Annotated in this window: 205 protein-coding genes, 6 tRNA genes, 1 pseudogene and 1 riboswitch (2 of these 213 only partly in view); of the genes and pseudogenes, 107 read left to right on the top strand and 105 right to left on the bottom strand. The window is 51.1% G+C overall.

The genetic code is table 11. The features are described 5' to 3' along the window. The 3 genes from aroA to M2371_RS08120 form a co-directional block, all read right to left on the bottom strand. Positions 1-472: the start of a 3-phosphoshikimate 1-carboxyvinyltransferase gene (aroA, locus tag M2371_RS08130; protein WP_259267705.1), read on the bottom strand. Its footprint begins 812 nt before the window's first position; only the first 472 of its 1,284 coding nucleotides appear in the window; the start codon lies at positions 470-472; its stop codon lies beyond the left edge, outside the window. Positions 473-552: 80 nt separating this feature from the next. Continuing rightward, on the bottom strand, positions 553-1,638 hold the full coding sequence (serC, locus tag M2371_RS08125) for a 3-phosphoserine/phosphohydroxythreonine transaminase (RefSeq protein ID WP_259267427.1): 1,086 nt from the start codon (positions 1,636-1,638) through the stop codon (positions 553-555). A gap of 160 nt (positions 1,639-1,798) precedes the next feature. After that, entirely contained in the window at positions 1,799-2,491 is a 693-nt protein-coding gene (locus tag M2371_RS08120) for a DUF421 domain-containing protein (RefSeq protein ID WP_259267426.1), read from the bottom strand. Positions 2,492-2,629: 138 nt separating this feature from the next. Between M2371_RS08120 and ycaO the strand changes: the two genes are divergently transcribed. The 4 genes from ycaO to pflA all read left to right on the top strand — a co-directional run bounded on the left by ycaO (position 2,630) and on the right by pflA (position 8,928). Further along, positions 2,630-4,387, top strand: a complete 1,758-nt coding sequence (ycaO, locus tag M2371_RS08115) for a 30S ribosomal protein S12 methylthiotransferase accessory factor YcaO (protein ID WP_259267425.1) — start codon at positions 2,630-2,632, stop codon at positions 4,385-4,387. Between the two features lie 406 nt (positions 4,388-4,793). Beyond that, positions 4,794-5,651: a formate transporter FocA gene (focA, locus tag M2371_RS08110; protein WP_034494317.1), complete on the top strand. Its 858-nt coding sequence runs from the start codon at positions 4,794-4,796 to the stop codon at positions 5,649-5,651. 54 nt (positions 5,652-5,705) lie between these two features. Beyond that, entirely contained in the window at positions 5,706-7,988 is a 2,283-nt protein-coding gene (gene pflB / locus M2371_RS08105) for a formate C-acetyltransferase (RefSeq protein WP_034494316.1), read from the top strand. Between the two features lie 199 nt (positions 7,989-8,187). Beyond that, positions 8,188-8,928: a pyruvate formate lyase 1-activating protein gene (gene pflA, locus M2371_RS08100; protein ID WP_034494315.1), complete on the top strand. Its 741-nt coding sequence runs from the start codon at positions 8,188-8,190 to the stop codon at positions 8,926-8,928. A 47-nt stretch (positions 8,929-8,975) separates the two neighbouring features. On the opposite strand, the gene M2371_RS08095 is transcribed toward pflA, so the two are convergent. From M2371_RS08095 to lrp, 9 genes are all read right to left on the bottom strand, one after another. Further along, positions 8,976-10,124, bottom strand: a complete 1,149-nt coding sequence (locus M2371_RS08095) for an MFS transporter (protein WP_034494314.1) — start codon at positions 10,122-10,124, stop codon at positions 8,976-8,978. A 290-nt stretch (positions 10,125-10,414) separates the two neighbouring features. After that, a complete protein-coding gene (locus M2371_RS08090; protein ID WP_172895019.1) occupies positions 10,415-11,275 on the bottom strand; it encodes a dimethyl sulfoxide reductase anchor subunit family protein in 861 nt (286 codons plus the stop codon). A gap of 1 nt (position 11,276) precedes the next feature. After that, complete coding sequence (locus M2371_RS08085) at positions 11,277-11,894, bottom strand: DMSO/selenate family reductase complex B subunit (protein ID WP_034494312.1); 618 nt, start codon at positions 11,892-11,894, stop codon at positions 11,277-11,279. Between the two features lie 10 nt (positions 11,895-11,904). After that, on the bottom strand, positions 11,905-14,349 hold the full coding sequence (dmsA, locus tag M2371_RS08080) for a dimethylsulfoxide reductase subunit A (protein WP_172895021.1): 2,445 nt from the start codon (positions 14,347-14,349) through the stop codon (positions 11,905-11,907). A gap of 365 nt (positions 14,350-14,714) precedes the next feature. Then, positions 14,715-16,007, bottom strand: coding sequence for a serine--tRNA ligase (gene serS, locus M2371_RS08075; protein ID WP_259267424.1), 1,293 nt, complete (start codon positions 16,005-16,007; stop codon positions 14,715-14,717). Between the two features lie 94 nt (positions 16,008-16,101). Continuing rightward, positions 16,102-17,445 (bottom strand): replication-associated recombination protein A, encoded by a 1,344-nt coding sequence (locus M2371_RS08070; RefSeq protein ID WP_259267423.1) that lies wholly within the window; start codon positions 17,443-17,445, stop codon positions 16,102-16,104. Between the two features lie 8 nt (positions 17,446-17,453). After that, a complete protein-coding gene (gene lolA, locus M2371_RS08065) occupies positions 17,454-18,065 on the bottom strand; it encodes an outer membrane lipoprotein chaperone LolA (RefSeq protein ID WP_034494305.1) in 612 nt (203 codons plus the stop codon). 162 nt (positions 18,066-18,227) lie between these two features. After that, complete coding sequence (locus M2371_RS08060) at positions 18,228-22,019, bottom strand: DNA translocase FtsK 4TM domain-containing protein (protein WP_259267422.1); 3,792 nt, start codon at positions 22,017-22,019, stop codon at positions 18,228-18,230. A 121-nt stretch (positions 22,020-22,140) separates the two neighbouring features. Further along, on the bottom strand, positions 22,141-22,635 hold the full coding sequence (gene lrp / locus M2371_RS08055; RefSeq protein ID WP_000228469.1) for a leucine-responsive transcriptional regulator Lrp: 495 nt from the start codon (positions 22,633-22,635) through the stop codon (positions 22,141-22,143). Positions 22,636-23,137: 502 nt separating this feature from the next. On the opposite strand from lrp, the gene trxB reads away from it, so the two are divergent. The 5 genes from trxB to infA all read left to right on the top strand — a co-directional run bounded on the left by trxB (position 23,138) and on the right by infA (position 28,983). Further along, positions 23,138-24,106 (top strand): thioredoxin-disulfide reductase, encoded by a 969-nt coding sequence (trxB, locus tag M2371_RS08050; protein WP_034494301.1) that lies wholly within the window; start codon positions 23,138-23,140, stop codon positions 24,104-24,106. A gap of 131 nt (positions 24,107-24,237) precedes the next feature. After that, the gene (locus M2371_RS08045) at positions 24,238-26,004 is read left to right on the top strand and encodes a heme ABC transporter permease/ATP-binding protein CydD (protein ID WP_259267421.1); all 1,767 of its coding nucleotides are present in this window, start codon (positions 24,238-24,240) and stop codon (positions 26,002-26,004) included. Next, complete coding sequence (locus tag M2371_RS08040) at positions 26,004-27,725, top strand: heme ABC transporter ATP-binding protein/permease CydC (protein WP_259267420.1); 1,722 nt, start codon at positions 26,004-26,006, stop codon at positions 27,723-27,725. Before M2371_RS08045 ends, M2371_RS08040 begins: the two co-directional genes overlap by 1 nt. Positions 27,726-27,780: 55 nt before the next feature. After that, on the top strand, positions 27,781-28,473 hold the full coding sequence (gene aat, locus M2371_RS08035) for a leucyl/phenylalanyl-tRNA--protein transferase (RefSeq protein ID WP_115629841.1): 693 nt from the start codon (positions 27,781-27,783) through the stop codon (positions 28,471-28,473). A 291-nt stretch (positions 28,474-28,764) separates the two neighbouring features. After that, positions 28,765-28,983, top strand: coding sequence for a translation initiation factor IF-1 (gene infA / locus M2371_RS08030; RefSeq protein ID WP_002211347.1), 219 nt, complete (start codon positions 28,765-28,767; stop codon positions 28,981-28,983). A 101-nt stretch (positions 28,984-29,084) separates the two neighbouring features. Here infA and clpA read toward each other — a convergent pair whose 3' ends face one another. Both clpA and clpS read right to left on the bottom strand, forming a co-directional pair. Then, positions 29,085-31,358, bottom strand: coding sequence for an ATP-dependent Clp protease ATP-binding subunit ClpA (clpA, locus tag M2371_RS08025; protein ID WP_172895033.1), 2,274 nt, complete (start codon positions 31,356-31,358; stop codon positions 29,085-29,087). 27 nt (positions 31,359-31,385) lie between these two features. After that, entirely contained in the window at positions 31,386-31,706 is a 321-nt protein-coding gene (clpS, locus tag M2371_RS08020; protein ID WP_034456405.1) for an ATP-dependent Clp protease adapter ClpS, read from the bottom strand. A 323-nt stretch (positions 31,707-32,029) separates the two neighbouring features. Here clpS and cspD point away from each other — a divergent pair, with 323 nt between their 5' ends. Then, complete coding sequence (gene cspD, locus M2371_RS08015; RefSeq protein WP_034456407.1) at positions 32,030-32,254, top strand: cold shock-like protein CspD; 225 nt, start codon at positions 32,030-32,032, stop codon at positions 32,252-32,254. An 89-nt stretch (positions 32,255-32,343) separates the two neighbouring features. Here cspD and macB read toward each other — a convergent pair whose 3' ends face one another. Both macB and macA read right to left on the bottom strand, forming a co-directional pair. Further along, positions 32,344-34,290 carry a macrolide ABC transporter ATP-binding protein/permease MacB gene (gene macB / locus M2371_RS08010; RefSeq protein ID WP_172895034.1) on the bottom strand — a complete coding sequence of 649 codons (1,947 nt, stop codon included), beginning with the start codon at positions 34,288-34,290 and terminating at the stop codon, positions 32,344-32,346. Further along, a complete protein-coding gene (gene macA / locus M2371_RS08005; RefSeq protein ID WP_259267419.1) occupies positions 34,287-35,402 on the bottom strand; it encodes a macrolide transporter subunit MacA in 1,116 nt (371 codons plus the stop codon). Before macA ends, macB begins: the two co-directional genes overlap by 4 nt. Positions 35,403-35,543: 141 nt before the next feature. Here macA and M2371_RS08000 point away from each other — a divergent pair, with 141 nt between their 5' ends. Further along, positions 35,544-36,491: a VirK/YbjX family protein gene (locus M2371_RS08000; RefSeq protein WP_259267418.1), complete on the top strand. Its 948-nt coding sequence runs from the start codon at positions 35,544-35,546 to the stop codon at positions 36,489-36,491. A gap of 13 nt (positions 36,492-36,504) precedes the next feature. Here M2371_RS08000 and M2371_RS07995 read toward each other — a convergent pair whose 3' ends face one another. Beyond that, positions 36,505-38,160: an ATP-dependent endonuclease gene (locus M2371_RS07995; RefSeq protein ID WP_172895040.1), complete on the bottom strand. Its 1,656-nt coding sequence runs from the start codon at positions 38,158-38,160 to the stop codon at positions 36,505-36,507. Positions 38,161-38,628: 468 nt separating this feature from the next. Between M2371_RS07995 and aqpZ the strand changes: the two genes are divergently transcribed. The 8 genes from aqpZ to M2371_RS07955 all read left to right on the top strand — a co-directional run bounded on the left by aqpZ (position 38,629) and on the right by M2371_RS07955 (position 48,602). After that, a complete protein-coding gene (gene aqpZ / locus M2371_RS07990; protein WP_034494288.1) occupies positions 38,629-39,324 on the top strand; it encodes an aquaporin Z in 696 nt (231 codons plus the stop codon). A gap of 170 nt (positions 39,325-39,494) precedes the next feature. Further along, positions 39,495-40,394 (top strand): lysine exporter LysO family protein, encoded by a 900-nt coding sequence (locus tag M2371_RS07985; protein WP_259267417.1) that lies wholly within the window; start codon positions 39,495-39,497, stop codon positions 40,392-40,394. 143 nt (positions 40,395-40,537) lie between these two features. Beyond that, the gene (gene hcp / locus M2371_RS07980; protein WP_259267416.1) at positions 40,538-42,190 is read left to right on the top strand and encodes a hydroxylamine reductase; all 1,653 of its coding nucleotides are present in this window, start codon (positions 40,538-40,540) and stop codon (positions 42,188-42,190) included. Between the two features lie 9 nt (positions 42,191-42,199). Next, positions 42,200-43,168 (top strand): NADH oxidoreductase, encoded by a 969-nt coding sequence (gene hcr, locus M2371_RS07975; protein WP_259267415.1) that lies wholly within the window; start codon positions 42,200-42,202, stop codon positions 43,166-43,168. Positions 43,169-43,271: 103 nt separating this feature from the next. After that, positions 43,272-44,993, top strand: coding sequence for a ubiquinone-dependent pyruvate dehydrogenase (poxB, locus tag M2371_RS07970; protein ID WP_259267414.1), 1,722 nt, complete (start codon positions 43,272-43,274; stop codon positions 44,991-44,993). Between the two features lie 38 nt (positions 44,994-45,031). Continuing rightward, entirely contained in the window at positions 45,032-46,033 is a 1,002-nt protein-coding gene (gene ltaE, locus M2371_RS07965) for a low-specificity L-threonine aldolase (protein ID WP_172895047.1), read from the top strand. 17 nt (positions 46,034-46,050) lie between these two features. Continuing rightward, complete coding sequence (locus M2371_RS07960; protein ID WP_259267413.1) at positions 46,051-47,499, top strand: SDR family oxidoreductase; 1,449 nt, start codon at positions 46,051-46,053, stop codon at positions 47,497-47,499. 92 nt (positions 47,500-47,591) lie between these two features. Next, on the top strand, positions 47,592-48,602 hold the full coding sequence (locus M2371_RS07955; protein WP_259267704.1) for an NAD(P)-dependent oxidoreductase: 1,011 nt from the start codon (positions 47,592-47,594) through the stop codon (positions 48,600-48,602). Here the strand turns inward: M2371_RS07955 and M2371_RS07950 are convergent, their stop codons facing one another. Next, a complete protein-coding gene (locus tag M2371_RS07950; protein ID WP_259267412.1) occupies positions 48,603-49,448 on the bottom strand; it encodes an N-acetylmuramoyl-L-alanine amidase in 846 nt (281 codons plus the stop codon). A 213-nt stretch (positions 49,449-49,661) separates the two neighbouring features. Here M2371_RS07950 and M2371_RS07945 point away from each other — a divergent pair, with 213 nt between their 5' ends. The 7 genes from M2371_RS07945 to M2371_RS07915 all read left to right on the top strand — a co-directional run bounded on the left by M2371_RS07945 (position 49,662) and on the right by M2371_RS07915 (position 54,674). After that, positions 49,662-50,189, top strand: a complete 528-nt coding sequence (locus M2371_RS07945; RefSeq protein WP_172895051.1) for a lipoprotein — start codon at positions 49,662-49,664, stop codon at positions 50,187-50,189. A 229-nt stretch (positions 50,190-50,418) separates the two neighbouring features. Next, entirely contained in the window at positions 50,419-51,147 is a 729-nt protein-coding gene (artP, locus tag M2371_RS07940) for an arginine ABC transporter ATP-binding protein ArtP (protein WP_115631865.1), read from the top strand. Positions 51,148-51,166: 19 nt separating this feature from the next. Next, positions 51,167-51,898, top strand: coding sequence for an arginine ABC transporter substrate-binding protein (gene artJ, locus M2371_RS07935; RefSeq protein ID WP_259267411.1), 732 nt, complete (start codon positions 51,167-51,169; stop codon positions 51,896-51,898). Positions 51,899-51,903: 5 nt separating this feature from the next. Next, positions 51,904-52,620: an arginine ABC transporter permease ArtQ gene (gene artQ / locus M2371_RS07930; protein WP_259267410.1), complete on the top strand. Its 717-nt coding sequence runs from the start codon at positions 51,904-51,906 to the stop codon at positions 52,618-52,620. Continuing rightward, positions 52,620-53,288 carry an arginine ABC transporter permease ArtM gene (gene artM / locus M2371_RS07925; protein WP_259267409.1) on the top strand — a complete coding sequence of 223 codons (669 nt, stop codon included), beginning with the start codon at positions 52,620-52,622 and terminating at the stop codon, positions 53,286-53,288. Before artQ ends, artM begins: the two co-directional genes overlap by 1 nt. Positions 53,289-53,449: 161 nt before the next feature. Next, entirely contained in the window at positions 53,450-54,181 is a 732-nt protein-coding gene (gene artJ / locus M2371_RS07920) for an arginine ABC transporter substrate-binding protein ArtJ (RefSeq protein WP_259267408.1), read from the top strand. A 148-nt stretch (positions 54,182-54,329) separates the two neighbouring features. Beyond that, positions 54,330-54,674, top strand: a complete 345-nt coding sequence (locus M2371_RS07915) for a hypothetical protein (protein WP_259267407.1) — start codon at positions 54,330-54,332, stop codon at positions 54,672-54,674. Positions 54,675-54,752: 78 nt separating this feature from the next. On the opposite strand, the gene M2371_RS07910 is transcribed toward M2371_RS07915, so the two are convergent. From M2371_RS07910 to M2371_RS07835, 16 genes are all read right to left on the bottom strand, one after another. Next, positions 54,753-55,574, bottom strand: a complete 822-nt coding sequence (locus tag M2371_RS07910; RefSeq protein ID WP_259267406.1) for a DUF4225 domain-containing protein — start codon at positions 55,572-55,574, stop codon at positions 54,753-54,755. Between the two features lies 1 nt (position 55,575). Then, positions 55,576-56,055 carry an Hcp family type VI secretion system effector gene (locus tag M2371_RS07905; protein WP_259267405.1) on the bottom strand — a complete coding sequence of 160 codons (480 nt, stop codon included), beginning with the start codon at positions 56,053-56,055 and terminating at the stop codon, positions 55,576-55,578. A 15-nt stretch (positions 56,056-56,070) separates the two neighbouring features. After that, entirely contained in the window at positions 56,071-56,298 is a 228-nt protein-coding gene (locus M2371_RS07900; RefSeq protein ID WP_259267404.1) for a hypothetical protein, read from the bottom strand. A gap of 297 nt (positions 56,299-56,595) precedes the next feature. Beyond that, positions 56,596-57,729 carry a 23S rRNA (uracil(747)-C(5))-methyltransferase RlmC gene (gene rlmC / locus M2371_RS07895; protein ID WP_259267403.1) on the bottom strand — a complete coding sequence of 378 codons (1,134 nt, stop codon included), beginning with the start codon at positions 57,727-57,729 and terminating at the stop codon, positions 56,596-56,598. A gap of 39 nt (positions 57,730-57,768) precedes the next feature. Continuing rightward, positions 57,769-58,203, bottom strand: coding sequence for a YbjO family protein (locus M2371_RS07890; protein ID WP_259267402.1), 435 nt, complete (start codon positions 58,201-58,203; stop codon positions 57,769-57,771). Between the two features lie 111 nt (positions 58,204-58,314). Continuing rightward, positions 58,315-59,160 carry a putrescine ABC transporter permease PotI gene (potI, locus tag M2371_RS07885; protein ID WP_172895060.1) on the bottom strand — a complete coding sequence of 282 codons (846 nt, stop codon included), beginning with the start codon at positions 59,158-59,160 and terminating at the stop codon, positions 58,315-58,317. Next, complete coding sequence (gene potH, locus M2371_RS07880; protein ID WP_259267401.1) at positions 59,157-60,110, bottom strand: putrescine ABC transporter permease PotH; 954 nt, start codon at positions 60,108-60,110, stop codon at positions 59,157-59,159. Before potH ends, potI begins: the two co-directional genes overlap by 4 nt. Before the next feature lie 9 nt (positions 60,111-60,119). Beyond that, positions 60,120-61,253, bottom strand: a complete 1,134-nt coding sequence (potG, locus tag M2371_RS07875) for a putrescine ABC transporter ATP-binding subunit PotG (RefSeq protein ID WP_115629877.1) — start codon at positions 61,251-61,253, stop codon at positions 60,120-60,122. Positions 61,254-61,407: 154 nt separating this feature from the next. Further along, positions 61,408-62,520 carry a spermidine/putrescine ABC transporter substrate-binding protein PotF gene (gene potF / locus M2371_RS07870; RefSeq protein WP_259267400.1) on the bottom strand — a complete coding sequence of 371 codons (1,113 nt, stop codon included), beginning with the start codon at positions 62,518-62,520 and terminating at the stop codon, positions 61,408-61,410. A gap of 384 nt (positions 62,521-62,904) precedes the next feature. After that, a complete protein-coding gene (locus M2371_RS07865; protein WP_034494256.1) occupies positions 62,905-63,390 on the bottom strand; it encodes a YbjN domain-containing protein in 486 nt (161 codons plus the stop codon). A gap of 105 nt (positions 63,391-63,495) precedes the next feature. Beyond that, positions 63,496-64,398: a 30S ribosomal protein S6--L-glutamate ligase gene (gene rimK / locus M2371_RS07860; protein WP_172895063.1), complete on the bottom strand. Its 903-nt coding sequence runs from the start codon at positions 64,396-64,398 to the stop codon at positions 63,496-63,498. A 64-nt stretch (positions 64,399-64,462) separates the two neighbouring features. Further along, positions 64,463-65,380: a LysR family transcriptional regulator gene (locus M2371_RS07855; protein ID WP_034494253.1), complete on the bottom strand. Its 918-nt coding sequence runs from the start codon at positions 65,378-65,380 to the stop codon at positions 64,463-64,465. A 68-nt stretch (positions 65,381-65,448) separates the two neighbouring features. Continuing rightward, the gene (locus tag M2371_RS07850; RefSeq protein WP_259267703.1) at positions 65,449-66,705 is read right to left on the bottom strand and encodes a nucleoside permease; all 1,257 of its coding nucleotides are present in this window, start codon (positions 66,703-66,705) and stop codon (positions 65,449-65,451) included. 43 nt (positions 66,706-66,748) lie between these two features. Beyond that, entirely contained in the window at positions 66,749-67,582 is an 834-nt protein-coding gene (xapA, locus tag M2371_RS07845; RefSeq protein ID WP_172895065.1) for a xanthosine phosphorylase, read from the bottom strand. A 150-nt stretch (positions 67,583-67,732) separates the two neighbouring features. Further along, on the bottom strand, positions 67,733-68,455 hold the full coding sequence (nfsA, locus tag M2371_RS07840) for an oxygen-insensitive NADPH nitroreductase (protein WP_172895067.1): 723 nt from the start codon (positions 68,453-68,455) through the stop codon (positions 67,733-67,735). Then, positions 68,439-68,738 carry a YbjC family protein gene (locus tag M2371_RS07835; protein WP_172895069.1) on the bottom strand — a complete coding sequence of 100 codons (300 nt, stop codon included), beginning with the start codon at positions 68,736-68,738 and terminating at the stop codon, positions 68,439-68,441. The genes nfsA and M2371_RS07835 overlap by 17 nt, the downstream gene beginning before the upstream one ends. A 182-nt stretch (positions 68,739-68,920) precedes the next feature. On the opposite strand from M2371_RS07835, the gene M2371_RS07830 reads away from it, so the two are divergent. Further along, positions 68,921-69,193: a GrxA family glutaredoxin gene (locus tag M2371_RS07830; protein ID WP_034456459.1), complete on the top strand. Its 273-nt coding sequence runs from the start codon at positions 68,921-68,923 to the stop codon at positions 69,191-69,193. Between the two features lie 49 nt (positions 69,194-69,242). Here M2371_RS07830 and M2371_RS07825 read toward each other — a convergent pair whose 3' ends face one another. After that, positions 69,243-69,608: an inner membrane protein YbjM gene (locus M2371_RS07825; protein ID WP_034494246.1), complete on the bottom strand. Its 366-nt coding sequence runs from the start codon at positions 69,606-69,608 to the stop codon at positions 69,243-69,245. A 299-nt stretch (positions 69,609-69,907) separates the two neighbouring features. Here M2371_RS07825 and M2371_RS07820 point away from each other — a divergent pair, with 299 nt between their 5' ends. Then, the gene (locus M2371_RS07820; protein ID WP_034494245.1) at positions 69,908-71,590 is read left to right on the top strand and encodes an aspartate:alanine antiporter; all 1,683 of its coding nucleotides are present in this window, start codon (positions 69,908-69,910) and stop codon (positions 71,588-71,590) included. A gap of 347 nt (positions 71,591-71,937) precedes the next feature. Further along, positions 71,938-72,243: pseudogene (locus tag M2371_RS07815) on the top strand (SDR family oxidoreductase); the annotation flags it as partial. A 19-nt stretch (positions 72,244-72,262) separates the two neighbouring features. Here M2371_RS07815 and M2371_RS07810 read toward each other — a convergent pair. Beyond that, positions 72,263-72,808 (bottom strand): TetR/AcrR family transcriptional regulator, encoded by a 546-nt coding sequence (locus M2371_RS07810; protein WP_259267702.1) that lies wholly within the window; start codon positions 72,806-72,808, stop codon positions 72,263-72,265. 106 nt (positions 72,809-72,914) lie between these two features. Here M2371_RS07810 and M2371_RS07805 point away from each other — a divergent pair, with 106 nt between their 5' ends. Continuing rightward, positions 72,915-74,138, top strand: coding sequence for an MFS transporter (locus M2371_RS07805; protein WP_259267399.1), 1,224 nt, complete (start codon positions 72,915-72,917; stop codon positions 74,136-74,138). After that, the gene (locus M2371_RS07800; protein ID WP_259267398.1) at positions 74,135-74,950 is read left to right on the top strand and encodes a Cof-type HAD-IIB family hydrolase; all 816 of its coding nucleotides are present in this window, start codon (positions 74,135-74,137) and stop codon (positions 74,948-74,950) included. The genes M2371_RS07805 and M2371_RS07800 overlap by 4 nt, the downstream gene beginning before the upstream one ends. Positions 74,951-74,981: 31 nt before the next feature. Here M2371_RS07800 and M2371_RS07795 read toward each other — a convergent pair whose 3' ends face one another. Both M2371_RS07795 and mntR read right to left on the bottom strand, forming a co-directional pair. Beyond that, positions 74,982-76,100: an SLC13 family permease gene (locus M2371_RS07795; protein ID WP_172895075.1), complete on the bottom strand. Its 1,119-nt coding sequence runs from the start codon at positions 76,098-76,100 to the stop codon at positions 74,982-74,984. 2 nt (positions 76,101-76,102) lie between these two features. Next, positions 76,103-76,570, bottom strand: coding sequence for a manganese-binding transcriptional regulator MntR (gene mntR, locus M2371_RS07790; RefSeq protein ID WP_259267397.1), 468 nt, complete (start codon positions 76,568-76,570; stop codon positions 76,103-76,105). A 190-nt stretch (positions 76,571-76,760) separates the two neighbouring features. Here mntR and mntS point away from each other — a divergent pair, with 190 nt between their 5' ends. Both mntS and M2371_RS07780 read left to right on the top strand, forming a co-directional pair. Next, positions 76,761-76,889, top strand: coding sequence for a manganase accumulation protein MntS (mntS, locus tag M2371_RS07785; RefSeq protein ID WP_034456469.1), 129 nt, complete (start codon positions 76,761-76,763; stop codon positions 76,887-76,889). Between the two features lie 317 nt (positions 76,890-77,206). Next, a complete protein-coding gene (locus M2371_RS07780; protein WP_034494238.1) occupies positions 77,207-78,793 on the top strand; it encodes a phosphoethanolamine transferase in 1,587 nt (528 codons plus the stop codon). Positions 78,794-78,861: 68 nt separating this feature from the next. Here the strand turns inward: M2371_RS07780 and ompX are convergent, their stop codons facing one another. Beyond that, positions 78,862-79,365: an outer membrane protein OmpX gene (ompX, locus tag M2371_RS07775; RefSeq protein ID WP_172895080.1), complete on the bottom strand. Its 504-nt coding sequence runs from the start codon at positions 79,363-79,365 to the stop codon at positions 78,862-78,864. Between the two features lie 369 nt (positions 79,366-79,734). Between ompX and rhtA the strand changes: the two genes are divergently transcribed. From rhtA to ybiO, 6 genes are all read left to right on the top strand, one after another. Next, entirely contained in the window at positions 79,735-80,622 is an 888-nt protein-coding gene (rhtA, locus tag M2371_RS07770) for a threonine/homoserine exporter RhtA (protein ID WP_259267396.1), read from the top strand. 305 nt (positions 80,623-80,927) lie between these two features. Further along, on the top strand, positions 80,928-81,431 hold the full coding sequence (gene dps, locus M2371_RS07765; protein WP_115629909.1) for a DNA starvation/stationary phase protection protein Dps: 504 nt from the start codon (positions 80,928-80,930) through the stop codon (positions 81,429-81,431). Positions 81,432-81,814: 383 nt separating this feature from the next. Further along, positions 81,815-82,561: a glutamine ABC transporter substrate-binding protein GlnH gene (gene glnH / locus M2371_RS07760; RefSeq protein WP_259267395.1), complete on the top strand. Its 747-nt coding sequence runs from the start codon at positions 81,815-81,817 to the stop codon at positions 82,559-82,561. A gap of 85 nt (positions 82,562-82,646) precedes the next feature. Continuing rightward, complete coding sequence (gene glnP, locus M2371_RS07755) at positions 82,647-83,306, top strand: glutamine ABC transporter permease GlnP (protein WP_034494231.1); 660 nt, start codon at positions 82,647-82,649, stop codon at positions 83,304-83,306. Then, entirely contained in the window at positions 83,303-84,025 is a 723-nt protein-coding gene (gene glnQ, locus M2371_RS07750) for a glutamine ABC transporter ATP-binding protein GlnQ (RefSeq protein WP_034494230.1), read from the top strand. Before glnP ends, glnQ begins: the two co-directional genes overlap by 4 nt. Before the next feature lie 227 nt (positions 84,026-84,252). Further along, positions 84,253-86,502, top strand: a complete 2,250-nt coding sequence (gene ybiO, locus M2371_RS07745; protein WP_259267394.1) for a mechanosensitive channel protein — start codon at positions 84,253-84,255, stop codon at positions 86,500-86,502. On the opposite strand, the gene rlmF is transcribed toward ybiO, so the two are convergent. Then, positions 86,503-87,444 (bottom strand): 23S rRNA (adenine(1618)-N(6))-methyltransferase RlmF, encoded by a 942-nt coding sequence (gene rlmF, locus M2371_RS07740; protein ID WP_259267393.1) that lies wholly within the window; start codon positions 87,442-87,444, stop codon positions 86,503-86,505. A gap of 92 nt (positions 87,445-87,536) precedes the next feature. On the opposite strand from rlmF, the gene M2371_RS07735 reads away from it, so the two are divergent. The 9 genes from M2371_RS07735 (at position 87,537) to M2371_RS07695 (ending at position 96,088) form a co-directional block, all read left to right on the top strand. Beyond that, positions 87,537-88,163: a flavin reductase family protein gene (locus M2371_RS07735; protein ID WP_259267392.1), complete on the top strand. Its 627-nt coding sequence runs from the start codon at positions 87,537-87,539 to the stop codon at positions 88,161-88,163. Positions 88,164-88,341: 178 nt separating this feature from the next. Next, positions 88,342-88,602, top strand: coding sequence for a DUF1471 family periplasmic protein McbA (mcbA, locus tag M2371_RS07730; protein ID WP_172895089.1), 261 nt, complete (start codon positions 88,342-88,344; stop codon positions 88,600-88,602). Between the two features lie 364 nt (positions 88,603-88,966). Further along, complete coding sequence (locus M2371_RS07725) at positions 88,967-89,953, top strand: TRAP transporter substrate-binding protein (RefSeq protein WP_259267391.1); 987 nt, start codon at positions 88,967-88,969, stop codon at positions 89,951-89,953. A gap of 72 nt (positions 89,954-90,025) precedes the next feature. Next, positions 90,026-90,523 (top strand): TRAP transporter small permease, encoded by a 498-nt coding sequence (locus M2371_RS07720; RefSeq protein ID WP_259267390.1) that lies wholly within the window; start codon positions 90,026-90,028, stop codon positions 90,521-90,523. Beyond that, on the top strand, positions 90,523-91,824 hold the full coding sequence (locus M2371_RS07715; protein WP_259267389.1) for a TRAP transporter large permease: 1,302 nt from the start codon (positions 90,523-90,525) through the stop codon (positions 91,822-91,824). Before M2371_RS07720 ends, M2371_RS07715 begins: the two co-directional genes overlap by 1 nt. Positions 91,825-92,052: 228 nt before the next feature. Continuing rightward, entirely contained in the window at positions 92,053-93,360 is a 1,308-nt protein-coding gene (gene celB, locus M2371_RS07710; RefSeq protein ID WP_259267388.1) for a PTS cellobiose transporter subunit IIC, read from the top strand. Positions 93,361-93,367: 7 nt separating this feature from the next. Beyond that, positions 93,368-94,336, top strand: coding sequence for a N(4)-(beta-N-acetylglucosaminyl)-L-asparaginase (locus tag M2371_RS07705; RefSeq protein WP_259267387.1), 969 nt, complete (start codon positions 93,368-93,370; stop codon positions 94,334-94,336). After that, complete coding sequence (locus M2371_RS07700) at positions 94,333-95,802, top strand: leucyl aminopeptidase (protein WP_259267386.1); 1,470 nt, start codon at positions 94,333-94,335, stop codon at positions 95,800-95,802. Before M2371_RS07705 ends, M2371_RS07700 begins: the two co-directional genes overlap by 4 nt. Continuing rightward, positions 95,777-96,088 (top strand): PTS sugar transporter subunit IIB, encoded by a 312-nt coding sequence (locus tag M2371_RS07695; protein WP_172895096.1) that lies wholly within the window; start codon positions 95,777-95,779, stop codon positions 96,086-96,088. Before M2371_RS07700 ends, M2371_RS07695 begins: the two co-directional genes overlap by 26 nt. 7 nt (positions 96,089-96,095) lie before the next feature. Here M2371_RS07695 and M2371_RS07690 read toward each other — a convergent pair whose 3' ends face one another. Next, positions 96,096-96,917 carry a helix-turn-helix domain-containing protein gene (locus M2371_RS07690; RefSeq protein WP_259267385.1) on the bottom strand — a complete coding sequence of 274 codons (822 nt, stop codon included), beginning with the start codon at positions 96,915-96,917 and terminating at the stop codon, positions 96,096-96,098. A 359-nt stretch (positions 96,918-97,276) separates the two neighbouring features. On the opposite strand from M2371_RS07690, the gene ybiJ reads away from it, so the two are divergent. Next, complete coding sequence (gene ybiJ / locus M2371_RS07685) at positions 97,277-97,537, top strand: DUF1471 family protein YbiJ (RefSeq protein ID WP_034494209.1); 261 nt, start codon at positions 97,277-97,279, stop codon at positions 97,535-97,537. A 127-nt stretch (positions 97,538-97,664) separates the two neighbouring features. On the opposite strand, the gene ybiB is transcribed toward ybiJ, so the two are convergent. Both ybiB and dinG read right to left on the bottom strand, forming a co-directional pair. Continuing rightward, a complete protein-coding gene (gene ybiB / locus M2371_RS07680) occupies positions 97,665-98,633 on the bottom strand; it encodes a DNA-binding protein YbiB (RefSeq protein ID WP_259267384.1) in 969 nt (322 codons plus the stop codon). Between the two features lie 14 nt (positions 98,634-98,647). Next, positions 98,648-100,807, bottom strand: a complete 2,160-nt coding sequence (dinG, locus tag M2371_RS07675) for an ATP-dependent DNA helicase DinG (RefSeq protein ID WP_259267701.1) — start codon at positions 100,805-100,807, stop codon at positions 98,648-98,650. 165 nt (positions 100,808-100,972) lie between these two features. Here dinG and M2371_RS07670 point away from each other — a divergent pair, with 165 nt between their 5' ends. From M2371_RS07670 to M2371_RS07660, 3 genes are all read left to right on the top strand, one after another. Next, positions 100,973-102,094 carry a cupin domain-containing protein gene (locus tag M2371_RS07670; RefSeq protein ID WP_172895102.1) on the top strand — a complete coding sequence of 374 codons (1,122 nt, stop codon included), beginning with the start codon at positions 100,973-100,975 and terminating at the stop codon, positions 102,092-102,094. Between the two features lie 92 nt (positions 102,095-102,186). Further along, positions 102,187-102,942: a MerR family transcriptional regulator gene (locus M2371_RS07665; RefSeq protein ID WP_259267383.1), complete on the top strand. Its 756-nt coding sequence runs from the start codon at positions 102,187-102,189 to the stop codon at positions 102,940-102,942. 69 nt (positions 102,943-103,011) lie between these two features. Next, positions 103,012-103,119 (top strand): membrane protein, encoded by a 108-nt coding sequence (locus M2371_RS07660; RefSeq protein WP_034494204.1) that lies wholly within the window; start codon positions 103,012-103,014, stop codon positions 103,117-103,119. On the opposite strand, the gene M2371_RS07655 is transcribed toward M2371_RS07660, so the two are convergent. The 5 genes from M2371_RS07655 to bglX all read right to left on the bottom strand — a co-directional run bounded on the left by M2371_RS07655 (position 103,100) and on the right by bglX (position 109,345). After that, positions 103,100-103,831 (bottom strand): ABC transporter permease, encoded by a 732-nt coding sequence (locus tag M2371_RS07655; RefSeq protein WP_259267382.1) that lies wholly within the window; start codon positions 103,829-103,831, stop codon positions 103,100-103,102. The two genes, M2371_RS07660 and M2371_RS07655, sit on opposite strands and share 20 nt — an antisense overlap. Further along, entirely contained in the window at positions 103,815-104,759 is a 945-nt protein-coding gene (locus tag M2371_RS07650) for an ABC transporter ATP-binding protein (protein WP_172895105.1), read from the bottom strand. The genes M2371_RS07655 and M2371_RS07650 overlap by 17 nt, the downstream gene beginning before the upstream one ends. Continuing rightward, the gene (locus M2371_RS07645) at positions 104,756-105,913 is read right to left on the bottom strand and encodes an ABC transporter permease (RefSeq protein ID WP_310473314.1); all 1,158 of its coding nucleotides are present in this window, start codon (positions 105,911-105,913) and stop codon (positions 104,756-104,758) included. Before M2371_RS07645 ends, M2371_RS07650 begins: the two co-directional genes overlap by 4 nt. Before the next feature lie 30 nt (positions 105,914-105,943). Continuing rightward, entirely contained in the window at positions 105,944-106,855 is a 912-nt protein-coding gene (locus M2371_RS07640) for an ABC transporter substrate-binding protein (RefSeq protein ID WP_404979382.1), read from the bottom strand. A 192-nt stretch (positions 106,856-107,047) separates the two neighbouring features. Further along, on the bottom strand, positions 107,048-109,345 hold the full coding sequence (bglX, locus tag M2371_RS07635; protein ID WP_259267698.1) for a beta-glucosidase BglX: 2,298 nt from the start codon (positions 109,343-109,345) through the stop codon (positions 107,048-107,050). Positions 109,346-109,538: 193 nt separating this feature from the next. On the opposite strand from bglX, the gene dld reads away from it, so the two are divergent. Then, complete coding sequence (gene dld, locus M2371_RS07630) at positions 109,539-111,284, top strand: D-lactate dehydrogenase (RefSeq protein WP_259267381.1); 1,746 nt, start codon at positions 109,539-109,541, stop codon at positions 111,282-111,284. A 119-nt stretch (positions 111,285-111,403) separates the two neighbouring features. Next, positions 111,404-111,961, top strand: a complete 558-nt coding sequence (locus M2371_RS07625; protein ID WP_259267380.1) for a GNAT family N-acetyltransferase — start codon at positions 111,404-111,406, stop codon at positions 111,959-111,961. 3 nt (positions 111,962-111,964) lie between these two features. Here the strand turns inward: M2371_RS07625 and pbpG are convergent, their stop codons facing one another. Both pbpG and M2371_RS07615 read right to left on the bottom strand, forming a co-directional pair. After that, entirely contained in the window at positions 111,965-112,915 is a 951-nt protein-coding gene (pbpG, locus tag M2371_RS07620) for a D-alanyl-D-alanine endopeptidase (RefSeq protein WP_259267379.1), read from the bottom strand. A gap of 266 nt (positions 112,916-113,181) precedes the next feature. Further along, positions 113,182-113,769 (bottom strand): Yip1 family protein, encoded by a 588-nt coding sequence (locus tag M2371_RS07615; protein ID WP_034494197.1) that lies wholly within the window; start codon positions 113,767-113,769, stop codon positions 113,182-113,184. 285 nt (positions 113,770-114,054) lie between these two features. Between M2371_RS07615 and M2371_RS07610 the strand changes: the two genes are divergently transcribed. Both M2371_RS07610 and M2371_RS07605 read left to right on the top strand, forming a co-directional pair. Further along, complete coding sequence (locus tag M2371_RS07610) at positions 114,055-115,281, top strand: hypothetical protein (protein WP_259267378.1); 1,227 nt, start codon at positions 114,055-114,057, stop codon at positions 115,279-115,281. Positions 115,282-115,352: 71 nt separating this feature from the next. Further along, the gene (locus M2371_RS07605) at positions 115,353-115,922 is read left to right on the top strand and encodes a DedA family protein (RefSeq protein ID WP_172895131.1); all 570 of its coding nucleotides are present in this window, start codon (positions 115,353-115,355) and stop codon (positions 115,920-115,922) included. On the opposite strand, the gene M2371_RS07600 is transcribed toward M2371_RS07605, so the two are convergent. Both M2371_RS07600 and mdtQ read right to left on the bottom strand, forming a co-directional pair. After that, the gene (locus M2371_RS07600; protein ID WP_259267377.1) at positions 115,919-116,692 is read right to left on the bottom strand and encodes an SDR family oxidoreductase; all 774 of its coding nucleotides are present in this window, start codon (positions 116,690-116,692) and stop codon (positions 115,919-115,921) included. The two genes, M2371_RS07605 and M2371_RS07600, sit on opposite strands and share 4 nt — an antisense overlap. 64 nt (positions 116,693-116,756) lie before the next feature. Beyond that, on the bottom strand, positions 116,757-118,205 hold the full coding sequence (gene mdtQ / locus M2371_RS07595; protein ID WP_259267376.1) for a multidrug resistance outer membrane protein MdtQ: 1,449 nt from the start codon (positions 118,203-118,205) through the stop codon (positions 116,757-116,759). Positions 118,206-118,461: 256 nt separating this feature from the next. Here mdtQ and M2371_RS07590 point away from each other — a divergent pair, with 256 nt between their 5' ends. Then, complete coding sequence (locus M2371_RS07590; protein WP_259267375.1) at positions 118,462-119,199, top strand: bifunctional 2-polyprenyl-6-hydroxyphenol methylase/3-demethylubiquinol 3-O-methyltransferase UbiG; 738 nt, start codon at positions 118,462-118,464, stop codon at positions 119,197-119,199. Positions 119,200-119,305: 106 nt separating this feature from the next. Further along, positions 119,306-119,389, top strand: coding sequence for a small membrane protein YohP (yohP, locus tag M2371_RS07585; protein ID WP_072011146.1), 84 nt, complete (start codon positions 119,306-119,308; stop codon positions 119,387-119,389). 37 nt (positions 119,390-119,426) lie between these two features. Here the strand turns inward: yohP and M2371_RS07580 are convergent, their stop codons facing one another. Further along, the gene (locus tag M2371_RS07580) at positions 119,427-120,386 is read right to left on the bottom strand and encodes an MBL fold metallo-hydrolase (RefSeq protein ID WP_259267374.1); all 960 of its coding nucleotides are present in this window, start codon (positions 120,384-120,386) and stop codon (positions 119,427-119,429) included. A gap of 77 nt (positions 120,387-120,463) precedes the next feature. On the opposite strand from M2371_RS07580, the gene M2371_RS07575 reads away from it, so the two are divergent. Then, the gene (locus M2371_RS07575) at positions 120,464-121,387 is read left to right on the top strand and encodes a LysR family transcriptional regulator (protein ID WP_172895148.1); all 924 of its coding nucleotides are present in this window, start codon (positions 120,464-120,466) and stop codon (positions 121,385-121,387) included. Between the two features lie 15 nt (positions 121,388-121,402). Here M2371_RS07575 and M2371_RS07570 read toward each other — a convergent pair whose 3' ends face one another. From M2371_RS07570 to rhlE, 5 genes are all read right to left on the bottom strand, one after another. Beyond that, positions 121,403-122,797, bottom strand: a complete 1,395-nt coding sequence (locus M2371_RS07570) for a glycoside hydrolase family 1 protein (protein WP_259267373.1) — start codon at positions 122,795-122,797, stop codon at positions 121,403-121,405. Continuing rightward, the gene (gene bglF, locus M2371_RS07565) at positions 122,781-124,667 is read right to left on the bottom strand and encodes a PTS beta-glucoside transporter subunit IIABC (RefSeq protein ID WP_259267697.1); all 1,887 of its coding nucleotides are present in this window, start codon (positions 124,665-124,667) and stop codon (positions 122,781-122,783) included. The genes M2371_RS07570 and bglF overlap by 17 nt, the downstream gene beginning before the upstream one ends. Before the next feature lie 151 nt (positions 124,668-124,818). After that, positions 124,819-125,661, bottom strand: a complete 843-nt coding sequence (gene bglG, locus M2371_RS07560; RefSeq protein ID WP_172895152.1) for a transcriptional antiterminator BglG — start codon at positions 125,659-125,661, stop codon at positions 124,819-124,821. Between the two features lie 152 nt (positions 125,662-125,813). After that, positions 125,814-126,752 (bottom strand): tRNA dihydrouridine(16) synthase DusC, encoded by a 939-nt coding sequence (gene dusC, locus M2371_RS07555; RefSeq protein ID WP_259267372.1) that lies wholly within the window; start codon positions 126,750-126,752, stop codon positions 125,814-125,816. A gap of 68 nt (positions 126,753-126,820) precedes the next feature. Further along, positions 126,821-128,185, bottom strand: a complete 1,365-nt coding sequence (rhlE, locus tag M2371_RS07550; RefSeq protein ID WP_115629980.1) for an ATP-dependent RNA helicase RhlE — start codon at positions 128,183-128,185, stop codon at positions 126,821-126,823. A 252-nt stretch (positions 128,186-128,437) separates the two neighbouring features. Between rhlE and cecR the strand changes: the two genes are divergently transcribed. Genes cecR through M2371_RS07525 form a run of 5 tightly spaced genes read left to right on the top strand, consistent with a single transcriptional unit; the run spans position 128,438 to position 134,107 of the window. Further along, the gene (cecR, locus tag M2371_RS07545) at positions 128,438-129,133 is read left to right on the top strand and encodes a transcriptional regulator CecR (RefSeq protein WP_172895156.1); all 696 of its coding nucleotides are present in this window, start codon (positions 128,438-128,440) and stop codon (positions 129,131-129,133) included. Further along, positions 129,123-130,124, top strand: a complete 1,002-nt coding sequence (gene hlyD, locus M2371_RS07540) for a secretion protein HlyD (protein WP_259267371.1) — start codon at positions 129,123-129,125, stop codon at positions 130,122-130,124. Before cecR ends, hlyD begins: the two co-directional genes overlap by 11 nt. Then, the gene (locus M2371_RS07535) at positions 130,117-131,865 is read left to right on the top strand and encodes an ATP-binding cassette domain-containing protein (protein WP_259267696.1); all 1,749 of its coding nucleotides are present in this window, start codon (positions 130,117-130,119) and stop codon (positions 131,863-131,865) included. Before hlyD ends, M2371_RS07535 begins: the two co-directional genes overlap by 8 nt. After that, positions 131,852-132,991 carry an ABC transporter permease gene (locus tag M2371_RS07530; protein ID WP_259267370.1) on the top strand — a complete coding sequence of 380 codons (1,140 nt, stop codon included), beginning with the start codon at positions 131,852-131,854 and terminating at the stop codon, positions 132,989-132,991. The genes M2371_RS07535 and M2371_RS07530 overlap by 14 nt, the downstream gene beginning before the upstream one ends. Positions 132,992-133,000: 9 nt before the next feature. Further along, positions 133,001-134,107: an ABC transporter permease gene (locus tag M2371_RS07525; protein WP_034494163.1), complete on the top strand. Its 1,107-nt coding sequence runs from the start codon at positions 133,001-133,003 to the stop codon at positions 134,105-134,107. On the opposite strand, the gene M2371_RS07520 is transcribed toward M2371_RS07525, so the two are convergent. After that, positions 134,069-134,479 (bottom strand): YbhQ family protein, encoded by a 411-nt coding sequence (locus M2371_RS07520; protein WP_259267369.1) that lies wholly within the window; start codon positions 134,477-134,479, stop codon positions 134,069-134,071. The two genes, M2371_RS07525 and M2371_RS07520, sit on opposite strands and share 39 nt — an antisense overlap. A gap of 132 nt (positions 134,480-134,611) precedes the next feature. Here M2371_RS07520 and M2371_RS07515 point away from each other — a divergent pair, with 132 nt between their 5' ends. From M2371_RS07515 to M2371_RS07505, 3 genes are read left to right on the top strand one after another with little or no spacing between them, the layout of a single operon-like run. Beyond that, positions 134,612-135,370, top strand: a complete 759-nt coding sequence (locus tag M2371_RS07515) for an endonuclease/exonuclease/phosphatase family protein (RefSeq protein ID WP_172895163.1) — start codon at positions 134,612-134,614, stop codon at positions 135,368-135,370. Beyond that, the gene (gene clsB / locus M2371_RS07510; RefSeq protein ID WP_259267368.1) at positions 135,367-136,653 is read left to right on the top strand and encodes a cardiolipin synthase ClsB; all 1,287 of its coding nucleotides are present in this window, start codon (positions 135,367-135,369) and stop codon (positions 136,651-136,653) included. Before M2371_RS07515 ends, clsB begins: the two co-directional genes overlap by 4 nt. Next, the gene (locus M2371_RS07505) at positions 136,653-137,702 is read left to right on the top strand and encodes a YbhN family protein (protein ID WP_259267367.1); all 1,050 of its coding nucleotides are present in this window, start codon (positions 136,653-136,655) and stop codon (positions 137,700-137,702) included. The genes clsB and M2371_RS07505 overlap by 1 nt, the downstream gene beginning before the upstream one ends. Here M2371_RS07505 and M2371_RS07500 read toward each other — a convergent pair. The 6 genes from M2371_RS07500 to moaA all read right to left on the bottom strand — a co-directional run bounded on the left by M2371_RS07500 (position 137,699) and on the right by moaA (position 141,225). Further along, a complete protein-coding gene (locus tag M2371_RS07500) occupies positions 137,699-138,409 on the bottom strand; it encodes a Bax inhibitor-1/YccA family protein (protein ID WP_034494157.1) in 711 nt (236 codons plus the stop codon). The two genes, M2371_RS07505 and M2371_RS07500, sit on opposite strands and share 4 nt — an antisense overlap. Before the next feature lie 87 nt (positions 138,410-138,496). Further along, positions 138,497-138,949 (bottom strand): molybdopterin synthase catalytic subunit MoaE, encoded by a 453-nt coding sequence (moaE, locus tag M2371_RS07495; RefSeq protein WP_034494155.1) that lies wholly within the window; start codon positions 138,947-138,949, stop codon positions 138,497-138,499. Position 138,950: 1 nt separating this feature from the next. Beyond that, entirely contained in the window at positions 138,951-139,196 is a 246-nt protein-coding gene (gene moaD, locus M2371_RS07490) for a molybdopterin synthase sulfur carrier subunit (RefSeq protein WP_259267366.1), read from the bottom strand. Next, positions 139,189-139,686 carry a cyclic pyranopterin monophosphate synthase MoaC gene (moaC, locus tag M2371_RS07485; protein WP_259267365.1) on the bottom strand — a complete coding sequence of 166 codons (498 nt, stop codon included), beginning with the start codon at positions 139,684-139,686 and terminating at the stop codon, positions 139,189-139,191. Before moaC ends, moaD begins: the two co-directional genes overlap by 8 nt. Positions 139,687-139,689: 3 nt before the next feature. After that, positions 139,690-140,202 carry a molybdenum cofactor biosynthesis protein B gene (gene moaB, locus M2371_RS07480; RefSeq protein WP_259267364.1) on the bottom strand — a complete coding sequence of 171 codons (513 nt, stop codon included), beginning with the start codon at positions 140,200-140,202 and terminating at the stop codon, positions 139,690-139,692. Positions 140,203-140,235: 33 nt separating this feature from the next. Beyond that, complete coding sequence (gene moaA, locus M2371_RS07475; protein WP_034494147.1) at positions 140,236-141,225, bottom strand: GTP 3',8-cyclase MoaA; 990 nt, start codon at positions 141,223-141,225, stop codon at positions 140,236-140,238. Further along, a riboswitch (molybdenum cofactor riboswitch) is annotated at positions 141,213-141,344 on the bottom strand. Its footprint overlaps the gene before it by 13 nt. A 201-nt stretch (positions 141,345-141,545) precedes the next feature. On the opposite strand from moaA, the gene yvcK reads away from it, so the two are divergent. Beyond that, a complete protein-coding gene (yvcK, locus tag M2371_RS07470) occupies positions 141,546-142,454 on the top strand; it encodes a uridine diphosphate-N-acetylglucosamine-binding protein YvcK (RefSeq protein WP_172895174.1) in 909 nt (302 codons plus the stop codon). Positions 142,455-142,484: 30 nt separating this feature from the next. Here the strand turns inward: yvcK and uvrB are convergent, their stop codons facing one another. Next, entirely contained in the window at positions 142,485-144,500 is a 2,016-nt protein-coding gene (uvrB, locus tag M2371_RS07465; protein WP_259267363.1) for an excinuclease ABC subunit UvrB, read from the bottom strand. 815 nt (positions 144,501-145,315) lie between these two features. On the opposite strand from uvrB, the gene M2371_RS07460 reads away from it, so the two are divergent. Next, positions 145,316-146,026 carry an ABC transporter ATP-binding protein gene (locus tag M2371_RS07460; RefSeq protein WP_034494140.1) on the top strand — a complete coding sequence of 237 codons (711 nt, stop codon included), beginning with the start codon at positions 145,316-145,318 and terminating at the stop codon, positions 146,024-146,026. A gap of 43 nt (positions 146,027-146,069) precedes the next feature. Here M2371_RS07460 and M2371_RS07455 read toward each other — a convergent pair whose 3' ends face one another. From M2371_RS07455 to bioB, 6 genes are all read right to left on the bottom strand, one after another. Further along, the gene (locus tag M2371_RS07455; RefSeq protein WP_259267362.1) at positions 146,070-146,588 is read right to left on the bottom strand and encodes an AlpA family transcriptional regulator; all 519 of its coding nucleotides are present in this window, start codon (positions 146,586-146,588) and stop codon (positions 146,070-146,072) included. A gap of 17 nt (positions 146,589-146,605) precedes the next feature. Then, positions 146,606-146,869 carry a hypothetical protein gene (locus tag M2371_RS07450; RefSeq protein WP_072011145.1) on the bottom strand — a complete coding sequence of 88 codons (264 nt, stop codon included), beginning with the start codon at positions 146,867-146,869 and terminating at the stop codon, positions 146,606-146,608. 171 nt (positions 146,870-147,040) lie between these two features. After that, complete coding sequence (gene bioD, locus M2371_RS07445) at positions 147,041-147,724, bottom strand: dethiobiotin synthase (RefSeq protein ID WP_259267361.1); 684 nt, start codon at positions 147,722-147,724, stop codon at positions 147,041-147,043. Then, complete coding sequence (gene bioC / locus M2371_RS07440; RefSeq protein ID WP_259267360.1) at positions 147,717-148,475, bottom strand: malonyl-ACP O-methyltransferase BioC; 759 nt, start codon at positions 148,473-148,475, stop codon at positions 147,717-147,719. The genes bioD and bioC overlap by 8 nt, the downstream gene beginning before the upstream one ends. Further along, positions 148,459-149,610: an 8-amino-7-oxononanoate synthase gene (bioF, locus tag M2371_RS07435; RefSeq protein WP_172895178.1), complete on the bottom strand. Its 1,152-nt coding sequence runs from the start codon at positions 149,608-149,610 to the stop codon at positions 148,459-148,461. The genes bioC and bioF overlap by 17 nt, the downstream gene beginning before the upstream one ends. Then, entirely contained in the window at positions 149,607-150,647 is a 1,041-nt protein-coding gene (gene bioB / locus M2371_RS07430; protein WP_259267359.1) for a biotin synthase BioB, read from the bottom strand. The genes bioF and bioB overlap by 4 nt, the downstream gene beginning before the upstream one ends. An 89-nt stretch (positions 150,648-150,736) precedes the next feature. Between bioB and bioA the strand changes: the two genes are divergently transcribed. The 4 genes from bioA to M2371_RS07410 all read left to right on the top strand — a co-directional run bounded on the left by bioA (position 150,737) and on the right by M2371_RS07410 (position 154,701). Further along, positions 150,737-152,026, top strand: a complete 1,290-nt coding sequence (gene bioA / locus M2371_RS07425; RefSeq protein WP_259267358.1) for an adenosylmethionine--8-amino-7-oxononanoate transaminase — start codon at positions 150,737-150,739, stop codon at positions 152,024-152,026. Between the two features lie 70 nt (positions 152,027-152,096). Next, positions 152,097-152,777, top strand: coding sequence for a type 1 glutamine amidotransferase domain-containing protein (locus M2371_RS07420; protein ID WP_172895181.1), 681 nt, complete (start codon positions 152,097-152,099; stop codon positions 152,775-152,777). Between the two features lie 15 nt (positions 152,778-152,792). Beyond that, positions 152,793-153,269: a kinase inhibitor gene (locus M2371_RS07415; protein WP_259267357.1), complete on the top strand. Its 477-nt coding sequence runs from the start codon at positions 152,793-152,795 to the stop codon at positions 153,267-153,269. Between the two features lie 127 nt (positions 153,270-153,396). Further along, a complete protein-coding gene (locus M2371_RS07410; RefSeq protein ID WP_259267356.1) occupies positions 153,397-154,701 on the top strand; it encodes a putative acyl-CoA thioester hydrolase in 1,305 nt (434 codons plus the stop codon). 56 nt (positions 154,702-154,757) lie between these two features. Here the strand turns inward: M2371_RS07410 and pgl are convergent, their stop codons facing one another. Further along, the gene (gene pgl, locus M2371_RS07405; RefSeq protein ID WP_172895184.1) at positions 154,758-155,756 is read right to left on the bottom strand and encodes a 6-phosphogluconolactonase; all 999 of its coding nucleotides are present in this window, start codon (positions 155,754-155,756) and stop codon (positions 154,758-154,760) included. A gap of 142 nt (positions 155,757-155,898) precedes the next feature. Here pgl and M2371_RS07400 point away from each other — a divergent pair, with 142 nt between their 5' ends. Next, on the top strand, positions 155,899-156,717 hold the full coding sequence (locus tag M2371_RS07400; RefSeq protein ID WP_115630034.1) for a pyridoxal phosphatase: 819 nt from the start codon (positions 155,899-155,901) through the stop codon (positions 156,715-156,717). A gap of 49 nt (positions 156,718-156,766) precedes the next feature. Here the strand turns inward: M2371_RS07400 and modC are convergent, their stop codons facing one another. From modC to M2371_RS07355, 9 genes are all read right to left on the bottom strand, one after another. Then, the gene (modC, locus tag M2371_RS07395) at positions 156,767-157,825 is read right to left on the bottom strand and encodes a molybdenum ABC transporter ATP-binding protein ModC (protein ID WP_115630036.1); all 1,059 of its coding nucleotides are present in this window, start codon (positions 157,823-157,825) and stop codon (positions 156,767-156,769) included. Beyond that, the gene (gene modB, locus M2371_RS07390; RefSeq protein ID WP_034494111.1) at positions 157,825-158,517 is read right to left on the bottom strand and encodes a molybdate ABC transporter permease subunit; all 693 of its coding nucleotides are present in this window, start codon (positions 158,515-158,517) and stop codon (positions 157,825-157,827) included. The genes modC and modB overlap by 1 nt, the downstream gene beginning before the upstream one ends. Beyond that, positions 158,517-159,290: a molybdate ABC transporter substrate-binding protein gene (gene modA / locus M2371_RS07385; protein WP_259267355.1), complete on the bottom strand. Its 774-nt coding sequence runs from the start codon at positions 159,288-159,290 to the stop codon at positions 158,517-158,519. Before modA ends, modB begins: the two co-directional genes overlap by 1 nt. A 122-nt stretch (positions 159,291-159,412) precedes the next feature. Continuing rightward, positions 159,413-160,840, bottom strand: coding sequence for a magnesium transporter (gene mgtE, locus M2371_RS07380; RefSeq protein WP_259267354.1), 1,428 nt, complete (start codon positions 160,838-160,840; stop codon positions 159,413-159,415). 165 nt (positions 160,841-161,005) lie between these two features. Continuing rightward, positions 161,006-162,652, bottom strand: a complete 1,647-nt coding sequence (locus tag M2371_RS07375; protein ID WP_259267353.1) for a multidrug ABC transporter permease/ATP-binding protein — start codon at positions 162,650-162,652, stop codon at positions 161,006-161,008. Positions 162,653-162,736: 84 nt separating this feature from the next. Next, a complete protein-coding gene (alkB, locus tag M2371_RS07370; protein ID WP_259267352.1) occupies positions 162,737-163,378 on the bottom strand; it encodes a DNA oxidative demethylase AlkB in 642 nt (213 codons plus the stop codon). Next, positions 163,378-164,448 (bottom strand): bifunctional DNA-binding transcriptional regulator/O6-methylguanine-DNA methyltransferase Ada, encoded by a 1,071-nt coding sequence (gene ada / locus M2371_RS07365; protein WP_259267351.1) that lies wholly within the window; start codon positions 164,446-164,448, stop codon positions 163,378-163,380. Before ada ends, alkB begins: the two co-directional genes overlap by 1 nt. Before the next feature lie 81 nt (positions 164,449-164,529). Then, positions 164,530-165,570 carry an FAD:protein FMN transferase ApbE gene (apbE, locus tag M2371_RS07360; protein ID WP_259267350.1) on the bottom strand — a complete coding sequence of 347 codons (1,041 nt, stop codon included), beginning with the start codon at positions 165,568-165,570 and terminating at the stop codon, positions 164,530-164,532. Positions 165,571-165,709: 139 nt separating this feature from the next. Then, complete coding sequence (locus M2371_RS07355) at positions 165,710-166,840, bottom strand: porin OmpC (protein ID WP_259267349.1); 1,131 nt, start codon at positions 166,838-166,840, stop codon at positions 165,710-165,712. Between the two features lie 865 nt (positions 166,841-167,705). On the opposite strand from M2371_RS07355, the gene rcsD reads away from it, so the two are divergent. Continuing rightward, positions 167,706-170,363, top strand: a complete 2,658-nt coding sequence (gene rcsD / locus M2371_RS07350; RefSeq protein WP_172895193.1) for a phosphotransferase RcsD — start codon at positions 167,706-167,708, stop codon at positions 170,361-170,363. Between the two features lie 16 nt (positions 170,364-170,379). Next, complete coding sequence (gene rcsB / locus M2371_RS07345; protein ID WP_034494092.1) at positions 170,380-171,030, top strand: response regulator transcription factor RcsB; 651 nt, start codon at positions 170,380-170,382, stop codon at positions 171,028-171,030. 151 nt (positions 171,031-171,181) lie between these two features. Here rcsB and rcsC read toward each other — a convergent pair whose 3' ends face one another. From rcsC to gyrA, 3 genes are all read right to left on the bottom strand, one after another. Then, on the bottom strand, positions 171,182-174,034 hold the full coding sequence (gene rcsC / locus M2371_RS07340; protein ID WP_172895194.1) for a two-component system sensor histidine kinase RcsC: 2,853 nt from the start codon (positions 174,032-174,034) through the stop codon (positions 171,182-171,184). Between the two features lie 112 nt (positions 174,035-174,146). Continuing rightward, complete coding sequence (locus M2371_RS07335; protein WP_034494089.1) at positions 174,147-174,533, bottom strand: ASCH domain-containing protein; 387 nt, start codon at positions 174,531-174,533, stop codon at positions 174,147-174,149. 121 nt (positions 174,534-174,654) lie between these two features. Further along, entirely contained in the window at positions 174,655-177,303 is a 2,649-nt protein-coding gene (gyrA, locus tag M2371_RS07330; RefSeq protein WP_172895195.1) for a DNA topoisomerase (ATP-hydrolyzing) subunit A, read from the bottom strand. A gap of 149 nt (positions 177,304-177,452) precedes the next feature. On the opposite strand from gyrA, the gene ubiG reads away from it, so the two are divergent. The 4 genes from ubiG to yfaE all read left to right on the top strand — a co-directional run bounded on the left by ubiG (position 177,453) and on the right by yfaE (position 182,260). Further along, entirely contained in the window at positions 177,453-178,172 is a 720-nt protein-coding gene (ubiG, locus tag M2371_RS07325) for a bifunctional 2-polyprenyl-6-hydroxyphenol methylase/3-demethylubiquinol 3-O-methyltransferase UbiG (protein WP_034494086.1), read from the top strand. A 354-nt stretch (positions 178,173-178,526) separates the two neighbouring features. Beyond that, positions 178,527-180,812 (top strand): class 1a ribonucleoside-diphosphate reductase subunit alpha, encoded by a 2,286-nt coding sequence (nrdA, locus tag M2371_RS07320; protein WP_172895197.1) that lies wholly within the window; start codon positions 178,527-178,529, stop codon positions 180,810-180,812. A gap of 59 nt (positions 180,813-180,871) precedes the next feature. Further along, complete coding sequence (gene nrdB / locus M2371_RS07315; RefSeq protein WP_034494083.1) at positions 180,872-182,002, top strand: class Ia ribonucleoside-diphosphate reductase subunit beta; 1,131 nt, start codon at positions 180,872-180,874, stop codon at positions 182,000-182,002. 3 nt (positions 182,003-182,005) lie between these two features. After that, positions 182,006-182,260 carry a class I ribonucleotide reductase maintenance protein YfaE gene (gene yfaE / locus M2371_RS07310; RefSeq protein WP_115630075.1) on the top strand — a complete coding sequence of 85 codons (255 nt, stop codon included), beginning with the start codon at positions 182,006-182,008 and terminating at the stop codon, positions 182,258-182,260. A gap of 71 nt (positions 182,261-182,331) precedes the next feature. Here yfaE and glpT read toward each other — a convergent pair whose 3' ends face one another. Beyond that, positions 182,332-183,690 (bottom strand): glycerol-3-phosphate transporter, encoded by a 1,359-nt coding sequence (gene glpT / locus M2371_RS07305; protein WP_172895199.1) that lies wholly within the window; start codon positions 183,688-183,690, stop codon positions 182,332-182,334. Between the two features lie 237 nt (positions 183,691-183,927). Between glpT and glpA the strand changes: the two genes are divergently transcribed. Genes glpA through glpC form a run of 3 tightly spaced genes read left to right on the top strand, consistent with a single transcriptional unit; the run spans position 183,928 to position 187,999 of the window. Further along, positions 183,928-185,547 (top strand): anaerobic glycerol-3-phosphate dehydrogenase subunit A, encoded by a 1,620-nt coding sequence (gene glpA, locus M2371_RS07300; RefSeq protein ID WP_259267348.1) that lies wholly within the window; start codon positions 183,928-183,930, stop codon positions 185,545-185,547. Continuing rightward, positions 185,544-186,803: a glycerol-3-phosphate dehydrogenase subunit GlpB gene (gene glpB, locus M2371_RS07295; protein ID WP_259267347.1), complete on the top strand. Its 1,260-nt coding sequence runs from the start codon at positions 185,544-185,546 to the stop codon at positions 186,801-186,803. Before glpA ends, glpB begins: the two co-directional genes overlap by 4 nt. Beyond that, positions 186,800-187,999, top strand: a complete 1,200-nt coding sequence (glpC, locus tag M2371_RS07290) for an anaerobic glycerol-3-phosphate dehydrogenase subunit GlpC (protein WP_259267346.1) — start codon at positions 186,800-186,802, stop codon at positions 187,997-187,999. The genes glpB and glpC overlap by 4 nt, the downstream gene beginning before the upstream one ends. 3 nt (positions 188,000-188,002) lie before the next feature. On the opposite strand, the gene M2371_RS07285 is transcribed toward glpC, so the two are convergent. The 4 genes from M2371_RS07285 to tctD form a co-directional block, all read right to left on the bottom strand. Next, entirely contained in the window at positions 188,003-189,199 is a 1,197-nt protein-coding gene (locus M2371_RS07285; RefSeq protein WP_259267345.1) for a nicotinamide mononucleotide deamidase-related protein YfaY, read from the bottom strand. Positions 189,200-189,297: 98 nt separating this feature from the next. Continuing rightward, complete coding sequence (locus tag M2371_RS07280; RefSeq protein WP_115630085.1) at positions 189,298-189,840, bottom strand: YfaZ family outer membrane protein; 543 nt, start codon at positions 189,838-189,840, stop codon at positions 189,298-189,300. Positions 189,841-190,005: 165 nt separating this feature from the next. Next, complete coding sequence (locus tag M2371_RS07275) at positions 190,006-191,412, bottom strand: sensor histidine kinase (protein WP_259267344.1); 1,407 nt, start codon at positions 191,410-191,412, stop codon at positions 190,006-190,008. Then, positions 191,399-192,073, bottom strand: a complete 675-nt coding sequence (tctD, locus tag M2371_RS07270; protein WP_172895205.1) for a transcriptional regulator TctD — start codon at positions 192,071-192,073, stop codon at positions 191,399-191,401. Before tctD ends, M2371_RS07275 begins: the two co-directional genes overlap by 14 nt. Positions 192,074-192,205: 132 nt before the next feature. Between tctD and M2371_RS07265 the strand changes: the two genes are divergently transcribed. The 3 genes from M2371_RS07265 to M2371_RS07255 all read left to right on the top strand — a co-directional run bounded on the left by M2371_RS07265 (position 192,206) and on the right by M2371_RS07255 (position 195,241). Next, entirely contained in the window at positions 192,206-193,186 is a 981-nt protein-coding gene (locus tag M2371_RS07265; protein WP_172895206.1) for a tripartite tricarboxylate transporter substrate binding protein, read from the top strand. 12 nt (positions 193,187-193,198) lie between these two features. Next, on the top strand, positions 193,199-193,630 hold the full coding sequence (locus M2371_RS07260; RefSeq protein WP_172895207.1) for a tripartite tricarboxylate transporter TctB family protein: 432 nt from the start codon (positions 193,199-193,201) through the stop codon (positions 193,628-193,630). 93 nt (positions 193,631-193,723) lie between these two features. Continuing rightward, complete coding sequence (locus M2371_RS07255) at positions 193,724-195,241, top strand: tripartite tricarboxylate transporter permease (protein WP_172895208.1); 1,518 nt, start codon at positions 193,724-193,726, stop codon at positions 195,239-195,241. Between the two features lie 45 nt (positions 195,242-195,286). Here the strand turns inward: M2371_RS07255 and menE are convergent, their stop codons facing one another. From menE to M2371_RS07215, 8 genes are all read right to left on the bottom strand, one after another. Further along, the gene (menE, locus tag M2371_RS07250) at positions 195,287-196,651 is read right to left on the bottom strand and encodes an o-succinylbenzoate--CoA ligase (protein ID WP_259267343.1); all 1,365 of its coding nucleotides are present in this window, start codon (positions 196,649-196,651) and stop codon (positions 195,287-195,289) included. Then, the gene (menC, locus tag M2371_RS07245; RefSeq protein ID WP_172895210.1) at positions 196,648-197,613 is read right to left on the bottom strand and encodes an o-succinylbenzoate synthase; all 966 of its coding nucleotides are present in this window, start codon (positions 197,611-197,613) and stop codon (positions 196,648-196,650) included. The genes menE and menC overlap by 4 nt, the downstream gene beginning before the upstream one ends. After that, positions 197,613-198,470 (bottom strand): 1,4-dihydroxy-2-naphthoyl-CoA synthase, encoded by an 858-nt coding sequence (gene menB / locus M2371_RS07240; RefSeq protein WP_115630101.1) that lies wholly within the window; start codon positions 198,468-198,470, stop codon positions 197,613-197,615. Before menB ends, menC begins: the two co-directional genes overlap by 1 nt. Beyond that, on the bottom strand, positions 198,467-199,249 hold the full coding sequence (gene menH / locus M2371_RS07235) for a 2-succinyl-6-hydroxy-2,4-cyclohexadiene-1-carboxylate synthase (RefSeq protein ID WP_259267342.1): 783 nt from the start codon (positions 199,247-199,249) through the stop codon (positions 198,467-198,469). The genes menB and menH overlap by 4 nt, the downstream gene beginning before the upstream one ends. After that, positions 199,246-200,916 (bottom strand): 2-succinyl-5-enolpyruvyl-6-hydroxy-3-cyclohexene-1-carboxylic-acid synthase, encoded by a 1,671-nt coding sequence (menD, locus tag M2371_RS07230; RefSeq protein ID WP_172895212.1) that lies wholly within the window; start codon positions 200,914-200,916, stop codon positions 199,246-199,248. The genes menH and menD overlap by 4 nt, the downstream gene beginning before the upstream one ends. Before the next feature lie 80 nt (positions 200,917-200,996). After that, positions 200,997-202,298: an isochorismate synthase MenF gene (gene menF / locus M2371_RS07225; RefSeq protein WP_034494059.1), complete on the bottom strand. Its 1,302-nt coding sequence runs from the start codon at positions 202,296-202,298 to the stop codon at positions 200,997-200,999. 165 nt (positions 202,299-202,463) lie between these two features. Then, complete coding sequence (elaB, locus tag M2371_RS07220; protein ID WP_172895213.1) at positions 202,464-202,763, bottom strand: stress response protein ElaB; 300 nt, start codon at positions 202,761-202,763, stop codon at positions 202,464-202,466. A 171-nt stretch (positions 202,764-202,934) separates the two neighbouring features. After that, positions 202,935-203,141, bottom strand: coding sequence for a YbfA family protein (locus tag M2371_RS07215; protein WP_034494057.1), 207 nt, complete (start codon positions 203,139-203,141; stop codon positions 202,935-202,937). A 307-nt stretch (positions 203,142-203,448) separates the two neighbouring features. On the opposite strand from M2371_RS07215, the gene kdpF reads away from it, so the two are divergent. From kdpF to kdpE, 6 genes are all read left to right on the top strand, one after another. Further along, positions 203,449-203,538: a K(+)-transporting ATPase subunit F gene (gene kdpF / locus M2371_RS07210; protein WP_081908377.1), complete on the top strand. Its 90-nt coding sequence runs from the start codon at positions 203,449-203,451 to the stop codon at positions 203,536-203,538. Then, positions 203,538-205,226, top strand: coding sequence for a potassium-transporting ATPase subunit KdpA (kdpA, locus tag M2371_RS07205; protein ID WP_259267341.1), 1,689 nt, complete (start codon positions 203,538-203,540; stop codon positions 205,224-205,226). Before kdpF ends, kdpA begins: the two co-directional genes overlap by 1 nt. A gap of 13 nt (positions 205,227-205,239) precedes the next feature. Continuing rightward, positions 205,240-207,288: a potassium-transporting ATPase subunit KdpB gene (gene kdpB / locus M2371_RS07200; RefSeq protein WP_259267340.1), complete on the top strand. Its 2,049-nt coding sequence runs from the start codon at positions 205,240-205,242 to the stop codon at positions 207,286-207,288. A gap of 12 nt (positions 207,289-207,300) precedes the next feature. Continuing rightward, positions 207,301-207,876 (top strand): potassium-transporting ATPase subunit KdpC, encoded by a 576-nt coding sequence (gene kdpC, locus M2371_RS07195; RefSeq protein ID WP_034494054.1) that lies wholly within the window; start codon positions 207,301-207,303, stop codon positions 207,874-207,876. 82 nt (positions 207,877-207,958) lie between these two features. Beyond that, positions 207,959-210,646: a two-component system sensor histidine kinase KdpD gene (gene kdpD / locus M2371_RS07190; protein ID WP_259267339.1), complete on the top strand. Its 2,688-nt coding sequence runs from the start codon at positions 207,959-207,961 to the stop codon at positions 210,644-210,646. Further along, positions 210,643-211,320: a two-component system response regulator KdpE gene (gene kdpE, locus M2371_RS07185; protein WP_172895217.1), complete on the top strand. Its 678-nt coding sequence runs from the start codon at positions 210,643-210,645 to the stop codon at positions 211,318-211,320. The genes kdpD and kdpE overlap by 4 nt, the downstream gene beginning before the upstream one ends. A gap of 50 nt (positions 211,321-211,370) precedes the next feature. On the opposite strand, the gene pgm is transcribed toward kdpE, so the two are convergent. Beyond that, positions 211,371-213,014, bottom strand: coding sequence for a phosphoglucomutase (alpha-D-glucose-1,6-bisphosphate-dependent) (pgm, locus tag M2371_RS07180; protein ID WP_259267338.1), 1,644 nt, complete (start codon positions 213,012-213,014; stop codon positions 211,371-211,373). Positions 213,015-213,039: 25 nt separating this feature from the next. Further along, a complete protein-coding gene (gene seqA, locus M2371_RS07175; RefSeq protein WP_034494048.1) occupies positions 213,040-213,588 on the bottom strand; it encodes a replication initiation negative regulator SeqA in 549 nt (182 codons plus the stop codon). A 184-nt stretch (positions 213,589-213,772) separates the two neighbouring features. Between seqA and ybfF the strand changes: the two genes are divergently transcribed. The 4 genes from ybfF (at position 213,773) to fur (ending at position 216,383) form a co-directional block, all read left to right on the top strand. Then, positions 213,773-214,549: an esterase gene (gene ybfF, locus M2371_RS07170; RefSeq protein ID WP_259267337.1), complete on the top strand. Its 777-nt coding sequence runs from the start codon at positions 213,773-213,775 to the stop codon at positions 214,547-214,549. Between the two features lie 135 nt (positions 214,550-214,684). Beyond that, positions 214,685-214,966 carry a LexA regulated protein gene (gene ybfE, locus M2371_RS07165; RefSeq protein ID WP_034494044.1) on the top strand — a complete coding sequence of 94 codons (282 nt, stop codon included), beginning with the start codon at positions 214,685-214,687 and terminating at the stop codon, positions 214,964-214,966. 151 nt (positions 214,967-215,117) lie between these two features. Then, positions 215,118-215,648 (top strand): flavodoxin FldA, encoded by a 531-nt coding sequence (gene fldA / locus M2371_RS07160; RefSeq protein WP_034494043.1) that lies wholly within the window; start codon positions 215,118-215,120, stop codon positions 215,646-215,648. Between the two features lie 282 nt (positions 215,649-215,930). Continuing rightward, the gene (fur, locus tag M2371_RS07155) at positions 215,931-216,383 is read left to right on the top strand and encodes a ferric iron uptake transcriptional regulator (protein WP_115630127.1); all 453 of its coding nucleotides are present in this window, start codon (positions 215,931-215,933) and stop codon (positions 216,381-216,383) included. A gap of 89 nt (positions 216,384-216,472) precedes the next feature. Here the strand turns inward: fur and chiQ are convergent, their stop codons facing one another. The 4 genes from chiQ to nagE form a co-directional block, all read right to left on the bottom strand. Then, positions 216,473-216,805, bottom strand: coding sequence for a ChiQ/YbfN family lipoprotein (chiQ, locus tag M2371_RS07150; RefSeq protein WP_034494040.1), 333 nt, complete (start codon positions 216,803-216,805; stop codon positions 216,473-216,475). A 47-nt stretch (positions 216,806-216,852) separates the two neighbouring features. Further along, the gene (chiP, locus tag M2371_RS07145; protein ID WP_172895220.1) at positions 216,853-218,250 is read right to left on the bottom strand and encodes a chitoporin ChiP; all 1,398 of its coding nucleotides are present in this window, start codon (positions 218,248-218,250) and stop codon (positions 216,853-216,855) included. A gap of 471 nt (positions 218,251-218,721) precedes the next feature. Beyond that, positions 218,722-220,389, bottom strand: a complete 1,668-nt coding sequence (gene glnS / locus M2371_RS07140) for a glutamine--tRNA ligase (protein WP_259267336.1) — start codon at positions 220,387-220,389, stop codon at positions 218,722-218,724. A gap of 178 nt (positions 220,390-220,567) precedes the next feature. Further along, positions 220,568-222,592 (bottom strand): N-acetylglucosamine-specific PTS transporter subunit IIBC, encoded by a 2,025-nt coding sequence (gene nagE / locus M2371_RS07135; protein ID WP_034494037.1) that lies wholly within the window; start codon positions 222,590-222,592, stop codon positions 220,568-220,570. A gap of 333 nt (positions 222,593-222,925) precedes the next feature. Between nagE and nagB the strand changes: the two genes are divergently transcribed. The 11 genes from nagB (at position 222,926) to M2371_RS07080 (ending at position 229,731) form a co-directional block, all read left to right on the top strand. Then, on the top strand, positions 222,926-223,726 hold the full coding sequence (gene nagB / locus M2371_RS07130) for a glucosamine-6-phosphate deaminase (RefSeq protein WP_034494036.1): 801 nt from the start codon (positions 222,926-222,928) through the stop codon (positions 223,724-223,726). Between the two features lie 25 nt (positions 223,727-223,751). Next, positions 223,752-224,900, top strand: coding sequence for an N-acetylglucosamine-6-phosphate deacetylase (nagA, locus tag M2371_RS07125; RefSeq protein ID WP_259267335.1), 1,149 nt, complete (start codon positions 223,752-223,754; stop codon positions 224,898-224,900). A gap of 7 nt (positions 224,901-224,907) precedes the next feature. After that, the gene (locus M2371_RS07120; RefSeq protein WP_172895222.1) at positions 224,908-226,128 is read left to right on the top strand and encodes an N-acetylglucosamine repressor; all 1,221 of its coding nucleotides are present in this window, start codon (positions 224,908-224,910) and stop codon (positions 226,126-226,128) included. Between the two features lie 75 nt (positions 226,129-226,203). Next, complete coding sequence (locus M2371_RS07115) at positions 226,204-226,956, top strand: HAD-IIA family hydrolase (protein ID WP_034494033.1); 753 nt, start codon at positions 226,204-226,206, stop codon at positions 226,954-226,956. 277 nt (positions 226,957-227,233) lie between these two features. Further along, positions 227,234-228,898: an asparagine synthase B gene (gene asnB / locus M2371_RS07110; RefSeq protein ID WP_115630141.1), complete on the top strand. Its 1,665-nt coding sequence runs from the start codon at positions 227,234-227,236 to the stop codon at positions 228,896-228,898. A 250-nt stretch (positions 228,899-229,148) separates the two neighbouring features. Continuing rightward, positions 229,149-229,225 (top strand) — tRNA-Met (locus tag M2371_RS07105). Between the two features lie 16 nt (positions 229,226-229,241). Continuing rightward, positions 229,242-229,326: transfer RNA gene (locus tag M2371_RS07100), tRNA-Leu, on the top strand. A gap of 19 nt (positions 229,327-229,345) precedes the next feature. Continuing rightward, positions 229,346-229,420, top strand: a tRNA-Gln gene (locus M2371_RS07095). A gap of 55 nt (positions 229,421-229,475) precedes the next feature. Then, positions 229,476-229,550, top strand: a tRNA-Gln gene (locus M2371_RS07090). 23 nt (positions 229,551-229,573) lie between these two features. After that, positions 229,574-229,650 (top strand) — tRNA-Met (locus M2371_RS07085). A 6-nt stretch (positions 229,651-229,656) separates the two neighbouring features. After that, a tRNA-Gln gene (locus M2371_RS07080) sits at positions 229,657-229,731 on the top strand. Positions 229,732-229,843: 112 nt separating this feature from the next. On the opposite strand, the gene ubiF is transcribed toward M2371_RS07080, so the two are convergent. Further along, positions 229,844-230,686, bottom strand: partial view of a 3-demethoxyubiquinol 3-hydroxylase gene (ubiF, locus tag M2371_RS07075; protein ID WP_259267334.1) — the 3' portion only. The gene runs 333 nt beyond the window's last position; only the last 843 of its 1,176 coding nucleotides appear in the window; the start codon falls outside the window, past its right edge — the gene reads right to left on this strand; the stop codon is at positions 229,844-229,846.

Raw genomic sequence — 230,686 nt, 5'->3', positions numbered from 1 at the left:
TAAAACCACCACGCAGACGCAACGGCGGATAGTTTTCTTGCTCCAGGTAATCAATCTGCGCGCCGCCCTGGCGTAAAGCATCAACCAAATGGCCGATTGGGCGTTCTTTCATGCGCGGTTCGCCCGTCAGCACGATGTTGTTACTGCCCAGACACAATGCCGCCGCCAGAGGGCGCATTGCCGTACCCGCGTTACCTAAAAACAGTTCAAGCTCACCCGATGCTTGTAATGGGCCACCCATTCCTGTGACTTCACAACGCGTACGATCGGCGGAAAGTGTATAACTCGCTCCCAAGGCTTTCAGCGCGTTAAGCATGTGACGCACATCGTCACTATCCAGCAAATTAGTCAGTTCGGTGGTGCCATTAGCCAGCGCTGCAAGTAGCAGTGCTCGGTTAGAAACACTTTTTGAACCTGGGAGGTTAATTGTGCCGTCGACCAATGCGATGGGTTGTAACGTCAGGGATTCCAGCATGGGGAAAATACTCTCAACTCAAAACAGAATAAAAACCCCGCGAAGCATGTCGCGGGGATAATCTCAACTAACAGCAATTAACCGTGGCGACGTTCAAAATCGACCATAAAGTTGGTTAATGCTTTAACGCCTTCAAGCGGCATGGCGTTATAGATGGAGGCACGCATCCCACCGACGACGCGGTGGCCTTTCAGCGCATGCAGACCCGCAGCAAAGGATTCTTCGAGGAACAGTTTGTCGAGTGCGCTGTCAGCCAACTGGAATGGCACGTTCATGCGTGAACGGTTCGCCGAAGCAACATCGTTACGATAGAAATCGCTTTTATCAATCACGCCGTACAACAGCTCAGCTTTCGCCTGATTGATTTTGTCCATCGCTTCAACGCCGCCCTGCTCTTTCAGCCATTTAAACACCAGACCTGAAAGATACCAGGCGAAGGTTGGCGGGGTGTTAAACATAGAATCATTGTCATTAAGCACGGTGTAATCAAGAATCGACGGGCACGCTTTATGCGCCTTGCCGAGCAAATCTTCACGCACGATGACCAACGTCAAACCCGCAGGGCCGATGTTCTTCTGCGCGCCAGCGTAAATTACGCCAAAGCGGCTTACGTCCATCGGATGCGATAAGATAGAAGATGAGTAGTCAGCAACAACAACGGTGTCGCCAAAATCTGGCGCTTCATGAATAGCAATGCCATCGATGGTTTCGTTTGGGCAGAAATGCAAATAAGCACTGTTTTCAGAAAGTTGCCATTCGCTCATCGGTTTGATGGCGCGCAGACCGTCAACAGTGACTTTGGCATCAATAACATTTGGGTTGCAGTATTTATGTGCTTCTTTTACTGCACTGCTCGCCCAGTAGCCGCCGTCAACGTAATCAGCGGTAGTTTTGTCACCCAGAATATTGAGCGGAACGCCCGCGAATTGGCCGCGACCACCACCGTGACAGAATAAAACTTTGTAGTTCGAGGGGATTTGCAGCAGATCGCGAAAATCTTTTTCAGCTTCTTCAGCAACCTGAATAAACTCTTTACTGCGGTGGCTTATCTCCATTACGGAGGTGCCTAAACCTTGCCAGTCACAGAGTTCATTTTGTGCACGACGAAGTACATCAGCCGGTAGCATCGCCGGGCCGGAACTAAAATTGTATACCTGAGTCATTTCCCCTCACCACGCTTAGAGTCATAAGTTTTACCACATATTCGGTTTTATCATTGAGATGCTGAGGCTGCAATGGTTAATACGGCATGGTGCGGTAATGTGCGCAAAATCACACAACAGAATCAACTAATCGCTGAATTAAACACCCGATAAACCCCCGTCAGGTGACTCGTGTTGCCGTGCTGGCTTTGACCCATTGATGATGTTTACAGCGTGGACAAAGAATTTTTCTTCCTGCGTTTAACGTCAACACTTCACTACATCGAATGCAGGCGTAATCCCCATCCTCCGGAACCCTCTCGAAACGCTCGCTACAATACTCAGGCAATATAGATAAACCCGGCCTGACCAAATCATCGGGGAAGTAATAGACGCTAATCTGCCCGTTGGTTTCTAATATTGCCAGCCGAACCTGCCCCAAATGCTCTACACCATGCAGGCGTAGTTCCATGAAGAACTCAAATTCGGTCATGTTTTGAGCTTTCATTTTTTCCCAGGCAAACTCACCTTCTTCTATTATTACCGCGGGTTTTCCTTCCATCAGATTTTCGAGTTTTTCACTGTGGCTCATCAACCACATCGCCAAACGATATAAGCAAGCGAGCGTCATAAATACGACGAAGACAGGCAGCATCGGCACATCGTCATAAAACGCCACATCACCTGCCGCTGAGCCAAGAGTCAGAATTATCAACACTTCAAACAACGACATCTGCCTTACGCCACGCCGCCCGGTTATCTTTAAAAACAGGAACACGAGCACAAAGGTGTAAAGGCTACGAAAAGCCACTTCCCACAGAAAATCTAAAGGGACTTTGTCTAGCGCCATCCGCTGGAGATCAAAACTCTTCATTTATACCGCCATAACAGTAGGTTACTGACAATAAGCATAGCCTGTTATGCTAAGGCCGCCTGCTTGCCGCTGACGATAGCGTCGGTTGGCTAAAACCCGTATCATTGCGCGCTTTGCGTACGACAAAAGTGAAACCTCATGACTCAAACCTTTATTCCTGGCAAAGATGCCGCTCTGGAAGATTCCATCGCTCGCTTCCAGACCAAGCTTGCCGATCTTGGCTTTAATATAGAAGAAGCCTCCTGGTTAAATCCGGTCCCTAACGTCTGGTCCGTTCATATTCGTGATAAAGACAGCGCACTGTGCTTCACCAACGGTAAGGGTGCGACTAAAAAAGCAGCATTAGCATCTGCGTTGGGCGAATATTTCGAACGCCTGTCGACCAATTACTTCTTCGCTGATTTCTGGTTGGGTAAAACCATTGCTAATGGCCCGTTTGTGCATTATCCAAACGAGAAGTGGTTCCCGATTCCTGAAGATGAGCAGTTGCCAGAAGGTATTCTCGACGAGCGTCTGCGGGCATTCTACGATCCTGAAAACGAAGTCACCGCAGGTATGCTGATTGACCTGCAATCAGGTAATGAAGAGCGTGGGATCTGCGCCCTGCCATTTACCCGTCAATCGGATCAAGAAACCGTCTATATTCCGATGAACATCATCGGGAACTTGTATGTTTCTAACGGGATGTCTGCAGGGAACACCGCAAACGAAGCCCGTGTTCAGGGACTTTCAGAAGTTTTTGAGCGTTACATTAAAAATCGCATTATCGCGGAAAGCATTAGCCTGCCGGAAATCCCGCAGGAAGTGTTGGCTCGCTATCCTGGCGTGGTTGAATCCATTGCCACGCTGGAAGCTGAAGGTTTCCCAATCTTCGCTTACGACGGTTCATTGGGCGGCAAATACCCGGTTATCTGCGTTGTGCTATTCAACCCAGCAAACGGGACCTGTTTTGCTTCGTTCGGTGCGCATCCTGATTTTGGTGTTGCGCTGGAGCGTACCGTGACTGAACTGCTTCAGGGCCGTGGTTTAAAAGACCTGGACGTGTTCACTCCGCCTACTTTTGATGACGAAGAAGTGGCCGAACACGCGAACCTGGAAACCCACTTCATTGACTCAAGCGGCCTGATTTCATGGGATATGTTCAAGCAGGATGCTGACTATCCGTTTGTTGACTGGAGTTTCTCCGGCACAACAGAAGAAGAATTCGCCACTTTGATGGCCATCTTTGACGCAGAAGATCAAGAAGTGTACATCGCCGATTACCAGCATCTGGATGTTTACGCTTGCCGTATCATCGTGCCTGGAATGTCCGATATCTATCCTGCGGAAGATTTGCTGCTTGCCAATAACAATATGGGTTATCACCTGCGCGACACCATTCTGGCGCTGCCAGGAAGTGAGTGGGAAAAACAGGATTATCTGGGTCTCATCTCGCAGTTAGATGAAGAAGGTCATGATGATTTCACCCGTGTGCGTGAACTGCTCGGCCTGGCGACCGGTAAAGACAACGGTTGGTACACGCTACGTATTGGCGAGCTGAAAGCCATGCTGGCGTTGGCGGGTGGTGATACCGAACAGGCGCTTATCTGGACCGAATGGACGATGGAGTTCAACGCCTCTATTTTCAGCCCTGAGCGTGCGAACTACTATCGCTGTCTGCAAACCCTGCTGTTACTGGCGATGGAAGAAGACCGCCAACCGCTGCAATATCTGAATGCCTTCGTACGTATGTACGGCGCAGAAACAGTCGAAGCGGCAAGTGCTGCTCTGAGCGGTGAAGCGCCATTCTATGGCTTGCAAGCTGTAGACAGCGATCTGAAAGCTTTCCCAGCCCATCAGGCATTGTTAGGCGCGTATGAAAAACTGCAACGCGCAAAAGCGGCTTTTTGGAAATAAAGTAATAAAACTTGAGTAAAGGTACGTAAACCATAAGGTTTACGCTATATTACGGGGCGATTTTTATTGCCCCGTGTTTTTATTGTCGCCGCAATAATTTCATATGTGACTCAATAGTTAAATATTGGTGAAATATTATTATTTTAAAACAATAAATATTGTTGCCAAATTATAGAAATACTCCATTCTAATTAACCTGACACAGGAGCGCCGAGGTTAAATATCAAATTACATTATAAACTTTAAACTTTATTTTTATAACCAAAATCAATCACTTATGCTGAAAAACAGGTAAACACCTGCTTTTTTCAGGCCTATAAGCTTGGCGAGATATGATCCATATCAAATTTTACTCTATAATGCTTTGTTAGTATCTCGTCGCCGAATTAAATAAGAGAGAGTTAGTGTGAAAGCTGACAACCCTTTTGATCTATTGCTCCCAGCCGCTATGGCGAAAGTCGCCGAAGATGCTGGCGTCTATAAAGCAACAAAACACCCGCTGACCACGTTTTATTTAGCGATAACTGCGGGCATGTTCATCTCGATTGCCTTTGTCTTTTACATCACTGCTACCACGGGTACTGCGACCATCCCATTTGGGATTGCAAAACTGATTGGTGGTACTTGCTTCTCCTTAGGGCTTATCCTTTGTGTCATCTGCGGTGCCGACCTTTTCACCTCTACGGTGTTAATCGTTGTTGCGAAAGCCAGCGGGCGAATCACCTGGGGTCAGCTAGCCAAGAACTGGATTAACGTCTACGTCGGAAACTTGGTTGGTGCGTTGCTATTCGTGGTGTTGATTTGGTTGTCAGGCATGTATATGACAGCAAATGGTGCGTGGGGTCTGAATGTGCTTCAAACCGCAGACCACAAAATGCATCACACCTTTATTGAAGCTGTATGCCTCGGTATTTTGGCTAACCTGATGGTCTGTCTGGCTGTCTGGATGAGCTACTCGGGCCGCAGTTTGATGGATAAGATGTTTGCTATGATCCTCCCGGTCGCCATGTTTGTTGCTTGTGGTTTTGAGCACAGTATCGCAAACATGTTCATGATCCCTTTGGGTATCGTAGTACGCAACTTTGCAAGCCCGGAATTCTGGACCGCAGTCGGGTCGTCTCCGGACAATTTCACACACTTGACCGTATTGAACTTCATCACTGATAACCTGATCCCAGTAACTATTGGGAACATCATTGGTGGCGGTGTACTGGTTGGGTTGACGTACTGGGTAATTTATCTGCGCGGTGGCGATAAGCACTAATGTGCTAACCATTGTTCAGGGAATAAGAAATCCACATTAGAAGGTAGGTGTTAAATGTCCGAGCTTAATGAAAAGTTAGCCACAGCCTGGGAAGGTTTTGCCAAAGGTGACTGGCAGAATGAAGTCAACGTGCGTGACTTTATTCAGAAAAACTACACCCCTTACGAGGGTGACGAGTCCTTCCTGGCAGGTGCTACTGAAGCAACTACCACACTGTGGGACAACGTCATGGAAGGTGTTAAACAGGAAAACCGCACTCATGCGCCTGTTGACTTCGATACTGACCTCGCTTCCACCATCACCTCTCATGATGCTGGTTACATCAACAAGTCCCTCGAAACTATCGTTGGCTTGCAGACTGATGCTCCACTGAAACGTGCAATTATTCCGTTTGGTGGCATCAAAATGGTTGAAGGTTCTTGCAAAGTATACGGTCGTGAACTTGACCCAATGCTGAAAAAGATCTTCACCGAATACCGCAAAACCCACAACCAGGGTGTGTTTGACGTTTATACCAAAGACATCCTGAACTGCCGTAAATCAGGCGTAATCACCGGTCTGCCGGATGCTTACGGTCGTGGTCGTATCATCGGTGACTACCGTCGCGTAGCGCTGTACGGTATCGACTTCCTGATGAAAGACAAATTTGCTCAGTTCAACTCTCTGCAATCCAAACTGGAAAACGGCGAAGATCTGGAAGCAACAATCCGTCTGCGTGAAGAAATCTCCGAGCAACACCGTGCTCTGGGTCAGATCAAAGAAATGGCTGCTAAATATGGCTGCGATATCTCTGGTCCTGCTAAAAATGCTCAAGAAGCTATTCAGTGGACTTACTTCGGCTACCTGGCTGCGGTTAAATCTCAGAACGGCGCTGCAATGTCCTTTGGTCGCGTATCCACTTTCCTGGATGCATTCATCGAACGTGACCTGAAAGCAGGCAAAATTACTGAGCTTGAAGCACAGGAAATGATTGACCACCTGGTCATGAAACTGCGTATGGTTCGCTTCCTGCGTACCCCTGAGTATGATGAGCTGTTCTCTGGTGACCCAATCTGGGCAACTGAATCTATCGCCGGTATGGGTGTAGATGGTCGTACTCTGGTTACCAAATCTAGCTTCCGTTTCCTGAACACCCTGTACACCATGGGGCCGTCTCCGGAGCCGAACATCACTATTCTGTGGTCTGAAAAACTGCCACTGAACTTCAAGAAGTTCGCAGCTAAAGTTTCCATCGATACCTCTTCTCTGCAATACGAGAACGATGATCTGATGCGCCCTGACTTTAACAACGATGACTACGCAATCGCATGCTGCGTAAGCCCAATGATCGTTGGTAAGCAAATGCAGTTCTTCGGTGCTCGTGCTAACCTCGCGAAAACCATGCTGTATGCAATCAACGGCGGCGTTGATGAAAAACTGAAACTGCAGATCGGTCCTAAAGAAGCACCAATCATGGCAGATGTCCTGGACTACGATAACGTTCTGGATCGTCTTGACCACTTCATGGATTGGCTGGCTAAACAGTACGTCACCGCGCTGAACATCATTCATTACATGCATGATAAGTATAGCTACGAAGCGTCTCTGATGGCTCTGCATGACCGTGACGTTGTTCGCACCATGGCTTGTGGTATCGCGGGTCTGTCTGTTGCAGCTGACTCACTGTCTGCAATCAAATACGCGAAAGTTAAACCTGTTCGTGACGAAGACGGCCTGGCTGTAGACTTCGAAATCGAAGGCGAATACCCAATGTTCGGTAACAACGATTCTCGCGTAGATGACATCGCTGTTGACCTGGTAGAACGTTTCATGAAGAAAATTCAGAAACTGACTACTTACCGTAACGCTATCCCGACTCAGTCTGTTCTGACCATCACCTCTAACGTGGTTTATGGTAAGAAAACCGGTAACACCCCAGACGGTCGTCGCGCTGGCGCTCCATTCGGTCCAGGTGCTAACCCAATGCACGGTCGTGACCAGAAAGGTGCTGTTGCCTCTCTGACTTCCGTTGCTAAACTGCCGTTTGCTTACGCTAAAGATGGTATTTCTTATACCTTCTCTATCGTTCCTAACGCACTGGGTAAAGACGACGAAGTTCGTAAAACTAACCTCGCGGGTCTGATGGATGGTTACTTCCACCACGAAGCGTCCATCGAAGGTGGTCAACACCTGAACGTGAACGTAATGAACCGTGAAATGCTGCTGGATGCGATGGAACACCCTGAGAAATATCCTCAGCTGACCATTCGTGTATCTGGTTACGCTGTACGTTTTAACTCCCTGACTAAAGAACAGCAGCAGGACGTTATTACCCGTACCTTCACTCAAACCATGTAATTCACGGTTTGTCTGAAAAGGCGTAGAATAAAGGCTCCACCTCGGTGGGGCCTTTTCTTATGTCAGAACCGATTTTGCAAGATAGCTGCTAAGTTTAGGGTATCTTGCAAAATTGATTCGACGCGGCATTCTGTTTAAAGACCGCGCTCAACCTGGTTCTTGCTGTAAAGCCTGGACCAATACTGGAGAGAACACCGCAATGTCAGTAATTGGCCGAATTCATTCCTTTGAATCCTGCGGTACCGTGGATGGTCCCGGTATTCGTTTTATTACCTTCTTCCAGGGCTGCCTGATGCGCTGCCTGTATTGCCACAACCGTGATACCTGGGATACGCACGGCGGCAAAGAGATTACTGTTGAAGAATTGATGAAAGAAGTGGTGACCTATCGCCACTTTATGAACGCGTCAGGTGGTGGTGTCACAGCATCAGGTGGTGAAGCCATTCTGCAAGCTGAGTTTGTGCGTGACTGGTTCCGCGCCTGCCGTAAAGAAGGTATTCATACCTGTCTTGATACTAACGGCTTTGTGCGTCGCTACGACCCGGTCATTGATGAATTGCTGGAAGTAACTGACCTGGTGATGCTGGATTTGAAGCAAATGAACGACGAGATTCACCAGAATCTGGTCGGTGTTTCAAACCATCGCACCCTGGAATTTGCCCGTTATCTTTCAGATAAAAACGTTAACGTCTGGATTCGCTACGTTGTCGTTCCAGGCTGGTCTGATGATGATGACTCTGCACATCGCCTCGGCGAATTCACCCGTGATATGGGCAACGTCGAGAAGATTGAGCTTTTGCCTTATCATGAACTGGGCAAACACAAATGGGTCGCCATGGGTGAAGAGTACAAACTTGATGGCGTACATCCACCGAAGAAAGAAACCATGGAACGCGTCAAAGGGATTCTGGAGCAGTACGGTCACAAAGTGATGTACTGATCTTGATACACCAACAAAAATGGCCCTCAACGAGGGCCATTTTTGTATCAGGCGTGGGCAATAGGAGTGGAATGTGGCCCCGCTTTGCGCAGCAGCATCAGTAAGTAAACAAACGCCACTCCGGCAATCATCACAAACAACAGGCTGTCCGAGTAGCTTTGCATCAGCATTGAGGTAAATGTTGGGCCAAGCAAACTGCCAACGGTATAACTTAATAACAGAGCCTGGTTCATTGCCACCAGTTGATGGTGCTCAACTTTTTCACAAGCCCAGGCCATTGCTACCGGATAAAGTGTAAACCCAGCCGCACCCAGTACAAATAATGTTGGACCCATTGCGGCATGAGTGAGCATTGCCATGCAACCCAAAATCACCACAAACACCTGAACTCGCAGCACCAACAAACGGCCAAAACGATCGGCCAGGCGCCCTACCGGCCACTGGCCCACAATGCCTGCACTGACCATGACTGCCATCCAGAAACCAATGCCAGCATCACTCACACCCTGATGGTTCAGGTATAGCGGCATTAATCCGTAAAGCGAACCGAGAACAATCCCGGAAATAATGCAGCCGTTCACTCCAAGGCGTGCATGGCGCAGGCGAAGCATCGGCCAGACGGATGTCGCCTCCTGGTTTTCACTGCGATCATTAACAATACGAGTGAATAACAACGGAAGAATGGCGGTCAGAATAAGCGCGGTTACCCATGGCAGAACGCTGGCTAAATCGGTCGGCATTTTGCTTATCAGCAATTGGCCCAGCACGGTGCCAACGTAATAAACCATCATATATGCCGCCAGCAGGCGTCCACGATTACGTGAAGTCCCGCTGCACATGAGAGCACTTTCAACTACCACCCAAATCATCGCACAGCCAATACCGGCGATGAAACGCCACATCATCCAACTCCAGAAACCGGTCATTAACCCCAGACCGACACAGCCTGTGGCAAAAATCAGCGATGCAAGATAATAGCTACGGTTGAATCCGTGGCGTTTAATCAGCCACCCGGTAATCAATGTACCCAGTAAGTTTCCGGTAAAATACGATGAACCCACCATCCCAACTTGCCAGGTAGGAAGATTTCCGTGAGCTAACCAGAGTGGAACCAGTGTATTTAAAACTGCTATCGCCAGGGTCAAAAGCATCAGACCACAGAGCAAAAGCATCACTGGTCGGGTATAGGTGGACATGTAAAAAACCGCGAGGAAGAGAATAATTTGTGCGCATCATGCCACTGGAAAAATGATTGTCAATCCAGCGTTGACGGGGCCTGGCACGATTTGAAAGCCGTCGATTTGAAAAACTTATCCAAGTGACGAGCGAAGTACAGCGCCAAAATGCTATCTCTCTGTTTTTGATAGCATCTGCAATTGTGAATCGAAGCGGATTAGATGAAAAATTTCATGGTGATTCAGATGACATTTTCTTATACGAGGGTAAAAAAAATGCGCCCGGAGGCGCATTTAATATCAGAAGTTTATTAACTGGCTATCGCCATGCCGACAGTCATATGCAAGCCATAGAAAACTCCGCGTCCGATAAGCTCTCCAGCAATCATCAGCACGAATGCAAACGTCAGGACTACCGGACTTGCCAGCCCACCTTTTAATTGTGGAGCAATCCAGCAAATCAATGCAGCAGAAAGCAGCAGCAATCGCCACGACATCAACGCACCGTATTGCGGCACGAGTGCTGATGCCTGCGCAATAGAACTGTGAATAGTTGCCAGCTCCGTGCTCTGTAACATCACAACGACTGCACTTGCCACAATCGCTAAGAGCGAAATAGCGGGAAGAAGTCGCATTCCCCAGCCCGTTACGCCCGCAACACGCAGCAGTAAATAACCAAGAAGTGGGCCACCTATAAACATCGTCAGGAAGAAAGTGAGCGGCGTATAAACGCTATACCACGTTGGCACGGTATCAATCAGGTAAACCTTGCACATCATCCAGACGAAAAACACGCCCAGAATCATGGTCAGCACCATCCAGATTTTGCCCAATGCCTGAGGCATTTTGCCCAGCACTGTAACCAACCACCAGAAACCACCCACCGCAAAGAACACCGATCCGCTGGCAATTTCATTACTTAATGCGGAATCACCAATACGATTTAGCGAGTTAAATGCTCGCAGCGGTGAACCAAGGTGCAGAACAGAGGCCATAAAGCCAATGCCCATCAGAACCCAAAGCACAATCATCGCCCAGTGCACGCGCTTTTGTAGTACGCGGTCTGAGATGCCAGTCAGCAACGCCAGCGCCATCACTATGAAACCACCTGCGACGCACTGCCCCAAAACCGTAAAGACCATTAACGGCCATTCATGCCATCCGTTACCCATCTCACACCTCCTTCGGATTTGCCAGATAGCCGGTTTTATCCCCACAAGGGCGGCTGTTGGCATTGGGTTTAATGACGATATTTGGTTTGGTGAAATGTGCTGACGGTAACGGAGCTATCGCTGCCTGTTCGCCATATTTCTCACGTAATTCTGCAATCGGAGCCATATCCAGCGCACGCAGCGGGCAAGATTCCACACAAATAGGTTTCTTCCCTTCAGCAATACGCGAGTAGCAACCATCGCATTTCGTCATGTGCCCTTTTTCTGCGTTGTACTGTGGCGCGCCATAAGGGCAAGCCATATGGCAGTAGCGGCAACCAATGCACACGTCTTCGTTGACGACGACAAATCCGTCTTCGCGCTTGTGCATCGCGCCACTCGGGCAAACCTTGGTGCAAGCCGGGTCTTCGCAATGATTGCACGCAATCGAAAGATAATAGGCAAAGACGTTTTGCTGCCATACACCGTTGTCTTCCTGCCAGTCGCCGCCCGCGTATTCATAAATGCGGCGGAAACTGACATCCGGGCCTAAGTTTTTGTAATCTTTGCAAGCCAGCTCGCAGGTCTTGCAACCGGTGCAACGGCTGGAATCTATATAAAATCCGTATTGGGTTGTCATCAGCTATTCCTTACGCCTTCTCGACCTGGACGAGGTTACTGTGGGATGGGTTGCCTTTCGCCAGTGGCGATGGTCGCTGGGTAGTCAGCACGTTAATGCAACCAGCATGGTCCACTTTATTGGCATCAGGGCTATACCACGCCCCTTCCCCCATCGCGACAACACCGGGGATGATGCGCGGTGTCACTTTCGCGTTGATATGAACTTCACCACGTCCGTTGAAAATACGGATCATGTCGCCGTTTTTAATCCCACGCTGTTGGGCGTCAATCGGGTTGATCCACATTTCCTGACGGCAGGCGGCCTTCAACACTTCCACGTTGCCGTAGGTTGAGTGAGTACGCGCTTTATAGTGGAAACCAGTCATCTGTAATGGCCATTTCTCTGCCAAAGGATCGCCGTAGTTTTCAAAGCCAGCGCTGTAAACTGGCAGAGGATCGATGACATCTCCTTCATTAAGCTGCCAGGTCGCGGCAATCTCAGCCAGTTGCTCAGAGTAGATTTCGATTTTCCCGGAAGGGGTCGTCAGAGGGTTGGCAGCCGGATCTTCACGGAAAGCTTTATAGGCAACGTGATGCCCTTCCGGGTCACGTTTCTTGAAGATGCCTTGCTTGCTGAATTCTTCGAAACTCGGGAGTTCTGGAATAGCTTCTTGCGATTGTTTGTACAAATGACGCATCCATTCTTCCTGGTTGCGACCTTCGGTAAATTGCTGCTCAACCCCCATACGTTTGGCGATTTCGCTGGTCATCTCATATATGGTTTTGCACTCAAAGCGTGGCTTGATGGCCTGACCTGCAAAAATCACGTAAGCCATGTTGCCGCAAGATGCATCAAGACAGAAATCCATCTGTTCAGAAGCAGTGCAATCTGGGAGCAAGATATCCGCATATTTCGCAGAAGAAGTCATGTGGTTGTCGATAACCACAATCATCTCGCATTTTTTGTCATCCTGAAGGATGTCATGGGTGCGGTTAATTTCAGAATGCTGGTTAATCAGACAGTTACTGGCATAGTTCCAGACCATTTTAATCGGCACATCGAGCTTATCTTTACCGCGCACACCATCGCGAGTCGCAGTCATTTCTGGGCCGCGTTCTATAGCATCCGTCCACAAGAACATCGAAATACTGGTTTGAACCGGATTTTCCAGGGTCGGCATACGCACAAATGGCAGGCTATAAGAACCTTCGCGTGCACCGCTGTTACCACCGTTGATTCCCACATTACCCGTCAGGATCGATAACATGGCGATTGCGCGCGATACCAGCTCGCCGTTTGAGTGGCGCTGAGGCCCCCATCCCTGGCTGATAAACGCGGGTTTAGCCGTTGCGATTTCACGAGCCAGTTGCACGATGCGCTCAGCAGGAATACCCGTGATTTTTGCTGCCCACTGCGGGGTTTTCGCTACACCATCAGCCCCTTCGCCGAGGATATAAGCCTTATAATGGCCATTCGCCGGAGCCGTTTTTGGTAGCGTTTTTTCGTCATAACCGACGCAGTATTTATCGAGGAAAGGCTGGTCAACGAGGTTTTCAGCGATCATCACCCAAGCGAGGGCGGAGATAAGAGCGGTATCTGTACCTGGACGAATTGGAATCCATTCATCTTCACGACCTGCACCGGTGTCGGTATAACGCGGGTCAATGATAATCATGCGAGCATTAGATTTTTCACGCGCTTGCTCGAGGTAATAAGTCACCCCGCCGCCACTCATACGCGTTTCGCCCGGGTTATTCCCAAACAACACAACAAGTTTGCTGTTTTCAATATCAGACGGGCTATTGCCATCCGCCCAGCCGCCATAGGTATAGTTCAGGCCAGCCGCAATCTGCGCGGTAGAGTAATCACCGTAATGATTCAGATAGCCACCGCAGCAGTTCATGAGGCGAGCAATAAGCGTGGAACCCGGTGGCCAGGAGCGAGTCATCGTGCCGCCCAACGTCCCTGTGCCGTAGTTCAGATAAATAGCTTCGTTGCCGTGTTCTTTGATAATGCCTTTCATGCTGTTGGCAATGGTATCGAAGGCTTCATCCCAACTGATTCGCTCAAACTTCCCTTCTCCACGAGCACCAACGCGTTTCATCGGGTATTTCAGGCGATCGGCATTATAGACGCGGCGACGCATTGAACGGCCTCGCAGGCAAGCGCGCACCTGGTGTAGACCTTCATAATCATCATTGCCGGTGTTGTCGGTCTCAACGTATTTGATTTCGCCATCGACCACATGCATGCGCAATGGGCAGCGACTGCCACAGTTTACTGTGCAAGCGCTCCACACCACATTTTCAGCGGCACTGACCGTATCAGCGGCAGTTTGTGCGAAAGCCAGACGGCTAAAGGGGAGTGTTAATGCACCGCTCGCAGCTGCAAGCCCACCGATAGCCGTGGTTTTCACCAGCTTACGGCGGCTAACTTGTGCGCTCAGAACCGCATTAGAAGTTTTCTCTTTCATAATGACCCACTTGTATCGTGCTCACGTTTGAACAAGCTGGCAAAGGTTACTCAGGGAAATAGGCCCGCGTTTCCGTTGCTCAGCCAAAAAGAGAAAGGAGTGTCTTTATTTATGTCAGTCCCAGGATTGGCTGTCCGGTTACATCATGTAACTTCAAACGGCGAAATGATAAGGGAACTGAATGAGTTGTATTCGTCATCATCACTCTCTTTCTGGAGGCAATGATACTCATATAGGGGTATTTGTTATTGCCTGGTATCAATAAAGGCAGATTATCTGTGGGAATGAGAATAATTACGGCATAAAAAAAGCGCCCTTAGGCGCTTTTCGAGAGTAAAACAGTACTAATGTATTAGTCGCAATGATTAGCCTATGTACTCAAGACCTTTCATGTACGGACGCAGCACTTCTGGAATTTCGATACGTCCATCAGCTTGTTGGTAGTTTTCCAGTACCGCAACCAAAGTACGACCTACAGCCAAACCAGAACCGTTCAGGGTGTGTACCAGACGGGTTTTCTTGTCTGCTTTGCTACGGCAACGAGCCTGTAGACGACGCGCCTGGAAATCCCACATGTTCGAACAAGAAGAGATTTCACGGTAAGTGTCCTGCGCCGGCAACCAGACTTCGAGATCGTAGGTTTTAGCCGAGCCGAACCCGATATCGCCACTGCACAGCAGTACTTTACGGTATGGCAGGCCCAACAATTGCAGCACTTTCTCTGCGTGTCCTGTCAGTTCTTCCAATGCATCCATAGAATCTTCAGGGCGCACAATCTGAACCATTTCGACTTTATCGAACTGGTGCTGACGAATCAGACCGCGGGTATCACGACCGTAAGAACCCGCTTCTGAACGGAAGCACGGCGTATGAGCGGTCATTTTCAGCGGCAACGAGTCTTCATCAATAATCTCGTCACGCACCAGGTTGGTCAACGGCACTTCAGCGGTTGGGATCAACGCATAGTTGCTGCTATCAGCTTCTTCATCCAATGGACGAGTATGGAACAAGTCGCCACCAAATTTTGGCAACTGACCCGTACCGTACAGCGTTTCATGGTTCACCAGATACGGGACATAGTTTTCAATGTAACCATGCTGTTCAGTGTGCAAATCGAGCATGAACTGGCTCAAAGCGCGGTGCAGGCGAGCAATTTGCCCTTGCATCACAACAAAACGAGAACCGGTCAGTTTAACCGCAGAAACGAAATCCAGGCCTTTAGCCATCTCACCCAGCGTCACATGGTCACGCACTTCAAAATCGAATTTACGTGGTTCACCCCAGCGGCTGACTTCAACGTTTTCGCTGTCGTCTTTACCCATCGGCACGCAATCGTCCGGGATGTTAGGCAGAGTCAGCGAGATATCACGGATCTCTGCCTGCAGGGCATCAAGTTCAGTTTTCGCCGCATCAAGTTCTTCACCGAGTTGGTTAACTTCCTGACGCAATGGCTCGATGTCCTCCCCGCGCGCTTTCGCCTGGCCGATGGATTTCGATCGCGAGTTACGCTCAGCCTGCAGATTTTCTGTTTTAACCTGCAATACTTTACGACGCTCTTCAAGGGAGCGCAGCGTTTCTACATCCAGCTTGAAGCCTCGGCGTGCCAGTTTTTCAGCGACTGCGTCTGGCTCTGTACGCAGTAGATTGGGATCGAGCATGCTTATCCTGTGCTTATCGAATTAAATGAAGGGGATAGCGGTCACAGCCTGCAACCGCAATGATAGTCTTGCTAACCTTACCGCAACGCCTGAATTATCGGTAGCGTTTTGTCGGGCTATTTTGATCCTGTTCAGTAAGCCAGGCGAGCTTTTCACCAATCTTACCCTCAAGACCTCTGTTTGTAGGCTGATAATAGCGTGTTTGTGCCATTTCCTGCGGGAAGTAAACTTCTCCGGAAGCATAAGCATTGGGTTCGTCATGAGCGTAGCGATACTCCTGACCATACCCCATTTCTTTCATCAGTTTTGTTGGCGCATTACGAAGATGAACAGGAACGTCGTAATCCGGGCGCTCACGAGCATCAGCCATTGCTGCCTTGAAAGCTTTGTAAACTGCATTACTTTTTGGCGCGCAAGCCAGATAAACAATCGCCTGAGCAATGGCGCGTTCACCTTCCGCAGGGCCAACCCGCGTGAAGCAATCCCAGGCAGCGATAGCCACCTGCATACCACGTGGATCGGCATTGCCTACATCTTCGGACGCAATCGCTAACAAACGCCGGGCAACATATAAAGGATCCCCGCCTGCAGTAATAATGCGTGCATACCAGTAAAGTGCAGCATCCGGCGAGGAACCGCGCACTGACTTATGCAGCGCGGAAATCAGATCGTAGAAACGGTCGCCCTTGTTATCAAATCGCGCACTACGTTCACCTGCAATTTCGGTCAACAGCGCAATCTGTAGCACACGATTTCCACTCGCATCAATTTCGGCCATATCAGCCATCATTTCCAGCGTGTTCAGTGCGCGGCGAGCATCACCGTTGACCAGTTGAGCGATTGCCAGACGAGTTTCGTCTGGCAGGACAATATTCTGCCCGCCGTAGCCGCGAGCCGTGTCGTTCATCGCCTGATCGAGGACTTTTTCAATATCTTCAGTCGTCAGCGATTTGAGCAAATAAACCCGGGCGCGTGAAAGTAAAGCGGAGTTCAACTCGAATGAGGGATTTTCAGTGGTCGCGCCAATAAAGGTTATCGTGCCATCTTCAATATGCGGCAAGAAAGCATCTTGCTGGCTTTTATTAAAACGATGGACTTCGTCAACAAACAGAATCGTACGTCGCCCTGCATTTCGACTCTGACGCGCACGCTCAATAGCCTCGCGGATTTCTTTTACACCGGAGGTAACAGCAGAGATTCGTTCTACATCTGCGTCCGCATAATGCGCAATGACTTCGGCAAGCGTGGTTTTACCTGTGCCTGGGGGGCCCCATAAAATCATCGAATGGAGATGCCCGGCTTCTATAGCTTTAGGAAGAGCTTTGCCCGGAGCGAGAAGATGCTGCTGGCCGATATACTGCGCGAGGTTCTCCGGCCGCATACGCGCGGCCAGAGGCTGGAAGGTATTTTCAGAAAAATCGAGCGACAAGTTGCTCACTCATACCTCTACTTACGTTGGTCGTCCACCGTCACGCCTTTAGGCGGGGTAAACGTAAACTTGCTCATATCCACCGAGCCATTTTGCTGCGATTTCAACGCGTAGCTGCTGCGCTGATCGTCTTGCTCAATAGCACTAAACTGATGGATGGTTCCATCACGTCCAACGTTAATGGTGAATTGCTTAAGATTACCGGCGCTGGTTTTAGGCGTCAGAATAAAATCATCACCGTTTTGTTTGATGTTGTACTGCTGCCAGTCGCTGCTTTGGTTGCGCGCAATCAGCATAAACGGAGTGTTACCAGTAGCATCTTTCAGCCAGGTGGCACTCACTTGCTCAACAAATGGGTTGTAGAACCACAATGTTTTCCCATCGGAAACCAGGACGCTTTCGTCAGGTTGAGTCATATGCCAGTTGAATAAGTTCGGGCGCTTAACCCACAGATCACCCTGACCTTCTTGCACTGCAGCGCCGCCACCGTCGGTGACTTTCTGTGTGAAGCTTGCGTGGAAGCTGCTGACTTTATCCAGACGCGTTTTCAGGTCGCCCGCGGCGTCAGCCCAGGCAGCAGTTGCGGTCAGAGCAGTCAATAAAGCACAAGTAATAGCGATTTTCTTCATTACGATCCCTTAAATTCATGCGCCACATAGCGACTGCACTGTGGCATTTCTGTTGCCCACTCTAGTGGAGAATTGCTTGGGAGCAACAGAAGAAAAAGCTGATTTTCCGGTAATTTACCCTTCTTTGCATAAAAGCCGCAACGGCGGCTCTGATGCAAAAAGTTAGTCAAATGGCGGTGGTGCAAGCACTTCGCGATTCCCGTTGTGACCTTGCGGACTCACGATCCCCTGCGCTTCCATCTGTTCAACAATACGGGCTGCACGGTTATAGCCAATGCGGAACTGACGCTGAACACCGGAAATAGACGCTTTACGTTTTTCAACCACGAAGGAAACTGCCTGATCAAACAGTGGATCAAGCTCTTCATCACCGTCAATCCCGCCACCTGCGCCGCCTTCACTTTCGTTATCGGAAGTAATGCCAGTGATGTATTGTGGACGACCACGCGCTTTCCAGTCCTGAACCACCGCATGGACTTCCTGGTCACGGACAAACGCGCCATGAACACGTACCGGTAGCGTCGAGTTCGGCCCGGAATAAAGCATGTCACCCATTCCCAGCAGCGACTCAGCGCCACCTTGGTCAAGAATGGTTCGCGAGTCGATTTTGCTTGAGACGGTAAACGCCACACGCGTCGGGATGTTCGCTTTGATCAACCCTGTAATAACGTCAACGGATGGGCGCTGAGTGGCCAGCACCAGGTGAATACCCGCAGCACGCGCTTTCTGTGCCAGGCGAGCAATCAACTCTTCCACTTTCTTACCGACCGTCATCATCAGATCAGCAAATTCATCCACCAGCACGACGATATATGGCAGCTTTTCAAGCATTGGATGGGAAACTTCCATGCTGTCGCCTGGTTTCCAGAATGGATCTGGAATTGGACGACCCATTCGTTCAGCTTCCAGCACACGTTCGTTGTAACCTGCCAGATTTCGAACGCCCAGAGCAGACATCAGTTTGTAGCGGCGTTCCATTTCGTTCACGCTCCAGCGCAATGCATTGGCCGCATCTTTCATATCCGTTACGACTTCCGTTAACAGATGTGGGATGCCTTCATACACTGACAACTCAAGCATTTTCGGGTCGATCATAATAAAGCGCACTTCTTCAGGCGTCGCTTTATACAACATGCTGAGGATCATGGCGTTCACGCCAACAGACTTACCGGACCCGGTTGTACCCGCAACCAGCAAGTGTGGCATTTTCGCCAGATCGGCAATCACCGGTTCGCCACCGATATCTTTACCCAGGACGACCGTTAACGGAGAAGCACTTTCGCGGAACTTAGCGCAGTCGAGAACTTCGCGCAGGTAAACGGTCTGGCGTTTTTTGTTTGGTAACTCAAGGCCCACATAGGGTTTGCCTGGAATAACTTCAACGACACGCACCGCCACTGTTGATAACGAGCGCGCGAGGTCGCGAGACAAGTTAGAAATGCGAGCGGCTTTGACACCTGGCGCTAAATCCAGCTCGAAACGGGTGATAACCGGGCCTGGAGAGTAATCCACCACATCGGCTTTAATCCGGTAATCGGCAAGACGAGCTTCCACCAGGCGAGCCATTTGCTCTAACGCGAAGGTGTCAATCGGCTCCACTTCTGCTGGCGGCGAGGTCAACAAGTCCAGCGATGGCAATGGCGTTGTTGGACGCTGCCGTGGACGATCGTCCCCATTTCGCATGAGGAATGGATGAATCAAACTTTCTTGTACCGGAGGTGCTGCAACAGGGGCAGGTGCTGGCGGTTGCACATGCGACTGCGGTGCAGCTTGCCAACTTTGCGGTTGCTGAACAGGAGCTGGCGCTTCAACCGGACTCGGCGTAAATAATGGCTCGCTCGGGCCATCATCAACTAACGTTTTCATTGGTGAGAAATCAAAATCATCCAGTGAGAACGGCACATTATTTGGCTGTTGCTGTGTTGGTTGCTGTTGTTCCGCGGAGTAACGCTGTTGCTGCTGCGCTGCAAACTGGCGAGCTAATTCTGCCTGTTCAGCCTCTGCTTCATCTTGCTGTGTCGCATCGTCTTCATACTCTTCACCATAACGCTGCTGTTGCTGGGCCGCGAACTGGCGAGCGAGTTCCTGCTGTTCCATTTCCTCGGCATCGTCAGCATAGTCGTCTTCGATATCCATCCCGCCCTGGCGACGCGCTTCTTCTTCAGCCATTCGCTGAGAAGGCAACTTGATGCCATAGGACGCAAGCTCACGACGAGTTGGTACGCGCACACGATTTGGACGTGGCAACTGCGGGCCAATCCCCTCTTTAACCTGAGGACGAGGCGCGTCGCTGGCAATGCTAAACACCGGGCTAAACGCTGCCGCAACACCTGCGACTTTTGCAGCATCTTTAACACCTTGCGGAATATCCGGGGCTGGCACGATCGGAATTTCCGGCATTATGCTGGACATCCCCTGAGGCATAGCCGGTGGTTCAACCCGCGAAGCGTCCGTAGAACTTGTTGATGCAAAAGCTGGAGAACTGTCATAGCCATAAGGGTCAGGCTTAGGTTCGTTTACCGGCTGATACCAGGCTGCCAGTTGCTCACGTTCACGCGCACGACGCTCTTCGACTTCTTCGAAATGGTACAGCGGCGGGCGAACGGCGGGTTTAAATTCTTCAATAGGCTCAGGCTGAACAACAGGCTCTGGAGCCTCTGGTTCATAGTAAGCCGGTTCAACAAAAGGTTGCTCCACAGCCGGTTCTGACCAGTGGCTGGTGACTTGCTGCGGATGCTGCTGCGGATTTTGTTGTGCAGAGTATTGCGGGTGATATTGATCCGTCGCGCGAGGCGCGTCGTAACTTTCAGGCGCAGGCGCAATAACGGGTTCAGGCGTCACCGTAGTAGGCGCAGGTTCCCAGGCAATAGCGGGATGGTGATCCACTTCTGGTGCCGGTGCTGCTACTGGAGAGACGGTCGCTGTTGGCATAACGGGAGCCGCATAGGCAGGGTTCGCCATTGCCGCAGCGGCAGTTGCCGCAACTGGGGCAACGATAGACTGCCCGTGTAATAAAGGATCGTATTCGTCGCTTTCAGGTAGTGTTGCTTTATTCCCTGAGAACAAAACGTCGTCCTCAGGCAGCGTCGCTTTATTTCCCGAGAATAAAACGTCATCTTCCGCATCATCCATACGCTTACCAGAAAACAGCGCAGTGTCTGTTTTACGCGCGTTAGGATTGGAGAATTTCTCAGATATACGCTGCTTACGTGCTAATGCTCCACGCAAAATACGCGCACGACGAGACTCACGCTTTTCCACTACTTCTGAAGCGTGTTCTTCGTTATGTTCTTCATCTTCGTAGTCGTAATCATCGTCTTGCCAGGTGTTATCCCGGCGCGTACGGTTACTGGCAAAAGTCAGCACGCTTAATGTCGCACTGCCAATTTTCTCTGCAATACTGACCCAGGACCAGCCGGTAAACAGAGTTAAACCTGCCGCCCAAACGCACAACAAGGCAATTGTGCCGCCGCTACTATTAAGCAAAGGCATCATCGCGGTGCTGAGCAAACTCCCTATCACGCCACCTGAGGCAAAGTACCAAATATCATCTGCGTTTATCGCCGCCAGGCCACAGGCCGTAAGTACCATTGCCAATACACCAATCAGGCGTAAGGAAACGGCAAAGTAATCAACAAACTCTTCGCTATCCCGGTTACGGAAAGTGAACCAACACGCGCCGATAATGATGACCGGGATGGTGTAGGCCATCACGCCAAAGATGAATAGCAGAGTATCGGCCAGCCACGCCCCTGGCATTCCACCCAGATTATGGATAGGTTCATGCCACGCGGTTTGTGACCAACTCGGATCGGAAGGATTAAAACTGAGCAACGCCACCATCAAATAGACGGCAAAAATGGCAACAAGAAGCAGTAACGCCTCTAACGCACGACGCCCGCTGCTGAGTTTCCTCAATGTAACTTCTTTTTCTTCGGTGTATTCCTGGCTCAAGTAAGACTCTCCAGGTCCTTAATAAATATGGAGAGCAACAGTGCCGGGCATTCCCGGCACTGTTGCTGTATGAATTACCAGGAGTGTAACCAAAATACGCAGATTTTGCACCTGGCCCGTGTTAACGGGTCTTAATAACCAGACGATTGCTCTGTTTGACCTCTTCCATCACTACATACGTACGGGTATCGTTCACACCCGGCAGTCGCAACAAGGTTTCGCCTAGTAATTTGCGGTACGCAGACATATCAGGTACACGGGTTTTCAACAGGTAGTCAAAATCGCCGGATACCAAATGACATTCTTGAATTTCTTCAAGTTTCTGAACTGCGGCGTTAAATTGCTCAAACACATCCGGGGCGCCACGATTCAGAGTAATCTCAACAAAAACCAGAAGTGATGCATCCAGATAATGCGGGTTCAACAGAGCGGTGTAGCCCTGAATGAAACCCTGTCGTTCCAGACGACGCACGCGCTCAAGGCACGGAGTCGGTGAAAGCCCTACTCGCTTCGAAAGCTCGACGTTGGAAATACGTCCGTCCTTCTGCAGTTCATTCAGAATGTTACGATCGATGCGGTCGAGATCTTTGCCAGGGCGCTTCTTACTATCTACCATTATTATTGTCTCTCTTTGTTCCTTCCTTCACCTGCCATAACCCGGTCAACGTCAATGTTCCGAGTGTACGTGAGAAGACCGGTGCCCAATGGCCGCTATCGACATCACTCATGGCGTCTGTCCACGCCATGAGTAGATTTCAATAACCCGGTAAAATTGCATCAGGTATGCGTGATTATTTTACTGCTCTCACACCAAATGTTTTTCTTCCTCGAATGTTTTCGCAAATGCTTAGCGGATTGTCAAAGCAAAACATCGAAAATTAGTGGAACGTGCCATATATCCCGGCGACTTGACGATTATTCATCACTTTAGTGGCGTGACTAATTACCCTGTTCTGATGGATTTCTATGCGCTTTCTATTCATTTGCCCAGGTTGATTGAACACGACTATTGCACATATCGTTAACACTATTACCCATCACCACCGTTGCACCCTTTTTTTAACCCGCCAAATTCCCTACAATCCCTCGATTGACTGCCAACGAACAATGAGGATCTCATGGGCACCGCTAAACACAGTAAATTGCTAATTCTTGGCTCCGGCCCTGCGGGCTATACCGCAGCAGTCTACGCGGCTCGCGCTAACCTCAAGCCCGTCTTGATTACCGGGATGGAAAAAGGTGGCCAGTTGACCACAACGACTGAAGTTGAGAACTGGCCTGGCGATCCTAATGACCTGACAGGCCCAGCGTTGATGGAGCGCATGCACGAACATGCGACCAAATTCGAAACAGAAATTCTGTTCGATCACATTTCTAAAGTGGATTTGCAAAACCGTCCGTTCCGTCTGACAGGCGACAGCGGCGAATACACCTGTGATGCGTTAATTATCGCCACGGGTGCTTCTGCTCGTTATTTGGGTCTGCCTTCCGAAGAGGCGTTCAAAGGCCGTGGCGTTTCTGCCTGCGCAACGTGTGACGGTTTCTTCTATCGCAATCAAAAAGTTGCGGTTATCGGCGGGGGTAACACTGCGGTTGAAGAAGCACTTTATCTGGCAAATATTGCCTCTGAGGTGCACCTGATTCACCGCCGCGATAGCTTCCGCGCCGAGAAAATCCTCATCAACCGTTTGATGGAAAAAGTGAAGAACGGCAATATCGTGCTGCACACTAATCGCACGCTCGATGAAGTGACCGGTGACCAGATGGGTGTGAGCGGTCTGCGCCTGCGCGATGCACACAATACTGACCAGACTGAAGAGTTAGAAGTTGCAGGTCTGTTCGTCGCAATCGGACACAGCCCGAACACCGGAATTTTCGCCGACCAGCTCGAGCTGGAAAACGGCTACATCAAAGTGCAGTCCGGTATTCACGGCAACGCAACACAAACCAGCATCCCTGGTGTGTTCGCGGCAGGCGACGTAATGGATCATATCTATCGCCAGGCGATTACCTCTGCAGGCACGGGTTGTATGGCTGCACTGGATGCCGAGCGCTACCTGGACGGTCTGGCCGAACAGAATAAGTAACTCTTAGCGCCTTCACCGGCAGTTTGAAGATACGTAAAGGCGACTGAATAGGTCGCCTTTCTTTTGTCTGCGTTGTAACATTGCCCGCAAATTTTGCCTGATAATTCATTATTTACCTGCACTGGCAACCCATGAACAAAACCCGTCAACAAGAACTTAGCCGCTGGCTAAAACAACAAAGCATTATTTCGCGCCGCTGGTTAGGGCTTTCCCGCGTTTTGGGTTTGATCAGTGGACTTTTAATTGTTGCTCAAGCCTGGCTGTTAGCACGGATGTTGCAGCACATGATCATGGAAAACATTCCTCGCGAAGCGCTGCTTCTGCTTTTTGTCATCCTGATACTGATTTTTGTATTGCGCGCATGGGTGGTTTGGCTGCGTGAAAAAGCGGGTTTCTACGCCGGGTTGCACATACGGCAAGAAATTCGGCGCAAAGTGCTCGACCGCGTTCATGAGGCTGGCCCCGCCTGGATTCAGGGTAAGCCTGTGGGCAGTTGGGCAACGCTGGTGCTGGAGCAAATTGAAGATATGCACGATTACTATGCACGCTATCTGCCGCAAATGTCGCTTGCGGTGATGGTTCCGGTGCTGATTTTGATCGTGATTTTCCCATCTAACTGGGTTGCCGCGCTGATTCTACTGTGTACAGCACCACTGATCCCGCTGTTTATGGCGATGGTAGGGATGGGAGCCGCAGATGCTAACCGTCGTAACTTCCAAGCGCTGGCGCGTCTGAGCGGCCATTTCCTTGACCGTCTGCGCGGCATGGAAACGTTGCGCTTGTTCAATCGTGGAAATGCCGAAACCGAGAATATTCGTGCGGCTTCTCAGGATTTCCGCCAGCGGACAATGGAAGTCTTGCGCCTCGCATTTCTGTCTTCAGGCGTATTGGAATTCTTTGCCTCGCTATCCATCGCAGTCGTCGCGGTTTACTTCGGCTTCTCTTATTTAGGCGAGTTGAATTTTGGCCATTACAGCACTGGCGTAACCCTATTTGCTGGTTTCCTGGCTTTGATTCTGGCTCCTGAATTTTTCCAACCGTTACGCGATTTAGGCACTTTTTATCATGCAAAAGCGCAGGCCGTCGGTGCAGCGGATAGCCTGATGACATTCCTTGATGCCCCGCTACAGCAGCGTAAACAAGGAACTGCCCGGTTCAATAATAACGAGCCTGTCAGCATCGAAGCGCGTGATTTGGTGATTCTTTCTACCGAAGAAAAAACACTCGCCGGCCCGCTGAACTTCACCCTTTCTGCCGGGCAGCGCGTGGTGCTGGTTGGGCAAAGTGGTGCAGGGAAAAGCTCTCTGCTTAATGTGATATCTGGATTCTTACCTTACCAGGGGCAGCTTTTGGTCAACGGGGTTGAGCTTTCAGAGCTGGACCCAAAATGGTGGCGCGAACAACTGAGTTGGGTCGGACAAAATCCCCAACTCCCCGCCCCCACTATTCGTGAGAACGTGCTTTTAGCGGTGCCTGATGCCAACGCCGAACAATTAGCCGCTGCGTTAGAAAAAGCCTCAGTCAATGAATTCCTGCCGCTGTTACCGCAAGGGATTGATACACCATTAGGTGAGTCAGCAGCACGCTTATCCGTCGGACAAGCACAACGAGTTGCCGTCGCGCGCGCCTTATTAATGCCATGCGGATTGTTATTGCTCGATGAACCTGCCGCAAGCTTGGATGCCCATAGCGAACAGCGTGTAATGGAAGCGTTGGGCAATGCCTCCCGACAGCAAACTACCCTGATGGTGACGCACCAGTTAGATTACATCAACGATTGGGACGAGGTTTGGGTGATGCGTGATGGACGTATCGTGCAACAAGGAAATTACGCAACGCTGGCCTCTCAGGAAGGCCCGTTTGCAACGTTACTGACTCATCGCCAGGAGGAGATTTAATGCGCGCGCTACTCCCCTATCTTGCGCTTTATTGCCGCCACAAATGGTTACTGACGCTGGGCGTTGTGCTGGCGATTATTACTCTCTTAGCCAGTATTGGGCTGCTGACACTATCAGGCTGGTTCCTCTCCGCCGCATCGGTAGTCGGCGTGGCTGGCATTTATAGCTTCAACTACATGTTGCCTGCCGCAGGCGTTCGTGGCGGTGCGATTACCCGTACTGCAGGCCGTTATTTTGAGCGACTGGTGAGCCACGATGCGACTTTCCGCGTCCTCCAGCACTTACGTGTTTCCACATTTAGCAAATTGCTACCACTCTCCCCTGCCGGGTTGGCTCGTTTTCGCCAGGGTGAGTTGCTTAACCGTCTGGTCGCCGATGTTGATACCTTAGACCACCTCTATCTGCGTGTAATTTCACCGCTGGTCGGTGCGTTTGTCGTGATTGTGGTCGTCACGTTCGGATTAAGCTGGCTGGATGTGCACCTGGCGCTCACGCTCGGCGGCATTTTATTGGCAACATTAGTTCTGCTGCCACCCGTGTTCTATTTTGCGGGCAGAAAAACCGGTGAAGCGATTACCGTTCAACGAGGGCAATATCGCCAGCAGCTTACAGCCTGGCTACAGGGCCACGCGGAACTGACCATTTTCGGTGCGACACAACGTTATCGCCAGCAGCTTGAAGCGAGCGAAGACAACTGGCAAGAAGCGCAACGCCGCCAGGCTGAACTTACAGCATTGTCGCAGGCAGTTATGCTGCTGGTTAGCGGAATCGCCGTCATTCTGATGCTATGGATGGCCGCCGCAGGTGTGGGTGGAAATACCACGCCGGGTGCGCTGATAGCATTGTTTGTGTTCTGTGCACTCGCCTCGTTTGAAGCGCTGGCTCCCGTCACCGGGTCATTTCAGCATTTGGGGCAAGTGATTGCTTCGGCCTTGCGCGTGACTGAAATTACCAGCCAGAAACCCGAGGTCATTTTCACCGAGAAAACTCATGCCGTACCTGAGCGTGTGGCACTGGAGATTCACAACCTCAGCTTCGCTTATCCCGAACAGTCACAAATGGCGCTGCGTGATATTTCGTTGCAGGTTGAAGCCGGTCAACACGTCGCTATTTTGGGTCGAACCGGGTGCGGAAAATCGACACTGCTACAGTTGCTGACCCGCGCCTGGGAACCACAGCAGGGCGAAATTCGTCTTAATGGTGAGGCGCTCAGCCAATTCGATGAAACGGCTTTACGTACTTCAACCAGCGTCGTGTCGCAGCGTGTGCATTTGTTCAGCGCCACACTGCGCGACAATCTTCTACTCGCCGCACCTGACGCTGGCGATGATGAGCTGAAGCAGGTTCTGACCCGCGTGGGTCTGGAGAAGTTGTTAGACGATTCAGGTCTTAACAGTTGGTTGGGTGAAGGTGGCCGCCAGCTTTCTGGTGGCGAACTGCGCCGCCTGGCCATTGCCCGTGCGTTATTACATGATGCTCCGCTGTTCTTGCTCGATGAACCTACCGAAGGTCTGGATGCAGAAACTGAGCGTCAAATACTTGATTTACTGGCAGAAGTGACCAAAGAGAAAACCGTCTTAATGGTCACTCATCGCCTGCGCGGATTGGCTGATTTCGACAATATAATTGTGATGGACAACGGGCAAATTATTGAGCAAGGTAATCACGCAGATTTGATGGCTAGCGCGGGTCGTTATTATCATTTTCATCAGCGTTTGTAGCCTGTGTAATTGGTCTATTATCAATAATTATTGCTAGCCGTGGAGCCGTGTCGTCATGCGCCTTATTCAGCTTTCTCGTGACTCAATCGCCTTCCCTTCCCCGGAAGGCGCGTTGCGTGAACCTAATGGGTTATTGGCACTTGGCGGTGATTTAAGTCCAGCTCGTTTGTTGATGGCTTATCAACGCGGCATCTTTCCGTGGTTCTCGCCTGGCGACCCGATTTTATGGTGGTCGCCCGATCCGCGTGCGGTGCTTTTCCCGGAACAGTTTCACCTGAGTCGCAGTATGAAGCGCTTCCATCGCGACTCGCCCTATCGTGTCACGCTCAACCATGCTTTTGAGCGTGTTATCAGCGACTGCGCAGATGACCGTGAAGAGGGCACATGGATTACACCCGAAATTATCGACGCCTACACACGGCTGCACGAATTAGGCCACGCTCATTCTATTGAGGTCTGGGAAGGGGATGAACTGGTTGGCGGAATGTACGGTGTGGCGCAAGGCGCATTGTTTTGTGGTGAGTCCATGTTCAGCCGCCGGGAAAATGCCTCCAAAACTGCGTTACTGGTATTCTGCCAACACTTTCTAAGCTATGGCGGTAAGTTAATTGATTGCCAGGTTCTTAACGCGCATACCGCGTCTTTAGGTGCAATTGAAATTCCGCGTCGGGAATATCTGGAACATCTGTCGATATTTCGTCCACAACATCTGGCATCGTATTGTTGGGTGCCACAAATCCTGTCGTAACGATAATGTTTACGGCACATTACTGTTAAGAGTGTTATAATTAGCCCCGCAGAGTGAGCTCTGCTCATTACCCCGCCGCCGTTTGGGATTAGCTTTAACAGGGACAACCCATCGTTTATCTCTTCGCAGCCCTCATCGCAGGCACAATCCGTGCAGCTTTTGAGTGGGTTTTGGGTAATGTGCAAATTGCACTTTCGCTGGTGATTTCACCAACAATTCTTTACATGATACGTGAACTTGGGCATTATCTTGCCGGTTCAAAACTATGGTAGTGATACCCTCGAGGATTAGATGGCCAAAGAAGACAATATTGAAATGCAGGGTACCGTTCTTGATACGTTACCTAACACCATGTTCCGCGTTGAGCTGGAAAACGGGCACGTGGTAACCGCTCATATCTCCGGTAAAATGCGTAAAAACTATATCCGCATCCTGACGGGTGACAAAGTCACTGTAGAGCTGACCCCGTACGACCTGAGCAAAGGCCGCATTGTCTTCCGTAGTCGCTGATAGTTTTATTTAGCGCTGCATAGATACATGCGGCGCAGACAGTTTAGTAATGAAAAGGCCAGGTTAATAACCTGGCCTTTTTTTATGGCAACACGAATTAATTAGTGTGCTGCTTCTGGTTTATGCTTCTGAGCGCTATGGAAGTCATAAGTCAGTTTCTGATTCTCTTTATCCAGCGCGACAGTCACCTGGCCGCCGTCCACCAATGAACCAAACAGCAGTTCGTTAGCGAGCGGTTTTTTCAGGTTGTCCTGAATGACACGCGTCATTGGGCGAGCCCCCATTGCACGGTCATAGCCTTTTTCCGCCAGCCAATCACGGGCTTCCTGGCTTACTTCCAGAGACACACCTTTCTGATCCAATTGCACCTGAAGCTCGACGATAAATTTGTCGACCACCTGGTGAATCACATCCGTAGACAGGTGGTTGAACCAAATGATGTTGTCCAGACGGTTACGGAACTCTGGAGTAAAGATCTTTTTGATCTCTTCCATCGCATCGGTACTGTTGTCCTGACGAATCAGGCCAATAGACTTACGCTCGGTTTCACGCACGCCGGCGTTAGTGGTCATCACCAGAATCACATTACGGAAATCCGCCTTGCGCCCGTTGTTATCGGTCAGCGTACCGTTATCCATAACCTGCAGTAACAGGTTGAAGACATCCGGGTGCGCTTTTTCGATTTCATCAAGCAGCAACACTGAGTGAGGATGTTTAATCACCGCATCCGTCAACAGCCCGCCCTGGTCGAAACCAACGTAGCCTGGAGGTGCACCAATCAAGCGGCTCACGGTGTGGCGTTCCATGTATTCGGACATATCAAAACGCAGCAGCTCAATGCCCAGCGATTTCGCCAATTGCACGGTCACTTCTGTTTTACCCACACCGGTTGGCCCGGCAAACAGGAAGGAACCCACAGGCTTATGATCGTGCCCTAACCCGGCACGGCTCATTTTAATGGCTTCGGTTAACGCCTCGATGGCTTTATCCTGGCCAAACACCAGCATTTTCAGGCGGTCATCCAGGCTGCGCAGCGTATCGCGGTCGCTTGCTGAAACACTTTTCTCCGGGATACGCGCAATACGCGCAACCACGGTTTCGATGTCAGAAACATTGACCGTTTTCTTACGCTTGCTCACCGGCATCAGGCGGCTACGAGCGCCCGCTTCGTCGATAACGTCAATCGCTTTATCTGGCAAATGGCGATCGTTGATGTATTTCACCGCCAACTCCACCGCTGCACGAATCGCTTTCGCGGTGTAACGCACGTCGTGATGCGCTTCGTACTTCGGTTTCAGGCCGTTAATAATCTGAACGGTTTCTTCAACGCTTGGCTCAGTAATATCAATCTTCTGGAAGCGACGCGCCAGAGCACGGTCTTTTTCGAAGATATTGCTGAATTCCTGGTACGTAGTTGAACCGATAACCCGAATCTTGCCGCTCGACAGCAGCGGCTTAATCAGGTTTGCAGCATCAACTTGCCCACCGGATGCGGCACCCGCACCAATAATGGTATGAATTTCATCAATAAACAGGATGCTGTTCTGATCCTGCTCAAGCTGTTTAAGCAGCGCTTTGAAACGTTTCTCAAAGTCACCACGGTATTTGGTGCCCGCCAGCAGCGAACCAATATCCAGCGAGTAAATTGTGCAATCGGCAATCACTTCCGGAACGTCGCCCTGCACAATACGCCAGGCAAGTCCTTCGGCAATGGCGGTTTTACCCACCCCGGATTCACCCACTAGCAGCGGGTTGTTTTTACGGCGACGACACAGAACCTGAATGGCGCGCTCAAGCTCTTTATCGCGGCCAATTAAGGGGTCTATCCCTCCCACGCGTGCAAGCTGGTTGAGATTGGTGGTGAAGTTTTCCATACGTTCCTCCCCGCCTGCTTGCTCTTCATTGACCGGATTTTCTGCCCCCGGAGCCTGATTTGGTTCGTCTTTACGTGTACCGTGAGAGATGAAGTTCACCACATCAAGGCGGCTGACTTCATGTTTGCGCAGCAAGTACGCTGCCTGGGATTCCTGTTCGCTGAAAATAGCCACCAGCACGTTTGCGCCAGTCACTTCACTGCGACCAGAAGACTGGACGTGGAACACCGCACGTTGCAGCACACGCTGGAAGCTGAGCGTCGGTTGAGTATCGCGCTCTTCTTCACTGGCTGGCAGAACCGGTGTGGTTTGTTCGATGAAGGCCTCGAGTTCCTGTCGCAGCGCCACCAGATCTACGCTACACGCTTCCAGCGCTTCACGAGCTGATGGGTTGCTGAGTAAAGCCAGCAACAGATGCTCGACAGTCATAAACTCATGTCGGTGCTCGCGCGCTCTGGCGAAAGCCATGTTTAAACTGAGTTCCAGTTCTTGATTGAGCATAGGCACCTCCCCCAAATTTTGCCTTCTTCAGGCTTTTTCTAGCGTACACAGCAGCGGATGCTCATGCTCCCTTGCATACTGGTTCACTAACGCGACTTTGGTTTCCGCTACTTCTGCAGTAAAAATGCCACAGATAGCTTTACCCTGATAGTGCACAGTGAGCATCAATTGCGTTGCACGTTCTACATCATAAGAAAAGAACTTTTGCAGCACGTCAATAACAAATTCCATCGGCGTGTAGTCATCGTTCATTAACATCACTTTATACATCGACGGTGGTTTGAGCGCCTCGCGCAGTTTGTCGCCCACCAGCTGGTCGAAATCCAACCAATCGTTCGTCTTACCCATTGCAAATCGTCATCATGTTTAATCGCCCTTTGTCATGAAGGCGAAGCCCATAGGTTGAGTGTAATACGCTTTCAGTTAACGTGATTCATTGTGTTTAAAAGGGACGGTAAATCGCAATCGAGAGCTTCGTCACATTAATCACAATAGCGTTAACTGCTTCAAATTTTTGATTCATTTTCATTCTTACCCCCCCGTGCAACGCTTGACGACATGGTTAAATTATCTACATTGTACAAGCGTGAGTTGGCGAGGTTTTGAACAGCCCGCCCTCACCCACCGGTTCATTCCATCTCACTTATAAGATTTACGAAGGATGTAGAAGCATGGAGACGGGTACAGTTAAATGGTTCAATAACGCTAAAGGGTTCGGTTTTATCTGCCCTGAGGGCGGCGGCGAAGATATCTTCGCTCACTACTCCACCATTCAGATGGATGGTTACAGAACGCTTAAAGCCGGACAAACTGTCAGGTTTGATGTGCACCAGGGGCCAAAAGGCAATCACGCTAGTTTGATTGTGCCTCTTGAACTCGAAGCAGCGGTCGCCTGACCTTTTGTTTCATTGTGTACATCCCTAAATCAAAATGCCAGCTTGTACGCTGGCATTTTTATAACCAAACGTAATACCAAAGATTAAAATCATTCACGCGCTAGCGCATCAATTGGATTTAATCGCGCAGCATTTCTTGCCGGTAGCCAACCAAATATAATCCCCGTAGCAGTCGAACACGCAAATGCAGTCAGTAACGCCATCGGTGAAAAACCGATTTCCCAGCCGGGTAAAACCAGTTGCAGCGTGAAGGCAATCAACAAGGATAACGAAATCCCCAACGCACCGCCCACCAGACACACCAGCACTGCTTCAATTAAAAACTGCTGCAATACATCACTGGCTCTGGCTCCTACGGCCATACGAATGCCAATCTCTTTGGTACGTTCTGTCACCGAAACCAGCATAATATTCATCACGCCTATCCCACCCACCAGTAACGAAATCACCGCCACTAATGTCAGGAACATCTGAAGAGTACGTGTGGTCTTTTCCGCCGTTTTCAACAGCCCGTCCATATTGTAGGTGAAGAAATCTTTCTTACCGTGACGTAACTGCAACAACCGATTGAGCTGCTGTTCGGCTTCGTGGCTGTTGTAACCCTCGTTGACTCGCACCGTAATCGAGTTAAGCCAGCTTTGCCCCATCACTCGCCCGGCCATGGTGTTATAAGGCAACCAGACACGCAGAATTTTGCTGCTGCCAAACATCGACTGCTTTTCTTGCGCCACGCCAATCACCGTTGCAGGCATGTTCCCCACCAGAATAATTTCACCGACCACCTTGGCTTTGTTCGGGAAGAGCTGGCGTTTGGTGTTGCTATCGAGCACCACCACTTGCGCACGCCCGGCCAATTGCTCCTCGTTGAAGGTATTGCCTTCACTAAAGCTCATGCCGTAAACGTTAAAATATTGGCTGCTGACACCATTCACGCTTGCCGCCGCATCAACGTTGCCGTAACGCACACGTAAATTGCTCGAGAGCGCCGGGGTGGCTGAACTGACCCACGGCTGCTGGCTGATAGCCGCCAGGTCGTCATATTTTAGCGCCTGTTGATACTGCGGATCGTCATCGCCGAAATCCTTACCCGGATAAATATCAATCGTATTGGTGCCAATCGAGCGAATGTCCTGTAATACCAACTGTTTCGCCGCGTCGCCAACAATCACAATCGACACCACGGATGCGATACCGATAATAATCCCCAACATGGTCAGCAAAGTGCGCATTTTATTCGCCGCCAGCGCCAGCCAGGCCATGGCGAATGCTTCACGAAAGCTGCTGATAGTTTGCTGAAACGCAGAATTTATCGGCTGAGTTTTCACCTCTTTCTGCGCGGCAGATTCTTGCGCCACCGAGGGAGGGTTGCTGATAATTTCACCGTCACGAATTTCAATCACACGCTGCGCCTGCGCAGCAATGGAAGGATCATGCGTCACAATAATGACGGTATGCCCCTGCTCACGCAGTTGCTTAAGCGTGGCCATCACTTCTTCACCAGAATGGCTATCCAACGCACCTGTCGGCTCATCCGCAAGAATCACCTGCCCGCCGTTCATCAGGGCACGAGCTATACTCACACGCTGCTGCTGGCCGCCTGAGAGTTGTGAAGGCAGGTAGTCCACGCGTTCTGCAAGCCCAAGACGCATTAATAATGCCCGCGCCCGCTGCTGGCGAAAGACCCGCGCCGTTCCGGCATATACCGCCGGGACTTCAACGTTTTGCGTCGCATTAAGATGAGAAAGCAGGTGGTATCGCTGGAAGATAAAGCCGAAATGCTCGCGGCGTAATGTGGCGAGCGCGTCGCTATCCAGCAACGCAACATCCTGGCCTGCGACTTTGTAGCTCCCGCTGGTGGGTTTATCCAGGCAGCCGAGAATATTCATCAGCGTCGATTTACCAGAGCCAGACGCCCCGACAATCGCCACCATTTCGCCAGCTTCAATGGTGATATTAATGCCTTTAAGCACTTCAACTTGTTCGTCTCCCGACGGATAGCTACGGCGAATATCCCGTAGCTCAAGCAGTGCCGTCATGGTGCGCTCCCGGCGGTGCTTTTCCCAATCACCACTTCTTCACCTTCAGTCAGTCCATTGGCGACTTGCACTATCGTGTCATTACGCATCCCGATGGTGATTTCACGGTCACGCGTTTCACCGTTACGCAATAACGAAACTTTGTAGCGGTTATCGCCAACAGGCTCGCCCAGTGCAGCCAGTGGAATAGTGAGCACATCTTTTACGCCGCCAAGTTGGATATGTACTTGTGCTGTCATTTCAAGACGCAGCACGCCATTCGGGTTCGGCACTTCAAAACGGGCGTTATAGAAAATCGCGTCGTTCACTTTTTCCGGCGTCGGCAAAATATCAATGAGCACGCCTTCATAACGCGTTAATGGATCTCCCAGCACCGTAAACCAGGCTTTTTGGCCCGGTTTAAGGTGAATCACGTCCGCTTCAGAAACCTGCGCTTTCACCAACATGGTCCCGAGATCGGCAAGCGTCAGAATGTTTGGCGCTTGCTGCGCGGCAATCACCGTTTGGCCTTGTTTGGTGGTGATTTCTGTCACTTCACCCGCCATTGGAGCCACAATCTGGGTGTAATCGAGGTTTGTTTTTGCCGTGTCCAGCGAGGCCTGATTGCGTTTAATCTGCGCATCTATGGTGCCGATTTGCGCCTGCCTGACTTCCAGATCGGTCGATGCGGTATCCAAATCTTGCTGCGAAACTGCCTGAGTTTTTGCCAGCGCACGTTGGCGATTTAACGTCACTTGCGCGAGTTTTGCCTGAGCCACAGCCTGTCGCCGTTGCGCACGCAACTCCATGAGTGTCGCTTCAACTTCTTTGATTTGGTTTTGCGCCTGTTCCGGGTCAATCACCCCCAACAGCTGCTCTTTTTTCACTTTATCGCCGATATTCACCGACAGCGTTTTGAGCTGCCCGCTGACCTGAGCACCGACGTCCACTTTGCGTAGAGCATCCAGTTTGCCGGTCGCCAACACGCTTTGTTGCAGCTCGCCTTTACGCACAATCATCGTCTGATAGACCGGCGCTGGCGCATTTAAAAACTGCCACAGCCAGATCACCAGGAGTAATACCAGCAGGCCCAGAAGCCAATAACGCTTTTTAATTTTTCCCTTGAATCTCATAGGTATCCTACAAACAAACTGGCAAATTAAACGAAGTATCAACAAAAACCATATGGTCTTATCGACCTGTGTGGCGATTGAACATTCGTTGAGCAAACAAATGGTGAAATTACGCCATAACCCTTTAACCAGACCTCAACCATGTATCCAACTGCCGTAAACGAATTTATACCCGCCACTCAACGCAATGGCTGGCAGTTATTTCTCTCTTTAGCCACCGGACAATGGATGCCTGGAAGCGCCTGGCAAAATCCGGTTTATCGTCGGAAATTCGTCCTGCGTTCACTGACTACTCCGCTCGCGACGGCTCGTTTACTGGCCGATTTGGCCCACCAACCTTTTTTGGAAAAACTGCTCGCCGTGCAGCCGGGTCTACCCTGTCGTGCGCACCGCCCCTATTTAACGGCAAATTTTAACCGTAAGGATGCCGTTAATGCATTGTCTTTCCACTATCACTCTTTAACTCACGTACTGCCTGAGCACTTGTTACAGCAGCACTATTCAGCCAGTGGCGTGCGCCTGGCAACAATAACGGGTAAAGATGAGAACTTCTACCATCTTGATTTATGTGCTATCGCCAATGTAGATAAAGAAGGTGAAGCGACGATAACCCTGAGCCGTGACGACGGGGTTGCCCTCGCCGGGTTAACTTTCACACTATGCCAGCATCATGATAAGCCGACTTTGTTCATCGGCGGGCTACAGGGCGCTAAAAGTGATATCCCGCATGAATACATTCAGATTGCGACAAAAGCCTGTCATGGCTTATTCCCGAAGCGTCTGGTGCTGGAAGCGGCCTGCCTGCTGGCGCATCATTTAGGCATGAGCCAGATTCTGGCAGTGAGCAACAACGCGCATATTTACCGTTCCTGGCGTTATGCGAAAAAGAAGAAAGACAAAATCCATGCAGATTACGATAGCTTTTGGGAATCAATGAGCGGGGAATTAACGCCTGAAGGTTTCTTTGAACTGCCACTTAATGTGTCACGCAAACCCATTGAGGATATCGCCAGTAAAAAACGCGCTGAGTATCGCCGCCGCTACAGTTTGTTAGATGAGATGATGGAACAAATTGAGCAGCAGCTTTAGTCCAACGGCCGGGTTAGTCAGCCCGGCCACGTGCAAGCCACAACACTCGCGAGAACATCTTTCGCAGCAGCGACGGTACCGCATCCACGCCCCGCCTTCCGGCTTCCATTGCCACTTCAATAGCTAAATCGGGTTTTGAGGAGCGATGAATGGCTTTGACGATAACGCGGCGCATATTCATCGGCACGTTTTCAGGGAGTTGCGCCACCCGGTGATAGACATCGGAAAACCCTTGCCGATACATGAAATGTTCCATATCCATCGCAGGTAATGCGGTTAAATGATCGCGTTCCTGGTCACGGTCATTTTCCAGAATGCCGCGCACGACGGAGGCATATTTCTTACCGGCTTCGTCACCATCCACCAGCACATGCCATTCAATACCCATACGTCGAGCAAACTTAATCAATGGCCGCAGCCCGGACTGGGCGAACTCAATAACCTTCACCCCTTCGGCGTCGAAATGGTGCCCACACTGGCGTGCCAGCTCGTTCATCACCCACACTTCGGTTTCCCCTTCAACCAATAGCCAGCAGCGGGCAAACAGCGAAGAAGCACGGTTAAAGCGGATATGAAATGCGATGCGGCGACTGTCTTCGGCGTTCATGCCGCCGGGGCCGAGCCGCCACGCTGCGACTTTAGAGGATTCGCGCACCAGGCGGCAGACATTCTCGACAGGCGTGAGGGATAACAATTCACCGGAATTGGTGGTGGTGATTTTTTGCAGCGGTAACAAGTTTAGTAAATGCCAGGCCACCGATAACATAATGGGATGCAGTCGGGTTTCGGGATCTTCGACCAGCAATAAAGGCCGCGCATTTTTATCCAGCGCCACGCTGCCTTTCGCTTGCAAAAGCGTGGAAAACATTCCCAATAAAATCATCCGATGCGCTCGACTATTTGGTTTATCTATCATGCGGTTGATGATATCCAGATAACGCCAACTGCGTTGTTCATCGTGGGAGCGACGGCGTAATAAACGTTGTTGAGCTACAGCCCCCTGCTCAGAAAAATAGTGCTCAAGCAATTGCACCATCGCCGACAACCCCTGACGTAACTGCGCATCCGTAAGATTTTGCGGGCGCGACACCAGTTCACGCGAAAGAAAATCAAGCTGGCGAGCCGTCATTTCGGTTTCTGGCATAGTGGGTATGCTGTCATTGCGTAATCGACGCATAAAACGCGCGTCACGTAAGCGCAAAACGGGATTGAGGCGGGTAATTTGTTTTGCCACGTCATCAATATCATCAAGATCGATTGCGTGGCCTTTCTCGTCGAGAAAACTGCGAAGCGTCAAAATCGAATTGTCTGGCGCCAGCTCGCCCACCAGGCGGTACATAATGCGCTGAAAGCCGTCGTTACCTTCTACCCACACCGGCGCAAGTGAACGGTAACGCCGCCCAAGATGGTGCCCTGGAGCAGTCTCCCGAAACGTCAGAACAATGTGCAAATGGTGTTCCCGGCCTTGTACGTCGCCCGGCGGAAAGTAAAAATCATCACGATTAAAATGGTAAAGCGTTTCGTGCGGCGACAACAGCAGGGTTAAGGCATCCAGCAGGCTCGATTTACCCCATGCGTTCTCGCCAATCAGCACGTTATTTTGCTCAAGCATTAACGAAAGACGGTTAATACCCCTGAATCCGACAATCTCTACTCGCTCGAGAAACATAATCCCTCCAGATTGGTTGATGCTTTCCATTAGCCGCACGGCTCAACGCATAACCTGAGTATATACCCTTCGTACCTCAGGTTGCAGGTGAGCATTTCGGGTTATTTATGAAGTAGCAGGGATTATCTAAATTTCAATTTTTATTTTATTTAATAATATCCGAAATCCTTGTATTTAACCCTTGATAAAATCAGGGTTATCAAAAAATACATTGAATAGCAGAAGATTCTTACTTTATTAAAAAGTCTTCTATACTTTCTACGTGTTTATTCTTGTAAGGAATGCCATCTCATTGCCCTAAATCAATTTTTTAGGATTTTATAGGCTAGTTCTGACTTAGTGATCTCATTAACATTACTGCTCTTTTATTATTTACGTTACGCCTTAAATAGTTGTGACAAAAAATAATCGGATGGGTGCGTTTATTTACCCTACCCGCAGTTAAAATTATGAAACGCAGAGGTGGTTATGTTCAGGAAATTAGCAGCAGAATTCTTTGGTACGTTCTGGTTAGTATTTGGTGGTTGTGGCAGTGCGGTTCTTGCCGCAGCGTATCCTGAATTGGGGATAGGTTTTGCAGGTGTCGCATTAGCATTTGGTTTAACCGTATTAACGATGGCCTATGCCGTCGGGCATATTTCCGGCGGCCACTTTAACCCGGCGGTGACTCTCGGTTTATGGGCAGGCGGACGTTTCCCGGCAAAAGAAGTGATTGGCTATGTTGTTGCACAAGTCATTGGCGGTATTGTTGCGGCAGGTATTCTCTATTTAATTGCCAGCGGGAAAAGCGGTTTTGATGCTGCGGCTAGCGGCTTTGCATCGAATGGATATGGCGAGCATTCACCGGACCATTATTCCATGTTGTCAGCCATCATTATTGAAATCGTATTAACCTGTGGCTTCTTGATTGTTATTCATGGCGCAACAGACAAGCTTGCTCCAGCCGGTTTCGCACCTATTGCCATTGGCCTGGCGCTGACGCTGATTCACTTAATCAGTATTCCTGTCACTAACACCTCTGTGAACCCAGCGCGTAGTACTGCGGTCGCCATCTTCCAGGGCGGTTGGGCACTTCAGCAGCTCTGGCTGTTCTGGGTAATGCCAATTATTGGCGGTATCCTGGGTGGCATTATTTACCGTACTTTGCTGGAAAAACGTCACTAATCAAACTTTCGCGTCACCTGCCGAATTTTGGCAAGTGACGCGGCTTTCCCACCGCTCTTCGCCAAACTTCTCCCTGCATAAAAATCCTTTTTTTTCGTAGCTTTACTCATTCCCGAACTTTGGGTAGTGTGACACATGTCGTTACTTTTATTGCAAGGATTGTCCGCACCATGTTTTCGGGATTGTTAATTATCTTAGTGCCGCTGATTATCGGTTATCTCATTCCATTAAAACAAACCAGTCTGCTAAAGCTAATCAATCGCTTATTAAGCTGGATTGTGTACGTTATTTTATTTTTCATGGGCATCAGCCTCGCATTTCTCGACAACCTGGCAAGTAATCTGCTGGCAATTTTTCATTACACGGCGGTCACCGTGGTGGTGTTATTGCTGTGCAATGCTGCGGCACTGCTCTGGCTGGAGCGTTCGATGCCGTGGCGACATAACCACGAGCAAGAAAAACTCCCTTCACGTATTGCGATGGCACTGGAATCGCTCAAATTATGCGGCGTAGTGGTAGCCGGTTTTCTGCTAGGCCTGGCGGGATGGCCTATTTTGCAGCACGCAACCGATGCCAGCGAATACACATTAATCTTCCTGCTGCTGTTGGTCGGTATCCAATTGCGCAATAGCGGCATGACGCTAAAACAGATCGTGCTGAACCGAAGGGGCATGATTGTCGCCGTAGTCGTCGCACTCAGTTCCCTCGCCGGTGGCGTTATCAATGCCTTTATTCTCGACCTGCCGATTAAGACCGGGCTGGCGATGGCCTCAGGATTCGGCTGGTATTCACTTTCCGGTATTTTAATGACTGAATCATACGGCCCGGTGATTGGTAGTGCCTCGTTCTTCAACGATCTGGCGCGTGAATTGGTGGCAATCATGTTGATTCCCGGCCTCGTTCGTCGCAGTCGCTCAACCGCACTTGGGTTATCTGGCGCAACGTCGATGGACTTCACGCTTCCGGTTCTGCAACGCAGCGGCGGTTTAGAAATTGTTCCCGCGGCAATCGTTCACGGTTTTATTCTCAGCTTGCTGACACCTTTACTCATGGCCTTTTTCGCCTCCTGATACCTCATTGGCGGTAGGTTTCTACCGCCAAAATTGCGCTAAATCAATCTCCCTCTAAGTTGCATTAAAAATCCCTTTTCCCTGTGTCGCACTGAGCATAACCTTAAACATGTATATTAAATATAACTTTAAAAGGTACGATCATGTTTTGTGTGCAATGTGAACAAACAATCCGCACCCCGGCAGGCAACGGCTGCTCTTATGCGCAGGGGATGTGTGGCAAAACTGCCGAAACTTCCGATCTCCAGGACCTGCTGATTGCCACGCTGCAAGGGCTGTCTGCATGGGCAATCGCTGCTCGTGAAGTTGGCATCATCGACCATGACATCGACAACTTTGCGCCACGCGCTTTCTTCTCTACCCTGACTAACGTTAACTTCGACTCCCCGCGCATTGTGGGCTACGCGCAGGAAGCTATTACGCTGCGCGAAAGCCTGAAGGCGCGCAGCCTCGCAATTAATCCAAATATTACCGTCACTAATCCAATGGCCGAGCTGCAATTGGTCAGCAAAGATTTGGGTGATTTACAACGCCAGGCGGCTGAATTCGCACCAAACCGCGATAAAGCAGAAATTGGCGAAGATATTCTTGGCCTGCGTCTGCTGTGTCTGTACGGCCTGAAAGGTGCGGCGGCCTACATGGAACACGCTCACGTGCTCGGCCAATACGACAACGATATCTACGCGCAATACCACAAAATTATGGCGTGGCTCGGAACCTGGCCTGCTGACATGGGCGCACTGCTTGAGTGCTCCATGGAAATCGGCCAGATGAACTTCAAAGTGATGAGCATTCTGGATCTCGGCGAAACCGAAAAATACGGTCACCCGACCCCGACGCAAGTTAACGTGCGCCCGGTAGCGGGCAAATGTGTTTTGATTTCCGGCCACGATCTTAAAGATCTCTACAACCTGCTGGAACAAACTGAAGGCACTGGCGTTAACGTCTATACCCACGGTGAAATGCTGCCGGCCCACGGTTACCCTGAGCTGCGTAAATTCAAGCATCTGGTCGGTAACTACGGCAGCGGCTGGCAAAACCAGCAGACCGAGTTCGCCCGTTTCCCAGGCCCCGTGGTGATGACCTCCAACTGCATCATCAACCCGGAAGTGGGTTCTTATACTGACCGTATCTGGACACGTAGCATTGTTGGCTGGCCGGGCGTGAGCCATCTCGAAGGTGATGATTTCGCACCCGTGATTACTCAGGCGCAACAAATGGCTGGCTTCCCGTACAGCGAAATCGAGCACCTGATCACTGTTGGCTTTGGTCGCCAGACTCTGTTGGGCGCTGCCGATACGCTAATTGATTTGGTCAGCCGTGAAAAACTGCGCCACATCTTCCTGGTCGGCGGCTGTGACGGTGAGCGTGGCGAGCGCAGCTACTTCACTGATTTTGCCACCAGCGTGCCAAAAGACTGCCTGATCCTGACCCTGGCTTGCGGTAAATATCGCTTCAACAAGCTGGACTTCGGCGATATCGAAGGTCTGCCACGTCTGGTCGATGCAGGCCAGTGTAACGATGCTTACTCTGCGATCATTCTCGCCGTCACACTTGCTGAGAAACTCGGCTGCGGCGTGAACGATCTGCCGCTAAGTCTGGTGCTTTCGTGGTTTGAGCAAAAAGCGATTGTCATCCTGCTGACTCTGCTTTCGCTGGGCGTGACTAATATCGTCGCTGGCCCAACTACACCCGCTTTCCTGACGCCAAATCTGCTGGCTGTGCTGAACGAGAAATTTGGCCTGCGCGCCATCACTACCGTTGAGCAAGACATTCAACAGCTGATGAGTGCATAAGGAGACGCCATGACTATGCCAACGCCACTGTGTCCGCATCGTATGCAGGTGCATCATATTCATCAGGAAACGCCGGATGTCTGGACGCTATCGCTGATTAATCACGATTTCTATCCATACAAAGCCGGGCAATACGCCCTGGTGAGTATTCGTAATAGCGATGAGACACTGCGCGCTTATACTGTCTCTTCCACGCCGGGACTCAGCCCGTTTATCACGCTGACGATTCGTCGTATCGAGAATGGCGTTGGTTCCCAATGGCTGACGCAGGATGTGAAACCAGGTGACTACCTGTGGCTATCTGAAGGCCAGGGGGAATTCACCTGTGAAAATCTGAACACCGACCGCTATTTGTTAGTCGCGGCAGGTTGTGGCGTGACGCCGATTATGGCGATGCGCCGCTGGCTGGCAGAGCATCGTCCGCTGGCCGACGTGCAGGTTATTTACAATGTTCGAACGCCCGAAGATGTGATTTTTGCCGACGAATGGCGCAATTATTCGGTAGCCATGATTGCCGAGAATAACGCGACGCACGGCTTTATCGCCGGGCGTTTAACCCGCGAAATTCTGGCAACCGTGCCGGATATTGCCTCGCGCACCGTAATGACCTGTGGCCCAGCGCCGTATATGGAACTGGTCGAAACAGAAGTCAAAGCCCTGGGGGTGACTGAGTTTTATTCTGAAAAATTCTTCACACCCGTCGCCGCTCCTGTCGAAAGTGGTTTGAAATTTACCACGCTAAAACCGCTGCGCGAGTTCTACGCCCCCGTTGGCAGCACGTTGCTGGCGGCAATGGAGAGCAATAGCGTGCCCGTCAACGCGGCATGTCGCGCCGGGGTTTGTGGTAGCTGTAAAACCAAAATCGAGTCCGGTGATTACACGGTCAGCAGTTCCATGACGTTGACCGAGGCAGAAATTACCAACGGTTATGTGCTGGCTTGCTGTTGCCATCCGCAAGGGGACTTAGTTCTCGCTTGATCCACTCGTGCCACTCAGACTCTGAGTGGCACTTTCTGCCCCGCCTCTTCTGTTTCCTTGACTAAGCTTGTTTACGTTAACTGAATCGTGACAAGGAGAAGCAATGAAACAGACCGTCGCCGCTTATGTGGCAAAAACTCTCGAAAGTGCAGGCGTGAAACGCATCTGGGGCGTCACCGGTGATTCCCTCAACGGACTGTCCGATAGCCTGAACCGCATGGGCACAATTGAATGGATGCCCACCCGCCATGAAGAAGTCGCCGCATTTGCTGCGGGTGCAGAAGCCCATCTTTCCGGTGAGCTGGCGGTATGTGCCGGTTCCTGCGGCCCTGGTAATCTGCATTTAATTAACGGCCTGTTCGACTGCCATCGCAACCGGGTTCCGGTCCTGGCGATTGCTGCGCATATCCCATCAAGTGAAATTGGCAGCGGCTATTTCCAGGAAACCCACCCCGAAGAGTTATTCCGCGAATGCAGCCATTATTGCGAGCTGGTGTCATCCCCGGAACAAATTCCCCAGGTTTTAGCCATTGCAATGCGCAAAGCGGTTCTTAACCGTGGCGTTTCCGTCGTAGTGCTGCCCGGTGATGTGGCGCTTAAACCCGCCCCTGAAAGCGCCAGCACCCACTGGTATTCTGCGCCGCAACCCGTCGTTGTTCCCGCTCACGAAGAACTCAAAAAGCTCGCTCAGTTATTACGCTACAACGACAACATTGCCCTGATGTGCGGTAGCGGTTGTGCCGGTGCGCATGAAGAACTGGTGCAGTTTGCCGCCACGCTTAAAGCGCCCATTGTCCATGCTCTGCGCGGTAAAGAGCACGTTGAATATGACAACCCTTATGACGTAGGTATGACCGGCCTGATTGGTTTTTCTTCCGGCTTCCACACCATGATGAATGCCGACACGCTGATTCTGCTCGGCACCCAATTCCCTTATCGTGCTTTCTATCCGACTGACGCGAAAATTATTCAGATTGACATCAACCCTGGCAGCATCGGAGCGCACAGTAAAGTGGATATGGCGCTGGTCGGGGATATTAAAGCCACACTTGCGGCATTGATTCCGCTTCTGGAAGAAAAGACCGACCGCAGCTTCCTGGATAAAGCACTGGATAACTATCGCGAGGCCCGCGAAAGCCTGGACGAACTCGCGCAACAGGGCGATGGCAAAGTCATCCATCCACAATATGTCGCGCAACAAATCAGCCATTACGCTGATGATGACGCCATTTTCACCTGTGACGTAGGCACGCCGACAGTCTGGGCCGCACGATATCTGAAAATGAACGGCAAACGCCGTTTGCTGGGTTCGTTCACTCACGGTTCAATGGCCAACGCCATGCCGCAAGCACTCGGTGCAAAAGCTACAGCTCCTGACAGACAAGTGATCGCGATGTGTGGCGACGGTGGTTTTAGCATGTTGATGGGCGATTTTTTGTCGGTCGTGCAAATGAAATTACCCGTCAAAATCGTGGTGTTTAACAACAGCGTGCTGGGCTTTGTGGCAATGGAAATGAAAGCTGGCGGTTACCTGACGGACGGTACCGAATTGCACGACACTAACTTTGCCAATATCGCTAACGCCTGCGGCATTACCGGCATCCGCGTTGAGAAAGCGGAAGAGTTAGACGCCGCTCTGCAACGTGCTTTTAGCATCGACGGCCCGGTTTTGGTAGATGTGGTCGTTGCCAAAGATGAGCTGGCGATCCCACCGCAAATTAAACTCGAACAAGCCAAAGGATTCAGCCTGTATATGCTTCGCGCCATCATTAGCGGGCGCGGCGATGAAGTTATCGAACTGGCGAAAACGAACTGGTTCCGGTAAAACATTCCTTTAATTGAGGATAATAATAAGGATCCACCGTGATTGATTTGCGCAGCGACACAGTAACCCGACCGAGTGAAGAAATGCTCAAGCGTATGATGGCAGCGCCAACCGGCGATGACGTCTATGGCGATGACCCAACGGTCAATGAATTACAAGAATACGCGGCCAAAATCAGCGGCAAAGAAGCCGCGCTATTCCTGCCAACGGGCACCCAGGCTAACCTGGTGGCCCTGTTAAGCCATTGCGAACGTGGCGAAGAGTATATTGTGGGGCAACTGGCGCACAATTATCTCTATGAAGCGGGTGGTGCTGCGGTGTTAGGTAGCATCCAGCCGCAACCTATTGACGCCAATCCCGATGGTTCGCTGCCTCTCGATAAAGTCGCGGCAAAAATCAAACCTGATGATATCCACTTCGCACGCACGAAATTACTGAGTCTCGAAAATACCCATAACGGCAAAGTTCTGCCGCGCGAGTATCTCAAGCAGGCGTGGGAGTTTAGCCGCAATCATAATCTGGCATTACACGTTGATGGTGCGCGCATCTTCAACGCCGTGGTGGAATATGGCTGCACGCTGGAAGAAGTGGTGCGTTACTGCGATACCTTCACGATTTGTCTCTCAAAAGGCCTGGGAACGCCAGTTGGTTCTTTGTTAGTCGGTAGCCACGAATACATTAAACGTGCTACGCGCTGGCGCAAAATGGTCGGCGGCGGTATGCGCCAGGCCGGTATTCTGGCAGCCGCAGGTTTGTACGCCCTTGAGAATAACGTGCAGCGCCTGAAAGAAGACCACAACAACGCGCATTGGCTGGCGGGTGAGTTACGTGAAATTGGCGTCGATGTGACACGTCAGGACACCAATATGGTGTTTGCTCGCGTGCCGGTTGAGCAGGCTGAAAGCCTCGGCAAATTTATGAAAGAACGCGGGGTGCTGATGAGCGCAGGGCCAGTCACTCGTCTGGTTGTTCATCTTGATGTGAATCGCCAGCAACTGACCGAAGTGGTTTCCCACTGGCAGGCATTTTTACAACGCTAACCGGAGGGTCAGGGAAGATGACACAGCCACAAAATATTCTGGTACTTGGCGCAAGCGGCTATATAGGGCAACACCTTGTGCCGGAACTTACCGCCGCCGGGCATCATGTCACGGCGGCCGCAAGGCGCGTTGAGTGGCTGGAAAAACAACCCTGGCCGGGCGTTGACTGCCGTCACGTCGATTTACAGTGGCCGTCAACGCTACCTCAATTGCTGGAAAACGTCGATACGCTTTATTATCTGGTGCACAGCATGGGTGACGGAGCCGATTTCGTGGCCCATGAACGCCAGACGGCCCTGAATTTGCGCGATGCGCTGCGTGTGCATCCGGTAAAACAGCTTATATTCCTCAGTTCTCTGCAAGCCGCTGAAGGTGATGGCGACTCCGAGCATTTACGCGCTCGCCAGCTAACAGCGGATATTCTGTGTGATGCAGGCGTTCCCGTTACCGAAATTCGTGCCGGTATTATTGTTGGTGCCGGTTCCGCTGCCTTTGAGGTGATGCGCGACATGGTTTATAACCTGCCGGTGCTTACGCCACCGCGCTGGGTGCGTTCGCGCACAACACCTATCGCGCTGAAAAACCTGCTCTATTATCTGGTTGAATTGCTGAAACATCCTGCACAGGAGAACCGTGTATTTGAGGCTGCCGGGCCTGACGTGCTGAGTTATCAGCAGCAATTCGAACGGTTTATGGCAATAAGCGGTAAACGCCGCCCACTGATCCCTATCCCGCTACCAACGAGCTGGATCTCGGTGTGGTTTCTAAACATGATAACTTCGGTGCCGCCGACCATCGCCAAGGCCCTGATCCAGGGATTAAAACACGATCTTCTGGCTGACGATCGCGAATTACGTGCGCTGATCCCACAACCCCTGCTCACCTTTGACGATGCCGTTCGCGCAACACTTGAAGATGAAAACAAGCTGGCAAACTCCCAGGACTGGGGTTACGACGCTCAGGCGTACGCACGCTGGCGTCCGGAATATGGCTTCTTCCCCAAACAGGCAGGTTGTACGTTAACGACCTCCGCTGAGCTGGCAGATTTGTGGCAAGTGGTGAATCAGATTGGCGGCAAAGAAGGGTATTTCTTCGGCAACATTCTGTGGCAAACCCGAGGATATATGGATTTGCTGGTCGGTCACAGACTGGCGAAAGGACGCCCGGAGCGGGAAATGCTGCAAGTTGGAGATCGGGTTGATAGCTGGAAAGTGATTATTGTCGAACCCGAGAAAGAGCTGACGCTATTGTTTGGCATGAAAGCCCCCGGACTTGGGCGACTTTCTTTCACTTTGCGTGACCACGGCCAACATCGCACGCTGGATGTTCGCGCCTGGTGGCATCCGCATGGAACAGCAGGTTTGTTCTACTGGTTGGTCATGATCCCCGCGCATCTGTTCATTTTCCGTGGCATGGCCCGACGGATTTGCCAGATTTCCGAACAAATGTCACATAAAGTCTGTTAACTCATCCGAATCTTTGGCTTTCCCCATTGCAAGCGCTGCCATTTCACGGAAAAATGCGCAGCGTAAATCTCAATTACCATGAGTTGGTCGACATGAAGGTACTGGTAACGGGCGCCACCAGCGGTTTAGGCCGAAACGCGGTCGAATTTCTTCGCGCTAAAGGCATCAGCGTACGGGCAACCGGGCGCAATGAAGCCATGGGCAAACTGCTGGAAAAAATGGGTGCCGAGTTCGTCCATGCCGACCTGACGGAACTGGTTTCCTCGCAGGCTAAAGTGATGCTGGCCGATGTCGATACACTTTGGCATTGCTCAAGCTTTACCTCGCCGTGGGGAACTCAGGAAGCCTTTGACCTCGCCAACGTCCGTGCGACTCGCCGCTTAGGTGAATGGGCAGTGGCGTGGGGGGTGCGCAACTTTGTGCATATTTCCTCACCTTCACTCTATTTTGATTATCACCATCATCGCAATATCAGCGAGGACTTCCGTCCTGTACGCTTTGCCAACGAATTTGCCCGCAGCAAAGCCGCTAGCGAAGAAGTCATTCAGCTGCTGGCACAATCGAATCCGCACACGCGCTTTACGATTCTGCGTCCGCAAAGTTTGTTCGGCCCGCACGACAAAGTTTTCTTCCCACGTCTGGTACAGATGATGCGTCATTACGGCAGCGTGCTGTTACCGCGCGGTGGTGATGCGATGGTCGATATGACTTATATCGAAAATGCCGTACATGCGATGTGGCTCGCAACTCAGTGCGAAACACAGCCTTCTGGGCGTGCCTATAACATCACCAACATGGAAGCTCGCCCGCTGTGGGTTATTGTGCAAAAGCTGATTGATGAATTAGACATTCAATGCAGGATCCGTTCGGTACCGTATCCGATGCTGGATATGATTGCCCGAAGCATGGAGCGTTTTGGCAGTAAATCAGCCAAAGAACCGGTGCTCACTCACTACGGCGTGTCGAAGCTTAATTTTGATTTAACGCTCGATACGAGACGCGCTGAAACAGAATTAGGTTATCAGCCTGTTGTTACGCTTGATGAAGGTATCCGGCGTACCGCGCTCTGGCTGCGTGACCACGGTACGTTATTGCATCGCTAATCAACCTTGCCCGTATTTTTCAAGTAGCGCTTCCGCTATTGCCTCAGTTTGCGCATCCGCATCACCGGAATATTTGGTTGGGCGGAAGTGCATCTGGAAAGCCTGGATCACTCTCTTTTGCTGCTCCCACGACATTTCAGACGTGACCTGATAACCGTAACGCGATAACAACTCGAGCAAACCTCGCCTGTCCACGGGTTGGTAAGGCCCACGGCCATTCAGATAAAAGGCCACTCTGTTTGCATCCGGCCAGGCACCCACGCCCTGTTGAGCCAGTTGCTGCCATGGGAATAGCGGACCTGGGTCAACTTTACGTTGCGGAGCAATATCAGCATGGGCGACCACGTTTTGCGGCTCGATGTTGTAGCGAGCGATAATCACTTTCGCCAGTTTCTCCAGCACCGAGATCTGCGGAGCATTGAAGGGATAAAACTGTTTTACACGGCCCTGACGCGTGAAGCCTTTATTCTCAAGCTCGATACCAATCGAGGTGTCATTAATCCGCGTTGCGCCACGCCAAAAGCTCACTCCTGCATGCCACGCCAATTCACTCTCAGGCACTAATTGCCAGATAACAGGCTTGCCGCCAGATACCGGGGGCGTGTCAGGAATGAGATAATGAGAACTGACATTTTGTTCAGTCAAAGTGGTTAGCGAACCGGCAAAATCATCAGCGGTGTAGTGAATAACCAACACTTTTACCCGTGGATAGGCATTCCTCGCGGTGCGGCTGGTATCGACTTTAAAATCGCCTTTATCGACAACGGTTTTTTCAGCAACTTCAGGCTTGCTGGCGCATCCCGCCAGCAAAGCTACGAAAATGATCAGGCTAATTCGCCACTGCATTCGCTTCCCTCTCTCTTTTTTGAATCAACAAATTAAACTCTACATAATTCGAGCGGCATCGCGGCGGCGAGTAAACGAATCCCGACGAGCTTAGCAAACTAAGTGATTCGGGTGAGTTCGCGCAGCCAACAAAGAGGCAGCTCGAAGTATGACGGGTTTTGACAGCGATACGCTATGCTAAGTGAGTCCTCCTGAGAAAATAAGGAAATAAAAATGCGCAGCTCAGTTTTGGTTCTTCTTCCGTGCGCTCTGCTCCTCACGGCCTGTACCACCCCCGTTACTCCCGCTTTTAAAGATATTGGCACCCGCAGCGGCCCTTGTATTGAGGGCGGCCCGGATAGCGTGGCACAGAAATTTTACGATTATCAATTAACCCATAAAACCCAGGGCAGTAGCGCCATTACCGGCTTACGTCCTTATATGAGTGATTCTCTGGCGCAGCAAATGCAGAAAGCCAGCGCTTCGCCAAACGCGCAGAATGAATTTATGCGCAGCAATATGTTTACCAGCAACGCAGACGGCGCAGACACCGCCGAAGTGGCTTCTGCGTCAACCATTCCCAACACCGACGCGCGGAATATTCCGTTGCGTGTGAAACTGACCAAAGGCAGTCAAAGCTGGAACGATGAAGTATTGATGATTCGTGAGGGTCAGTGCTGGACAGTGGATGACGTGCGTTACTTAGGCGAAAACAGCCATGCACCTTCAGGTAGCCTGCGTCAGGCAATAGAAACCAACTAACAACTGTCTAATATTCACGCAAGCGGCGGGGTGAAATTCATAACCCATGTAAATAGTCTGGAGTTTTGACATAACTCCGACATTTATTCTTGCCTTCACCCCGCCCCGGTATATTGTGCTACCTTTAATGCATGTGAGTAGTTATTTTTAGGTTTTAACGCACAAAGATTGCATAACTATTCTGTTAAAGGTACCCTTTGCGGCTTCAATTGCTATTCAACTTATGCGCATGAGTATTCAACTAAACGGCATTAATTGTTTTTACGGCGCACACCAGGCGCTGTTCGATATCACCCTTAGTTGCCCACAGGGCGAAACGCTGGTGCTGCTTGGTCCAAGCGGCGCAGGTAAAAGCTCGCTTCTGCGCGTACTCAATCTGCTTGAGATGCCGCGCTCCGGGCAACTCACCATTGCGGATAACCATTTTGACTTTGCAAAAGCGCCTGGCGATAAAGCCATTCGTGAATTGCGTCGCAATGTTGGCATGGTGTTCCAGCAATATAATCTTTGGCCTCATCTCACTGTGCTGCAAAACCTGATGGAAGCGCCTTGTCGCGTTCTGGGGATCAGCAAAGATGAAGCGCGTCAGCGTGCCGACAAACTGCTTGAGCGTTTACGCCTGAAACCGTATATGGACCGCTATCCGCTGCACCTTTCCGGTGGCCAGCAGCAGCGTGTCGCGATTGCACGTGCCTTGATGATGGAACCACAGATCCTGCTGTTCGATGAACCCACCGCAGCACTGGATCCGGAAATCACCGCGCAGATCGTCAGCATCATTCGTGAGTTGGCAGAAACCAACATCACTCAGGTCATCGTGACCCACGAAGTGGAAGTTGCGCGTAAAACCGCAAGCCGTGTGGTTTACATGGAAAATGGCCACATCGTCGAGCAAGGTGATGCGAGTTGCTTCGCAAAACCACAGACCGAAGCGTTTAAATTCTATCTGTCACACTGATGTATCCGGGAAAATAACCATGAAAAAAGTTCTGCTTGCCACATTATTAGCCAGCCTGAGCCTTTCCGCGTCGGCTGCACAAACTATTCGTTTTGCTATGGAAGCGTCTTACCCTCCGTTTGAATCGATGGATGCCAGTAACAAAATTATTGGTTTTGATGTCGATTTGGCGAATGCGCTGTGTAAAGAGATTGATGCAACCTGTACTTTCAGCAACCAGGCATTTGATAGCCTGATCCCAAGCCTGAAATTCCGCCGCATTGACGCGGTGATCTCTGGCATGGATATCACCCCTGAGCGTGAAAAACAGGTCCTTTTCAGCAGCCCATACTATGAAAACTCTGCGCTGTTTGTCGGCCAGAAAGGCAAAGTTGCGGATATCGCTGCGCTGAAAGGCAAAAAAGTGGGTATGCAGAACGGCTCCACGCACCAGAAATTTATCATGGATAAACATCCAGAAATCACCACCGTTCCTTACGACAGCTACATGAATGCCAAGCTGGATATGGAAAGTGGCCGTATTGACGCGGTATTTGGTGACACTGCTGTCGTTACCGAATGGCTGAAAGCCGATCCTAAGCTGGCCGCCATTGGCGATAAAGTGACGGATAAAGACTACTTCGGTACAGGCCTGGGCATCGCTGTTCGTCAGGGCAACACTGACCTGCAGGCGAAGTTCAACACTGCACTTGAAAAAGTGAAGCAAGATGGTACCTACAAAACCATCTACGAAAAATGGTTCCAGAAGTAATCTGAATGAACGAAATGTTTACTTTAGCAAGCGCCGCCGGGATGACCGTCGGCCTTGCCATTTGTGCGCTAATCATCGGCCTGGCTCTGGCGATGATTTTTGCCGTATGGGAGTCTGCAAAATGGCGTCCGATAGCCTGGCTGGGTTCAGCTTGGGTAACGGTGCTGCGCGGCTTACCTGAAATTCTGGTGGTGCTGTTTATTTATTTCGGCTCCTCACAGTTACTGCTTATCCTCTCAGATGGCTTCACGCTAAATCTCGGTTTTGCGCAGATCCCCATCCAATTACAGATCGAGAATTTCGATGTCAGCCCGTTCCTGTGCGGCGTCATTGCACTTTCCCTGCTCTACTCGGCTTATGCTTCGCAAACTTTGCGTGGCGCACTGAAAGCCGTGCCAATTGGGCAATGGGAATCCGGCCAGGCATTAGGTTTATCGAAAGCCGCGATTTTCTTCCGCTTAGTGATGCCGCAAATGTGGCGCCATGCGCTGCCAGGCTTAGGCAACCAGTGGTTAGTTTTGCTTAAAGATACCGCGCTGGTTTCGCTGATAAGCGTCAATGATTTGATGTTACAAACCAAGAGTATCGCCACCCGTACCCAGGAGCCATTTACCTGGTATGTGGTTGCTGCCGCGATCTACCTTGTGATCACCCTTATCAGCCAGTACGTGCTCAAACGTATTGACCAGAGAGCGACTCGTTTTGAACGGAGACCCGGCTGATGCTTGAGTATTTACCGGAACTGTTTAAAGGCCTGCATACCAGCCTGACTCTGACCGTAGCGTCAATTATGGTCGCGTTGATTTTATCGCTGTTTTTCACCATCGTTTTGACGCTGAAAACACCGGTATTGGTTCATATTGTACGTGCCTACATCACCCTGTTTACTGGTACGCCTTTGCTGGTGCAAATCTTCCTGATTTACTACGGCCCAGGTCAATTCCCGTCGATTCAAAATTACCCGGTGTTGTGGCATCTGCTTTCTGAGCCGTGGTTGTGTGCATTGATTGCCCTTTCGTTAAACAGTGCGGCTTACACCACACAACTGTTTTACGGGGCGATTCGCGCGATTCCTGAGGGGCAGTGGCAATCGTGTGGCGCACTGGGAATGAGCAAAAAAGATACGCTCGCCATTTTGCTTCCTTATGCATTTAAACGCGCGCTGTCGTCGTACTCGAACGAAGTGGTTCTGGTGTTTAAAAGCACTTCGCTGGCGTACACCATTACGCTGATGGAAGTGATGGGCCACGGGCAGTTGCTGTATGGACGGACTTACGATGTGATGGTGTTCGGTGCCGCAGGCCTGGTTTATCTGGTCGTGAACGGTTTACTGACGCTCATAATGCGTGTGGTAGAACGTCGCGCTCTGGCATTTGAACGTCGAAATTAAACGATAGCGAATCATAGAAAACGGCGGGGAATTCCCCGCCTTTTTTATATCCCGAAAAATATAATTATACATTTAATTTGCATATAAATTCATTTGCTGGCATGATTTTTTGACGCCGGGAAACGGTGAAAACAATAAAACACGACAGACGGGAGCTACACATGAAGAAGTTTATTTTGGCCGCACTGTTCGCTACAGCCGCATTCAACGTGGCCGCGGCCGACAAAATCAACTTTGGTTCTTCGGCGACTTATCCGCCATTTGAATCGCTGGATGCCAATAATCAGATTGTCGGTTTTGATATCGACCTGGCAAAAGCTTTATGCAAACAAATGCAGGCTGAATGCACATTCACTAACCATGCATTTGACAGCCTGATCCCATCGCTTAAATTCCGTAAATACGATGCCGTAATTTCCGGCATGGATATTACCCCTGAACGCAGCAAACAAGTTTCCTTCACTGCACCGTACTATGCCAACTCAGCGGTGGTGATTGCCAAAAAAGGGGCCTTTAAGTCTTTTGACGAACTGAAAGGCAAACGTATCGGCATGGAAAACGGCACCACGCATCAGAAATATCTCCAGGATAAACACCCGGAAATTAAAACCGTTTCTTACGATAGCTACCAGAATGCGATTATCGACCTGAAAAATGGCCGTATTGATGGCGTATTTGGCGACACGGCTGTCGTGAACGAATGGCTGAAAACCAACCCGCAGTTAGGGACAGTGGGAGAGCATGTGACTGATGCAGAATACTTCGGTACCGGGCTGGGTATTGCGGTGCGTCCTGATAATCAGGCGTTGCTGACCAAACTGAATACGGCGCTGGCGGCGATTAAAGCTGACGGGACGTATCAGAAGATTAGCCAGCAGTGGTTCCCGCAGTAAAATTTTTCTGCAAAAAGCTTATTCAGGCTGGGTAAGCTAGCCTGAATTTAATGATGAAAATTAGCCATATATCTATTTTGCTTTTTCTATTTATTCATGCTTAAATCAACGAACAATAGCATAGAGTTAACATAAATCGAGATAATGAATGAATAATAATGAAATCATTACCCTTATGGATGAAAAAGGTTTTACTAAGAAAGAAATTGAGAAAGTGGCCTACGCTGCCAGAAAAGAAGGTTTTACTATTGAGCAAGCAGTAACCTATCTGGCAGGGGAATTTTACCGTGTGATCTTTAAACTATTTTGCTTTCTTATTATTGCTTTTTTATTCATTGCACTCAATGACAATGATTTGAAAAGCAATTTAGCACTAGCCGCTATTTATGCTATTATTTTTATAATTATTTGTATAAAACACGCTGTAAGCCTGACATTTAAATCTTATCAATTCGTTGCAAAATTAAATTCAATGAAATCAAAATCCCAATGAGTTATAACAGATAGTGATATTTAGCATAAATTAATACTATATTAAATATCACATGTGATTATCAGCATAACATTCCAACTATTCCCTAACATTTTTCGAATCATTCATTCCGCTGACGGTCAATACATCTATTAACATTTCCATTGTTAATGCAGGGCCTTTCATATCTTTGAAACCGACTATGGTGTCATTGTACATCCAATAAAATAATCGATTTTTTTCGGGCAAAATGACATTTCTAAACAATCCATACCCTGACAGCGCCAAATCAATACCACCGTAGAGAATATCTCCCTGCTGGCTACTAAACCCAGCATAAGTCGAAGCTCTTTCATAACCTCTTCTCAGAATCCCTTTATAATCAGGGTTGTGATTATAAAGCGACATAACATTCTCTTCAATGGCTCCTAAACCATGCACGACTAATGCAACTCCTGCAACATTCCCTACAATTGCACCAGGTTCTGTAGTATAGCTACCACCGATAAGAGCTATTCCAGCTGTTATTTGAGCATACCCTGCATAAACCCCTATACCTTTCACCACGTAATACCCAGCGATGCCCGCGACTTCCTTCACAAACTCAATAGTTATAGAAACTGCGAGTATGGCTTTTTTGTATCTCAGCAAAAACTCTTGATGAGATAAATAGTCTCGCTCTTGTTTTAAATAACTCATTGCTTGCTTCTTTTGTACTGCAGAATAATCTCCGTTTAATATTTCAAGTTGGTTTTCCACAAAATGAGACAGATCGTTTCTGAAGTCTATCCTCACGCGACTATTTTTTATAAATTGAGAAGCAGTTAACCCAATTTCAATAACAGCCCGACCTTCCAGGTTACCCATGATCTGGTAGTAATCATTAACCCTACCCGGGCTATCAGAAAATATATAATCCATATCAGAACACCCTGTCTTCCCATAAACTATAACCCGATGTGCCCGATCGAATATGTTCCCATGTAATACTTTCATATTTTAATGAAACGGTTTCTATTGGCTGTGCATCGTGATGGGTCAATGAGTTGGGTGAAACCAGATTAATATCAGCAATTGTCGCCTTGATTAGTTTTATTCGATAAAAAAGCATCTGAATACCTGACTTATCTGTTCGATAGGTTTCAAAGATAGCTTCCATTTTCTCATTATTGGAAATTGCTGAAGCGAGTAAAGGAGAGGATTTATCAATAGGTTTTTTGAAGGTTAAAGGTTGATGATTGACATTTTGATCTCGACTAATAGCATAAGCTAGTTCGTAAACCATAATCTCATTAAGGTGTGCAGTCTGGAATGCGTTCCCGATAGAATCATAAGAAGAACAGCCCTCAGAAAGTAATCCTTGCTGAGCACCAGTTAAAGACAGATAAATGTTATTAGCCATTGTCAGATATCCTAATCAATGAATTTCAGAAGTTGGTTGTTTAAGCTCTACAAAAAGTGTATGCCCGTCAGAAACGTTCATTCGTACGCCACTGGCGGGAATGGCGATCAATACTTCAAAATTTGCCATTACAACTGCAGCCAATTTTTCTTCTAGCCCAAGAGGATTTTGGTTAATCACATCACAAATTTGTCTGGTAAGTTGTTTGATACTTTCTTCAACTTCAGAATGAGTATTTTGCATAAAAGCCATACCGTTAAAGTAGATGAATAATCATTTTGCTCCCGAAACTCCTAAGATAGGAAGTCAAAAATCATCAAAATTCTGGAATAAAACTTTTTTAAAAACCCGGTATATCATTGCAGTAAGTGATTAAGATGAGTTATTACACGAAATACAGATACAGGTTGAAATATGGCGGATATATATAACTGGGGAAGTTATAGTGAGTATTTATAAAGAAATACCGAACAAGCAATTTATCCTTATCTCCGGTACCTCTTAATGATAATTTATCTAAATCAATTGACTCATATGCAACTATAGAGCAACTTTCACCAACAACGCCAACACCTCGTAATGCGCCGTATGCGGGAACATATCAAACAGCTGCACACGTTCAACCCGGTATTCCGCCAGCGAAGCAATATCCTGCGCCATCGTCTGCGCATTACAACTTGAATAGATGATGTATTTCGGAGCCATGTTGTTCAGGAAATAACACAGCGCCTGGCCGATACCGCGTCTTGGCGGATTCACTAAAACCAGGTCAGGAATATCTTCCTGCTCAGTAGCAAATTTCGTGGAATCCAGCGCCTGGAAGTGAATATCGGTTAAGCCGAGTTTTTCGGCTGATTGGCGAGCTGAGGCAATCGCTTCTGGGGCAATTTCAATTCCAGTCAGTTTCATATCCGGAGTGGCGCAGTGCAGCCCAAAGCCGCCAACTCCACAGAATAAATCCCACATATGTTTGACGGGCAATTCTCGCACCCACTCGCGGGCGGTGGCATACAACGACGCAGCAACTGTTGGGTTAGTCTGGAAGAAACTTTGCGGGCGTATATATAACGGCACGCCGTTAAAATTTTCTTCAAGCCATTGCTGTTCGGTGAACGGAATCTCCTGCTCGCCTTCCATAATCGCCATATGCACTGGCTGGATGTTGGCGGAAATCACTTTGAGCTGTGGGAGTTGTTGCTGCAGCCATGGCAGCGCCGCACGCAGCTGCTCAATTTTTGCATCGGAACGCAATACAAAACGCAGCATCATGCCGCCATCTAACTGGCTTTCCGTCAGCAACAGATATTTCAGTTCGCCACGTTTACGCGCCACGTTATAGGGCGTCAAACCCGCACGAGCAATAAAAGGTTTCAGTACGGCAAAAACCGCCTGGAAAGAGGCAGGATAAAGCGGGCATTCGGTTAAATCTTCAGGCGTCCCATCGCGGTGCAGCATGCCAAGCAACGGCTTTTCTACACTGCCGCTGACCACCATTTTAGCTTTATTACGAAAAGCGTGTTCAGGGCCACTGATCGGCGCGCGCCAGTCTTGCACCGCAACTCCCTCCAGTAATTGCTGAAGTTCGTTCATTTTGGCGGTGAGCTGTTCAGAAATCGGCTGTTCAATCCACTGACAAGAACGGCAACGATTAGCCTGGTATAGCGCGCAATGCATAATTAAATCCTGAAGGGCGCAGAGCAAAACACTACGCGGTTATTGAAGTTTGAAAAAAAGCCGACTGCGCGAAGGGGCAAACAGCAGGAACAACACCAGTAAATCGGGGAGTTTCTGCATCATTAACGAGCGGAATATCTCACGTTTTGACTCGCCGGGAATACTAAAAAGTTCGGGATAACCCCAACCCAGCGACGCCGCCCATAAATATGAGACCGCAATAACCTGCGTGGCAAGGAATACCCAGCGCCCCCAGTTGCGCCCTTTCATGATGACAAACGCACAACGTAACTCGATGCAAAGCATCACCAGGCTGGCAAGGAAAATCAGCGTCAGGTTCCAGGTTTGCACACTGCGATGAACAAAATCAATCACTCCACGCAACCCGAGCATGTTGAACAGCAACATAAGATCGAGCATCCGCGTAGTAAGAATAGCGATTGCCGCCACCAGAACGAGTGTGGGGGCATTCAATTTGGCTTGAGTTTGACTTCGTTTCCTGAAAATTTCCGCAAACCTCGTGTTCCATACGTCACAGTGCCGCGTCTGGCGCGGCACTGAGGGTTTTATCAGATTTTAAACCTTTCAGCTACGCCTTGCACGTTGGATATCGCGCAGGCGCTGCTTTTCTGCCCGCGCCATAAACCACCATGCAATTAAACCAATAACCCCAACAACACCCAAAATGATGGATGCAAGAGCGTTAATTTCCGGGTTGACCCCCATTCTGACACTCGAGAATACCAGCATCGGTAAGGTTGTCGCACCAGGCCCTGAGACGAAACTCGCAATAACCAAATCATCGAGCGATAAGGTAAACGCCAGTAGCCAGCCGGAAACGATCGCCGGAGCAATCATCGGAACGGTGATCACAAAAAACACCTTCAGCGGCGTGGCGCCTAAATCCATTGCCGCTTCTTCGATTGAGTGGTCTAACTCGCGCAAGCGTGAGCTAATCACCACTGACACATACGCAGTACAAAAAGTGACGTGCGCAAGCCAGATGGTCAACATGCCGCGGTCACTTGGCCAGCCAATGGCATGCCCAAGCGCGACGAACAGCAACAGCAACGACAGGCCAGTAATGACATCAGGCATAACCAGCGGTGCGGTGAGCATAAAGGCAAAACCTGTGGAGCCCCGAAACTTACCAAAACGCACCATCACCATAGCAGCAATAGTGCCGAGGATAACCGCGGCTGTTGCAGCCGCAGCCGCAATGGTCAAACTCAGCCCCACCGCACTCATCATCGCCGAGTCGTGGAATAGCTCGACATACCAACGTGTAGACCACCCCGCCCATACTGTTACCAGTTTTGAGCTGTTAAATGAGTAAATCACCAGCATTAACATTGGGGCGTACAGGAAGGTGAAACCAATCACCAAAATCAAAATACGCCACGGCGAACGCACTACCGGTAAATTGTTCATGCGTGGTCCTCAGCAGCTTTGTTCTGGTATTTGTGGAACCACATAATCGGCACAATCAGCAGGATAAGCATAGTGATAGCCACCGCTGAGGCCACAGGCCAGTCGCGGTTATTGAAGAATTCCTGCCACAGTACACGACCAATCATGATGCTATCTGGCCCGCCGAGCAGTTCCGGGATAACAAACTCCCCTACCGCCGGAATAAACACCAGCATCGAGCCGGCAATAATCCCGCCTTTAGTGAGCGGCACGATAACGCTAAAGAACGTTTTTAGCGGCCGGGCGCCTAAATCCAGAGAGGCCTCCACCAGCGAGTAATCAATTCGGGTCAGCGCGGTATAAATCGGCAGCACCATAAAGGGTAAATAGGCATAAACAATACCGATATAAACCGCGAGATTGGTATGTAAAATCACCAGCGGTTGATCGATAACACCCAACCACATCAGCACGTTATTAAGCACACCGTTATTTTTGAGGATCCCCATCCACGCATACACGCGAATCAGGAACGAGGTCCATGAAGGTAAAATAACCAATAACAACAGAATATTACGGGTTGAGGATTTACTGTGAGCCACCGCCCAGGCCAACGGATAGCCCAGCAGCAAACAGCAAATTGTAGAAACGCCCGCCATTTGCAGCGATTGCAGATAGGATTCGGCATATAACGGATCGTCAGTTAGCTGAAGGTAGTTAGCCAGATTCAGCGCCAGCGAAATCTGATCGTCTGCCCAGGTGACAAGATCGGTGTAAGGTGGAATGGATCGCGCTATTTCTGCAAAACTTATCTTAAAGACAATCAAGAATGGCAGCATAAACAGCAAAATTAGCCACAGATAAGGCAAAGCGATCACCAGCTTGCGGCCATGGCGCATTTGCATTTTTCCCAGCCACAATTTAAAACCGCTTGCCGGTGGCTCCGCCGGGCGTTCAGTCATCGTGCTCATTTCGCCCCCTTAAACCGTCAACACCACACAACTTTCAGCATCCCAACACAGGCGCACTTCGTCGCCCCATGTCGGCATTCCTTTACGATTGCGGTTCTCGTTCTGCAACTGCGCGCTGATCATCTGGCCACTTTTCAGGCGGACGTGATAAATCGACAAGTCGCCAAGATAGGCAATGTGCACCACTTCACCCACCGCAAAGTTGTAGCCATCGGCAGGGGGTTCGTCGCAAAGCATTACTTTTTCCGGGCGCAATGCAACGTAGACCGGCACACCGTCGACCACTGAAATATCCGGGTCAACTTTCAACGGATGCACAAGCCCTGGACTGTCAATCACCAGGCCATCTTCCTGACGCTCTTTCAACAGACCTTCAAAGACGTTTACCGAACCGATAAATTCAGCGCTGTAGCGCGTTGCCGGGTATTCATAGACTTCTTCCGGCTCGCCGATTTGCTCGAATTTACCACGATTCATGATGGCGATACGCCCCGCCATAGTCATCGCTTCTTCCTGGTCGTGCGTCACCATCACACAGGTCGCGCCCACGCGCTCAAGAATATCGACGACTTCAAGTTGCATACGGTCACGCAGCTTTTTATCCAGCGCGCCCATAGGCTCATCGAGCAGCAACAGTTTTGGCCGTTTCGCCAGGCTCCGTGCCAGCGCGACACGTTGGCGCTGCCCGCCAGAAAGCTGGTGCGGCTTACGTTTCGCGTACTCCTGCATATGCACCAGAGTCAGCATTTCCTGCACGCGCTGAGTGATTTCACTTTTCGGCAGTTTGTCTTGCTTGAGGCCGAAGGCGATATTTTGTTCAACCGTCATATGCGGGAAAAGCGCATACGACTGGAACATCATATTGATCGGGCGCTGATACGGCGGCACATGCGACAAATCGACACCATCAAGCACGATCTGCCCGGCACTCGGTTGCTCAAAGCCTGCCAACATACGTAAAAGTGTTGATTTACCACAGCCGGATGGCCCGAGCAGCGCAAAAATTTCGCCTTTATAAATGGTGAGATTCACATCATCAACGGCGTGTTGCCCGTCGAAGGATTTTGTGAGGTTGCGTACTTCAAGCAGCGGGGTGAGCGCTTTGCGAGTTTTCGCGTGTGGACGAGGAGTTGCGTCGTTCAATATGTTGCTCTCCGGCAAAAACGAAATAGATGTACGACCCGGTTGCCGTACTAATGACGATACAGAGGCCTAAGCCTCTGCTCGTGTTGGAGCACATGCACTGTTTCGGTGCACCACTCCGTTGCAAACCTTGTTAAGTCGCTAACAGGTTTACTTATTTGCCTGTTTTAACTTTAGTCCATGCCCGGGTAATTACGCGGTCAACTTTTGGCGATTGCACACCCTGGGTGAACAGTTTGGCACGCACATCAGCTGGCGGATAAATACCTGGGTTATCGCGAATTTCCGCGTTCAGCAGCGACGTCGACTCTTTGTTCGCGTTCGCGTAATAAACGTGGTTACTGATGTTAGCCACGACATCCGGACGCATCAGGTAATTCAGGAACTGATAGGCTTCGTCTTTGTTTTTCGCATCTGCGGTCATGGCGAACATATCGAAGTACACCATCGCCCCTTCTTTAGGAATGGTGTAAGCAATATTCACGCCATTTTTTGCTTCTTTGGCGCGATTCGCTGCCTGGAGAATATCTCCCGACCAACCAATCGCGACGCAGATGTCGCCGTTTGCCAGGTCATTGATGTATTGAGAAGAGTGGAAATAACGGATAGACGGGCGCAGTTTCAACAGCAGATCGTTCGCCGCCCCGGTGTAATCTTTCGGATCGGTGCTGTTAGGATCTTTGCCCAGATAGTGCAACACAGAGGCATAGACCTCGCTTGGTGCGTCAAGGAAGGAGACACCGCAGCTTTTCAGCTTCTCGAGGTTTTCGGGTTTCAGGATAAGATCCCAGCTATCCACTGGCGCGTCTTTGCCCAGTGCCGCTTTGATTTTTTCGACGTTGTAACCGATACCGGTTGTGACCATCATGTACGGAATGCCGTATTTATTGTCGTGGTCGTTGTGCGCGACCAGCTTGAGCATTTCCGGATCGAGGTTTTTGTAGTTCGGGAGTTTACTTTTATCCAGCGGCTGGAAAATCCCGGCCTGAGCCTGACGTTCGAGGAATTGCGAAGAAGGCACAACCAGGTCGTAGCCCGTACTGCCCGCCATCAACTTCCCTTCCAACACTTCGTTGGAGTCGAAGACGTCATAAACGACTTTAATACCGGTTTCTTTGGTGAAGTTTGCCAGCGTATCCGGCGCAATATAATCAGACCAGTTATAAACGTGCAGCGTCTTTTGTTCAGCAGCAAATGTGGTGGCAGAAACGGCCATCAGCAAACCCGCCACCATACCCGATAGCAATTTTTTACGTTGGGCGAACATAGTTATCATTCCTTCTGAATAAAGGGTAAATCTCGCTTTCGCGAGCATAATTTACTCAATCAACCTTTCACGCATTTTTTTCTCGCACACAGGCCATGCAAGAATCATGCATCTCTATTCAAACTGCTGTGAAAAAAGACTGACGCCTCCCCAGCAGACATTGCACGCTTTACGCGTCCCGCAAGAATAACTGTAGCCAGACTTAGAGACTATAGCCCAGGCAGAAAAGTGACTTTTATCAATTTTTTAAGCATAAAACATCTATGGTGTGGCGCAAAACGGGCAGGAGTGGCGAAAATAATTCTGGTGGGAGGCTATTAAGGCAGAATAAAAAAACATGGAACGCAGCAGGTATGGCAGCCGCTGCGGTCAGGAAAGAAACGATTAGTGCAGGAAGTGGGTTTGAATAATTGTGCCGTCATCTTGCTCTTCTTCTCCTTCAGAGATAAAGAGCAGTTGGTTGGCACACGCTTCCAGAATCACCATAGAGATTTGCTCTTCACTCTGTTTTACAAAAGCAGCAAACTGCTCACGGGTTATGCCGACTGACGCTTGCAGCGACTGGCAAACCACAAGTTTAGGCAAATTGTCATCCTGGATATCCAGGAACGCTTTCACGGTTAACGAACTGGCGTTGATAGAGGACAAATCAGATGCCAGTGGCAGCAAAGCGGAAGGCTTTACTTCGGCCAGCGCTGAGAACAAGACGATATTATCGACCAAATCGATTTTCGCATCGTAGACACCATCAAAATTCTGCATATGGGGCAGATGGAGCGCCTGGCAAGTGTCGCACTCGAAAATGGTCACGCCGATTTCGTCAAGCCAGCGGCGTAAGATGTCCAGAGTCGGGACAACGAGTGAATCCATAAATGCCGTAGCCTCTTAAATAAGGGTGAGTAAGTCGCGCCATAGCTTACGCAAAAATAACGCCTCATACTAATATTATGCGCCCAATGGCTCATGCGTTCGAATTTAGCCGCCTGTTTTCAGGCAATATCCCGGCTGCGCTTGCTGCTCAATCCATTTAATCATCAGTGTCGCAATATCCACACCACTTGTTTTTTCAATGCCTTCCAGACCTGGCGACGCGTTGACTTCCATAACCAGTGGGCCGCGTTCGGCGCGCAAAATATCAACGCCCGCCACATCTAACCCGAGCGTTGCAGCCGCATGCAGGGCGATTTCGCGTTCACGTTCGGTGATTTCAACCTGATTCGCCACGCCTCCACGATGCAGGTTGGAGCGAAAATCACCGGGTTTTGCCTGGCGTTCGATTGCCGCCACCACTTTGTTGCCGACCACAAGACAGCGGATATCCCTGCCCTGCGCTTCTTTTATATATTCCTGCACCAGAATATGAGCGTTAAGACCCCGGAAGGCATCAATCACGCTTTCTGCCGCCTGCCGGGTTTCAGCCAACACGACGCCAATCCCTTGTGTACCTTCCACCAGTTTTACCACCAGCGGAGCACCGCCGACCATGTCGATTAAATCACTGGTGTCATCAGGTGAGTGAGCAAAACCGGTAACGGGCAAATCAATGCCCTGCCTCGCCATCAACTGCAAGGAACGCAGTTTGTCGCGCGCGCGGGTAATCGCGACGGATTCATTGAGTGGATAGCTGCCCAGCATTTCAAACTGGCGCAAAACCGCAGTGCCATAAAATGTGATTGCCGAGCCGATACGTGGAATAACTGCATCATAATGCGGAAGCTGGCGGCCTTTATAATGCACAGAGGGTGCTGCCGGATTGATGTTCATATAGCAAGAAAGGGGATCGATAATTTCGACGGCGTGACCCCGGCGCGATGCCGCTTCACGAAGCCGTTTACAAGAATAAAGCGTTCCATCCCGGGACAAAATGGCGATTTTCACCCTGCACCTCAGCGTTTCCAGTCTAATAATGACAGCGCGGATATCATAGCACTGCCATCCTGATTCAACGAACGGGCAATGTATCTGGAGACTGTTTTAGCACGTCAATTAAATGGCGTGTTGTGGAAGCCAGATGATGTGGATCGTAGACCACATAGAGATCCGCCGGGATCGCTTTTGTGAGCGGGCGAAAGGTAACACCCGGCCAGTTCATTTGCGCGTAGCTGTCAGCCATGATGGTTAATCCGATACCAATGCTCACTAATGCCAGCACCGTTTGCGGCTCGACGGCTTCCCTGACTATACGCGGCGTGAACCCCGCTTCCCGACAGACCCCCTGCAAAAAAGTCCAGTCAGAATGCACCGCCGTCATGGTGACAAAAGCCTCGTGACGCAACTGTTCGATATCAATGGCGGTTTGTTTTGTGAGGGGGTGCTTTTCTGGCAAGGCCACTAAAAACGTCGCGTCGTGAAGTTTTTCGCTGCGTAAACCTGGAGGGGGATTGGTTTCCATACGCCAGATCCCTGCGTCGATGTCATGGCGTTCAATTAAAGAAAGCTGGACGCCAGGTGACTTTTCGCGGAATAAAATATCAATCGCGGGATAATCAGCGATAAATTGTTGCAGCCCCAGACGCAACCCGCCCCAGATAGCGGTGCCGACTATGCCCAGGTGAATTCGTCCACCTTCACCACGACCTATTTGTTCGACTCGGGCCAGGGCGAGGTTTGCGCTGTCGAGCAAACGCCGGGTTTCTTCGAGTAGAATTTCACCAGCATATGTGAGCGCGACGCTACGTGAATGGCGAATAAACAGAACGGTGCCGAGCTGGGACTCTAATTCTTTGATATGAAAACTCAGCGGCGGCTGAGACATATTTAAGCGCGCCGCAGCTTTACCAAAATGCAGCTCTTCTGCCACAGCCTGGAAATAGCGCAATAGTTTTAAATCAGTACGATAAACTCGCTGTGAAATGCTCATGAGGCTCCCTTTGTTCTGGCAGCCCCATAAACTATCACTCCTGCCGCTCGCTGTAATCCAGCCGACTGTTAATGTGCGACCGGTGCCGAAGCCTTGAGCGAAGGATTGTGTCGATACTGGAAACTGAAGTGGAAAATAACTGCCAGCACTAATGCGTATCCGGCAAACACCAACCAAATCGTCGTCCAGTCTTTAACGCCATCAACGCTAAAGTAATCCACCACATAGCCACTGAGAATCGCCCCGACATAGGCACCAATCCCGTTAACCATCGTCATGAATAGCCCTTGCGCACTAGCCCGGATACGTTTATCGACTTCTTGCTCCACAAAAACAGAACCTGAGATATTAAAGAAGTCGAACGCGCAGCCATAAACCACCATCGAAAGTAGCAGTAATACGAAGCCGAATGCAGACGGGTCCCCCCAGGCAAACAACGCGAACCGCAGCACCCAGGCCACCATGCTCATCAACATCACTTGTTTAATACCAAAGCGACGTAAGAAGAATGGAATGGTCAGGATAAACGCCACTTCAGACATTTGCGAAACTGAAAGTAGAATCGACGGGTACTGAACCACGAAGCTGTCGGCAAATTCAGGGTTACGCGCAAAATCATGCAGGAACGGGTTGCCGAAAGTATTGGTTATTTGCAAAACCGCACCCAACAGCATGGCGAATAAGAAGAAAACAGCCATGCGCGGATTTTTGAACAATACAAACGCATCCAGACCCAGACGGCTCACCCACGAGCGCGACACACAGCCCTTCGCCACCGGAATGGTTGGCAGAGTCAGGGAATACAATGCCAGCGCCAGCGAGGCTCCCGCGGCAATATAAAGCTGGAGATTACTCAGCTCAAATCTCATCAGGCTCACTGTCCACATCGCGGCGATAAAACCGATAGTGCCGAAAACGCGGATCGGTGGGAAATGGCTGACGGTATCCAGTCCGGCTTTTTCAAGGCTGGCATACGAGATGGTGTTCGACAGGGCAATGGTTGGCATAAATGCCATCGCGTTACCCAGCATCACCCAAAACATCAGCCCCGGCTGATTAATGCTGGCAGCCCAGGCCAGCATTGCGGCGCACACCAGGTGGCAGAGTGCATAGACACGATTCGCAGACAGCCATTTGTCGGCAATAATGCCGACGATCCCCGGCATTAATAACGCCGCAAGCCCCTTGGTACTGTAGACCATACCGACATCAGCCCCCCGGAAACCGAGGGTGTTAATCATGTATGAACCTAGGGTGACCAACCATGCGCCCCAAATGAAATACTGCAAAAACAACATGATTTTCAAGCGAGGTTTAATCGCCAAAACGTTAATCGCCATGTGTTTTACCCGGTGTGTTGGTAGTGCCTCAGGCGAGTTTGCCCAGGAAACCGCAAATCAGATTAATAAAGTTCTGGCGCGAAAGTGCCGCTGCCGCCAGCGTTTGCGCATGAGAAAGCTGCACGCTTCCCAGGCCTTCAGCAAGATTGGTAATCGCCGAAACCGCCACGACTTTCAGGCCGCAATGGCGAGCGCTTATCACCTCAGGCACAACAGACATACCCACCACATCACCGCCGATGATTTGCATCATGCGAATTTCAGCTGCGGTTTCAAAGTTGGGGCCAGGATAGGAAACAAACACACCTTCGGTGAGTGGGAAGCCCTGCTCTTTTGCGACCTGCTGTAATACGCCACGGTAATCAGCGTCATAAGCGTTTGCCAGAGAGAAGAAACGCTCACCGAAACGGTCATCGTTAGGGCCGACAGTTGGCGTACCCGGCATGGTATTAATATGGTCGTTCAACGCAACCAGGCTGCCTGGCCCCACTTCAGGACGCAATGAACCCGCGGCGTTGGTGGAGAATAGGATTTCACAGCCCAGCAATTTAAACGTGCGAATCGCGTTAGTCATCACTGACATACCGCGCCCTTCGTAGAAGTGACCGCGTCCTTTCATGCAAGCGACAGGAACACCCGCAAGCGTCCCTACCACCAGCTCACCAGCATGGCCGTGCACCGTGCTTACCGGGAAACCTGGCAGTTCATCGTAAGGGAAAACAACAGGTTGTTCGATTTTCTCAGCCAGTTCGCCCAGGCCAGACCCCAGAATGAAAGCCACGCGCGGCACCAGGCCATTAATACGGGAACGGATAATATCTGCGGCGTAATACGGAGAGTTATCAAGAGTAGTCATCGGCATCAGGTGCTCCTTGTCATGAGTCGAATAATCAGAATTTGCGTTAACTCTGTTATACCGACTCACAATGGTGCAAAACCAATACCGTTTAGGCGGGTGATTGATAGCGAAAATGTATTGATCAGCGGCGGCGAGCGCCACCGCCAGAGGTTATTATCGGGTAGCCCAGCCCTGTTTGTGCAAATAATCGAGAATAAATGGACGGTTTTCTTTGATGATTGTGCGACGAATATGATCGCTCCACGTGTCGCGGCGCGTATTGCTGCCACGGGAAAGATAGTATTGCGCCACCTCTTCGTCGTATTGCTCCAGCACGTTTTCATCGACCGGCTGATAGCTATTTTCATGCATGATCATGGCCGCCGGGATGCGCGGTTTAATACCGTGGTCTTCATCAGGCCAACCCAGGCATAAACCAAACAGAGGTAACACGTGTTTTGGGATATTCAGTAATTCCGTCACCGCTTCGATGTTGTTACGCAGCCCGCCGATATAAACGCCGCCCAATCCCAGCGACTCCGCTGCGGTAAACGCGTTTTGAGCCAGAATAGCCGTATCAACCACGCCAAGGAGCAACTGTTCGGCCAGACCTAACTGCGCTTCCGGGCAAATTTGTAGATGACGGTTAAAGTCGGCGCAGAACACCCAAAATTCAGCGGCTTGCGCGACATGTTTCTGCCCGCCGGTGAGCGGAACAAGCTGCTCGCGCAGGGATTTGTCCGTGATACGGATAATCGAGGTGCATTGTAAAAAACTGGAACTTGAGGCCGCCTGGGCACTGGCAACAATCGCTGCACGCTGTTCGTCGGTAATGGGCTCGTCGGTGTAGCGACGAACGGAACGGTGTGAACGCAGCAGATCAATGGTCGGCGTCATCGTGTTTATCCTTTGGCTTGTCTGAAAGAGATTTTTTAACGGGCGATTGCCCTTTGGTCAGCAGCGGTGCAGCGTTTTGAGCCATCGCCCACACCATGAATGCCGCTGCCGGGATCATGAGTGCAATCCCTAAAAATACCATGATGATGGCCGCCGTCGCATTCCCAAAGGGTGCGGGTAATGCCACATAACCGTTCAGGGAAAGATAAGAAAGCAATAAAAAGGCGATACCGATAACTTCGAGGATTAATACAGGTTTCGGTAAGGCACCGAGTGAACGCATCCGCTTGTCTCCACAGGCAATTATCAATTGAGTATAACCTGGTTGCGCCTGACTCTTACGTTGCAATATAGATGATGAATATCAATGTAAGAGGCAAGACCTTCTTTCCATTCCCCCCTGTTAGCGGCATTATAGTTGCCATTCGCCGGTACGTATCGGCCACAAAAAATAAAGGAGATTCTATGTTTGCAGTAATCTTTGGTCGCCCAGGCTGCCCATATTGTGTTCGTGCTAAAGAGTTGGCTGAGAAATTGACCGCTGAGCGTGATGACTTCAACTTCCGTTACGTTGATATCCATGCAGAAGGCATCAGCAAAGCCGATCTGGAAAAAACCGTAGGTAAACCTGTTGAAACCGTACCGCAGATTTTCCTCGACCAGAAACATATCGGTGGTTGTACTGATTTTGAAGCTTACGCGAAAGAACACCTGAGTTTGTTCCAGAACGCGGAATAAATACTCAAACTAAAAAAACCGGCTCCGTTGTATAACCGAGCCGGTTTTTTTATCGCCGCTGACGGCGGAGCAATGTACGAACAAATAAGTAGCTCAATGCTCCAAGAGCACACCAAAACACAGCACTAAACATCCAGGCCATTTCCTGCCAGAACGTTCGCGTTGGCGAAAGCCAAAAGTGAATGATTAACAGACAAAGCGGTGAAGCCAGTACTGCGCCCATCAGCGGTTTGATCACTCGGCCATGGCGTGAAAACACGCTAGCAATAACACCCGGAAGGATAAAAAACAGCAATCCCCACTCTGAATGTCTATCACCCGGGTAGCTATTGGCGGCACTCAACTTCTGAGACAAAAACACGCCAACAAACAACACGAAGCAACAAATGACTCCAAACCAACGTTGTCCACGCATGAACACACATCCTCCTGACGATCGCTTGTATCGAACTTAAAATTACAGTTCTGCACGCAGAACAGCCCGAGTCAGATAAGTTTCAGCAATCCCTGCTAAAAAATAAGTCGCGCAATTCGCACAATATTCTTACTAGCCGTAAAACTACATAAAGATTAAACTAGCGGCTATTATCAGGTCTGTGCACTGGATATTTTAATGCAATAAAAATACATTAAATTGCGTTGTAATTAGTAGAAACCCTAACCCAAAAAACCATTTCTTTCAACAGCTTACTAGTAAACAAGAAGTTATCCTTCGTGAATATAAACGTCGCAGATTTGTTAAGCGGGAATTACATCCTGTTATTATTTGTTGTTCTGACCTTAGGCTTATGCCTGGGTAAATTACGCCTCGGTTCTGTCCAACTGGGTAATTCCATTGGTGTTTTAGTGGTCTCTTTATTACTCGGACAACAACATTTTTCCATTAACACAGACGCCTTAAATCTGGGTTTCATGCTGTTCATTTTTTGTGTTGGCGTGGAAGCTGGGCCAAACTTTTTTTCAATTTTCTTCCGCGACGGCAAAAATTATTTAATGCTGGCACTGGTGATGGTCGGCAGCGCCATGCTTCTTGCATTGGGATTGGGGAAACTCTTTGGCTGGGATATTGGCCTCACCGCCGGTATGCTCGCCGGTTCGATGACCTCTACCCCCGTGTTGGTCGGTGCAGGTGATACCTTGCGCCATTCCGGCATAGCGGGAACCGAACTTGCCGCCTCTCTTGATAATCTGAGCCTCGGCTACGCGCTGACTTATCTTATCGGCCTGGTGAGTTTAATTGTTGGTGCGCGTTATCTGCCAAAACTTCAGCACCAGGATTTGCAAACCAGCGCTCAACAAATCGCTCGTGAACGCGGTCTGGATACCGATGCCGCACGCAAAGTTTACCTGCCCGTTATCCGCGCCTACCGCGTCGGTTCTGAACTTGTTGCCTGGGCGGATGGCAAAAATCTGCGCGAACTGGGTATTTATCGCCAGACCGGTTGCTATATCGAACGTATTCGCCGTAACGGTATTCTGGCAAACCCGGACGGTGACGCTGTGCTGCAAAAAGGGGATGAAATCGCGCTGGTCGGTTACCCGGACGCACATTCTCGCCTCGACCCAAGCTTCCGTAATGGTAAAGAAGTTTTCGACCGTGACCTGCTGGACATGCGCATCGTCACCGAAGAAATTGTGGTGAAAAACCACAATGCCGTAGGTCGCCGCCTGGGCCAATTAAAGCTGACCGATCACGGTTGCTTCCTGAACCGCGTTATCCGCAGCCAGATTGAAATGCCTATCGACGACAATATCGTGCTGAACAAAGGCGACGTTTTACAGGTTAGCGGTGACGCTCGACGCGTGAAAACCGTGGCAGAGCGCATCGGTTTTATCTCGATTCATAGCCAGATTACCGACCTGCTCGCTTTTTGCGCCTTTTTCATTATCGGCCTGATGATCGGCATGATCACCTTCCAGTTCAGCTCGTTTAGTTTCGGTGTCGGTAACGCCGCAGGCTTGCTGTTTGCCGGAATCATGTTGGGCTTCTTGCGCGCCAACCATCCAACGTTCGGCTATATCCCGCAAGGGGCATTGAACATGGTGAAAGAATTCGGCCTGATGGTGTTTATGGCGGGCGTCGGGTTAAGTGCAGGTAGCGGCATTGGCAATGGTTTAGGTGCCGTCGGCGGGCAAATGTTGATCGCCGGCCTTATCGTTAGCTTGGTACCCGTAGTGATCTGCTTCCTTTTCGGTGCATATGTTTTACGTATGAACCGCGCATTGCTGTTCGGGGCGATGATGGGCGCACGAACTTGTGCACCAGCGATGGAAATTATCAGCGACACCGCGCGCAGTAATATTCCAGCCCTTGGCTACGCCGGAACCTACGCTATCGCTAACGTGTTGTTAACGTTGGCGGGGACGCTTATCGTAATCATATGGCCTGGTTTGTGATCCGTACCGCAGACAAAGAAAAAAGATTTTTTTATGGCAGTGCGAACTTTTTACCCAAGACAAAGTCTTAATTAGTGCCACTGCTTTTCTTTGATGTCCCCAATTTGTGGAGCCCATCAACCCCGCCTCTTTGGTTCAAGGTTGATGGGTTTTTTATTGCCTGAAATTCGTGTTCCCTTCCAAATCAAACTCTTGCCCCTCTCTGCTCCAGTCACGCCTTAATCACCACCAAATCTAAATCCATCGTTCATAATTTGAACACTGAGAGCGAGTGAGCGAGGATTCGTGATGTTACTTAAAGACAAAATCGTGGTGATCTTCGGGGGCAGCGGCGCTATCGGTAGTACGCTGGCACAGAAACCTTCATTAAAGCGCTCGCCAGTGAACTTGCCCCGAAGAATATCCGCGTCCTCTGTGTGCGCTCACATGCCATTTCTGATGCCGTTCAGGCTGGTTCCTATACCAAGCCAAAGGCACAAGCGATGGGTTTGAGCGTGGAACAGTGGGTAGGAGGGGCGGCACAAAGTACGATGTTAAAACATTTGCCTACACTCTCGCAGATTGCAGAGTTAATGACATTTCTGGCGTCAGAAAACGCAGGGGCGATGACGGCAACGGTGGTCAATATGACTGCGGGTACGGCGATCGACTGATAAGCCTGTGCTGTCGAATCTAACCGGCAATTTTTGCCAGCATCCTGCTGAGATCATCCCGGCTCAGCGGGTTCCTGTCCGTCACATAATGCAGTGTCATACCTTCGATAAAAGCATCCAGCATGCGAGCGGTTATCGGGTCAAAAAAGGCCTCGAGCGCTTGTTGGCTGCGACACATCCAATCCTGCATGATGATTTTTAGTTCAGGATTGCGATTTGCGTATGCATAGAGTTGATACATCACTTGAAGGTTGTATGACGTGGCGATTTTCTCACCGCAAATCATGTCGACTATCGCTTCGCAGGCTTCATCGCGATTACGGGCCTGCTCAATGCGGCAACGATAATCGTCTGACATTTGATGCGCAAACTGTGTAAAGGCTTCGCTCAAAAGCGATTCGATGCCCTCGAAATAGTAGGTCATCGATCCCAGCGAGACACCTGCCGCTTCGGCAATTTTGCGGTGCGTGATATGGCTAATTCCGTGTTCCACCAGCATATCCAGCGTGGCTTGCAAAATACGCGAACGGCGGTCGGGGTCGTTGCGTCGCGGTGCTTTAGTCATCATTTTCGCTCGGTAAAAACAGACTCAAAAGAGTTTACCAGGCAATGTGTACAAATGTACACAAACTTGCTAGTGTAATTTCCATTCGCCGCCAACCGGTACTTCCATGCCTGCCGCCATTAGTCATCGCAAAGCGACTCAACGTCGCACCTGGGCGCTGTTCGCCTTTTTCTTCCTGCCCGGCCTCGTCATGGCCTCCTGGGCCACCCGTACTCCAGCCATTCGTGACACACTCAGCGTTTCAACTGCCGGTATGGGTATCGTGCTATTTGGCCTGTCGATTGGTTCGATGAGCGGCATTTTATGTTCAGGCTGGCTGGTTAAACGTTTTGGTACGCGCAATATTATTCGCAGCGGCATGACGCTGATGGTCACTGGCATGCTGGTGATGGGCGCCGCGCTGTTCCTGGCGTCTCCAGTTCTGTTCGCAACTGGCCTGGCAATCCTCGGGGCGGGACTGGGTTCGGCTGAAGTGGCAATGAACGTCGAAGGCGCAATTGTTGAAGGGCTGCTAAAAAAGACCGTATTACCCATGATGCACGGCTTTTATAGCCTCGGCACATTAGCAGGCGCGGGAATTGGCATGAGTCTGACCGCCCTGAACGTCACCGCGTATGGGCATCTTTTAGTGATTGGCCTGGTGGTTATCACCCCGATTGTTATTGCTATTACTGCAATCCCACACGGTGTCGGGAAAAATAATGCCGATGCTAATACTGATAATGGGCACGAACCTCATCCGCCCTTTTATAAAGATTTACAGCTGATTTTAATTGGCACGATTGTACTGGCAATGGCGTTTGCTGAAGGTTCTGCCAACGACTGGCTGCCACTGCTGATGGTCGATGGCCATGGGTTTAGCCCAACCTCAGGTTCAATGATTTATGTCGGTTTCACGCTGGGCATGACGGTCGGGCGTTTTACCGGCGGCTGGTTTATCGATCGCTACAGCCGTGTAGCCGTGGTTCGCGCCTGCGCAATGATGGGGATTTTAGGCATCGGCTTAATCATCTTTGTGGATAACACCTTTGTGGCTGGTATTTCCGTTATTTTATGGGGACTGGGAACCTCTCTCGGTTTCCCATTAACCATTTCCGCAGCGGGCGATACCGGCCCGGATCCGGCAACTCGCGTCAGTGTGGTTGCGGCTTCAGGCTATATCGCGTTTTTAGTTGGCCCGCCGTTGTTGGGCTTCTTAGGCGAACATTACGGCCTGCGCCTGGCTATGTTAGTGGTATTGAGTTTAATGGTGGTCGCCGCACTGGTTGCGAAAGCCGTCGCTAAACCAACCGATCTTGTGACCAATTCGCTTGAAGGGAGAGTTCGATGAGTGTGAAATTAATTGCCGTCGACATGGATGGTACGTTCCTGGACGATAATAAAGATTACAACCGTGCGCGTTTTGCGGAGCTTTATGCGCAGATGAAAGATCAAGGCATTCGATTTGTGGTCGCCAGCGGCAACCAATATTACCAGCTCATTTCATTCTTCCCGGAGATCGCCCACGAGATTTCTTTCGTTGCCGATAATGGCGGCTGGGTGGTCAGCGAAGGCAAAGATACCTTTAACGGTGAGCTGACAAAGCAGGAATTCAACACCGTCATCGATCATCTTTTGACGTTGCCGCATGTGGATATCATCGCTTGTGGCAAACGCAACGGCTACACCCTGAAAAGCTATGATGATGCGTTTATCAAAATGGCGCGCAGTTATTATCACCGCCTGGAAGTGGTCGAAAACTTCTCAAATCTGGATGACGTGTTCTTTAAATTCGCCCTGAATCTGCCAGATAATTTATTAGATGACACCATGGATTCTCTGGCTGCGCAATTAGACGGAATTATGGTGCCGGTCACCAGCGGCCATGGCTCGATTGACCTGATTATCCCCGGTGTTCACAAAGCGAATGGCTTGCGAATATTACAGGAAAAATGGGGCATTGATGACAGCGAAGTGGTGACGTTTGGCGATGGCGGGAACGATATCGAAATGCTACGCCAGGCAAAATATGGGTTCGCGATGGCGAATGCGCCGGAAAAAATTAAGCAAATCGCCGCTTATCAGACCGGGCACTGCAATGAACAAAGTGTGTTGAATGTGATTGAGCGAGCGCTGAAAAAAGAAGCGCCGTTTAACGCGTAATATTGAATCAGGGGCTGAAAAGCCCCTTCTTTTATAATTGCTTAAGCAACAGCAAAATACCGTAGCCCAGCAGGGCCGACCATAACAGCATTGGCAGTGAATAATAGTGGAAGCGAATCCAGATGCGGCGGTCATTTGCCATGCGTAATGCAATCAAATTCGCCAGCGATCCCGGCAATAACCCAAAACCACCGATGTTGACTGCAAAGGCGAGTAACAGGGAAGCAGGAACGTAATTCAGTAATAAAATGGTCGAGGGAACATTACTGATAACCTGCGATAGACCGATTCCTAACGCAAATAACCCACTGGACGGGAGTTGATTTATTCCCGCTAAAGTCTGTTGTAACACCGGAAGCTGTGTGATCAGGTAGACGTCGATAAACATCACCATAAATACCAGCAATAGACTCCAGTCGATACTCAGCAATACGCGCCTTGCCAGCAGTAAAAAGCCTACAGCCACCACGGCCAGTCCCCATATTTCCTGCTTTAATTCCAGGGCGACGATAAAGATGATGTAGAACGCGACGCAACTCATCACCAGACGCGGCTGCCAGTCATGAAGTTTATCGTGAGTGTGATACGTGAGCTTTTTATGCGGAAAACAGAACCAGCAGAGCACCAACAAGCTGAACATTATCGCCAGCGCCAGCGGCACCATTTGCCAGGTAAATTCACCGAACGATAATCCCGAACGTCCCCACAGCAAAATATTTTGCGGGTTGCCAATGGGCGTGAGCATCGAACCTGCGTTGACCGCTAAAGCCTCAAATATGATGAGACGATTAATCGGTATCGCACACAATTTTTTCAGCGTGATAGTCAGCGGCACGATAATAAACAGCGCGACGTCGTTAGTCAGAAACGTTGAAAGTAATGCCGCAGCGCTGACCAGGAATATCGCCAGCGTTCGTTCATTATCAAACCGCTTCACCATGCGGCGGCCCAGCACATCGAAATAACCGCTCAGTTCCACGCCTTTGGTCAACATCATTAAACCCGCAAGCGTAATGATAGTGTGCCAGTCAATGGCATGAACCCAATGCTGCGGCTGAAAAGGCGCGGCAAAACTCAGAATAACGCCCACGATAAGCAATAGATGAAGAAAGCGATCGCGAGCAAACGGGCGCACCAGGTTCAGTAACATTGCTACTTAAATCCCCGCTGCTCGCTAAACAAGCGGAAGGCTTCCAGCGTTTCTTCACTCACGTGGTGCTCAACACCTTCGGCGTCAATTCTGGCCGTTTCAGGGCTGATGCCCAGTGCGAGAAAAAAGTTTTCAACGATTTGATGACGCTCACGGCTCATTTGCGCCAGCTTCTCGCCTTCTGCCGTCAGAAATACGCCGCGCCATGGAATTTGTTCAATAAGCCCCACCGAGGCGAGTCTTTTTAACATTTTAGCAACCGTTGGCTGAGAGACGCCAAGCCTTGCCGCCATATCAACCTGGCGGACTTCCCCCACTTCACGAATCAAATCAGAAATCAGCTCAACGTAGTCATCAATCAATTCACGGCGATGCGCTTCCCGCACCTGCCGAAAGCCTTCGACATGCTCTTCAACGTTTACCAACTGCGTCATTTTTTGTTTATTTTTTTGGCCTGGCGTACGGCTCATGATGCTTCCTCATGCAGGGGTGCGGCATCGTCCGATGACGAGCTTTGGCCCCATTGTAAACCAGCATCACCCAAGCACAAAAATTTAACGAATTAGCAATAGCTATACAATATAGCCTGTGCTATATCTGTATGTAATGCAGTCAGCCTTAAAAGGAATTGAAGGCAGCAGATGTTATTAGGAGGACAAGATGAATGAATTTAAGAGGTGCATGAGCGTGTTTACACATTCCCCGTTTCAAGTGCGGCTGATGCTGCTCAATATGTTATGTGATTGGGTTTCAGGCAAACCACAGCAGGGTGAAAAACCGAAGTCATAGGCAGCCGCCCTGCCTTCTTCACCCTGAGTCTGACTCGCGTCAGCTATTCCAGCTGTTAGCTTTTCCTTTCATTAGATTCCCTGAAATTACCGTTTGGTCGCACTTTAACCCTACCATTTGTCGGTTTTGTTACCTGCTTCGCAAAACACATTTCTCTTATCAGTTGATCTTCTTATCGTACCGCTCTATCTTCTTGCAGCCCTGCACATGAAGCGGCTCGCAGATGCGGTCCAGTTCCCCTTCTTTTCCGTCTGTCAGGCAGGTTCTTACCCTCGTCGCCAGGGTTTTCGCATGGCGTTTAGTAGATCTCGGTAAACATGAATTTAACGGTTAAAGAAACCCTGACGACCCGCGCAATTGCGCTCAATCCGTGGACTGGCTTTTATTTCCTTCAGTCTTTGCTGATTAACTTCGCTCTCGGTTATGAATTTAGCATTCTGTATGCGGTGGCTTTTAGCTGCGTATTGCTGCTGCTTTGGCGCAGCGCGCCTAAATTCCAGAAGGGTTTGCTGGCAATTTGTAGTTTGATAGCCGCGATGTATTTCCCGTTTGGTCAGGCCTACGGTTCGCCCAACTTTAATACCCTGCTGGCCCTGCATTCGACCAACTTCGAAGAATCCACGGAATTGATGACTATCTTCCCGTGGTACAGCTATTTGGTGTCGGTATTTATTCTGGCGCTTGGCATTATTGCCGTGCGTCGTAAAGTCGCGCCGAAGAAAAGAAACTGGTGTCATTTCGACAGTTTATGTCTGGTTGTCAGCGTGGTTTGTTTCTTTGTGGCTCCGGTGCAAAACCTGGCTTACGGTGGCGTATTTAAATTCAAAGATTCCGGTTATCCGGTGTTCCGCTTCGTCAAAGATGTGGTGGTCAATAACCAGGAAGTAATCGACGAACAGACGCGGATGCAGGCCTTCGCTCAGATGAAGGACACCTGGAATGTGCTGGCGGTAAAACCTAAATATCACACTTATGTGGTGGTGATTGGTGAGAGCGCACGGCGTGATGCTCTTGGCGCTTTCGGTGGTCACTGGGATAACACGCCATTCGCCAGCCAGGTCAATGGCAACTTATTTATGGATTATGTTGCCGCCAGTGGTTCAACGCAAAAATCATTGGGGATGACGCTCAACCGGGTTATTGATGGCAAACCGCAATATCAGGACAGCATTATCACCCTCGCCAACCGTGCTGGTTTCCAGACATGGTGGTTCTCAAATCAGGGGCAAATCGGTGAATACGATACCGCAATTGCCAGCATCGCCAAGCGTGCGGATGAAGTGCATTTTTTGAAAAATGGTGATTTTGAAGCGGATAAAAATACCCGTGACGAAGCATTATTAAAGATGACCGCGCAGGTGTTTGCCACCCAGCACACTACCCCGCAATTAATTGTGCTGCACTTGATGGGTTCGCATCCGCAGGCCTGCGACCGGACTCAGGGCAAATACAAAGATTTTGTGCAGTCGAAAGAGACATCTTGTTATCTGTATACCATGACGCAGACCGACGATTTGCTCAAACAGCTCTATCAGCAACTGAAAAATACCGGTGACAGTTTCTCGATGGTTTATTTTTCAGACCACGGACTGGCGTTCAAAGAACGTGGCACCGATGTGCAATATCTGGCACATGATGACGAGTTCCAGCAAAACTTCCAGGTGCCGTTTATGGTGCTTTCAAGCGATGATACCGCGCATCGTCAGATTAAAGCACGCCGTTCAGCCAATGATTTCCTGAACTTCTTCTCAGCGTGGACCGGGATTAAAACCAAAGAGTTAACGCCGAAATACAAGTTCATCTCTGAGCAAAAAGCGGGGCCTATCTATATCACCAACTTTAAGCTCAAGAAGGTGGACTATACTCATTTGCAGACGGATGTGTTTGAAACGCAAACGCGTTAACTCAAATTCAGCGCATAAAAAATCCGCCCCGAGAGGCGGATTTTTTTTCACTCGATTAAAGAGTGAAATTAGAAGCGGTAACCCACGCCTGCGATCCAGGTGCCAACATCAACGTTACGGATGCGGCTCTGCTCGTAGGAAACGTCAAGAGCAACGTTTTCGATTGGGTTGAACTGCAGACCAGCACCGTAAGAGAACCCGTAATCGCTAGAAGAATCTTTGTCCGGGTATGCGGTTGCCAGTGCTTTACCGTAACCAACACCGACTACACCGTAGATGCTAGCCCAGTCGTTGATGCGGAAAGCAGGACCTGCAGTGATGCCGTAGTATTGGCCTTTGCTGTAAACGCCATCTTCGGTGTTGCTTTTCTCAGTGTGAGTGAAAGAAGCGATGTAACCCAGCTGAGTGTCGTTTTCGTAACGGTATTTCAAGTTGAAACCGCCAGCTTTGTTAGCAACGCCCTGCATATCGCTTTGTGCGTAGCCACCGGTTACGGTGCTAGTTGCAGATGCGGTACCAACGGAAACGGCCAGAACACAAGCCAGTGCTGAAAGACATGCAATTTTTTTCATAAACCACCTCAAATGTGCTTCAAGTAACTTCTAAGTTTTTAATATATCAAAATTGTGTAAGAAACTCTGCGACATTTATGTTGTCTAAGGAATCCTTTCATGTAACAGAACATTTCCATTACATCATAGCTCCTTCAATTCATAGCCTTTTTGCCATAAACCGAGACAATTATTGGCATAAATTGCAACATCGTCATCCAGATAATTCTTAAACATATTTGAACAAATCTTATGCAATCACACAGTTATGTTACTGCATCACGCCATTATTTTTTTCAATGAATTCTCAACCAGTCATAAGTTAATCAATTACACTGGGGCTACTTTTAATTTCTTGACCAAACCAGACTTTGACTGACAGGAAGCAGGATGCCCTTATCGCCACGTAAAACCCCCATTTGGTTACCCATTGTCGTGCTTTTGATTGCCATGACTTCCATTCAAAGCGGTGCATCCCTTGCCAAATCCCTCTTCCCGCTGGTTGGGGCGCCGGGCGTAACCGCGCTGCGTCTGACCTTGGGTACGTTGATTCTGGTAGTGATTTTTAAACCCTGGCGATTACGCTTTAAAGCCGAACAACGCTTCCCATTATTAATGTATGGACTGGCGCTCGGTGGGATGAACTACCTCTTCTATTTGTCTATTCAGACGGTGCCGTTGGGCATTGCCGTTGCCCTGGAATTCACAGGCCCGCTTGCCGTCGCGTTGTTCTCTTCCCGACGCGCAGTGGATTTTTTGTGGGTGATTCTGGCCGTGCTGGGACTGTGGTTCTTGTTGCCTCTGGGGCAATCTATTTCGAGCGTCGATTTAACCGGTGCCGCTTTTGCACTGGGCGCCGGGGCTTGCTGGGCGATTTATATTCTGTTTGGTCAAAAAGCAGGTGCTGACCATGGCCCAGCAACGGTTGCCTTCGGTTCACTGATTGCTGCCGTTATTTTTGTACCGATTGGAGCATGGCAAGCTGGTGAAGCGCTCTGGCATTGGTCGCTTTTACCGCTCGGCCTGGGTGTAGCTATTTTGTCTACAGCACTTCCCTACTCGCTTGAAATGATTGCATTGACCCGCTTACCAACACGCACATTTGGCACATTAATGAGCATGGAGCCGGGGCTTGCAGCGTTGTCTGGCATGTTGTTCCTCGGTGAGCATCTGACCCTGGTGCAATGGCTGGCGCTGCTCTCCATCATCGCGGCTTCCATCGGCTCAACCCTGACGATTAAGCGCGAACCGCAGATTACCAGCGTTGACGTAAATTAATTCTCCTCATTATTTACCGTGGTTATTGCGATCACGGTAAATATTCATCACCGATCAAGACTTTATATTCAGGATTACTCTTAGATTTAAATAAAAATAATTCCCATTCACAGCACATCTTCTGTTTATTATCGTTACACCTCGTCATAAATAATATAAAGTAATTTACTAACAATGAGTTACTAAAATCCATCCGGACTCTGCTATTAATCTGATAGGTATTATCTGCTCCAACAAGAATTAAAACCGGTGCTATACTTATTTCCGGTAATTCATTGGACATAACATCAAGAGGACGAAAGATTATGACTACCGCTAAACTGGTAAAAACCAAATCTACTACCTTACTGCATACCCGTAATGATGTTGCAGACAGCGAAAAGAAAGCCACCGTTGAGCTGCTTAATCGCCAGGTTATTCAGTTCATTGATTTGTCGTTGATTACCAAGCAAGCGCACTGGAACATGCGTGGTGCAAACTTTATTGCCGTTCATGAAATGCTGGACGGGTTCCGCACAGCTCTTACCGACCATCTTGACACCATGGCAGAACGCGCCGTTCAACTCGGAGGCGTGGCTCTCGGTACCACCCAGGTCATTAACAGCAAAACGCCATTAAAAAGCTATCCGCTGGACATCCACAGCGTTCAGGATCACCTGAAAGAGTTGGCCGATCGTTACGCGATTGTGGCAAACGATGTGCGTAAAGCTATCAGCGAAGCTAAAGATGAAGATACCGCAGACATCCTGACTGCCGCTTCACGCGATCTGGATAAATTCCTGTGGTTTATCGAATCAAATATCGATTAATGGCCATTTAAATCCCTGTCCGGGGATTAAATTGTTATCTCATCCTCCCGTTTTCGGGAGGATGCCTGCACCATTTTAGCGCACGTAATTGTTTATCCCTGCCGCATAAGTTACTCATTTGTAATAATCACTTCACACAATCGTTAACGGATGATTGTTTTACCACCTTAAACTGCGGTAAAACTAAACATCGGTCTTACTCACGCAATCTCGCACCAAAATTGGGCACCACAACAGTGCATTGCAACTGGCTTGCAACCATTTTTGTGCAATGTTACAAATTCACATCCTTGCAAAACAGTATGTTGTAGATCTGGCACGATTCTTCCATGCTGCGGCTTACTGATGCAGGGGATTGCCCCATGGATAAACAAGGAAATGCTATGAAGTCGATTTTGAAAGTTTCACTGGCTGCACTCACTCTGGCTTTTGCGGTTTCTTCCCACGCCGCTGATAAGAAACTGGTCGTTGCGACCGACACCGCATTTGTTCCTTTCGAGTTTAAACAAGGCGATAAGTACGTCGGCTTTGATATCGATTTGTGGGATGCCGTAGCAAAAGAATTAAAACTGGATTACACCCTTAAGCCTATGGATTTCAGCGGCATCATTCCTGCGCTGCAAACCAAAAACATTGACCTCGCGCTGGCGGGTATCACCATCACCGAAGAACGTAAAAAAGCGATCGAATTCTCTGATGGCTACTACAAAAGCGGCCTGTTGGTGATGGTTAAAGCCGACAACGACAGCGTAAAAAGCGTGAAAGACCTTGATGGTAAAGTTGTTGCTGTTAAGGGCGGCACCGGTTCTGTTGATTACGCGAAAGCGAATATCAAAACTAAAGACCTGCGCCAGTTCCCGAACATCGACAACGCCTATATGGAACTGGGCACTAACCGTGCTGACGCTGTTCTGCACGACACACCAAACATCCTGTACTTCATCAAGACTGCGGGCCAGGGCAAATTCAAAGCCGTGGGCGATTCTCTTGAAGCACAGCAGTATGGTATCGCCTTCCCTAAAGGTAGCGACGACCTACGCACTAAAGTTAACGGCGCGCTAAAAACCCTGAAAGAGAACGGCACATACAACGAAATCTACAAAAAATGGTTCGGCACTGAGCCAAAATAATAACTCTAAAATGATTTAAGTAAGACCTCAGGGGCGACTTTCGCCCCTGCTATTTTTGAACCACGGTAACATATAGGAATTAATCATGGAGTTCGACTGGAGTGCCATTTGGCCTGCAATCCCGCTTTTAATTGAAGGCGCCAAAATGACCTTGTGGATTTCGGTCCTCGGGCTTTGCGGCGGTCTGATAATTGGTCTGGTCGCAGGCTTCGCCCGTACTTACGGCGGCTGGATTGCCAACCACATCGCATTAGTATTCATTGAAGTGATTCGCGGTACGCCAATTGTGGTGCAGGTCATGTTTATTTACTTTGCCCTGCCAATGGCCTTTAACGACCTGCGCATTGACCCGTTCAGCGCCGCCGTCGTAACGATTATGATCAACTCCGGCGCGTACATTGCGGAAATTACCCGTGGTGCGGTGCTGTCGATTCATAAAGGTTTTCAGGAAGCAGGCCTGGCATTGGGCTTGTCTAAGCGTGAAACTATTCGCCACGTGATTATGCCGCTGGCGCTGCGTCGTATGCTGCCGCCATTGGGCAACCAGTGGATTATCAGTATCAAAGATACGTCGCTGTTCATCGTTATCGGTGTGGCTGAATTGACCCGTCAGGGGCAAGAAATTATTGCCGGAAACTTCCGTGCGCTGGAGATCTGGAGCGCCGTTGCGGTCTTCTATCTGATTATTACTTTGGTGCTGAGCTTCGTGCTGCGTCGCCTTGAAAGAAGGATGAAAATCCTGTGATTGAATTTAAAAATGTTTCTAAGCACTTTGGCAAAACCCAGGTGCTGCACAATATCGATCTCGATATTAAACAAGGTGAAGTCGTCGTTATTATCGGGCCGTCTGGTTCGGGTAAATCCACGCTGCTGCGCTGCATTAACAAACTTGAAGATATCACCAGCGGCGACCTGTTCGTTGATGGTCTGAAAGTAAACGATCCGAAAGTTGATGAACGCCTGATTCGTCAGGAAGCAGGCATGGTGTTCCAACAGTTTTATCTGTTCCCACACCTGACTGCGCTGGAAAACGTCGCCTTTGGCCCGATTCGTGTCCGTGGTTTGAAAAAAGACGCGGCCGATAAACTGGCTAAAGAACTGCTGGCAAAAGTGGGCCTCGCCGAGCGTGCGCATCACTATCCTTCAGAGCTTTCCGGCGGCCAGCAACAGCGTGTGGCTATTGCCCGTGCGCTGGCAGTTAAGCCGAAAATGATGCTGTTCGATGAGCCAACATCTGCACTTGACCCGGAACTGCGCCATGAAGTTCTGAAAGTTATGCAGGATCTGGCCGAAGAAGGCATGACGATGGTTATCGTGACTCACGAAGTTGGTTTTGCTGCCAAAGTCGCATCGCGCCTGATCTTTATTGATAAGGGCCGCATTGCTGAAGATGGCAACCCGCTAGAGTTGATTGAGAACCCGCCAAGCCAGCGTTTACAGGAATTCTTGCAGCACGTTTCTTAAAATAACGTCCAGGGCGGGTAAGCGAATGCGACCCCGCCGCTTTAAAGTTGGTGGATGACGCCTACGGCTTATCCCCCCTACAAAACCAATCCCGGCGTAGGTCGGATAAGCGCAGCGTCATCCGACATCAGTCCAACGTTCACACCAGATAATTCCCGTTTTCTCGCCGCCTTCTCCCTGCCCTCTATAATTATTCCTTTGTCTGACTTTCAGTCCGGAGGAACGCCGTGCCGCTACTCTTGCTCCTACTGTGCATGTTTAGCTTTCAAACGCAGGCCGTGACTCTCCCGGCTGCCGCCGTCGCCGCTCAACAAAACTCTACCGCCCCACCCGCCGAACCTAATCTTGAAGAAAAAAAGAAAGCCTATTCCGCGCTGGCCGATGTGCTGGATAACTCGCAATCACGCAACGAGTTAATTGCTCAGTTGCGCAAAGTCGCCGCCACGCCGCCGCCTGAGCCGGTGCCCGCTATCGTTCCACCAGAGCAACTAAGCGACGACAAAACGGTTCTCGAAAATGTCACCGATGTCAGTCGCCATTACGGCGGTGAATTAGCCCAGCGTTTTGCTCAACTGCACCGCAATATTACCGGTGCTCCGCATAAGTCGTTTAATCCACAGACTTTCTATAACGCACTCACGCATTTTACGATGCTCGCCGTCAGCGTTTTCGCTTTCTATTTGTTGATTCGCAGCTGTATGACGCCGGTCTGGACGCGCATGGGCAAATGGGGGCGCAAAAAGAATCGCGACCGCTCGAGCTGGTTCCATCTGCCGCTGATGATCATTGGCGCATTTATCATCGACTTACTGCTCCTGGCATTAACGATTTTCGTCGGACAAATATTTAGCGACATGATGAACGCAGGCAGTCGCACCATCGCCCGCCAGCAGGGGCTATTTCTCAATGCCTTTGCGTTAATAGAATTCTTCAAAGCGATATTGCGATTAATATTCTGCCCGCGTTTCCCCGATTTACGTCCCTTCCCGGTCAGTGACCAGAACGCGCGATACTGGAATATCCGCCTTGCTGGTTTAAGCAGCCTGATTGGCTACGGCATTCTGGTCGCGGTGCCGATTATCTCCAACCAGGTCAACGTACAAGTCGGCGCGATAACCAATGTTTTGATAATGCTGTGCATTATGCTTTGGGCGCTGTATCTGATATTCACCAATAAACGCCATATCCAACAAAGCCTGATTCAACTGGCTGACCGCTCGATGGCGTTTTTCAGCCTGTTTATTCGCGCTTTCGCGCTGGTCTGGCACTGGCTGGCGAGCGCTTACTTTGTGGTGTTGTTCTTCTTCTCGCTATTCGATCCTGGTAACAGCCTCAAATGGATGATGGCGGCTTCTCTGCATAGTCTGGCGATTATCAGTATTGCTGCGTTTATCTCAGGAATGCTGTCACGCTGGCTGGCGAAAACCATCTCGCTTTCACCACAGGTTCAGCGCAATTACCCGGAACTGCAAAAACGGCTGAATGGCTGGATTTCAGCGCTGTTGAAACTGGCGCGTATTCTGACCGTGTGCGTTGCCGTGATGATGCTGCTCAATGCCTGGGGATTGTTTGATATGTGGGCATGGCTCACCAACGGTGCCGGTGAGAAGACTATCGACATTATCATCCGCATTGTGTTGATTTTGCTGTTCTCAGCCGTTGGCTGGACGTTGCTGGCAAGCCTGATTGAAAACCGCCTGGCGTCTGATATTCATGGTCGCCCGATGCCCAGCGCACGTACCCGCACGCTGCTTACCTTGTTCCGTAACGCGCTGGCGGTCGTTATCAGCACCATAACCATTATGATTTTACTGTCAGAAATTGGGGTGAATATCGCACCGTTACTCGCCGGGGCTGGCGCTCTGGGGTTAGCCATCAGTTTCGGGGCGCAAACGTTGGTCAAAGACATTATTACCGGGGTGTTTATTCAGTTTGAAAATGGGATGAACACTGGAGATTTAGTCACTATCGGGCCGATTACCGGCAGCGTTGAGCGCATGTCAATTCGTTCGGTTGGTGTGCGCCAGGATACCGGGGCGTATCACATCATTCCGTGGTCATCGATAACCACGTTCGCCAACTTTGTGCGCGGCATTGGTTCGTTTGTCGCCAACTATGACGTAGACCGGCAGGAGGATGTCGACAAAGCCAACCGTATTCTGAAAGAAGCGGTGCATGAACTGATGGAGCAGGAAGATATTCGCAAACTGGTGATTGGTGAACCGTCGTTTGCCGGGATTGTCGGGCTGACTAATCAGGCGTTTACGGTGCGCGTGTCGTTCACAACCCAGCCGCTGAAGCAGTGGTCGGTGCGATTTGCTTTAGATGGGATGGTGAAAAAGCACTTTGATGCGGCAGGCATTCGCCCGCCAGTACAAACGGTGCAAGTGATGCAACCGGGTGCCGATGCCGCTCAGGCGCTACAGGACGCGCAGGCAGCAGCGGGAACGCTGCCACCAGCAAATCCTACGGTATGACTATTTATAACGCGTAGCGGCCCAACGAGCGCGTTGTGCGTCGTTCATAAAGGTCCAGGCAATGAAACGACTCTGTTTCTGCCCCTGGGCCATCTCTTTCTTCACCACTTTCTCTACGCCCGCTTCCTGCAACGCGCGATAAATCAACGGCAGGTTTTCGCCTCGGGAGACCAATGACGTGAACCACTGCACCTGGCGGCCAAATTCTTTGCTCTCTTTCGCCATCTGGCTAACAAAAGCGACTTCGCCACCTTCGCACCACAACTCTTGCTCACGACCACCAAAATTCAGGGCGCCGTCTTTAGCCTGGCCGAGGTTAACGCGTTTACGCTCGCTGCCGCTGCGTGCCGCCTGCGCTGAATCATGGAACGGCGGGTTGCACAACGTGGCATCAAACATTTCATTCTTATGAATCACGCCCGGCAAGATAGCCGCAGGATTTTTTTGGCGGCGCACACGAATCAGGCGCGAAAGCCCCGGATTAGCGTCAATAATTGCGGTCGCACTGCGCATCGCTTCCGGGTCAACATCCGTCCCGGTAAAACGCCAGCCGTATTCATGCTGCCCGATAAGCGGATAAATGCAGTTCGCGCCCACGCCCACATCCAACACAGAAGCCTGAGAAGGCACAACGCCGCCATTCCCTTCAGCCAGCAGATCGGCCAAATGGTGAATATAATCAGCACGACCCGGAACTGGCGGGCAAAGAAAACCTTCTGGAATATCCCAATGTTTCACACCGTAGAAATGGGCCAGCAGCGCCTGATTCAATGCCTTCACCGCCTGTGGGTCGGCAAAATCAACAGTCGTTTCGCCGTGTGGGCCTGGGCGTAAAAATGCGCTCAGCGCCGGGCTACTTTGTTCAAGTGCCGGAAAATCATAACGGTTACGATGGCGGTTGCGTGGGTGCAGACCCGGTTTGGTGGTGGCAGAGGTTTTCATTGCGGCTTCTCCTTGTGTGGGCGCGTAAGATACTCTGTGAAGCCAGCGGCGTAAACACGCCACGTCAATTTCATCACGCAAGCAGAGGTTTTATGTCCGTGAAACGCTATTACTATGAACCGGCCGATGGCCACGGTTTACCACATGATCCGCTTAACGCGATCATCGGCCCTCGCCCTATCGGCTGGATTGCTTCGTATGACAGCCACGGGAACCGTAATCTGGCCCCGTATAGCTTCTTTAATTGTTTTAATTATCGCCCACCGATTATTGGTTTTGCCAGCAGCGGCTGGAAAGACAGCGTGCAAAATATTCTCGACACCAAAGAATTCGTCTGGAACCTTGCGACACGCGAACTGGCGGAACAGATGAATGAAACCTCAGCGTCCATTCCGCGCGGCGAAGATGAATTTGCCCGCGCCGGATTAACTGCCGTTCCTGGTCAAAAAGTTAAAGCCAGTCGGGTTGCTGAAAGCCCGGTTAACTTTGAATGCCGTTTGTCGCAATGCATTCAGTTAACGAGTGCCGACGGTACGGCGATTTATAGCTGGCTGGTGCTGGGCGAAGTCGTCGCGGTGCATATTGATGAAGCCTTGTTGATAGACGGTATTTATCAGACTGCGCTGGCGAAACCTGTGCTGCGCGCGGGTGGCCCGTCAGCTTATTACACCATTGATGAAACGCACCGTTTCGATCTGATTCGCCCGGACGCACGATAAAACTAACAAAATCATAAGCCTGTATCTATATGATTTGTAAGAATTTCGTCAAGTAATGTCGTTCAAAAAATGAGCATGAGTTCATCAATTTTTTGCGTCTTTTAATTATCACATTAGACCTACACTTTCAGTGTTGATGGTTTTTTAATCGACCCCTAAAAGCGATGAGGATGTGATTATGAAAAAATTGCTGTATTTTTCTGCGGTTGTCACCCTTGCGGCATTACCGTTTGCTTCCATGGCAGCCCAAGAAATGAGTGATATGAACACAGGCCAACTACGTCCGGCAGGAACCGTTTCTGTCACTGGCGCTTCAAGCCTTGATGATCTGCAAGCCAAACTTGGAGAGAAAGCGAAAGAGGAAGGAGCAAAAGGTTTTGTTGTTAACTCGGCTAGCGGTAATGAACGTATGTTCGGCACCGCGACTATTTATAAATAGTCTCAAGAAATCCCCTGAGGGGTTCCAATAATAACGGTTTCCACAACAGGAGACCGTTATTTTATTGTTAAGTTTAAGTTCTAATTAACACATTAATAAAAATCCATAGTAATTCCGCATTAAAACATCGGTATTTCCTTGCATTCATCGCTTTAATCCGAAATTAATAACCCTCGCAAACAAAATTGCATTTATTAATAAATTCAGAAAGGTGAGCAAGGGCACAAAAAAGATCCAAACCAATCCCATTCGATTAAAAATGTGACCTCGATACACCCTGGTTATCGGACAAATACAATAAGCTGTCATACAGCAATAACAATCTCTCATCCTCACTTAATATTTTATGCAGGGAGCATTATTTATGAAATTTTTAACTCTACCTCGCCAATTACTCTGTGCCTCACTGATGACTTTATGTGCCACTGGCGCAAATGCCGCAGATAAAATCACCTTAAAACTGGCGCATAACCTGGAGCGTAGCCATGTTGTGCATCTGGCATTTGAAGAATTAGCCAAAGAGGTACAACAACTTTCTGATGGTAATATGCGTATTCGTATTTACCCAAGCAGCCAAATGGGCAGCGCGCGCGAAACACTGGAGCTTTTGCAAAACGGTGCGCTGGATATGACGAAAGGTTCGGCCAGTGATTTGGAATCTTTTGACAATACTTACGCTATTTATAATTTGCCGTATTTATTTAAAGACCAGCAGCATTTTAATCGCGTGGTGTTTGGTGAAGTCGGCAAAGAAATTATGAAATCAACGAAAGATAAAGGATTCTTCGGTATTTCTGCCTATGTTGCCGGCACCCGTAGTTTCTATGCTAAAAAACCGATTACCAAACCAGAAGATTTAAAAGGGCTTAAAATTCGTGTCCAGGCAAGCCCTACAACATTAAAAATGGTTGAATTGATGGGCGGCTCACCCACTCCTATTTCATTCGGTGAAGTGTATACCGCGATGCAACAAGGCGTGGTTGATGGTGCAGAAAATAACGTGCCGTCATGGGTTCAGACTCGCCATATCGAAATCGCTAAAGTGTTCTCTGAAGATGAACATACTTCCATCCCAGACTTCCTCGTTATCTCCACGAAAACCTGGCAAAAGCTGTCACCTGAACAGCAGCAAATCCTGATGAAAGCGGCGAAAAACTCCGAAGCGTATCAACAAAAGCTTTGGGAGAAAGTCGATGCTGACTCACGTGCTCAGGCTAAAGCCATGGGCGCGACTATCGTCAGCGTTGATAAAGCCCCATTCCGCGCCGCAGTAAAACCGCTGTATGACGACTTCGCCAAAGATCCTAAACAGGCTGCGTTGCTGGCTAAATTTGAATCCGCTGCTGAGTGATTTAGAGCGGTAAGTTTCAGCGGGTGATCAGTCATCGCCCGCTCTTCCAGGTTAAATTTCAGGTATGCAAACATGATACTTAAGCCCATAAAGCTTGCGGTAGACCGGACTATTGCCACTTTTTCCGTACTGGTGATGGTTGCTCTGGTCGTCTGCGTGGTGTGGCAGGTTTTCAGCCGCTACGTCCTCAATCAACCCAGTACCCTCACCGATGAACTGGCACGTTTTCTGATGATCTGGGTGGGACTGCTGGGCGCATCTTATACCGTTGGCGCACAACGCCATCTTTCCATCGATTTCCTATCGATGATGCTTCCAGATAATAAAAAACCGCTGCTTAACATCGTTATCAACTCGCTGATATTGCTGTTTTCAGCGACGGTTATCGTCAACGGTGGCCTGAAACTGATTGAAAAAACATTAGCCACTTCGCAGCTCTCAGCGGCGTTACAAATCCCGATGGGTTATGTCTACATTGTGCTGCCATTAAGCGGGGCAATTATGATGTTTTACTCGCTCTATTTTATCCTGACCGACGCTCACACTCTGGTCAGCAAGGAAGGGAAATAATGGAAACTTATATCGCCCTCACTTTATTTGGTGCGTTCTTCGTTCTGGTGTTTATCGGGGTGCCTATTTCGTTTGCGATTGGGATTGCCACCGTTTCCTCTATGTTGCTGATGTTCCCGTGGGATGTGGCGGTCATCACTGTTTCGCAGCGTCTCGCCAACGGCCTGGATAACTTTGCGCTGCTGGCGATTCCGTTTTTTATTTTTGCCGGAACCCTGATGAACAGCGGTGGAATAGCCATCCGCTTAATTAATCTCGCACAAATTATGGTTGGCCGTATTCCCGGTTCTCTGGGCCACGTCAACGTCCTGGCGAATATGATGTTTGGCTCCATCTCCGGTTCGGCTGTTGCCGCTGCCGCAGCCGTAGGGGGAACACTTTCCCCGATTCAAAATAAAGAAGGTTATGACCCGGCGTTTTCAACGGCGGTGAACGTTTCATCGTGCATTACCGGGCTGCTGATTCCGCCTTCTAACGTGCTGATTGTGTTCTCGCTGACGGCGGGTGGCGTATCGGTGGCATCGTTATTTATGGCCGTTTATTTGCCGGGCATCTTAATGGGCCTGTCAATCATGCTGGTGTGTTGGATTATCTCCCGGCGCCGCGGCTATCCGGTATCTGCACGTCCAACCTGCGCACAAGCGGCAAAAGCGTTCCTCGACGCGTTACCAAGCCTGTTGCTGGTGATTATCGTCATGGGCGGGATTCTGGGCGGCGTATTCACCGCGACAGAAGCCTCAGCCATCGCGGTGGTTTACACCTTCGTCCTTTCGGTGCTTATCTATCGCGAAGTGAAATGGCGTGATTTACCAAAACTCATCCTTGATTCAGTGGTGACAACCTCGATTGTTCTGCTGCTCATTGGTTTCTCGGTTGGCATGTCCTGGGCCATGACCAACGCGGATATTCCCTACATGATTAGCGATGCGCTGATGGGTGTCTCGGATAACCCGCTGGTGATTCTGTTGCTTATCAACATCGTGCTGCTCATTGTCGGCATCTTTATGGATATGACGCCAGCGGTACTTATCTTCACGCCAATCTTCCTGCCTATCGCGCAAGATTTGGGGATGGATCCGGTTCACTTCGGCATCATGATGGTGGCTAACTTGTGCGTCGGCTTGCTGACTCCTCCGGTTGGCAGCGCACTGTTTGTCGGCTGCTCGATTACGGGCGTTAAAATTCAGAATCTGATCAAACCGTTGCTGCCCTTCTATGCCGCGCTGTTTGTCTCACTGATGATGATTACCTACATCCCTGAGATTTCCCTGTTTATTCCTCGGCTGTTGGGACTGATGTAAATCCTGCCTTATGGTGGATGACGCTGGCGCTTATCCACCCTACAAACCCTTCAGGAACGGCGTAGGTCGGATAAGCGCCAGCGTCATCCGACAGCCAACTTCACCATAAGCAATCACTTGATACTTTTATTAACCATCTGTGAATTAACTCACTTTATTCGCCGCTAACAATGTCTACTGTATACAACACAAGAATTGTCTCTTGTGATTCCTTACGGAGCGGTAACAATGAAAAACCTGATGGCCGCAATAGAAGCAAAGCTGATGCCACTTGCCGGAAGAATGGCGCAACAACGCCACCTCGGGGCCATTCGCGATGCGTATATCTCGTTTATGCCTTTTATTATTGTCGGTTCAATCCTGCTGGTTATCTCCTCTTTCCCAAGCACTGCCTATCAACAGTTTATGGCGTCGATTTTTGGTGAAGGTTGGTCTGCAACTATCGAAATCCCGTTTAATGCCATCTTCTCGACTATGGCGGTGTTCATTAGTTTCCTGGTCGCTTATCGTCTGGCGGAGCGCTATGACATCGACAAAATGTCCGCCGGGATTTTGTCTCTCTCCTGCTTCCTGATTCTTACCCCCTTCGCTAAAACCCAGGAAATTGGCAACCTCATTCCGATGGAATGGTTGGGTTCAAAGGGTTTGTTTGTCGCGATGCTCGGAGCGATTGCCAGCACTGAATTATTTGCCTGGATGCTAAGCCGCAACTGGGTGATCCGTATGCCGGATGGCGTACCACCTGCGGTACAAAAATCGTTCGCGGCTTTGATTCCATCGCTGCTGATTCTGGTAATTGCGCTCGCGATTCGCGTGCTATTCGCCCGCACGGATTACCACACTATTCACCAGTTTGTTTACGAAGTGCTGGCTACGCCAATTCGCCACTTCGGGACTTCTTATGTTGGCGCGTTATTTACTTGCTTTAGCATTACCAGCCTGTGGTCGGTCGGGATTAACTCAGGCTCGATGGTCAACGGCATCCTGCGTCCATTCTGGATGGAAAACCAGATGGAGAACCTGACCGCAACGCAGGCAGGTTTGCTGCCTCCGCATGTTGTCACCGAGCAGTTCTACGACATGATTTGGATGGGCGGCGCGGGAGCCACCTTGTCTCTGGTGATTGCTATGCTGTTATTTGCCCGCAGCCAACACATTAAGAATGTTTCGCGTCTCGCTGCCGGTTCTTCCATCTTCAACATTAACGAGCCGGTGCTGTTTGGCCTGCCAGTCATCATGAACCCGATAATGCTCATCCCATTTAACCTGGTACCGCTGGTGCTCGTAACGGTGCAATACACCGCCATGTCGATCGGTTGGGTCGCCACCACCACTGGGGTCTATATCCCATGGACGCTGCCGCCAGTATTAAGCGGGTTTATCGTTACCGGGCATCTCAGCGGCGCTGTAATTCAGCTCATCAATCTGTTGATTGGCGCCATCATCTATCTGCCGTTCCTTAAAGTCGTGGACAAGCAATACCGGGCGAATGAAACCCCGGAAATTTCTGCCACCACTAAACCCGCCACGGAGTAAGTAAAACATGACGTTATCGAAAAACTGGGGCGTGATAGCGACCTGGCGTATGGCCTGGGAAGGGGTCAGTGAAGCCGCGCAGTTACTGCAAGGGAACAACGACGCCAGTGGCGCTGCGGTTCGTGCAGTAACGTGCGTTGAAGATTATCCATTTTATAAATCAGTTGGTTACGGCGGTTTACCTAACGAACAAGGTGTGGTTGAACTGGACGCTGCGTTTATGGACGGTTCAACGCTCGCCATCGGCGCGGTGGCCAGTATCCGTGATATCGCTAACCCGATTCTGGTGGCACAAGCCTTAAGCCGCGAGCGCTTCAACAGTTTTATGGTCGGCGAAGGCGCGCAAACCTGGGCGCTCGCGCAAGGTTTTGAGCGCAAAAAAATGCTGACCGATCGCGCCCATCAGCATTATCTCAAGCGTAAACGTGAAACGTTGGATCGCGGCCTCAGCCCGTATACCGGCCACGATACCGTTGGCGTAATTACGCTCGATCAAAATCAGCAGATGTGCGTCGCCACCTCCACCAGCGGCTTGTTTATGAAACGCCCTGGGCGCGTGGGCGATTCACCGGTATCGGGTTCCGGTTTTTATGCCGACAGCCAGATTGGTGCCGCCACCGCCACCGGCCTTGGCGAAGATTTGATGAAAGGCTGTATCAGCTACGAAATCGTCAGCCGAATGGGGCGTGGAATGTCACCCCAACAGGCGGCTGAATCGGCGGTTTACGACCTGGAAAGCCAGTTGATTGCCCGCTATGGTCGCGCCGGTGATTTGTCGGTGGTGTGTATGAATAACCGTGGTGAATACGGTGCAGCCACGACCATTGATAACTTCTCGTTTTCCGTCGCCACGACCACACAAACGCCAGCCGTATTTTTGACAACCCGCGAAGGAAAACACACGCTGATTCGCCCGGCAGATCAGGCATGGCTTGATGCCTATATCGAACGTATTACCGCCGAGGTGATCGTATGAAATGCCAGTTAACTCCCCTTACGCAATGTCCGGCTGATGCGCATTTAATACTGTGGAAAGCTCACGCCAACGCGTGGCCGCAAACGCTGCGCCCGCTGCTGGATGAAATGGCGCTCTCCAGTGAATCGCAAACCACCACTTTCGGTTTAAGCAGCAAATGCCTGCAACTGACGCTTTTATCTGCGGCAGAAATTGAGCGTCATGAAGTGCTGCGCCAGTTAACGGAATACCTGAATAGCGTTTTGCCAGGCCCGCTTTCACACCCTGTCGCCGTCGATATCTCAGGTTTTGACCTGGCAAACCGTGTCGTTTTTGCACGCCTGCGCACCTTCCTGGTGGCAGTGATGAACCGTTTCTATCAGTTGCCGCAGTTGGGATATCGCGCCCAGCAAGCGCAAAGTCACGGGCAACTGTTATTACTGGTGGCAGAACACAACACGCAATCGTCAGAACTGGCTGCGCAAACGCAGGCAGTTGCTCAAGGTATGCTGCTTTCCCGCAAACTGGCCGACACTCCGGCAAATGACTGCCGTCCGCATGATGTGGCCCAACAAGCTGAAAGCTGGGCGAGCGAGCATGCGCAAACGCACTGTGAAATCCTTGATGAACACGCCATTCGCGAGCAGGGTTTAGGTTGTCTTGATGCCACAGGAAAAGGCAGCGACAACCCGCCCCGGCTGGTAACGCTGCGCTGGCAAGGTGGCGCGGAAAACGCACCGTATTACGCGTTTGTCGGCAAAGGCATTACCTTCGATACCGGCGGGATGTGGCTGAAAGAAGGCGAAGGAATGCGCACCATGAAATACGATATGTGTGGTGCTGCCGTGGTGTTCGGGCTGATGGAAATCGTCAAAACGCTGCAACTTCCGCTTAATGTCGTCGCCGTGATGGCGTTGGCCGAAAACATGCCTGGCGTTAATGCCATGCTGCCGGGTGATGTGGTCAAATCGCACGCCGGTCATAGCGTCGAAATTATAAATACCGATGCTGAAGGTCGCCTGGTTTTAGCGGATGCGCTGAGCTACGCCTCAACGCGCTTTAATCCGGCAGCGCTAATTGATGTCGCCACCCTGACCGGAGCGGTAGTTAAAGCCCTGGGGTATGACATCTCCGGGCTGATGAGTAATGATTCCCCCCTTAGCCACCAATTGCAGCAGGCAGCCGATTTAACGCAAGACCGAATCTGGTCGCTGCCGCTCGACGAAAGCTTTGATTCACAAGTCAAAAGCCATATTGCCGACCTCACAAATACACCGCCGAATAACGCGGCCATCGCGGTATCCGCCGCCCAATTCTTAAGTAAGTTTTGCCACCAGTCGCCGTGGGCGCATTTGGATGTCAGCGGCACCGCGTTGAGTCGGGGTAAATTCACCCAGGCCAGCGGCCGCCCTGCTCTGTTACTGACGCAATTCTTACTCGACATCTGCAAAGGAAAGACAAATGAAAAAGATTCTACTGGTATGTGATTTAGGCATGTCGACCAGTCTGGTCGTTAAACGAATGCAGGAAGCGGCGGTGAAACGCCAGCTTGAAGTCGAGATTCAGGCGAAAGGAATGAGCGATTTTAAAAACGCGATTACTGCTTTTGACTGCGCACTGCTTGGCCCGCAAATCGCCTATAAGCTTGCTGACTGCAAACAGATTGCCGCGCCGCTTAATAAGCGTGTTGAAACCATAAATATGATGGATTACGGCATGGTAAACGGAGAGAAGATCCTCGACCACGCGCTGAGCCTGATTAATAAAAGCTAAACTCAATTTATTTGGAGTTTAGCCACGCAGCCGGGGTGAGATTCTTTAGTCGGCTGCGGATAATTCTCTTGTTCAGCAAATCTTCAAACTCCAGCAAAACCGCGCCAAAACCCAGGCGCTTATCGTAACGCTCACCGTTAAGTAACTGTTCCAGCGTTTGCGCCCACTCACCGCTCGCGGCTCTTTCCTGCCAGGCTTCTGGCTCGGCTTCATGCAATGGAACCCCGAGTTTTTGCGCCAGTTGTTGAGTCAACGTGGTAGTACAGGCCGTTAATGACTTTACTTTCAATAGCAAACCCTGCTGCAAAAAACCGACCAGAGCATCAAGCGACTGTTGTTCACCGCGCTCGCGAAGCGCTACGGCCAATAAACCTGAAACCGGACAGCTAAATGCCAGCAACGAGCCGTGTTTATGGCTAATGCTTTCAGGAAGCGAAAACACATCAAGGCGCAAATGTCCGACCGGCTGCTTTAAATCAGGTTTAGCGAGGCGGGATTGCTGCCAATTTTGCAATGTTCTGCTGACACTAGCACGCGAAATACCCTGCTGGACCAGCAATTGCGCGGCTTCCACAAGCTCATCCAGGGAAAGTGATAAACGTACTCGCAGAAAGACCAGCATCGCCTCCTGCTCATGGCTCAACGCACGATGAATGGTATTAGGCCGATGAGATTTGTCATAACAGTCATCTCGCTTACGCCAGCGCCTGACGGTATCCACAGAAATATTCAACTCCTCCGCCAGTTCACTGTCGGTTTTGTCAGAGCTTTGAATATATTTGCGGGTACGCGGCGTGGTGGTGGCGTTGGAGTGCAGCTTGATCTCCATCGAACCTCTTCATCATGAGTTAAGTAAGGTCTTCATTATAAAAGTAAGTGTCGCAGCGGAAAGAGCAAATCCACACATTATCGTAAAAATAGCGCGCAAGCGATTGCAGGCCAGACCAGTTCTAACTTATGAAAAAAAGTAGCAAAAAATGCGGAAAGCGAAGCGGGATCTGGATCACACAATCCGGAATGATGATTCGCGTGCTAATCATCACTTATTTCAATGATTTAACTTAAATTCAAAAAATTTGAACAAGGCCGTCAATTCTATTCGATTTATTCTTCTGCCTAAAAGTGTGACCATAATCACATCGACGGAACAACGTCACCTTAAACAGAATAACCTGCGAGAAATATACTATGAAAACCATCAAATATGCTGTAGCCGCCATCGCCCTGACCACTCTTTCTTTCGGCGCATTCGCTGCACAATCTATCAGCCCATCTGAAGCACAGAACATGAACAAAATCGGTGTGGTTTCTGCTGATAACGCAACGACTCTGGATGGCCTGGAAGCGCAACTGGCTTCTAAAGCAGAGCAAGCTGGCGCGAAAGCGTACTCAATTACTTCTGCTAACACCAACGGCAAAATGAGCGGTACTGCGGTTATCTATAAATAACCCTGCGGTATTGCCCTGATTTACCCTCATATATTTGGAGCGATGCTCCACCCTGCTTGACCCTGTTTTAACCCTTGTTGCCCGCGGCCATTTACCGCGGGCTTTTTTTTGCTTTGCATTCAGCTATTCAGAATGTCTGATTAACGCGAAGTAAACCCTCTTCAAACGTAGCCACCTCACCCGTCGCCATCAGACAGCATGCCATTTGTATTTTCAATGATTGCGGAATAGGTTCAACACCCGCCACACAGCGCTCAATCCAACGGGCGGTCACATCCGGATCTTTACCCGCTGGCAACACGATTTCATCTTCATTGACGTCTGTCTGACGTTCACTCACAACACGTGATCCTAAACTATCAATAAGCGTGATCTGCGGGCAGCGTTGCGGGTTCGCATAAACTTCCCCTTCTGTTCCGTGCATCAGCAGGCCACGCCCGCCAATATCAGCAAAGAACTTCGCCACTTTCGGGACATATTCAGGATGGGAAACGCTGGCAAGACGAAGTGCGGCACTTTCTTCAAACGGTGTCGCCAGTTTGGCGAGCGTATGCGCACTGTTACGCACCCCCATACGCCAGCGCATGGCGAGCTGATCTTCCATCGGCGGGCAAAGCGCACTAATCGGGATATAGACCGGATGATGCGAGTCCAGTTTGGCTTGCGCCTGGCCCGCATAAAGCGTGGGTTCAATGCCCATCAACGTAAAAATGGTTTCAGTTAATACACGAGTGGGATCGTGGCTGACGCCATGCACCACCACCGGAAAACCGAGGCGGTTAAGTAACATCGCTAATAATGGCGTGAGGTTGGCTTGTTTACGCGCGCCGTTATAAGAAGGGATCACAATCGGCATCGGCTTGTTGACCGGAGGAGTCAGGGAGATGACATGGTGCTTCATCGCGTCATAAAAGCCGAGCATTTCCTCCTCGCCTTCGCCTTTAATGCGCAACGCAATCAACACGCCACCAAGTTCAAGTTCAGGTACTTCGCCTCTGAGCATATGGGCGTATAAGCCACGAGCGGTATCAAAATCCAGGGAGCGGGCATGGTTTTTACCGCGCCCTATTTCTTTGATTATTTTACGGTAATCCATTCAGACTCTCCTTTCTATTTCTTGCTCACACGTTTGCGCCGCACCGTTTTTTTAGGTTTGGTATCAATCGGTTTAGCTGATGGCGCTTCAGGCTGACTGATCGGAAACACCGGCAATGCACCCAGTAAACGCTGCCCATAATTTTTGGTCAACAGGCGGCGATCATAAATCACCACTTCACCGTAACAACCGTGGCTACGAATCAAGCGCCCAACCTGCTGAATAAGATTAAACGAAGCACTCGGTAAACTCTGTACTTCAAAAGGATAGCGTTTCAGGGTTTTTAGCCACTCGCCCTCGGTAAGCACAACCGGGCTATCAATCGGTGGGAAAGCGATTTTATGGATATGCACCTGGCTGAGTAAATCGCCTTTTAAATCGAGGCCTTCTGCAAAAGATTGCAGACCAACCAGCACGCTGGTTTCGCCCTGTTCGACGCGCTTGCGGTGCATCTCCACCAGCCGATAACGTGGCTGATCGCCCTGCACTAATAACGTCAGACGCAAGTCGGTGACATGGGTTAAAAACACCTGCATCGCACGGTTGCTGGCAAATAGCACCAGCATGCCTTTATGTTCACCTTTCACCAGTTCGGCACGGAAAAACGCCGCCATTTCAGCCAGATGCTGGGCTTCATTTTCCATCGTTGGTTCGACGGTTAACTGTGGGATGACCAGTTTGCCTTGCTCGACATGATTAAACGGCGAGTCCAGTGCCACAAACCTGTCACCCGCATGTTCGTCTAACCCGCTCATCTCTTTCAGGCGGTCGAATTTATTTAATGAGCGCAGCGTGGCAGAAGTGACGATGACATGCGGCACATTGCGCCACACCAGTTTTTCAAGCTGATCGCTGACGCGAATGCCCACGCAATGGAAGAACAGATGCGGCTGGCCTTCGCGGATTTCCCGCGTCACCCATTTTGAAACCGGCGCACCAGATGCCTGTTCCATCGCTGATAGCCGCCACAGTTTGCTCTGCGTCTCGAAATAACCCAGCGCGCGATTCATATGCAATAACGCGCGATGCAAACGCACGATATCGTGGCTACCGGTTTTTTCGCCAAGATCGTTGAGTAACGCTTCTGACAGGCTGCGCAACCCTTCCATCAGCTTCGCCAGCCGTTTGCAAATCACCATCAGTTCTTCAGGAAGAACGCCCATTTCAAAGCGATATTCGGCTTCTTGTTCCCCCGCCAGCCATAACGACACAATGCTGCTAAACGAGCTCAAGAGTTCGTAAATTTCATCGCAATGGTTGGTCAGACGTTCCGGGGAAGTCAGCGGCGGCGGGCTTTTGGGGCGGAACTGCGCCATGCAGGTTTCCACCAGTTTAGTGAAGAGATCAAGCTGCAAGCGGCTATAACCGGGCGTGACTTCCGCGCTCATTTCCAGCGCGTCGCGGGCGACATCGGGCAAATGATGGCCTTCGTCCAGAATCAGCAGCAGGTTTTTGGCTTCAGGTAGCACAGCATCACTTTCCATTGCCGCCATTACCAGCGCATGATTCGCGACCACCACTTCCGCATCGTCTATTTCACGCCGCGCCACAAAGAACGGGCATTCACGATACCAGTGACAATTTCGCCCCAGGCAACTGGCTTTGTCGGTGCTCAGACGCCGCCATAAATCATCTTCAATATTTTGTGATGCATGGTCACGCAGCCCGTCCCACTTGTACGCATCAAGATCGGTTTTCAGCTTGCCGCAGCGCTGTTGTTCGTCTTTGCTGGTCGGAGCCATTTCATCTTCGAGAAACGCCAACAAGTCGCCCTGCGCCAGGTTGTCCGTCGCGAGTGCAGCAAGATTACGCGGACATACATAACGCCCGCGCCCGAAGGCGGCGGTGAATTTTAAGTCAGGGATAATTTTGCGGAGCAAGGGCAAATCTTTGCTGAAGATTTGATCCTGTAATGCGACGTTAGCGGTACTGACCACAAGCGTTTTTTGTTCGCCGCGGGCAATCGCAATGCCCGGAATCAGGTAAGAAAGGGTTTTCCCCACGCCAGTCGGTGCTTCAATCGCCAGATGACGCCCCGCTTCACCCGCCAGTGTTTTTGCCACTTCTGCAATCATCTGCCGTTGCGGTGGGCGCGGAATAAAGTCCGGGATCTGCTGTTGTAGCGCCTTATACCAGGCGGCGATTTGCTCTTTTTGCGCGGAGGACAAAGCCATGGGAACCACTTCTACTGTATAAACAGCCACTATTGTCCCACTTTTTGCTGTAGGGCTGTATTGTTTTTTCGCCGCTACTGTGAGCAAGCCTTGATACACAACAAGGCGGCCTGTGGGCGAGCCTCTCTATAATCTAGCCCGTTTATCCTCCACTGGTATCAAAAAATGGATTATCAACTCAATTTAGACTGGCCTGAGTTTATGGCGAAATACTGGCAGAAAAAGCCAGTCGTTTTAAAAAATGCGTTTCCTGATTTTGTCGATCCGATTACCCCGGACGAATTAGCCGGTCTTGCTATGGAAGCAGAAGTGGACAGCCGCCTGGTCAGCCATACCAATGGCCAATGGCAAGCCGCTAACGGGCCATTTGAGCATTTTGACAATTTAGGTGATACCGGTTGGTCGCTGCTGGCTCAAGCCGTAAACCATTGGCATGCACCGTCTGCGGAACTGGTGCGTCCATTCCGTGTTTTGCCTGACTGGCGTTTAGACGACCTGATGATCTCCTTCTCGGTGCCGGGTGGCGGTGTGGGTCCGCATATCGACCAATACGATGTGTTTATCATTCAGGGGATGGGCAGCCGTCGCTGGCGTGTGGGCGATAAACTGCCAATGCGCCAGTTCTGCCCGCATCCGGCCTTACTGCACGTTGATCCGTTTGAACCGATTATTGATGAAGATCTGGAGCCTGGCGACATTCTGTATATTCCGCCTGGTTTCCCACACGATGGCTTCACGCATGAAACGGCACTCAATTATTCCGTGGGTTTCCGTGGGCCAAATGGCCGTGATTTGATCAGCAGCTTTGCGGATTACGCACTGGAAAACGATTTAGGTGGCGAGCACTACAGCGACCCGGATTTAACGGTTCGCGAGCATCCTGGCAAAGTTGAAAGCTATGAGCTCAATCGCCTGCGCGACATGATGATGGAAGTCATCAGCCAGCCTGAAGATTTCAAACAGTGGTTTGGCCGCTTCGTCACCACTCCGCGTCACGAACTCGATGTCGCACCGGCTGAACCGCCCTATCAGCAAGACGAAATCGTCGACGCTTTGCTCGGCGGCGAATGTCTGACGCGCTTAAGTGGTTTACGTGTTCTCAATGTTGATGGTCAGTTCTTCGTCAATAGCGAACCTATGGAAGCCCCGGTTCCGCAGGCGGCTGATGCATTGTGCCGTTACACCACGGTAAGCCAAAACGAATTGGGCGATGCGCTGCAAAACCCCGAGTTTGTTAACGTATTGACCGAACTGGTTAATCAGGGCTACTGGTACTTCGACGATTAATTTTTTGTTACATCGGTAACTAAAAATTACACAGAGTCTATGCGACTGACTACAGTTATACGGGGGCTTCCCGGGCAGACTGTGGGGATAACATGGCACTTTTTACCATTGGTGAAGTGGCTGTGCTTTGTGATATCAACCCCGTAACGTTGCGTGCCTGGCAACGGCGTTACGGGCTACTGAAACCGCAGCGAACGGATGGAGGCCATCGGCTGTTTGATGATGCCGACATCGAACGCATCCGTGAAATCAAACACTGGATTGAAAATGGGGTTCAGGTCAGCAAGGTGAAAGCCCTTCTGAGCGGCGAACTTCAGGATATGGAAAGTGGTTGGCGAGAACGCCAGGAACTGTTACTTCACCATTTGCAAAGCGGTAACCCTTCTCGTCTTCGCGCCTGGATTGCGGATGTGGGTCGTGATTATCCGGCTGAAACGCTTGTTCAACAACTCTACACCCCTCTGCGTCGTCGCCTTCAATGCCAACAAGTCACCCTCAATACCCTGTTAAGCCTGCTGGACGGCGCGCTGATTAATTACATCGCGTTATGTCTCTCATCGGCACGTAAGCGTAGCGGTAAAGATGCGTTGTTGGTGGGCTGGGACACGCCAGATACCACGCGTTTGTGGATGGCGGCATGGATGGCAATCCAACAAGGCTGGCGGATTGATGTGCTGGCGCACCCGCTGCATCAGCTTCGTCCAGAAATATTCGCCCAACAGACATTATTGGTATGGTGTGGTGATACACCCACCCCTCACCAGCTCGACCAACTGGAACTTTGGCGCTGCGCGGGCCTGCAAATTTTCCCGCTGATGAGCAATGGCCATACGACTGAGCACGCATAAGATAAATTTAAAGGTTCATTAACAAGCCGGCTTCATCTTATAATCTCCCCCGCAATATAAGGAGCGAAGATGAAACTGAGTAAAATTGCCCTCGTGGGCGGCATGCTGGTCATGGCTATCGGCGGAATTGGCGGCGTGATGCTGGTAGGTTATATCGTTATTCTGCATGGCGCGTGATGTGACGCAAAACGCGCTCAAACAGGCGGTCGACAACAATTGCCGCCAGCGCAACCAGTAAAGCGCCCTGAATCACGTATGCGGTGTTAAAACCGCTCAGACCAATGATTATCGGTGAGCCTAAAGTGCTGGCACCCACGGTTGACGCAATCGCCGCAGTACCAATATTAATAATCACCGATGTTCGGATGCCCGCCAGAATCAACGGTGCCGCCAATGGTAACTCCACTTTTCGTAACATTTGCCAACGGCTCATCCCGGCCCCCATCGCAATCTCTTTTGTCGCTTCCGGCACCGCCCCTATTCCCGCCAACGTCCCTTGTAAAATGGGCAATAAACCGTAAAGCACGAGCGCGATAATGGCAGGCTGTTGGCCAAAACCCATCACCGGAACGGCAATCGCCAGCACTGCCACCGGCGGGAAGGTTTGCCCGGCAGCGGTAATGGTTTCAACCAGGGATCGAAACTCCAGCCCCGCCGGGCGCGTCACTGCAACGCCCAACCCGACACCAATCACAACAGCCACCACGCTGGAAACACCGACCAGCATCAAATGTTTAAATGCCAGCGCCATAAAACTGTCTTGCAGATAAACCGGCCTTTCCAGCTCTGGAAACAGCCAACTAAACAATGTGCTGCTGTACGGCATCACCGCCAATAATGCGATGAATACCGCAATCAGCCACAATAAGGGATCACGTAGCAGGCGCATTTTCACCCTCAACCAAATCACTAAAATGCAGTACGCCGCAGGGTTCACCGTGCTGATTCACCACCGGCAACTGCCGGCACTGGCGATGGACAAACAACGACAGCGCTTCACGTAACGTGACGGATTCGCTTATCGGCTCACCTTCTATTCGCTCATGAGTTCGTACCCGGTCGGCAACATGGCGCAGCGAAAGCAGCCGCACGCCCAGCTCGCTGCGACCAAAGAAATCACGCACAAAATCTGTCGCCGGGCGGGTTAACAGTTCCAACGGCGTGCCCTGTTGAATCACCTGCCCGTTGTCCATCAGCACAATACGGTCGGCAAGGGTCAGCGCTTCGTCGATATCGTGCGTGACCAGCACAATGGTGCGCCCGAGCAACTGGTGAATACGGATAATTTCCTGCTGTAGCGCCCCACGGGTGACGGGATCGAGCGCGCCGAATGGCTCATCCATCAGCAGCACTTCCGGGTCAGCCGCCAGCGCCCGTGCCACACCGACACGCTGCTGTTGCCCACCAGAAAGCTGATGCGGATAGCGGTCACGAAACTGCGCGGCTTCAAGGCCGAGTAAGTCCAGCAATTCGTCGATACGCGCGTTGATTCGCGCTTTCGGCCATTTCAACAATTGCGGCACGGTGGCAATGTTCTGTGCCACATTCCAGTGCGGGAACAGGCCAATAGACTGAATCGCATACCCCATCCGGCGGCGCAGCGTTTTTGCATCAAAATTACGGATTTCTTCTCCCGCAAAGCGGATGCGCCCGGTATCGTGCTCCACCAGGCGATTAATCATTTTCAGCGTAGTGGACTTGCCCGAGCCGGAAGTGCCAATCAGCACCGTGAACTGCCCTTCTTTGATGTTCAGCGACAAATCACTGACCGCCGCCTCGCCCTGGAAAAACTTACTGACATTTTCAAATTCAATCATGGCTGTTTTTCCTCAAGCAATGAGATAAACAGTTTAAAAAGTGCGTCAAAAATAACCGCCAATGCAATAACCGGAATCACGCCGAGCAACACTAAATCCAGCGCACTGCTGAGCAGCCCCTGGAAAATGATCGCCCCGAAACCACCGGCCCCAATCAGCGCGGCAATCACCGTCATACCGATGGTTTGCACACAAACGACGCGCAGGCTGCGCAACAAAACCGGCAGCGCCAGTGGCACTTCCGCCTGCCAGAATATCTGCCAGCGCGACATGCCCATGCCTTCGGCACTTTCAATAATATTGCGCGGGACTTGCTGCAATCCGGCGACCACGCCACGTACCAGGGGCAATAGCGCGTACAACACCAGGGCGATTAACGCTGGAGCGACGCCAATCCCACTCACGCCGAGCGAAGCCAACCATGGCGCCAGTTTGACTAACCCCGCCAGTGGCGCAATCATCAAACCAAATAAGGCTACCGACGGCACGGTTTGAATGACGTTGAGCACCGAAAACACCGAGGATTGCCAGGCCGAACGGGTATAACAAAACACACCTAACGGCACGCCAATCAGTAATGCGGGCAACAACGTTCCGACCAGCAAAGCCAGGTGGCGCAATAAAGCATCGTCAAAAACTTCCTGCCGATTGGCATACTCTTTTAGCAAAGAAAGATCGGCAAAGTACCCGATGAGTAACAGACCAAGAGGCACAATCCAGATTTGCAGATTAAGCAGCAATCGCCACAGTACTTTTGCCGTCAGGCGGTTGATAACATCGGCACACAGTAGCAAGCACAGCGTTAACGACATCCACAATCCGCTGCCGGGCGATGTCCGCGCAAGCGTGCTGCCTTGCTGAGCAAATTGCGTCGCCGTTTGTCCAAGCCGCCACAAAATGGCGATGAACAGGAACTCGCCCACCATGAGAGTCAGCAACAACGGGAGTGGCCGACATGGTGTCAGCACGAGGATTGCCAGAACGAATACCGGGACAGAGAACAGCAACCAGGTTTGCGCCGGGAGTTGGCTGAGCGCGATAGGCTCCCCGGAAACCAGGCGGTTGGGTGCAAAGTTGATAAACGGTAATACTGCGCCCGCCACTACCAGCAAAAAAACCAGCAGTAGCAGGACGCGATTATGAATTTTGAGCAAACGTACGTCCTTGATTTATTACACAAAAAGCTATTTTACGAAGCCTTTTTGTTTCAGGTAGTCAGCCGCCACTTTTTTGGCATCTAACCCCTCCACCGCGATACTGGCGTTAAGCTGTTGTAACGTTTTTTCATCCAGAGATGCAAACACAGGTTTTAACCAGGCGTCCATTTCCGGGTAGGCTTTTAACACCGCTTCACGCACAACAGGCGTTGGCGCGTAGATTGGCTGCACGCCTTTCGGATCGCTCAGAGTTTGCAAACCGAGTGCCGCAACCGGGCCATCCGTTCCATAGGCCATTGCCGCGTTCACGCCAGAAGTTTGCTGCGCCGCCGCTTTGATGGTGACCGCCGTATCGCCACCTGCCAGCGATAATAATTGCGGCTGTTCGAGTTTAAATCCGTAGGCTTTTTCAAAGGCAGGAAGCGCATCGGAGCGTTCGATAAATTCAGCGGAAGCCGCCAGTTTAAATTCACCGCCTTTTTTCAGATACGCGCTGAGATCGTCAAGCGAGGTGAGTTTGTTTTTTTCAGCCAGGTCTTTGCGCACCGCAATGGTCCAGGTATTGTTTGCGGGCGCGGGTGTTAGCCACACCAGGTGATTTTTTTCGGCATCGAGTTTTTTGACTTTCTCGTAGCCCTGCTGCGCATTTTTCCACGCCGCATCTTTTTCATCTTTGAAGAAAAACGCACCGTTACCGGTGTATTCCGGGTAAATATCCAGCTCGCCTGCGGTTATCGCTCCACGCACAACGGGAGTGGTTCCAAGTTGCACTTTATTGACGGTTTTAACGCCGTGACTATCCAGTACCTGCAAAATGATATTACCGAGCAACGACCCTTCGGTATCAATCTTAGAGCCGACTTTGACAGGCTCTACGGCCTGCGCCCCTGCGGCTAACAATGCTAACCCTGCCATGCTCCAACGCGCTGCTAAGTTCATCGTGCTTCCTCACTGTTTTTCTTTGCTTAAAAATCATGGAGTCGCAAAAGTTTAGACGAGAATTCGCAGGTTGGCTGGGCGAAACGGGGAAGAATAAGAAAAGAGCCGGAAAACCGGCTCTTGATTTGGAGTTGCGTCAAGGCGTACGGACGCAGTTTGTAGGTCGGATAAGCGAAGCATCCGACACCACCATTACTTCAATTCAAACTCACCCTGCTTAACGCGTGCAGAATCCAGCCCGATGAACACGTTAAACTTGCCAGGTTCGGCGACGTGCTTCATCTGCGCGTTCCAGAATTTCAGCGCTTCAACGTCAATCGGGAAGCTCACGGTCTGGGTTTCGCCAGGTTTCAGCGTCACTTTCTTAAAGCCTTTCAGCTCTTTGACCGGGCGACTCATAGAAGCCGTCACATCCTGCAAATACATCTGCACCACGGTTTCGCCTGCACGGTCACCGGTGTTTTTCACTTCAACAGAGGCTTCTACTTTGCCATCTGCTTTCATGGAAGGTGCCGACATTTTCACATCCGAAACGGTGAACGTGGTGTAACTCAGACCGTAACCGAACGGGAACAGCGGGCCGTTAGCTTCATCAAAGTAACGCGAAGTATATTTGTTCGGTTTTTCCGGATTGTACGGGCGACCAGTGTTCAGGTGGCTGTAGTACGTCGGGATTTGACCCACAGAGCGCGGGAAAGACATCGGCAGTTTGCCTGACGGGTTGTAATCGCCAAACAGGATATCGGCCACCGCGTTACCGCCTTCAGTCCCGCTATACCAGGCTTCCAGCAGCGCGTCGGCCTGTTGGTTTTCTTTCACCAACGCCAGCGGACGTCCATTCATTAATACCAACACCAACGGTTTGCCGGTGGCTTTTAACGCGCTGATTAAATCGCGCTGGCTCTGCGGCAGAACCAGGTCGGTACGGCTTGATGCTTCGTGCGCCATGCCTTGTGCTTCACCCACTACCGCCACAACCACATCAGCAGATTTTGCGGTGTTAACCGCTTCGTCGATCATCTCTTTTGCAGAACGTTTATCCACGGAAACCGCAGGTTCGTACTGGTTGAGGAATTCAACAATGCCTTTATCGTCGGTGACGTTAGCGCCTTTGGCGACCACGATTTTAGCGTTGTCACCCACCGCGGTTTTAATGCCCTGCAATACGGTAACAGTCTGGTCGGCAACCCCTGCGGCAGACCAACTGCCCATCATGTCGCGTTTGCTGTCAGCCAGCGGGCCAACCACGGCAATGGTGCCAGATTTTTTCAGCGGCAATGTTTGCTGACGGTTTTTCAGCAGCACCATGCTTTCGCGAGCCACTTCACGTGCTTCTTTACGATGCAGACGGCTTTCGGCGTTGGTATCTTCCGGGTCTGATTCTTTCGGGCCTAAGTGGCTGTATGGATCGTTAAACAGACCCATATCGTATTTCACGTTCAACACGTGGCGGGTTGCATCATCCAATTCCGCCATCGGCACCGCACCGCTTTTCACCAGTTCCGGCAAGTATTTGCTGTAATACTCGTCGCTCATACTCATGTTGATGCCGGAGTTCAGCGCGATACGCACCGCATCTTTCGGGTCACTTGCCACACCATGCTTGATCAGCTCTTTAATGGCACCGTGATCGGAAATAGTGATGCCTTTAAATTTCCATTCATCGCGCAGCAGATCTTTCAACAGCCATGAATCAGAAGAAGCTGGCGTGCCGTTCAGGGAGTTCAGCGCCACCATCACACCACCGCTGCCCGCATCCAGAGCGGCTTTGTACGGCGGCATGTAATCGTTGAACAAACGCTGCGGGCTCATATCAACGGTATTGTACTCTTTGCCACCTTCGACTGCGCCATAGGCCGCGAAGTGTTTCACGCTGGTCATCACGGAATAGCGATCTGCCGGGCTTTTACCCTGCATCGCTTCAACCATGGTGCGCCCCATAATTGAAGTCAGATAAGTATCTTCACCAAAGCCTTCGGAAACTCGGCCCCAGCGCGGGTCACGCGAGACATCGACCATCGGTGCCCAGGTCATGTTCAGGCCATCGTCTGCGGCTTCATAAGCCGAAACGCGCCCTACTGTTTTCACTGCATCGAGGTTGAATGAGGAGGCTAAACCGAGGCTGATTGGGAACACGGTACGTTGACCATGAACCACGTCATAAGCAAAGAATAATGGGATTTTCAGGCGGTTAAGGCTCATCACCTGATCTTGCATAGTACGAATGTCGTGGCGGGTGACGGTATTAAAAATCGCGCCCACCTGCCCGTCTTTAATCATCTCGCGAATGGCTTCTTTCGGGTTATCCGGACCGACACTGATTAAACGCAACTGGCCGATTTTCTCATCGGTGGTCATTTTCTTCAGCAAATCAGTGACAAACGCGTCACGCGCTTCTGGCGTTAGCGGGTGCGGGCCAAACATTTCGTTCGCCAGCGCAGGTTGCAGCGCAAGGCTAACTGCGATACTTACAGAACAGAGCCATTTCATCGACATTACTCTCTTGCTCAGGCCGCCGCAGTGGGCAGCACGAAGTGATAAGACGTGCAGTGTGCCACAAGGTTAAAGCGGTAAGAAGAGTCGCCCCGGTGTTATATGCTGATTTTCCGAACGTTTAAGAAGATTCATTATCGATTTGCGAGCTATGCTTGTAGTCGTCAATATTTTCCCAAGGAGCGGATAAATGCCTAACCCTACCCCATCCCAAAAACAAACATTTATAAACGAACTGAACCGTCTGGTGGGCAGCCAGCATGTGTTAACGGATGCGGCTAAAACCGCGCGCTATCGTAAAGGTTTTCGCTCCGGCCAGGGCGATGCGTTAGCCGTGGTTTTCCCCGGCACGCTGCTTGAGTTATGGCGCGTCCTGAGCATCTGCGTCAGCACCGACAAAATCATTTTGATGCAGGCCGCCAATACCGGACTGACCGAAGGTTCGACACCAAACGGCAATGATTACGACCGTGAAATTGTCATTATCAGCACCCTGCGTCTCGATAAATTGCAGCTCCTGGATGGTGGTAAACAGGTGCTGGCCTTCCCTGGCAGCACGTTGTATCAACTGGAAAAAGCGCTGAAACCGCTGGGACGCGAACCCCATTCGGTGATTGGTTCGTCGTGCATTGGCGCGTCGGTGATCGGCGGGATTTGTAATAACTCAGGCGGCTCGCTGGTGAAACGTGGCCCGGCGTATACCGAGATGGCGCTGTATGCGCGCATTGATGAGCAAGGCAAGTTAACGCTGGTGAACCATCTGGGGATTGATCTGGGTGTTACGCCGGAACAAATTCTCGGCAAGCTCGATGATGAACGCGTGAAACCTGAAAACGTGCTGCATGATCAGCGCCAGGCATCCGATAAAGATTACGCCGAACGTGTACGCGATGTGGATGCCGACACGCCATCACGCTTTAACGCTGACCCAAGCCGCCTGTTTGAAGCCTCAGGTTGCGCCGGGAAACTGGCCGTTTTTGCGGTACGCCTCGATACGTTTGTCGCCGAAAAGCAAAATGAAGTCTTTTACATCGGCACCAATCAACCAGATGTGCTGACTGAAATCCGCCGTCATATTCTGGCTAATTTTGAAAACCTGCCGGTGGCGGGCGAATACATGCACCGCGATATTTACGATATTGCTGAAGTATATGGCAAAGACACTTTCATGATGATCGACAAGCTGGGCACCGACAAAATGCCGCTGTTTTTCACATTGAAAGGCCGTACTGACGCCTGGTTTGAAAAAGTCCCGTTTGTTAAACCTCACTTTACTGACCGTGTGCTACAGCGCGTGAGCGGCTGGTGTCCGAGCCATTTGCCTCCACGCATGAAAGAGTGGCGTAGTAAGTACGAACATCATTTGCTGTTGAAGATGTCGGGTGACGGTATTAGCGAAGCCCGCAACTGGCTTGAGAGCTATTTCCAACAGGCCGAAGGGGACTTTTTTGTCTGTACCCCAACCGAAGGCGCGAAAGCGTTTTTACACCGTTTCGCCGCAGCCGGAGCCGCTGTACGTTATCACTCCGTTCATGCCAATGAAGTGGAAGATATTCTGGCGCTCGATATTGCCCTGCGTCGTAATGACCAGGAATGGTTCGAGCAATTACCAGCGGAAATCAGCAATCAGATTAGTCACAGCCTGTATTACGGCCACTTTATGTGTCATGTATTCCATCAGGATTACATCGTCAAAAAAGGGGGGGATGTTCACGCGTTGAAGGAGCAAATGCTAGAACTGCTCCGCACCCGGGGTGCGCAATATCCGGCGGAACATAACGTCGGGCATTTATACGAAGCGCCAGACAGCTTAAAACAGTTTTATAAGGCAAATGACCCTACAAACAGTATGAATCCAGGCATTGGCAAAACCACGAAGCATAAATGGTGGGAGGAGCAAACCTGTAGCCATACTCATCACCACGATCCCCATTAAGTTTGGGTGTCAACCACCAGAACAGGGGCTATTCTTCGCTTACTTTTCGTACTAGATTAGACTATCGCAAAGTGGTGTGACCACATGCCACTTTGGTTCTTTGGGTACAGGAGCGAGAAATGTCAGTGCTCGAAACATTACCGATAGCGCGATTGCAGGTTCGTGACGCAACGCCTGATGATATCCCGGCCATCACTGCTATTTATGAGTGGCATGTGTTGCATGGCCGTGGATCTTTTGAGGAAACGCCGCCCACGCAGGCTCAGATGTCTGAACGCTTGCAAGCCGTTCGTTCCCAGGAACTTCCCTGGCTGGTCGCCTTGCATAGCGGCATTGTGGTGGGTTATAGCTACGCAACCGCTTATCGCCCGCGTCCGGCGTACCGTTTTACCCTGGAAGAATCCGTTTACATTGATGCCAGCATGACCGGGCGAGGAGTCGGGCGCGAGTTATTAACCCAATTGATCGCTATCTGTGAGCAAGGACCATGGCGACAAATGGTGGCCATTATTGGCGACGGTGAAAACAACACGGGTTCATGTCGTCTGCATAGGCAGTTAGGTTTTGAAGTGGCCGGGCAGTTGCGAAGTGTTGGGTTTAAGCTTGGCGCATGGCGCGATACGTTGATTATGCAGCGTCCGCTCAATGATGGGGACCGGACGCCACCAGTTGTTTAGCCCTTAATCATCCAGGGCATTGCCCTGCGTGCTATTGCTCGCCATTTGCGCCGCTTTTTGCTTTTTATAAGCCAGAGCGGAACCTGGAACTGGCGTCACCTTGCCGCTTTCCAGGTAATTACGCAGACGGTTTGCATCCGCAAAGTGCGTATATTTTCCGAATGCGTCCAGCACCACTAATGCCACCGGACGATTGTTAATCATGGTGCGCATCACTAAACAATGGCCTGCGTTGTTCGTAAAGCCGGTTTTGGTCAGCTGAATATTCCATTTGTTGTTGTAAACCAAATGGTTGGTGTTACGGAATGGCAGCGTATATGCCGGATTAGCAAAGGTCGCCATATCTTCTTTGGTGGTGCTCAACTGGCCAAGCAGCGGGTATTGCTTCGAAGCAATCAATAGTTTAGACAAGTCACGCGCCGTGGAAACGTTTTGAATCGATAACCCCGTTGGCTCAACATAACGTGTGTGCGTCATGCCCAGAGATTTCGCTTTCGCATTCATCGCACGAATGAATGCGTTGTAGCCGCCAGGATAATGGTGCGCGAGACTCGCCGCTGCACGGTTTTCCGATGACATCAGCGCCAGTAGCATCATATCTTTGCGATTAATTTTGCTGTTCAGTCGAACGCGAGAATAAATCCCTTTCATTTCAGGCGTCTGGCTAATGTCGACACTCAGCATTTCATCCATCGGCAATTTGGCATCCAGCACCACCATCGCCGTCATCAATTTGGTGATTGATGCGATGGGACGGACCAAATCCGGATGGCTGGAATAGAGAACTTTGTTGGTTTGCAAATCGACAATCATGGCGCTACCGGAAGCAATTTCCTGCCCGGCAGACTGTTGTACGGTCGATGGTACGGCAGCTTTATTCGCGGCCTGGGATGCGAATGGTACGGCAATCATCAGCGCAAGGCTGAGCAACGAGAGACGGATTTTTGTCGGCATGTTGACACTTCTGTAATGATTCAATTATACCCGTCATACTTCAAGCCGCATCTTTGTTGGCTACGTTCGCTCGCCCGAATCACTTAGTTGACTAAGCTCATCGGGATTCGCTCTCTTGCCGCCGCGATGCGACTCGAATTATTTTGGGTATGTGTAATGTGCTCAGCAAATCTATTCTCTGGATGTATGAATAGAACGAGGCGCCAGCATAATACGCTGACGCCCCGGAAAACTGCCACTATTGAATCGTAATTGTTTTTATCTCCTCAAAAGAGGCGATAACCATAACCCCACAAAATGACACTCAGCGCTAACAGCACCTCCAGCACCAGCACACCAATGGCGAGCGTTGAGCTAGAAAAGCTCATCCCCTCTTCTTTATTGATGCCCAGGAACTCAGGTACGCCGACATACAGCAGATAGCCGGTATAAATCAAGGCTGCCGCCCCCACCAGCACACACAACCACACCAGCGGATAAAGTGCCACCAGGCCACTTAAAAACAGCGGGGTTGCGACATAGCCCGCAAACACCATGCAACGAGCCAGTGACGGGCGATGCGGATAATTTCGCGCCATCCACCAGATAACGCGCCCCATCACGGCAACGCCTGCCAACATCAGTGCATAAAACAGTACGCCTAAATAGAATCCGGTAAACATCGACAATTGAACGAACGTACCGTCACCAAAGTTCCAGCCAATTTGGGTTGTGCCAATAAATGCACAGATAACCGGAATGGCCGCCATGATTAGCACATGGTGAGTGTAGTGATGCGATACCGTTTCGTTCTCGCGTTTTATGGTCTGCATTTCACGGTTCGGGTGGGAGAATAGTCCCCAGACATGACTCATAACGCCTCCTGACAAACGAGTGAGCACAGTCAAAGTATAATGCACAGCGGCTTGATTGTTTTTTAATCAGTTGAAAATAACCAGGGTGAGAAGGTTAGCGAATTTAATACCGTTACGTTGACGAAACGGCAAAAGCGTCATATTTAAATAACCTACCGACTTATTCCTTCCAGGATTGTTCCCGATGTAGTGCCGTAACCAATGAGCCTGTCGTCACAAGATGACCTTGTTATTTCTCACCCGTGGTGAGAAACGCACACTTATTGGATTTTTACGGAAAACATCATGTTAAAAGCACTTCACCAGGCGCTGGCTGGAAAGCCATGGCTGCAATTACTCGGCTGGTCTTTTATTGTGTCCTCTATCGGGAACGGCCTGACCTATATCGTTATTTTCAGTGAATTAATTCGTCTTTCTGTGCCACCCGCATCGCTGGCTATCGCCTATGTGCTATCCACCGCACCCGGTTTAATCGGCAGTAAAATTGGGGAACGGTTTTGCAGCAAGGCAAACCCATTTCAAATTCTGATTGCCGGTGAATGCCTCGGGCTTTTAGGGCTTGCACCCCCTTTTATTGCGGTGATGAATGGCTCTGTGGCGCTATTTTTTGTCGCACAGAGCATCTGTGCATTTACCCTCGGCATGACCTTCCCGGCTATCAGCAAAATATTTAAAACGGGCCTTAGCGAGAAAGAGCTTCCGGCGGCGACCGCACTCGAAACGCTAATTTTTGCCTGCAATGTCATCTTTGGCGTTGGACTGGGGCTGATATTGCTGGGGCATATCAGCGTTATCGCATTGCTGTGTATCGACCTGACAAGCTTCGCTGTTGCACTGATACTGCTGGGTTTGTCTAAGTCACAGTTTCGCCAGAGTTTTTCTGTCGTATCCGTATCAGCGGCAAAAGTCCGTTGGAGATCGATTTCCGGCACACAGCGACGGGCAATTTTGCTTTTACCACTGCTGGCTTGTGCCGGAGCACCGGCAATGGCGCTGTTACCGAGTTTGGTTCCAGCAACTTTTTCTGCCCGTGAAGCACAAAGCCTGGCGCTGGCCTTACTTTTCGCGCGCAGTCTTGGGCAATTAGTGGGACCGTTGATTCTGAATCCGGAAAAATTCGAAAAATACAGCAACAGCAATCTGCTGATGCTCGGATGCCTGTTCATTTTTATCGCCTGTTACGGGCTGGTTCCTTTCATGCCGTCACAATATCCGGCGCTGATTCTGGTATTTACCGCCCACATTTTCTCGAATGTCGTTGCCTCGCTGGCGGTTTATGCCCTACTGAGAAAATTTAATGAAGATCTGGTTCCCGGAGCCATAGCCAAAAGTTATCGCTGGCAGATGATCGTCACGTCTGTGGTTTCCGTTGGCGCAGGTTACAGCGCCCAATATTTTGGCGTGGCGTACGCACTTTATTTGTTCAGCGGGGCGGGATTTGCACTGATTGTTGTGCTGTCGTTCAGCGGGCATTGGTTAAAACAAAAGTCCGCCGCGTTAAGGATTGAATAGCGAATACGGAGGAACACAGCAGCAAGCGCTATACTGTTGTTGAACAACAACAAGGAGTTACATAATTCACTGTGGATATTAATAATCTGATTGAGCATTACGGTTATGCCGCACTGATCATCGGCAGTATGGCAGAAGGGGAAACCGTGACGCTGCTAGGCGGCGTTGTGGCTCACCAGGGGCTGTTGAAATTCCCACTGGTGGTGCTGTCTGTGGCGCTCGGCGGAATGATTGGCGACCAATTGTTGTATCTGATTGGCCGCCGCTTCGGCGGCTCGATTAAAGAGCGTTTCAAAAAACATCAAAAGAAAATCAATAAAGCGCAGCGGCTGATCAACCGCCATCCATATTGGTTCGTGATTGGCTCGCGCTTTATGTATGGTTTTCGTGTGATTGGCCCCATTTTGATTGGGGCCAGCCGCCTGCCGCCAAAGATATTTCTGCCGCTCAACATTCTGGGCGCCATTCTTTGGGCAATGCTGTTTACAACACTGGGGTATGTCGGAGGAGAAGTCGTTGGCCCATGGCTACATAACCTGGACCAACATATTAAGCACTGGATTTGGCTACTGGGCGTGGTTGCCGTGGTCTGGCTGGCGCGTTACTGGTTTAAACATCGCGAGAGCAAACAGCAGGATTAGCCTTTGGGTTTGAAGTGAGGGTTGGCGAACATAAAACCGCCATCCACGATAAACGATTGCCCGGTGGTGTAGCTGGCGCTATCTGAACATAGCCATGCAACCAGGCTGGCAATTTCTTCCGTTTCCCCTGCTCGCCCGAGCGGGATTTCAGGGATTTTGCTTTTAGCTCCGTCGCCTTCGCTCATGTTATTCATCGGCGTGGCGACAGCGCCTGGTGCCACTGCATTCACCAGAATCTTGTGATGAACCAGTTCCATTGCCATTGATTTAGTCAGCCCGCCCAGTGCATGTTTGGCGGCAGTATAAGCGCAGGCATCCGGCAGCGGGGTGTGCTCGTGAACGGAGGTGATATTCACAATCCGCCCACCCTGCCCCTGCGAAACCATCGCCCGCGCGACTTTTTGTGAACATAAAAATGCGCCGTCCACGTCCACAGTAAACAGCTCTCGCCACTCTTCGAGAGTGACATCAAGAAACGCATTTTTACTCATCGCCCCCGCGTTATTCACCAGCGCATCGACGCGCCCGAAGCGAGCAATCAGCTCATCAATACCCGCAGCACCGTCTGGCAGATGGGCTAAATCGAGTTGAACCGTTTCCGCTCGCCTGCCAAACCCTCTGACCTGACGCGCAGTTTCTTGCGCGCCTTGTTCATCAGAATGCCAGGTGATGCCCACATCGAACCCCTGCTCTGCCAGTATCAACGCACATTTTTTGCCGATACCGGAATCCGCCGCCGTGACGATAACCACTTTATTCGCCGTACTCATCACCACCTCCAGGCTAAGTTCAATCAGCTTTTAATTATAGGAGGTGGCGAGAGAATCGCGTCTGTTATGCCTTACCAGATTGATGATAACCGCCACCGAGCGCGGAGATTAACTGCACGTCAGCATTGAGCCACTGCCCGTGGAGTTGAATAGCTTTCGCCTGTTCTGACAGCTCCGGCAAGGTTGCAGCACTGAATCTGGCTCCTGAAATCACACCTGCTTTATAACGCGCCTGAGCAAGAGTTGTGAGTTTATGAGTGCCTTGCAATACCGTCTTCTGATGCTGGTTTTCAGCCGCTATAGCGTTCAACTGGCTGGCCGCTTTTTCAACGTCATTCACCGCACCGACCACCGCTTTGTTGTAGCTGGCAATCGACAAATTACTTTCTGCGCGAACAATATCGAGGTTCGCATTCAGTCGGCCACTGTCGAAGATAGGCAGCGTGAAGCCGCCGATAATGCCCATTTGCTGCGCCGAGCCACGGAACAAATCACTCAGGTGCAGTGCATCATTTTGCAGGAACGCCCCCAGGTTCACATCCGGGTAAAACGCAGCTTTTGCGGCATCAACACTGCTCAATGAGGATTCGATATACCAGTGCGCTTCCTGAAGGTCCGGGCGGCGCGCCAGCAGTTCATACCCCATATTTTCAGGCACGCTCGATTTCACCTTCGGCAGTTCGACACGTCGGATATTGGAAGCTGCATGCGCATCGCCGGTAATTGCAGCAAGCTGCGCTTTAGCAATATTGATGCGCCCTTCGATGTCATCGAGTTGCTGCTGGGTTTTCACGTAATCAATATTCGGTTCAACATCATCAACCGATGAATTGATCCCTTGCGCATAAAGTTTTGTCTCGACATCAACAATGTTTTTCTGTGCCGCAAGGGTTTGCTGTTTGACATCTTTTAACGCCAGCAGCGTTTGCATATCCCAATACAAGCGCACGACGTTTGCCGAAATCACCTGCTTGGCCTGGGCAAGTTCAGCCTGTTTCGCTCTCATGACGCCCACTTTCGCTTCCACTTCCGAGCGATTTTTGCCCCACAAATCCAGATCCCAGCTTGCCGTCAGCCCAAAGGTACCATTGGTGTAATACGGGCCGGTGGTGCCAGCCGCCGGGTCAGTCAATGCAAACGGACCCATCACCCCTTCCTGAGACATTTTCTGACGCTCAATATTGGCGGAAAAATCCATTTGCGGGCCGTCACTGGCTTCCTGCATTTGCGTCTGCGCCTGCGCAAGTTTAATGCGCTGCTCCACGACGGCCAGATCCGGAGAGTCTTTCAGCGAACGTTCAACCAACGTATTAATCTGGCTGTCATGATAATCACGCCACCAGTCACTGCCCGGCCAACCATGCGCCAGTTCAGGAGGAAGTTTGGTATCCAACTGTTGTGGAGGAGTTTTTTGTGCGAGAGGTGCATCGTTATTGTGCATTGGCGCACAGCCAGACAAAACGAGCATTAACGCGACGCCAGTCGCCGCGAGAGGGAAACGTGAGGAAGTCATAATTAGCCACAGAGTAAAAGAAAGCGCTCAGGTTACGCATTCCGTTACGCAAAAGTTTAGGTATCAGTGGCAATACACACGAGGTTAATAAGGGATACAATTTGAAACTAGTTTATATAGATTATTATTTTTCACCTATAAATAACCGTAGCAACCATTCACAGCATTAGTCTACTTTCCCAGCAAATCCTTTCCCCAGGTTAATAACTTCATTAGACTTCTTCTGCCAATCACGGCTTTGCGAACAGGAGTTGCAATGACACAAAATATCTATGATAACCCGGCATTTTTTGAAGGATACGCCACTCTCGACCGCTCCACTAAAGGGTTAGATGGCGCGCCGGAATGGGCAACCATGCAAACATTTTTACCACCGTTACAAGGTAAAACGGTGGTGGACTTAGGCTGCGGATACGGTTGGTTTTGCCGCTACGCACGTGACCAGGGTGCAGCAAATGTGTTGGGCCTGGATGTCTCATTGAAAATGCTCGAAAAGGCCCAGGAAATGACGACGGGCGCAGGCATTGTTTATCGCCGTGAAGATCTGGAGCAGTTACAGCCGGAAGTGCAAAGTGTTGACCTGTTTTACAGCTCGCTGGCGCTGCATTATCTGGAAAATATTCCGGCACTTTTCAATACGCTTTATCAGGCGCTGGTTCCCGGTGGCATGCTGGTGTTTTCGGCAGAGCATCCGATTTATACCGCCCCGTTGCAACAAGGCTGGATGACCGATCAGACCGGGCAAAAATCCTGGCCGGTGAATCATTATCAGCAGGAAGGCGTGCGTATCAGCAACTGGTTTGCCGATGGCGTAAAGAAACAACATCGCAAACTTTCGAGCTGGATAAACGCGCTTATTGCCAGCGGTTTTATTATCGAAAAGCTTGATGAATGGGGGCCTGCCGCTGAACAAATCGCCCAGAACCCGGCGTTGGATGAAGAAAAAGAACGCCCGATGATTTTCCTGTTGGCTGCGCGTAAGCCTCTAATCTAATTCACTTCAATTTATCTCAATTTGCGTTTTTGGGGAGGCAACTCCCCCCGCTCCGCACTTCCTTGCCTATACTGTTTAAACACTAGCCATAAGATAGGGAGTCGTGATGAAAATTATTCTTTGGGCAATTTTGATTATCTTTATTATTGGCTTATTGGTCGTAACCGGCGTGTTTAAGATGATTTTCTGAAAACAGCGGGTGCCACCACAATGGCGGCACCCCTTTGTTATTTTATTCCCTTCGCACTGTAATTAACGGGCACCCATCGATACCCGGCCCCCTCTTTCTTAACATGCCCAAATCCTGGAAACGCAATATGCGCAGCAGCGACCCAATCCCCTTGCTGGGCTATCTGCTGTAGCACGCGTTCGCGTGTCGCAATGGCCTGCTTTTGGTCGACATCAAAATGGATAGCGACATCCGGATCCGGAATCTGTACGGCTTTGGCATGAATAATATCGCCCCACAACATCATGGTTTGGCCGCCGTGACTGACGCGGTAAATCACGCTGCCTGGCGTATGACCTGCGGCTGGAATGGCCGTGATACCAGGAATGATCTCTGTCGGCGCATGAAACGTTTCCAGTTTGCCCGCATTAATAACAGGCCGCATTGACTGTTCGGACTCGGCAAACGTGTGGCGCTGGCTTTGCTCAACTTTGCTGATATTCGCCGGATTGAGCCACCAGTCGACATCTTTTTGTTCAACGCGCACAACTGCGTTTGGAAATGCAGGTTTGCCATTAAATTCAACGCCGCCTGAATGGTCACCGTGAATATGCGTCAGCAGTACCAGATCGATGCTTTCTGGTGGAAACCCTGCAGCACGTAAATTATCCAGCAAATGCCCACCGTCTTTCCCAAACAGCGCCCCCGCTCCGGTATCCACCAGAATTACCTGTTTGCCGGTATTAATCACAAAGGTGTTGATTGAAGTTTCCGCCGCTGGGGTCATCGAATCCTGAGCCATACGTTGCTGTAATTTCTGCGGGGAAATACGGGTTAAAAGTTTGTCGAGCGGCACCACGACGGTACCGTCCGAAACAGCCGTAACCTGCCAGTCACCCAGCATCATCCGATAAAAACCAGGAGCCTGCTGCGGGTTAATAGGCAATGATTGTGCAAAAGAATTTGTTGCCAGCGCACTACCAGCCAGCAAAGCTAAAATTGTTAACGTGGTTTTCATTTTGTCCTCAAAAGTCGGTTCAACTTGCGGACAGTGTCGGCCAGGCTTTATTATCACTCCAATTGATTGGAGAAATAATGACTATCAAAGAAAGTGATTTTCGCAAAATAGACCTCAACTTATTGATTGCGTTTGCGGTTTTATTTCGCGAACAGAGTGTGTCTCTGGCGGCGGATAAGCTACATCTCGGCCAGCCCGCAGTCAGCGGTTCGCTGGCACGTTTGCGTGAAATGTTTGATGACCCGCTTTTTATTCGCAGCGGCCATCGCATGCAGCCCACGGCGCGTGCAACGGAGCTGCATACAGAATTGATGCCACTGCTGGAACAGTTGCAAAGCGCGTTGTTCCAGCAGGCGGAGTTTCACCCCGCTTCAGCAAAAGCGACAATCACCATCGGCATGACTGACTGGGTAGAAATGTGGCTGATGCCACAACTGCTGCCAGCGCTGCGCGCGCAGGCGCCAGGCGTGCGCCTGAATGTCGTCGCCAGTGACCCTTTTACGGACGCGCAGCGCCTGGAAGGTGGGGATTTGGATATGGCCATCAGCGTGGCAAACCAGTCCGCTCGGTGGATGGAACGCGAACTTCTGACGCCGATGGAGTTCGTGACGCTCTGGCATCCGTCGCAGTTGCAACTCGCCGCCCCGCTTTCTGCGGAGATTTATGCTGCGCAACAGCATGTTTTGGTGAGCTACCGCGAAGCGACCAGCAGCCATATCGACACCGTGTTAGCCCGGCAAAATTTGAAACGTGAGATTAACTACACCACCCCGCACTTTTCCGCGCTGCCGGGACTATTAAGCATGATGCCGATACTGGCAACTGTGCCGCAGGGGTTGTGTGAGAATTGGCAGAAAACCTGGGGACTGTGCAGCAGCCCGGTGCCGCTGGATATTGCGCCATTTGAAGTGGCGTTGTTGTGGCATCAGCGCCATAACAGCGATGCAGCGCTGATGTGGGTGCGCGGGTTTATTAAGCGAATGGTGAGTGAGCGGGGTTAACCCCCGCCCCAACAATTATCCTTTCAAACTCGCGCCATTGGTCGCAATCACTTCTTTATACCAGTTGAAGCTTTTCTTGCGTGAACGTGCAAGCGTACCGTTACCTTTGTCATCGCGATCCACATAGATAAACCCGTAGCGCTTAGACAACTCCGCCTTCGATGCACTCACCAGGTCGATCGGTCCCCAGCAGGTGTAACCCAGCACCTCAACACCATCTTCAATCGCTTCGCGTACCTGAACTAAGTGGTCGTTGAGATAGCTGATGCGATAATCATCATGCACCGTCCCATCGGCTTCGAGTTTATCCTTCGCCCCTAAGCCGTTTTCAACAATAAACAATGGCTTCTGATAACGATCCCACAGCTTGTTGAGCAAAATACGCAGGCCGATTGGGTCGATTTGCCAGCCCCATTCGGAACTCGCCAGGTGCGGGTTTGGCACCATGTTTAGAATATTGCCACGTGCTTTCTCATTGAGTTCTTCATCAGCAGTGACGCATCCGGACATGTAGTAACTAAAGGAGATAAAGTCGATGGTCGCTTTCAGCGCTTCGCGGTCACTCTCAGAGATTTCCAGCTTGATGCCGTTGTCGCGGAAATAGCGCAGCATATAACCCGGATATTCACCGCGACATTGCACGTCGCCAAAGAACAACCAGTTACGATTTTCCTGCATGGTTTCCAGCACATCTTCGGGCTTGCAGCTCAACGGATACACCAGGCCGCCCAGCAGCATGTTGCCGATACGCGCATCAGGAATGATTTCGTGGCAGGCTTTTACCGCCAGCGCACTGGCAACGAGTTGGTGGTGAATCGCCTGGTAAATTTCAGCTTTACTGCTGGTTTCAGAGATCCCAACGCCCGTCATCGGCGCGTGTAGCGCCATGTTGATTTCGTTGAACGTCAGCCACAGCTTCACTTTACTTTTGAAACGTGTGAATACGGTACGCGCATAACGCTCAAAGAAGGTGATGGTTTCACGGTTGCCCCATCCACCGTAGTTTTTCACCAGGCCCCACGGCATTTCGTAATGCGAAAGCGTGACCATCGGCGTGATGTTGTGTTTCGCCAGCTCATCGAACAGACGGTCATAGTATGCAAGACCCGCCTCGTTAGGCTGAGTTTCGTCACCGTTCGGGAAGATACGCGTCCAGGCAATGGACACGCGCAGGCAGCTAAACCCCATTTCCGCAAACAACGCGATATCTTCTGGGTAGCGATGGTAGAAATCGATCGCGATATCTTTAAGGCCAAAATCACCCGGTTTGCGCTCAACGGTGTCGCTTAATACGCCATTCGGTTGCAGGTCGGAGGTGGAAATGCCCTTCCCATCCTCGAGCCATGCGCCTTCTACCTGATTTGCAGCGATCGCGCCGCCCCACAGAAACGTTTTAGGAAATGCTTTCATTTACTTCTCCTTTGTTTAAAACCGTCAGGAACGGCATACCTGAATCAATTACATGGTCGTTAGTATTTCGCGTCACACTCGCGTACTCGTCGCTATTGCTGATAATGACGGGGGTTGCGAGGTCGTATCCGGCATCCAGAATCGCTTGCCTGTCGAACTCAATCAGCAAATCGCCGGGCTTAATTTTGTCCCCCACTTTCACATGGGTGGTGAAGTACTGACCATTCAGTTTTACCGTATCAATACCAATATGAATCAGCACTTCGATGCCGCTATCGCTAAGCAAACCAATGGCGTGGCGGGTCTGGAATAACGAGGCGACTTCACCATAAAACGGTGCGATAACTTTGCCGGTCAGCGGGATTATCGCTGCCCCTTCGCCAAGCAAACCGCTGGCGAAAGTGGAATCTGGAACCTGATCCATCGCCAGTACCGTTCCGCTCATCGGCGCAAGGATCTCGTTCTCGCGCGGTTTCGTCACAACAGGCGCGTTAACTTCTGTACGGGGTAAACCCGCGATGCATGTCATAACGCAGGCTAATACCAGCGACAACAGCGTTCCGAAAACAGCGCCCCACACGGTTGCATCCACGCCGCCTGGCGGAATCATTTGCGCGAAGGAAAAGATGTTGGCGAAGCCAAACGAATAGACGTTTGTCTGGCTGAACCCAACAATCACGCCGCCAACGGCACCGGCAACACAGCCGAAGATAAACGGGCGGCGATTGGGCAGCGTCACCCCATACACAGCAGGTTCAGTTATACCGAAGATCCCTGCGGTGAACGCGGAGCCTGCCAGCACTTTAAGCTTCTCATCGCGGGTACGAATGAGTACACCTAAGGTCGCCCCCATCTGCCCCATGACGGCGGGCAATAACAGCGGCATCATCGTGTCGTGACCGAGCACGCTCAGGTTGTTAATCATCAGCGGGACTAATCCCCAGTGCAGTCCGAAGATGACACACACCTGCCACATAGCCCCCATCACGCCGCCTGCAAGCCACGGTGCCAGGGCATAAATTGCCTGGTACCCATGAGCTAACATCTGGCTTAGCCATGTCGCGACCGGGCCAATCAACAGAAAGGTCAGTGGAACCGTGATGGCAAGACAAAACAGCGGGGAGAAGAAGTTACGCATCGCAGAGGGCAACAGCTTGTTGCCCTGTTTTTCCAGCCAGCAACTCACCCACGCGGCTAAAATAATCGGGATAACTGAAGAACTGTAGTTAATAAAAGTGACAGGAATACCGAGGAAGTATTCGGTGGCGGCACCCGCCTGGCTACTGGCCTCTAAGGCCTGCATCACCACCGGATGCGTCAGCGCCCCACCGATAGCCATGGTAACGAATGGATTCCCGCCAAATTTTTTACCTGCCGTGTAACCCAGCGCCAGAGGGAAGAAGTAAAACAGCGAATCACTGGCGGCGAACCACAGTTTATATGTCCCGCTTTCGGTCGTTAGCCAGCCAAAAACCACCGCCACGGCGAGCAAGCCTTTGAGAATACCGGAGGCCGCCATCACACCGATAAACGGCGTAAATACTGCTGATACAATATCAATCAAGCGGCTGAGAATATTAACCTTTTCACCCGGTTCAGACGCTGGCTGAACGCCATCTTCAACAATTCCGGCCTCAGCACACACCGCGTTGTAAACATCGTGAACATGATTACCAATCACCACCTGGAACTGCCCGCCGCTTTCCACCACCATAATCACGCCAGGGTTATTTTTCAGCGCCTGCGCATCAGCCTGTTTCTGATCTTTGAGCTTAAAACGTAAGCGCGTGGCACAGTGGACCAGGCTGATAATATTTTCTCTCCCACCGACATGGGTCAGAATATCTCTTGCAACATCTTGATATCCCATCATTCTTTCCTTTCACCTTTCGGCATATATGACTGAGTAAAGTAAAAAAAAACCTGAGACCGACTTCCCTCGAGGAGAAGCCAGTGCTCAGGTTTTGCCTGCCGCAGCAGTAACAATCCGTTTTTGTTTTCGTCGGCCTTTCGGCACGCCGTTATGAAACTTTAAGACTCTCTTTGCGCACCCGCTCAATGTGAATTGCGAGGAACATAATTTCTTCTGTCGTTAACTCTCGTTGATATTCCGTCATCAGATGGCGACTGAGTTTTTCAGCACAACGCCAGGCGTGCGGGTAATTATCTTTCACCGCCGCATGTAGCGTGACATCGTCATCTGCCACCACGTTGCGGCTCAGCATTCGTTGGGCAAAAAACTTCAGATGCGTAACAAAGCGCTGATAACTCAGACTCTCTTCGTCATACTCAAACCGCAGTTGGTATTTCACAATCTGCAAGATTTCCTGCATCACCCGGGTCACGTGCATCACTTCCGGCATTTCGCTGTTCAACTGCGCAGTCACCAGATGCAGAGCAATAAACCCTGCCTCATCTTCCGCTAATTGAACATTCAGGCGCTTTTCGATGATGGTCAACGCTTCATGGCCGAGCAAAAATTCTTTGGGATAAAGACGCTTAATTTCCCACAGCAAGACGTTGCGAATCACCACTCCCTTCTTTTGCCGCTCGATAGCAAAATGGCAGTGATCGGTCAGCGTGATGTACAGGCTTTCTTGTAACTTACCCAGGCGCTGACGCGAAAGCTCAATAATACGATCGCAGGTGGTCATCACTTCCAGCGGGATTTGGCTAAGTAATTCGCCTAACCGCGCAACCAGTTCGTCACTTTTCAGGGCAAACACTTTCTCAATCTTGTCGTTTTCCAGGTTGTCGCCAATATGCTTCTGAAAGCCCAGGCCACGCCCCATCACCACTTGTTCACGTCCATGTTCGTCAAGAATCACCACGACATTGTTATTGAGTATTTTGGCGATTTTCATCAGTACCCCAGAAACAAAAAAACCTGACCTCCGGCAGGAGCCAGAAAATCAGGTTTTGCCTGCCGCAGCAGTAACAATCCAACAATGACACTCTATCAGCTTCGAAACATCACTCAAACGAATGAATTGAAAATCGTGACGAAGATCGCGGCTTAACGTACCGGGTTACAAATCACGCGGGCGATGTCCGCAGAATGCTTAAGTGTACGAATCTCAGTAAACAAGTCCGTTGCTTCAACATATTCTTTACGCAAGTATCCCAGCCACTGCTTGATGCGCGCCACGTGATACATCCCGGTATCGCCCTGCTTTTCGAGTTGGCTATATTTTTGCAGCAATTTCACTACATCCGGCCATGGCATACGCGGCTCGTTGTATTTGATCACGCGGCTTAAATTGGGGATATTGAGCGCGCCGCGGCCGATCATCACCGCATCGCAGCCCGTTGCCGCCATGCAATCTTGCGCGCTTTGCCAGTCCCAGATTTCGCCATTAGCAATCACCGGAATCGACAAACGCTGGCGGATTTCGCCAATCGCTGCCCAGTTTATCCGCTCGGCTTTATAACCGTCTTCTTTGGTGCGCCCGTGAACGACAAGCTCGGTCGCACCGGCCTGCTGTACGGCGTCAGCAATTTCAAACTGCCGGGAATCGCTGTCCCAACCCAGCCTGATTTTAACGGTGACAGGTAAATGCGCAGGCACCGCTTCACGCATCGCTTTCGCGCCACGGTAAATTAAGTCGGGATCTTTGAGTAGAGTGGCACCGCCGCCGCTGCCGTTCACCAGTTTAGAAGGACAACCGCAATTGAGATCAACGCCCCAGGAGCCAAGTTCCACCGCGCGGGCCGCGTTTTCAGCCAGCCATTGCGGGTGTTGCCCCAGTAATTGAACGCGCACTAACGTACCGGATGATGTGCGGCTGACCTGATGCAGTTCCGGGCAAAGTTTATAGAAGGATTTTGCTGGCAAAAGCTGATCGACCACGCGCAAGAACTCGGTGATACACAAGTCGTAGTCATTAACCTCTGTCAGCAGTTCCCGAACGAGCGAGTCGAGAACGCCTTCCATTGGTGCCAGTAGCACGCGCATAACATTTCCCGGTAAAAAAAAGAGGCGCTATGTTAGCGCCTCTGTTTGAGTTGGCAAAGCCTAATTAATTATGCTGATGCTGGCTTGCGTGGCGGACGACGACGACCATTAGCGCCCGCTGGTTTTGCGCCATCTGCCTGTGGGCGAGATGGGCGACGCGGTGCATTGCTGCGCTCAGATGATGCGCCACCATTGCCACCACGACGTTGACCCTGGCCCTGACCACCGCCGTTGCCACGACCGCCGCCACGCTGCTGCTGGCGACCGTTAACGATAGGCTCGGCTGGGATAGTTGGGTCCACTTCGTACCCTGGAATCGCCATACGCGGCACTTCACGTTTAAGCACGCGTTCAATGTCACGCAGCAGTTTGTGTTCATCAACACACACCAGAGACAGCGCCTCACCCGTTGCCGCAGCACGGCCAGTACGGCCGATACGGTGCACGTAGTCTTCCGGTACGTTTGGCAGTTCGTAGTTCACAACGTGTGGCAGTTCTTCGATATCCAGGCCACGCGCGGCGATGTCCGTTGCTACCAGCACACGGATGCCACCGTTTTTGAAGTCAGCCAATGCACGAGTACGCGCGCCCTGGCTCTTGTTACCGTGGATGGCCGCAGCAGTGATACCGTCTTTGCCCAGCTGTTCTGCCAGGTGGTTTGCACCATGTTTGGTACGGGTAAACACCAGCACTTGCTGCCAGTTACCTTCGCCAATCATCTGTGACAGCAGTTCTCTTTTACGTTTTTTATCAACGAAATGAACGTGCTGAGTCACTTGCTCAGAAGCGGTGTTGCGACGCGCCACGGAAACTTCTTCCGGGTTGTGCAACAGCTTTTCAGCCAGGCCTTTAATATCGTCAGAGAAGGTCGCGGAGAACAGCAGGTTCTGGCGACGAGCAGGCAGTTTTGCCAGCACGCGACGGATATCGTGGATAAAGCCCATGTCCAGCATGCGGTCAGCTTCATCCAGTACCAGGATTTCTACCTGGTCGAGTTTAACTGCGTTCTGGTGTTCTAAATCCAGCAGACGGCCCGGTGTTGCCACCAGCACATCGACACCGCTACGCAGTTTCATCATCTGTGGGTTAATGCTCACGCCGCCGAAAACCACCAGCGAACGGATATCTAAATATTTGCTGTAGTCGCTGACGTTTTCACCAATCTGAGCAGCAAGCTCACGGGTTGGCGTCAGGATCAGGGCGCGCACTGGGCGACGGCCTTTCGCATGCGGCTGTTTGTCTACCAGGCGCTGCAACAGCGGCAAGGTAAAACCAGCGGTTTTGCCGGTGCCGGTTTGGGCACTGGCCATCAGGTCACGACCGGCTAAAACAACCGGGATCGCCTGACGTTGAATAGGGGTAGGCTCACGATAGCCCTGCTCTTCCACTGCACGCAGAATATCGGCGTTCAGGCCGAGAGAATCAAAAGACATTTGGAACTCCAGAATCGCCCTGACCGCGAGGTGCGGTGTAGTTTCCAGGGGTTCGTATGACGCCAGTCATTCTGGCGCAAGAGAGGGGCACAAACCACGGTGCCGTAAGCCGCGCAGTGTAACAGGTTTTGTGACTTTGCGCACAAATTCTATTTTTCGATGCATTCACAAGATAAATGTTTGGAACTGGACACTGCGATATCGAGAGCCTACTCTTAATCAATCGATTGATTAACTTTTTAAGAGGTCGGTATGAACGCGACACCGACGCCGGTAACTTCCCGTGGTGAGCAGGCAAAAAACACGCTAATTACAGCCGCCATCGCGCAATTTGGTGAATATGGCTTGCACGCCACGACCCGTGATATCGCCGCACTCGCCGGGCAAAACATTGCCGCCATCACTTACTATTTCGGCTCGAAAGAAGAGCTGTATATGGCGTCCGCGCAATGGATTGCTGATTTCATCACCCACAATTTCCAGCCTCACGTCAAACGTGCCGAAGCTATTCTCAGCCAGGAAAATCCAGACAAACCGCAGATACGCGAGCTGATTCATACCGCGTGCGAGCACATGATTATCCTGCTGACCGCCGATGAAACGCTGAACCTGAGCAAATTTATATCCCGCGAACAGCTTTCACCCACTCCGGCCTATCAGCTGATTCACCAGCAAGTGATTGCGCCGATGCACACGCATCTCACCACGCTCGTCGGCCGCTATACGGGTCGCAGCCCCGATGACACCGCCACAATTCTTCATACCCATGCGCTGCTTGGGCAGGTGCTGGCATTTCGTCTCGGGCGGGAAACCATTTTGCTCCGCGCCGGGTGGACAACGTTTGATCAAGAAAGCGTGAAACAAATCAGCGATGTGGTGCGCAGCCATATCGATTTCATTTTGCAGGGGTTAGCGAGCCAACGAGGAAATGCCAGCAATGAAAAGTAAAAAGCCGATCGTTATCGCCGTGGTGGTTATCGCGCTTATCGCCGCAGGGACAGGCGGTTGGATGTGGTACAAAAGCCAACAAGAGCAAGGGTTGACGCTGTACGGCAACGTGGATATCCGCACCGTCAATTTGAGTTTCCGCGTTGGCGGGCGTCTTGCGGCGTTACAGGTTGACGAAGGTGATGCGATTAAAGCTGGCGAACCGCTAGGTGAGCTGGACCAGGGGCCATACCAAAATGCGCTGCTTCAGGCACAAGCTAACGTCGCCGCGTCACAGGCTAAGTTTGATTTGATCATCGCCGGATACCGCGACGAAGAAATTGCCCAGGCCGCAGCGCAGGTCAATCAAGCCCAGGCGGCATTTGATTACGCGCAGAACTTTTATCAGCGCCAGCAGGGTTTATGGGCCAGACGCGTGATTTCTGCCAACGAACTGGAAAATGCGCGTTCATCCAGCGATCAGGCCAAAGCCACGCTGAAAGCGGCGCGCGACAAATTGAGCCAGTACCGCACCGGGAACCGTCCACAAGAAATTGCCCAGGCGCAGGCCAGCCTGCAACAGGCGAAAGCCCAACTTGCTCAGGCACAATTAGATTTACAGGACACCACGTTGGTTGCGCCCTCCGACGGCACATTGCTGACCCGCGCAGTTGAACCTGGCAGCATGCTGAATGCCGGAAGCACCGTGCTAACGCTTTCTCTGACTCGCCCGGTTTGGGTGCGAGCTTACGTCAGCGAAGTGAGTCTGAATCAGGCGAAACCAGGAACCGAGTTGCTGGTTTACACCGATGGCCGCCCGGATAAGCCGTATCACGGCAAAATCGGTTTCGTTTCACCAACCGCTGAGTTCACGCCGAAAACCGTCGAAACGCCGGATTTGCGCACCGATCTCGTGTATCGCCTGCGCATTATCGTCACCGACGCCGATGACGCACTGCGTCAGGGAATGCCGGTCACGGTGAAATTCAACGATGAAAACGCGCATGAGTAGCCAGGACGGCATCATTGCCCTGCACGGGCTAATGAAACAATTTCCGGGGCAGGAAAAGCCTGCGGTCGCACGCCTAGAATGCGAGATTCATACCGGATCGGTTACCGGTCTGGTCGGCCCTGACGGTGCCGGGAAAACCACGCTAATGCGCATGCTGGCAGGTTTATTAAAACCTACAGAAGGCACGTCCAGCGTGATTGGGCTTGATCCGGTGGAAGACGACCGCGCTCTGCACGCCGTTCTGGGATACATGCCGCAAAAATTTGGCCTGTATGAAGATTTAACGGTAATGGAAAACCTGAATTTGTACGCCGATTTACGTGGCGTAACGGGCGAGGAACGCAAAAACACCTTTAAGCGCCTGCTGGAATTCACCGCCCTTGGGCCGTTTACCACCCGGCTTGCCGGGAAGCTCTCAGGCGGCATGAAGCAAAAGCTCGGCCTCGCCTGCACCCTGGTCGGCCAGCCAAAAGTGCTGCTGCTTGATGAACCCGGCGTCGGCGTCGACCCGATTTCGCGCCGCGAACTGTGGCAAATGGTGCATGAACTCGCCGGTGACGGCATGTTGATTCTGTGGAGCACGTCGTATCTCGATGAAGCCGAACAGTGCCGCGACGTGTTGCTGATGAACGAAGGCGAACTGCTCTACCATGGCGCGCCGAAAGAGCTGACGCAGCAAATGGCCGGGCGCTCGCTGCTGGTGAGCCACGGTGAAGAAAACAACCGCAAACTGTTGCAACGTGCGCTGAAATTACCGCAGGTCAGCGACGGCGTGATTCAGGGGCGATCGGTGCGCCTGATCCTCGCCAAAGATGCCTCTCTTGAAGATCTCAGCCACGCGCTTGATGTGCCACCCGACAGCATTTCACAAACCGAGCCCCGTTTTGAAGATGCCTTTATCGACCTGCTCGGCGGTGCCGCCACTCAGGAATCTCCGCTGGGGAAAATCCTGCATACGGTAGAAGGAACAGCAGGCGAAACGGTTATCCGGGCGGAATCATTAACCAAGAAATTCGGCGATTTTGCGGCGACGGACAACGTGGATTTCACCGTCCAACGCGGTGAGATTTTTGGCCTGCTGGGGCCGAACGGCGCAGGGAAATCCACCACCTTTAAAATGATGTGCGGCTTGCTGGTGCCCACTTCTGGCAAAGCGCTGGTGCTGGATATGGACTTAAAAACCAGTTCCGGCAAGGCACGCCAGCATCTGGGTTACATGGCGCAAAAATTTTCGCTCTACGGCAACTTAACCGTGGCGCAAAACCTGCGATTTTTCTCCGGCGTGTACGGCCTGCGTGGCAAAGCGCAGGAGGAAAAAATCAATCGCATGAGCGAAGCCTTCAGCCTGCAACCGATTATGAACAGCTCTACGGATGCACTGCCGCTCGGTTTTAAACAACGCCTGGCGCTGGCGTGCTCGTTAATGCATGAGCCAGACATTTTGTTTCTCGATGAACCGACTTCAGGCGTTGACCCGATTACGCGCCGCGAATTTTGGTTGCACATCAATAGCATGGTGGAAAAAGGCGTCACGGTGATGGTGACGACGCACTTTATGGATGAAGCGGAATACTGCGACCGTATTGGGCTGGTGTATCGCGGCAAGCTGATTGCCAGCGGCACGCCGGATGACCTGAAAGAGCAAGCGGCCGATGACGAGCAAACTGACCCGACGATGGAACAGGCGTTTATTACGCTGATTCATCAATGGGATAAGGATCACGAGCATGAGCGAACATAATCAGGCCGTTTCCTGGCGCCGCGTGCGCGCCCTGTGCGTGAAAGAAACTCGCCAGATTGTACGCGACCCCAGCAGTTGGTTGATTGCGGTGGTGATTCCGTTACTGCTGCTGTTTATTTTTGGCTACGGCATCAACCTGGACTCCAGCCGCCTGCGCGTAGGCGTGTTACTGGAACAGCAAAGCGAGGAAGCGCTGGATTTCGCCCACACCATTACCGCATCGCCTTACATCGACCCGACCATTAGCGATAATCGTCAGCATCTGATTCAGTTGATGCAGGCGGGTAAGATTCGCGGCCTGGTGGTTATCCCAACCAACTTCGCGCAAAACATGGCACGCGCAGGTGCGACGGCTCCGGTGCAGGTTATTACTGATGGCAGCGAGCCGAATACCGCCAACTTTGTGCAAGGTTACATGGAAGGTATCTGGCAAATATGGCAACAGCAACGCGCGGAAGACCGGGGCGAAAAATTTGAACCGCTAATCGATGTGCAGCTCCGTTACTGGTTTAACCCGGCGGCTATCAGCCAGCATTTTATTATCCCCGGCGCAGTCACCATCATTATGACGGTGATTGGCGCGATTCTGACGTCCCTGGTGGTGGCGCGGGAATGGGAGCGCGGCACCATGGAAGCGTTACTCTCGACACAAGTCACGCGTACCGAGCTGCTGCTGTGCAAACTCCTGCCCTATTACGTGCTCGGAATGCTGGCGATGCTGCTGTGTATGCTGGTGTCGGTATTTATTCTCGGCGTGCCCTATCGCGGTTCTCTGCTGATTCTGTTCCTGGTAACCAGCCTGTTTTTACTCAGCACATTGGGTATGGGGCTGTTGATTTCGACGATTACCCGCAACCAGTTTAATGCCGCCCAGGTGGCGCTCAACGCCGCATTCTTGCCGTCTATCATGCTGTCCGGCTTTATCTTCCAGATTGACAGTATGCCGGCGATTATCCGCGCGGTGACTTACGTGATTCCTGCCCGTTATTTTGTCAGCACGCTACAAAGCCTGTTTCTGGCGGGGAATATTTCGACTGTATTGATTATCAACGTGCTGTTTTTAATTGCTTCGGCGGTGATGTTTATCGGCCTGACGGCGCTAAAAACTAAACGCCGTCTCGACTAGGGGAACGCGATGTTTTATCGACTCTGGACTTTAATTCGCAAAGAGCTGCAATCCCTGCTGCGCGAGCCGCAAACCCGCGCGATTTTGATTCTGCCCGTGGTGTTGCAGGTGGTGCTGTTCCCATTTGCCGCCACACTTGAAGTTACCAACGCCACTATCGCGATTTATAACGAAGATAACGGCAGCCATTCGGTTGAACTGACTCAGCGTTTTGCACGCGCCAAAGCGTTTAGCCATGTGCTGCTGCTGAAAAGCCCGCAGGAAATCCAGCCGACCATCGACAACCAAAAAGCACTGCTGCTGATTCGCTTCCCGGCCGATTTCTCACGTGATATCGCAAGCCAGCAGCAAGCCAAACTGCAAATTATTCTCGATGGGCGTAATTCAAACAGTGCGCAAATTGCCGCAAATTACCTGCAACAGATTGTGAAGAATTACCAGCAGGAACTGGTGTCCGGGCAGCCAAAACCGAATAACAGCGAACTGGTGGTGCGCAACTGGTATAACCCGAATCTGGATTACAAATGGTTCGTAGTGCCGTCATTGATTGCAATGATCACCACTATCGGCGTGATGATTGTGACGTCACTTTCGGTCGCCCGCGAACGCGAGCAAGGTACGCTTGATCAGCTACTGGTTTCTCCGCTGGCAACCTGGCAAATCTTTGTGGGCAAAGCAGTGCCTGCACAAATTGTGGCGATTGGCCAGGCAACCATTGTGCTGGGCGTGGGGATCTGGGGTTATCACATTCCGTTTTCCGGCTCGCTTTTGCTGTTTTACTTCACGATGCTGATTTACGGGTTGTCGCTGGTGGGATTTGGTTTGTTGATTTCAGCTCTTTGTTCAACGCAACAGCAGGCGTTTATCGGCGTGTTCGTCTTTATGATGCCAGCGATTTTGCTCTCGGGGTACGTTTCACCCGTAGAGAATATGCCGGTGTGGCTGCAAAACCTGACGTGGGCGAATCCGATTCGGCATTTCACCGATATCACCAAGCAGATTTATTTGAAGAACGCGAGTTTTGATATTGTGTGGGGAAGTGTGTGGCCGCTATTGGTTATCGCGGCCACCACGGGTTCAGCGGCGTACTGGATGTTTCGGCGCAAAATTGCCTGAGGTTTTATCTTTGGCGAGCAGCGAATAAATAATCGGCCCGGCAATCATCGCAATACCCGCACCAACGAGCAGAAACTTGTTTTCGACGACGCGTGACAGTAGCCACAGGACAATCATCGCGTTGCCGAAATACCAGGTGGTAGTCAGCTCTTCAAGAAAATCACCGATATCACGTAACCGCCCTGTCCGCACACGGTGCAGGGCGAACATCAAAATTACTGTTGCTGCATACAGCAAACATAGCCCTATGCCGACCGGTATGAGGGTGGCAGTTTTCCAGCCAACGAGCAGCGCACAGACCACACCCAGATGCAGCATTATCTGCCAGCAGCTTAGGCCTGTCGTCACTTGTACACGTTGTTGCCATTTCATTATTTCTCTCCTGGCCGCTATTTCCTGTCTTTCAGAGTACCGCAGTATGCGGAAAATTCCGTAACGCGGCACCTATTTGTGACAGAGACTACACTTTATTTTCATCAGGATGTTAACAATGCCGGGAGAAGCATGGGTAACAAGTCTCAGCACTTTTCCTTTAAAGTGCTCACAATTAATACACACAAAGGTTTCACCGCACTCAACAGGCGCTTTATTTTGCCGGAGTTGCGTGATGCGGTGCGCGCGGTTTCCGCCGATATCGTCTGCTTACAAGAGGTCATGGGTGCCCACGAAGCGCATTCGGTGCGTTTTGAAAACTGGCCGGAAACCAGTCATTACGAGTTCCTCGCCGATACGATGTGGAGCGATTTCGCCTATGGCCGCAACGCGGTTTATCCCGAAGGGCATCACGGAAACGCGGTGCTGTCTCGCTTCCCAATCCATCATTTCGAAAATCGTGATATCTCGGTCGACGGCCACGAAAAGCGCGGAATGCTGCATTGCCAGATGAAAGTTCCGGACAAAAATGTGCGCGTACACGTGATTTGCGTGCATCTGGGTTTGCGTGATGCGCACCGTCAGGCGCAGCTCAATATGCTGTGTCAGTTGGTGAATACTCTTCCGGAAGGCGAGCCGGTGGTGGTTGCCGGGGATTTCAATGACTGGCAGCAACGCGCCAACCGGCAATTAAAGCAAACGGGTTTGGATGAGGTGTTTACCCGTGCATCTGGCCGCCCGGCTCGCACCTTCCCTGCCCGCTTCCCACTGCTGCGCCTTGACCGAATTTATGTGAAAAACGCTTCCGCAAGCGCACCAACAGCGCTGCCGTTGCAGCAATGGCGGCATCTCTCGGACCATGCGCCACTCGCCGTGGAGATTCATCTATGAAAAATAACTGGCGCGACGGGAACCGGATTTCATTGCTTGAAAACGGTGATCAGTTTTTCCCTGCGGTATTCAAAGCCATTGAACACGCTCGTAGCAAAGTGCTACTCGAGACATTTATCTGGTTTGAAGACGATGTCGGCAAGCAGTTACATAAAGTCTTACTCGATGCGGCCCAGCGCGGCGTTAGCATTGAAGTTCTGCTTGATGGCTACGGTTCACCCGATTTAAGCGATAAATTCGTTGAACAGCTGACAACGGCTGGGGTGCTATTCCGCTATTACGACCCTCGCCCATTGGTGTTTGGGATGCGCACGAATTTATTCCGCCGCATGCACCGGAAAATCGTGGTGGTTGACGGTTCGGTGGCGTTTGTCGGCGGAATTAACTATTCCGCAGAACAGATGAGCGATTACGGCCCGGAAGCCAAGCAGGATTATTCGGTAAAAGTCGAAGGCCCGGTGGTGGACGATATTTATCAGTATGTGATTTCTAACTTGCCGGGCAATGACCACAAGCGCCAGTGGTGGCGACGCCGCCGGAATCCTGCACAAGAAAACCTCGCACCTGGTGAAGCGCAGGCATTGTTTGTCTGGCGTGATAACGACCAGCATCGCGATGATATTGAGCGTTATTATTTGAAAATGCTCAGTAAAGCCAAACGCGAAGTGATTATTGCTAACGCGTATTTCTTCCCAGGTTACAGGTTGCTACATGCGATGCGTAACGCATCGCGGCGCGGCGTTTCGGTGAAGCTCATCGTGCAAGGCGAGCCGGATATGCCGATAGTCAAAGTCGGTGCTCGTCTGCTGTACAACTACCTGGTGCGCTCCGGGGTGAAGATCTACGAATACCACCGCCGCCCACTGCACGGCAAAGTCGCTATCATGGATGACCACTGGGCCACCGTCGGCTCCAGTAATCTTGATCCGCTGAGTTTGTCGCTAAACCTCGAAGCGAATCTGATTATTTATGACCGCACGTTTAATGACACGCTGCGTGCCAATCTGACCTCTTTGATTGCCAAAGACTGCCATCCGGTCGTTGAGTCAATGCTACCTAAACGAACCTGGTGGAATTTGGGTAAAAGCGTGCTGGCATTCCACTTTTTGCGCCACTTCCCGGCCATGGTCGGCTGGTTGCCCGCGCACACGCCCAAACTTGCGCAAGTCATGCCCCCGGCGCAGCCACATATGGAAACTCAGGACAGAGTTGATATCGGTAATCCGGCTTCCGCCGGTATTGAGAGCGACACTGAAACGGAAAATCAGGGAGTGAAATACTGATGTCGCACTCTCATCCTAAATGGCGCAAAGCAAAGAAAATCCTCACCTGGTTATTTTTTATCGCCGTTATCGTATTGCTGGTGGTGTATGCCACAAAGGTTGACTGGCAGGAGGTCTGGAAGGTTATTAGCAACTATAACCGCCTGGCGCTGTTTAGCGCGGTCGGACTGGTCATCCTGAGCTATCTGATTTACGGCTGTTACGACCTGCTGGCGCGCTCGTATTGTGGGCACAAACTCGCAAAACGACAGGTGATGCTAGTGTCGTTTATCTGCTATGCATTCAACCTTACGCTCAGTACCTGGGTGGGTGGCATTGGCATGCGCTATCGGCTTTATTCACGGCTCGGACTACCCAGCGCCACTATTACGCGCATCTTTTCTCTGAGTATTTCTACTAACTGGCTGGGTTACATTCTGCTGGCGGGCGTGATTTTTACCGTAGGCGTGGTGCAGTTACCCGATCACTGGTACATCGACGAAACCACGCTGCGGATTTTAGGTGCCGTATTGCTGGCGATTATTGCGGTTTATCTGTGGTTCTGCGCGTTTGCCAAACATCGCCATATGACGATTAGAGGCCAGCGTCTGGTGTTGCCATCGTTCAAATTTGCGCTGATGCAGCTTGTCATTTCCAGTAGTAACTGGATGGTGATGGGCGCAATTATTTGGCTGTTGTTGGGTCAGCAGGTGAATTATTTCTTCGTGCTGGGCGTGCTGTTAGTGAGCAGTATCGCCGGGGTGATTGTGCATATTCCTGCCGGGATTGGCGTGCTGGAAGCCGTATTTATCGCATTGCTTGCCGGGGAGCATGTCAGCAACGGCACCATTATTGCGGCACTGATTGCCTACCGAATGCTGTATTTTATCGCCCCGCTGCTGCTGGCGATTGTGTGCTATTTGGGGCTTGAGAGTCGGGCGAAGAAGATACGAGTGAAGAACGAGAAGAAGCTAAACAACCCTCACCCCAGCCCTCTCCCTGAGGGAGAGGGAGCAAGCTTTTCCCCTTCTTCCCCTGGAGAAGGCCGGGATGAGGGCGAAAGAACTTAGCGGCGGTTGCCGAAAATACGCAGCAACATCAAGAACAAGTTGATAAAGTCGAGATACAGCGTCAACGCGCCAAGAATCGAATACTTGCGCATGGTTTGTGTATCGCGGGTATCAATTTGCTCGCCGATGTTTTTCAGCTTCTGCGTGTCATAGGCCGTCAGACCGACAAACACGATGACGCCGATGTACGTCACCGCCCACATCAGCGCGGTGCTTTTCAGCCACATATTGACCAGCGAAGCTAAAACAATACCGATTAGCGCCATAAACAGCATATTGCCAAAGCCGCTCAGGTCGCGTTTGGTGGTATAGCCGTACAGGCTCATCGCGCCAAACATCCCGCCTGCCACTACAAACGTGCTGGCGATAGATGAATAGGTGTAGACGATAAAAATACTGGAAAGCGTCAGGCCCGTGAGTGCCGAATAGAGCATGAACAGGCTGGTTGCCATACCCGCGCTGAGCTTATGCACCATGCCAGAGAGCACAAACACCAGCCCCAATTGCACGATGATCAGCCCAAAGAAGGTGATCTTGCTGGAAAAGACAAATTCCATCACCGCTGGCGTATTTGCGGCGTACCAGGCGATAAATGCCGTCAGTAACAGGCCGCAGGTCATCCAGCCATAAACTTGTGCCATGTATGCCTGCAAACCGGTACGGGCCTGCTGCACGATGGTGTCATTGGAACGTGGGAATCGATCCATGATGCTTCCTTAAGTGAATTACGTTGACCGAATATCAGGCTCAAAGGCCTGTACCTTAAGATTAACACAACTACATGAAGGTGCCTGTTACCAGCGTTTCGCAGCTTGCTTATCTGTTTCGCGTGCTTCGACCCAGCGATCCCCGTCAGCCGTGGCTTCACGCTTCCAGAATGGCGCGCGCGTTTTCAGATAATCCATGATGAATTGTGCGGATTCGAACGCAGAACTGCGGTGCGCGCCAGTTACGCCGACAAAAACAATTTCGTCACCAGGCCACAACTCACCGATGCGATGAATCACGCTAACGCGTTGCAGCGGCCAGCGCTGGCGAGCTTCTTCGATAATTTCCGCCAGTGCTTTTTCCGTCATCCCCGGATAGTGCTCAAGCGTTAAGGCGCTGACACTATCGCCAAGGTTGTGATTACGAACTTTGCCCGTAAATGTCACTACCGCACCGTCTTCATCGCACTGCGCAAGCCACTGGTATTCTTCGCCAACGTTGAAGTTTTCGTGGCTAACACGAATTCGGGTATTTTCCATTTTAGCCTCCGGTAACCGGCGGGAAGAAAGCGACTTCGTCACCATCATTCAGCGGGCTATCAAAACTCACCAGTGTCTGATTTACCGCAGCCAGCAATTTGCCAGACTCCAGCGCCAGTGCCCAGCGCTCGCTTCTGTTTGCCAGTTCAGCACGCAACTGCTCGACATCACTGAAAGTAGCGTCCAGTTGCAGACGGTCACAATCGACCAGCTCACGCACCTGAGCAAAAAACAGGACATTAATCATGCGCAGCCACCTTGCTATCTACCTTAAAGTCGCCGGACTTTCCGCCGCTTTTCGCCAGCAAACGCACAGGGCCAATCACCATATCTTTCTGCACCGCTTTGCACATGTCGTAAATGGTTAACGCAGCAACCGATGCAGCAGTTAGCGCTTCCATTTCCACGCCGGTTTTACCGGTCAAACGGCAGACGGATTCGATACGCACGCGATTATTTTCAGGTTCGGCGGCTAAATTGACTTCGACTTTACTGAGCATCAGCGGGTGGCAAAGGGGAATCAAATCCCAGGTGCGTTTTGCCGCCTGAATACCGGCAATACGCGCCGTGGCGAACACATCACCTTTGTGGTGGCTGCCTTCAATAATCATGGCAAGCGTAGCTGCTTCCATGGTGATAAACGCTTCTGCTCGCGCCTCGCGCACCGTTTCTGCTTTAGCAGAAACATCCACCATGTGCGCTTCGCCAGCGGCATTAATATGAGTGAGTTGCGACATAGTTTATTTCTTGAGATGAGGGTGAAAATTGCAAGGGCGCACGCGGGCATCCAGTTGCGGCGCAATGATGTTGTCCCACGCGGTATGACATGCTTTGGTGGAACCGGGCATGGCAAAAATCAGTGTTTTGTTTGCCACTCCCGCAAGGGCGCGTGATTGCAGCGTAGAAGTGCCGATCTCTTCAAACGAGAGCATCCGGAACACTTCACCAAAACCTTCGATTTCCCGGTCAAACAACGGGAGTAATGCTTCGGGAGTCTGGTCGCCTTCGGTAAAGCCTGTGCCACCGTTAATCAACACAACCTGGACTTCGTCATCAGCAATCCACTGGGAAACCTGTGCGCGAATGGCGTAGCGATTTTCTTTGACGATAGCTTTGGCTACCACATGGTGGCCCGCTTCAGTGGCGGCTTCGCGCAGATAGTGCCCTGAAGAGTCGTCCTCTTCACCGCGACGGCTTGAAACGGTCAGAATAGCCATATGTACCGGGATAAATTCACTGCTTACCTGGCTCATGAAATTCTTCCTTTTGGTCTGATTTTATCTGGTTTACCCGCCAATATAAGACAGGTTTTGAGTGATTCCGGTATCACCGTCATGCAGGAAATGGGTCTGTTTTTTATGCGTTAAGGCTTCGGCTATGCGCGCTTCAAGTTCGTCAATTTGCTCGTCGCTTGCCAGCAAATCACGCAGGGAAATGCCCTGTTCGCCAAATAAACATAGATGCAGATTTCCAACCGATGAGACACGCAGGCGGTTGCAGCTGGCGCAGAAGTCTTTTTCATACGGCATGATAAGGCCGATTTCACCCGCGTAATCAGGGTGACAGAAGACCTGCGCCGGGCCGTCGCTGCGGCTGCGCAGCTGATGCACCCAACCACGTGCCAGTAGTTGGTCGCGGATGGTTTTGCCGGAGATATGATGTTTGCGGAATAGCTCGCCGCCATCGCCGGTTTCCATCAGTTCAATGAAACGCAGCTGAATCGGGCGCGGTTTAATCCACGCAAGGAAGGTATCGAGTTCGTGGTGGTTTACGCCACGCATCAGGACGGTGTTCACTTTTACGCGCTCAAAACCGGCGGCAAAAGCAGCGTCGATGCCATCCATTACCTGGCGAAATTTATCCTGCCCGGTAATCGCGTGGAACTGGCGAGCATCAAGACTATCGACGCTGACATTCACCGCGGTCAGCCCGGCGTCACGCCATTGCTGGATATCACGCGCAAGACGATAGCCGTTAGTCGTCACCGCAATCTGGCGAATGCTGGCGTTTTCATGCACGGCGGCAATGATGTCGGTGAAATCTTTTCGCAAAGAGGGTTCGCCACCGGTCAGACGTACTTTTTCAGTACCCAGGGCGGCAAATGCGCGCGTGACGCGGCGAATTTCATCAACGTTGAGGAAACTTTTGTTCGCCACACCGTGAGGCTTGTAGCCATCCGGCAGGCAATAGTTGCAACGGAAATTGCAAACGTCGGTAACAGACAAACGCAGGTAAAAAAACTTACGCGCGAATGCATCGGTAAGTTGGGTAGCCATGTACACCTTCCAAATACGGGAGATGCAGTCATTTCTTACTGCACCCTGGTGACTCAAGGTCACGGCCAAAGCACCGTATCTTTCGACTTAGGTCCAGAGGCTTAGTGTGTTTAGAGCGATAGTAGCGCGTGACGGCGTTCACCGCCATAACAGCTTTCGCTATATAAATATATACATAACGAACTAATCGTTCAATTTCGCCACAGACTACGCGAAAAGTGAACTTTTGCTTTGATATACATCATTAACCGCCGGAGCTGAATCGTATTTTGACTGCATTTGCGCTACTTTATTTCGATAGTTCGTCATAAGGAATAGCTATGCGCAATCGCACGTTTGCGGATTTGGACCGGGTAGTCGCCCTTGGCGGTGGGCACGGTCTGGGCAGGGTCATGTCGTCCCTCTCCTCTTTGGGTTCACGTTTAACCGGCATTGTTACCACTACCGATAACGGCGGTTCTACGGGGCGCATTCGACGCTCTGAAGGAGGCATCGCCTGGGGTGACATGCGCAACTGTTTAAATCAATTAATTACCGAACAAAGCGTTGCTTCAGCAATGTTTGAGTATCGTTTTGGCGGTAATGGCGAACTTTCAGGTCATAACCTCGGAAACTTGATGTTAAAGGCGCTGGATCACCTGAGTGTGCGGCCTCTGGAAGCCATCAATCTTATTCGCAACCTGCTTAAAGTGGACGCATTTCTGATTCCAATGTCCGAGCAGCCGGTAGATTTGATGGCAACGGATGCAGATGGCCATTTTATTTATGGTGAAGTGAATATTGACCAGCTTTCTTCGCCGCCGCAGGAGCTGTCGTTATATCCGAAAGCCCACGCCACGCGTGAAGCAGTGCAAGCGATTGCAGAAGCCGACCTGATTTTGATTGGCCCCGGCAGTTTTTACACCAGCTTAATGCCGATACTTTTGCTTGAGGATATGGACCAGGCGCTACGCCGCACTCCGGCCCCGGTCGTTTTCATTGGCAATCTGGGCAAGGAATTGAGCACCGCCGCAGCCAGCCTGTCGCTTGCACAGACGCTTGACATCATGGAACAGCGAATCGGTAAACGTATTGTGGATGCGGTAGTGGTTGGCCCGCAGACAGATGTTTCTGAGATTACCGACCGCGTGGTGATTCAGGAACCGCTGGAGGCGAGTGACGTTCGGTATCGCCACGACAGGCATCTGCTTCGCCAGGCACTTGAAAAAGCTATTCAGCAGCTCGGATAAAACAACGCCTTCTTAATGAAGGCGTTTTCATTATGACGTTGCAATAAACAACTGCCGTAACTGATGAAGCTGGTCACGAATTTGTGCGGCTTCTTCAAATTCCAGATTTTGCGCGTGCTCCAGCATCTTCCCTTCGAGTTGATGGATTTTCTGCTGCAACGCTGTTGGTGTCAGGATGATTTCATCATCTTCAATCACGCTACGCGCTTTGCTCTTCATCCGGCCTTTAGTTTTCGCCATGCCTTCGCCAAGCTGGAGGACATCCACCACTTTCTTATTTAGCCCTTGCGGCGTAATCCCGTTTTCTTCGTTGTAACGTTGCTGTTTCTCGCGGCGGCGCTCCGTTTCGCCAATCGCTTTCGCCATCGACGGGGTGATTTTGTCACCATACAGAATCGCTTTGCCGTTGATGTTACGTGCCGCGCGGCCAATAGTCTGAATCAGTGAACGCTCGGAGCGCAGGAAGCCTTCTTTATCGGCGTCCAGAATCGCCACCAGCGACACTTCAGGCATGTCCAGGCCTTCACGTAGCAAGTTGATACCCACCAGCACGTCAAACTCGCCAAGGCGCAAATCACGAATGATTTCCATACGCTCGACGGTATCAATGTCCGAGTGCAGATAGCGCACTCTCTCGCCATGCTCTTCGAGATACTCCGTCAAATCTTCGGCCATACGTTTGGTTAACGTCGTCACCAAAACGCGCTCGTTAATTTCGACACGTTTACGGATCTCAGAAAGCAGATCATCGACCTGTGTCCCCACCGGGCGAACTTCAATGATCGGATCCAGCAAGCCGGTCGGCCTGACGACCTGATCGACAACATCGCCACCCGATTTTTCTAATTCGTAATTGCTCGGTGTTGCCGAAACATAAATAGTCTGCGGCGCGAGTGCTTCAAACTCTTCAAATCTCAAAGGGCGGTTATCAAGCGCTGAAGGCAGACGGAAGCCATATTCCACCAGCGTTTCTTTACGCGAACGGTCACCTTTGTACATTCCACCGATTTGCGGAATAGTGACGTGGGATTCGTCAACCACCAGCAAGCCGTCGGCTGGCAGATAATCGAATAGCGTCGGCGGCGGCTCGCCAGGCCCACGGCCAGAAAGGAAGCGCGAGTAGTTTTCAACGCCAGAGCAATAGCCCAATTCGTTCATCATTTCTAAATCAAACTGAGTTCGCTGCGTGAGGCGCTGCTCTTCAAGCAATTTGTTGTTGGCGAGCAGCACTTTTCTGCGGTCAGCCAGTTCAACTTTGATCTCTTCCATCGCTTGCAGAATACGTTCGCGCGGTGTGACGTAGTGCGATTTAGGGTAGACAGTGAAACGCTGGATAGCCTGGTCAACTTGACCTGTGAGCGGGTCAAACAGCGAAAGCCGTTCAACTTCTTCATCGAAAAGCTCAACGCGTAATGCGAGGTCGTCCGACTCGGCCGGGAAGATATCAACCACTTCACCGCGCACGCGGAAAGTACCGCGCTGGAATGCCTGGTCGTTGCGGGTATATTGCAGCTCCGTCAGGCGCCGTATGATAGAACGCTGATCGATGATCATCCCTTTGGTCAGGTGAAGCATCATCTTCAGATATAAATCCGGGTCGCCCAGACCGTAAATCGCCGACACCGACGCCACAACAATGACATCACGCCGCTCGAGCAAAGCCTTGGTTGCTGACAGGCGCATTTGCTCGATGTGTTCGTTCACTGAGGAATCTTTTTCGATAAAAGTATCAGAGCTTGGAACATAGGCTTCGGGTTGGTAGTAGTCGTAATAAGAAACGAAGAACTCCACCGCGTTATCCGGGAAGAACTCTTTCATCTCGCCATACAACTGCGCCGCCAGCGTTTTGTTTGGAGCCAGCACCATAGTGGGGCGTTGTAAATCAGCAATCACATTTGCCACGGTGAAGGTTTTACCGGACCCGGTTACACCTAATAAAGTCTGGTGCGCAAGTCCGTCTTCCAGACCCTCTTTCAGGCGACGAATGGCATCAGGCTGATCGCCAGAAGGTTTGAATGCTGAATTTAATTTGAACGCTTTACTCATGAAGAGGCTACCTGATGAAGAAACGAGCGGGCCGGAGGATAATTTTACTCGGCACAGGAAATTTTGCCAGAAAAAGATACTGGATGAAAAACCAGTCCCTTGCCGTCACGTTTATGATACCGACACGATTTACCGCCAGGTTTGCATGTAAAACATACAACTGTTAGCGGTTTACGCTGACCAAAATGGTTATCCCCAGATTTTTTTACCTTTTAACATTTGTCAAGCAGTGTCATAAAAGCGTAAGGAACATCTGTGGCACTTTTATTGCAGCAATTGATTTTATTCAACTCGTTAATTTTTAAAGGTTATTTAAGAAAGTCTGGTTTCGCGCCAATTCATGCGCAACCCGCGTCCGCTCTCGCTTACCGTAAGTTTTCTAACTCTAATGCACATGGTTATCCACAGGAATAGTGGATAACTGCTCTCAGGCCTTTTGCAGCGCAGACCGCAAAAAACCCTAAATTCTCTGTGCGGGAGGCTAAAAATATTTTTCCAGATTATTTTTGGCTTTTTTTTGCTCGTCCTGAGGTCGATATTTCTTTTGATCCTGCTCACGGATTACGCATTTGAGAAAATAGTGTCACAGACTTGCACCAAACACGTAAACAGCCAGGCACCGACAAAGTGCATGCTCTTTTTAAAGTCGTAGAAGCCGAGCACTTATTCACCCTTTTTTATGAGTCTTTTCTCAAAGTTGCATTGTTCTGGCTCCGACATCGGTTCATGGCAGGAGAATTGCAGTGATGATAGACGCCATGCTTCAAATCGCTGAAGTAGCCTACGTTGTTCAGCCTGCCAGAAGGAGAGTATCGATGTTGAGTCTTCGTGCTGTTAATCAGTTTTATGGCGAAAGCCATGTGCTGTGGAATCTGGATCTCGAACTCGCGCCAGGCGAATGCACCTGCGTTCTGGGCGCACCAGGAATGGGTAAAACGACTCTGGTCAACTGCATCACGGGTTATCTGCCAGTGCAAAGTGGCAGTATGACCTGGCTTGAAGCAGGCCATCCTCCGCAAGATTTACTGACTCAACCCATTGAAGGCCGGGCTGCGCTAGGAATGAGCTACGTTGCGCAGGACAGACGAATATTTTCTCAATTAAGCGTTGAGGAGAACCTCCAAATTGCGCTTTTAGCGGCTCGTATACCGTCACGCGCGATACCCAATATGATCTATGAGCTTTTCCCTGAACTTTACAGCTTGCGCCACATGCGGGGCGGAGAGCTTTCTGACTACCTTCAGCAGCAGTTAGCTCTGGCACGGGCGCTAGTGACTGAACCGAAACTGTTGATTCTTGATGAACCGACTTTTGGCAGTGGCCAGCGTTTTATCAACGATCTGGGAAATATCATTCGCAGGCTAAGCCGTGACTTTGGGCTGACTATCCTTTTGGTAGAACAACGGTTGTCGTTTATTCGCCGTGTCGCAGACCGCTTCTGTTTGCTTCATCGTGGGCGAAATGTGGCCCAGGGAAACGTCGCTTTGCTGGATGACAAACTGGTTTCCAGTTGGATAGATCCATGATGGTGTACCCTTCGACGGCAAGAACAGAACACAAGTTCTGCCGTCACAACTGGCCCAGTTGCTTCTGTATGTTTGCATCAACATCCGCCAGTTCCCTCTGCAAATTACATTGGCGGGTAATGGCTGATAATTCCACCAGCGGCAAAGGGACTTTCGACACACCCGCTTCACGCATCCAACGCAGCACAGGCTCCAGGTGCCAGATGGCTGTTTTACCGTCATGCACAGGCTGAGGAAATGCATCCCGGCTCACCATCACTTTGCGCATATACTGGCGTGAAAACCCCAGCAGTTCAGCGATATCAGTAAGCCCCACCAGGTCGGGCATCACTTCAACCAGTGCCGCTCCTGGAATAATGCGCTTAACGTCTTTAATGGCTGAAACCACCGCCTGCTTTGCATCTTGCGCTTCGCGAATAAAATTCAATGCAATGCGCCCGGTCACTCCCACGCCAACGAGCGCGTCATCACAACCCTGAGCCCCTAAGGCTTCAACCCATTGCTGCGGATTCTGGCTCTTTTCTGGCAGCGTGAAAATCACTGTAAAACTAAACTCTGACATGTCCTGCTCCTTGCAACTCAATGCCTGATAATAGGTGGCGTGCCCTGTTGACTACAGTTATCGACAACACGGCGGATTTGCCGCGCGTGGTTATACGCACTACGCGGTGTACTCCAGATACAGCTAATACAAAACTCACCGCAGCGGCAGGCTTTATCATTCCATGGGCAATACATCTTTCCCCAACAGTGCGAACCGCCAGGCCGCACTTTCCAGCCCTGACATTCGGCATAGGTCAATGCTGCCTCGATATCTTTATTCGGGTGTAACCGCCGCGTCATAAAACCTCCAGTCGATACTCTCAAAAAAGTTGTCATGTGACAACATAAATTGAGAGACAATTTACTCCTGGCCTGGTTTTCTACAACAAGAAATTCAAACGATTAATAGCTACAGGAAGAGCGCCCGAAAGATTTATCGGGCGTTGCAGAAATATGCGAGTGAAATGCGGGCTATGCCGAAAGAAGAGAAATATTCAGGTGAGCACCCAATACCGTTTGATCGCTGATTTCCGGGCAGAAAGGAATTTCACCCAGCATCGGGGCTTTTAAAACATCACGCAGCGTCGCGATGTATTCTTCATGACGTTTGCCCGTTGGCTGAACGTCATTGGCAATCCAGCCTGCGAACTTTAAGCCGGAGTTCTGAATTGCCAGTGCCGTCAACATGGCGTGGTTGATACAACCCAGTTTCACCCCTACCACCAGAATTACCGGCAGTTGTTCTTGTATCACCCAGTCAGCAAAAGTTGTGGTTGTTGAAAGTGGTGTAAACCAACCTCCTGCGCCCTCGACCTGCAACCAGTCTGCCTTCGTTGAAAGTGCCTCAAGCCCCGCCGACATTTGCGAAAAATCGATAGGCCGTTGTTCCTGCGCGCTCACGATATGCGGCGACGTGGGTTCCAGAAATGCAAACGGATTGACTTGTTCATAGTCTAATTCAACGCTGCTATTGCGCTGAAGTGCCAGCGCATCGCTATTACGAATGCCCTGCGCCGTCATCTCGCTTCCCGACGCGACCGGCTTATATCCCACGGTACGTAAACCCGCCGCTGTAGCCGCTTGTAGCAATGCACAACTGGCGACGGTTTTGCCTACTTCTGTATCGGTTCCGGTGACAAACCATTTTTTAATCACGTTCAATAACTCCACAAACGAGTTGCCAGGTCAGGGGGAATTGCCCCTCTTTTTGCGGCCAGGCGAGACTTAATTTTTGCAATTGTTGACGGGTCATCAACGATGTTTTGCGCCCGTCATGAAGATGCGTAGCGCCAGTGCCCTTCAGCGATTGCATGGCACTTATCACGCTGTCGTAATACTGGGTAATCTCATGAATTTGCAGAGAACACCGCCAGCCATGACACGCTTCCTGAATCTGCGTAAAAGGCAGGAAATGGTTGGCATGGGATTGTTCATCCACCGCCTGCCAGGCAGTGTGCAATTCACTTAATGAACCGGCTGCAAGGGTGGTGAATGCCACACACCCGCCCACACGCGTGATGCGGTAAAGCTCGCTCAAACCACTTCGTAAGTCGCTACACCACTGCACAGCAAGGTTGCTCCAGGCGAGGGAAACCTGCTTTTGCGAAAGCGCTATGGCTTCGATATCGCCTTCGAGATAGCAATCAGCGCAACCATTGAGTGCGGCATGTTTCAACATTGCAGGTGAGAGATCCAGGGCCGTCACATGGCATCCTTTTTCACGCCATGCGCGGCTGTACCAACCGGTGCCACAACCGGCATCCAGCACGGTTGAGATTTCCCGGCCTTCAATCATTTTTGCGAGCAATGTTCCACTCTCACGCTGTAATTGCGCGTGGCTGTCGTAGGTGGTTGCTGCGCGGCCAAATGCAGAAGCGATAGCCGTTTTGTTAACAAGTCGCGTCATGCAATGCCTCCAGCAGCCTGTCGATGTCCTCAAAGGTGTGGCTGGCGGTGAGCGTAATACGCAGCCGCGCAGTACCCTGCGGCACAGTGGGAGGGCGAATCGCAGTCAGCCAGAATCCCCGCTCACGCAAAGTGGCGGCAAGCTGAATCGCCGCCTGATTTTCGCCCACAATTAGCGGTTGAATGGCCGTTTGCGAGGCCCTTAACTCCAGCGGCAAGCGTGCTGCCCCCATACGAAACCGGGCGATGTTGGCGTGTAATTGCGAACGCCTGGAATTATCCTCGTGAATGACATTTAATGCCGCCGTTAACGCATATGCCTGCGCGGGCGGCATGGCGGTGCTGTAAATAAGATGGCGAGCGAATTGCAGCAAATAATCTGCCATCGATTCACTACACAATACAGCGGCACCACTGGCACCAAACGCCTTACCAAACGTCACCACCAGCAAATCGGGCTTAACGTTTTGTTGGTCACAACTGCCCCGCCCTTCATCGCCGATTACGCCGATGCCGTGAGCATCGTCAACCATCAACAAGCCTCCGGCGTGCCGGGTGGTTTGTGCAATATCAGCCAGCGGTGCTTCATCACCGTCCATGCTGAATACGCCTTCCGTCACCACCAATTGCTGCCCTTCTGTTGGCTGCGCAAGCAGTTTTTGCAGAGAAGCGACATCGTTATGGGCAAAGCGCCGAAGTTGTGCCGGGCTATGCATCGCGGCTTCCAGAAGCGAGGCGTGGCTGAGTTTATCCGCAAGAATGCGGTCTGGTTTTTCACTCAGCGCCGCAATCACCGCCTGATTAGCCGCAAACCCTGAAATAAACAGCAGCGCACGCGGATAGCCGAGCCAATCTGCCAGTTGTTCTTCAAATTGCTGATGGGCTTCGTTGTAGCCGGTGACATGCCCGGAACCGCCGCTGCCAACACCGTAAATTTCTGCCCCATGCTGCCAGGCGGTTATGACTCTGGCGTGTTGGCTTATTCCCAGATAATCATTACTGGAAAAATTCAGATAGCGATGGGCGTCTTGCACCAGATAACGGCCACTGCCGTGCTGATTAGCCTGACGGGTTCGGAAACTGCCGCTGGCACGCCGTTGTTCAAGCGCGCCGTCGATGCGTTGCTGCCAGGTCATACAGCCGCCGCGTTGTAATAAGTCTCCGTATCCGCGTTGAGCAGTTGATCGGTGAGTTGCTGCTGCTGTTCGTTATCGCCCGCATAGGTGGTGGTTTGCTGCGGATTAAGCCCCAGTTTGCGGAACAATTGCAGGTCTTTGTCCTCTTCTGGATTTGGCGTGGTCAGCAGTTTACAGCCGTAGAAAATGGAGTTCGCCCCCGCCATGAAACACATGGCCTGAGTTTGCTCACTCATCTGTTCGCGCCCGGCGGAAAGACGCACAAAAGAGGTTGGCATCATGATGCGCGCGACGGCAATTGTGCGAATAAAATCAAACGCATCGACATCTTCGTTATCGGCCATCGGGGTGCCTTTTACCTTCACCAGCATATTGATTGGCACGCTTTCTGGTGGAGTCGGTAAGTTAGCCAGTTGCAGCAATAATCCGGCGCGATCCGTCACTGTTTCGCCCAAACCGACAATGCCGCCGGAGCAGACTTTAATGCCTGCGCCGCGTACTTTGTCGAGCGTATCAAGGCGTTCCTGATAGGTGCGGGTGGTAATAATATTGCCGTAAAATTCTGGCGAGGTATCGAGGTTATGGTTGTAATAATCAAGCCCCGCCGCCGCTAAACGTTCGGCTTGCGCACCGGTTAATGTGCCGAGCGTCATACAGGTTTCCAGCCCCATTTCGCGCACGCCCTGCACCATTTGCTCGAGGTACGGCATATCGCGATCGTTAGGGTTTTTCCAGGCAGCGCCCATGCAAAAACGGGTCGAACCGGCATTCAACGCTTTACGCGCCGAGTCGAGAACCTGCTCCACTTCCATCAGGCGTTCAGACGTCAAACCGGTTTTATAACGCGCACTTTGCGGGCAATACTTGCAGTCTTCCGGGCAAGCGCCGGTTTTAATCGACAGCAGCGTGCTGACCTGAACATGGCGAGGATCGAAGTGCTGGCGATGCACCTGTTGGGCCTCAAACATCAGTTCGAGGAAAGGTTTTTCAAATAAAGCAGTAACCTGCGACAAAGACCAGCGTGCGTGGTGAGCCATTGGGCGTCTCCAAAAAGGGTGTTGTTAGGCATTGATTGACGTTATACTTGTAAACCTAAATCTTTTTTAAATGGTTTACAAGTCACCCTATGACCCCTGCTGATTTAGCGTTCGACCGACAACATATCTGGCACCCGTATACTTCCATGATCCAATCGTTGCCGGTTTATCCGGTGGTTTCGGCGTCGGGCTGCGAACTACAACTTGCTGATGGTAAAGCCCTTGTTGACGGGATGTCGTCCTGGTGGGCGGCAATTCATGGCTACAATCACCCGCGCTTAAATCAGGCGATGAAAGACCAGATTGACCAGATGTCGCACGTGATGTTTGGCGGTATCACGCACCCATCTGCGGTCGCGCTGTGCCGTAAATTAGTTGCCATGACGCCAGAAAACCTTGAGTGCGTGTTCCTCGCTGACTCCGGTTCTGTTGCCGTTGAAGTGGCAATGAAAATGGCGTTGCAGTACTGGCACGCAAAAGGCGAGCCGCGCCAGCGTTTCCTCACCTTCCGTCATGGGTATCACGGCGATACCTTCGGCGCGATGTCGGTCTGCGACCCGGATAACTCCATGCACAGTTTGTGGCAGGGGTATCTCCCGGAGCATCTATTCGCACCCGCACCAAATTGCCGTTTCGGCGATGAATGGGACGAGATGGATATCGTGCCATTTGCCCGTTTAATGGCCGCGCATCGCCATGAAATTGCCGCAATTATTCTTGAGCCTATTGTTCAGGGCGCAGGTGGAATGCGTTTTTATCATCCTGAATGGCTTAAGCGCATTCGCCGCATGTGTGACCGCGAAGGTATTTTGCTGATTGCTGATGAAATCGCGACCGGCTTTGGACGCACCGGGAAACTCTTTGCCTGCGAACACGCGGGAATTTCACCCGATATTCTGTGTCTCGGCAAAGCACTGACCGGCGGCACGATGACGCTTTCCGCCACGCTGACCACACGCCAGGTCGCCGAAACCATCAGCGATGGCGAAGCCGGTTGTTTTATGCACGGCCCGACGTTTATGGGGAATCCGCTGGCTTGCGCCGTCGCAACAGAAAGCCTCGCTTTGCTGGAGGAAGGTCACTGGCAACAACAAGTTAGCGCCCTGGAACAACAGTTGTCTGCGGGGCTGAAACCGTTGCTGGACAGTGAGCAAGTGGCTGATGTGCGCGTGCTGGGCGCGATTGGCGTCGTCGAAACTCACCAACCGGTGGAGATGGCTGCCCTTCAGGCATTTTTTGTCGAGCAAGGCGTGTGGATTCGTCCATTTGGCCGCCTGATTTACCTGATGCCGCCATACGTTATCAGCCATGAGCAACTGGCAAAATTGATCAACGCCGTAGCACTTGCGGTAGAAAACCCGGCGTTTTTCAAGAGCTGAGCACCAGCAAGCCGCGCGAGTTTGCACTACACTTCGAGGATCTTTTCATGCGCCCAACAGGGAGATTTAGATGAAAATTCTCATGGTTTTAACTTCGCACGATAAACTCGGCAACACCGGCAAACCCACAGGCTTCTGGCTTGAGGAGTTTGCCGCGCCTTATTATGTTTTCCATGACGCCGGTCTGGACGTGACACTCGCTTCGCCAAAAGGCGGCCAACCGCCGCTTGATCCCAAAAGTGATGAGCCGGATGCACAAACTGACGACACCCGCCGTTTCCGTGGCGATTCCGCCGCTCAGAAATTATTAGCGAATACCCAAAAGCTTGAGAACATCAACGCTGATGATTTTGACGCTGTGTTTTATCCCGGCGGCCACGGGCCATTATGGGATCTGGCCGAAGATCAAAACTCCATCAAGCTGATTGAGCAATTCTGGGCTGCGGGTAAACCTGTCGGCGCGGTCTGCCATGCGCCGGGCGTTTTGCGCAAAGTTTTAAAACCCGACGGCACGCCGCTGGTCAAAGGTAAACGGGTGACCGGTTTTACCAATAGCGAAGAAGATGGCGTGGGTTTAACCGCTGTCGTGCCTTTCCTGGTGGAAGATGAGCTGAAAAATGCCGGGGGGTTATATGAGCGCACCGACGACTGGGGCGAATATGCGGTGGTTGACGGGCATTTAGTTACCGGGCAAAACCCAGCGTCTTCGGCTATTGCTGCCCAGGAATTGCTAAAACTACTCGATCTATAGTTAAAGGGAGCAGTCATGAAACTCATTAGTCAGGATATTAAAGAAGGTGACAAACTCCCCGCTCGCCACGTGTTTAATGGCATGGGTTACGAAGGCGATAACCTTTCGCCGCATCTGGCCTGGGATGATGTTCCTGCGGGAACCAAAAGTTTTGTCGTGACTTGTTATGACCCGGACGCACCGACGGGTTCCGGCTGGTGGCACTGGGTTGTGGCGAATTTACCTGCCGATACGCGCGTATTGCCGCAAGGTGCAGGTTCAGGGTTAGCCGCCCTGCCAGAACCCGCCGTTCAGACGCGAACCGATTTCGGACAAGCGGGCTACGGCGGTGCCGCACCACCAAAAGGTGAGACGCATCGCTATATCTTTACCGTTCACGCCATCGATGTTGAAACCCTTGAAGTTGATGAGAATGCATCAGGGGCGATGGTCGGTTTTAATGTTCACTTCCACTCTTTAGGCAGTGCCTCGATTACCGCGATGTTCAGTTAATCCACTTTTTATGAAGCCGATTTGCACAATCGGCTTCCTGTTTTGCTCAACTTAGTATAAAAAAGCAGGCTTTCAGATCCCCTTTTAAAATTGCATTCTTTTTAAATTGCACTGCAAGGAGCAAGCCTTGAACACAATTTCGGTTACTCGTCGGGCAGCCGTGCTCGCTTTTGCTATGGCTTTGTCTGCCTGTAGCTCAACGCCTCCGGAAGACCGCCCTTCAACACAAGTGGCACCTGGCACCCAATCCCGTCCGGTTCTTTCGGGCGATGAAGCGCAGAACTTTGTTCAGGCGCGCTACTTCTCGTCTAAGAATAAAGATGAAGCCCCGTGGACACCGTCTTCTATTCGCATTCCTGCGCAACCTGACTTTGTTGTGGGTGCCGCTGGTGGCGAAGGTGTGACGCATACTTCGATTCAGGCCGCCGTTGATGCAGCCATGATCAAGCACAGCAACGCGCGCCAGTACATTGCTATTCAGCCGGGCGAATATGCCGGTACGGTTTATGTGCCAGCAGGCTCCGGTAGCGTCACGCTGTACGGCACCACTGATAACGCAAGCGATGTCAAAATCACGATGCCTCTGGACTCAGAAATTGACGTGAATACCTGGCGTCGTGCGGTTAACCCATCAGGCAAATATATGCCGGGTAAACCAGCCTGGTATATGTTCGATAATTGCCAGAGCAAGCGTAACGCGACCGTTGGCATTATGTGTTCCGCAGTAGTGTGGTCACAGAACAATGGCTTGCAGATGCAAAACCTGACTATCGCCAACACCCTGGGTGACAGCGTTGATGCGTCTAATCACCAGGCCGTGGCGCTGCGTACCGATGGCGATAAAGTTCAGTTGAATAATGTTCACCTGTTGGGCCGTCAGAATACTTTCTTCGTGACCAACAGCGATGTGCAAAACCGCCTGTTGACCGATCGCCAGCCGCGTACTCTGGTGACTAACAGCTATATCGAGGGTGATGTGGATGTGGTTGCCGGCCGTGGCGCGGTGGTGTTTGATAACACTGATTTCCGTCTGGTCAATAGCCGTACTCCAGAAGGTTCGGTGTTCGCGCCTGCCACTCTGCCGAATATTTATTACGGTTTCCTGGCCATCAACAGCCGCTTTAGCGCTGCTGGCGATAACACCGCACAGTTGGGTCGCGCCTGGGATGTTGAAGCGAGCGAAAACGGTTACAGCGCAGGCCAGACGTCTAACGGCCAGGTTGTTATCCGTGACAGCGTGATTAACGAAGGCTTCAACAATGCCAAACCGTGGGGCGATGCCGCAGGTTCTAAGCGTCCGTTTACCGGCAATACCGGAACCAAAGGCGAGAAAGGCGAAATTCAGCGCGATCTGAATGATGCCAACGCGAACCGCATGTGGGAATTCAATAACCGCGGTGTAGGTAGTTCTGTGGTTGATGAAGCGAAATAATCCAACGCTTTAAAACAAAAAACCTCGCCCAGGCGAGGTTTTTTTATGCTTAAAAATCAATGGGCGTTAACAACAACCCACATCGGGCCTTGCCCTACGGCATAACGGCCTTTCTCTTCGAGTAAACCTTGCTCACCGGTGATTTGATAAACCGCGATATGGTGCGATTTCTGCCCTGCGGCAATCAGATATTTACCACTGTGGTCAACGTTAAAGCCGCGTGGTTGAGTTTCCGTTGGCTGGTAGCCTTCCACCGCAAGCACGCTGCCGTCTTCCGAAACGCTAAATACCGTGATAATGCTGGCGGTACGGTCGCAGGTATACAGATGGCGGCCATCCGGCGTGATGTGAATATCAGCCGCCCAACGGGTGTCTGAGAAACCTGGAGGCATGATATCCAGCGTTTGCACGCATTCAATTTTGCCGTAAGCATTTTTCAGCTCCCAGACATCTACAGAGCCGTTCAGTTCGTTGACGCAGTAACCGTATTGCTGATTCGGGTGGAACGCCATATGGCGCGGGCCAGCCCCTTCAACGGTGGTCACTTCCGCTGGGGTTTGAGCGACCAGATGACCGTCGTCAGACAAGGTGAACTGGCAAATGCGGTCTTGCTTGAGCGCAGGCACCCACAGCGTGCGGTTATCAGGCGAAATATTAGCGGAGTGGCAACCTTCCAGACCTTCAACCACATCCACAACATCACCCGGCAGGCCGTCGTTAGCCAGGCTCACAACACTGACACTTCCGGCATTGTAAGACGCGCTGAACAGGAAACGGCCCTGATGGTCGGTAGAGATATGCGTTGGGCTTCCCGGTATTGCCGTCACACCCGCTTCCGTTAGCGTACCGTCATCCGGCGTAATGCGGTATGCAATAACGCGAAACTCAGGGCGTACGCCCACATACAGGTATCGTTTGTCCGGGCTAATCACCATTGGCTGAACCTGGCCTGGGGCGTCAACAACCTGCACCAGAGTCAGTTCACCATTTTGGTTAAGTTGCCAGACGTGAATTTGCTGGCTTTCCGGGCTGGCGGTATAGACTGTTTGTTTCATGAAATCTCTCTCCTCCCAACGTCTTGAGTAATAGTCACAAGGGTAGTGCGTTTTACCGACTCGTGTTGTCATTTTGAACAACGCCGCAAGCGGTGTAACATCGGCACAGGCCTTATGATTCTGAATTTGACTGGAACCCTAAATGACTTATCGCGTAATCGCCCTTGATCTCGACGGCACGTTACTCACGCCGCAAAAAACTATTCTTCCTGAATCACTGACAGCTTTACAACGCGCACGTGACGCTGGCGTGAAAGTTGTCATTGTGACGGGACGTCATCACGTTGCCATTCATCCTTTTTATCAGGCACTGGCTTTAGAAACACCTGCAATTTGCTGTAATGGGACTTATTTGTATGATTATCATGCGAAAAAGGTGCTTGAGTCCGATCCGTTGCAGCCCGCGCAAGCAAACCAGCTGCTTGATTTGCTGGATGCCCACAATGTTCATGGGCTGATGTATGTCGATGAAGCAATGCTGTATCAGGAAACCACCGGGCACGTTTTACGTACCGAAAACTGGGCGAAATCGCTGCCAGAATCCCAGCGTCCGGTGTTCCGCCATGTGAACTCGCTGCGTGAAGCGGCACATGATGTTGAGTCTATCTGGAAGTTTGCGCTGACGGATGAAGACACCGTGAAGCTGAAAAACTTCACCCGGGTGGTTGAACATGAATTGGGACTGGCGTGCGAATGGTCATGGCACGATCAGGTTGATGTCGCGCAAAGCGGTAACAGCAAAGGCATGCGTCTGGCACGTTGGGTTGAATCACAAGGCTTATCCATGAGCGATGTGATGGCTTTCGGCGATAACTTTAACGATTTAAGTATGCTGGAAAGTGCCGGACTTGGCGTGGCGATGGGCAATGCCGATGACGCCATTAAAGCGCGTGCCGATTTAGTGATTGGCACCAATCTGGAAACCGGTATCGCTGAGACGATTTATAAGCATTTGATTTAAAGGGTTAAAATGGTGGATGACGCTGTGCTTATCCACCCTACCGATCCCGCTATGCCGTTATCGACACGCTTTTGATTTGGGCGTACAACCACTGGCCCGGTTTTATCATTAGCTCATCTCTTGCCCACGGGCTAATCCGCGCCCACAGCGTTCGCGAACCCACTTCCAGCTGCACTTCCACCTGCCCTTCATCGTCATAACACTGAGCCACTTTGGCACGCAGCACGTTACGAATACTGCTGTTGACCGGCGGCTGGAGAATCAACGAAACGTCTGATGCCTGAATGCGAATACGCAACGACGCCTGCAACGGTTTATCGAGTTTGTTGACCCATAAATGCTGATCGCCGAGCGCAAGTGCCGTCATGGCGTAATGCGGATGATGCTCCAGCACCGTCACTTTCAGCACGCTACTTTGCTGCTCTTTAGGCAACCACGGGTGCATCACACTGCTGCCCCAAACTTCTTCCAGATTGCCAAAAGCTTTGACTTCACCGCCATCGAGCACCAGCACTTTATCCGCCAGATGCAGAATTTCTTCCAGCGAGTGGCTGACATAAAGCATCGGGATATTAATTTCCCGCGCCAGACGTTGCAGATACGGCAGCAGTTCACGCTTGCGGGGGATATCCAGCGAGGCAAGCGGTTCATCTAACAGCAGCAGTTCAGGCGAAGTTAACAAAGCGCGACCAATCGCCACGCGCTGTTTTTCCCCGCCGGACAAACTCCACGGGAAACGTTCTAACAGCGGCTCAATACCTAACAGCGCCACCAGTTTATCGAACTGCCCGGCAGCGGATCGCGGCATACCGTATTTTAGATTGCCGCGCACGCGGTAGTGCGGGAACAGTCGGGCATCCTGAAACACATAACCGATACGGCGTTTTTCAGGGGCCAGGAAACGCTTGTTTTCGGCATCGCTCAATACACGATCGTTCAGGACAATTCGCCCTTGTTGCGGGTGAGTCAGGCCGCTAATGGCATTAATAAGCGAGGTCTTTCCTGCACCAGAAACGCCAAATACGGCAGTAATCCCCTGCCCCGGCAAGGTTTCGTTGATCGCCAGACGATGATCCCCCAGCGTCTGAACGAAATTTAGCTCCAGCATCAGAGTGCCCCTATCCGTTTACGGCTCTGTCGAGCCAGCCATTCCGCCACCAGCAGAGACGCCAACGCCAGCACGATGGAAATCACGCACAAACGCGCTGCCGCACTTTCGCCGCCAGGGGTTTGAATCAGGGTGTACATTGCCGAAGGAATGGTGCGGGTTTCGCCGGGAATATTGGAAACGAAGGTAATGGTGGCGCCGAATTCACCGAGCGAGCGGGCAAATGCCAGCACGGTTCCGGCAATAATTCCCGGTAACGTGAGCGGTAAGGTGATGGTGCAGAACACTCGCCAGCGCCCGGCACCGAGCGTGCGTGCAGCCTGTTCGAGTTTCATATCCACACCTTCCAGCGCAAGGCGAATCGCTCGCACCATCAGCGGGAAGGACATCACCGCCGCCGCCAATACTGCGCCGCGCCAGCTAAACGCAAAGGTGATTCCAAAAACGTCGTAGATCCAGGCACCAATTACGCCGCGCCGCCCCATCGCAATCAGCAGTAAATACCCGACGACCACGGGCGGGAGCACTAACGGGAGGTGGATGATACTGTCGAGCAGGGCTTTGCCGGGGAACCGGCAACGCACCAGCACCCAGGCAAAGAAGATCCCAAAAGGGAGACTAAATAGCACCGCAAGGGTTGAGACTTTCAGGCTCAGCAGTACCGCCTGCCATTCGGGATCGGTCAATATCATTATTTAGTCGTAAATCCGTAACGTTGGAAGATAGCCGCAGCTTCCGGTCCTTTCAGATAAGTGTAAAACGCGCTAACGGTTGGGTTGTCGTGGCCTTTGACAATCGCAATCGGATATTCCACTTTCTTGTGGGAATCTTCCGGGAATGTGCCAACTACTTTCACGCCTTTACTCGCCACCGCATCGGAACCGTAAACGATACCCATCGGCGCTTCATCGCGTTCAACCAAAGCCAGTGCGCCACGAACATCTTCTACGGGAGCTAATTTTGGCGAGAGCGTATCCCACGCGCCCAATTTTTGCAGCGCTTCTTTGGCATAAATGCCTGCCGGAACATGGTCCGGGTCGCCAACGGCCAGACGGCCACCGTTGAGCAATGACGCCCAATCAGTTTTAGCGTCAATCGCAACATCGCCAATTTTGCTGGCTTTCGGCGCAACAACAACCAGGCTGTTGCCGAGCAGCGTTTCGCGAGAGTCGGTTTTAATCGCGTCTTTGCTGACGGCGTAATCCATCCATTTCTGGTCGGCAGAAATGAATAAATCCGCAGGAGCACCGGCTTCAATCTGGCGTGCAAGCGTTGAAGATGACGCAAAAGAAGAGGCGATCTGAACCGTGGTGCCTTTCTGATATTGCGTGGCAATATCCTGCATTGCGTTAGTTAATGACGCCGCTGCAAAGACAGTAATTTTGCTGTTATCGGCAAATGCCTGCCCGACCAACGTGACGCTCAATGCCGCGCCTAATGCGAGACGTACCCACTGCTTAGCCATGTTTTACTCCACTGAGTTTCGTTATGTAGTGCGTAATATAACGATGCAAGCAAAGAAATTACAGAACTTATCGGCACATTTGGCGGAAAGTTTATTCACGAACTGCATGCAAGTCGCTCAAGCTAAAGCAAAAATATCGTCGCGAGGCCGAGGAAAATAAAGAAACCGCCGGTGTCGGTAATCGCGGTAATCATCACGCTGGAACCGACTGCCGGGTCTTTGCCCATCCGAATCATGAAAATAGGGATCAACACGCCCATTAATGACGCCACCAGCAGGTTGAGTATCATCGCCAGCGTCATGACCCCGCCCAATGCGAGGTCGTCATAGAGAAGCCACGTTACGCCCCCCATCACGCCGCCCCAGATAATGCCGTTAATCAGGGCGACGCCCAGTTCGCGCAACACCAGAAACGAGAAGTTACCCGGTTGGATGTGTTGGAGTGCCAGTGCACGCACAATCATGGTGATGGTCTGGTTGCCCGTGTTACCACCAATTCCCGCGACAATCGGCATTAGCGACGCCAACGCCACCAGTTGTGAAATGGTATGTTCAAACAGGCCGATAACGCGCGAGGCGACAAAGGCGGTACACAAATTTAGCGCCAGCCACGCCCAACGCGCTTTAACCGCTTTGCTGACCGGGGCAAACACATCTTCTTCGGCGCTCAAACCACCCATACGGCGCAAATCGTTATCGGTTTCTTCATAAACCACATCGACGATTTCGTCGATGGTCAGGCGACCAATCAGTTTGCCGCTGCTGTCGATAACCGCCGCACTGACTAAGTCATCACGCTCAAACGTTCGCGCCGCAACTTCATCATTATCTTCCGGGGCAAAATAGGTCGGGTTGTCGTCCATGACGTTAATCACCAGCGTTTGCGGCGCATGCAGCAAAATGGTGGTCAGACCGAGTTCGCCCAACAAGGTTTTATCCCGCGTGGTGACGAAAACTTTATCGGTGTTTTGCGGCACTTTGCCACGCAAACGCAGAAAACGTTGCACCACGGCGAGCGTGACATCGGCCCGCACGGTGATCACTTCGAAATCCATAATGGCGCCGACGCTGTGCTTTTCGTAATGCAGCACTTGTCTGACGCGAGTGCGCTGTTCTTGCGGCAATGTCGCCAGCAAGCGGCCCATCAAGTCACGGGGAAGATATTGCGCGAGGTAAATTTGGTCGTCGATATCCAGCGGGCGAATAATATTGAGCAACGCTTTGTCGCTCATATCTTCAATCAGGTCATCCCAGACGGTTTCCGAGGCTTCAATCAGCACTTTGCCGCGCTTCTCTTCCTTCACCAGGCTCCACAGTGCGTGACGCTCTTCCGTCGGTAACGCTTCGAGCACATCGGCCAGATCGGCGGCGGGCAATCGCGCCACCAGGGTCACGATTTCGGCAATATCCTGCTCGGGGGTATGAGCGTCCGGCTGTGGGATTTTATCGAGAATGCCGGTAGCGACGGCTTTATTGGTTAACAGAATCTGGAGGATTCTGGCTCGGTCTTGCGCACGCTGTTTTGTGCTGTACTTTGGAGTGACAGACATCTGGCAGTTTTCCCTGTGAACGACGAGCTAAGTTATAGCCTGTCGGGGAACAGATAACCAGATTTTGTCGGGTGGATGTGTCGGATGACGCTTGCGCTTATCGGACCTACGGGTTCGGTGTTGTGGGGTGGATATGCGATAGCGTCATCCACCCATTGGAAAAGATTAGTTGCCGGTTCGGGCGACGGCATCGCGCGAAGCGTTATCTCGATCGTGACCGGTTAACTCGCTCAACTGACCCTGGCGCATCTCCAGCAAACGATCGGCATGAATAAAGTAATGATCGTCATGGCTGATAGCAAAAATGGTTTTACCCATTTGCTGCATGATTGGCAGCAGCGTCTGGTAGAACTCGCGGCGGAAATGAGGATCCTGATCGGCGGCCCATTCATCGAGCAGAATGATGTCGCGCTCTTCGGCTAACGCCAGCAATAAAGCCACGCGTTTTTTCTGCCCTTTCGAGAGTTTCAGATTGAGGATTGTGCCGTTATCCAACTCCAGCTTGTGGCTCATTTTCAGGCGCTCAAGCCAGGTCGCCACCAGCTCAGGATTCGCCTGTTCGCCCTGTGGGCCAAGTAGGCGGTCAAACAGCCACACATCCGTAAATACCGCAGAAAAGAGTTTGCGATAATCATCCTGATTGCTGGCATCAATCTTTTGCCCATCCAGATAGATTGCGCCAGACACCGGTTGGTAAAGCCCGGTCAGCAGCATCGCCATGGTGGATTTACCGCTACCATTGCCACCAATCAGGAACAGCAGTTCGCCGCGTTCAATTTTGAGATTCAGTGGGCCGACGGAGAATGTGTTGTCGCCGTACTGGAACACCACATCGCGCATTTCCAGCGTTTGCCAGCGAACCGGCTCTTTGCTGCGCGGGAATGCCGCATCGTAAGGCGCCAGGTGGAATTTGTTGAGTTTGTTGAACGCGACTTGTGCCGTTAATAATGTTGGCAATGCGCCAACCGCCGAAAGCATTGGCGTGCGTAAGAAAAGTAGCGTCAGGGAGAATGTTGCCGCCACGTTGGTATCAGACCAGCCGAGGCTGTTCGCCATCCAGAACACCAGGCCAATTACGCCGAGCATCATAATATTCGACCAGTTCACCGCGCTCAGATGGTAGGTATCAGCGCGAATAATATGGCTGCGATAATCGTTAGCATGAGGAATATAGGTGTCTTCATAGACGCGTTCCGCACGCTCACGGTTTAACGCCAGTTCTTTGCGCCCTTCAATCACGGTCTGGTAATCGTTGTAAAGCTGGTCTTCAATTTCACGCAGTTGCGCCAGGTGTTTGTAAACCCGCGCGACCAGCACATAGCCGCCATAGATAGTCACCGCCACCCAAATCGCCGTAACGCCGAGCATTTTTGGCGACAGCCACGCCAGATAAGCCGCTGAACCGAAGGTCAGAATAATGCCCTGAACCAGTTCCGGTAGACGCACAAAAGCAATGGTAATGTTGCGTACATCGCTGGTTAAACCTGCGAGCAGCGCCGCATTACCGAGTTGTTCAACGCGTTCAACGTGAGTGTCCATCAGGCGTTTGATAAATTCGCTGCGCAGACGGAAAACGAAATGGTGGCCGAGTGTGGTCAGCGCTAATTGCGAGCCCAACGTCACCGCCATTAACAGCAGTAACAGGCCGAGAAATTCAGGCAAAACCGAAAGGGAAATATCAGGCGTTTCAATCAAGCGCAGGTTGATAAAGGCAATTAAGCCGATGCCGAGCGCCGCACTGAGCAAACTCAGCGCCATGACTATCAAGAAAGGCCAGCGATACTGCCGGAAAACCACACGTAAAAGTTCCATTACTCACAACCCGTAAAACGAAAACAGCGAGCAGTTTAAACGGCTGGCATCCAACAGCAAGAATAATTCTTATTAATATTCGTGTTAACGGGTGTGGCGGAAAGTAATGTTGTAACGAAACTCTCCAGTGGCGCTGTGTTGGCCGGCTTTAAGCGGCAAAATACCGTGGTAAAAAAGGCGGGAAGCGCCGCCCCACACCACCACATCACCGTGTTCGAGCATCACACGCTTAAGCGGGTCATTGCGTTTAAGGCCACCAAACTGAAACACAGCCGGGAGACCAAGCGAGACGGAAACTATCGGCTGTTGCAAGTTCAGCTCGTCTTTATCCTGATGCAACGACAGTTTAGCCCCCACGGCGTAGCGGTTAATCAGGCAGGCATCCGGCGCAAAACCAGGATATCCAGCCGCTTTTGATGCGGCATCCGATAGCTCACGAAAAATCGTTGGTATGGCGGGCCAGGGCTGCGAAGTGAGCGGGTCAATGGGTGAATAGAGATAGCCGTGGCTGTCTGTTGTCCAGCCAACATCACCGCAGTTGGTCATCGCCACGGACATGGTGTATCCGCCGGGCGTGACCATCTGGCGAAACGGAGAACGGTCAGCCAACAGAGAAATTTGCCCGAGAAGCTGCCGCGCATCGGCACAGGCAAAGCGGCGCAGAATCACCGCCCCTTCCGCCAGTGGCTCCTGCCACGGCGCTTCATCGGCAAATAAATCAAGCATCACTCCTCCCGCTGTTTGGCTTCAATCTCAAGTAATTGACGCTTACGATCCACACCCCAACGGTACCCGGAAAGCGCTCCGTCGTTACGCACTACACGATGGCAAGGAATGACAACCGCCAGTTTGTTGGCCGCGCACGCTCCCGCAACGGCACGAACGGCCTGCGGTTTACCGATGCGCTGGGCGATATCGCTATAGCTCGCCGTTTGTCCCGCCGGGATTTGACGCAACGCTTGCCAGACTTGTTGCTGGAATGCGGTACCCTGAATATCCAGCGGTAAAGCAACCTGCTGGCCCGGATGTTCAAGCACGCTCACCACCTGCGCCACTCGTCGGGCGAATGATTCATCGCCCACATCAAGTGAAGAATTCGGGAACAACGTTTCCAGCTCGTGAATCAAACTTTGTGCATCATTACCTAATAGTATGGCGCAAATCCCGCGCTCACTCTGGGCAACCAGGAATTCACCCAATCGACAAGAACCGACGACAAATTGAATGGTAGCGCGCGCTCCCCCCCGACGATATTGCTTTGCCGTCATCCCGAGAACCTCATTCGCCTGCTGATAAAAATTGCTTCCGGACTGATAACCCGCCTCGAAAACAGCGCGAGTCACTGGTTCACCATCATTGAGTTGCTCGCGCAGGCGTTTGGCACGAAGCGCTTTTTGCCAGGCGTGGGGCGTTAAGCCAGTGACCTGTTTGAAAAGGCGGTGAAAGTGAAATGGGCTCATTGCCACACGTGCCGCAAGTTCAGCCAATACAATCGGCTCGCTGCTGGCTTCGAGAATTCGGCAAGCCTCGGTGATACGGTCAATACGCTGCTGCTCTGGCGCTGGTTTATCTGGCTGGCAGCGTTTGCATGGCCGAAAACCGGCATCGACTGCAGCGGCAACATTTTCAAAGAACAGGACGTTTTTGCGTAATGGGTGGCGTGCGCTGCAAGAGGGACGGCAGCAAATCCCTGTCGTTTTCACGGCAAAAACGAACTGCTCATCGGCGCGAGTATCACGGGTTTCCACGGCCTGCCAGCGGCTTTCATTGCTGACTTCGTCAAAAAGTTGTTTCATGACTGGCTCCTGTTTTTGCTGTCAGGGTATGACTTTGACAGCATAGGTGTGCTGAGAAACCCGCAATCTTGCTTTCTAATTTTACTCGCTGAGTAAGAAGGTTTTAAACTGCGGCGACATCCACGTAGTAAAACTATCGCCCTCTTTGGTGATCAAATAGACTGCCAGCCCCTCTTTTTCTGCGACCTGTTTCGCTTTTTCCGTACCGAGCACCATCAGGCCGGTGTCCCATCCATCAGCCTCCATGGCAGTCGGGGAAATCACGGTTGCCGACACGAGTTTGTGCTGAATCGGCTGGCCGGTTTTAGGATCAATCACGTGCGACAGGCGCTTGCCATCGAGTTCGTAATAATTGCGATAGCTTCCCGAGGTGCTGATTCCGTGGCCGTTGAGATCAACCACCGCCTGTACCGCGTTTTCACGGTCGGTAGGTTTCTGGATAGCGACTCGCCAGGGTTTGCCATCCGCGTTAGTGCCACGCGTGACCACGGCTCCACCGACGGAAACCAGGTAACGGCTAATACCGTTTTGTTCCATTAAACGCGCCAGATGATCGGCCGCGTAACCTTCGCCCATCGTGGAAAGATCCACATACAAGCCAGGCAGATCTTTTTGCAGGAACTGTTTCCCGGCCTGGTTAATCACCGTGAGATGATGCAAACCGGTTAGCGCTTTGGCGGCGTCAATGTGTGCCTGATCCGGCGTCTTAATCGGCTGTTTATCCGGGCCAAATCCCCACAGATTCACCAGCGGCCCAACGGTAATGTCCATCGCGCCGTCGGTTTTCGCCCCGATTCGCAAGGCCATAGTCACAATGTCGCTCATCGCTTCGGCAACCGGATACGGTTGGGTTGATACCGACTGATTGAAAAGCGAGAGCGCTGAATTTTTTTTGTACGTCGACAATAAGTGGTCATCACCGTCTAACTGCGCCTGGATTTTTTCGCGCAGTTCCGTTTGACGGGCTTCGTCTACTCCCGCAAGGCTCGCTCGCCAGTAAGTCCCCATAGTTTTGCCTTCCAGCACCATGCCGGAATTGCCTTTCGCCGTTGGGTTATCACAGCCTGCTAAAGCGCCCAGAACTATGGCAAACAGGCCATAGCGTAATAATCGTAAGTCCATTGTTTCTCTCTCCTGTTTGAGCGCAAAAGGGTACACCAACTGGCAAAAAAATTGGCTTAAATGTGAAGGTTGTTGAGGGTTCAGACGTAAAAAAGGCGCCCTTCGGCGCCTTTCACAAATCACACTGCGTAAGCAGGAATTAGAACTGGTAAACCAGACCAACACCTACGATGTCATCGGTGTTAACACCGGCATCACGAGTGAAGTTGTTGTCGTCCAGCAGGTTGATTTTGTAATCAACGTAGGTAGACATGTTTTTGTTGAAGTAGTAAGTCGCGCCAACATCAACATATTTAACCAGATCCTGGTCGCCGTAACCGTTGATGTCTTTACCCTTGGACTGCAGGTAAGCAACGGAAGGACGCAGACCGAAGTCGAACTGGTACTGTGCTACAACTTCAAAGTTCTGTGCTTTGTTAGCAAAGCCACCGGTTGTAGTAGCGCCATCATCGTTCACGCCGTTTTTGGTACCGAAGCGAGTCGCGTTGTAAGTCTGGGTGTACTGCGCTGCCAGGTAGATGTTGTTAGCGTCATATTTCATGCCGCCGCTATAGGTAGTAGCGCGATCGCCTTCACCCATGTATGTAACGCTGTTTTGTTCAGAAGTACGCTTGGAGCTAGAAATCGCTGAACCGATGCTGAAACCTTCGCCCAGATCATAAGTCAGGGAGCCGCCGAAGCCGTCACCGTTCTGTTTCAGAGCGCCACGGCCGTTAGCGGTAGAACCTTCACCAGAAACGCTGCCGTTTTTACCCTGGTATTGCAGAGCAAAGTTCAGGCCGTCAACCAGACCGAAGAAGTCGGTGTTACGGTAAGTTGCAACGCCGTTTGCACGAGATTGCATGAAGTTATCAGAACCATAAGTGTCGCCGCCAAATTCTGGCAGAACGTCGGTCCATGAAGTTACGTCGTATACAACGCCGTAGTTACGACCGTAGTCGAATGAACCGTAGTCAGCAAAACGCACACCTGCGAAGCCCAGACGAGTCCACGCCTGATCGCTGCTGCCTTCGGTGTTGTTTGCTTGAACGTTGTATTCCCACTGGCCGTAACCGGTCAGTTGGTCATTAATCTGAGTTTCGCCTTTGAAACCGATACGAACATAAGACTGGTCACCGTCTTGACCATCGTTGTCAGAAAAGTAATGTAAGCCATCTACTTTACCGTACAGATCTAATTTGTTGCCGTCTTTGTTATAAATTTCGGCCGCATGAGCGGTGCCTGCTACCAGCAATGCTGGAACCAGGAGGGACAGTACTTTAACTTTCATGTTATTAACCCTCTGTTATATGCCTTTTTATATGCCACTGCTTACTGATTGTTTTTCCAATCAGTCGGCGAACCCATTGTCCAAAACAAATACAGATTAATCCAATCCGAATATGATACTAAAACCATAGAGATGTTTCATTTATCCATATAGGTGTTTCAAAATGTAAATACGATGGAACTTTTTTCAGCACGAAAAGACAATTATATAAGCACTAAAAGTTAAAACAAATAATACTAAAAGCAAAATCAATAACTTACCTAATAATAAAATCAGTAGCACTGAATGATAAAACATACTGCTGATTTATATATAAAATAACTCCCGCTATCATCATTAACTTTATTTATTACCGTCATTCATCTCTGAATGTCTGTTTACCCCTATTTTGGACCGGATGCTTGCATCCGGTTTTTTTTACGCTTCTTTACGTAACTTTAATCATTCTGTGCTACTCCCTTCAAAAATGTAATGACTATTAAGAAATCCGCCCTCAACACGATTAATGCCGCTTCGCTTAGCCGGAACTTTTTCAAAGAAGAAAATCTAAATAAAATGTCATTTCAAATATAATATTTGTACAGATGAAATCATTTTGTACAAAAACACCCCATCTCAATCGTACAAAATACGCTCCGTTTACCGTTCCCATTCTGGCTAATTTTCAGTAACCTGGAAATGTACCCATTTGGAATTATACTCGTTGGGTTTCAAAGAGAGTCGATGACGCCAGTGCCTGATAAAGGTATTCTTAGCGCTGGTTTTTTGGTGACAGTTCTACCGCCAGTCAGGCTTATGTCTGCGGGTAGAACAGAACAGTGGTTTTTATTAAAGTGGCGAATGCTCGCCGGGTTGCGCGCTAACAATGAGTCAGTCAGACAGTATGATCCCTAATAAATTTTCGCTTATCCCCGGTAATATCACGCGCTTCTTTCTGCTATTGATCGTGATATTGCTCATTGCCATGGGCGTTATGGTGCAAAGTGCCGTCAATACCTGGCTGAAAGATAAGAGCTATCAGATTGTAGATATCACGCACGCGCTGCATAAACGCATCGATACCTACCGTTACGCCACCTGGCAAATCTATGACAACATTGCCGTGTCGACATCTCCGGCAAGTGAAGGCCTGCAAGAAACGCGTCTGCGCCAGGACGTTTATTATTTAGAGAAACCTCGCCGCAAAACCGAAGCCCTGATTTTTGGCTCCCACGACAGCTCCACCCTGGACATGACCCAACGTATTTCGACCTATCTCGATACGCTGTGGGGTGCCGAAAATAGCCCGTGGTCGATGTATTATTTAAACGGCCAGGACAACAGCATGATCCTGGTTTCCACCCTGCCGCTTAAAGATCTCTCATCCGGCCTGAAGGAAAGTGGCGTAGGCTCAATTGTCGATTCACGTCGCGCTGAGATGTTGCAACAGGCGAACGCGCTTGATGAACGTGAGAGTTTTTCTTCATTACGCCATCTGGCCTGGCAAAACGGCCACTACTTTACCCTGCGCACGACCTTTAACCAGCCGGGGCATCTGGCAACCGTCGTCGCATTTGATTTGCCGATTAACGATTTAATTCCGCCAACGATGTCACTGGATAGTTTCCGTCTGGAAAATAATGATGCCCAACTTCCGGCCAAGAGTGCCGATAAAGAGGGACCAGATAGCATCACCATTAACTTTAACGGCGCGAAAATCGAAATTGCTTCACCGCTTGCCACTACCGATTTGCGTTTGGTATGGCAGGTTCCACTTGGCACGTTGTTGATGGACACCTTGCAAAATATTTTGCTGCCACTGCTGCTTAATATCGGCCTGCTGGCACTCGCACTGTTTGGCTTTACGACTTTCCGCCAGCAGGCTGCGCGCCCGGTCGAAACCCAAAGCGGCAATGGCGAGTTACAAATCCTGCGAGCCTTAAATGAAGAGATTGTCGCGCAACTGCCACTTGGCCTGCTGGTGCATGATCTGGACTCTAATCGTACGGTCATCAGCAATAAAATTGCCGACCATCTGCTGCCGCACCTGAATCTGCAAAACATTATTGCGATGGCCGATCAGCATCAGGGTGTCATTCAGGCCACGATAAATAACGAGCTGTATGAAATCCGCCAGTTCCGTAGCCAGATTGCTCCACGCACGCAGATTTTTGTGATTCGCGATCAGGACCGCGAAATTCTGGTGAATAAAAAGCTCAAACAAGCGCAACGTTTATATGAGAAAAATCAGCAAGGACGCATCGCGTTCATGCGCAATATCGGAGAGGCGTTACAGCTTCCGGTGAAAAGCATTGCAGAGCACGCCAGCGCGTTAAACACGCCAGAGGCGCGCATCGTCGCTAATGAAGCGCAAAGTATTGCGCGTCTGGTGGATGAAATTCAGTTGCTGAACATGCTCGAAACCGACGCATGGAAAACCAATGCCACAAAGTTTGCCATCCAACCTTTGATTGATGAAGTCGCGCTGGAAATGCTGCCGATTATCAAACGCAAGGGCTTGCAGCTGCTGATAAATAATCACCTGACAACCGATGAAGAACGCCATGGCGACCGCGAAGCGTTGCGCAAAGCCTTGCAATTACTGCTCAATTACTCGGTGACGACGACGCAGATTGGTAAAATCACCCTGGATATCACCGAAGAAGAATCCGGTCCTGACCGTTTGCTGTTCCGTATTCTGGACACCGGCGAAGGCATTAGTCACGGCGAAGTCGATAATCTCCACTTCCCTTTCCTTAACGAAACCAGCGAGGATCGTTACGGGCAAGCCAACGGCTTAACGTTCTATTTGTGCAACCAGCTGTCACGCAAATTAGGCGGGCATCTGAATATTAAAACCCGTGAGGGGATTGGTACGCGCTATAACCTGCACATCAAAATGACGGCAGAGCCGCAGCACGAAGAACAGGAAGAGAAATTGCTCGATGATGTCGTGGCGATGATTGATATCACCTCGAACGAAGTGCGAAATATCGTCACTCGTCTGCTGGAGAATTGGGGAGCACAATGCATCACCCCGGATGAAAGACTGGCAAGTCAAGAGTTTGATATCTTCCTGACAGATAATCCGTCTAATCTTACATCTTCTGGTTTGCTTTTAAGCGATGATGAGAACGGAATGCGGAAAATAGGGCCAGGCCAATTCCGCGTTAATTTTAATATCAGCAATGCCATGCAGGATGCGGTGCTACAACTGATAGAGGAGCAACTGGCGCAAGAAGGGGCATCCGAATCGCCATTAGGTGGTGACGAAAATGCGCAACTTCATGCCAGCGGCTATTACGCGCTGTTTGTTGACACAGTACCGGAAGATGTTAGGAGATTGTATACTGAATCTGCGGCGCACGATTTCGCAGCGTTAGCGCAGACAGCTCACCGCTTAAAGGGGGTGTTTGCAATGCTCAATCTGGTACCCGGCAAGCAGTTATGTGAAACGTTAGAGCATCACATTCGTGAAAGTGATGCTACCAACATACAAAAATATACCAGCGATATTGACGCTTACGTCAAGAGTTTGCTGTAGCAAGGTAGCCTATTACATGAACAGTATGAACGTAATTATTGCCGACGACCATCCGATTGTCCTGTTCGGCATTCGTAAATCTCTCGAGCAGATCGAGTGGGTGAATGTTGTCGGTGAATTTGAAGACTCCACAGCGCTTATCAATAATCTGCCAAAACTTGATGCTCATGTTTTGATAACCGATCTCTCAATGCCTGGCGACAAATACGGCGATGGCATTACGCTTATCAAATACATTAAGCGCCATTTCCCAAATATCTCCATCATCGTTCTGACGATGAATAACAACCCGGCGATTTTGAGTGCAGTATTAGAACTTGATATCGAAGGGATTGTATTGAAGCAAGGCGCGCCAACCGACTTACCAAAAGCCCTGGCCGCATTGCAGAAAGGCAAAAAATTCACTCCGGAAAGCGTTTCACGCCTGCTGGAAAAAATCAGCGCGGGCGGTTACGGCGACAAACGTTTGTCTCCAAAAGAGAGCGAAGTATTGCGCCTGTTCGCGGAAGGTTTCCTGGTGACTGAAATTGCCCGCAAACTGAACCGCAGCATCAAAACCATCAGTAGCCAGAAGAAATCAGCCATGATGAAACTGGGTGTGGAAAATGACATTGCATTGCTGAACTATCTTTCGTCAGTGAGCCTGTCCCCGGCTGACAAAGAATAATTTCTACCCGTCATACTTCAAGTTGCAGCTGTGTTGGCTGCACTCACTCACCCCAGTGACTTACTTTAGTAAGCTCCTGGGGATGAGTTCTCTTACCGCCTGGCTGTAACTCGAATTATTCGGGCATAAACCCTAATCCTACTTCGCAGAACTACAACTCCCTACTGCTGCGCACCCTTGCGGCATAGAGATCGACAGTCTTTTTAAGAATATCCAGCGTCACCGGTTTCGACAGGCAACTATCCATTCCCGACTCAATACAACGCTGCTTCTCTTCAGCCAGCGCATTCGCCGTGACCCCCACGACAGGCAGCGTTAAACCTAACTGTCGAATACGTTGCGTCAGACGGTATCCATCCATGTTCGGCATGTTGACGTCGCTCAGCACGATATCAATATGATTTTTACTCAGCACATTGAGTGCGTCCACGCCGTCATTCGCCGTTTTGCATTGATACCCGAGAGATCCCAACTGATCGGCCAGCAAACGTCGGTTGATAGGATGATCATCAACTACCAGGATCATCATGTCATCGTTTCGTTCATTGTTGCCAGTGAGCGCCGGGAGTTCCACATCCGTACCCGGTAACGTCACGGTAACGCTGTAAATACGGCCCAACAGCAGCAATAAATCATGCGGGGCGGCAAGGCTGTGCAACCAGCAACCCGGTGACATCTCAATTGGAATACCGATATGACGACGGCAGAAAATAATCGCGGCACGCCCTTCCCACTCGTTTTCCAGCTCATCGTCAGTAATCAAAATATCGTCGCTGCCGGGTATTTCCCCCTGATACTGCCGAACGTCGATATGGTTTTTGGCAAGCATCGATTCCAGATACTGGCTCAGTGACGCGTTGCGCACCGCCAGCCAGCAGCGCTTGTTCAGCAAGCCTTCTACCTCAGATTGCCCGGCATAATTGGCACTGTATAAAGGAATGCGAATCGTAAATTGGCTGCCCATGCCTACTTCGGTATCAACCGAAATATCGCCATCCATCATGCTGATTAGCTTCTCACAGATGGCCAGACCCAGCCCGGTGCCCTGGAAGTTATGCTGCACGCCAGTGCCCACCTGGAAGAACGGGTCGAACAGGCGCGTGACCTCTTTTGCAGGGATCCCCACGCCCGTGTCACGCACTCGCAACGAGAGATAATCCCCTTCCACGCTGACATGCAAAACAATGCAGCCCACGTCGGTAAATTTAATGGCGTTACTCAGCAAGTTGGAAATCACCTGCTGCAAACGCATCGGGTCGCCTTGCAGCGTCAGCGGCACATCAGGTTCGATGAAACAGTACAGGCCGAGCTGTTTACGCACCACCAGCGGTAAATAGTTGGCGGTGATGTGGCTCATGACTTCACGCGGAGAGAACTCACGCGGCTCGATTTTGAGCTGTTCAGATTCAATTTTTGAGAAGTCGAGAATATCGCTGATAATTTTCAGCAGCAGACTGGAAGAGTTATTCATCGCCGTCACCAGGCGATCAACGCCTTTCGGCAACTCTTTGGTTTGCAATAAATCCAGGTTGCCAATAATGCCGTACAAAGGCGTACGCAGTTCATGGCTGACGGTAGCAAGGAACATGGATTTTGACTGGCTCGCTTGCTCAGACGCCTGCGCCATTTCCTGGAGTGACTCTTCCATTTTCACACGCGCACTCACATCCACCAGCACGCAAATCGCCACGTTTTCATTACGATAGCGCGAATGGACAAAGCTTATCTGCAAGTTGGTATGGCTGCTGGTCAGCACATCGACAAAGTTAACCTGCTGCCCGCAAATGATTTGCGTCAGCCGCTGCCGGTCTTCGTGAGTCAGCATGTTGAGATAATTGTGCGCCAGTTCGTTGCTCAGAATATTTGTGCCGTCCTGAGTACGCAGAATACAAATCCCTACCGGGGCCGAAGCCACAATTTTACGGTTGAACTGTTCGTGTTCTTCCAGACGCTGTGCATCGTTTTCCGCCGGGATAAATATCCGTTTCTCGTACATCCGCGCCAGCGTAAACAGCACGACGCCCACCAGGATATTCAACAGCACCGAGTTGAGGATCAGCATCCGGATCCGCTCCAGCACCATATCCACCGGGACGGAGTACACCACGCTCATTGACGATGGCGGCAAGTTTTTCTTGAGAATGAATTGTTTGAAACCTGAGGTGTAACCAAACCACGAACGTTCCTGCACCCATTTACTTTCAGGCTCGATACGTGTTTCCGGGCCGGTCAGTGAAATCAACGGTCGGCTATTTTCATCCAGTATGGTCACGCCAATGGGCATAGAACCTGGTGACAGGAAATTTTCCATGCGGATGGTTTGTTCAACACCCAGCAGCGCCTGCAAGCGGTTAGCAAGATACACCGGCGTCAGCGTATAAAAGTAACCAACACCCGGACGCGACCCCTGCCCAATCCAGTAAATACTGTTGCTGCGCTCATCTTGCGGGGCATTACGATATTTCATGATGCGTTCGTGCAACGTTTTCAGCGCTTTTTCGCGCTCAAGCGGCATTTCACGCAGGCCGAAATCGGCCATGCACAGATTGTCACCGCCAATCAAAAAGACGCGGTTGAGATCGTAAGCTGCAGAAAAATTATCGCGCCAGTAGCGCAAGAACCACGCCAGCGATTGCAACGAAGAACGCCAGGAGGCACTGACGGCGGAGCAGTCAGAGTCGGGGAATAACGGCATGAAATTCGGCGGATCAACTTTGTTGTCATCATTTTCCACGACCGGCAACACGCCATTCGACGCAGTCAGGCGATTCTCGGCGATGTACTTGAGTTCTTTCACCACATCAGAGGTGCGTTGAATGTAACGCTGCGCCTGATCGAAGCTGATATTAAATTCCTGACGAATTTCTGACTCTTTTTCGTGTAATGCATTAACGATGTAAAACACCGAAAAGAGCGCAATCAGCAGCCAGAGCAATAAAGCCAGCGCCCGAAACATGTAGCGGGAGACTTTGAGTGTGGTACGAAAGGAGACAAGATATTTCAAATTGAGCCTGGTCGTGGAAATAACAAAACTTTAGATGCCGTTAAGGTAGTCGCAAAAATGGTAGCCCGCAACGGCAAACAGCGTGGATGACACTGACCACAAAGGATTACTGTCAGAACTTCTCGATAACCTTGAAATGCATCAGCACCAGGGTCATATCCGGTGAGAATAAGTCATATTCTTCAAAAAAGCGTTTATGCTCTTTACGCCAGTAAGCCAGCGATTTGTCGCCTTCGCCTTCAGCCAGAGCATGAGCTTCATTGACCTGCTCATAAGTGGTCATCTCAACGGTCGTCAGTTCAATCGCACAAACCGGCTCATTCTTGCCATCTACCACCACGAAGATATCACCAGGTTGGGCAATGCCCTCGCCATCAAGGTTAGAACAGGTGGCCGTTTTCACGCCATCCAGCACCAGCCTGGCAAGTTCATCCGCCTGCTTTTCGGTATCACCGAATGCCCAACGTTCTATGTCTTCATACTTTTCAGGAATAGCCATTGCTTCACCTTATTAATTGAGCCATCAATTCATTAGAATAATACATGGTATTAAAATACAAAACGCCCGATGCAAAGAATGCATCAGGCGTTTTAAGTCACATCAAACGACAAATTTCGGATTATTCGTCCGCGTCGTCGGAGGCTTCATCATCTGCAGCTTCATCAGTGTCTGCTTCTGGTGCGATTTCATCATCACCTTCGGCAACGCTACCGTCGATAGCATCCAGCTCTTCTTCGTCTACCGGTTCTGCAACACGTTGCAGGCCCACTACGTGTTCATCGTCCGCGGTACGGATGAGGATAACGCCCTGGGTGTTACGGCCAACGACACTCACTTCAGAAACGCGAGTACGAACCAGAGTACCGGCATCGGTGATCATCATAATCTGGTCGGTATCTTCCACCTGCACCGCACCAACAACGCTGCCGTTGCGCTCGGTCACTTTGATGGAGATAACGCCCTGAGTCGCACGCGACTTGGTCGGATATTCTTCAGCCGCAGTACGCTTACCGTAACCATTCTGCGTCACGGTCAGGATTGAACCTTCACCGCGCGGAATAATCAGGGAAACGACTTTGTCTTCGCCCGCCAGTTTAATACCGCGAACACCTGTTGCAGTACGGCCCATGGTACGAACGGCGTCTTCTTTGAAGCGCACCACTTTACCCGCAGCCGAGAACAACATGGCTTCGTTGCTACCGTCGGTCAAATCAACACCAATCAGCTCGTCACCCTCGTTGAGGTTAACGGCAATGATGCCTGCTGAACGTGGACGGCTGAAGTCGGTCAACGCAGTTTTCTTCACGGTGCCGCTTGCGGTAGCCATGAATACGTTAATGCCTTCGGCATACTCACGAACCGGCAGAATCGCGGTAATACGTTCATTTGCTTCCAGTGGCAGCAGGTTAACAATTGGACGGCCACGCGCACCACGGCTCGCTTCCGGCAATTGATAAACCTTCATCCAGTACAGACGACCACGGCTGGAGAACAGCAGAATGGTATCGTGGGTATTGGCAACCAACAGGCGGTCGATGAAGTCTTCTTCTTTAATACGTGCTGCGGATTTACCTTTACCACCACGACGTTGTGCTTCGTAGTCGGTCAGCGGCTGATATTTCACATAGCCCTGATGGGACAGCGTCACAACCACATCTTCGCGGTTGATCAAATCTTCAATGTTGATATCAGAGGTATTCGCAGTGATCTCTGTACGACGCTTGTCGCCAAACTGATCGCGCATCGCAACCAGCTCTTCAGTGATCACTTCCATCAGACGTTCAGCGCTGCCCAGAATGTGCAGCAACTCAGCGATCTGCTCCAGCAGCTCTTTGTATTCGTCGAGCAGTTTTTCGTGCTCAAGGCCAGTCAGTTTCTGCAAACGCAGATCCAGAATCGCCTGTGCTTGTTGCTCGGTCAGGAAATATTGACCATCACGAATACCGAACTCTGGTTCCAGCCATTCAGGGCGCGCAGCGTCATCGCCTGCACGTTCCAGCATCGCGGAAACATTGCCCAGATCCCATGAACGGGCGATCAGGCCTGCTTTCGCTTCTGCCGCATTTGGAGAATGACGGATCAGTTCGATGATTGGGTCGATGTTCGCCAGAGCGATCGCCAGACCTTCAAGGATGTGCGCACGATCGCGTGCTTTACGCAGTTCGAAAATAGTACGACGCGTAACAACTTCACGACGGTGACGCACGAACGCAGAAAGAATGTCTTTCAGGTTCATGATCTTCGGTTGGCCCTGGTGCAGCGCAACCATGTTGATACCGAAGGAAGTCTGAAGCTGAGTCTGAGAATAAAGATTATTCAGAACCACTTCGCCCACTGCATCGCGTTTGATTTCGATGACAATGCGCATGCCGTCTTTATCAGACTCGTCACGCAGAGCGCTAATGCCCTCAACGCGTTTGTCTTTCACCAGTTCAGCGATTTTCTCAATCAGGCGTGCTTTGTTAACCTGGTATGGAATTTCATGAACGATGATGGTTTCGCGACCGGTTTTAGCATCAGCTTCTACTTCTGCGCGAGCGCGGATGTAAATCTTGCCACGGCCAGTACGGTACGCTTCTTCAATGCCACGACGGCCATTGATGATTGCAGCAGTTGGGAAGTCCGGGCCTGGGATGTGTTCCATCAGCCCTTCAACGGTAATGTCTTCGTCTTCAATAAACGCGAGGCAACCGTTGATCACTTCCGTAATGTTATGAGGCGGGATGTTAGTTGCCATACCGACTGCGATACCGGATGAACCGTTTACCAGCAGGTTAGGTATTTTGGTTGGCATAACATCAGGAATTCGCTCGGTGCCGTCGTAGTTATCGACGAAGTCTACCGTGTCTTTTTCGAGATCGGCCATCAGCTCGTGGGCGATTTTCGACATACGGATTTCCGTATAACGCATCGCCGCGGCGGAGTCACCATCTACAGAGCCGAAGTTACCCTGGCCATCTACCAGCATGTAACGCAATGAGAATGGCTGCGCCATACGCACGATAGTGTCATAAACAGCGGTATCACCATGAGGGTGATACTTACCGATTACGTCACCAACAACACGGGCGGATTTTTTGTACGCTTTATTCCAGTCATTGCCCAATACGTTCATGGCGTAAAGTACGCGACGGTGTACCGGCTTGAGTCCATCGCGGACATCTGGCAGTGCGCGGCCGACAATAACCGACATCGCGTAATCCAGATATGAGCTCTTAAGCTCTTCCTCAATGTTGACCGGTGTAATTTCTCTGGCAAGGTCGCTCATGTATCCGCTATCCCTCTACTGTGTCCCGGATTCAAAGGTCGCAAATTATAACACAATCGCCCGACTGTGGGGAAACCAGAAGAACTACACATCTACCCTAAATAATTCGTATACTTCCGCCACGAAACAAGCAAGGAGTAAGCAGCCCCATGAATGCCGAAAACCAACCGGTAATCCAGAACGTCGACCATGATGAAATCGCTAAATTCGAAGCCGTTGCCTCGCGCTGGTGGGATTTAGAAGGCGAATTTAAACCGCTTCACCGTATTAATCCGCTGCGTTTGGGATATATCAGCCAGCGTGCGGGCGGGTTATTCGGTAAAACGGTGCTTGATGTTGGCTGCGGCGGCGGAATTCTGGCAGAAAGCATGGCGCGCGAAGGGGCGAATGTGACTGGCCTGGATATGGGATTCGAACCGTTACAAGTGGCTAAACTTCATGCCCTGGAAAGCGGTATTCAGGTGGATTACGTTCAGGAAACCGTTGAACAGCACGCCGAAAAATTTGCTGGAAAGTACGACGTTGTGACCTGCATGGAAATGCTGGAACATGTGCCCGATCCGAAATCGGTCGTTGCGGCCTGTGCAAAACTCGTCAAACCAGGCGGCCATGTCTTTTTCTCGACCCTCAACCGTAATGGCAAATCCTGGCTGATGGCGGTCGTTGGCGCGGAATACATTCTGCGCATGGTGCCAAAAGGCACGCATGATATTAAAAAGTTTATCAAACCTGCGGAATTGCTGTCCTGGGTTGATGAGACTCAACTGCGCGAACGTCACATGACCGGGTTACATTACAACCCGCTGACCAACACCTTCAAACTCGCGCCAGGCGTTGATGTTAACTATATGCTGCATACCGAAGCATAAACCTGCTTTCTCATAGGTGAATCTTATGGTTTTTGCGCAACATCAAGTTGCGCAATTATCCATTAAGTTTAAGAAATCAGCACTCGATCAAAAATATCATTTTTTTTGCATCCCATTGACAATTGTCACAGGCCTTATGTGACGTGGACTTAGCGAAATTCTGCTTGTCACAACCTTAAATTCGTCTCGAAATCAATACTTGTTCTCAGCCGATTAGTTACTAGAATACTCACCATATAGTGATCAAGTAATCCATAACCCCCTACATATAGTATTTATCCACAAGGTTAGCCACAAGTCGCTAACTGTGGATAACCGGGGTATTTTTCATTTCACGGACAGGTACACACTCACATGAATCAGAGTCTGCTGGTTACAAAACGTGACGGTCGCACTGAGCGCATCGATCTGGATAAAATCCACCGAGTTCTGGATTGGGCCGCCGAAGGCTTAAACAACGTATCCGTATCGCAAGTTGAACTGCGCTCGCACATTCAGTTTTATGACGGCATCAAAACTTCTGATATTCATGAAACCATTATCAAAGCCGCTGCCGATTTAATCTCTCGTGAAGCACCTGATTACCAGTACCTGGCTGCACGCCTGGCGGTTTTCCATCTGCGTAAAAAAGCTTATGGTGAGTTTGAGCCACCAAAACTGTACAGCCATGTTGTGAAAATGGTTGAGATGGGCAAATACGATAGACATCTGCTGGAAGACTACACGGAAGAAGAGTTCAAGCAGATGGACGATTACCTCGACCACGATCGCGACATGAGCTTCTCATACGCCGCGGTGAAACAGCTTGAAGGTAAATACCTGGTTCAAAACCGTGTCACCGGTGAAATCTACGAGAGCGCCCAGTTCCTCTACATTCTGGTTGCCGCGTGCCTGTTCTCTGGTTATCCGCGTGAAACGCGTCTGAGCTACGTGAAGCGTTTTTACGATGCGGTTTCCCTGTTCAAAATCTCTCTGCCGACGCCAATTATGTCTGGCGTGCGTACCCCAACTCGCCAGTTCAGCTCGTGTGTCCTGATCGAGTGCGGCGACAGCCTGGATTCCATCAACGCCACTTCCAGCGCGATTGTGAAATATGTTTCCCAACGTGCAGGCATCGGTATCAACGCCGGTCGTATCCGTGCGCTGGGTAGCCCGATTCGCGGCGGTGAAGCGTTCCACACCGGCTGTATCCCGTTCTACAAACACTTCCAGACCGCAGTGAAATCCTGCTCTCAGGGCGGCGTGCGTGGCGGAGCTGCGACACTGTTCTACCCAATGTGGCATCTGGAAGTTGAAAGCCTGCTGGTACTGAAAAACAACCGTGGTGTTGAAGGCAACCGCGTGCGCCATATGGATTACGGCGTGCAAATCAACAAACTGATGTACACCCGTTTGTTGAAAGGCGAAGACATCACCCTGTTCAGCCCGTCTGACGTTCCAGGTTTGTACGACGCTTTCTTTGCCGATCAGGACAAATTCGAGCAGCTGTACACCAAATACGAAAAAGACGACAGCATCCGCAAACAACGCGTGAAAGCCGTTGAGCTGTTCTCGCTGATGATGCAAGAACGTGCATCAACGGGTCGTATCTATATTCAGAACGTTGACCACTGCAACACCCACAGCCCGTTTGATCCGGCTATCGCGCCAGTTCGCCAGTCTAACCTGTGCCTGGAAATCGCGCTGCCGACCAAACCAATGAATGACATCAACGACGAAGACGGTGAAATTGCACTGTGTACGCTGTCGGCATTCAACCTTGGTGCAATCGAAAGCCTCGATGAACTCGAAGAGCTGGCGATTCTGGCAGTACGCGCTCTGGATGCGCTGCTTGATTACCAGGATTACCCAATTGTTGCCGCGAAACGTGGTGCGATGGGCCGCCGTACTCTGGGCGTAGGCGTGATTAACTTCGCCTACTACCTGGCGAAAAATGGCGTTCGTTACTCCGACGGTAGCGCCAACAACCTGACGCACAAAACCTTCGAAGCCATTCAGTATTACCTGTTGAAAGCGTCGAACGAACTGGCGAAAGAGCAAGGCCCTTGCTTGTGGTTCAACGAAACCACCTATGCACAAGGCATTCTGCCAATCGACACATATAAGAAAGACCTGGATGTGATCAGCAACGAGCCGCTGCATCTGGATTGGGAAGCACTGCGTGAATCAATCAAAACCCACGGTCTGCGTAACTCAACGCTTTCTGCATTGATGCCGTCTGAAACCTCATCGCAGATTTCCAACGCGACTAACGGTATCGAGCCACCACGCGGCCATATCAGCATTAAAGCGTCGAAGGACGGTATTCTGCGCCAGGTCGTGCCGGATTATGAAAAACTGAAAGATAATTATGAGCTGCTGTGGGACCTGCCAAACAACGACGGTTACCTGCAATTAGTGGGTTTGATGCAGAAATTTATCGACCAGTCGATCTCTGCTAACACCAACTATGACCCATCGCGCTTCCCGTCAGGCAAAGTGCCGATGCAGCAATTGCTCAAAGATTTGCTCACCGCCTATAAATTCGGTGTCAAAACGCTTTACTATCAGAACACCAGAGACGGCGCAGAAGATGCGCAAGACGACCTGGCACCTTCTATCCAGGACGATGGCTGCGAAAGCGGCGCATGTAAAATCTAACTTAAAATCCCCTCACCTTGTTGAGGGGATTTTTTCGACGCATTACAGGATTTGATTTCATGGCATACACCACTTTCTCACAGACGAAAAACGATCAGCTCGCTGAGCCAATGTTCTTTGGCCAGCCGGTTAACGTGGCACGCTACGATCAGCAAAAATATGACATCTTCGAAAAGCTGATCGAAAAGCAACTTTCTTTCTTCTGGCGTCCGGAAGAAGTTGACGTTTCACGCGATCGTATCGACTACCAGGCGCTGCCGGATCATGAAAAACATATCTTCATCAGCAACCTGAAGTACCAGACGCTGCTGGACTCCATTCAGGGTCGTAGTCCGAATGTGGCGCTGCTGCCGCTGATTTCCATCCCTGAGCTGGAAACCTGGGTTGAAACATGGGCGTTTTCCGAAACGATCCACTCGCGTTCTTACACCCATATCATCCGCAACATCGTTAACGATCCGGCGATTGTGTTTGACGATATCGTGACCAACCAGGAAATCTTAAAGCGTGCGAAAGATATCTCCGGTTACTACGATACCTTGATTGAAATGACCAGCTACTGGCATCTGCTGGGTGAAGGCACGCACAACGTCAACGGAAAAACCGTGACCGTGAATCTGCGCGCCCTGAAACGCCAACTTTATCTGTGCCTGATGAGCGTGAACGCGCTGGAAGCAATTCGCTTCTATGTCAGCTTCGCCTGCTCCTTCGCTTTCGCCGAGCGCGAACTGATGGAAGGCAACGCCAAAATCATCAAACTGATTGCCCGTGACGAAGCGCTGCATTTAACCGGGACTCAGCATATGCTGAACCTGATGCGTTCCGGCGAAGACGACCCGGAAATGGCAGAAATCGCCGTGGAATGCCGCCAGGAATGTTACGACCTGTTCGTGTTAGCTGCTGAACAAGAAAAAGAGTGGGCAAGCTATCTGTTCCGCGACGGTTCGATGATCGGCCTGAACAAAGACATTCTTTGCCAGTATGTTGATTACATTACCAACATCCGTATGCAGGCTGTCGGTCTGGACCTGCCATTTAAAACGCGTTCTAACCCAATCCCATGGATCAACGCGTGGTTGGTGTCGGATAACGTGCAGGTAGCACCGCAGGAAGTGGAAGTCAGCTCTTATCTTGTTGGCCAGATTGACTCTAATGTCGATGCTGACGACCTGAGCAATTTCCAGCTTTAAGCCATGAGCCGCATTACATTACGCAAATCCGGCGCACAACTGTTATGCGGAGAAGAACACCCTTCCCTGCTGGCGACGCTTGAATCACATCAGGTCACCGTCGAGTATCAGTGTCGGGAAGGATATTGCGGTTCCTGCCGGACTCGTTTAATTGCGGGTCAGGTTAAGTGGCTTACCGAACCGCTGGCGTTTATCCAGCCCGGTGAAATACTTCCCTGTTGCTGCCAGGCGCACGGCGATATTGAAATCGAGATGTAACGCTTATCCAGCCTACAACCGCTGTTGTAGGTCGGATAAGCGCAGCGTCATCCGGCATTCCTTTGACGTTTTTAGCCTTTCTCTTCCCGCGCTTTCATTTCCTGGTGATGTTTGTTTTCACCCACCATCACCACCAGCAGCAGAATCACGGCCATAATACTGCCGCCGATCATCACCATAAAGCCGCCATCCCAGCCGAAGAAATCAACGGTATAACCCACAATGGCGCTCGCTGCGACCGACCCACCGAGGTAGCCGAACAAGCCAGTGAAGCCCGCTGCCGTTCCCGCAGCTTTTTTCGGTGCCAGCTCCAGCGCATGTAGGCCAATCAGCATCACCGGGCCGTAGATCAGGAAACCAATCACAATCATACATGCCATATCCACACCCGGATTTCCCGGCGGGTTCAGCCAGTAAACAACGGTCGCAATCGTCACCAGAATCATAAAGAACACACCGGTTGCGCCACGGTTGCCGCGGAACACTTTATCCGACATCCAGCCACACAGCAGCGTCCCTGGGATCCCGGCGTATTCATAAAGGAAATAAGCCCAGGAAGATTTATCCAGCGCGAAGTGCTTCACTTCTTTCAGATACGTTGGCGACCAGTCGAGAATGCCGTAACGCAGCAAGTAGACAAAAACGTTCGCAATGGCGATGTACCACAGCAGGCGGTTAGGGAATACGTACTGCATAAAAATCTGTTTAGCCGTCAGTTCCTCTTCCGTTTTTTCGTTGTAATCGTCCGGATAATCGTTTTTGTACTCTTCAATGGGCGGCAAGCCACAGGATTGCGGGGTGTCGCGCATTAATGCAAAAGCAATCAGCGCCACCAGAATCGCTGCAAAGGCTGGCATATAAAGAGCTGCGTGCCAGTCGTTAAACCACGCCATCCCAAGTAAGAACAGCAACGGCGGCAAGCCACCGCCCACGTTATGGGCGCAGTTCCAGACAGAAACAATTCCGCCACGCTCTTTCTTCGACCACCAGTGAACCATGGTGCGCCCGCACGGCGGCCAGCCCATGCCCTGGAACCAACCACACAGGAACAACAGCACGAACATTACCGCGATGCTGGATGTCGCCCATGGCACAAACCCCATAAATAGCATCACGGCTGCCGCCAGAATCAAACCGGCGGGTAAGAAAACGCGTGGGTTCGAGCGGTCAGAGACTGACCCCATGATGAATTTTGAAAAACCGTAGGCGATAGAAATACCGGAAAGCGCGAAACCTAAATCCCCGCGCGAGAAACCTTGCTCAATCAAGTACGGCATCGCCAGAGTGAAGTTTTTACGCACCAGGTAATAGGCGGCGTAACCGAAGAAAATCCCCATAAAGATTTGCCAGCGCAGGCGTTTATAAGTTGGGTCAATGTGCTCGCTCTCACGCCGTGGCTGGTGTGCGGCAGGTTTGAAAATGCTTAGCATAAATGCCTCCGTGGCAGGGTTTATAAGCCATGTTCATTTGCGAGCGCATGTTAAGGATTATCGGCGTGAGTTAGTGTGAAACACCCCACAACATATTACATTTTTATTACAAACTATCGAAAAGGTGCATAACATCACACTTTACTTTCGATTTATGCTCGAATTTGCTCGATATCAAACATTTTAAAATTGATTTGTGGCTCAATTGTGTTCAAGAGAATTTTTCAGGAGCAGAGCATGGCGACGGGACGCAAAGAGAGGGATGTCATTATTATCGGCGGTGGCGCAACCGGTGCGGGAATTGCCCGCGACTGCGCCCGTCGCGGGTTGCAAACGCTGCTGCTCGAAAGACACGATATCGCCACCGGGGCGACGGGGCGAAACCACGGCTTACTCCACAGCGGCGCGCGGTACGCCATGACGGACAGCGAATCGGCCAGAGAATGCATTGAAGAAAACCGCATCCTTAAACGCATTGCTCGCCATTGCATCGAACGCACAGACGGCTTGTTTATCACCCTTCCCGAAGACGATTTATCTCTCCAGAGTATATTCATCGCCTCCTGCCAGGACGCGGGAATTGATGCTCAGCGTATCGAACCCAAAGAAGCATTACGCCTGGAACCGGCCGCAAACTCTGAATTGATTGGTGCGGTGCGCGTGCCTGATGGCACCGTCGACCCCTTCCGCCTGACCGCCGCCAATATGCTGGATGCCAGAGAGCACGGCGCTGAAATTCTCACCGGCCAGGAAGTCACTGGCCTGATTCGCAACAGCGATCGAATTTGTGGGGTGCGCGTCTATAACCACCAAACCCAACAGCAGCACGATTTATACGCAAGCGTAGTGGTGAATGCGGCCGGGATTTGGGGCCAGCGCATCGCGGAATATGCTGATTTGCGGGTACGAATGCTGCCCGCAAAAGGCTCGTTGCTCATTCTTGGCCATCGCATCAATAACATGGTGATCAACCGCTGCCGCAAACCTGCTGACGCCGATATTCTGGTGCCCGGCGATACCATTTCACTGATTGGCACCACCTCCACGCCCATTGAATACGACCAAATCGACAATATGCGCGTCACGCCGCAAGAGGTCGATATCCTGATTCGTGAAGGCTCAAAACTGGCACCAAAACTCGCGGCGACGCGTATTCTGCGCGCTTACGCAGGAGTGCGCCCGCTGGTAGCAAGCGACAACGATCCGACCGGGCGCAACGCCAGCCGAGGGATCGTGCTGCTTGATCACGCAAAGCGCGACGGGATGGAAGGGTTTATCACCATCACCGGCGGCAAACTGATGACATATCGCCTGATGGCAGAATGGGCGACGAACGCAGTTTGTGAAAAGCTCGGTAATACCCAGGCTTGCTCCACCGCAACGGAGCCGCTTCCAGGCTCAGGAAGTTCTCCGGAAGAAACCCTGAGCAAAGTCATTTCTTTACCCCTCACTATCCGGCGCTCGGCGGTCTGGCGTCATGGCGACCGCGCCGGGCAGTTGTTGGCTGGGGATCGTCTGAGCAACAGTCTGGTTTGTGAGTGTGAAGCGGTCACCGCAGGCGAAGTCCGTTACGCGGTTAATAATCTGGCCGTCAGTAATCTTGGTGATTTGCGCCGCCGCACCCGCGTGGGAATGGGGACTTGCCAGGGGGAACTTTGCGCCTGTCGCGCCGCGGGTTTATTACAACGTTTTGGCACCTCAACACCCGCGCAATCGCTCGAGCATCTTTCCACTTTTCTCAATGAACGCTGGAAAGGTATTCGCCCGATAGCCTGGGATGATGCGCTGAGGGAAAGCGAGTTCACCGCCTGGGTTTACCAGGGATTGTGCGGGCTAAAAAAAGGATCACCACAATGAAATTCGACAGTCTGATTATTGGCGGTGGTTTAGCCGGACTGGTATGCGGGATTCGTCTGGCGGAGGCGGGTCTTCATTGCGCCATCGTCAGCCGTGGGCAAAGCGCCCTGCATTTTTCGTCAGGTTCGCTGGATTTGCTGGCGCAACTGCCCGACGGCAGCCCGGTAAACTCACCTTTAAACGCACTCGAAGCCCTGAAACAACAAGCCCCCGAGCACCCTTACAGCCTGATGGGTGCAGACAAGGTCCGCCGTTATGCGGCTGAAAGCGAGGCGCTGCTGGCCCGGTGCAGTATCACGCTCACAGGAAGTTATCAGCAAAATCATCAGCGCATTACCCCGCTGGGAACACAACGTGCGACGTGGTTAAGCCCGGAAGAAATTCCCGTTGCCCCCCTCGCGTGGCAGCGCATTACGGTGGTCGGGATTGCCGGTTTTCTTGATTTCCAGCCTGAACTGGTCGCCGGTTCGCTTGCTGAAAATAATATTGAGGTTCAAGTAGCCGAGCTGACGCTTCCTGCCTTAGACACGCTGCGTAACAACCCCAGCGAATTTCGCGCCGCCAACATCGCCCGCGTGTTGGATATGCCAGAGCAGCAGCGCCTGCTTATTGAGGAGCTTAAAACGCTGGCGAACAACACCGATGCCCTCTTCCTTCCGGCTTGTCTGGGAAGCGAAAACTCACTCGCCTGGCAGAACATCAGCCGCCAGTTATCCTGCCCGCTGCACCTGTTGCCCACACTCCCACCGTCAGTGCTCGGCATGCGCATGTCCCAACAATTGCGCCGCCGTTTCCAGCAACTGGGCGGGATTATCATGCCGGGTGATGCCGTCGTGAACACGGAAGTAGAGAACCGTAACGTCCGCGCACTGTTCACCCGCAATCACGGCGAAGTCCCTCTACGAGCCAGGCATATTGTGCTCGCCAGCGGCAGCTTTTTCAGTAATGGCCTGCAAGCGAAATTTGACGGCATCCGTGAAGCTATTTTTGGTCTTGATGTTCGTGCCCCGACGCAGCGTGAAGACTGGAGCAAAGAAGATTTTTTCAGCCCGCAACCTTATTTGCAGGCGGGCGTTACCGTTGATGAACACTTTCACCCTTCTCGTGATGGGCAGCGTATCGAAAATCTGTTTGCTATCGGCTCGGTGCTCGCGGGCTTCGACCCCATCGAACAAGGATGTGGCGCAGGTGTGTCAATGATGGGTGCACTGCATGTCGCCCGGCAAATTCTTGAGATTCAGGGGAGAAACCAATGAATCTGCTTGATGAAAAGAGTTTCGAAAACTGTATTAAATGTACCGTATGCACCACCGTTTGCCCGGTGAGCCGGGTCAATCCTGATTATCCAGGCCCGAAGCAATCCGGGCCAGATGGCGAACGGCTGCGCCTGAAAGATGCGGCACTTTACGATGACGCGTTGAAGTATTGCACCAACTGCAAACGTTGCGAAGTGGCCTGCCCGTCTGATGTGAAAATTGGCGATATTATTCAACGCGCTAGGGCTCGCTACGGTAAATCCAGGTTCAATCTAAGAGATGCCATTCTCAGCCATACCGATTTAATGGGCACGCTCTCGACGCCGTTTGCACCGCTGGTCAACACTGCGACGTCGCTCAAACCGGTGCGCAATTTGCTCGATAAAACCCTCGGCATTGACGGTCATCGCGAATTACCCAAATACTCTTCCGGCACGTTTCGCGGCTGGTATCGCAAACAAGCCGCCGCTCAAAAAGCTTTTACGGAACAGGTCGCGTTTTTCCACGGCTGCTACGTTAATTATAACCACTCCGATCTCGGCAAAGATTTAGTCCGCGTGATGAACGCCATGGGATTTGGTGTGCAATTGCTGGAGCGGGAAAAATGCTGTGGCGTGCCATTGATTGCCAACGGTTTTATCGACAAAGCTAAAAAACAGGCCGCGATTAATGCTGCCTCTCTGGAGAAAGCGGTGATTGAGCAAGGGCTTCCAGTCATTGCCACGTCTTCCACCTGCACGTTTACTTTACGTGACGAATACCCGCAGGTGTTGGACATCGACACTCGCCCGATGCGCGACCATATAGAGCTGGCAACACGTTTTATCTGGAAGCAGCTGGAAAGCGGGAAAGAGCTAAAGCTTAAAGCATTGCCGTTACGAATTGCTTATCACACCCCATGCCACATGGAGAAAATGGGTTGGTCGTTATATACGCTCGATTTATTACGCCGTCTGCCGGGCGTGGAGCTGATAATACTGGAGTCTCAATGCTGCGGGATTGCCGGAACCTATGGATTTAAAAAGGAAAACTATAATACGTCGCAAAGCATTGGAGCGACGTTATTCCAGCAAATAGAAGAAAGCGGGGTCGATATAGTCGTGACGGATTGCGAAACTTGTAAATGGCAGATTGAGATGTCTACCAGTAAAAAATGCGAGCACCCGATTACGCTATTAGCCCGAGCGCTCGCTTAGCTTTTAGATTTCTAGTGAGTCAACAACGTTAACCCAGCCATGCTCGGCGGCAACATCCTGCCCATTGAGCCAGCGGCGCAGCATGTTTAATGCCATCATCGCGCAGACTTCCTGGCGGGTGCGCAAGGCGTGGCGGGTCACGCTAAACTTCACTTGCAGACCGTAAGTGCCTTTTGGCGTGTGCAGGGCGAAATTCAGATGCTCGTCATCGAGGCATCCGACCACCAGCGCCACCGCACTCCCCGCTTGCAGCGCGAAGGCCTTTGCACGCTCAGTGATTTGCACCAGGGTTTCAGGGCGCGCGGAAAGCACTTCACTGTTACCCAGCGGCGCTTGTGCGCTGGAGAGTTGCAAACACAGCAGCCCGGCGGTGAATTGCTCGCTGACCGCCACGTTGAGCGATTGGTCGCGCAGACGTTGCGCCAACTGCGCAGGCAAACCCTCAGTCCCTTCAAAAATGGTGCTTTCACCCGCCACGCGCTGAACTTCAGGCCAGACGGCTTCCATTGCTGCGCGCTGCGTGGCAGGGCCGGTCAGTTTTAGCTCGATAATTGGCATGGATGAGCGATAACCCATCACAGCCCCTTCCGGCAACGGGATCGGTTCAAGGCTTTGTGCCAGTTCACTTTCAGAGCGCCCAAACGTCGTCAGACGCAGGCAAACTGGAGGTTCAGGCAGAACAAAGCGTTCGCGCAAGCGCGGCATGATTTGTTGCTCGACCATCACTTTAAATTCAGAAGGCACGCCGGGAGTGAAAAACATCAGGCAGCGGTTGAGTTGCAGCGCAAAACCACACGCGGTGCCGACCGGGTTATCCACCATTTCGCTGGTAGCAGGAATCTGCGCTTGTTTGCGATTGCTCGGTGCCATTTCACGCCCACGCTCGGCAAAGAAACGTTCCATTTGCGCAAGCCATTCCTGATGCATCACCAGTTCCACACCTGCGGCAGTGGCGGCGGCAAGCGCACTGAGATCGTCGCTGGTTGGCCCAAGCCCACCGTTCACAATCAGAATATCGGCCTGCTCGCTGCGCTCTTTAAGCACTGCAATGAGATCGTCAAGACTGTCACCCACCGTGTTACGGCGCGACATCGGTAAACCCTGATTAAAAAAGTAATCAGCAAGCCAGGCTGCGTTGGTATCAATAATTTGACCATGCAGCACTTCGTCGCCGGTAGACAGCATTTCCACTTTTATCATTGTTAAACTCCGCGGGAAGGGAACGGCTCACTATAACTTACGCGGACAGGAAAAGGACTGCGGAAATGAAAAGGCCGCATTTCTGCGGCCTGGATAAATCAAAAACCGGCGGAAACGCCGACGTACGGGCCGTCTGCAATGGCGTTATCACGGTTGCCATCTTTGCCATCAACGCCAATATAGCGATAACCGGCTTCTACGGTAATTGGACGTATAATGGTCCAGCGTGCGCCAGCGCTAGCTTCTTGATAATCTTTTACGCCGCTTGAGAGAGAGTCCGGGGAGTAGTAGTAATCACCAAACACGGAGAAGCTGTCGAAGATTTTCCAGCTCAAACCGCCGCCGACGGCAACGGCATAACCTTCATCGCCATCTTTTGGATTCAGATATACCGCACGGCCACCCACGGTACCCATAAATGGACCCAACGGCACATTCAGACCCAGGCCTAAACCTGCGGTATCGCCGTCGTCATCGTTATGTGCGTAGTTGCCGTTCATCGTCAGGCCTGCTGAATCCTGACCAAAGCCAACTGCCACGTTGGTGTATTTTTCACCCGCCTGGCCACTGATGCTAATCGCGCTTGCTGATGCTGAAACGAGAGCCAAACCGGCAACAGTTGCTATTAATAATTTGTTCATGCTTTCAATCCTAAGCAGTAAAAAGGGATGTCCCTGAAAAGAGGCCGATTTTACAGCCAGTATTGATGTAATCAATCTGTTAGAAATGCTTTTTGTTTTTCGTTTGTAAGAAAATGAAAATGAAAGGCCAGGGCGAGAGTCGATGGATTTTTCCCCCGGCTGTTGTTAAACCGCAGCCAGTTTAATTTTCACCAGCAATCCCCCCGATTCTGCGCGCAATAACTCAGGTTTTGTCCGGTGATAACGTGCAATATCATTCACCAGCGCCAGTCCAATTCCCGCCCCACTTTGCGCAGCGCTATTATCTAAACGATGGAACGGCATCAGCGCATGACGAACCAGCCCGCTCTCAATGCCTGGGCCACTATCCTCGATTTCCAGCCAGGCAAATTGCGTTTCATCATGAGTTACCCGAATCGTCACCACGCCATTTTCGGGCGTATATTTCAGCGCGTTATCCAGCAGGTTAATGCACATCTCAGCCAGCAAAACAGGCTCGCCCGTTATCCAGACTTCGTCTAATCCTTCATACCCCAGATCGATATTTTTACTTCTCGCCTGCGCCATGCTCGAGAAACAGCACGCTTGGGCGATTTTCACCAAATCCACCGGCTCCATGGCCTGCCTCTCTGTCTGGTCGAGGCGGCTTAAACGTGAAAGTTGTAATAAACGTTCGGTTAAGTGGATGGTGCTATCGAGCGTAGTTTGCATCGCGACCAGGCTTTCGCGCCACTGCATCGGATCAGGGCTACTGAGCGCCACGGCGGCCTGGGTTTTTAACACGGTTAATGGCGTTCGCAACTGGTGAGAAGCATCGGCGCTGAACCGCGATTGCCGGGCCAGCACGCCGCGCAGGCTTTCGATATAGCGGTTAAACGAAACAATCAATAAGCGGGTTTCCGACCAGGGCAATAAATCGGGCAATGGCGTTAAATCGCCCGGGTCACGGCGCACCATTTGCACCGAAAGCTGGCGCATCGGTTTGAGTACGCGTCGCAGTAATAGCCAGGCAAGCGTTAACGTCAGTAACACCAGGCCGCCCTGAGTGAGCGTGGCAGAAGCCAATAAACGTACCGCCAGGTAGTGCCTTGATTGAACGGTTTCGGCAACGATAATTTGCGCCATGCCGTTTACCCCACCTTCGTTAACCGGCTGGAGCAGACGCGCGACACGCAGCGTTTGCCCGCGATATGTCGCGTCGTAGAACCACGCCAATGCCGGGTAAAGTTCAGTGCCCGGCGTGTTTTCAGGCATGTCGGGTAAATCGTCATAACCCGAAATCACCTTGCCTTGCGTGTCGGTGACTTTGTAATACAGCCGGTCATTCATGTTGCGCTCAAAGCTGTCGAGCACCACCCAGGGCACATCCACGTCAAGCTTTCCATCATGCACAACCAACTGTTCTGCAACGGTGCGGGTCGAGGCCAGCAAAGTGCGGTCGTAGGCTTGAGTCGCGGCATTCATCGCGCTCAAATAACTGCTGACCGCAGAAAACCCCCACAAAATAAACAGCGGTAAACCGAGAAAAAGCAGCAATTGTCCGAATAACGATTGCGGCTTAATGGTTTGCATCGCTGCACTCCAGCACATAGCCAAGCCCGCGCAGCGTGGTGATTTGCACATTACTGCTGGCCAATTTTTTGCGTAGCCGATGAATATATAGCTCGATACTTTCCGGGCTGGCTTCATCGCTCAAACTAAACACCTGTTCAAACAGTTGCTGTTTGGGAACCGGGCGCGTGCGGCGGTACATCAACACCGTCAAAATGGCGTGTTCACGCGGGGTTAACGCCAGCGGTTTATTCTCCAGCAGAAAATAGCCGTCATCATGTAGACCGAGCTGCCCCAGTTGCTGCTGCTCGTGGATTTGTCCTTCGCTGCGCCGCACCAGCGCCCGCAGTCGTGCATCAAGTTCCTCTAATTCAAACGGTTTCGGCAAATAATCGTCGGCTCCGGTGTTCAGCCCTTTCACACGGTCACTCACCGCGCTGTGCGCCGTCAGCAAGAGTACCGGCAGCGTCTGCCCGCGCTTGCGCAAACGCTGTAAAACCTCAAGACCATCCATTCTCGGCATCCCGATATCCATCACCGCGACCGCATAACGTTCGTTTTGTAATAGATGGTCGGCGGCCTGCCCGTCAAACACGCAATCTACCGCAAAGCCCGCTTGTATCAGGGCTTTCTCCAGCCAGTGAGCCAGCTCACGGTTATCTTCTGCCAGTAAGAGACGCATATCACATCCTGTAAAGTTTCGGCACGCATGAAAGGTAAATGAAAGGTTAATGACTTAACAATCACGCAACCGAGCTACTGCAAGGCGGCTCACATAATGAGAAACATCTACCGGTTTAACGTGAGGATGAAAATGAAACGAACCCTACTCTCTGCCCTTACCGCTTCAGCTTTGTTGTTAACTGCTTTTAATACGCTGGCAGCAGAAGTCCCATCCCGCACCGAATGTATCGCTCCGGCCAAGCCCGGCGGCGGTTTTGACCTGACCTGCAAACTGATTCAGGTCAGCCTGCAAGAAACCGGCGTGCTTGAAAAACCCATGCGCGTGACCTACATGCCCGGCGGCGTTGGGGCGGTTGCCTATAACGCGATTGTTGCCCAGCGCCCTGCCGAAGCGGGAACGGTGGTCGCATTTTCCGGTGGCTCTCTGCTGAACCTGTCGCAAGGTAAGTTTGGCCGTTATGGCGTCGATGACGTGCGCTGGCTGGCAAGTGTTGGCACCGATTACGGCATGATTGCGGTGCGGGCTGATTCGCCGTGGAAAGATTTGAAATCGCTGCTCGCGGCGATGGAAAAAGATCCTAACAGCGTGGTGATTGGTGCGGGTGCCTCTATCGGCAGCCAGGACTGGATGAAAACCGCGCTGCTGGCGCAAAAAGCCCATGTTGACCCGCACAAGATGCGTTACGTCGCCTTTGAGGGCGGTGGCGAGCCGGTTACCGCGTTGATGGGCAACCATGTGCAAGCGGTATCGGGCGATTTGAGCGAAATGGTGCCGTATCTCAATGGTGACAAACTGCGCGTGCTGGCAGTGTTCTCTGAAGAGCGTCTGCCTGGTGAACTGGCAAAAATCCCTACCGCTAAAGAGCAAGGTTTTGACCTGGTATGGCCGATTATTCGTGGCTTCTACGTCGGCCCGAAAGTGACTGATGCGGAATATCAGTGGTGGGTCGAAACCTTTAACAAGCTCCAGCAAACCGAAGATTTCAAAAAGCAACGTGACTTGCGCGGCCTGTTCGAGTTCAACATGAGCGGCAAAGAACTGGATGACTACGTGAAGAAGCAAGTGACGGGTTATCGCGAACAAGCCAAAGCGTTTGGGCTTGCTAAGTAACCGGAGGCAATGATGAGCGATCGTATTTTTGCCGGGATCTGGATTGTTCTGTGCATTGGCGGCCTGTTTGTCGGCTGGCAAATTCAGAGCGAATACAGCTACGAACCCGTCGGGCCACGCCCGTTTCCCATGGCTATTCTCGGCCTGATGTTGATGTGTGCGGTGCTACTGATTTTGCGCCATCCCGATGTCGTGGAGTGGCCGCATCGCCGAACGTTACAGCGCCTGCTAATCATGATTATTAGCCTGGCAATCTACGCCTGGGCATTTGAATGGCTCGGTTTCCCACTGGCAACGACGCTCCTCACCGCCAGTTTCGGCATGTTGTTTGGCGCGACAATTCCGGCGGCATTAATTTCCGGCGTGGTGATGGGTGGAGTGTTGTTTTACTCCTTTGACCGTCTGCTGGATGTGACGCTGCCTCTCGGTGTCTGGCTGAACTGACCTACGATCTAGCCCCTTTAGATTTCGAGGTGCAGGAAGGCGGCAAACTCACGCACCTGCAACTTGAAAGATGACGGGGCGAACGGAGTACTTATGGATACCTGGTTCTATTTATCGCAAGGTTTTGCCGTTGCCCTGACGCCGGAAAACCTGATGATTGCCCTGATTGGCTGCTTTGTTGGCACCATCGTCGGGCTGCTACCGGGCCTCGGCCCGATTAACGGCGTAGCGATTTTGCTGCCGCTGGCGTTCGCTCTGAAATTACCGCCGGAGTCCGCGCTGATTCTGCTGGCTACGGTCTACATTGGATGCGAATACGGAGGGCGTATCTCATCAATACTGCTTAACGTGCCGGGGGATGCGGCTGCCATCATGACCGCGCTCGATGGCTACCCAATGGCAAAAGAAGGTCGCGGTGGCGTGGCGTTATCAATCTCCGCGGTGAGTTCGTTTGTCGGTTCTCTGCTGGCGATTATCGGCATCATCCTTTTTGCTCCCGCACTGGCGCAGTGGTCGCTGGCTTTTGGCCCTGCTGAATACTTTGCCTTAATGGTTTTTGCCATTGCCTGTCTTGGCAGCATGATGGCGCAAAATCCGCTGAAGTCGTTCCTCGCAGCGTTGATTGGTCTGGGTCTTGCCACCGTCGGAGTGGATGCCAACACCGGGGTATATCGCTTCACATTTGATAGCGTTCACCTCTCCGACGGTGTGCAATTTATTGTGGTGGTTATTGGCCTGTTCTCGGTTTCAGAAATCCTGCTAATGCTCGAAAGCACCAGCAGCGGGCAGGTTCTGGTCCGCAAAACCGGGCGCATGATGTTTAACATGAAGGAAGCCGCACAATGCACGGGAGCAACGCTGCGTTCTTCGGTTATCGGTTTCTTTGTCGGTATTCTGCCGGGCGCGGGAGCCACCATCGCCAGTGCCATTGCGTATATGACCGAGAAGAAAATCAGCGGCAATAGCGAAACCTTTGGTAAAGGCGATATTCGCGGCGTGGCCGCACCGGAAGCGGCAAACAATGCCTCGGCCTGCGGTTCGTTTATCCCGATGTTAACGCTGGGTGTTCCAGGCTCCGGCACCACGGCGGTGATGATGGGCGCGCTGACGCTTTATAACATCACGCCTGGCCCGGCTATGTTTACCGAGCAGCCGGATATCGTGTGGGGATTGATTGCGTCATTGCTGATTGCCAACGTGATGCTGCTAATTATGAATATCCCGCTCATCGGCTTCTTTACTAAGATGTTGAGCATTCCGCTGTGGTTCCTGGTGCCTGCAATTGCTGCCGTTTCTGCGGTGGGCGTTTATGCGGTACACAGCACCACTTTCGACTTGCTGTTGATGGTCGGGCTGGGTGTGCTGGGTTATATCCTGCGGAAGATGCACTTCCCGATGTCGCCGCTGATTCTGGGGTTTGTTCTCGGGGAAATGCTCGAGCAAAACCTGCGTCGCGCACTGTCTATCAGCAACGGCGGGTTGAGCATTCTGTGGGAAAGTGGCGTGGCGAAAAGCCTGTTGATTATGGCGATTGTGGTTATCGTTGTGCCGCCGGCTCTGCGTTTGATTCGCCGCCAGCGTAATAAATCAGTATTAGAATCAGGATTGTAGGTCGGGCAAGCGCAGCGTCCCCGAAATTAAATCAAGCGGGTGGGTCTAAATTTTAGCCACCCGCTTTACCCACAACGTTAATTGCAAACGCGAAATCTTAATCCCGCCCTGCTTCATCTCATCCGGCAAACGCAGCCAACGCACAGGCTGCTGAAAACGCGCCACTTTGCCCTGTAGCCATTCGGTCAGCAGTGATATATCAAAATCTTCATCGGCTTCAACGACCGCCACCGGGCGCTGGCCGAATTCGGGATCATCAACCGGGACGACAAACGCCAGTCTGACTGCCGGGTGCTGCGCGATAACGCTTTCAATTTCTTCCGGCTGGATCCCTTCCCCGCCGCTGAAAAACAGGTTGTCGAGACGGCCAATAATTGTCAGCCGACGGCCATGTAAAACGCCACGATCGCGGGTGGCAAACCAGCCTTCAGCGTTCACCAGCGGCTGCACAATGCCTGATTTCCAGTAACCTGAAGCCAGGCTGCTGGCACGAATCCACACTTCGTCATCAACCACTTTAACTTCGCGGCCCGGCAACGCTTCGCCAACATCCGGCAACCCGTCAGCGCGTTTGGCGCACACCGTTGATGCCAGCTCAGTTAAGCCATAACCACACCAGCAATTGATACCTTTTTCCTGTGCCGCCTGAGTGAGTTCAACGGGAATAGCCGCCCCACCCAGTAACACTTCGCGCAACGCCAGGCGAGATGAGCGCTCCAGCAAACGCCAGAGTTGCGTCGGGACGAGAGAGGCGTGAGTGCAGCCTTGCAGCGCTTCATCCAACGGGTGTAAATCACGCACCACCATGCAACCGCCTGCCAACAACCAGCGCCACAAAATACCCTGCCCGGAGACATGGAACAGCGGCAATGAAAGCAACCAGCTATCGCTCGCACTATAGTTCATTACCGCCAACACCCCAGTGGCGCTGGCAAGATGCGCCGCAACGGTATGCACCGCGGCTTTTGGCAAACCCGTGGAGCCAGAGGTCAGCGTCATCGAGGCAAATCGCGAGGACTGCCACTCGGCATGATAACCCTCGCCTTCCATCCACGTTAACGTATTGATATGCGCAACGGTGAGCGGTGAGCCGAAAGTAAGCGCATGGCTAATGGTCAGCTCAGGAAGTAATTGCTCAAGTAATGAATCTGGTAATTGCGGATTAAGCGGTAAAACACGTGCCCCACATTGCAATAACGCGAGGAACGCCAGCACCATTTCCGGGCTGTTTTTCAAGCGCAGCACGACGCCTTGATCCGCACTCACACCTTGTTGCTGGAAACCGCCTGCCAGCCGATCAACACGCTGGCACAACTCGCGCCAGTTCAGGCTTTCATGCCCTAATGTCAGCGCGAGTTGACTACCGCGAATTTGCGCCCAATGTTGCCACGGAAAATCTTGAAAACTCATAGCACTCGCTCAAGGGATTCCAGTGACCAGCACGGAAGCGGGCTATTTGGCCATTCGCGCACTAACTGCGCCTGCATCAACGACAGCGTATCCAGGCCGGGTAAAGTTTGCGGCGTTAACCACGCGGCAATTCTCGCCAGCTGTGTCAGGCCGAGGCTTGATTCAATCGACGAACTGATGACCGCCGTCAACCCGAGCGCATGGGCCTGCTCGACCTGTTGACGAACTTTCTCCAGGCTGCCGGTTAAAGTGGGCTTGATAACGACCGCACTCAGCCCCGGTTCGGCGGCAAATTCAAAATCAGGTTCACGCAGGCTTTCATCCCAGGCGATGGCGATACCCGTTTCACGAGCAAATTCGCGCGACTGCTCGCGTGTTTTGCACGGTTCTTCGATAAACGCGATGCGCGGGCGGAAATCCGGGTTCACATATTTGGCGAACTGCTGCGCTTTGAGCGGTGTCCATCCACGGTTGGCATCAAGACGCAAACGCAAATCAGGCATCGCTTCGAGCAACAAATTGACCACCATGCCATCGCGCACCGCTTCGTACAGACCCACTTTCACCTTGGCGATCTTCTCGCCGGGAATAGCGGCAAGCATGGCAAATAGTTCGTCTGGATCGCCGGTACACAACGGCGCGGCGCGGTAATCCGCCTGCTGTGGCAATTCACCGCTGATTTCCGCCAGCGCGCAACTCAGACCAAACGCTACCGATGGCATTTCAGGCAATTCGTCATTGTGGCCCGTTTGCCAGGCTTGTAGCCAGGCCTGCGCCACGCTTTGCGCCTCTTCGAGCGTTTCTGCGCTAAAACCCGGCAACGGTGAAATCTCACCGCAGCCTTGTTTATCGCCGTCTGTCAGGCGCACCAGCAGACCGTCACGCGTTTTCAGACGCCGATCACGCAGCACCACACCCGCATCCATCGGCACCTGAAAGCGCCACAGTTCGACGCGACGCATTACGGATTCCGTTTAAATTTGCTGAAGTCCGGCTGGCGTTTTTGGTTGAACGCGTTGCGACCTTCCTGACCTTCTTCGGTCATGTAGAACAGCATGGTGGCGTTACCCGCCAGTTCTTGCAGACCCGCCTGGCCGTCGCAATCGGCATTCAGCGCAGCCTTCAGGCAACGTAGAGCCATAGGGCTGTTTTGCAACATTTCACGACACCAGCGCACGGTCTCTTTTTCCAGGTCGGCATTCGGCACCACGGTGTTGACCAGGCCCATATCCAGCGCTTCTTTCGCGTCGTACTGGCGGCACAGGAACCAAATTTCACGGGCTTTTTTCTGGCCTACGATACGCGCCATGTAAGAGGCCCCCCAACCGCCATCGAACGAACCGACTTTCGGGCCAGTCTGGCCGAAGACCGCGTTTTCAGCGGCAATAGTCAGGTCGCACATCATGTGCAGCACGTGACCGCCACCGATGGAGTAGCCTGCAACCATCGCCACAACCGGTTTTGGACAGGTACGAATCTGGCGCTGGAAATCGAGCACGTTCAGGTGGTGAGTGCCGCTTGCGTCCTGATAGCCGCCGTAATCGCCACGAACTTTCTGGTCGCCGCCTGCGCAGAAGGCTTTTTCACCTTCGCCGGTCAGAATGATGGTGCCGATATTGTCGTCATATCGGGCATCAGCCAGCGCATTGATCATCTCTTTCACGGTCAGAGGGCGGAATGCGTTGCGGACTTCCGGGCGGTTGATGGTGATTTTCGCAATGCCATCGGCAGATTTGTGATAACGAATATCGGTGTAACCTTCCGAGCAATCCTGCCATTCAATTGGGGCATAGAGCATTTGTTCATCTGGATAAATCATGGTGTTTCCTCGCCAGGTTTTCGCAATAAGTTGAGCAGGCAAGCACTGAATGCGGCCGGATTTTCCCGGTGCGCATTGTGGCCTGCGGCAGTAATAAGATGTGGTGTCTGGCCTGAGCTTTGCGCCACGGCACGGAACTTGTCGTCCCACTCACCACAGATGTAGTAAAAAGGCTGCGGCAATTGTTGTAGCGCGGCCTGCAAATTGGGCTGATTTCCTAATGATGTTGCTTCAAGCATAGCAGCGAGACTTAACGCATTATTCTGGCTGCGAAGAGCAATGAGTTCACGACGTTGCTCATCATTGAGCGAATGAAATACCGGCTGTTGATACCAGTCTGCAAGCACGTCTTTTAGGGGGGCGGTACGCAATCGCTGCGCCCAACGCCGGTCGCTGGATTGCCTTTCAGCACGCGTATTTTCATCCGCAAGGCCGGGGTGACTCCCTTCAACAATCAAACCCTGCAAACCCGCATTTTCACCCTGACAGGCATGGTAAATCCCCACTCGCCCGCCAAGTGAGTAGCCAATCAGCCAGTATTTTAGGATGTTGTAACTAACAAGGGTTTTACGCAGTAATTCATCAACGTGTTGAAAGTTTTCGACCGAAATATCCGCAGATTTTCCGTGACCGGGTAAGTCGATGTGCAGTTGCGGCCAGTCGGTGAAGTTGTCACTGAGAGGTTGCCACTCTTGCTGGCAGCCTAAAAAACCGTGCAGCCAAACCAGACATGGCAAATTTGCATCCCGCCCTTCACGAAAAACCGCATGTAAAATCATGCCTGGCTGACCTGCGCCAGCAAATGCTGCAACGTTTGTGCACCGTCAGTTTCACCCACCGTCAGCTCGATAACTGTCGCGTGAGGCGTGCGCCAGGCATGGTCTACGGCAGTTTGTAATTCGTCCCAGCTTGCCGGGTTATGGTAACCGAGACTGAACATTGCCGCGGCGTGGGCAAAGTTGACGTTTTGCGGCATGCAGTAGAAGCGCTCGCGCTCAGCGGCAGGTGTTGGCAACAATGAGAAAATTTGCCCACCATTGTTATTCACAATCAGCAGCACAAACGGCGCGGAGACTTCACGTAAAAGTGCCAGCGAGTTCATGTCGTAAAGCGCTGAAAGGTCGCCCACAATGGCCAGTGTCGAGCGTGCCGTCGCGCGTTGCACCCCCGCCGCCGTTGAGAGCAAACCATCAATACCGCTTGCGCCACGGTTGCTGTAAACCGGATAACCCGCAGGCAATTGCGCGAAAGAATCCACCAGGCGAACAATCAAGCTATTACCGACAAACAGTTGCCCGGCATCCGGTAACAATTCAGGCAGACGCGCGGCGACTTGCGCTTCGCCAAATTCAGTCGTGCCTTTCTTCACCGCCTGCTGCGCGATTTTTGCCAGCGTGGTTAATTTCTCATCCCACGCCACGCGTTTCTCAGCCGGATGCAGCTCCAGCCACTCGCTAATATCACACGATAAGCGGCGGCCACGATGGTTTGCGGCATCGAGTCGGCCGGGTAGATTATCCACCAGCCAGTATTCTTCAGGCTCACAGGTCGCCTGCCATTGCAGAACGCGTTTTCCGGTCAGGCTGCTGCCGAACTGGATAATAATTTGTGCTTCGGCAAGTTCAGTCACCGCCTGGCTGTTGCTTAACCATAAATCCGCACAGGGCAACGGTTGACCCGTTTGCGAGAGCACATCGCCAATCAGCGGCCAGCCGAGCATTTTTGCCCATGCGGCAACGTGTTTTCCTTCTTCGGCATTCAAACGCCCAGCTACGACCACACCGCGTTTTTGCCGCCAGAAAAACCAGTCGCGTTGTTTTACGGCTGCTTGTGCGGAGCCGGTACGCAGCCAGGGTTTATCACTTTGCCACCAGTCACCCAGCGCCTGTTGCCAACTCATACCGGTTTCATCAGGTTCACCATATAACGGCTCGGCAAAGGGGCAATTGATGTGAACGGCACCGCCCGTTTGCTGGCCGAGTGCGTGATCTATCGTCGAAACCAACCAGCGAGCGGGAATATCCTGCGTTGGACGCGGTAAGTTAATCGAGTCAGTGGGATGGGAGCTAAAAATTCCAGGCTGGCGGATGGCCTGATTAGCGCCGCAATCAATAAGTTCCGGTGGACGATCGGCGGTGAGAACGACCAGTTTTTCGCCCGTCAATCCGGCTTCAATAATGGCCGGATAGAGGTTTGCCACTGCCGTGCCGGAGGTCACAATGATAGCGACGGGAGCCTGACTGGCTTTTGCCAGGCCTAATGCCAGATGCCCTAAACCTCGTTCATCAAAGTGCGTATGGCAAATAAAAGCCCGATTTTCGGCCGCGCCAAGCGTCAGCGGCGTAGAACGCGAACCCGGCGCGATGCACACATGGCGCACACCGTGGCGAGTCAGCGCTTCAAGAATTACCGTAGCCCAACGGCGGTTAAACGAGCTTATCGACATAGTTCAGTCCTGAGTCAATTTTGCTGACTCATTATAATTATTGTTGAGATGAATATTTTGATGTGGGTCGGTAATAGCATTTAGAACGTTGTTTTCGTCAGTAGTGTTCGTAATCCAGCCGCTTTATTTTCTATTTCCTGCCATTCTTCCGCTGCGTCTGAACCCGCGACAATTCCCGCTCCAGCGTATAATCGCACCATGTTATTGGTGACTTTTGCCGAGCGTAAGGCGACACAGAATTCCGCCTGACGTTGCGATATATATCCGGCGGATCCTGCATACCATTCACGTTCAAACGGTTCGTATTGGGTAATGAATTGATGCGCCACATCCCGAGGCAAACCCGCAACGGCGGCGGTGGGTTGCAACAAAGCCAGGCATTGTGCATCGTCAGGCTTCGCAAGTTCCGTCCAGATGCAGCGACGCAAATGCTGCACCTTTCGCAGCCGCACAATTTGCGGGGGGAGAACATCAATCGCGCCCACGGATTTTTGCAGGCGCTGGCAAATATCTTCCACAACCAGCATGTTTTCACGCTGATTTTTATCGTCTTTTAACAGCCATTGCCCGAGCGACCAGGCGCGATGTTCATCCGGATGGTTAGAGACGGTGCCCGCTAATGCTTCGGTGCGTAATGCGCAATCGATTCGCCGCCAAAGCCGCTCCGGGCTTGAGCCGAGGAACGCATGGCTGGCATCAAATACCATCAGAAAATGATAGCAGTTGAGGTTTACCCGCCGACTCGCCGCCATAAAACCCGCCGCAGAAACTGCCGAGGTAAATTGCAAATCGGTGACTCTGGCCAGCACCACTTTATCGAGTTCGTGCTGTTCTATCGCCGTCGTCGCTCGCTCGATAAGCTGATGCCATTCGGGCTGAGTCGGAATGTGTTGTTCGCCCACGCAGTTTAAACGCTGCGAAGGCAGCAGTTTGGCAGGCAACAGTTGCTCGAGGAAGTGTCGCGCCTCACGCGCATCATCTTGTAAGGAAGTTTCACTATACAAATGAAGATAAAGATAAGCGCTGCCACCAATGCGTCGCCACTCGAGACGTGGTAGGAATAAACAGCTCGTCGTGGGCGAAAACGCATTTACGCCAGTGATACGAAGTGTGGGCTGGTCGGCATAATCGTTGAGAAATGCGCTGGCGGCGTCTAAGGTTTCGAAGTTTCGCAACGCGCCAAGTGCCGCAATTTCATCATCACCATTGCGCTGTTGCCAGTAAAATTGGGGATACAGGCGTTGGCTGGTCAGCCACGCGAGAGCATCCGAGGCATCACTCAGACTTATAGCAACGGAGAGTTGTTCTAAGCCCGGCGCATCCGCAAATTCTGCGTTCAATGCAAGCTGTAACTGTTGCAGCGCGACGACAACTGAATTCACGTTTACCTCACCTTCCCTGAAAACCCCTGATTATACGTGGTCATGGCGGCAAAAAAAAATCCCACCCAATGGGTAAGATTTTTCTGCTGGCACTCGACGCAATTATTATACCCAAGTTGCTGCAAAAGCAGCCAACGCCCCTGCAACTTGAAGGGCGATGGGTATCTAGCGCCTGGCTAATAAAAGCCCTAGTACCAGTCCTGCCGCCGCCCCCACACCAACTCCTTGCCATGGTTTTTCATGGACATAATCATCAGCGCGATAAACAGCTTTTTTTGCACGATAGTAGTAATTATCAGAAGCACTACTCACCCGCGCTTTAACCTCACTGAGCGCCTGTTCGGCTCGTTCTTTCAACTCAATGTACTTTTGGTCTGCCGGATCACCTGAGGAACGCAGCACTTCTTCTAACGTTTCACTCAGCAAAGTTAAATCATCATCAAGACGAGATTCATACGGTTGCATTACTGTTCTCCGTGTTTAAAAAATGCTCGTCCGCTAACTATAGACAATGCTAATGCTTTTCGCTCATTGATTCATGATTCGCTAAACATGGATGTGTAATGCCGACTCCGACTTAGCTTCAGCCATAAAAAAACCGCCAGCAAGTGGCGGTTTCTTCTCATTTCGGCAAACTCAGTAAAAATCACCGGATGCGGCTTCGGCTTGCGCCATCCAGACCGGTTTTTCACTGGTTTTTGACCATACGCGATGCAGGTAGCTGTAAAAACGGGAACGATCTTTCCAGAACAGCATCACTGGCAACGCCAGGACACCTGCCAGAACCACGAAAGTGCGACGCAGGAAGACCTGATGCAGTGGATAGTCTTTGTATAAGCTCATAATGCCTCCCTTAAATTGTGACCGGTAGCAAACACCGGGAAAATAGAACTTGTCATCTGGCTAAAATAGTATCGCATTGCCTGAAAGTTTACTACTCCTCCGACCACTTAAAGTCACTTTTTGCCACTAATTTACAATCCCGGCTGTAATTAAGTTACAAAAAGGTTAAATAAATACTAACCATTAGTTAATTAATGGCTTTCGTCATTTTTATACTTTTTTTACACCCTGCCCTGCGACTTTTACGACATCTTTGCACTGAAACTTTCACACTCATTCCAATTCCTTATAACTACCGAGGTGGATTGTGAGTGCAGGTCTGATAGCCGGTGTGGTGCTGGTCTTTATGCTGTTGGGATATTTAATTTATGCCCTGATCAATGCGGAGGCGTTCTGATGGCCGCTTCCGCATTTTTACTGATTGCCAGTTTCCTGTTGGTGCTTTTTGCCCTGGCAAAACCACTGGGTAACGTACTGACGCGCTTCATTAATGGCGAGCCATTGCCTGTTCTGGGGAAAATGGACTCGCTGTTCATAAAACTACTGGGAGCCGACGCCAGCCAGGAGATGAGCTGGAAGCGGTATCTGGCAGCGATCCTTACCTTTAACGTTTTTGGTCTGGTGCTGCTGTTCGTCATTTTGCTAACGCAAGGGAGTTTGCCGCTTAACCCGCAGCAATTGCCTGGGCTTTCCTGGCATCTGGCGTTAAACACCGCCGTCAGTTTTGTCTCTAACACTAACTGGCAGTCCTACAGCGGTGAAACCACGCTGAGCTATTTCAGCCAGATGGTCGGTCTGACGGTGCAAAACTTCTTATCTGCGGCCACCGGTATTGCCGTGGTATTTGCGCTGATCCGCGCATTTTCCCGTCAAAGCACTCACACGATCGGTAACGCCTGGGTCGATTTGACTCGCATCACGCTTTACGTTTTGCTGCCGATTTCACTGCTGATTGCGCTGTTCTTTATCAGCCAGGGCACATTGCAAAACATCGCGGCGTATCAGCCGTTCACCTCGCTTGAAGGCGTGCAGCACGTGTTGCCGATGGGCCCGGTCGCTTCGCAAGAGGCTATCAAAATGCTCGGCACCAACGGCGGCGGGTTCTTTAATGCTAACTCTTCGCACCCGTTCGAGAACCCAACTGCGCTGACCAACTTTGTGCAAATGCTGGCGATCTTCCTGATCCCCACCGCGCTGTGTTTTGCCTTTGGCGAAGCCGTCAGCGACAAACGCCAGGGACGCGCCATTTTATGGGCGATGGCGGTGATTTTTGTGATTTGCGTTGTGGTGGTGATGTGGGCAGAAACTAGCGGAAATACGCATTTCACGCTGCTCGGCGCGGACAGCAATATCAACATGGAAGGCAAAGAAAGCCGCTTCGGGATATTGGTCAGTAGCCTGTTTTCTGTGATTACCACCGCGGCTTCCTGTGGTGCCGTTAACGCGATGCATGACTCCTTCACCGCACTTGGCGGCATGATCCCAATGTGGCTGATGCAAATTGGCGAAGTGGTGTTCGGCGGCGTTGGCTCCGGGCTGTACGGCATGTTGCTGTTCGTCTTACTGACGGTGTTTATCGCCGGGTTGATGATTGGCCGCACGCCTGAATATCTCGGTAAAAAAATTGACGTTGCCGAGATGAAAATGACCGCCATGGCGATTTTGGTTACGCCTACTTTAGTGCTGCTCGGCACCGCACTTGCGATGATGACGGACGCGGGTCGCGCGGGAATGCTCAACCCCGGCATTCATGGCTTTAGCGAAGTGTTGTATGCCGTCTCTTCTGCGGCCAATAACAACGGCAGCGCGTTTGCCGGTCTAAGCGCCAATACCCCTTTCTGGAACGTGCTACTGGCGGTGTGCATGTGGTTTGGCCGCTTTGCGGTGATTATCCCGGTGCTGGCTATTGCGGGTTCGCTTGTCACTAAAAAGTCGCAGACGGCAGGCATCGGCACCTTACCCACCCACGGCCCGCTGTTTATCGGCTTGCTGATTGGCACAGTGCTGTTAGTCGGTGCGCTGACCTTTATTCCCGCCCTCGCTTTAGGCCCGGTTGCGGAACACCTTTCCTTTGTGAATTTGTGATTAAGAGGCTTCCATGAGTCGCAAGCAACAGGCGCTATTTGAACCATCGCTGATTCGTCAGGCGCTGATAGATTCCTTTAAAAAGCTCACACCACAAGTGCAATGGCGCAACCCGGTGATGTTTATTGTTTGGGTCGGTAGCGTGATGACCACTGCTCTGGCGATTGCCATGTTCAGTGGAAAACTTCCCGGCGATGCGCCATTCACCGCCGCCATTAGCGTATGGCTTTGGTTTACGGTGCTGTTCGCAAACTTTGCCGAAGCGCTGGCTGAAGGCCGTAGCAAGGCCCAGGCTAATAGCCTGAAAGGGGTGAAGAAAACCAGTTTTGCTCGTAAGTTACGCGCCCCGCATCACGACGCGCAGATAGACCATGTGCCTGCCGCCGATTTACGCAAAGGCGATATCGTGCTGGTTGAAGCGGGCGATATTATCCCGTGTGATGGCGAGGTGCTGGAAGGCGGTGCATCGGTGGATGAAAGTGCGATTACCGGCGAGTCCGCGCCGGTGATTCGTGAGTCAGGCGGTGACTTTGCCTCCGTGACTGGCGGGACGCGCATTCTTTCCGACTGGCTGGTGATTCAGAGCAGTGTGAACCCTGGCGAAACCTTCCTCGACCGCATGATAGCGATGGTGGAAAGCGCCCAGCGCCGTAAAACGCCGAACGAAATCGCGCTGACGATTTTACTGGTCGCACTCACTATCGTCTTTTTACTGGCAACGGCAACGCTTTGGCCATTCTCGCAATATGGCGGCGTGGCGGTGAGCGTCACGGTGCTGATTGCCCTGCTGGTTTGCCTGATTCCGACCACTATCGGCGGGCTGCTTTCGGCCATTGGCGTGGCTGGCATGAGCCGTATGTTGGGTGCAAACGTGATTGCCACCAGCGGGCGTGCCGTAGAAGCGGCTGGCGACGTAGATGTTTTGCTGCTGGATAAAACCGGCACCATTACGCTGGGCAACCGCCAGGCTTCAGATTTCCTGCCAGCTCCTGGTGTTGATGAAAAAACATTGGCCGATGCGGCGCAGCTTTCGTCACTTGCCGATGAAACACCTGAAGGCCGCAGCATTGTGGTGCTGGCAAAACAGCGCTTTAACCTGCGCGAACGTGATGTACAAAACCTGCATGCCACCTTTGTACCCTTCACCGCGCAGACCCGGATGAGCGGCATTGATATTCAGGACCGCATGATTCGCAAAGGTTCTGTCGATGCTATTCGTCGCCACGTTGAGGCCAACGGTGGTCATTTCCCGCCGCAGGTGGATACTCTCGTGGAAGGGGTTGCCCGCACTGGTGGCACGCCGCTGGTCGTTGCGGAAGGTGCCAACGTACTCGGTGTGATTGCCCTGAAAGATATTGTCAAAGGTGGCATTAAAGAACGCTTTGCGCAGTTACGCCAGATGGGGATTAAAACCGTGATGATTACCGGTGATAACCGTCTGACCGCCGCTGCGATTGCCGCCGAAGCGGGTGTCGATGATTTTCTCGCAGAAGCGACACCGGAAGCCAAACTGGCGTTGATTCGCCAGTATCAGGCGGAAGGTCGTTTAGTGGCGATGACCGGCGACGGCACCAACGATGCCCCGGCGCTGGCGCAGGCAGACGTGGCGGTGGCGATGAACTCCGGCACCCAGGCGGCGAAAGAAGCTGGCAACATGGTGGATCTGGACTCCAACCCGACCAAATTGATTGAAGTGGTGCATATCGGCAAACAGATGCTGATGACCCGTGGCTCGCTGACCACATTCAGTATCGCCAACGATGTGGCGAAGTATTTCGCGATCATTCCCGCCGCGTTTGCCGCGACTTACCCGCAGCTCAATGCGCTGAACGTGATGCACCTGCACTCCCCGACTTCGGCGATTTTAAGCGCGGTGATTTTCAACGCCCTGATCATCATCTTTTTGATTCCACTGGCATTGCGTGGCGTGAGTTACAAACCGCTGAGCGCCGCAGCCATGTTGCGCCGCAATCTGTGGATTTACGGGCTCGGCGGTTTAATTGTGCCGTTTATTGGCATCAAAGCTATCGATCTGGTGCTGACCGTGTGTGGCCTGGTTTAAGAGGAAAAACAAATGACTATTTTACGTCCCGCTATACTGTTACTGATTTTGCTGACCCTGATTACAGGCGGACTTTACCCGCTTTTGACCACACTTTTAGGCCAGTGGTGGTTCCATGAGCAGGCCAATGGTTCGTTGATTATTCAGGCCAACGAAGTACGCGGCTCCAGGCTGATTGGGCAAAACTTCACCGAGGCCAAGTATTTACAAGGTCGCCCTTCTGCAACCGCAGAAACACCTTATAATCCAATGGCCTCTGGCGGCAGTAATTTGGCAGGAAGCAATCCAGAATTAGATAAACAAATTACCGAACGTGTCGCGGCATTAAGACAGGCAAATCCGCAAGCCAATCCGGCGGTTCCCGTTGAGCTGGTTACTGCGTCGGCCAGTGGTCTGGACGGGCAAATTTCACCAGAAGCCGCAGCCTGGCAAATTCCTCGTATCGCTAATGCGCGCAATTTGCCCGTTCAACAAGTGGCACGTCTGGTAGCAGAAAATACCACTCACCCGCTGGTTGGTTTTATCGGTAAACCAGTGGTGAATGTGTTGCTGGTTAACCTGGCGCTGGATGCTCTCCAGGCACCATAAGAGAAAACTGTCGGATGACGCTGCTGTACGACCAACCCGGTCGCGAGCAAGTGTCAGCGTCATCCACCAAAAAGGATTTGATATGTCTCAGGAACCGCTGCGCCCTAATCCAGATAAATTGCTGGAGCAGGTCAACCGCCCATCGCGCGGCAAGTTAAAGATTTTCTTCGGCGCGTGTGCAGGTGTAGGGAAAACTTACGCCATGCTTCAGGAAGCGCAGCGGTTGCGAGGACAAGGGCTAAATATCCTGATTGGCGTGGTAGAAACTCACGGCCGCCAGGAAACTGCCGCGCTGCTGAACGGGCTGAATATTCTGCCGGCAAAACGGATACACCACCGTGGGCGCTGGGTTCAGGAGTTTGATCTCGATGCGGCGCTGGCACGTAACCCGGCGCTGATCCTGATGGACGAGCTGGCGCACAGCAATGCGCCCGGTTCGCGCCACCCTAAGCGTTGGCAAGATGTGGAAGAGTTGCTCGACGCCGGGATTGATGTGTTCACCACCGTCAACGTTCAGCATCTTGAAAGCCTGAACGATATTGTTGGTGGCGTGACGGGAATTCAGGTGCGCGAAACGGTACCCGACCCGATTTTTGACGCCGCCGATGAAATCGTGCTGGTCGATTTGCCGCCGGATGATTTACGCCAGCGCCTGCACGAAGGGAAAGTGTATATCTCAGGCCAGGCCGAACGCGCCATCGAGCACTTCTTCCGTAAGGGGAATTTGATTGCGCTGCGTGAACTGGCACTGCGCCGCACCGCCGACCGCGTTGATGATCAAATGCGTGCCTGGCGTGATAACCAGGGCGAGGAAAAAGTCTGGCACACGCGAGATGCCATTTTGCTGTGTATCGGCCACGGTTCCGGTAATGAAAAACTGGTGCGCACCGCCGCGCGCCTGGCGGCAAAACTAGGCAGCGTCTGGCACGCCGTTTACGTCGAAACCCCGCAGCTTCACCGGTTACCTGAACATCAACGTCGCGCTATTTTGGCCTCGCTTCGCCTCGCTCAAGAGTTGGGGGCTGAAACCACCACGCTTGCCGATCCGGCAGAAGATAAAGCGATTTTGCGTTACGCGCGCGAGCATAATCTCGGCAAGATTATTATCGGTAGACGCACAACACGACGCTTCTGGAGCCGTGAATCCTTTGCCGATCGTTTAGCCCGCCGTGCGCCAGACCTTGATCTGGTGATTGTCGCCCTTGACGATAAACCCTCTGCCGTCTCTCCTTCCGCCCAGGACACTCGCAGCTTTAGCGAAAAATGGCGTGCGCAATTGCGCGGCTGTGGCGTCGCCGTCGCCCTTTGCGCGGTAACGACGTTTATCGCGAATCAATGGCTGATGGGTTTCGATGCCGCTAACCTGGTGATGCTTTATTTGCTGGGTGTGGTGATTGTGGCGCTGTTTTATGGCCGCTGGCCTTCGGTTCTTGCCACCGTCATTAGCGTACTGAGTTTCGATTTATTCTTTATTGCTCCTCACGGCACACTAGCGGTTTCTGATATCCAGTACCTGTTAACGTTCGCCGTTATGCTGACCGTTGGCCTGGTTATCGGGAATCTCACGGCGGGCGTGCGCTATCAGGCGCGCATCGCTCGTTATCGTGAGCAGCGTACGCGCCATCTTTATGAGATGTCTAAAGCCCTCGCCGCAGAACGTACGCCGCAAGATATAGCTGCGACCAGCGAGCTGTTCATCAAAAACAGTTTTCACGCCCGCGCCCAACTTTTACTGCCGGATGAGAACGGCGTGTTAGTGCGGGCTAATGGGCAGAGTGAACCGCAAAACTGGGACGAAGCGATTGCCCGCTGGAGCTTTGATAAAGGCCAGCCCGCAGGTGCTGGGACCGATACTTTACCCGGCGTGCCGTATCAAATTCTGCCGCTGAAAACGCCGGAAAAAACACTCGGCTTGCTTATCGTCGAACCCAATAATTTACGCCAGTTGATGATTCCTGAGCAGCAGCGCCTGCTGGAAACTTTCACCCTGCTGACGGCGACGGCGCTGGAAAGATTTTTGCTGACCGCAAGTGAAGAACAAGCCCGGCTTTCGAGCGAACGCGAGCAAATTCGTAACTCGCTGCTCGCCGCCCTTTCGCACGATTTGCGTACACCTCTGACAGTGTTGTTTGGGCAGGCGGAAATTCTGACTCTGGATCTGGCATCCGAAGGCTCTAAACATGCGCCGCAAGCCAACGATATTCGCCAGCATGTGCTCAATACCACGCGCCTGGTCAACAATTTGCTGGATATGGCGCGGATTCAGTCTGGCGGATTTAACCTGCGCAAAGAGTGGTTAACGCTGGAAGAGGTGGTCGGCAGCGCGTTAAAAATGCTGGAGCCAGGACTGGGCGGGCGACATATTGATTTGGACTTACCTGATCCTCTGCTATTGATTCATGTTGATGGCCCACTCTTTGAGCGGGTGCTGATAAACCTGCTTGAGAACGCGGCAAAATACGCAGGCTACCAGGCCAAAATTGGCATTCGCGCGCAAGCTCTGGCTGATAAGCTGGACGTTGAAGTCTGGGACAGCGGGCCGGGTATTCCTGTTGGCCAGGAACAAAAGATTTTTGATAAATTCTCCAGGGGTAACAAAGAGTCGGCGATCCCGGGCGTAGGTTTAGGGCTGGCAATTTGCCAGGCGATTGTTGAAGTCCACGACGGAAAAATTATTGCGGTTAATCGGGTGGAAGGCGGAGCCAGTTTTCATGTTATTTTACCCCTTCCCCCGCAGCCCGAACTTGCTGAGATGAATGAGACGCTGTGATATCCGTTCTTATAGTTGAAGACGAAAAAGAGATCCGCCGTTTCTTGCGCACCGCGCTGGAGGCGGAATCGTTACGCGTCCACGAAGCCGAGACGCTGCAACGCGGTTTGCTTGAGGCCGCGACACGCAAGCCTGATTTAGTGATTCTCGACCTCGGTTTACCCGATGGCGATGGCATTGATTTTATCCGTGATTTCCGCCAGTGGAGTCAGACGCCGATTGTGGTGCTTTCCGCTCGAAGCGATGAGCAAGTGAAAATTGACGCGCTGGATGCCGGAGCTGATGACTATCTCAGCAAACCGTTTGGAATTGGCGAGCTGCAAGCGCGGCTGCGTGTCGTCTTGCGTCGCCATGCAAGCCTTGCGCAGCCCGATCCGGTTTATCAGTTTTCAAATATCAGCGTTGATCTCGCCAACCGTCGCATTACCCGCGATGGCGAAGAAATCCACCTCACACCTATCGAGTTTCGCCTGCTTGCCACACTGCTTAATAACCATGGAAAAGTGCTGACACAACGCCAGTTGCTCAACCAGGTTTGGGGGCCAAATGCCGTGGAACACAGCCACTATTTGCGCATTTATATGGGACATTTGCGCCAGAAGCTGGAAAGCGATCCGGCGCGCCCGGCGCATCTTTTGACCGAAACCGGGATCGGTTATCGGTTTATGTTGTAGATTCTACAAACAAAAAAAGCGCCTTTCGGCGCCTTTTTCTGTTCTACGAATTACTTCGCGTTTTTCAGCACTTCGCTGACAATCTCTACCGCTTCTTTCTCAATTTGTAGACGGTGTTCCGCGCCTAAGAAACTTTCGCAATAGATTTTGTAGGCATCTTCAGTACCAGACGGACGAGCTGCAAACCAGCCATTGTCGGTCATCACTTTCAAACCACCAATGGATGCGCCGTTACCCGGAGCTGCTGTTAAGCGTGCGGTAATCGGGTCGCCCGCCAGGGTGCTTGCGCTCACCATTTCTGGTGAAAGTTTGGACAGTGCGGCTTTCTGCGCGGAAGTCGCAGAAGCTTGCAGACGGTTGTAGCTTGGCGCACCGAAGCGCTCGGCCAGTTCGTCATAATGCTGCTGCGGGTTTTTGCCGGTAACGGCAGTAATTTCGGCCGCCAGCAAGCACATGATGATGCCGTCTTTGTCGGTAGACCACGGAGTGCCGTCGAAACGCAGGAACGATGCCCCCGCGCTCTCTTCGCCGCCAAAACCAAAGCTGCCATCAAACAAACCATCAACAAACCATTTGAAACCGACCGGTACTTCTACCAGTTTACGGCCTAAATCGTTGACCACGCGGTCAATCATTGCTGAAGAAACCAGCGTTTTACCGACCGCAACATCTTTGCCCCACTGTGGGCGATGCTGGAACAGGTAATTAATCGCAACTGCAAGATAATGGTTCGGATTCATCAGGCCAGCAGGCGTGACGATACCGTGGCGGTCGTAATCCGGGTCGTTAGCAAATGCCAGATCGAATTTGTCACGCAGCGCCAACAAACCCGCCATTGCGCATTCGGAGGAGCAATCCATGCGGATAGCGCCATCTTTATCGAGATGCATAAAGCGGAAGGTTTGATCGACATGATCGTTAACAATCGTCAGATCCAGATTGTAGTGTTTCGCGATGCGCTGCCAGTATTCGATACCGGAGCCGCCGAGCGGATCAACACCCAATTTCAGACCCGATTTCTGGATGGCGGCCATATCAACGATGTCCACCAGCCCTTCAATAAACGGCTGCACCAGATCTTGTTCTTGTACGTGACCGCTTGCCCAGGCTTTATCCAGAGAGATGCGTTTTACATCTTTCAGACCCGCCGCCAACAATGCGTTGGCGCGATCTTCAACCACTTTGGTGACGTTGGTATCAGCCGGACCACCATTTGGCGGATTGTATTTGATACCACCATCTTCCGGCGGGTTGTGCGAAGGCGTGATGACGATACCATCGGCCTGTACGCCACCGTTTTTGTTATGCGTCAGAATAGCGTGCGAGATGGCAGGCGTTGGCGTGTAGCCATTTGCCTGTTGCACAATGACATCCACACCGTTTGCAGCCAACACTTCGAGCACGGAGATAAACGCCGGTTCAGATAACGCGTGGGTATCTTTGCCAACGTAGCACGGCCCGGTAATGCCATTTTTTGCACGATCTTCAGCAATCGCCTGAGCAATTGCCAGAATGTGAGGTTCATTGAAACTATGACGTGCCGCACTACCACGGTGGCCGGAAGTTCCGAACTTCACCGCGTGTTCGCTATTCCCCACTTCAGGCTTCAGCACGTAATACTGGGCCGTCAGTTGGGCTACGTTAATCAAATCGCTCTGTTGTGCCGGTTGTCCTGCACGAGGGTGGTTAGCCATTGGCCTTTCCTTCTGACGCGAGGTGTTAAATTGTGCCGCAAACCTTTTCAATCAATTCCGCCGGGAATTGCATTGATTGCATGATGTGTTCGATCATGCTGCATTTACGGCCTGTATTGGTATTGGTGATAACCCAGTATGGCGTACCTGGGACATGCTTAGGTTTGGTCTGGTTGCCGTTTTGCAGCAGCGTTTGCTCGTTACCTGCAAAGTAGACACGGGTGCGACCATGCAGCGACTCGGTCGCTTCACCAAAAGCATGAGCATCTAAGGTATACAGAGTCGAAAGCACCATCATGAAACGGTTAACGGCTTTCTTTTGCTCCGCATATTCATCAGACAGCAGCAATTCACGCACCGCACGAACACGATCGCGTGCTTTGTTTACGGGTTTGGCTTCCGGGGCAGGTGCAGCAGTTGCCGCCGTCTGGCCGGTAGATGCAGGTGTAGCAGGAGTTTGCCCGGCGGTAAATTTCAACATGCGCCGTAAAATATCGGACGCGCTTTCACCAATGTGCTGCGTGTGGCTGGCAATGTAGCGATAGAGCTCGTCATCAACTTCAATTGTTTTCATCTTAATCCAGTGCGATATCTTTTCTGAATACAAGTTGTTGGGATTATAAGGACAAATCCCAACCTCGGGTAGCGCCAAGCTTTTGTCACCCCACAAAGTCAGACTAAACTGGAAATTTGCGGCAGTGCGGCAGAATGCCGTTATGATACCCTAACCTCACGAAGTAAAAAAAAAGAACTTTGCCATGAAATTGAATGCTCGCCTGCAAACTGCGCAACAATTGACTAGTAATTCTCCCATCGTCCTCATCCACGGTCTTTTCGGTAGCCTTGATAACCTGGGCGTGCTGGCCCGTGACCTTGGGCAGGATCATTCTTTGCTGCAAATCGATCTTCGCAATCATGGATTATCGCCACGTAGCGATGAAATGAACTACTCTGCAATGGCGCAGGATGTTGTCGAAACGCTTGATGAGTATGGCATTAAGAAAGCCATTATTATCGGCCATTCCATGGGCGGGAAAGTGGCCATGGCGTTAACAGCTATCGCCCCAGAACGTATCGATAAACTAGTGCTGATTGATATCGCCCCGGTGGATTATCAAGTGCGCCGCCACGACGAAATTTTCGAAGCGATCAATGCAGTTAGCCGCGCAAACGTGAAAACTCGCCAGCAAGCCGCCGTCGTTATGCGCGAGCATCTTGATGAAGAAGGCGTGATTCAGTTTTTGCTGAAATCCTTTGCTGACGGCGAATGGAAATTCAATGTGCCGGTGCTGTGGGAGCAATATGAGAATATTGTCGGATGGAAAAACATCCCTGCCTGGAACGAACCGGCGCTGTTTATTCGCGGTGGTGCATCTCCTTATGTTGACGAATCTCACCGCGAGCAGCTGCTTTCGCAGTTCCCACAGGCCCGTGCGCATGTAGTTGCCGGTGCTGGTCATTGGGTTCACGCCGAAAAACCTGATGCTGTTTTGCGCGCAATTCATCGTTTTATCGGTGAATCCGTAGCAAACTGATTAAAAACAAACCGACTGGCCGCAAGTTGCGGCTAACGCGTTGGCGCGCAAGCCATGCTGATGTATGATTGCGCGCTAAATTGCGCCAGAGCACCCCGCTCAGTGCCACCTGAATTCCCTGTCAGTAGTCTAATCATGGCAAAAGAACAAACGGACCGTACTACATTAGATCTGTTCGCGGACGAGCGTCGCCCGGGGCGACCAAAAACAAATCCGCTAACGCGTGATGAGCAATTGCGTATCAACAAACGCAATCAACTCAAGCGCGATAAAGTACGCGGCCTGAAGCGAGTGGAGCTAAAGCTCAATAACGATGCGGTAGATGCTCTCAACCAACTGGCTGAAGCGCGCAACATCAGCCGTAGCGAGCTGATTGAAGAGATACTACTCGCACAACTGAAGCAGCATCTCAGTTAGTTTTAGTGCTATGTCCTGGTATGCAATGTTGCAGTCTGTGCACACCGGGGCGATAGCAGTTTCCGCACCACGAAGTGTTCTGCTATGATTGCCCTATCTGTGGCCAAATAGCAGCCACCATACCATTAAGTATCAAGAGGTTATTTTACTCATGGCAATCGTAGGCATTTTTTTCGGCAGCGACACTGGTAACACCGAAAATATCGCGAAAATGATTCAAAAACAGCTCGGTAAAGAAGTTGCTGAGGTGCATGACATTGCTAAGAGCAGCAAAGAAGACCTGGAAGGCTTCGATATTCTGCTTCTCGGCATCCCAACGTGGTATTACGGTGAAGCACAATGCGACTGGGATGATTTCTTCCCGACGCTGGAAGAAGTTGATTTCAATGGCAAACTGGTTGCTCTGTTCGGCTGTGGCGACCAGGAAGATTACGCAGAATACTTCTGTGACGCGTTAGGCACTATCCGCGACATCATTGAGCCACGAGGCGCAGCTATCGTCGGTCACTGGCCAACGGCGGGCTACCATTTTGAAGCCTCTAAAGGTCTGGCTGACGACGATCACTTTGTTGGTCTGGCTATCGACGAAGATCGTCAACCAGAACTGACGGCTGAACGCGTTCAGAAATGGGTCAAACAAGTTTCTGACGAGCTGAACCTGGCAGATATCATCAACGCCTGATGCCAGATGTGGCGCAACTATTGGGTTGCGTCACATTGATAGATATTATCGATTAAAATAATCGCTACAAATTTTTAACTTTTCAGTTTGTCCCTGTACAATGAACTCCTGATCAAAAAGCTAGCAAGGCAAACAAATCGCGACTCAGCCGCCATTTTTTAGCTTGATTATGCATAATACTTGCGGTTCCCATTTAGAAATGGCAGTTCTATAATGAGACGCATTCATCTTAACGCTCACCCTGAGTCCGAGCGAATCGTTAAGCAACAGGACAATTTCCGCATGACTGACAATAATACCGCATTAAAGAAGGCCGGCTTGAAAGTCACGCTTCCGCGATTAAAAATCCTTGAAGTGTTGCAAGGGCCGGTGAACCACCACGTCAGTGCGGAAGACCTCTATAAACGTCTGATTGATATGGGCGAAGAGATTGGTCTCGCCACCGTTTATCGTGTACTAAACCAGTTTGATGATGCAGGCATTGTGACTCGTCATAATTTCGAAGGCGGAAAATCCGTGTTCGAACTGACGCAGCAGCATCACCATGACCATCTGATCTGTCTGGATTGCGGCAAGGTTATTGAATTTAGTGATGATTCAATCGAAGCCCGCCAGCGCGAAATCGCATCACGTCATGGCATTCGTCTGACTAACCACAGCCTGTACCTTTACGGTCACTGCGCTGAAGGTGATTGCCGTACTGATGAAAACGCACACGAAATCAGCGAAAGGTAATCTGCATCTTTTGGCATCTGATTCAGCTGCCAGATGTAAAAAAACCGGTGAGGAAGCTCACCGGTTTTTTTATGGCTTACGCACTACCATTATTTGTTGTTAGCGCGAATCTCTTGCCAGATTTTATCGCACTTGGCTTTGACCGCCTGGTCATTACCCGTACGAGTTGCCTGGATGCAGTTCTGGTAATCCAGGGTACGAACCGTTTCTTTCTTCGCGAAATCCTGATGCTCTTTTTCCTGAGCCAGTACATTCAACACGCTTTGGCAGGCCTGAATTTTATCCGGGTTACCTTCTGCGGTGTTAATACAGGCGCTATACGCTTGTTTCAATTTAGTATCTTCCGGAGCCGTTTTAGGTTGTTGCTGCGCACACGCACTCAAACCTAACGCCATCACCACTGTCAGAACGATTTTTTTCATGCTTGATATCCTTAAGAAATCCGGGCGTTTTCACGCCCGGATTCGAATCAGAAGATGGTGAACGGTGCGATAACAATGAATTTCACGTCACGCTCATCCTGGAAGATGTTGCCGTAACCACCGCCCCAGCTTGGGATGTCGGAATGGTTGTCGTATTGAGTGAAGTGCAGTTTGAACAGAGTGCCTTTCGCACGGCCATCCTGAACGGTATACAACGCATCAAGGCTGTACGCAGATTCTTTCAGGCGGTTATCCGCATCATAGTAACCGTCTGTGGTTGGTTTGGAGCTTGGTTTAGCATCCCATGCGTAAACATAAGATGCACCCACTGCCCAACCCGCAAGATTCCAGTTGCTCAGGTCATACATCGCGCCCGCAAATACCGCTTTTTCACCGTTGGCGTTGAAGTCAGAGCGGTTATCCCACCACACATCAAGACGACCGTTGGAAGAGGCGTAGGTTGGCGTCATACGCTGCAGGAAGTAGCCCTGTTGGCCATCGGCCTTAACCACGGTTCCTTCAAGGCGCAAATCAACCTGACCGACTCTGTATCCGAGAGTCAGTGCCTGCAACCATGCTGTGCCGTCGTAAAGATCGTTCACGCTGCCGTCAGAAACTTTGTCACGCGTGCCGTAGAACTGGTAGCTGGTGGTTAACGGGCTGCCCGCGATATCAAATTTGTAGCTCGCCTTGGTGAAATACTGATCAACATAACCTTCAGCCTGACCAAATGCAGCCTCAAGAATCAGGTCATTTTTGAAGTCATATTTCGCGCCAAGGGAATGTAAATATTCTACTTTGGTGTTCTTATCGTTCTGATAGAACTTGTCCATTTCCAGGTGCCACGGAGCTTTATACTCGTTGGTCCACATGTAGGAGAAGCTCAACGCACCAGAATCGCCATAGTCAAAGTTTGCACCAGCTTCTGCGCCCTGGTAAGTACCCGGCATAAAGCTCCAGTGTGGTGCTAACAGAGTTTGACCGGTTGGCTGAATGTAACCACCACGCGCCCATACCGGGCCGTATTTGAATTTAGCTGCTGCTTTATAGAGGCTGATGCCGCTCTTATCGCCGGAATAATCTTCGTCATAAGCTTTGTTAGAAGAGGAGAATGCGATTTCGTTTGGGTGACCGCTGTTAGCGTTTTCTGCCATTTCGATAGCAGTAAAGGCCGCAACGTCCAGACCAAACATGTCTGCGGCATAACCTGACTGGAAGTCCAGGTTTGCGTTCCATGTGGAGTGCGCAAGGTTAGTTTCGTATTTACCCGTTGTGACGTCTTTACGGTCACGCTCACGCTGCCAGTAATAAACGCCGCCGGTCAGCGTTGAATCATCAATAAAACCTGCTGCCGTTGCCTGAGGGATGACCACTAATCCTGAAAGAGCCGTAACACCTGCGATTGCAAGCGCCAGCGCACTACGTTTGCCACTAAACGTACGCATAGAAAATTCCTCTTTGACGAATAAATAATCGCTGGACGTTAAAAGACGTCATGTAGCGAAAAAAGTAAAAATGCCTAACGGCTAAAGCGGTTATGAATATTTGCCCGCATTACTGCTTCCTTAAGACTATTTTTCGCGACGCGAATTATCAACGACTTTGTAAGAGTTCATTCCGATATTATGACAGAGAGCACATAATTTATGAGTATTTGTAACAATAAGCGACTCAAGAGTTTTATCTTGATAATTGAAATTATTAACATACAAAACTCTATATGAGAGCGCTCACACAATTAAACAAAGAATTATTAATGTTCCGATATTGACCGTGAAAATTTTGCAGTGAGGAGCGCAAATAACATTAATTCGCAACGCGAATGTGAAGAAATGTTTAACCAGATGATTCTAAAGCGAAAAAAAACGCCGCGATTTGCGGCGTTTTTGTCATACATTGACCATGTAACCTTAGGGTTATTCGCCCATTTTGGCCCAGGTATCACGCAGCCCGACGGTACGGTTAAACACCAGTTTTTCAGCTGTTGTATAACGACTATCCAGGCAGAAATAACCTTCGCGCTCGAACTGATACGCTTTGCTGATTTCGGCATTTTTCAGGCTTGGCTCGACAAAACCTTGCTTGATGACCAGAGATTCCGGGTTAATTGTGGCCAGGAAATCTTCAGCAGCCCCAGGGTTCGCCACGCTGAACAAACGGTCGTAAAGACGAATTTCAACCGGCAATGCATGTTCAGCACTAACCCAATGAATTACACCTTTCACTTTACGTCCATCAGCCGGGTCTTTGCTTAATGTGTCCGGATCGTAGGAGCAATGCAGCACGGTGATGTTCCCTGCTTCATCTTTCTCAACACGATCGGCTTTAATCACATACGCATTACGCAGACGAACTTCTTTGCCCAGCACCAGACGCTTGTACTGTTTGTTGGCTTCTTCACGGAAGTCAGCGCGGTCGATGTAGATTTCACGGCTAAACGGCACCTGACGGCTACCCATCTCTGGTTTGTTAGGATGGTTGGGCATCGTGACCATTTCAACTTCGCCCTGCGGGAAGTTTTCAATGATAACTTTTAACGGATCCAGAACAGCCATCGCACGCGGCGCGTTCTCGTTCAGGTCGTCACGGATACAAGATTCCAGGGCAGCCATTTCAACGGTGTTGTCTTGCTTGGTCACACCAATGCGCTTACAGAACTCACGAATAGAAGCGGCAGTGTAACCACGACGACGCAGACCAGAGATGGTCGGCATACGTGGGTCATCCCAACCCTCTACAACCTTCTCAGTCACCAACAGGTTCAGCTTACGCTTGGACATGATGGAGTATTCGAGATTCAGGCGCGAGAACTCGTACTGACGCGGGTGCGCAGGAATAGTGATGTTATCCAACACCCAGTCGTACAGGCGACGGTTGTCCTGGAATTCCAGCGTACACAGGGAGTGCGTAATGCCTTCCAGAGCATCGGAAATGCAGTGGGTGAAGTCGTACATCGGGTAGATGCACCACTTGCTGCCGGTCTGGTGGTGGTCGGCAAACTTGATACGGTAAATAACCGGATCGCGCATGACGATAAACGGCGAAGCCATGTCGATTTTCGCACGCAGGCACGCAGTCCCTTCAGCAAACTCACCGTTACGCATTTTCTCAAACAGCGCGAGGTTTTCTTCAACGGTGCGGTCGCGATATGGGCTGTTTTTGCCAGGAGAGGTCAATGAGCCGCGATATTCACGGATTTGTTCCGGAGTCAGTTCATCGACATACGCCAGACCTTTATTGATCAGCTCAACCGCATAGTTAAACAGCTGGTCGAAATAATCAGAGGAATAACGGATGTTGCCAGACCACTGGAAACCAAGCCATTCAACATCGTGCTTAATTGAATCAACGTATTCGATGTCTTCTTTTACCGGGTTGGTGTCATCGAAACGCAGGTTGCACTGGCCTTGATAATCTTGCGCGATACCAAAATTCAGGCAGATGGATTTTGCATGGCCGATGTGCAGATAGCCGTTTGGCTCTGGCGGGAAACGGGTGCAAATGCTGGTGTGCTTACCATTGGCCAAATCTTCATCAATAATCTGGCGAATAAAGTTAGTTGGGCGGGCTTCTGCCTCACTCATCGCGGGTTCCTCTGTGCAAAAACTTTAGTTATTCGCCCATGATCTTATAAGCAAGCGTCGGAAACAACCTTTTGTTGAATAAATAAGGGGATTGGGAAGGGGCGGCGGGGGCAATAAAAAAGCGGCTGGAGAAAATACTCTCCAGCCGCTAAAGGCACAATCTATGACTCAGGAGCGATTATTTGCCTTTAATTTCATACAGAGGCGTTTGGCCTGCAACGACGGAACCTTGCGCCTGGATAACCAGACCGCTGTAGTCGTCGATATTGCTGCAAACAACCGGGCTAATCATGGAGCGAGCATTGGCGTTCAGGAAATCAAGATCCATTTCCAGAATCGGCTGGCCTGCAACCACTTCAGCACCCTCTTCTACCAGGCGAGTAAAGCCTTGTCCGTTCAGCGCGACGGTATCAATGCCCATATGGACAACGATCTCAGCACCCTTTTCGGTTTCAAGACAGAACGCATGGTTGGTATTGAAGATTTTTACGATAGTACCGGCAGCTGGTGCGACAACTGTTTTCTCAGTTGGCTTAACAGCTACACCATCACCTACCGCTTTGCTGGCGAATGCTTCATCAGGAACCTGCTCCAGCGCTACCACATCACCCGTTACTGGTGAAACCAGTGCCGCGATAGTGACAGCGTTTGGTACAGCCTGTGGTTTTGCAGCAGCAACTGGCGCAGCGGTCGCAGAAGCGGCAGCCGGAGCAGCAGCAACATCGCCAACTGTTTTCATTGCGTTCGCAATTTTCTCAGCCACAAAGCCGACGATGATTTGCACGCTGGTTTTGTTCAGACGGATAACACCGGTGGCACCCAGGCGTTTAGCCAGAGATTCGTTCACCAGTGAAGAGTCTTTCACGTTCAGACGCAGACGAGTGATACACGCGTCGATACCTGTCAGGTTTGCAGAACCACCCACAGCCGCAATGTACTGACGAGCCAGCTCAGAAACATCCTGATTGGTGTTGGTGCTGACATTCACGTCCTGACCATCAGCTTCATCACCTGCAACAGCCAGTTCACGACCAGGAGTCAACAGATTGAATTTGTTGATAGTAAAGCGGAATACAACGTAGTAAATCACGAAGAACACAAGGCCTTGCGGAATCAGCATGTACCAGTGAGTTGCCAGTGGGTTACGGGAAGAAAGCACCATATCCACCAGACCCGCACTGAAGCCGAAACCTGCAATCCAATGCATGCTTGCTGCGATGAATACGGAAATACCGGTCAGCACTGCGTGAATCAGATACAGAACTGGAGCCACGAACATGAAGGAGAATTCCAACGGTTCAGTGATACCAGTAAAGAAGGCAGCAAACGCACCTGCCATCATGATACCCAATACTTTGGCTTTATTTTCCGGACGCGCGCAGTGGTAAATTGCCAGAGCAGCACCTGGAAGACCGAACATCATGATTGGGAAGAAACCAGCCTGGTAACGGCCAGTAATACCAACAATACCGGTACCTTCAGCGATAGATTTAGCACCGCCAAGGAACTTAGGAATGTCGTTGATACCGGCAACATCGAACCAGAACACGGAGTTCAGGGCGTGGTGCAGACCCACTGGAATCAGTAAACGGTTAAAGAACGCATACACACCTGCGCCGATAGAACCCATTTTCTGGATGTGCTCACCGAAGTTCACCAGGCCACTAAACACGACCGGCCAGATAAACATCATGATGAAGGCAACCGCGATCATCACAAAGGAAGTGATGATCGGCACCAGGCGACGTCCGCTGAAGAAGGACAACGCTTTCGGCAGCTCGACGCTGCTAAAGCGGTTGTACAACTCGGCGGAAATAATCCCGACCAGAATACCGACAAATTGGTTTTGGATTTTAGAGAACGCAAACGGCACCTGATCTAACGGAATATGTTTGATCATGGAAACAGCGGCTGGAGAGCAGAGCGTTGTCAAAACCAGGAAACCGACAAAGCCGGTTAGTGCAGCAGCACCATCTTTATCTTTAGACATACCGTAAGCCACACCAATGGCAAACAGCACACCCATATTATCAATAATTGCAGCACCAGATTTGATGAACAACGCAGCTAATGCGCTATCACCACCCCAGCTAACCGGGTCAATCCAGTAACCAACACCCATTAATATGGCTGCGGCTGGTAGCGTGGCTACCGGCACCATCAGCGCACGGCCAACCTTTTGCATATAACCTAGAATACTCACGTCAATTCCCCCTATGAGACCCCGTTAAGGCTCGTTCAAAGCAGTTTTATTATTGTTTAACAAACCTTGAAAGCATGGCGAAGATTCACCAACCTTCTGAGTGTGTGAAAAATTAATTCGTATCGCAAATTAAACACCCTTTTTTTGTGATTAAAATCACCAAATATTGTTATTGCACTCCCCTTTAGCTAGCTATCGACTAAAACTTATTTTATCATCCGAAAAATCAAGACAGATTGATCCCGTCATCGCAGGTTTGAAACTGAGTTACCCTTTAAGGGTTCGGGCAATCAATTTGGCTAATATCGTTTTTATTAACTTATGAGGTGAATGATGAGACTGATTCCCCTGGCTACCCCAGCTCAAGTTGGCAAATGGGCAGCACGCCATATCGTTAAACGTATCAATGCGTTTAACCCAACCGCAGATCGTCCTTTCCTGCTGGGCCTGCCAACTGGCGGTACGCCTCTTGAAGCGTATAAAGCGCTGGTAGAGATGCACAAAGCGGGCCAGGTTAGCTTTAAAAACGTCGTCACCTTTAACATGGATGAATACGTTGGCTTGCCAAAAGAGCATCCAGAAAGCTATCACACCTTTATGCACCGCAACTTCTTTGACCACGTTGATATCCCAGCAGAAAACATCAACCTGCTGAATGGCAACGCCGAAGATGTTGACGCAGAATGCCGTCGTTATGAAGAGAAAATTCGTTCATACGGCAAAATTCACCTGTTCATGGGTGGTGTGGGCAACGACGGTCATATCGCATTCAACGAGCCGGCCTCTTCTCTGGCATCTCGTACCCGTATCAAAACCCTAACTCATGACACTCGTGTAGCAAACTCCCGTTTCTTTGATGGTGATGTTTCTCAAGTTCCAAAATACGCACTGACCGTTGGCGTGGGTACTCTGCTCGACGCCGAAGAAGTGATGATTTTGGTTCTGGGCCATTTGAAAGCGCAAGCGCTGCAAGCGGCTGTGGAAGGTAACGTGAATCACATGTGGACCATTAGCTGTCTGCAACTGCACCCTAAAGCAGTGGTTGTTTGTGATGAGCCATCCACGATGGAACTCAAAGTGAAAACGCTGAAGTACTTCAATGAACTTGAAGCAGAAAATATCAAAGATCTTTAAGTAATAGTCATAACCGGGGGTAACTATGTTTGCATTAACTCACGGTCGGATTCATACCGGCCATGAAATTCTTGATGATCACGCGATTGTTATCGCGAACGGCCTGATTGAACGCGTTTGCCCGCGCTCAGATCTCCCAGCGGGTATAGAGACTCGTGATGTGGGTGGTGCAATCATCGCCCCCGGTTTTATTGATGTGCAATTGAATGGCTGCGGTGGTGTGCAATTCAACGATTCCGCTGATGCGGTGACGGTTGAAACGCTGGAAATCATGCAGAAAGCCAACGAGCGTTCTGGCTGCACCAGCTACCTCCCAACACTTATCACCGCCAGCGATGACCTGATGAAGCAAGGCGTGAAAGTCATGCGCGAATACCTGGCGAATTATCAGAACCAGGCGCTCGGTCTGCATCTTGAAGGCCCATGGCTGAACATGGTGAAAAAAGGTACGCACAACCCAAGTTTCGTGCGTAAACCAGACGCAGAATTGGTCGATTTCCTCTGCGAGAATGCAGACGTCATCACCAAAGTGACTCTGGCACCCGAAATGGTTGCGCCAGAAGTCATCAGTAAACTGGTTGCATCCGGCATTATCGTTTCCGCCGGGCACTCCAATGCGACGGTTAAAGAAGCCAAAGTCGGTTTCCGTGCAGGTATCACCTTCGCAACCCACCTTTTCAACGCCATGCCGTACATTACTGGCCGCGAACCAGGGCTTGCAGGTGCAATTTTTGATGAGCCAGATGTTTACTGCGGTATCATTGCCGATGGTTTACATGTGGATTATGCCAACATTCGTACTGCGAAAAAGGTCAAAGGCGACAAGCTGTGCCTGGTGACTGATGCCACCGCTCCGGCGGGCGCAAATATAGATGAGTTCATTTTCGCAGGAAAAACAATATACTACCGTGATGGTTTATGTGTAGATGAGAACGGTACGCTGAGCGGTTCTGCCCTGACGATGATTGAAGGGGTACGTAACCTGGTCGAGCATGCCGGCATCGCCTTAGACGAAGTCTTGCGCATGGCGACGCTCTACCCTGCCCGTGCGATGGGTGTAGACCAGCAATTAGGGACTATCGAAGCTGGGAAAGTCGCCAACCTGACGACATTTACCCGCGATTTTAAAATCACCAAGACCTTTGTTAATGGTAACGAGGTCGTAACTGAGTAATTAAGGCATGACGACTGGCGGACAGGCTCAAATTGGTAATGTCGATCTGGTAAAACAGCTGAATAGCGCGGCGGTATATCGCCTGATTGACCAACATGGGCCAATCTCTCGTATTCAGATTGCCGAGCAGAGCCAGCTTGCACCGGCCAGCGTCACAAAAATTACTCGCCAGTTAATTGAGCGCGGACTGATCAAAGAAGTGGATCAACAGGCTTCCACCGGGGGCCGCCGCGCTATCTCCATTATCACCGAAACCCGCAATTTCAATGCGATTGGCGTGCGCCTTGGCCGCCATGATGCCACCATCACTCTGTTTGATCTCAGCGCAAAACCGCTGGCCGAAGAGCATTACGCTCTGCCAGAACGCACCCAGGAAACCCTCGAACACGCGTTGCTGAATGCCATTTCCCAGTTTATCGAACTGTACCAGCGCAAAATGCGTGAGCTGATTGCTATCTCCGTGATTCTGCCGGGTTTGGTTGACCCTGAAAGTGGTGTGATTCGCTATATGCCACATATTCAGGTCAATAACTGGTCGCTGGTCGATAGCCTTGAGAAACAGTTCAAAGTCACCTGTTATGTCGGGCACGATATCCGTAGCCTGGCCCTTGCAGAGCACTACTTTGGTGCAACTCACGACTGCGATGACTCCATTTTGGTGCGTGTTCACCGTGGTACGGGGGCCGGTATTCTTTCAAACGGTCGCATTTTTATTGGTCGTAACGGTAACGTTGGCGAAATTGGTCACATCCAGGTCGACCCTTTAGGTGAACGTTGCCACTGCGGGAACTTTGGCTGCCTTGAAACCATTGCTGCCAATGCCGCTATTGAACATCGCGTGCGCCATTTGCTTGAGCAAGGCTATAACAGCCGCCTGACGCTTGAAGAGTGTGACATTACGGCGATTTGCAAAGCCGCTAATAAAGGCGATGCGCTGGCCTGTGAAGTCATTGAACATGTTGGCCGTCACCTGGGTAAAGCCATTTCAATTGCGATTAACCTGTTCAACCCGCAGAAAGTCGTGATTGCCGGGGAAATCATTGAAGCCGAAAAAGTGCTTCTGCCTGCCATTGAAGGCTGCATTAATACGCAGGTGTTGAAAGCCTTCCGCAAAAACCTGCCTGTCGTGTGCTCAAAATTGGATGACCGTTCAGCGATTGGCGCCTTTGCGCTGGTAAAACGCTCAATGCTCAATGGCGTGTTGCTTCAGCGGTTGCTGGAGAGTTAATCCAGTCGCTGTGCTTTTTGCGCTATAGTTACGCCTTCCTGAAATGTGAGCCAGAAATTTGAGCCAGAGTAATCAATGACCATTCAGAATGTAATTTGTGATATTGACGGCGTGCTGATGCACGACAACGTAGCCGTACCCGGTGCGAATGAATTCCTGGGCCGCATCATGGAAAAGGGTATGCCGCTCGTCCTGCTGACGAATTACCCGTCGCAAACAGGGCAGGATCTGGCAAACCGTTTTGCTTCTGCCGGTATTGATGTCCCGGATAGCGTTTTTTATACCTCAGCAATGGCAACTGCCGATTTCTTGCGTCGCCAGGAAGGGAAAAAAGCCTACGTGGTAGGTGAAGGTGCATTGATTCATGAGCTGTATAAAGCAGGCTTCACTATCACTGACATCAACCCAGACTTTGTTATTGTTGGCGAGACACGTTCCTATAACTGGGAAATGATGCACAAAGCCGCTTATTTTGTGGCGAATGGCGCACGCTTTATTGCGACTAACCCCGACACCCATGGCCGTGGTTATTATCCGGCTTGTGGTGCGCTCTGCGCCGGTATAGAGAAAATTTCCGGCCGCAAACCGTTCTGCGTCGGCAAGCCAAGCCCATGGATCATTCGCGCTGCCCTCAATAAAATGCAGGCGCATTCGGAACATACCGTGATTGTTGGCGATAACCTGCGTACCGATATTCTTGCTGGCTTCCAGGCTGGCCTGGAAACCATTCTGGTGCTTTCGGGTGTTTCAACATTAAACGACATTGATGCCATGCCGTTCCGCCCTTCCTGGATTTACCCGTCGGTTGCAGAAGTCGATATCATCTAATTAATGATTCGCCCGGTTTTCGCCGGGCGTTTTGCCGATTCAACACTCTTTTCTCTTCTCTCTGAACGCCTGCCTGGCGATTTCATCAAAAATTGTCGATCCGCTAATAATTGCGCTTATTTCATTATCATTTTTCAGTAATCAATAATCACCATTGAACTATTTATCCCTTAAAGACTAAAGGACTTGCATTCCCGTCAATGATTGCGCATTTTCATATTCATGCAATGCAACAATACAATTTAATGGCTCAAAGAAGCATTACGGAGAGAGTTCTATGTGTTCAATTTTTGGTGTTCTGGATATCAAGACCGATGCGGTCGAATTGCGTAAGAAAGCGCTCGAGTTATCTCGCCTGATGCGCCACCGCGGCCCAGACTGGTCCGGTGTTTATGCACATGAAAAAGCCATCCTTTCTCACGAACGTCTCTCTATTGTTGATGTAAACGCAGGCGCTCAGCCGCTTTACAACAAAGCAAAAACTCACGCATTAGCGGTTAACGGCGAAATCTACAACCATCAGGCCCTGCGCGCGGAATACGGCGACCGTTACGAATTCCAGACCGGTTCTGACTGCGAAGTTATCCTGGCGCTTTATCAGGAGAAAGGCCCAGAGTTTCTGGATGACCTGCAAGGCATGTTTGCTTTCGTTCTGTATGACGAAGTGCAGGACGCTTACCTGATTGGCCGCGACCATATCGGCATCATCCCGTTGTATATGGGCCATGACGAACACGGCAACATGTATGTGGCTTCTGAAATGAAGGCGCTGGTGCCGGTTTGTCGTACCATCAAAGAATTCCCGGCAGGTAGTTACCTGTGGAGCAAAGACGGTGAAATCCGCAGTTATTACCAGCGTGACTGGTTTGAATATGATGCGGTCAAAGACAACGTTACTGACAAAAACGAATTGCGTCAGGCACTGGAAGATTCCGTAAAAAGCCATCTGATGTCTGACGTACCGTACGGTGTTTTGCTCTCTGGTGGTCTGGATTCATCTGTTATCTCCGCTATCACCAAGAAATTTGCCGCCCGCCGTGTAGAAGATGAAGAACGCTCTGAAGCCTGGTGGCCGCAGCTGCACTCCTTTGCGGTCGGTCTGGTCGGTTCGCCCGATCTGATAGCTGCGCAAGAGGTGGCAAACCATCTGGGTACCGTTCACCACGAAATCCATTTCACAGTGCAAGAAGGTCTGGATGCGATTCGTGACGTTATCTATCACATCGAAACTTACGATGTGACCACAATCCGCGCCTCCACTCCAATGTATTTGATGTCCCGTAAAATCAAAGCGATGGGCATTAAAATGGTGCTGTCTGGTGAAGGTTCTGACGAAGTGTTTGGCGGCTACCTGTACTTCCATAAAGCGCCAAACGATAAAGAGCTGCACGAAGAAACCGTACGTAAGCTGCAATCGCTGCATATGTTTGACTGCGCTCGTGCTAACAAAGCGATGTCAGCCTGGGGCGTGGAAGCTCGCGTACCATTCCTGGATAAGAAATTCCTTGATGTCGCGATGCGCATCAACCCGAAAGACAAAATGTGCGGCAACGGCAAAATGGAAAAACATATCCTGCGTGAATGTTTTGAATCCTATCTGCCAGCAAGCGTTGCATGGCGTCAGAAAGAGCAATTCTCTGATGGTGTAGGTTACAGCTGGATTGACACGTTAAAAGAAGTGGCTGCGGCTCAGGTCACCGATCAACAACTGGAAACCGCAAGCTATCGTTTCCCATACAACACGCCAGGTTCTAAAGAAGCGTATTTGTATCGTGAAATCTTTGAAGAGTTATTCCCACTGCCAAGTGCTGCCCATTGCGTTCCTGGTGGCCCATCTGTTGCCTGTTCTTCTGCTAAGGCCATTGAATGGGATGAAGCGTTCAAAACAATGAATGATCCATCAGGCCGTGCGGTGGGTGTTCACCAGTCAGCTTACAAATAAGCGAACAAAATTAATGACACGGGCCTGCGGGCCCGTTTTTGTTTCTGCAAGATTCCTCACCGCTTATCCGGGCTTTTCCCTCAGATAAAACCACGAAATAACCGATAATTGACGAATATTGCATCAAGCTGTTCGTAAGCTAATCAAACAGACAATTTACGCCAATTTTCGGGAAAAAATTGTTGACGCTAGAAGGCCAACTACGCATAATGCGCCCCGCAACGCCGATAAGGTTACGCAGAAAAAAGAAGGCTACTTAGCTCAGCTGGTTAGAGCACATCACTCATAATGATGGGGTCACAGGTTCGATTCCCGTAGTAGCCACCATTATTCTTTTTTTAGCGCGGGAGTGGCGAAATTGGTAGACGCACCAGATTTAGGTTCTGGCGCCGCAAGGTGTGCGAGTTCAAGTCTCGCCTCCCGCACCATTTTAACGCGTTGCACGGATGGGGTATCGCCAAGCGGTAAGGCACCGGTTTTTGATACCGGCATTCCCTGGTTCGAATCCAGGTACCCCAGCCAATTTTTTTGATATAGCAGTTTTCGACATAGCACGTTACTTTTGTGCGCCCTAAGTTGGGGTATCGCCAAGCGGTAAGGCACCGGTTTTTGATACCGGCATTCCCTGGTTCGAATCCAGGTACCCCAGCCAGTCGAAGAAAAGTTTTAAAATTAGGCTACTTAGCTCAGCTGGTTAGAGCACATCACTCATAATGATGGGGTCACAGGTTCGATTCCCGTAGTAGCCACCATATTTTTGGGGTATCGCCAAGCGGTAAGGCTCTGGTTTCTGATACCAGCATTCCGAGGTTCGAATCCTCGTACCCCAGCCAAAAATGAAAAGCTCGCTTCGGCGAGCTTTTTGCTTTTCTGCGTTTGGATAATCTCATCTGAATTGCAGTCGGATGTCGCTAACGCTAATCCGACCGACGAAAAACTGTCGACTTATAACCCTAACGCATACTTCAACGCCTGACGTTTAAGCACTCCACCGCGCTCGGCTGCCATAAGGCCCAGGTTACGAATCACCCGCAGTGGCCCTAAACTGTTGCTGAATCCCGCATAGAAAAGATCCATGCCACTTTGCATCAGGAAATTATCTGCCTGCCTGCGTGTCTGGTAGCGTTTTAATACGTGCGCTTGCGCCCAGTTTTCGCCATAACTACGCGCATTAATCATCACATCAAGCAATGCTTCCACATCGCGATAACCGAGATTAACGCCCTGCCCGGCTAACGGGTGAATGGTATGAGCGGCATCACCAATCAGCGCCAGACCTTGCTGCGTATACTGCAATGCATGGCGGCGCGTCAGCGGGAATGCGCCGCAGGCAACCGGAGTGACTTTTCCTAAACGTTGAGGGAAGCTCGTTTCAATCGCTTTTTGCAATTGCGGCATCGTCATATTCTGCAACTGGCGAATTCGAGCCGGTGAGTCATACCACACCAACGAAGCCCAATGATCAAATAACGGTAAAAACGCATGCGGCCCGCTCGGCGTAAAATGCTGCCAGGTGCTGTCTCCTGGAGAATGCTCGCACTTCACGGTAATCAACATGCAAGACTGCCGATATTCCCAGGCATGAATACCGATTCCCGCCCAGCGACGAACCTGCGAATTCGCGCCATCTGCGCCAATCACCAACGGCACCGTCAAAGTCTGTTCATCAGCGAACTGAAGCGTCCACTGCCCCGCCTCGCCGTGCATACCGGCCAGTTGCGCCGGACAGAGTAATGTGACGTTAGAATGTGCCTCCAGCGCCTGCCACAGCGCGAGTTGCAGCACCGA

The sequence above is a fragment of the Buttiauxella sp. BIGb0471 genome (assembly GCF_024807715.1).
Lineage (GTDB): Bacteria > Pseudomonadota > Gammaproteobacteria > Enterobacterales > Enterobacteriaceae > Buttiauxella > Buttiauxella agrestis.
The sequence above is the reverse complement of the archived record's forward strand: the minus strand, read 5'-3'. Positions and strand labels throughout refer to the sequence as shown.

Coding starts and splice junctions, on each gene's coding strand:
- mcbA (WP_172895089.1), top strand. CDS start 88,342: ATGAAAAAATTGCTGTATTTTTCTGCGGTTGTCACCCTTGCGGCATTA.
- nrdA (WP_172895197.1), top strand. CDS start 178,527: ATGAATCAGAGTCTGCTGGTTACAAAACGTGACGGTCGCACTGAGCGC.
- M2371_RS07825 (WP_034494246.1), bottom strand. CDS start 69,608: ATGCGTGGACAACGTTGGTTTGGAGTCATTTGTTGCTTCGTGTTGTTT.
- bioF (WP_172895178.1), bottom strand. CDS start 149,610: ATGACCTGGCAGCAACGCATCGACGGCGCGCTTGAACAACGGCGTGCC.
- aqpZ (WP_034494288.1), top strand. CDS start 38,629: ATGTTCAGGAAATTAGCAGCAGAATTCTTTGGTACGTTCTGGTTAGTA.
- M2371_RS07610 (WP_259267378.1), top strand. CDS start 114,055: ATGTTAAAAGCACTTCACCAGGCGCTGGCTGGAAAGCCATGGCTGCAA.
- bioC (WP_259267360.1), bottom strand. CDS start 148,475: ATGACGCGACTTGTTAACAAAACGGCTATCGCTTCTGCATTTGGCCGC.
- M2371_RS08045 (WP_259267421.1), top strand. CDS start 24,238: ATGAACAAAACCCGTCAACAAGAACTTAGCCGCTGGCTAAAACAACAA.
- moaB (WP_259267364.1), bottom strand. CDS start 140,202: ATGAGCCAGGTAAGCAGTGAATTTATCCCGGTACATATGGCTATTCTG.
- M2371_RS07625 (WP_259267380.1), top strand. CDS start 111,404: ATGTCAGTGCTCGAAACATTACCGATAGCGCGATTGCAGGTTCGTGAC.
- nrdB (WP_034494083.1), top strand. CDS start 180,872: ATGGCATACACCACTTTCTCACAGACGAAAAACGATCAGCTCGCTGAG.
- M2371_RS07580 (WP_259267374.1), bottom strand. CDS start 120,386: ATGAAAACCACGTTAACAATTTTAGCTTTGCTGGCTGGTAGTGCGCTG.
- artM (WP_259267409.1), top strand. CDS start 52,620: ATGCTTGAGTATTTACCGGAACTGTTTAAAGGCCTGCATACCAGCCTG.
- M2371_RS07670 (WP_172895102.1), top strand. CDS start 100,973: ATGGATTATCAACTCAATTTAGACTGGCCTGAGTTTATGGCGAAATAC.
- M2371_RS07715 (WP_259267389.1), top strand. CDS start 90,523: ATGGAAACTTATATCGCCCTCACTTTATTTGGTGCGTTCTTCGTTCTG.
- rlmC (WP_259267403.1), bottom strand. CDS start 57,729: ATGCATTGCGCGCTATACCAGGCTAATCGTTGCCGTTCTTGTCAGTGG.
- M2371_RS07600 (WP_259267377.1), bottom strand. CDS start 116,692: ATGAGTACGGCGAATAAAGTGGTTATCGTCACGGCGGCGGATTCCGGT.
- glnP (WP_034494231.1), top strand. CDS start 82,647: ATGGAGTTCGACTGGAGTGCCATTTGGCCTGCAATCCCGCTTTTAATT.
- menH (WP_259267342.1), bottom strand. CDS start 199,249: ATGATTTTACATGCGGTTTTTCGTGAAGGGCGGGATGCAAATTTGCCA.
- M2371_RS07530 (WP_259267370.1), top strand. CDS start 131,852: ATGAGCGAACATAATCAGGCCGTTTCCTGGCGCCGCGTGCGCGCCCTG.
- bglG (WP_172895152.1), bottom strand. CDS start 125,661: ATGAAAATCGCCAAAATACTCAATAACAATGTCGTGGTGATTCTTGAC.
- moaE (WP_034494155.1), bottom strand. CDS start 138,949: ATGGAAAATACCCGAATTCGTGTTAGCCACGAAAACTTCAACGTTGGC.
- ompX (WP_172895080.1), bottom strand. CDS start 79,365: ATGAAAAAAATTGCATGTCTTTCAGCACTGGCTTGTGTTCTGGCCGTT.
- M2371_RS07570 (WP_259267373.1), bottom strand. CDS start 122,797: ATGAAAGCATTTCCTAAAACGTTTCTGTGGGGCGGCGCGATCGCTGCA.
- M2371_RS07355 (WP_259267349.1), bottom strand. CDS start 166,840: ATGAAAGTTAAAGTACTGTCCCTCCTGGTTCCAGCATTGCTGGTAGCA.
- potI (WP_172895060.1), bottom strand. CDS start 59,160: ATGAACAATTTACCGGTAGTGCGTTCGCCGTGGCGTATTTTGATTTTG.
- M2371_RS07500 (WP_034494157.1), bottom strand. CDS start 138,409: ATGGATCGATTCCCACGTTCCAATGACACCATCGTGCAGCAGGCCCGT.
- nfsA (WP_172895067.1), bottom strand. CDS start 68,455: ATGACGCCGACCATTGATCTGCTGCGTTCACACCGTTCCGTTCGTCGC.
- M2371_RS07900 (WP_259267404.1), bottom strand. CDS start 56,298: ATGCAAAATACTCATTCTGAAGTTGAAGAAAGTATCAAACAACTTACC.
- M2371_RS07420 (WP_172895181.1), top strand. CDS start 152,097: ATGAAAATTCTCATGGTTTTAACTTCGCACGATAAACTCGGCAACACC.
- poxB (WP_259267414.1), top strand. CDS start 43,272: ATGAAACAGACCGTCGCCGCTTATGTGGCAAAAACTCTCGAAAGTGCA.
- M2371_RS07575 (WP_172895148.1), top strand. CDS start 120,464: ATGACTATCAAAGAAAGTGATTTTCGCAAAATAGACCTCAACTTATTG.
- M2371_RS07985 (WP_259267417.1), top strand. CDS start 39,495: ATGTTTTCGGGATTGTTAATTATCTTAGTGCCGCTGATTATCGGTTAT.
- M2371_RS07955 (WP_259267704.1), top strand. CDS start 47,592: ATGAAGGTACTGGTAACGGGCGCCACCAGCGGTTTAGGCCGAAACGCG.
- fldA (WP_034494043.1), top strand. CDS start 215,118: ATGGCAATCGTAGGCATTTTTTTCGGCAGCGACACTGGTAACACCGAA.
- glpT (WP_172895199.1), bottom strand. CDS start 183,690: ATGCTAAGCATTTTCAAACCTGCCGCACACCAGCCACGGCGTGAGAGC.
- bioB (WP_259267359.1), bottom strand. CDS start 150,647: ATGGCTCACCACGCACGCTGGTCTTTGTCGCAGGTTACTGCTTTATTT.
- yvcK (WP_172895174.1), top strand. CDS start 141,546: ATGCGCAATCGCACGTTTGCGGATTTGGACCGGGTAGTCGCCCTTGGC.
- gyrA (WP_172895195.1), bottom strand. CDS start 177,303: ATGAGCGACCTTGCCAGAGAAATTACACCGGTCAACATTGAGGAAGAG.
- M2371_RS07725 (WP_259267391.1), top strand. CDS start 88,967: ATGAAATTTTTAACTCTACCTCGCCAATTACTCTGTGCCTCACTGATG.
- chiQ (WP_034494040.1), bottom strand. CDS start 216,805: ATGAAAAAAATCGTTCTGACAGTGGTGATGGCGTTAGGTTTGAGTGCG.
- pbpG (WP_259267379.1), bottom strand. CDS start 112,915: ATGCCGACAAAAATCCGTCTCTCGTTGCTCAGCCTTGCGCTGATGATT.
- M2371_RS07525 (WP_034494163.1), top strand. CDS start 133,001: ATGTTTTATCGACTCTGGACTTTAATTCGCAAAGAGCTGCAATCCCTG.
- yohP (WP_072011146.1), top strand. CDS start 119,306: ATGAAAATTATTCTTTGGGCAATTTTGATTATCTTTATTATTGGCTTA.
- kdpA (WP_259267341.1), top strand. CDS start 203,538: ATGGCCGCTTCCGCATTTTTACTGATTGCCAGTTTCCTGTTGGTGCTT.
- M2371_RS07700 (WP_259267386.1), top strand. CDS start 94,333: ATGAAATGCCAGTTAACTCCCCTTACGCAATGTCCGGCTGATGCGCAT.
- trxB (WP_034494301.1), top strand. CDS start 23,138: ATGGGCACCGCTAAACACAGTAAATTGCTAATTCTTGGCTCCGGCCCT.
- M2371_RS08090 (WP_172895019.1), bottom strand. CDS start 11,275: ATGGGTAACGGATGGCATGAATGGCCGTTAATGGTCTTTACGGTTTTG.
- M2371_RS07665 (WP_259267383.1), top strand. CDS start 102,187: ATGGCACTTTTTACCATTGGTGAAGTGGCTGTGCTTTGTGATATCAAC.
- M2371_RS08000 (WP_259267418.1), top strand. CDS start 35,544: ATGTATCCAACTGCCGTAAACGAATTTATACCCGCCACTCAACGCAAT.
- rcsB (WP_034494092.1), top strand. CDS start 170,380: ATGAACAGTATGAACGTAATTATTGCCGACGACCATCCGATTGTCCTG.
- M2371_RS07215 (WP_034494057.1), bottom strand. CDS start 203,141: ATGAGCTTATACAAAGACTATCCACTGCATCAGGTCTTCCTGCGTCGC.
- mntR (WP_259267397.1), bottom strand. CDS start 76,570: ATGAGCCGTACGCCAGGCCAAAAAAATAAACAAAAAATGACGCAGTTG.
- ada (WP_259267351.1), bottom strand. CDS start 164,448: ATGAAACAACTTTTTGACGAAGTCAGCAATGAAAGCCGCTGGCAGGCC.
- M2371_RS07905 (WP_259267405.1), bottom strand. CDS start 56,055: ATGGCTAATAACATTTATCTGTCTTTAACTGGTGCTCAGCAAGGATTA.
- dps (WP_115629909.1), top strand. CDS start 80,928: ATGACTACCGCTAAACTGGTAAAAACCAAATCTACTACCTTACTGCAT.
- M2371_RS07115 (WP_034494033.1), top strand. CDS start 226,204: ATGACCATTCAGAATGTAATTTGTGATATTGACGGCGTGCTGATGCAC.
- M2371_RS07120 (WP_172895222.1), top strand. CDS start 224,908: ATGACGACTGGCGGACAGGCTCAAATTGGTAATGTCGATCTGGTAAAA.
- macB (WP_172895034.1), bottom strand. CDS start 34,290: ATGACGGCACTGCTTGAGCTACGGGATATTCGCCGTAGCTATCCGTCG.
- mntS (WP_034456469.1), top strand. CDS start 76,761: ATGAATGAATTTAAGAGGTGCATGAGCGTGTTTACACATTCCCCGTTT.
- modC (WP_115630036.1), bottom strand. CDS start 157,825: ATGCTGGAGCTAAATTTCGTTCAGACGCTGGGGGATCATCGTCTGGCG.
- bioA (WP_259267358.1), top strand. CDS start 150,737: ATGACCCCTGCTGATTTAGCGTTCGACCGACAACATATCTGGCACCCG.
- bglF (WP_259267697.1), bottom strand. CDS start 124,667: ATGGGATATCAAGATGTTGCAAGAGATATTCTGACCCATGTCGGTGGG.
- tctD (WP_172895205.1), bottom strand. CDS start 192,073: ATGCGTCTCTTACTGGCAGAAGATAACCGTGAGCTGGCTCACTGGCTG.
- nagA (WP_259267335.1), top strand. CDS start 223,752: ATGTTTGCATTAACTCACGGTCGGATTCATACCGGCCATGAAATTCTT.
- infA (WP_002211347.1), top strand. CDS start 28,765: ATGGCCAAAGAAGACAATATTGAAATGCAGGGTACCGTTCTTGATACG.
- artP (WP_115631865.1), top strand. CDS start 50,419: ATGAGTATTCAACTAAACGGCATTAATTGTTTTTACGGCGCACACCAG.
- M2371_RS08085 (WP_034494312.1), bottom strand. CDS start 11,894: ATGACAACCCAATACGGATTTTATATAGATTCCAGCCGTTGCACCGGT.
- M2371_RS07705 (WP_259267387.1), top strand. CDS start 93,368: ATGACGTTATCGAAAAACTGGGGCGTGATAGCGACCTGGCGTATGGCC.
- bglX (WP_259267698.1), bottom strand. CDS start 109,345: ATGAAATGGCTCTGTTCTGTAAGTATCGCAGTTAGCCTTGCGCTGCAA.
- M2371_RS07660 (WP_034494204.1), top strand. CDS start 103,012: ATGAAACTGAGTAAAATTGCCCTCGTGGGCGGCATGCTGGTCATGGCT.
- pgl (WP_172895184.1), bottom strand. CDS start 155,756: ATGAAACAAACAGTCTATACCGCCAGCCCGGAAAGCCAGCAAATTCAC.
- ybiB (WP_259267384.1), bottom strand. CDS start 98,633: ATGGATTACCGTAAAATAATCAAAGAAATAGGGCGCGGTAAAAACCAT.
- cspD (WP_034456407.1), top strand. CDS start 32,030: ATGGAGACGGGTACAGTTAAATGGTTCAATAACGCTAAAGGGTTCGGT.
- M2371_RS07650 (WP_172895105.1), bottom strand. CDS start 104,759: ATGATTGAATTTGAAAATGTCAGTAAGTTTTTCCAGGGCGAGGCGGCG.
- M2371_RS07590 (WP_259267375.1), top strand. CDS start 118,462: ATGACACAAAATATCTATGATAACCCGGCATTTTTTGAAGGATACGCC.
- ybfF (WP_259267337.1), top strand. CDS start 213,773: ATGAAATTGAATGCTCGCCTGCAAACTGCGCAACAATTGACTAGTAAT.
- M2371_RS07910 (WP_259267406.1), bottom strand. CDS start 55,574: ATGGATTATATATTTTCTGATAGCCCGGGTAGGGTTAATGATTACTAC.
- glnH (WP_259267395.1), top strand. CDS start 81,815: ATGAAGTCGATTTTGAAAGTTTCACTGGCTGCACTCACTCTGGCTTTT.
- M2371_RS07690 (WP_259267385.1), bottom strand. CDS start 96,917: ATGGAGATCAAGCTGCACTCCAACGCCACCACCACGCCGCGTACCCGC.
- glnS (WP_259267336.1), bottom strand. CDS start 220,389: ATGAGTGAGGCAGAAGCCCGCCCAACTAACTTTATTCGCCAGATTATT.
- M2371_RS07865 (WP_034494256.1), bottom strand. CDS start 63,390: ATGGATTCACTCGTTGTCCCGACTCTGGACATCTTACGCCGCTGGCTT.
- artQ (WP_259267410.1), top strand. CDS start 51,904: ATGAACGAAATGTTTACTTTAGCAAGCGCCGCCGGGATGACCGTCGGC.
- asnB (WP_115630141.1), top strand. CDS start 227,234: ATGTGTTCAATTTTTGGTGTTCTGGATATCAAGACCGATGCGGTCGAA.
- hlyD (WP_259267371.1), top strand. CDS start 129,123: ATGAAAAGTAAAAAGCCGATCGTTATCGCCGTGGTGGTTATCGCGCTT.
- rhlE (WP_115629980.1), bottom strand. CDS start 128,185: ATGTCTTTTGATTCTCTCGGCCTGAACGCCGATATTCTGCGTGCAGTG.
- kdpD (WP_259267339.1), top strand. CDS start 207,959: ATGTCTCAGGAACCGCTGCGCCCTAATCCAGATAAATTGCTGGAGCAG.
- elaB (WP_172895213.1), bottom strand. CDS start 202,763: ATGCAACCGTATGAATCTCGTCTTGATGATGATTTAACTTTGCTGAGT.
- M2371_RS07415 (WP_259267357.1), top strand. CDS start 152,793: ATGAAACTCATTAGTCAGGATATTAAAGAAGGTGACAAACTCCCCGCT.
- mgtE (WP_259267354.1), bottom strand. CDS start 160,840: ATGTCTGTCACTCCAAAGTACAGCACAAAACAGCGTGCGCAAGACCGA.
- M2371_RS07260 (WP_172895207.1), top strand. CDS start 193,199: ATGAGCGATCGTATTTTTGCCGGGATCTGGATTGTTCTGTGCATTGGC.
- moaA (WP_034494147.1), bottom strand. CDS start 141,225: ATGGCTACCCAACTTACCGATGCATTCGCGCGTAAGTTTTTTTACCTG.
- cecR (WP_172895156.1), top strand. CDS start 128,438: ATGAACGCGACACCGACGCCGGTAACTTCCCGTGGTGAGCAGGCAAAA.
- rcsD (WP_172895193.1), top strand. CDS start 167,706: ATGAGTCAGTCAGACAGTATGATCCCTAATAAATTTTCGCTTATCCCC.
- M2371_RS07735 (WP_259267392.1), top strand. CDS start 87,537: ATGTCCGTGAAACGCTATTACTATGAACCGGCCGATGGCCACGGTTTA.
- ycaO (WP_259267425.1), top strand. CDS start 2,630: ATGACTCAAACCTTTATTCCTGGCAAAGATGCCGCTCTGGAAGATTCC.
- artJ (WP_259267408.1), top strand. CDS start 53,450: ATGAAGAAGTTTATTTTGGCCGCACTGTTCGCTACAGCCGCATTCAAC.
- ubiG (WP_034494086.1), top strand. CDS start 177,453: ATGAATGCCGAAAACCAACCGGTAATCCAGAACGTCGACCATGATGAA.
- M2371_RS07945 (WP_172895051.1), top strand. CDS start 49,662: ATGCGCAGCTCAGTTTTGGTTCTTCTTCCGTGCGCTCTGCTCCTCACG.
- M2371_RS07640 (WP_404979382.1), bottom strand. CDS start 106,855: ATGAACTTAGCAGCGCGTTGGAGCATGGCAGGGTTAGCATTGTTAGCC.
- M2371_RS07505 (WP_259267367.1), top strand. CDS start 136,653: ATGTCGCACTCTCATCCTAAATGGCGCAAAGCAAAGAAAATCCTCACC.
- M2371_RS07255 (WP_172895208.1), top strand. CDS start 193,724: ATGGATACCTGGTTCTATTTATCGCAAGGTTTTGCCGTTGCCCTGACG.
- serS (WP_259267424.1), bottom strand. CDS start 16,007: ATGCTCGATCCCAATCTACTGCGTACAGAGCCAGACGCAGTCGCTGAA.
- M2371_RS08095 (WP_034494314.1), bottom strand. CDS start 10,124: ATGTCCACCTATACCCGACCAGTGATGCTTTTGCTCTGTGGTCTGATG.
- modA (WP_259267355.1), bottom strand. CDS start 159,290: ATGGCTAAGCAGTGGGTACGTCTCGCATTAGGCGCGGCATTGAGCGTC.
- menE (WP_259267343.1), bottom strand. CDS start 196,651: ATGAGTTTTCAAGATTTTCCGTGGCAACATTGGGCGCAAATTCGCGGT.
- M2371_RS07285 (WP_259267345.1), bottom strand. CDS start 189,199: ATGATAAAAGTGGAAATGCTGTCTACCGGCGACGAAGTGCTGCATGGT.
- modB (WP_034494111.1), bottom strand. CDS start 158,517: ATGATATTGACCGATCCCGAATGGCAGGCGGTACTGCTGAGCCTGAAA.
- M2371_RS07515 (WP_172895163.1), top strand. CDS start 134,612: ATGGGTAACAAGTCTCAGCACTTTTCCTTTAAAGTGCTCACAATTAAT.
- potF (WP_259267400.1), bottom strand. CDS start 62,520: ATGTTCGCCCAACGTAAAAAATTGCTATCGGGTATGGTGGCGGGTTTG.
- M2371_RS07455 (WP_259267362.1), bottom strand. CDS start 146,588: ATGTCAGAGTTTAGTTTTACAGTGATTTTCACGCTGCCAGAAAAGAGC.
- aat (WP_115629841.1), top strand. CDS start 27,781: ATGCGCCTTATTCAGCTTTCTCGTGACTCAATCGCCTTCCCTTCCCCG.
- macA (WP_259267419.1), bottom strand. CDS start 35,402: ATGAGATTCAAGGGAAAAATTAAAAAGCGTTATTGGCTTCTGGGCCTG.
- M2371_RS07960 (WP_259267413.1), top strand. CDS start 46,051: ATGACACAGCCACAAAATATTCTGGTACTTGGCGCAAGCGGCTATATA.
- potH (WP_259267401.1), bottom strand. CDS start 60,110: ATGAGCACGATGACTGAACGCCCGGCGGAGCCACCGGCAAGCGGTTTT.
- M2371_RS07995 (WP_172895040.1), bottom strand. CDS start 38,160: ATGTTTCTCGAGCGAGTAGAGATTGTCGGATTCAGGGGTATTAACCGT.
- kdpB (WP_259267340.1), top strand. CDS start 205,240: ATGAGTCGCAAGCAACAGGCGCTATTTGAACCATCGCTGATTCGTCAG.
- uvrB (WP_259267363.1), bottom strand. CDS start 144,500: ATGAGTAAAGCGTTCAAATTAAATTCAGCATTCAAACCTTCTGGCGAT.
- rlmF (WP_259267393.1), bottom strand. CDS start 87,444: ATGAAAACCTCTGCCACCACCAAACCGGGTCTGCACCCACGCAACCGC.
- clsB (WP_259267368.1), top strand. CDS start 135,367: ATGAAAAATAACTGGCGCGACGGGAACCGGATTTCATTGCTTGAAAAC.
- M2371_RS07460 (WP_034494140.1), top strand. CDS start 145,316: ATGTTGAGTCTTCGTGCTGTTAATCAGTTTTATGGCGAAAGCCATGTG.
- M2371_RS07280 (WP_115630085.1), bottom strand. CDS start 189,840: ATGAACAAATTATTAATAGCAACTGTTGCCGGTTTGGCTCTCGTTTCA.
- yfaE (WP_115630075.1), top strand. CDS start 182,006: ATGAGCCGCATTACATTACGCAAATCCGGCGCACAACTGTTATGCGGA.
- M2371_RS07695 (WP_172895096.1), top strand. CDS start 95,777: ATGAAAAAGATTCTACTGGTATGTGATTTAGGCATGTCGACCAGTCTG.
- M2371_RS07400 (WP_115630034.1), top strand. CDS start 155,899: ATGACTTATCGCGTAATCGCCCTTGATCTCGACGGCACGTTACTCACG.
- glpC (WP_259267346.1), top strand. CDS start 186,800: ATGAATCTGCTTGATGAAAAGAGTTTCGAAAACTGTATTAAATGTACC.
- nagB (WP_034494036.1), top strand. CDS start 222,926: ATGAGACTGATTCCCCTGGCTACCCCAGCTCAAGTTGGCAAATGGGCA.
- glpB (WP_259267347.1), top strand. CDS start 185,544: ATGAAATTCGACAGTCTGATTATTGGCGGTGGTTTAGCCGGACTGGTA.
- M2371_RS07535 (WP_259267696.1), top strand. CDS start 130,117: ATGAGTAGCCAGGACGGCATCATTGCCCTGCACGGGCTAATGAAACAA.
- dmsA (WP_172895021.1), bottom strand. CDS start 14,349: ATGAAAGAGAAAACTTCTAATGCGGTTCTGAGCGCACAAGTTAGCCGC.
- kdpC (WP_034494054.1), top strand. CDS start 207,301: ATGACTATTTTACGTCCCGCTATACTGTTACTGATTTTGCTGACCCTG.
- M2371_RS07615 (WP_034494197.1), bottom strand. CDS start 113,769: ATGAGTCATGTCTGGGGACTATTCTCCCACCCGAACCGTGAAATGCAG.
- M2371_RS07835 (WP_172895069.1), bottom strand. CDS start 68,738: ATGCGTTCACTCGGTGCCTTACCGAAACCTGTATTAATCCTCGAAGTT.
- dinG (WP_259267701.1), bottom strand. CDS start 100,807: ATGGCTTTGTCCTCCGCGCAAAAAGAGCAAATCGCCGCCTGGTATAAG.
- M2371_RS07275 (WP_259267344.1), bottom strand. CDS start 191,412: ATGCAAACCATTAAGCCGCAATCGTTATTCGGACAATTGCTGCTTTTT.
- artJ (WP_259267411.1), top strand. CDS start 51,167: ATGAAAAAAGTTCTGCTTGCCACATTATTAGCCAGCCTGAGCCTTTCC.
- M2371_RS07720 (WP_259267390.1), top strand. CDS start 90,026: ATGATACTTAAGCCCATAAAGCTTGCGGTAGACCGGACTATTGCCACT.
- menB (WP_115630101.1), bottom strand. CDS start 198,470: ATGATTTATCCAGATGAACAAATGCTCTATGCCCCAATTGAATGGCAG.
- ybfE (WP_034494044.1), top strand. CDS start 214,685: ATGGCAAAAGAACAAACGGACCGTACTACATTAGATCTGTTCGCGGAC.
- M2371_RS07520 (WP_259267369.1), bottom strand. CDS start 134,479: ATGAAATGGCAACAACGTGTACAAGTGACGACAGGCCTAAGCTGCTGG.
- clpS (WP_034456405.1), bottom strand. CDS start 31,706: ATGGGTAAGACGAACGATTGGTTGGATTTCGACCAGCTGGTGGGCGAC.
- celB (WP_259267388.1), top strand. CDS start 92,053: ATGAAAAACCTGATGGCCGCAATAGAAGCAAAGCTGATGCCACTTGCC.
- fur (WP_115630127.1), top strand. CDS start 215,931: ATGACTGACAATAATACCGCATTAAAGAAGGCCGGCTTGAAAGTCACG.
- clpA (WP_172895033.1), bottom strand. CDS start 31,358: ATGCTCAATCAAGAACTGGAACTCAGTTTAAACATGGCTTTCGCCAGA.
- seqA (WP_034494048.1), bottom strand. CDS start 213,588: ATGAAAACAATTGAAGTTGATGACGAGCTCTATCGCTACATTGCCAGC.
- M2371_RS07450 (WP_072011145.1), bottom strand. CDS start 146,869: ATGACGCGGCGGTTACACCCGAATAAAGATATCGAGGCAGCATTGACC.
- M2371_RS07655 (WP_259267382.1), bottom strand. CDS start 103,831: ATGCGCCTGCTACGTGATCCCTTATTGTGGCTGATTGCGGTATTCATC.
- ybiJ (WP_034494209.1), top strand. CDS start 97,277: ATGAAAACCATCAAATATGCTGTAGCCGCCATCGCCCTGACCACTCTT.
- pgm (WP_259267338.1), bottom strand. CDS start 213,014: ATGGCTAACCACCCTCGTGCAGGACAACCGGCACAACAGAGCGATTTG.
- M2371_RS07780 (WP_034494238.1), top strand. CDS start 77,207: ATGAATTTAACGGTTAAAGAAACCCTGACGACCCGCGCAATTGCGCTC.
- dld (WP_259267381.1), top strand. CDS start 109,539: ATGCCTAACCCTACCCCATCCCAAAAACAAACATTTATAAACGAACTG.
- M2371_RS07800 (WP_259267398.1), top strand. CDS start 74,135: ATGAGTGTGAAATTAATTGCCGTCGACATGGATGGTACGTTCCTGGAC.
- xapA (WP_172895065.1), bottom strand. CDS start 67,582: ATGCCGATGACTACTCTTGATAACTCTCCGTATTACGCCGCAGATATT.
- hcr (WP_259267415.1), top strand. CDS start 42,200: ATGACTATGCCAACGCCACTGTGTCCGCATCGTATGCAGGTGCATCAT.
- M2371_RS07830 (WP_034456459.1), top strand. CDS start 68,921: ATGTTTGCAGTAATCTTTGGTCGCCCAGGCTGCCCATATTGTGTTCGT.
- moaC (WP_259267365.1), bottom strand. CDS start 139,686: ATGTCGCAACTCACTCATATTAATGCCGCTGGCGAAGCGCACATGGTG.
- rhtA (WP_259267396.1), top strand. CDS start 79,735: ATGCCCTTATCGCCACGTAAAACCCCCATTTGGTTACCCATTGTCGTG.
- mdtQ (WP_259267376.1), bottom strand. CDS start 118,205: ATGACTTCCTCACGTTTCCCTCTCGCGGCGACTGGCGTCGCGTTAATG.
- pflB (WP_034494316.1), top strand. CDS start 5,706: ATGTCCGAGCTTAATGAAAAGTTAGCCACAGCCTGGGAAGGTTTTGCC.
- alkB (WP_259267352.1), bottom strand. CDS start 163,378: ATGCTTGATTTATTTGCCGATGAAGCGCCGTGGCAGGAGCCACTGGCG.
- chiP (WP_172895220.1), bottom strand. CDS start 218,250: ATGCGTACGTTTAGTGGCAAACGTAGTGCGCTGGCGCTTGCAATCGCA.
- apbE (WP_259267350.1), bottom strand. CDS start 165,570: ATGGACTTACGATTATTACGCTATGGCCTGTTTGCCATAGTTCTGGGC.
- M2371_RS07375 (WP_259267353.1), bottom strand. CDS start 162,652: ATGGAACTTTTACGTGTGGTTTTCCGGCAGTATCGCTGGCCTTTCTTG.
- M2371_RS07335 (WP_034494089.1), bottom strand. CDS start 174,533: ATGGCTATTCCTGAAAAGTATGAAGACATAGAACGTTGGGCATTCGGT.
- M2371_RS08120 (WP_259267426.1), bottom strand. CDS start 2,491: ATGAAGAGTTTTGATCTCCAGCGGATGGCGCTAGACAAAGTCCCTTTA.
- M2371_RS07915 (WP_259267407.1), top strand. CDS start 54,330: ATGAATAATAATGAAATCATTACCCTTATGGATGAAAAAGGTTTTACT.
- serC (WP_259267427.1), bottom strand. CDS start 1,638: ATGACTCAGGTATACAATTTTAGTTCCGGCCCGGCGATGCTACCGGCT.
- M2371_RS07950 (WP_259267412.1), bottom strand. CDS start 49,448: ATGCAGTGGCGAATTAGCCTGATCATTTTCGTAGCTTTGCTGGCGGGA.
- lolA (WP_034494305.1), bottom strand. CDS start 18,065: ATGAAGAAAATCGCTATTACTTGTGCTTTATTGACTGCTCTGACCGCA.
- menD (WP_172895212.1), bottom strand. CDS start 200,916: ATGTCGATAAGCTCGTTTAACCGCCGTTGGGCTACGGTAATTCTTGAA.
- menC (WP_172895210.1), bottom strand. CDS start 197,613: ATGCGTCGCGTCGAACTGTGGCGCTTTCAGGTGCCGATGGATGCGGGT.
- glpA (WP_259267348.1), top strand. CDS start 183,928: ATGGCGACGGGACGCAAAGAGAGGGATGTCATTATTATCGGCGGTGGC.
- M2371_RS07265 (WP_172895206.1), top strand. CDS start 192,206: ATGAAACGAACCCTACTCTCTGCCCTTACCGCTTCAGCTTTGTTGTTA.
- pflA (WP_034494315.1), top strand. CDS start 8,188: ATGTCAGTAATTGGCCGAATTCATTCCTTTGAATCCTGCGGTACCGTG.
- moaD (WP_259267366.1), bottom strand. CDS start 139,196: ATGATTAATGTCCTGTTTTTTGCTCAGGTGCGTGAGCTGGTCGATTGT.
- M2371_RS07810 (WP_259267702.1), bottom strand. CDS start 72,808: ATGACTAAAGCACCGCGACGCAACGACCCCGACCGCCGTTCGCGTATT.
- dusC (WP_259267372.1), bottom strand. CDS start 126,752: ATGCGCGTGCTACTGGCACCAATGGAAGGCGTTCTCGACTCGCTCGTT.
- lrp (WP_000228469.1), bottom strand. CDS start 22,635: ATGGTAGATAGTAAGAAGCGCCCTGGCAAAGATCTCGACCGCATCGAT.
- hcp (WP_259267416.1), top strand. CDS start 40,538: ATGTTTTGTGTGCAATGTGAACAAACAATCCGCACCCCGGCAGGCAAC.
- M2371_RS07805 (WP_259267399.1), top strand. CDS start 72,915: ATGCCTGCCGCCATTAGTCATCGCAAAGCGACTCAACGTCGCACCTGG.
- M2371_RS07795 (WP_172895075.1), bottom strand. CDS start 76,100: ATGTTACTGAACCTGGTGCGCCCGTTTGCTCGCGATCGCTTTCTTCAT.
- M2371_RS07855 (WP_034494253.1), bottom strand. CDS start 65,380: ATGAGCATTTCACAGCGAGTTTATCGTACTGATTTAAAACTATTGCGC.
- M2371_RS08040 (WP_259267420.1), top strand. CDS start 26,004: ATGCGCGCGCTACTCCCCTATCTTGCGCTTTATTGCCGCCACAAATGG.